Raw genomic sequence first — 226,970 nt, 5'->3', positions numbered from 1 at the left:
TTGAACAGGATGCCGCTGGGCTTGAGCACTTGAGTCAGGGCGGCGATCACGTCGTCCTTGTGGGCTTCCATGGTGGCCGAGGCGATCTGCACCACCAGGATGTCGCCGAAGCGGTCGACCACCAGGCCCGGCAGCAGGTCGGAGTCGCCGTAGACCAGGCGATAGAACGGCTTGTCGAACAGCCGCTCGCGCAGGGACAACGCCACGTTGAGGCGATGCACCAGCAGGGATTTGTCCAGCGGCAGCTTCACGTCACGGGACAGCAGCCGGGCGCAGATCAGGTTGTTGGGGCTCATCGCAACGATGCCCAACGGCTTGCCGCCGGCGGCTTCGAGGATGGCCTGGTCGCCGGCCTTGAAGCCATGCAGGGGCGTGGCGGCTACATCGATTTCGTTGCTGTAGACCCACAGGTGGCCGGCGCGCAGGCGACGGTCGGCGTTGGCTTTGAGGCGCAGGCTAGGCAGGGACATGACGTCGCTCCGGAAAAAAGAGCGGGAGTATACCGTGTTGCAACCTTGGCGGGGCTTGCGGTGGACATGTGGTGAGCAAGCACCCTCTCGCTTGGCCGTAGGAGCTGTGTAGGAGCTGTCGAGTGAAACGAGGCTGCGATCTTTCCCCAGACACTTGAGTCGCGAGCGAAAGATCAAAATCAAAAGATCGCAGGCTTCGCCAGCTCCTACAGAGCGAGAGCGCAGCAGGCTTCAAGCGAACAACGCGCTGAGCAACTCGCGGTTGAACGCCGGGATGTCATCAGGCTGGCGGCTGCTGATCAACGTGCCGTCCTTGACCACTTCCTGATCGACCCAGTTCGCCCCGGCGTTGACCAGGTCATCCTTGAGGGTCTTGTAGCTGGTCATGGTCTTGCCCTTGACCAGCCCGCTCGACGCCAGCAACCAGCCGCCATGGCAGATCACCGCGATGGGCTTGCCCGCCGCCTCGAAGCCCTTGACCAGTTTCTGGGCGTCGGGGTCGATGCGGATGGTATCGGAGTTCTGCACGCCACCGGGCAGCACCACGGCGTCGTACTGCTCGACATTGGCGGCCTTGAAGGTCAGGTCGATCGGGAAATCGTCGGCCGGCTGGTCATGGTTCCAGCCTTTGACCTGGCCTTCACGGGCCGAAACGATGTCCACCTTGACGCCGGCCTGTTCCAGCGCCTGTTGGGGGCCGGTCAGTTCGGCCTGTTCAAAACCGTCGGTCACCAGGATGGCGACACGTTTGTTGTTCAGGGAGCCAGTCATGAAAAAATCTCCTCAAGCTGAGTGGCTGGGTTGCCGACTAAAGCCTGTATGCAGGCTCGGCTGTCGGCCCTGTAAAGTCCGAAGCCGATGCCTGAAGGAAAGTTCCGCCGATCTTCCTTGCGGTGTATCGGATCCATCTTTAAGGGTTAGAATCCCCGCCTGACCCAGAGTGTGTACTCATGTCCAAAGAGCTTACTGCCGAACAGATCCAACAGTCCTTGCAAGGCATCAGCGTGCCGCCCCAGCCGCAGATCATGGTGGATCTGCAGATGGAGCAGTACATGCCCGACCCGGACCTGGAGACCATCGCCAAACTGATTTCCCAGGACCCGGGCCTTTCCGGGGCCTTGCTCAAGATCGTCAACTCGCCGTATTACGGCCTGCGCAACAAGATCACCTCGATCCAGCGCGCGGTGAACCTGCTGGGCAGCCGTTCGATCATCAACCTGATCAATGCGCAGTCGATCAAGGGCGAGCTGCACGATGATGCCATCGTCACCCTGAACCGCTTCTGGGATACGGCCCAGGACGTGGCGATGACCTGCCTGACCCTGGCCAAGCGCGTTGGCCTGGAAAACGGTGACGAGGCTTATGCCTTGGGGCTGTTCCACGATTGTGGCGTGCCGTTGATGCTCAAGCAGTTTCCCAACTACATGAGCGTGCTGGAAGAGGCCTACGCCAGTGCCAGCGCCGAGTGCCGGGTGGTGGACACCGAGAACCGCGTGTTCAACACCAACCATGCGGTGGTCGGTTACTACACGTCCAAATCCTGGCGCCTGCCGGATCACGTCAGCCAGGCCATTGCCAACCACCACAATGCCCTGGCGGTGTTCAGCGACGAGTCTTCACGCAACAACAGTCCGCTGAAAAACCTGCTGGCGATCCTGAAGATGTCCGAGAACATCTGTGCCTCCCACCGGGTACTCGGCAACCAGGCCGAAGACCACGAGTGGGAGAGCGTCGGGGGCCTGGTGCTCGACTACATCGGTTTGTCGGAATACGACTTCCAGACCCAGAAACAGGAAATTCGCGACCTCGCCTCTCGTTGAGCGCGCGGCGTCGCCTGATGCGAGAACACCATGCCAGAACTGCCGGAAGTCGAAACCACCCGCCGCGGCATCGCGCCCCATCTTGAAGGCCAGCGGGTCAGTCGCGTGGTGGTCCGTGACCGCCGCCTGCGCTGGCCGATCCCGGAAGATCTCGACGTGCGGCTCTCGGGCCAGCGCATCGTGCAGGTGGAGCGGCGGGCCAAGTACCTGTTGATCAACGCCGAGGTCGGCACGTTGATCAGCCACCTGGGCATGTCCGGCAACTTGCGCCTGGTGGAGGTCGGCATGCCCGCCCTCAAGCATGAGCACGTGGACATCGAGCTGGAGTCCGGCCTGGCCTTGCGCTACACCGACCCCCGGCGTTTTGGCGCGATGCTCTGGAGCCTCGACCCGCTCAATCACGAGCTGTTGATTCGCCTCGGTCCCGAGCCGTTGACCGACCTGTTCGATGGCGAGCGGTTGTTCCAGCTTTCGCGAGGGCGCTCCATGGCGGTCAAGCCGTTCATCATGGACAACGCGGTGGTGGTGGGCGTGGGCAATATCTACGCGACCGAGGCGCTGTTCGCCGCCGGAATCGACCCGCGCCGGGCCGCCGGAGGCATTTCCCGGGCGCGTTACCTGAAGCTGGCGATCGAGATCAAGCGCATCCTCGCCCATGCCATCGAGCGCGGCGGCACCACGTTGCGGGATTTCATCGGTGGGGACGGCCAGCCCGGCTATTTCCAGCAGGAACTGTTTGTCTATGGCCGGGGCGGGGAGCTGTGCAAGGTCTGCGGCACGGGGCTGCGGGAAATTCGCCTGGGCCAGCGCGCCAGCGTCTGGTGCCCTCGCTGCCAGAGCTGATCGGTCCTACGGTCTATAGTCAGTATTCATACTGTTTTAGCCGAAGGATCGACCATGAATCTGCTTCGACCTGTCGTTCTCGCGCTGCTGCTGAGTGTCGGTTTGCCTGCCCAGGCCAACAGCGGCAGCGGCGACCCGCGCTACACCATCCAGAATCCGCCGGCCTTCGCCATGATCGGCGACCTGCTGATCGCCCGCCCACTGCTGCTCGCCGCCACGGTGATCGGGGCGGGGGCGTTCGTGGTGTCGTTGCCCTTTACCGCGCTGGGCGGTGGGGTCGGCGATGCGGGGAAGGCGCTGGTGGTGGACCCGGCGAAAGCCACGTTTGTGCGATGCCTGGGGTGTGTGGGGGAGGGGTTTGAGCGGCAGGAGTAATTGTCAGCATCTGCATTTGTGGTGTGGCTGCTGGCCCTTTCGCGAGCAGGCTCGCTCCCACAGGGATCTATTGAGTTCACACAATCTGTGTCCTAAGCAAATCCCTTGTGGGAGCGAGCCTGCTCGCGAAGAGGCCGGCAAAGACGCCACAAAACCACCTGGCTCAAGCCTTGCCAGTGATCTTGCGATATTTCTCCATCAACTGCTCTTCCGTCTCCGGATGAGCCTCGTCCAGCGGGATGCAATCCACTGGGCAAACCTGCTGGCACTGGGGTTCGTCGTAATGGCCGACGCACTGGGTGCACAGGTTCGGGTCGATGACGTAGATTTCCTCGCCTTGGGAAATGGCGGCGTTCGGGCACTCGGGTTCGCAGACGTCGCAATTGATGCAGTCGTCGGTGATGATCAGGGACATGCAGGCTCCTGCCGGGGCGTTGGGCCCGGGCATCTGAAAACGTATGGGCGCAATTGTGCCGCATTGACGAGCGCAGTGCACGCGGGCGCGATGGACTGCGCTGTGCTGCGAGGCGGCTCGCAGCATCCGCCAGCTATTTCTTGAAGCGCAGGGTCAGTGCATCGGCCACGGCCGGGTGGACGAACTTGGTGATATCACCGCCCAACGCCGCAATTTCCCGTACCAGGGTCGAGGAAATGAACGAGTAGCGCTCCGACGGCGTCAGGAACAGGCTTTCGACGTCCGGTGCCAATTGGCGGTTCATGTTGGCCAATTGGAACTCGTACTCGAAGTCCGAGACCGCGCGCAGGCCGCGAAGGAACACGTTGGCGTCCTTTTCCTTGGCAAAGTGGGCCAGAAGCGTCGAGAAGCCGACCACTTCCACGTTGGGCAGGTGCTTGGTGACCTCGCGGGCCAGTTCCACACGTTGTTCCAGCGGGAACAGCGGGTTTTTCTTCGGGCTGGCAGCCACGGCAATGATCACATGGTCGAACAGGCGCGCGGCGCGTTCGACCAGATCGCCATGGCCCTTGGTAATAGGGTCGAAGGTACCTGGGTACAACACTCGGTTCATCGCGTCGTCCTGGCGGGAGTCCGTTGGGGAGTCGGATGGTATCGCAGCCTTCTCGGTCGGCCAAGTCGGCTGTTGCGTAAGAAAGCACTATAGACGCTGCGAATAACCCGGATATTCAGACGTTCGGTAACCCTGTGGCGAGGGAGCTTGCTCCCGCTGGGCTGCGCAGCAGACCCATTTTGTGAGCGCTTCGCGCTCAAGCGGGAGCAAGCTCCCTCGCCACGGTTTCAATACAGGGTTCATGGGTTTTCCAGGCGTTCGGCCAGGGCCGTCGCCAGTTGTGCGGTCAGCCCGTACACCGACAACTGCGGGTTGGCGCCGATGCTGGTGGGGAACAGCGAGCCGTCATGGATCGACAGGTTGCCCAGTTGGTGATGGCGGCCCAGGCTGTCGGCGACGGCGGTTTTCGGGTCTTCGCCCATGGCGCAGCCACCCATCACGTGGGCACTGCCCAGGCGCGTGCGATACAAGGCCAGGTCGAGCCCGTCGATCAACGCGCGGGCTTCGGCCAGGGTCTTCACGTAGTGGGCATCGCTATGGGCGGGCATGACCGCCTTGGCGCCGCCGGCGAATTGTATTTCGGCCATGCTGTGGAAAGCCCGGCGCAGGCCATCCCAGGTATATGGCGAAACGGGGTAGTCGAGCACGGGCGTGCCGTCGCTGCGCAACTCGACGCTGCCACCGGGACTGTCCGGGTGAAAACCGTCGCGCAACAGCGCCAGCATGGCGTGGGTATGGGGCAGTCGGGACATGTGCACGGCGTTCTCGGCGCCGAACCCGCCCAATAACGTGGTGGCGAGGGCCGGGTGCAGGGGCGGGACTTCGAGCTTGTAGGCCATCTTGCCGGTGGTCCCGTCCTGCCATTGGAAATGATCCGAATAAATCGATTGCGGCGCGCCGTAGAACGGATTGATGACCTCGTCGAATTGCCCGACGGACATGTTCACCAAGTGCAGGAAGGTACGCTTGCCCACGCGTTCGTGCGGGTCTGGCGCCTCGGAGCGCAGCAGCAGGCCCGGGCTGTTGATGCCACCACCCGCCAGCACGTAGTGCCGCGCCTTGACGGTGATGCGCCGCCCGGTCGGCGCCACGCAACGTTCGTCCATGGCTTGGCATTCGAGACCGACGACGGCGTCGTTCTTGATCGTCAGGCGCTCGGCCCGCGCCAGGTAAAGCAGCGCGCCGCCCTTGTCCAGCGTGGCCGGGATGGTGGTGACCAGCATCGACTGCTTGGCGTTGGTCGGGCAGCCCATGCCGCAATAACCCAGGTTCCAGCAACCGCGGACGTTGCGCGGGATGACGTGCCAGGCGTAGCCCAGTTGTTCACAGCCTTTGCGGATCACGTCGTTGTTGGCGTTGGGCGGAACGAGCCACGGCGCCACGCCCAGGCGTTGTTCCATCTGCGCAAACCAGGGTGCCATGTCAGCGCGGCCGTGGCCCTTGACGTTGTGCTCGGCGGCCCAATGGTCGAGGGTCTGGTCGGGCGTGCGGAAGCTGGAGGTCCAATTGATCAGCGTCGTGCCACCGACGGCCCGGCCCTGGAGAATGATAATGGCGCCGTCCTTGCTCATGCGCCCGAGGCCTTCCTGGTACAGGCTGCTGTAGGCCTGGTCTTCGAGCAGCTTGAAATCATGGCTGGTCTTGAGCGGCCCTTCCTCGATCAGCAACACACGGTAGCCGGCGGCACTGAGGATTTCCGCCGTGGTCCCGCCACCGGCACCGCTGCCGACGATGGCCACGTCCGCTTCCAGGGTCAGGTCTTCGGTCAGCTGCGCGCCGTTGTAGGTGGTCCAGCCACGGGCGAGGCCTTCGCGGAAGGGATCGGGTACGGGCATGTTCGGGGCTCTCTTATTGTTATGTGTCGACGATGAGGAACCCTGTGGGAGCGAGCTTGCTGGCGATTGCGGTGTGTCAGTCGACAACAATGCTGCTGATCCGACGCTATCGCGAGCAAGCTCGCTCCCACAGGGTGCAACTTGGTTTTTCAGACCGTTGGCGGTCCTGGGTACCCGCAACGCGCCCAGGACTCGGGGCGGCTGTACCAGGCCATCATCACCAGTTGCAGCAATGAACTGTGGCCTTGTCTCAGCAGGTCCAGTGAACTGTTTTCCCACCGGGCGAGGAACTGGCGGATGTCATCGGCGCTGGCGTTCTCCCATGAGCCCCAGACCCCAGTCAGTGGTCCACGGGTAATGCCCAGGGTGAGCACATCGAACAGCTGATGCGTGAGCTTGAGCATGGCGGGGGACAAGTGGGCCAGGCCGTTGTCCAGGCTTTTCAGGGTTTCGTCAGTGGCGGCAGGGACTTGTTCGACGGTCACTGCGCCCTCCAGCATCACGGGGATGACGCTGCGTAGAAATGGCAGGTCGCTGTCGCGCAGGGCGATCAAGCCCGCGGCCGGTTGGCTTGGCGAGCAACCGCTCAGGCTGATGCCGAGCCCGACGGTGGCCAGGAAGGCGCTGGCGCCGAGGCTGAATTTCAGCAGGCCGCGCCGTGACAGCGCGGGGGTATCGATGAGGCTTGGGTTCATTATTGTTATTACCCGGCAAGAGACGCGTCAGCGGACAAACAGCTTCTGGATCAGTTTCTGCAACGGCTTGCCATAGGGTGGATAAATCAGCTTCGCCGCGTTGAATCGCTGTTTGGTCAGCACGCCCTTGGCCTTGCTGAAGGTCAGGAAACCCTCATGCCCGTGGTAGTGCCCCATTCCCGAGGGCCCGATGCCGCCGAATGGCATGTCATCCTGGGCGACATGCAGCAACGTGTCGTTCAGGCAGACGCCGCCGGAATGGGTTTCGTGGAGCACGCGATGCTGTTCGGCCTTGTTGTAGCCGAAGTAGTAGAGCGCCAGCGGGCGGGGTCGCTGATTGATGTAGGCAAACGCCTGGTCCAGATTGTCATAGGGCACGATGGGCAGCAGCGGGCCGAAGATCTCGTCCTGCATGACGGTCATCTCATCGTTGACGTTGAGCAGCAGGCTGTGGGCCATGCGGCGACCCTGGCCTTGCTCGAACAGCTCGATCAGCAACGCGCCTTTGCTGGTGGCGTCGCCGATGTAGCCGTTGAGCCGCGCCAGTTGTCGTTCGTTGATGACGGCGGTGTAGTCCGGGTTGTCCGCCAGGGTCGGATAAAACCCGCGAACCGCCTCGCGATACGCCTCGACGAATTCGCCGACGCGGTTCTGCGGCACTAGCACATAGTCCGGGGCGACACAGGTTTGCCCGGCATTCAGGGTTTTGCCGAAGGCAATGCGTTCGGCGGCGTCCTTGATCGGCACATCGACCGACACGATGGCCGGCGATTTCCCACCCAGCTCAAGGGTGACCGGCGTCAGGTTTTCCGCCGCGGCGCGCATGACATGCTTGCCAATGCTGGTGGCGCCGGTGAACAACAGGTGATCGAAGGGCAACTTGGAAAACGCCATGCCCACCTCCGCCTCGCCCAGCACCACGCACACCAGGTCCTGGGGGAAGACCCGGGCCAGCAATTGCTTGAGCAGCAAACCGGTCGCCGGTGTCGATTCGCTGAGCTTGAGCATCACCCGGTTGCCCGCCGCCAATGCCCCTACCAGCGGCCCGATGGCGAGGAACAGTGGGTAATTCCACGGGACGATGACCCCGACCACGCCCAACGGCTGATAGATCACTTTGGCGGACGCCGGTTGAAAGGCCATACCCACTTTGCGCCGGGAGGGTTTCATCCAGCCCTGGAGATGACGGCTGGCGTAATGAATGCCATGCAGGCTCGGCATCAGCTCGGCCAACAGTGTTTCGTCGGCGCTGCGGTGGCTGAAATCCTGGCTGATGGCGTCGATCAAGGCTTGGCGTTCGTTGCTTAATACCTCCCGCAGTGCCTTGAGCCATTGGCGGCGCTGTACGGCCGGTGGCATCGGGTGGGCGGCGTAGGCCTGGCGCTGGGCATCGAAGCGCGACCGCAGCTCGTCCAGTTGTTGTTGAGACTCGTGCAGGTAGGCCACGTCGGCAGGCATCGTCAGGCACCAGATATTATTAGAGTGGATGTTTTTTAGAGCTTGTACTCTAGAAAGTCAATGGCATCCTTAGCGGCTTTGGGTTTTTCCTGTGGCGGATAGGTCGTAAGATGCGTTCAATGCCTTCGTCGAATTAAAGCCCAAACCATGGCCCCACGAATGAAAACCAGCGAGCGCATCGTGCAAAACAGCCTCGAGCTGTTCAACCAGCAAGGCGAGCGCAGCGTCAGCACCAACCACATCGCCGCCCATATGGACATGTCCCCGGGCAATCTCTATTACCACTTCCCCAACAAGCAGGCGATCATCGCCGTGCTGTTCAGTGAGTATGAGAACCTGGTGGACAGTTTCCTGCGACCGCCCCAGGGCCGGGCGGCCACAGTGGATGACAAACGCTTTTACCTGCAGGAACTGCTGGCGGCCATGTGGCGGTATCGCTTCCTGCACCGGGACCTGGAGCATCTGCTCGACAGCGATCCGGACCTGGCGGCCCGCTATCGTCGGTTTTCCCAGCGCTGCCTGATCCACGGCACCGCGATCTACGAGGGATTCGTTGCCGCCGGTATCCTGAAGATGGACCGGGTGCAGATCGAATCCCTGACCCTCAACGCCTGGATCATCCTCACGTCCTGGGTGCGGTTCTTGTGCACCACGCGGGAAAATTTCAGCCACCTGAGCGAGCAGGCCATCAAGCGCGGCGTCTATCAGGTGCTGGTGCTGGAGGCCGGTTTCGTGACCGACCAGGCCCGCGAGGAGGTGGATGCACTGTTCAAGGAATATTACGTCCCGCTGGCCCAGACCCTGGAGGAAGGGCAGTAGGAATCGATCCCCGATTCAGTCACAGGAGCTCACCATGCCCATCGCGCAACTCATCAGCCCCCAAGCCCTCGAACAGCGGCGATCCCAGCCCGGGCTGGTGATCCTCGATTGCCGTTTCGCCCTGGAAGACCCGGATTACGGTCAGCGCAGTTATGCCGAGGGCCACATTGCCGGGGCGTCGTTCGCAGACCTTGAGCGCGACTTGAGTGGAACGGTGACCAAGGGCGTGACCGGGCGTCATCCGTTGCCCGAGCCCGAGGCGTTGATCGAGCGTCTCAAGACTTGGGGGCTGGATAACGACAGCGAGGTCGTGCTGTACGACGACGGTCCCGGCGCCTATGCCGCGCGGGCCTGGTGGTTGCTGGCCTGGCTGGGCAAGCGCGACGGCGTGTACATCCTCGACGGTGGGCTCAAGGCCTGGCATGCCGCGGGCTTGCCCCTGAGTCTTGATCCGCCGCAGAACGGTCGTGGGACCTTCAGCGGTGCACTGGACGCGAGTTTGTTGATCGATGCGCAAGCCCTGCAACAACGCCTTGGCGAGCCGGCCATGACCTTGCTGGATGCCCGGGCATTGCCGCGCTTCAAGGGCGAAGTCGAGCCAATCGACCCGATAGCCGGGCATATCCCGGGCGCCCAGTGCGCAGCGTTCACCGACAACCTGGGCGCCGATGGCCGCTTCCTGCCGGCCGAACAGCTCAAGCAACGCTTCGCCGAAAAACTGGGCGAGCGTTCGCCCACCGAACTGGTGGCGTACTGCGGCTCCGGCGTGACGGCGTGTCATAACCTGTTTGCCTTGTGCCTGGCAGGCTATCCCTTGGGACGGCTGTACGCCGGCTCGTGGAGTGAATGGATCAATGATCCCCAGCGGGGCGTGGCGAAGGGCGAATAACAGACACCTGGAATCAATAGGGGTGAACCCCCCCAAAACTGTGGGAGCGAGCTTGCTCGCGATTGCGGTGTATCAGTCAACTTCAATGTCGCTGATCCACCGCTATCGCGAGCAAGCTCGCTCCCACAGGGGATTTGTGTGGGCTACAAACCTTGCCACGTTCAGCCGCGCTCCAGGCTGGCCAGCCAATGGGGAATCCGCCGCTCCAGGTAATACCCGGGGCGTCGCAAGGTTCCGTCGACAAACCCCACATGCCCACCCCGGGCATGCAATTCAATCCGGGTCGAGGCCGATAATTCGCCCGGTTCGGGCAGGCTGTGGGGGAATACAAAAGGATCGTCGGCGGCCTGGATGACCAGGGTCGGCGTGCTGATACCTGCCATGAAATAGCGGCTGGAGGCGCGGCGGTAGTAATCCGCTGCGTCGGAGAACCCATGCAGCGGCGCCGTTACCCGGCCGTCAAAGTCCCAGAAGGTGCGCATGTTCTCCAGCGGACCCAGCGCCGCCAGGGTCGCCAGGCCTTCGTGACGCCCGTCGTGCTGGAACTGGCGTTGCTTGTTGCGCACATAGGCCACCAGTTGCCGCATGAAATGGGCCTGGTAGAGCTTGGAAAAACCCTGGCCGATGCGATCGGCGCACTGGTCGAGGCGAAACGGTACCGAGACCGCCACCGCCCCTTGTAACTGGCTGTCGCCGGCGGTTTCTCCCAGGTGCTTGAGCAACACATTGCCGCCCAACGAATAGCCCACCGCAAACAGCGGCGCCAAGGGCCGTCGGGCGCGCAAGTGGGCGATGGCGGCGGCCAGGTCTTCACTGGCGCCCGAGTGATAGCTGCGGGGCAACAGGTTCGGCTCCCCCGAGCAGCCGCGCCAGTTCAACGCCGCACTGGCCCAGCCCTGGCGACCGAGCGCCTGCTGCAACCCGACCACGTAGGGCGAATTGGAAGAGCCGGTCAGCCCGTGCAGCACCAGCACCAAGGGGGCCTCGGCGCTGTGGGGGCCATGCCAGTCGAGGTCGAGGAAATCACCGTCTTCCAACCACAAGCGCTCGCGTTGGCGCGCGATGTGGGTGGTCGGGCGCCACAAGGGGCCCCACAAGGTTTGCAGGTGCGGATTGCCAAGGCCCGTAGCAGGGACGAAACGTTCAGGTGTGGCGGACATCATTATTATTCTCGATGTACGGGTCAGCCGTTCAGCCCATGTCCTTTGTCAAACGCTGCCACAACGCGTAATACACCCGTCCGGATTTCTGCTCGCGGTGCAAGCGCCAGTTGCCCGGCAAGCCCAGGGTGGACGGGGCGGTCTCGCTTTCAGTGTAGACCCAGGCATCCTCGGCCAGCCACTGGCGTTCTTCGAGCAAGGCGCAGACCGTCGGCAACAGGTTCTGGTTGAACGGCGGGTCGAGGAATACCAGGTCGAAAGGTGTTGCCGGTTGGCTGTCGAGGTAGCGCAGCGCATCGGCGGTTTGCACCTGGCCGACGGTGCAGCGCAGGGTGCCCAGGTGCTCCTTCAGGCTGGAGACCGCCAGATTGCTGGCGTCCAGGGCCTGGCCCATGGCGGCGCCGCGGGACAAGGCTTCGAGGAACAGCGCGCCGCTGCCGGCGAACGGGTCGAGCACCCGGGCACCCGCCACGTAGGGCGCGAGCCAGTTGAACAGGGTTTCCCGCACGCGGTCCGGGGTCGGGCGCAAGCCCGGGGCATCCGGAAAGCTCAGGCGCCGGCTGCGCCATTCGCCCCCGATGATGCGCAACTGGTTCACACCGTTGTGCACGGGTTTCTTGCTGGAATTGGATGGGCGGGCCATTAGTGCTCCGGAACCCCGAGCGGCTGCTCGGCAGGTTTGTCAGTGGGGGGCGGCAACGGCTTTTGCGGCACGCTCGGGCCGGCAGTGACGATAACCATCTTGTCGGTGCTCAGGTGTTTGTTCAGCGCGGCCTTGACCTGCTCGACGGTCAGTTCCTGGGACTGGCGCATGAAGTCCTCCAGGTAGCTCAGCGGCAAGTCGTAGAACCCCATGGCGCCGAGCTGGCCGACGATGTCGGCGTTGCTGGCGGTGGACAGCGGGAAGCTACCGGCCAGCTCGCGCTTGGCGTCATCGAGTTCTTTTTGGGTCGGACCGTTCTTGAGGTAGTCGGCGAACACGTCCTGCACCAGTTTCAAAGTGCCTTCGCTCATCTCTGCACGGGTTTGCAAATTGATCATGAACGGGCCGCGGGCCTGCATCGCCGTGAAACCGGAGTACACGCCGTAGGTCAGGCCGCGCTTTTCGCGAACTTCAGTCATCAACCGCGTGCCGAAGCCACCGCCGCCGAGGATCTGGTTGCCCAGGGACACGGCGGCATAGTCCGGATCGTCGCGGTCGATGCCCAGTTGCGCGAGCATCAGGTTGGTCTGCTTGGACGGAAACTCGATGTGACCGATGCTCGCCTTCGGCTCCACCGGTGGCGGGGTTTTCGCCAGGGCCGGGCCTTTGGGCAGCGCGGTGGAAACCTGGTTGGCAATCGCTTCTGCTTCGGCGCGGGACAAGTCCCCCACCAGTGCGATCACGGCGTTGCCGGCGGCATAGGCCTTGGCGTGGAACGCCCGGGCCTGGGCCAGGGTGATCGGTGGAATGCTCTCGGCGGTGCCGTCGCTGGAGTGGGCATAAGGATGCTCGCCGTACAGGCGTTTCATCAGTTCCAGGCCCGCCAGTTTGCCGGGGTTCTGCTTCTGGTACTCGAAGCCGGCCAGCATCTGATTCTTGATACGGGCAAAGGAGTCGGCGGGGAAGGTCGGTTTGCCGACGACTTCGGCGAACAGCTTCAAGGCAGGCTCACGTTTGTCGACCACGCTGAGGCTGCGCAGGGACGCCACGGCCATGTCCCGGTAGGCACCGTTGCCGAAGTCCGCGCCGAGGCTTTCGAAGCCTTGGGCGATGGCGCTGACATCCTTGCCGGCCACGCCTTCGTTGAGCATGGCGTTGGTCAGCAGGGCGAGGCCAGGGGCGTCGCCGTCCTGGCTGCTGCCGGCGGCGAAGGTCAGGCGCAGGTCGAACATCGGCAATTCCCGGGCTTCGACGAACAGCACCTTGGCGCCGTCGGCGGTTTGCCAGGTTTGCACGTCGAGCTGGCGCCGGCTGGGCGCCTTGTCGTTCAGTTCAGCCAAGGATTGCAGCTTGTTGCCGGACTTGGCCTTGTCCAAGGCCTGGCTGGCGTTGGAGTCGCTGGACGGCGTCAGGTAAAAGGCCAGGGCGCAGGCCAGGGCGATCGACACCAGGCCGATCGGCACCAGGCGCGATGATTTTCGCTCACTCATGAGCTTTCTCCTCGGGCAGGATGTGCGCAACGCTTAGACGCGAGCGGGTGAAATACAGCTGGGCTGCCTTCTGGATGTCCTGCGGGGTCACGCTTTGCAGTTCGGCGAGTTCGGTGTCCATCAGCTTCCAGGACAAACCGACGGTTTCCAGCTGGCCGATGGCGGTGGCCTGGCTGGTGATCGAATCGCGCTCATACACCAGGCCGGCGATGACCTGGGCGCGCACGCGTTCCAGTTCCTCGGCGGTCGGGGCGGTGGTTTTCAACTGTTCGAGCAAGCGCCACAGGCCGGCTTCGGCCTGGGCCAGGGTTTTGTTTTTCTGCGTGTTGGGCGTTGCCGACAAGGTGAACAGCGTGTCGCCACGGGTGAAGGCGTCGTAGCTTGACGAACCGCCGGACACCAATTCTTCGCCGCGCTCCAGCTGGGTCGGGATCCGACCGCTGTAGCCGCCGTCCAGCAAGGCCGAAATCAGCCGCAGGGCGTTGACCGACGCCTTGTCTGTCGCGGTGGCGATGCTGGGCACATTGAAAGCCAGCATCAAGCTGGGCAGTTGGGTCTGCACATGCAGGGTGATCTGGCGCTCGCCGGGTTCGGCCAGCTCCAGGGGGATTTTCGCGACCGGCACCGCGCGCCGGGCAATCGGGCCGAAATAACGCTGGGCCAGGGACTTGACCTCATCCGGCGTGACGTCGCCAACCACCACCAGGGTCGCGTTGTTCGGGGTGTACCAGGATTGGTACCAGTGACGCAGCTCTTCGACGGTCATCCGGTCCAGGTCGGCCATCCAGCCGATGGTCGGCGTGTGGTAGCCGCTGGCCGGGTAAGCCATGGCCTTGAAGCGCTCGTAGGCCTTGGACATGGGCTTGTCGTCGGTGCGCATGCGCCGCTCTTCCTTGATCACCTCGATCTCGCGGCTGAATTCCTCCGGCGGCAGGCGCAGGCTGGCCATGCGATCGGCTTCCAATTCGAAGGCCACGCCCAGGCGGTCACGGGCCAGCACCTGGTAGTAGGCGGTGAAGTCATCGCTGGTAAAGGCGTTCTCTTCGGCGCCCAGGTCGCGCAGGATCAGCGAGGCTTCGCCGGGGCCGACTTTTTCACTGCCCTTGAACATCATGTGTTCGAGGGCGTGGGACAAACCGGTCTGGCCTGGCGTTTCGTAGCTCGAGCCCACCTTGTACCAGACCTGGGACACCACCACCGGCGCGCGATGGTCTTCGCGCACGACGACCTTCAGGCCGTTGTCGAGGGTGAATTCATGGGTGGGTTGTGGGTCGGCAGCCAAGGCTGAAAAGGGCAGACAAACTGTGCTGAGCAGCAGGCCTGCGGCGCGGCGGGCAAGAGCATTCATTCGTGTTTAAACCTGTTGGGTTGCCCGCTAGGTCTTAGCGTCGGCGGGCGAGAGGGTGCTAGGATACTGATCCGTTTTACTGGCGGCCACGCCTATCGGGCCTTTTATCGGCCCGGGGTTGTCTGGGTTCTACGGAGAAACGCTGGGTTTGCTCGTTGATCCCGGCGTTTTCGCCGATGATGCCGTACCAGTCCTTCGAAAAAATCGACTTTGAGGCGTCCTGGGGACGCTTCGACAAAATGTTGCGCGTGAACAAGCTGGATGAAACGCAGTCTGTTCAGCATCGAATATTTATCACCGAGGCGCCCTCGTGGCGCGTCGCTACCGTGAGATAGCCGTCCTCCATGTTTGGTTCCAACGACGACAAGAAGACCCCAGCTGCGGCTGGCGAGAAAAAAAGCCTGTTCGGATGGCTGCGCAAGAAGCCGCAGGAAACCGTCGTCGAACAGCCAGAAGCGCTGCCTGAGCCCGCCGCCGAGACAGTGGCCGAAGAGGCCGCGCCCATCGTCCTGCCGATCGCCGAGCCGGTGCTGCAGCCGGTCGAGCCTGAGCCTGAAGCCGCGCCTGAGCCAGTGGCCGAACAGCCGCTGACCCCGCCGGCCGGGCAAACCCCTTGGCTGACCTTGCCGGTGGCGGAAGAACCGGTTGCGCTGGTCGAGGGCGAGGCTGCGCATACCCCGCCACCGATTCCGGCAACGATGCAACCTGTCGAGAAGCCGGTCGAGACGCCGGTTGCCGAAGCGCCAGTGTCCGTCATTACGCCCGCCGCGCCTCAACCCGTTCCTGAGCCAGAGCCTGCTCCGGCTGTGGTTCCGACTCCGGCCGAGCCGCCACGCACGGCCGAAGAAAACAAGGTCGGCTTCTTCGCCCGCCTCAAGCAGGGCCTGTCCAAGACCAGCGCCAGCATCGGCGAAGGCATGGCCAGCCTGTTCCTGGGCAAGAAAGTCATCGATGACGAATTGCTGGAAGACATCGAAACCCGCCTGCTGACCGCCGATGTCGGTGTCGAGGCCACGTCGGTGATCATCCAGAGCCTGACCCAGAAGGTCGCGCGCAAGCAGTTGACCGATGCCGATGCCCTGTACAAATCCCTGCAAGGCGAACTGACCAGCCTGCTCAAGCCGGTGGAAAAACCCCTGGTCGTTGCCTCGCAGAACAAGCCGTTCGTGATCCTGGTCGTTGGCGTCAACGGCGCCGGCAAGACCACCACCATCGGCAAGCTGGCCAAGAAGCTGCAGCTCGAAGGCAAGAAAGTCATGCTCGCCGCGGGCGACACCTTCCGCGCCGCCGCGGTCGAACAGCTGCAAGTGTGGGGCGAGCGCAACAAGATCCCGGTGATCGCCCAGCACACCGGTGCCGACTCCGCCTCGGTGATCTTTGACGCCGTACAAGCGGCCAAGGCCCGTGGCATCGATGTGCTGATCGCCGACACTGCCGGTCGCTTGCACACCAAAGACAACCTGATGGAAGAATTGAAAAAGGTGCGCCGGGTGATCGGCAAGCTCGACGCCGACGCGCCCCACGAAGTGCTGCTGGTGCTGGACGCCGGTACCGGCCAGAACGCCATCAACCAGGCCAAGCAATTCAACCAGACCGTCGAACTGACCGGGCTGGCCCTGACCAAGCTCGACGGCACGGCCAAGGGCGGGGTGATCTTCGCCCTGGCCAAGCAGTTCGGCCTGCCCATTCGCTACATCGGCGTGGGCGAAGGCATCGACGATTTGCGCACCTTTGAAGCCGAGCCCTTTGTCCAGGCACTGTTTGCCGAGCGGGAGCATTCATGATTCGTTTCGAACAGGTCGGTAAACGCTATCCGAACGGTCACGTCGGCTTGCATGAGCTGAGCTTTCGGGTCCGTCGGGGCGAGTTTCTGTTTGTCACCGGCCATTCCGGCGCCGGTAAAAGTACCCTGCTGCGCCTGTTGCTGGCGATGGAACGACCGTCCACTGGCAAACTGCTGCTGGCCGGCCAGGACCTGAGCACCATCAGCAATGCCCAGATCCCCTATCTGCGGCGGCAGATCGGCGTGGTGTTCCAGAATCACCAATTACTGTTCGACCGCACGGTGTTCAACAACGTGGCGTTGCCGTTGCAGATCCTCGGCTTGTCCAAGGCCGAGATCATCAAACGCGTGGATTCGGCCCTGGAGCGCGTGGCCCTGTCGGACAAGACCGACCTGTACCCAGGCGACCTGTCCACCGGCCAGCAACAGCGCGTCGGCATCGCCCGCGCCATCGTCCATCGCCCGGCCTTGCTGCTGGCGGACGAACCCACCGGTAACCTCGATCCGCGCCTGGCGGCGGAAATCATGGGTGTGTTCGAAGACATCAACCGCCTGGGCACCAGCGTGCTGATCGCCAGTCACGACCTGGCCCTGATCGCACGCATGCGTCACCGCATGCTCACCTTGCAACGCGGTCGACTGATCGGTGACGGGGAGGCCGGCGCATGAGTGCTACTCGCAGCCCGAAAGTGGCCGAACGCGTGGCCCCGAAGGCCTCCGATCCGCAGCCGCAAAAGAAAAAGCGCGACGATGACGACGGCCCGGACTTCGCCACGCTGCTGCGCGCCTGGATCGAAAGCCATCGCGCCAGTTTGCTGGACAGCCTGCGGCGCCTGGGCAAGCAGCCCATCGGCAGCTTCTTTACCTGCATGGTGATGGCGGTTGCCTTGAGCCTGCCCATGGGGCTGTCATTATTGCTAAATAATGTGGAGCGCCTCGGCGGTTCCTGGCAGCGCGCCGCTCAGGTTTCCCTGTACCTGCAGATGGACGCCAGCCCTGGTGAAGGCCAGGCGTTGCGTGAGCAAATCAAGGCCATGCCAGGCGTGTCCGATGCCGAATACATCGGGCGCGAGCAGGCGCTTGAAGAGTTCCAACAGCAGTCCGGCCTGGGCGATGCCCTCAAGGAATTGCCGGAGAATCCGCTGCCAGGCGTGGTGCTGGTGACGCCGAACGAGGTCGACAAGCCGGCCCTTGAAGCATTAAGACAAAGACTTTCCGAGTTGCCGAAGGTACAACAGGCGCAACTTGATCTAGTCTGGGTCGAGCGTCTGGCGGCGATCCTCAAGCTGGGCGACCGGTTTGTCTTCGGTCTGACAGTGCTGCTGGTTTCTGCATTACTTTTGGTGATAGGCAATACCATTCGTCTTCATATTGAAAACCGCCGCACCGAGATAGAAGTGATTAAACTCGTCGGCGGTACGGACAGTTATGTACGCAGGCCCTTCCTTTATATGGGGGCGCTGTATGGCTTCGGTGCCGGCATTCTGTCTTGGGGCGTATTGGCGTTTGGCCTGGACTGGCTGAACGATGCGGTAGTGGGGCTGGCCGGTTTGTACGGCAGTGATTTCTCGCTGGCCGGAGTGCCAGTCGCCGACGGTCTGTCGCTCTTGCTTGGCGCGGTGCTGTTGGGTTATATCGGTGCATGGATTGCGGTCGCACGCCACTTGCGTGAGCTTGCGCCAAAATAGTGTTTTTTGCGCGTATTGACCTTTCGGTTTTTGTGGGAACTTGTCCTACGGTTCCCGGTCAATTTTCGCAGTGCTGAACTGCACGAGTTATGTAAGTTGGAGGTTTTTTCGTATGACCACTTCTTTGCAACCTGCTTATGCTCTGGTCCCGGGTGCGAACCTGGAGGCCTATGTGCACACGGTCAACAGCATCCCGCTGCTGACCCCCGAGCAGGAGCGTGAACTGGCCGAGAGTCTCTACTATGAGCAGGATCTTGAGGCGGCTCGGCAGATGGTGCTCGCCCACCTGCGTTTTGTCGTACATATCGCCCGCAGCTATTCCGGCTACGGGCTGGCCCAGGCCGACCTGATCCAGGAAGGCAACGTTGGCCTGATGAAGGCGGTCAAGCGTTTCAACCCGGAAATGGGTGTACGCCTGGTGTCGTTTGCCGTGCACTGGATCAAGGCGGAAATCCACGAGTTCATCTTGCGTAACTGGCGCATCGTGAAAGTCGCGACCACCAAGGCCCAGCGCAAACTGTTCTTCAACCTGCGCAGCCAGAAGAAGCGTCTGGCCTGGCTGAACAACGAGGAAGTCCATCGCGTTGCCGAAAGCCTGGGCGTGGAGCCTCGGGAAGTGCGCGAGATGGAAAGCCGCCTGACCGGCCATGACATGGCCTTCGACCCGGCCGCTGAAGCGGACGACGACAGCGCTTTCCAATCGCCGGCCAACTACCTGGAAGACCACCGCTACGACCCGGCGCGTCAACTGGAAGACGCCGACTGGAGCGACAACTCCAACACCAACCTGCACGAAGCACTGGAAGTGCTGGACGAGCGCAGCCGCGACATCCTCTACCAGCGCTGGCTGGCCGAGGAAAAAGCCACGCTGCACGACCTGGCGCAGAAGTACAACGTGTCGGCCGAGCGGATTCGCCAGCTTGAGAAGAGCGCGATGAACAAGCTCAAGGTCTCGATCGCGGCTTGACCTGCGATAGCGACAATAAAAAACGCCCCGATCAGTGATGATCGGGGCGTTTTTGTTTGTGCGCGGTGTTGGATTCGACCCGGGTCCCTTGTGGGAGCGAGCTTGCTCGCGATGGCGGTGGGTCAGTCGACATCTCTGCTGAGTGCTCAATTGTCATCGCGAGCAAGCTCGCTGCCACAGGGGTATTCAGTGCTGCTACTGCGCCCAAGGCGCCCGCCGCGCCCGATCGAGCTCCAGCAAATAACCGGCGCCCCCCAACTGGCTCATCTGCTGGCGAATCCAACCCGCCCGCCGTAGCACGTAGGGGCTCGGCCGGCTTGCGCTCCATTTGCGCGGGTTGGGCAACACCGCCGCCAACAGGCTGGCCTGTTGCCGGGACAATGCCCCCGCGCCCACGCGAAAATGATGCCGCGCCGCCGCTTCCGCTCCAAACACGCCGTCGTCCCACTCCACGCTATTGAGGTACACCTCGAGGATCCGCTGCTTGGGCCAGAACACTTCGATCAGTGCGGTGAACCAGGCCTCCAGGCCTTTGCGCAGCCAGCTGCGGCCCGACCACAGGAACAGGTTTTTCGAGACTTGTTGGCTGAGGGTGCTGGCGCCGCGAATCGAACCGCCACGGCCATTGTGGGCGAAGGCGGCCTGGATCGCACCGATGTCGAAGCCCCAGTGTTCGGGGAATTTCTGGTCTTCGCCAGCAATTACCGCAACCTTGAGGCTGTCGGATATCTGCTCCCAAGGTTGCCAGTCGCGCTGCAGGTCGATCGGCTCGCCGTTGAACCAGGATTCAACCTTGCGCTCGATCATCAGCGCGGTGAACGGTGGCGGCACCACGCGAAACAGCAGCACAAGCACAACGCTGCCGACGGCGAACCAGAGCAGGGCTTTAAGGAATCGTCGAAACAATGTACGCAGCATAGAGATGGCTTGGCCGAACCCGTCGAGCGGGCCATTATACAGACCCTGCCCACCGAGTCTGACTGGAGTTCCCATGTTGCGTAGCTTTCTGATGCTGGCGGCTTTTTTCGGCTTCACCGGCGTCGCCTTGGGAGCATTTGCCGCCCATGGCCTGAAAAACCGCCTGAGCGCCGATTACCTGGCGATTTTCCACACCGGCGTCACCTACCAGTTGGTCCACACCCTGGCGTTGCTGGGCGTTGCGCTGCTGGCCACGCATATTCCCGGTCGCATCGTCACCTGGGCCGGGATTTCATTTGTGGTTGGCATCCTGTTGTTCTCCGGCAGCCTGTACCTGTTGACACTCACGGGTATCAGCAAGCTGGGCATTATCACCCCGTTCGGCGGCGTAGCGTTCCTGATCGGCTGGTTGTGCCTGGGCCTTGCCGCCTGGCGCCTGAATTGACGGTAGAGGTCAGCTGGCGTTCTTCCAGCCATTGAGCAACGTTTGTGTGAAGGACGGCGCAAGGACGCGGTTGCCGTGCCCGCTCAAGTGATCGGCATCGCGGAAGAGTGGTTTATCATCGTCGTAGGCAGAACAGGTTACGCCTGGGCACAACAGGGGGAGCGGGTCCCAGACAAGCAGCGTCGGATACTGGCCGGTCAAATGATCGAGCAGGGTCATTTGCGCCGTTCGCAGTTGCTCGATGTGTTGCCGCGCAATGGTGAATCCCGGGGTGCAGATGGGATTCATCCGGTTGAACCAGTCCGAACAGCGATAGGGCGGCGCCTTGAACAGAGGCATGGGCGCATTGATCAGTACCCGCACCTTGGCGGCCATCAAGCGTGTCAGCACCGCTTCGGCGGCAATCCGGGCGCCTTCAATCTGTTCGGACGTCAGCTCGGAAAGGGCTTCCCCCCATGCTTCCTCTTCGCTGCGAGCCCAGTCGCGCCCAGCCAGCTCCGGCATTCGCAGCGACGCCAGGAACACAATGTCACCGGGTCTTGCCCGTGCTTCGATGTCGCTCAGGGCCTTTTCCCGAGCTCGGGCGCAGGCACCTTGCGGGTCGGGCGCCATGAGGCTGACCACCGCGCAGCCGCCGCGTTCATATTCCCGAACCTTGAAGCCGAGTTGCCGTGATGCGAGGCTGAGCATGGTGCGATAGGCCGCCGCGTGAGAGTCGCCGATCACGAACAATTGGCGGCCCTGCAAGGGTGGGTTCTGGGCGGGTTCGTCGACGGAGCGTTGTGGCAGCCGCCTGGAGAACCAGGTGTAGGTATCCCGTGTCTGGCTGAGTGAAAGGGCCTGGGGGTTTTCGCTGACCCAGCGTGCGCCGGACCAGCCCAGGCCGATGGCTGCCAGGCAAGAGGCAATCGTGATCCAGGCGCGGCGTTGGAACAGCGAGTGGCCATTGCGCATGGGTGTCTCGACCCAGTGGTAGGACGCCGCGGCAAGCGCCATGACGATCAGCGGGTAGGCCAACTGTACCGCCAGTTGCTCCAGGCCCGTGGTCCAGCGCAGGAACACCAGCACCGGCCAGTGCCACAGGTACAACGAGTAGGACAGTTTGCCGACATAGACGACGGGCGCCGATTGCAGCAGGCGCAGGGGCAGGAAGTGATCGACGGTTTTCTGGGCCAGGGCGGTGAGGATCAGCACAGTGCCGCAAACCGTCAGCAGCGCCCAAGGGAAGGGAAACTGGTTTTTATCGGCGAGGAACAGTCCGCCAGTGACCAGCGCGAAGCCCGCGAGCAGCACGACCCGGTTTGCGGCCGCTGAATGCAGCGTGAAGCGCCCCGTTGCCATCAACTGGAAAAGCGTCGCGCCGGCGGCCAGTTCCCAGAATCGACTGGGCAACAGGTAGAACGCCTCGACCGGATTCCCCCGGGTCTGCAGGGCGCTGAACGCCAGCGATGCCAGTGCCAGCAGGGGCAGCAAGGCCCAGGCGAGCCGGCTGTATTGCCGGTAGCGCAACCAGATGAAATAGATCAATGGAAAGATCAGGTAGAACTGCTCTTCCACCGCCAAGGTCCAGGTATGGGTGTAGGGGTTGAGCAGGGTGGACGGGGCGAAGTAGGTGTCGGTGTTCCAGGCCAGCACAAAATTGCTCAGGCCGAAGAAGGCGGCCAGCCCGGTACGGTCATTCTGCTGGCTGAGCCAGGCTTGGGGCAGGAACATCGCCGAAAGCAGGCTACAAACCAGAAGAACCAAGAGCAGCGCGGGCACGATGCGCAGGAACCGGCGGCGATAAAAATCCATCAGGAAGGCGGGAAAGCTGCGGTGGGCATGAGCGGACAGCGACTGGCTGATCACGTAGCCGGAAATGACGAAAAAGATGTCGACGCCGGTAAATCCACCGGGCAGTACGTTCAGGAAGTCCGCGTGGAAAACGATCACGCTCAGGACCGCGACGGCGCGCAGGCCGTCGATGGCGGGGTTATTCGGCGTTGGATGGAGGTTGGACACAGGCTCCTCACACGCGTTATTCGATCAGGTCTAGCGCAAGGCAACGAATATAGGAGGCTTGGACGAGTGCTTGAACCCTGGAGTTGTTTCCGGATTGTTCCGGGCTTGCCGCCTGGCGGCTGGGCTGACCAGCAAGTCCATTTCATGACGAATGGCTTGGGTCGCCCAGACTGATCGGGCTAGAATGCCAGCCCCTAAAAATGATGGCGGCATCCGGCATGCGCATTCAGTTGAACGGCGACCCCCTTGAACTGCCCGACGGTGAAACCGTTGCGGCCCTGCTGACCCGTCTGGAACTCACCGGACGCCGCGTCGCGGTGGAACTCAATCTGGATATCGTCCCGCGCAGCCAGCATGCCGAAACCACGTTGAACGATGGCGACAGCGTCGAAGTGGTCCATGCCATCGGCGGCGGCTAGTCGCCTCGATTTCGCAGCCTTTCGCAAGAACCTCACCCCAACAGAGGATTTCCCATGAGCATCGTTCGTAGCGACAAGCCCTTCGTCCTGGCCGGTCGTACCTACCAGTCGCGCTTGCTGGTAGGCACCGGCAAATACCGCGACATGGAAGAAACCCGCCTGGCCATCGAGGCCTCGGGCGCCGAGATCGTGACCGTCGCCGTGCGCCGGACCAACATCGGCCAGAACCCGGGCGAACCGAACCTGCTGGATATCCTGCCGCCGGATCGCTACACCATCCTGCCGAACACCGCCGGCTGCTTCGACGCCATCGAGGCCGTGCGCACCTGCCGCCTGGCCCGTGAGCTGCTCGACGGCCACAACCTGGTGAAGCTGGAAGTGCTGGCGGACCAGAAGACCTTGTTCCCCAACGTGATCGAAACCCTCAAGGCCGCCGAGACCCTGGTCAAGGAAGGTTTCGACGTGATGGTCTACACCAGCGACGACCCGATCATCGCCCGTCAACTGGCGGAAATCGGCTGCATCGCGGTCATGCCACTGGCTGGCCTGATCGGCACTGGCCTGGGGATCTGCAACCCGTACAACCTGCAGATCATCCTGGAAGAAGCCAAGATCCCGGTGTTGGTGGATGCCGGTGTCGGTACCGCCTCCGACGCCACCATTGCCATGGAACTGGGTTGCGAAGCGGTGCTGATGAACTCGGCCATCGCCCACGCCCAGCAGCCGATCCTGATGGCCGAAGCCATGAAACACGCCATCGTCGCCGGTCGCCTGGCGTACCTGGCCGGGCGCATGCCGAAAAAACTTTACGCCAGCGCCTCCTCGCCGCTGGATGGTCTGATCAAGTAAGAGCCATTGATGACTGAATCGAACGACACGCCGGTCCTGCCGGAAGAAGGCGAAGAGCGCCAGCACCGCCGCATCAAGAGTTTCGTGATGCGCGCCGGGCGCATGACTGAAGGCCAGCAGCGTGGCCTGGAGCAAGGCGCGCCACTGTTTGTCCTGCCCCTGGCCGATGCGCCGGTGGATTTTGACCAGGTCTTCGGCCGCTCGGCCCCGCGCTCGCTGGAAATCGGCTTTGGCATGGGCCACTCGTTGTTGGAGATGGCCGCCGCTTCACCTGAGCAGGATTTCATTGGTGTGGAAGTCCACCGTCCAGGCGTCGGTGCGCTGCTCAATGGCGTGCTGACCCAAGGGTTGACCAACCTGCGGGTCTACGATTGCGACGCCATCGAAGTGCTCAACCGCTGCGTGGCCGATAACAGTCTCGATCGGCTGATGCTGTTCTTCCCGGATCCCTGGCACAAAAGCCGTCACCATAAGCGCCGGATCGTCCAGGCGTCGTTCGCTGAGCTGGTGCGTAGCAAGTTGAAGGTCGGCGGGGTGCTGCACATGGCCACCGACTGGGAGCCCTACGCCGAGTACATGCTGGAAGTGATGAACGTCGCCCCGGGTTATCGCAACCTGGCTGAAGACGGCAAGTGCGTGCCGCGTCCGGCCGAACGGCCGATCACCAAGTTCGAGCGCCGTGGCGAACGGCTTGGGCATGGGGTGTGGGATTTGAAGTTCGAGAAATTGGCGTAAACACCAAAAGACCCATGGTGAAATGGGATCCCCTGTGGGAGCGAGCTTGCTCGCGATGAGGGCATGACATTCAACATCAATGTTGACTGTTACACCGCTATCGCGAGCAAGCTCGCTCCCACAGTTGTTTTTGGTTGCGGCTGGATCAGCGGCGGTCAGCCACCACTCCGATCAACACCAGCACCACCAACAACACCGGCGCCAGGCTGTAGTTGTTGAACTGGCTCAAGCCCCTGACGATCCATGGTGTGGCATAGATCAGCGCCGCGCCGCTGCCGATCATGCACAGCAGGGCGATCAAGGGCACGCGCAAGGCGCCGGCGATGCTGCCCAGGCGCTGTTCGACCCAGCCCTTGATGTCGGCACCAAACAGCACCAGCAAACAGCCTACCAATGCCAGGGAGATTTCCGACAGGTTGCTGCGGCTCCAGCGGGACACGGTGGCCAGCAGGTCGAGTACCAGATCCATTCGATTTCCTTGTGTTGATCAGCTCAGAAATGTCTGCAGCAAGTCATTGAGAAACAGCTGTCCGCGCTCGGTGGCCGCCAGACGTGTCGGTTCGACCTGCAACAACCCGCTTTGTTCGGCCTCGCGCCGGCCTTCGGCCAGGCTTTCAAGTGGCAGCCCGGTGCGCTCCGGGTACAGCTGCGCTTCCACGCCTGCGGTCAGGCGCAGGGCGTTCATCAGGAACTCGAACGGCAGTTCTTCATTGGCCAAGGTTTTCTCGCCGGCCTGGAAGCTTTTGGCCGGGTTGAGGTAGTCCTTGGGCAGGCGGGTCTTCCAGGTGCGCACGATGCGCCCGTCCGGATGGCTGAGCTTGCCGTGGGCGCCGGCACCGATGCCGATGAAGTCGCCGAAACTCCAGTAATTGAGGTTATGCCGCGCCGCCCGACCGGGCTGGGCGTAGGCCGAGACTTCGTATTGGGCGTAGCCGTGTTCGGCCAGCAAGGCCTGCCCGGCTTCCTGGATGTCCCACAGCGTGTCGTCTTCGGGCAAGGTCGGCGGCTGGTTCCAGAACACTGTGTTCGGCTCCAGCGTCAATTGGTACCAGGACAGGTGGGTCGGCTTCAAGGCGATGGCCTGGCGCAGGTCGCTCAAGGCGTCGTCGAGGGACTGGTCGGGCAGCCCATGCATCAGGTCCAGGTTGAAATTGTCGAACCCGGCCTGGCGGGCCATGCCGGCGGCGCGCACCGCCTCGTCACCGTTATGGATCCGGCCCAGGGCCTCGAGCTTGGCCTGCTGGAAGCTCTGGATGCCAATGGAGAGACGATTGATGCCCAGCGCCCGGTAAGCGACGAACTTTTCCTGCTCGAACGTGCCGGGATTGGCTTCCAGGGTGATTTCAATGTCCTGGGCGAACGGTATCCGCGCCTCGACACCCTTGAGCAACCGGCCTAGGGCCTGGGCACTGAACAGGCTCGGGGTGCCGCCACCGAAAAAGATCGAGCTCAGCGGGCGACCGTAAACCGCGTGCAGGTCCTGGTCGAGGTCGGCCAGCAGGGCGTCGACATACTCTTCTTCCGGCAACTGCGGGCTGGCGGTGTGGGAGTTGAAGTCGCAATACGGGCATTTACGCACGCACCACGGGATGTGGACGTACAACGCCAGGGGCGGCAGCACCGGCAGCGGCGCCCGAGGCGTTTGGACACCGCCATGAATCAGCGGTGCGGGAGTGTCATCGATCATTGCAGGCCCAGGCGTTGACGCAGCAGGGCCATGGCGCGGGCGCGGTGGCTCAGTTGGTTTTTTTCCACCGGCCCCAGCTCGGCGCTGGAGCAATTGCGCTCCGGCACCCAGAACAACGGGTCGTAGCCAAAACCGTGCTCGCCGCTGGCCTCGGTGAGAATGCGCCCGTGCCACAGGCCCTCGCAGAGGATCGGCAACGGATCGTCGGCGTGGCGGACCAGGGCCAGCACACAGACGAACTGCGCGCCGCGCTCGGCTTCGGGCACGTCCTTGAGGGCGTCGAGCAGCTTGGCGTTGTTCGCCGCGTCACCTTTGCCGTCAGCGTAACGGGCCGAGTAAATGCCCGGCGCACCGCCGAGGAAATCCACGGCCAGCCCGGAATCGTCGGCCAGCGCCGGCAGACCGGAGATACGCGCGGCATTGCGGGCCTTGAGGATGGCGTTCTCGACGAACGACAGGCCAGTCTCCTCCGGTTCCACCTGGCTGAATTCGCCGATGGAGCGCAACTGCACCGACCCGCCGAGCATGGCCTGCAGTTCCTTGAGTTTGCCGGCGTTGTGGCTGGCCAGCACGAGTTGGGTAAGGTTGATCATTGGCCCGGGAACAGTTCCTGGTTGAAGTTGAGGGTGTTGATCTTGTCGCCGGTCTGCACCTTGATCTCGAAGATGCGGTTTTCCTGCTGGGGCACCGGATACTGGGCGATGTAGTAGATCGCGCCTTGCTCGATCACCTGCTTGAATTGCAGCTGGATGCTCTGGCTGGTGAGGTCTTTCACCGTGCCGCTGACTTGGGCCATCAAGGGCTTGCCATCCTTGATCACCGACACATTGATCACGCCCTGGTTCTTGCTGCGGATCAGCTCGGCGCCCTTGGCGATCTCGGGAGTCAAGAAGGTGGAGTTGAACGTGTTGTAGTGCACGGTGACGTCACCGAACACTTCCTTGCGCTCGGCCTTGATGGCGTCGGCGGCCATGGCGCCAACGCTCAGGCAAGCGGTGATCAAAAACAACGCTAGACGTTTCATGTCGTGCTCCTGGTGAGGCCGGGGCTCACACCGCGACCTGATGATCGGCCAGGCCTGGGCTGCTGACCCGATAGATGCCTATTTCCCCTAACAGATTAGGCCATAGCTTGCTGGCCCACCCGTGGCGGTGCTGCTGGTCCACGGCCAGGCGGTCGATGACCTTGGCTTCACGTTCGTGGCACAGCGCTTCGAAATCCTTGAAGGTGCAGAAGTGGATGTTCGGCGTGTTGTACCAGGTGTAGGGCAGGAAATCCGAGACCGGCATGCGGCCCTTGCTCGCCAGGTACCAGCGGCAGCGCCAGTGGCCGAAGTTGGGGAAGGTGATGATGCACTGGCGTCCGACCCGCAGCATTTCGTCGAGGATCTTGTCCGGGTAGTGCACCGCTTGCAGGGCCTGGGTCATGACCACGATGTCGAAGCTGTTGCTGGCGAAGTTGCCCAGGCCCTTGTCCAGGTCCTGCTCGATGACGTTGATGCCCTTGGCGACGCACTCGGCAATGTTGTCCGGGTCGTTTTCCAGGCCGTAGCCGGTGACTTGCTTGTTGTCCCGCAGCCAGGTCAGCAGTTCGCCATTGCCGCAGCCCAGGTCGAGCACGCGGCTGCCGGCGGGGATCCATTCCTGGATGATGTCCAGATCGGCTCTCATGGCGTCCTCACAGCGTTATACGGTTCATGTAGTTGCCGAACGCCTGCAGGTAGCGCGGGATCGGGATCAAAAAGGCGTCGTGGCCCTGGGGTGCGTCGATTTCCAGGTAGCAGACGTCCTTGCGCGCGGCCATCAGCGCATCCACCAGCTCCCGCGAGCGCGCCGGGGAGAAGCGCCAGTCGGTGGTGAACGACATCACACAGAACTTGGCGGTGGCATTGGCGAAGGTTTTCGCCAGGTTATCGTCGAAGTTGGCCGCCGGATCGAAGTAGTCCAGCGCCTTGGTCATCAACAGGTAGGTGTTGGCGTCGAAACGCCCGGAGAACTCTTCGCCCTGGTAGCGCAGGTAGCTCTCGACCTGGAACTCGACGCTGTGGAAGTCGTAGTTGAGCTTCTCGCTCTTGAGACCACGGCCGAATTTCTCGCCCATGGAGTCGTCGGACAGGTAGGTGATGTGCCCGACCATGCGCGCCAGCATCAGCCCGCGCTTGGGGATCACACCGTGTTCCTGGAACGAACCGCCGTGGAATTCCGGGTCGGTGAGGATCGCCTGGCGCGCCACTTCGTTGAAGGCGATGTTCTGCGCCGACAGCTTGGGCGCCGAGGCGATTGCCAGGCAGTGGCGCACGCGGTCCGGATAGGTGATGGTCCATTGCAGGGCCTGCATGCCGCCCAGGCTGCCGCCGATCACTGCCGCCCACTGGCCGATGCCGAGGCGGTCGGCCAGGCGCGCCTGGCTGTGGACCCAATCTTCCACGGTCAGCACCGGGAAATCGGCGCCGAAGGGCTTGCCGGTGTCCGGGTTGAGGCTGCTGGGGCCGGTGGAGCCGTTGCAGCCGCCGAGGTTGTTCAGGCTGACCACGAAGAACCTGCTGGTGTCGATGGGCTTGCCCGGGCCAATGCAACTGTCCCACCAGCCGGGCTTGCGGTCGTCGATGCTGTGGTAGCCGGCGGCATGGTGATGCCCCGACAAGGCGTGGCAAATCAACACGGCATTGCTCGCCGTGGCGTTGAGGGTGCCGTAGGTTTCGTAGATCAGGTCATAGGCTGGCAACGAACGGCCGCAGGCCAGGGCCAGGGGCTCGCTGAAATGCGCCGTTTGCGGCGTCACCAGACCAACGGAATCGGGGGGAAAGGCAGCTGGCATCGACCCTGCTCGCGTTGAAATGAGGCGTAAGTCTAAAGACCGCTGGGGTTAGCGGCAAGCAAACGGCGGCGCTGATTGTCCGCTGATGCAAACCCTGTGGTGACCGGATCAATCTGTGGCGAGGGAGCTTGCTCCCGCTGGGGCGGGCTGGCGCTCCAGCGCGAAGCGGCCCCGTAGGAGCTGTGTAGGAGCTGCCGAGTGCAACGAGGCTGCGATCTTTCCCCTGACAATTGAGTCGTGAGCGAAAGATCAAGATCAAGATCAAAAGATCGCAGGCTTCGCCAGCTCCTACAGAGCCCAGCGGGAGCAAGCTCCCTCGCCACAGGAAAAGCTGCAGCGTGCTTTAGATCAGCAACCGCAGGATCTCCGGCATCATGGTCATCGCCGCCAGGTTATTGATCACCAGCATGTCGATCAGCTTGAGTACCATGAACGCCAGGATCGGCGAGATGTCCAGGCCGCCGAGGTTCGGCACGATGCGGCGGAACGGTGCCAGGGCCGGCTCGCAGATCTGGTTCACCAGTTCGGCACCCGGGTTATGGCTGCCCGGCGCGACCCACGACAGGATCACGCTGATGATCATGGCGAAGAAGAAAATCTTCAGGAACAGCGCGGTCACGCCAATGATCGACCAGATCAGCAGTTGCAGCGGGTTGCCGGTGGTGCCGTAGGTCAGCAGCAAGGTCAGGGCCATCAGTGCCAATTGCACCAGGATCGCCAGGACCAGCGACGACATGTCCAGGCCGAACAGGCTCGGGATGATCCGGCGCAGCGGCTTGAGCAGCGGCTGGGTGGCCTTGACGATGAACTGGCACAGGGGGTTGTAGAAGTTGGCGCGCACCAGTTGCAGCACGAAGCGCAGCAGCACGATCAGCAGGTACAGGCTGCCGAGGGTTTGCAGCACGTAGACCGCTGCAGTGTTCAATCCAATCATGAATGGCTCCTTATTGGCCCAGTTGTTCGGCCATTTCGGCCGAGCGGTGCGCGGCGGCGCCGAGTGCTTTTTCCACCAGGGCTTCGAAGCCCCCGGCCTGGAACGATTTGATGGCCGCTTCGGTGGTGCCGGCCGGCGAAGTCACGCGGCGGCGCAGCTCGGCCGCATCGACGTCGCTGGAAACCGCCATGTGCGCGGCACCGAGGGCGGTCTGCAAGGTCAGCTGGGCGGCGGTTTCCCGGCTCAGGCCCAGCTTCTCGCCAGCGGCGGTCATGGCTTCGATCAGCAGGAAGAAGTACGCCGGGCCCGAGCCGGAGACGGCGGTGACGGCGTCCAATTGCTGTTCGGTGTCCAGCCACAGGGCCAGGCCCACCGCCGACAGCAGCGTTTCGGCCTGCTGGCGTTGCTCGGCGCTCACCTGTTCGGTGGCGAACAGGCCGCTGACACCCTGGCGCAGCAGCGCCGGGGTGTTGGGCATGCAACGTACGATCGGCTGCTCGCCGAGCCAGTTGTTCATGCTGGCGCAGGTGATACCCGCTGCAATCGACACCACCAGTTGATGGGGCTTGAGGCTTGTGCGCAGGGCTTCACAGACGGTTTTCATCGCTTGCGGCTTGACCGCCAGCACGATGACGTCCGCGCCGTCGATGGCCTGGGCGTTGTCGGCAAAGGTCTCGATGCCGTGCTCGGCGCTGACTCGGGTGCGGGTCTCTTCACCTGGATCGCTGGCGCGGATCAGAGAAGCGTCCAGACCCTTGGCCCGCAGGCCGCCGATCAGGCTGGCGGCCATGTTGCCGGCGCCGATGAAAGCAATACGCGTGTTGCTCATGACAGGTCCTTATAAAGAGATGAGTCGGCCATGGTTCAGGAGTGACCGTAGTCGCGGGCGCCAAACAGGGCAGTGCCGATGCGCACCCAGGTGGCGCCTTGGGCGATGGCCGACTCAAGGTCGTGGCTCATGCCCATGGAAAGTGTGTCCAGCGGCAGGGCCAGGCTGGCTTGCAGGCGTTGAACGGCTGCGAAGGCCGCATCCTGGGCGGTGCGGTCATCGGTGGGTTCGGGAATTGCCATCAGCCCACGCAGCTTCAGGCGCGGCAATGCGCTGATGGCACTCGCTAGGGCGGGCAGGTCCGCCGGGGTGCAGCCGGATTTGCTGGCTTCACCGCTGACATTGACCTGGATGCAGATGTTCAGCGGCGGCAATTCGGCCGGGCGCTGCTCGGACAGGCGCTGTGCAATTTTCAAGCGATCCACGGAATGCACCCAATCGAAGTGTTCGGCGATAGCACGCGTCTTGTTCGATTGAATGGGGCCGATGAAGTGCCAGATCAAGGGCAGGTCGATCAATTCGACCTGTTTGCCCAAGGCCTCTTGCAGGTAGTTTTCGCCGAAGTCCCGCAGGCCGGCGGCATAGGCTTCACGCAGGGCCTGGGCGGGCTTGGTCTTGCTCACGGCCAGCAGTTGGACGCTGCCTTCGGCACGTTGGGCGGTCTGCTCCGCAGTGCGGATACGCGAACTAACCTGAGCAATGTTGTCTGCTATCGTGGACATAAAGGAGCGCCAGCGGTGAGGTTCGCGGCATTCTACTGGAATTGAGGAGCGCTATGGATATCACTGAACTGCTGGCCTTCAGCGCCAAACAGGGGGCGTCGGACCTGCACCTGTCCGCCGGGCTGCCGCCGATGATCCGCGTGGATGGTGACGTACGGCGGATCAACCTGCCGGCGCTGGACCACAAGCAGGTCCATGAATTGATCTACGACATCATGAACGACCGGCAGCGGGTGGATTACGAAAAGTTTCTGGAAACCGACTTTTCCTTCGACGTGCCGGGCGTCGCGCGGTTTCGGGTCAACGCCTTCAACCAGAATCGCGGCGCGGGGGCGGTGTTCCGGACCATTCCATCGAAAGTCCTGACCATGGAAGACCTGGGGATGGGCGAAGTGTTTCGCAAAATCACCGAGGCGCCTCGCGGGCTGGTGCTGGTGACCGGGCCGACCGGCTCAGGCAAGTCCACTACCCTGGCGGCGATGATCGACCACCTCAACAGCCACAAGCACCATCACATCCTCACCATCGAAGACCCTATCGAATTCGTTCACGAACCGCGCAAATGCCTGATCAACCAGCGCGAGGTGCACCGCGACACCCAAGGCTTCTCCACGGCCCTGCGTTCAGCCTTGCGGGAGGACCCGGACGTGATCCTGGTGGGCGAGATGCGCGACCTGGAAACCATCCGCCTGGCGCTGACCGCCGCCGAAACCGGGCACCTGGTGTTCGGCACCCTGCACACCACGTCGGCGGCCAAGACCATCGACCGGGTGGTGGACGTGTTCCCCGGCGACGAGAAGTCCATGGTTCGCTCGATGTTGTCGGAGTCGTTGCAAGCGGTGATTTCCCAGACGCTGATCAAGAAGATCGGCGGCGGCCGGGTCGCGGCCCATGAAATCATGCTGGGGACCTCGGCCATTCGGAACCTGATCCGGGAAGACAAGGTGGCGCAGATGTACTCGTCCATCCAAACCGGCGGCTCGCTGGGGATGCAGACGCTGGACATGTGTTTGAAAGATTTGGTGAACAAGGGGCTGATCAGCCGCGAACATGCCCGGGAGCGGGCGCGTACGCCGGATAATTTCTAGGGTAGGAGGCAGTACCGCTTTTGTGGCGAGGGAGCTTGCTCCCGCTGGGTTGCGACCGTAGGAGCTATGTAGGAGCTGTCGAGTGAAACGAGGCTGCGATCTTTCCCCAGACACTTGAATCTCAAGCGAAAGATCAAAAGATCGCAGGCTTCGCCAGCTCCTACAGAGCCCAGCGGGAGCAAGCTCCCTCGCCACAGGGCCATGCGAGCTATTCGGATCAGCGCTGAACCACGCGCATCGCGCCCGGTTCTTTCGGCAGCACTCGCTTGGCGACCACGTAATGGGTGTTCCAGTACGGCTTGTTCAGCGTGTCGATGGTCACCGACTTGCCACGGCGCGGGGCGTGGATGAAACGGTCGTTGCCCAGGTAGATGGCCACGTGGTTGACGCGGCGGCTCTTGAGCTTGAAGAAAATCAGGTCGCCGGGCTTGAGGTCCTTGCGCTCGACTTTCTCGCCATGACCGGCAGCCATGGCGTTGGAGGTGCGCGGCAGGTCGAACGTGGCGTCGTTGAACGCGTATTTCACCAAGCCACTGCAATCGAAACCTTTACTTGGGCTGCTGCCGCCCCAACGATAAGGTGTGCCGAGGACATTCACGGCGCGGCTCAGCACGTTGCTGGTCGTCTTGGTCGCCATGGGTGGCACCAGGCGACCGTGAGCGGTGCTCACGCGCTGGACGCCCTGCTTGTTCTTGTTCGAAGGAGCAGAAACATGGGATTTCGGGGTGTAGCCGTTGACGTTGGGAAGACGTTGCTCACGATTGGTGGCGTGGGCGGCCAGTGGCAATAATAGGCAAATGGTTAGCCATGTCTTGAAAAATGGACGCATTAGGCAGGGCTCATAAAGGTTAGCGCGCAACTTTATAACAGCTTTTTTTGCCATTCCGAGGCCGTTTGTCGATCCGAAACCCAGCGTAAACCCTGCACCACTGCGGCAATTTGACTTGATTGTCCGACAGAAGCCCGGTACCACGGGCGTTTCCTCGGTCCGAGTCGTCCAGGACCGCTTGTCGGCGAGACACAAAAAAGTCACAAAAAGTCAGAACAAATTTTTCTATCGAGGCAAAAGAGGCATTCATGAACAGCTATCAGCAGGACGCAATCCGCGATACCCACAGCAAAGTCATCGGGTATCTGCTGTGGATTTTGGGTTTTACCGGCGCTCACCGTTTCTATTACGGCAAGCCGGTCACGGGCACGATCTGGTTTTTCACCTTCGGCCTGCTGGGCATCGGTTGGTTGATCGACCTGTTCCTGATCCCGGCCATGGACCGCGAAGCGGACCTGCGTTTCACCCCCGGGCCCATCGAGTACAGCGTGGCTTGGATTCTGCTGACGTTCCTAGGGGTGCTGGGCGTACACCGGATGTATCAGGGCAAGTGGCTCAGCGGGATCCTCTACCTGCTCACCGGTGGGGTGTTTTTCCTTGGGGTGCTGTATGACTTCTGGACGCTGAATGATCAGGTGTCGATTCGGAATGCGCAGAAGCGTGGGGCTTTTCACTAAGACCGAGTCGCCTGCATCGCGAGCAAGCTCGCTCCCACATTGAATCGGAGGTGTTCACATATCCTGTGTTCACCGAAGATCCCCTGTGGGAGCGAGCTTGCTCGCGATAGGAGCGGCGCGGTTTTTCAGGCCTGGTGGGTAATCCGCCCATCCATCAGCGTATAACGCACCACGCCCGGCAGGCTGTGGCCGAGGAACGGGCAATTGTCGCCCTTGGAACGCCAGGCTTCGCCGGCCACGGTGGAGGCGGCGGGGTCGAACAGCACCAGGTCCGCCGCGGCGCCCACCGCGAGTTTCCCCGCCGGCAGTTGCAGCGCCTGGGCCGGGCCGGCGCTCAGGCGCGCCAGCAAGGTCGGCAAATCCAGCAAACCGTCTTCCACCAGCGTCAGGGCCAGCGACAGCAGCAGTTCGACGCTGCTGATGCCTGGTTCGGTGGCGCCGAACGGAGCCAGCTTGGCATCGCGCTCGTGGGGTTGGTGATGGCTGGAGATGGCCGAGATCACCCCGGATTTCACCGCCTCGCGCAAGCCATCGCGGTCGGCGCGGGTGCGCAGCGGCGGCTGGACGTGGTAGACGCTGTTGAAATCGATCAGCGCTTCGTCGGTGAGAATCAACTGGTACAGCGCGACGTCGGCGGTCACCGGCAAGCCGCGGGCCTGGGCCTGGGCGATCAATGCGGCGCCGCGGGCACTGGTCAGTTGGCTGAAGTGAGCGCGCACGCCGCTTTGTTCCACCAACAGCAGGTCCCGAGCCAGGGCCACGGTCTCGGCGGTTTCCGGGATGCCCGGCAGGCCGAGGAAGCTGGCGGTCGGGCCTTCATGGGCGAGGCCACCTTCGGCCAGGTCGTGATCCTGGGAGTTGAAGATCACCGTCAGGCCGAAAGTCGCCGCGTATTCCAGGGCGCGGCACAGGGTACGGGTGTTGCGGAAACTGTTCAGGCCATTGCCGAACGCCACGCACCCGGCGTCACGCAGGGCGATGAGCTCGGCCAGTTGTTCGCCTTCCAGGCCTTTGCTCAGGGCCCCGATCGGGAAGACCTTGGTGTTGCCGGCCTCACGGGCGCGGTCGAGGATCAGTTCGGCCACGGCCGAGGTGTCCAGCACCGGTTTGGTCTGCGGCGGGCAGCACAGGCTGGTCACGCCACCGGCAGCGGCGGCGCGGGTTTCGCTGATGATGCTGCCTTTGCGGCTGTAGCCCGGTTCGCGCAGGGCAACGTTCAGATCCACCAGGCCGGGCGCGGCCACCAGGCCTTGGGCGTCGAGGATTTCGGCGGCGACGAAACCTGTCGGCGCCGTGCCAAGGGCGACGATCTTGCAGGCATCGATATGAATGTCAGTCACTTGATCCAGGCCGCTGGCTGGATCGATCACGCGTGCGCCGAGAATGCTGAGCTTCACTGGGCGTTCTCCTGGTCGAATTGGCGCTGGGCCGTTTGTCCGCTCATGGCCATGGACAGCACGGCCATGCGGATGGCGATGCCGTAGGTCACCTGGTTGAGAATCACCGAGTGCGGCCCGTCGGCCACCGCCGACTCGATCTCCACGCCGCGGTTGATCGGCCCCGGGTGCATGACGATGGCGTCCGGCTTGGCCCCGGCCAGGCGCGCCGTGGTCAGACCGAACAGGCGGTAGAACTCGCCTTCGCTGGGCAGCAGGCCGCCGGTCATGCGCTCGCGTTGCAGGCGCAGCATGATCACCACGTCCACATCCTTCAGGCCTTCGGTCATGTCGGTGTAGACCTTCACGCCGTATTGCTCGACGCCGATGGGCAGCAGGGTTTTCGGCGCGATCACGCGGATGTCCGGGCAACCGAGGGTCTTGAGGGCCAGCATGTTCGAGCGGGCCACCCGCGAGTGCAGGATGTCGCCGACGATCGCTACGGACAGGTTCTCGAAGCTGCCCTTGTGCCGACGGATGGTCAGCATGTCGAGCATGCCCTGGGTCGGGTGGGCGTGACGGCCGTCGCCGCCGTTGATGATCGCCACTTGCGGGCACACATGTTCGGCAATGAAGTGCGCCGCGCCGGAGTCGCCGTGGCGCACGACGAACATGTCGGCGGCCATGGCCTCGAGGTTGCGCAGGGTGTCGAGCAGGGTTTCGCCCTTGCTCGCCGAGGACGTGGACACGTTGAGGGTGATCACGTCCGCCGACAACCGCTGGGCCGCCAGTTCGAAGGTGGTGCGGGTGCGGGTGGAGTTTTCGAAGAACACGTTGCACACGGTCTTGCCGCGCAGCAACGGGACTTTTTTCACCGCCCGGGCGCCGACTTCGAGGAACGAGTCGGCGGTGTCGAGGATTTCCGTCAGCAGCTCGCGGCGCAGGCCGTCGAGGGACAGGAAGTGGCGCAGCTGGCCCTGATCGTTGAGCTGCAGCGGGCGCTTGGTTTCGAGAGGCGTCATCGCGATGGACTCTTACAAGGGCAGTTAAAGGGCAAGGTCTTGCAGTTCGAGTTGCAGCGGCGACGGCCCGGAGAGCTTGACCCGCTCGTGGGCGGCCAGCGTCAGCGTCGCGCCGACCACGTTCGGTCGGATCGGCAGCTCGGCGGCGTCCAGGTCCAGCAGGCACACCAACGTCACGCTGGCCGGGCGACCGTAGTCGAACAGTTCGTTCATGGCGGCGCGGATGGTCCGGCCGCTCATCAGCACGTCGTCGATCAGCACCAGGTGCTGGCCTTCGATCTCGAACGGCAGCGCCGAGGGGCGTACCTGCGGGTGCAGGCCGTTCTGGCTGAAGTCGTCACGGTAGAAGGACACATCGAGGGTGCCCAGCGGCGACTGGCTGCCCAGTGCTTGGAGCAAGGCCTGGGCGACCCAGACGCCACCGGTGCGAATGCCGATGTAGCGCGGTTCGCTGATGCCGCGTTGTTCCAGGTGTGCCGTGAGACGAATCGCCATCTGGCTGATCAGTTCGGCAGGATTGGGCAGGCTCATGCTGGCTCCTTCAGTTTCCGGGTCGGTGTTCGTGACTCGGTTTATCGCTAAAAGAAAGCGCCTTGGCGGCGCTTTCAAAAAATCAGGTTTCGAACAGGGCGGCGTTGGCGTCGAGCCAGCCTTGCAGCAGCAGGGCGGCGGCGATGGCGTCCACCGGGTTGTCGCGGTAACTGCCTTTCTGTCCGCCGCGCACCAGGCGCTCGCCCTTGGCCTCGAAGGTGGTCAGGCGCTCGTCATGGGTATAGAAGGGCAGGTTGTAGCGGCCGTTGAGCCGGCGGGCGAATTTTTCGGCCCGCAGGCACATGTCGCTGGGCGTGCCGTCCATGTTCAGGGGCAGGCCGACCACCACGGCATCGGGTTTCCACTCCTTGATCAGCGCTTCGACCTGGTTCCAGTCCGGCACGCCATTCTGCGCCTTCAAGGTGCACAACTCGCGGGCCTGGCCGGTAATGACCTGGCCGACCGCTACGCCGATCTGTTTGGTGCCGTAATCGAAGCCCAGCAGCAAGCGCAGGGCCATCAGGCGTGTCCTGCCTGGCTGGTGAGCAGGCTGAGGTTGACCCCCAACCGGCTGGCCGCCGCTTCCAGGCGCAGTTCGCTGCTGGTGTTGAACAGGATGTCGGCGTCGAACGGGCAGGTCAGCCAGGCGTTATCCGCCAGTTCGGCTTCCAGTTGCCCGGGTTCCCAGCCGGCATAGCCGAGGGCGATCAGGCTTTTCGCCGGGCCGACGCCATCGGCGATGGCGAACAGCACGTCCTGGGAGGTGGACAGCGATAAACCGTCCAGGTCCACCGTCGCCTGGAATTTGGGGCCCGACGGATGGAGCACGAAACCGCGATCGGTCTGCACCGGGCCGCCGATAAAAATCGGCACGTGCTGGCACAAGAGTGGCGGTTCCACCTCGGGCCGCAACTGCTCGAGAATGTCCGCCAGGTTCAGCTCCTGCGGCCGATTGACCACCAGCCCCATGGCCCCATTGGCCGTGTGCTCGACGATATAGGTCAAGGTGTGGGCAAAGTTCGGATCGGCCATGTGCGGCATGGCAATCAGGAAGTGATGCTTGAGGTAGGTGGGGCTGACGTTTTTCATAGGCGCTAGTGTGGCGGCGCAGGGGCGAACTGACAAGCTGGGGATGTGCAGGAAATGCCTGAGAATGACCCAGATCTCCCCTGTGGTAATGAGTACAAATGGCCCGTTCACCAACAAAACCCTGTGGGAGCGAGCTTGCTCGCGATGGCGGGCTGTCGGCCGACATCTATGTTGAATGATCCATGGCCATCGCGAGCAAGCTCGCTCCCACAAGGGATCTGCGGCGGGTTCAGGCATCGATCAGGCTCAGTTACTGGAAAGCCGATCACCCCGGGCGAACTTCCAGGTGCGGATGATTTCCAGCCGGTCGATGTCCGACAGGTCCCCGGTAAACGGTGCGAACGGTGCGGCCAGGCGCACGATCCGCTGGGCTGCCTGGTCCAGCAGCGGTTGGCCGGAGGATTCGAGCACCAGCACTTCATACAACGAGCCGTCGCGGTTGATCGAGACCATGAGCCGCAGGTTGCCGTAGATCTGTTTGCGCCGGGCCTCGTCGGGGTAGTTGAGGTTGCCGATGCGCTCGACCTTCTTGCGCCACTCGTCCTTGTACCAGGCACCCTTGTCGCGCATGGTCGAGGCGGCGCTCAGGCGGTGGATGCGCGGGCGCTTGGCGTAGAGCTGTTGCTCCTGGGCCAGTTCGGCTTCCAGGCTGGCGATATCGCTGGACAGCTGGGAGCTGTCGAAGGTGGGCACCGGGGCCTGGGGCTTGGGATCGGGCTTGACCTCTTCCTTGACCGGGGCTTTTTTCGGCTTCGGCGCCACGGTGGTCACGGCTGCCTTGGGCGCTGTTTCCCGTACTTCGGGCTTGGCCGCCGGCGGCGGGGTGACTTTCTGTACCGTGCTGTCCTGGAACGGCGCGATTTCGGTGGTCTTGGGGGTCGCCTTTTTTTCCAGGGTGCCGCTGCCTTGCTGGTTTTCCTGGGCAAGGAAATCGGCCTTCTCGGGCTTGGCCTCGCTCTTGAAGGTGGCCAGGGTAATTTCCAGGGTCTGGCTGATCTGCTTGGGCTCGACCGTGGCGAAACCGACGCCCAGCAGCAAGGCCAGATGGATCAATGCCGCCAGGAACAGGGTAAAACCGAGGCGATCAGCCGGGCGCACGCCACGATGGGCGAGCTCTTGGGGCAGATCGGACGGGAGTGTCATGACAAGGAAACCAACATCGCGTTTTTTTCAGGCCGGGCATGATAACGCAATGTGGGTTTCCTTCAGCAGATCTGGATCAACGAGCCTTGAGCTTCTGATCGATGGCATCCATCAACATGCCGCCGATGTCCGTGCCAAAGGCGTTGTCGATCTCGCGAATGCACGTCGGGCTGGTGACGTTGATTTCCGTCAGGTGCTCGCCGATCACGTCCAGGCCCACGAACAGCAGGCCTTTTTCACGCAGGGTCGGGCCGACCTGGGCGGCGATCCAGCGGTCCTTCTCGGTCAGCGGTCGCGCCTCGCCACGGCCACCGGCTGCCAGGTTGCCGCGGGTTTCGCCGGCTGCCGGAATGCGCGCCAGGCAATAGTCCACCGGTTCGCCGTCAATCATCAGGATGCGCTTGTCGCCATCGACGATGGCCGGCAGGTAGCCCTGGATCATGATCTGTTGCTGGCCGTGCAAAGTCAGGGTTTCCAGGATCACCGACAGGTTCGGGTGGCCGGCGGTGTGCCGGAAGATCGAGGAACCGCCCATGCCGTCCAGGGGCTTGAGGATCACGTCGCCGTGATGGTCGGCAAATGCGCGCAACACGTCCGGGCGACGGCTGACGATGGTCGGCGGCGTGCATTGCGGGAACAGCGTGGCGAACAGCTTTTCGTTGCAGTCGCGCAGGCTCTGGGGCTTGTTGACCACCAGCACGCCAGCGTTTTCAGCCTGTTCCAGCAGGTAGGTGGAGTACACGAACTCCATGTCGAACGGCGGATCCTTGCGCATCAGGATCACGTCCAGGTCGCTGAGCAGCGCGTCGCTCTCGGTGCCCAGCTCAAACCACTCCTCGGGGTTGGCGAAGACTTTCAGCGGTTTCATCCGCGCTCGCGCCTGGCCTTCGGCCTGGTAGAGGTCGCGCTGTTCCATGTAGAACAGTTCCCAGCCGCGCTTCTGAGCGGCCAGCAGCATGGCCAGCGAGCTATCCTTTTTATAGGAAATGCTGGCGATAGGGTCCATGACAATGCCGACGCGTACGCTCATGGCTTGGTTCCTCGAAATGTGATGGGCACATATTGGTGCGAAAAAGTGGCGTCAGAGTGGCGCCCGGAAGATTGGCGGTCAAGGAAAAACCACCGCGCCGAGCGGCCGATAGATCGGCGATGGAGACTGTGCTAAAAAGGCTGCCATGTGACGTGCGGGCCTTGAACATCAAGGGTTTGCGCTGTCGTTCACACTTACGCGTTAAAAATCGGTCCGCAGTGGCAATGGCAGAGCATCTCACGCAGCAGCAACCCAGCGCCTTGAAGGTCATGGTCATCGACGACTCGAAGACCATCCGCCGCACCGCCGAAACCTTGCTGCGCAACGTGGGCTGCGAGGTGATCACGGCCATCGACGGTTTCGATGCCCTGGCCAAGATCGCCGACCATCATCCGGGCATCATTTTTGTCGACATCATGATGCCGCGCCTCGATGGCTACCAGACCTGTGCCCTGATCAAGAACAACAGCGCGTTCAAGGCCACGCCGGTGATCATGCTGTCGTCCCGGGACGGGTTGTTCGACAAGGCCAAGGGGCGCATCGTCGGTTCCGATCAGTTTTTGACCAAGCCGTTCAGCAAGGAAGAACTGCTGGGGGCGATACAGGCCCATGTCCCGGGCTTTGCCGCTGTCCAGCCGCACCAGGCACATTAATGACACTCGGCCAACGGGCCCGGGGTCAACAAGAAAAATGGGGAACACCATGGCACGAGTTCTGATCGTCGATGATTCGCCGACTGAAATGTACAAACTGACCGGCATGCTGGAAAAGCACGGCCATGAGGTTCTGAAGGCCGAGAACGGCGCCGATGGCGTGGCCCTGGCCCGCCAGGAAAAACCCGATGCGGTGCTGATGGACATCGTCATGCCCGGCCTCAATGGTTTCCAGGCCACGCGCCAGTTGACCAAGGACCCGGACACCGGCCATATCCCCGTGATCATCATCACCACCAAGGATCAGGACACCGACAAGGTCTGGGGGACGCGCCAGGGCGCGAAGGACTACCTGACCAAGCCGGTGGACGAAGAAACCCTGATCGCGACCCTGAACAAAGTATTGGCGGGTTGACGGCGCGGCCATGAGCCAGTCCCTGACGGCCTTCGAACTGCTGCTGCAGATCGACCGGCGTTGCCGGCTGCTGGGGGCGGACCTGCCCTCCCAGCCGACCCACCGCGCCGGTTGGAGCGGCATCGGCTTTCGCCTGGGCGAGCACTGGTACGTGGCGCCGATGGGCGAAGTCAGCGAAGTGCTGCACGAGCCACGTCATACGCCTTTGCCCGGGGTCAAGCCGTGGGTGCGTGGCGTGGCCAACCTGCGTGGGCGCTTGTTGCCGTTGATGGACTTGTGCGGGTTTTTCGGCCACGAACTGTCCACCGTACGCAAGCAGCGGCGCGTGCTGGTGGTGGACCACGACGAGGTGTTCGCCGGGTTGCTGGTGGACGAAGTCCTGGGGCTGCAGCACTTTGCCCAGGACAGCCTGGAACCGACGCTGGTGGACGACCACGACGGCCCGGAAGCGGCCTTCGTCAAGGGCCGGTTCGGCGGCGAGCGAGAGTGGCAGGTGTTCAGCCCGTTTGCCCTGGCGCGGTCGCCGGGGTTCATGGATGTGGCGATTTGACAAGCCGTAGTGCGGCCCCTGTGGGAGCGAGCTTGCTCGCGATAGCAGCGGTACAGCTTGCATCAATGTTGATTGTGCTGGCGCCATCGCGAGCAAGCTCGCTCCCACATTGGGACGGCGGCGGGTTGGGGTCTTGGGCAGGCGAAAATCGATGATCAAAGCAAAAACAGGCAAGCCACTGGAAGCGTCGCGCAGTCGTTCGCAGATCATCGTGCTGTTCGTCGCGCTGATCGTCTTCATCATGCTGCTGTTCGCCAACTTCGCTTACCTCAACACTCAATCCACCTATGACAAACAGTACATCGGCCATGCCGGTGAGCTGCGGGTGCTGTCCCAGCGCATCGCCAAGAACGCCACCGAGGCGGCCGCCGGCAAGCCCGCGGCGTTCAAGCTGCTGAGCGATGCGCGCAATGATTTCGCCCAGCGCTGGGGCTACCTGAAGCAGGGCGATCCGGTGACCGGCCTGCCGCCTGCGCCCGCGACCCTGCGCCCGCAGATGCGCGCCGTGCAGTTGGATTGGGAACGCCTGCTCAAGAACACCGATGCCATCCTCTCCAGCGAGCAGACCGTGCTGTCGCTGCACCAGGTGGCGGCCACCCTGGCCGAAACCGTGCCGCAGTTGCAGGTCGAGTACGAAAAAGTCGTCGAGATCCTGCTGCAACGTGGCGCGCCGGCTGCCCAGGTGGCCATGGCCCAGCGCCAATCGCTGCTGGCCGAACGGATTCTCGGCGCGGTGAATACCGTGCTGGCGGGGGACGAAAATGCCAGCCAGGCGGCTGACACCTTTGGTCGCGACGCAGCGCGTTTTGGCCAGGTGCTCAATGGCATGTTGCAAGGTGATCCGGCCTTGAAGATCTCCCAGGTCCAGGACCGCGATGCCCGGGCACGCCTGAGTGAAATCAGCGAGCTGTTCGAGTTTGTCTCCGGCTCGGTGGATGAAATCCTCGAGACCTCGCCGGAGCTGTTCAAGGTCCGCGAGTCGGCCGGCAACATCTTCAACCTGTCGCAGACCCTGCTCGACGAGGCTTCGCACCTGGCCACGGCCTTCGAAAACCTGGCCGGCGGGCGCTCCGTCAACACCATTGGCGGTTATGTGCTGGGGCTGATGGCGCTGATGTCGATCATCCTGATCGGGCTGGTGATGGTCCGCGAGACCAACCGTCAGCTCCACGAAACCGCGGAAAAGAACGAGCGCAACCAGAACGCGATCATGCGGCTGCTGGATGAAATCGAAGACCTGGCCGACGGCGACCTGACCGTCACGGCCTCGGTCACCGAGGACTTCACCGGCACCATCGCCGACTCCATCAACTACTCGGTGGACCAACTGCGCGACCTGGTTGCGACCATCAACCTCACGGCCGGCCAGGTTGCCGCCGCCGTGCAGGAAACCCAGGCCACGGCGATGCACCTGGCCCAGGCTTCCGAACACCAGGCCCAGCAAATTTCCGAAGCTTCGACTTCAATTAATGAAATGGCCCAATCCATCGACCAAGTGTCAGCCAATGCCGCCGAATCGTCGGCGGTGGCCGAGCGCTCGGTGGAAATCGCCAACAAGGGCAACGAGGTGGTGCACAACACCATTCATGGCATGGACAACATTCGCGAACAGATCCAGGACACCGCCAAGCGCATCAAGCGCCTAGGGGAGTCGTCCCAGGAAATCGGCGACATTGTCAGCCTGATCGACGACATCGCCGACCAGACCAACATCCTCGCCCTCAACGCCGCCATCCAGGCGTCCATGGCCGGCGATGCCGGGCGCGGGTTCGCGGTGGTGGCCGATGAAGTGCAGCGCCTGGCCGAGCGTTCTTCGGCGGCGACCCGGCAAATCGAGACCCTGGTGCGAGCGATCCAGGCCGACACCAACGAAGCGGTGATTTCCATGGAGCAGACCACCACCGAAGTGGTGCGCGGCGCGCGACTGGCCCAGGATGCCGGCGTCGCCCTGGAAGAAATCGAAGGCGTGTCCAAGACCCTGGCGGCGCTGATCCAGAGCATCTCCAACGCGGCGCAGCAACAGACCACCTCGGCGGGGCAGATTTCCTTGACCATGAACGTGATCCAGCAGATCACCACGCAGACTTCGTCGGGCTCCACCGCCACTGCCGAAAGCATCGGCAACCTGGCGAAAATGGCCAGCCAACTGCGCCGTTCGGTGTCGGGGTTTACCTTGCCGGCGACGCCTGTGGCGGATGAGGACAAGGTGTGACTGGCCGGATCTGCATATTGAGAAGGGGCATGTGGCGAGGAAGCTTTTGTGGCGAGGGAGCTTGCTCCCGCTGGGGGCGCAGCCGCCCCAAAGATTTTGTGAGCGCTGCGCACTCAAGCGGGAGCAAGCTCCCTCGCCACAGGGTTTTATTTTTGCCCTCGGCATATGACTGTTGATTTGGAGTGGTTATGGGTGATCGGCACGACTACGTGGCCCTGGAATGGGTCAAGGGCGAGATTGCCGAAACGCTGAAGCAGGCTCATCTGGCCCTCAACCGCCTGGTGGACGATCCCCAGGCGGCGGATGCCCTCGGGCAGTGCCTGGCCTGCATTCACCAGGTCCACGGCGGCCTGCAGATGGTCGAGTTCTACGGCGCGGCGCTGCTGGCCGAGGAGATGGAGCAGCTGTGCGCCGCCCTCGAGGACAACCGCGTCACCCATCGCGACGAAGCCATCAGCCTGTTGAGCCAGGCCCTGGGGCAGTTGCCGATCTACCTTGAGCGCGTACAAGGTGCCCGCCGTGACCTGCCGTTGGTGGTACTGCCCTTGCTCAACGACCTGCGCAGTGCCCGGGGCGAGAGCCTGCTGTCGGAAACCAGCCTGTTCAGCCCTGAACTGCCCGATATTGCGCCGCTTGACGACGAGGCCTTGCAGCGCCTTGAGCCCGCCGACCTGCCAAACACCTTGCGCAAATGGCGCCAGACCCTGCAAATGGCCCTGGTGGGCCTGCTGCGCGAACAGGACGACGCGACCCACCTCGGTTACCTGGCCAAAGTCTTCCAGCGCCTGGAAACCTTGTGCGCCGGCGCGCCGCTCAATGCGTTATGGCAGGTGGCCTCGGCGCTGGTCGAAGGCATGCGTGACGGGCGCATCGCCAACAGCCCAGCGCTGCGCAGCCTGTTCAAGGAAGCCGACAAGGAACTCAAGCGCCTGCTGGACCAAGGCATGCCCGGCATCAATCAGCCGGCACCGCCGCACCTGCTCAAGAGCTTGTTGTTCTATATTGCCAAGGCCGAACATCCCAGCGGGCAGATGCAGATCATGAAAGAACGCTACTCACTGGACGACGCGCTGCCCGACAGCGCCATGGTCGACGAAGAACGCGCGCGCCTGGCCGGGCCCGACCGCGATGCCATGCGCTCGGTGCTCGCCGCGCTGTGCGAGGAGTTGGTGCGGGTCAAGGAGCGCCTGGACTTGTTCGTACGCAGCGACCGCCAGCACGCCTCGGAACTGGACAGCCTGCTGGCGCCGCTGCGGCAGATCGCCGACACCCTGGCGGTGCTGGGCTTCGGCCAGCCGCGCAAGGTCATCATCGATCAACTGGCGGTGGTCCTGAGCCTTGCCCAAGGCCAGCGCGCGCCGGATGACGCGACCCTCATGGACGTTGCCGGGGCCTTGCTCTACGTCGAGGCGACCCTGGCCGGCATGGTCGGCACCGTCGAGCCCGAGAGCCGCGAAGACACGCACCTGCCCACCACCGACCTGACCCAGATCCACCAGATCGTCATCAAGGAAGCCCACACCTGCCTGCAACAGGCCAAGGACATGATCGTCGACTACATCGACGCGGACTGGAACAGCGAGCAACTTCAGCCCTTGCCGGCACTGCTGACCCAGGTGCGCGGCGCGCTGGCGATGATCCCCCTGGGCCGCGCCGCCAGCCTGGTGGAGGCCTGCAACGCGTTCATCCGCGACCACCTGCTGCTGGAGCAGGCCCAGCCGGGGTGGGAAGAACTCGACCACCTGGCCGACGTGATCACCGGCCTGGAATACTACCTGGAGCGCTTGAGCGAAGACCCGGAAACCCCTGGCGAGCCGTTGCTCGATGGGGTCGAGCGGAGCCTGGCCGCGCTCGGCTATTACCCTGACGAAGCGCGGGTGCCGGTGCTCGATGATGTGTTGAGCCCCAACGAAGCCCAGGTCATGCAGGATTTGCAGGAGCTGGACGACCCGCAGACCGTGCAGTCCTTGGCCGAGGTGCTGGCCAGCCCGGTCTCGGCGGTCAATCCGCCGGCCCGGAGCACCCCGGGCAGCCTGTTGCCGCCACCACTGGACGAAAGCCCGGTGGACGACGAATTGCGCGAGGTCTTCCTCGAGGAAACCGCCGAGGTGCTCGACGTTCTGCGTGAGTACCTGCCGCGCTGGGACGCGCATCCCGACGATGCTGTTGCCCTGGGCGAACTGCGCCGGGCGTTCCATACCTTGAAAGGCAGCGGCCGGATGGTGCGGGCGCTGGTGCTGGGCGAGCTGGCCTGGGCCGTGGAAAACCTGCTCAACCGGGTGCTGGAGCGCAGCGTCGAGCCGGGGGCGTCGGTCCGTCAGCTGATCGAAGATACCGTGCAATTGTTGCCGGACCTGGTGGCCGAATTCGCCGCCAATCGCCAGCGCCAGCGTGACGACGTCGACCGCCTGGCCGCCCGCGCCCATGGCCTGGCCAAGGGCGGCGATGAAGACGATGACGACGAGCAGGATGTAGCCGCTCTCGATCCGCTGCTGTTGAAGATCTTCGACAACGAAGCCCAGGGCCACCTCGCCAGTCTCAATCGTTTTCTCGACCAGGCGGCCGACCACCTGCCGTTGCAGGCCAGCGATGAATTGCAGCGGGCCTTGCACACCCTCAAGGGCAGTGCGTCCATGGCCGGCGTGCTGCCCATCGCCGAGCTGGCCGGTGCGATGGATGAGCTGGCCCGGGAATACCGGGCGCACCTGATCGCCCTCGACCTGGATGAGGTGGAGTTGCTGCTGGAGGCAGAGGGACTGCTGCGCCTGGGCCTGCGCCGGTTGCACAGCGAACCGCTGACGCCGATCCCCGGCGCCGGGGACCTGATCCAGCGCGCCCAGGCGCTGCTGGCCGAGCGCCTGCACGCCGCCAACAGTGCGCCGGGCAAAGCCCTGAGGACCAAGCGCGACCCACAATTGATCAATAATTTCCTTGCCCAGGGCATGGACATCTTGCTGGACGCCGAGAGCCTCTTGCAGCGCTGGCAGCAGCACCCTGGCGAAGGCCAGGAATTGAGTGCGCTGCTGGATGAACTGACCACCCTCGGCGAAGGCGCGCACCTGGCCGACCTGCACCCGGTGGACGAACTCTGCGAAGCTCTGCTGGACCTCTACGGCGCGGTGGAAGAAAGCAGCCTGGCGGTCAGCGATGAATTTTTCCAGCAAGCGCAGCGCGCCCATGAAGCGCTGATCGACATGCTCGATGAGCTGGCGGCCGGGCAGCACGTGCGTCCGCAACCCGAGCGGGTGCAGGCCTTGCGTCGCTTGCTTCAGGAGAGCCTCGACCCTTCGGCTACCGGCCTGATCCGCAGCGACGGCAGCCGCACCTTGAGCATCCGCGAGCTGGGCCACGCGACGGCGGAAATGGAACGTGACGCGCCCGCCGAGACCTCGATGGAAGATGACCTTGCGTCGATTTTCCTCGAAGAAGCCCAGGACATTCTCGAAAGCGCCGCCCAGGCCTTGCAACGCTGGTTGGCCGATCCGGACAATGGCGCGCCGTTGTCCTCGCTGCAACGTGACTTGCACACACTCAAGGGTGGCGCGCGGATGGCCGACATCCGGCCGGTGAGCGACCTGGCCCAGGAGCTGGAAAGCCTTTACGAAGGGCTGGTGGACCGGCGCTACAGCTACAGCGAGGAACTGGCGCAGTTGCTCGATAACAGCCACGAACGCCTCGACCTGTTGCTTGGGCAGTTGCAACAGGGCCAGCCGTTGGGCGATCCCGTTGCGCTGATCGACGCCATCCGCAGGTTTCGCCAGGACAAGCCGAACGCCATCGAGACGAGCGCCGCGGCCCAGGCCGACGGCACCGGCCATGATCCCGAGTTGCTGGAAATCTTCCTTGAAGAAGGCTTCGACATCCTCGACAGCTCAGGCGCGGCGCTGCTGCGCTGGCAGGAAGAACCGTCGAACCGCCAGGCCGTGGAAACCCTGCTGCGGGATTTGCACACCCTCAAGGGCGGCGCGCGGATGGTGGAAATCGGCCCCATCGGCGACCTCGCCCACGAGCTGGAAAACCTCTACGAAGGCCTGTCGGCGGGCCTGCTCCAGCCGACCCCGGCGCTGTTTGCCTTGTTGCAAAGCAGCCATGACCGACTGGCGCAGATGCTCGATGCGGTGCGCGCCGGTCACCCGTGCCCACTGGCCGACCGGCTGATCGCGCAGATCCAGGCGGTGAATCATCCCCAGGAAAGCGCGGCGCCACAGGCTGTTTCGGCACCGGAGCCGGTCCCCACCGCTAGCGTAAGTCTTCCCACGGCGCCGGCAAGACCGGACCCTGGCGCAGCGGGCGACGGTGCGGACATGGTCAAGGTCTCTGCCGAACTGCTCGACGACCTGGTGAACCTGGCGGGCGAAACGTCGATTTTCCGTGGGCGCATCGAACAGCAAGTCAACGACGCGCGCGTGGCCCTGGGCGAAATGGAAACCACCATCGAGCGCATGCGCGACCAGTTGCGGCGCCTGGACACCGAGACCCAGGGGCGGATTCTCAGCCGCCAGCAGGTGGAGGCCGAGCGCCTGGGCTACGAAGAATTCGACCCGCTGGAAATGGACCGGCATTCCCAGTTGCAGCAACTGTCCCGGGCGCTGTTCGAGTCCGCGTCGGACTTGCTCGAACTCAAGGAAACCCTGGATCGCAGCAACCACGACGCCGAAGTCCTGCTGCAACAGCAGGGGCGGATCAACACCGAGCTCCAGGAAGGCCTGATGCGCACGCGCATGGTGCCGTTCGAGCGCATGTTGCCGCGGCTCAAGCGCATCGTCCGGCAAGTGGCGCAGGAATTGGGCAAGGACGTTGAATTCGTGGTCGGCAATGCCGACGGTGAGATGGACCGTAATGTCCTGGAACGTATGGCCGCGCCGCTGGAACACATGCTGCGCAACGCCGTCGACCACGGCCTGGAGTCGGCCGACGTGCGCATCGCCGCCGGCAAGCCCGCGCGGGGGCGCATCAGCCTCGACCTGTCCCGGGAAGGCGGCGACATCATTTTCGACATCCGCGACGACGGCGCCGGCGTGCCGCTGGAAGCGGTGCGGCGCAAGGCGATCAAGCGTGGCCTGCTGGCGCCGGACAGCGACATCAGTGACCGCGACGTGCTGCAGTTCATCCTGCAACCGGGATTTTCCACCGCGGAAAAAATCACCCAGATCTCCGGGCGTGGCGTGGGCATGGACGTGGTCCACGAAGAGGTGCGGCAACTGGGTGGCAGCATGACGATTGATTCCACGCCGGGGCAGGGCGTGCACTTCCGCATTCGCCTGCCGTTTACCGTGGCGGTGAACCGGGCGTTGATGGTGCATTGTCACGACGACCAGTACGCGATCCCACTGAACGCCATCGACAGCATGGTCCGGGTGTTGCCGGCCGAACTGGACGGCTATTACCAGCTCGATCCGCCGACCTACACCTACGCCGGGCAACGCTATGAGCTGTGCTATCTCGGCGAGTTGCTGAAAACCGGCGGTCGCCCGAAATTGCTGGGCCAGAGCCAACCCTTGCCGGTGCTGCTGGTGCAATGCAACGAGCGGCACGTCGCCGTGCAGGTGGACGCCATCGCCGGGACCCGGGAGATCGTGGTCAAGAGCCTGGGGCCGCAATTCGCGACGGTGCAGGGCTTGTCCGGGGCGACGATCCTGGGGGATGGCCGGGTGGTGTTGATCCTCGACCTGCTGGCGCCGATCCGCGCCTTGCCCCATCAGGTTCCACGCCGCCCGATGCCGGCCGACGGCGAGGGCGAGCCGCAACGGCCGTTGCTGGTGCTGGTGGTGGATGATTCGGTGACGGTGCGCAAGGTCACCAGCCGCCTGCTGGAACGCCACGGCATGCACGTCCTGACCGCCAAGGACGGCGTGGATGCCATGGCGTTGCTGGGCGAACACGCGCCGGACCTGATGCTGCTGGACATCGAAATGCCGCGCATGGACGGTTTCGAAGTGGCCACCCAAGTGCGCAACGACCCGCGCCTGGCGCACCTGCCGATCATCATGATCACCTCCCGTACCGGCCAGAAACACCGCGACCGCGCCATGGCCATTGGCGTCAACGACTACCTGGGCAAGCCGTACCAGGAGTCGGTGCTGCTCGACAGCATCGCCTACTGGAGCAAAACCCATGCATGAACATCGCACCAGCCACCTCACCGGGTTACTGCTGCCCTTGGCCGACCGACACCTGATCCTGCCCAACGTGGCGGTGGCCGAATTGATCGATTACCAAAGCAGCGCCTTCGATCTGGACACCCCGCCGTGGTTCCTGGGCTGGGTAAGCTGGCGCGAACGGCAAATCCCGCTGCTGAGCTTCGAGTCGGCCTGCGGCCAGAAAACCGTGATGGGCGAGCGTGTGCGCATCGTCGTGCTCAATGCCCTGGGCGGCCGGCCGGAGCTGCGCTTCATCGCGCTACTGGTGCAAGGCATCCCCCGCTCCTGCAAGCTCGACAGCCAGTTGAGCTACGTCGACGTGCCGCTGTGCGGGCTGGAACAGGCGGCGGTGCAAGTGGGGGAACATGTGGCGAAAGTGCCGGATCTGTTGGCGTTGGAAGAGTTGGTGGTTGCAGCGGGGCTGGTCAGCAACTGAACCCCTGTATAAACGCTTCAGGACTTGTAAAGTCCCAATAAGGGACCTATCGTTCCCTTTTTGGGACTACAGACTGCTTCCATGAATCATCTCTCTCTCGGCGATGCTTTGTTCACCGCCACCCAGCAGCGGATCTTGGGTTTGCTATTCGGTAAGCCAGATCAAAGTTTCTACACCAATGAAATTGCCCGCTGGGCTCAAATAGGCAAGGGCAGCCTCATGCGCGAGCTGGAGCGCCTGCAACGATCAGGCGTGCTCACCATGACTCGTCTGGGCAATCAAACCCATTATCAAGCCAACCCCCTCTGTCCGATTTACGCTGAACTGTTGGGTATCGTGCAGAAGACCATCGGCATCGCCGAACCGTTGCGCCAGGCATTGGCGCCGTTTTCAGAACGACTGCGCTGGGCGTTCGTCTATGGCTCCATCGCGAAAGGCCAAGCGAACACATCCAGTGACATAGACCTCATGCTGATCGGCGAAGGCCTGCACTACAGTGAAGTCATGGAGCAGCTCCTGCCTCTGGAAGAACAACTGGGCCGCCCGCTAAACCCAACGCTCTACACCCCCCAGGACTGGCTCGCGAAATTTGCCGCTGGCAACAGTTTCGTGGTGCGTGTAGCGCAACAGGACAAGATCAATTTGCTGGGTGAGAACCCTTTGGAAGCCAAGGATGGGCAAGCAAGAAAACCTGGAAAACCTGTTACGTAGCGGCGGCCTGAAAGCCGAACCACCGGATCGTCAGGAATGTGAGGGCCTGATGCGTTCGGCGACGGATCGCTTGAAGGATGCACAGACAACGTCCCTTTCTTTCGCCAGCCGGTTCGACCTGGCATACAACGCCGCCCATGCCTTGGCGCTCACGGCGCTACGCTTGAATGGTTACCGCTCGGACAAGCGCTATCTGGTCTTCCAATGCCTGACTCACACGGCGGACGTCAGCAAAGTACAGGTTCGGTTATTCGTGTTGTGCCATGAGCGGCGCAACCTTGCCGAGTACGAGGGGTATATGGATGAAGATGATGCGCTGCTTACTCAACTGATTGAGAGCGCTGCGGAACTGCTCAAACGGGTCCGGCAATTGATGGCCAAGACTTGATATCCGTGGCGAGGGAGCTTGCTCCCGCTGGGCCGCGAAGCGGCCCCAAAAGCGACGACTGCTGCGCAGCCGAGCGGGAGCAAGCTCCCTCGCCACAGAAGCTTTGTCCGCTGCGGCATTCAACCATTACTCCCACCGTAATGATCCGCCGCTGAGCTTGATTGATGCCCACGCCACAACACTTCTAAGGTGAGCTCCACGACAGCGAACCCGTGGAGTGGTCATGACAACAACAATATCCCCCGACTCGCGCTGGACGCGGCGGCGCAGCGAGAAGCAGCGGCGTCTCGGGCTGGTGAAGGGGCTTGCCGACGGTGTGGTGCTGCCCACCGACAAGATCGTCGCGGCGCTGGAGGCGTTGATCCTGCCCGGCGACCGTGTGGTGCTGGAAGGGAACAACCAGAAGCAGGCGGACTTCCTGTCCCGCTCCCTGGCGAAAGTCGACCCTTCGAAGCTGCATGACCTGCACATGATCATGCCCAGCGTCGGTCGTTCCGAGCACTTGGACCTGTTCGAACGCGGCATCGCCCGCAAGCTCGATTTTTCTTTCGCCGGTACCCAGAGCCTGCGCATCAGCCAGTTGCTGGAAGACGGCCTGCTGGAAATCGGCGCGATCCACACCTACATCGAGCTCTATGCCCGGCTGGTGGTGGACCTGATTCCCAATGTCGTGCTCTCGGCCGGTTTCATGGCCGACCGCGCCGGCAATATCTACACCGGCCCCAGCACCGAAGACACGCCGGCGCTGATCGAACCGGCGGCCTTCAGCGACGGCATCGTTATCGTCCAGGTCAATCAGTTGGTAGACGATGTCAGCGATTTGCCGCGAGTCGATATCCCGGCGTCCTGGGTGGATTTCGTGGTGGTGGCCGACAAACCGTTCTACATCGAACCGTTGTTCACTCGCGACCCTCGCCATATCAAGCCTGTGCATGTGCTGATGGCGATGATGGCGATCCGTGGGATCTACGAAAAACACAACGTCCAGTCCCTCAATCACGGCATTGGTTTCAACACCGCCGCCATCGAATTGATCTTGCCGACCTACGGCGAATCCCTTGGTTTGAAAGGCAAGATCTGCCGCAACTGGACCCTCAATCCGCACCCGACGCTGATCCCGGCCATCGAGAGCGGCTGGGTCGAAAGCGTGCATTGCTTCGGCACCGAGTTGGGCATGGAAAATTACATCGCCGCGCGCCCCGACGTGTTCTTCACCGGCCATGACGGTTCGCTGCGCTCCAACCGCATGGTCTGCCAACTGGCGGGGCAGTACGCGGTGGACCTGTTCATCGGCGCCACCCTGCAAGTGGACGGCGACGGCCACTCCTCCACGGTGACCCGCGGTCGACTGGCCGGCTTCGGCGGTGCGCCGAACATGGGCCATGACCCCCGCGGTCGCCGTCATGGCACGCCGGCCTGGCTCGACATGCGCCACAGCGATGGCGAGGCACCGTTGCTCGAACGCGGCAAGAAGCTGGTGGTGCAGATGGTCGAGACGTTCCAGGAGGGCGGCAAGCCCACCTTCGTCGACACCCTCGACGCGGTGGACGTGGCGAAGAAAGCCGGCATGCCCCTGGCGCCGATCATGATCTACGGCGATGACGTCACCCACCTGCTCACCGAAGAGGGCATCGCCTATCTGTATAAGGCCCGCTCCCTGGAAGAGCGCCAGGCGATGATCGCCGCCGTGGCCGGCGTCACTGCCATCGGCCTGCGCCATGACCCGAAAGACACCGCACGCATGCGCCGCGAAGGGCTGATCGCCTTGCCCGAAGACCTCGGCATCCGCCGCACCGACGCCACTCGCGAGCTGCTCGCGGCCAAGAGCGTGGCCGATCTGGTGGAATGGTCTGGTGGCCTCTACAACCCGCCCGCCAAGTTCAGGAGCTGGTAAATGCGCGCCCTTAATCTGCAACCCAAGACGTTATCCCTGGCTGAACGTTTGGCCGATCTGGCGGTGGACGCGCTGATCGACGAAGCCGACCTCTCACCCAAACCGGCCCTGGTGGACCGGCGCGGCAGCGGCGCCCACACCGACCTGCACCTGGGCCTGATGCACGCCTCGGCACTGTCGCTGTGGCCGGCCTTCAAGGAAATGGCCGAGGCCGCCCTCGACTGCGGCAAGATCGGTTTGCCATTGCGCGAGGCCCTCGGCCGGATCGGCCGAGAAGGTGAAGCCGCGATGCTTGTTACCACGGGCGGCGTCAATACGCATCGTGGTGCGATCTGGGCCTTGGGCTTGCTCGTCGCGGCGGCGGCGCTGGAGCCTGAATCCAACGTCGCGGGCGCCGTCACGCTACGTGCCGCCCGCCTGGCCTTGCTCACCGACCGTTATGCGCCCCAGCCCTTGAGCCACGGCGCCCAGGTCGCCCAGCGCTACGGCGTGCGCGGCGCCCGGGAAGAAGCGCAACTGGCGTTCCCGGCGGTGACGGGCCTGGGCTTGCCGCAACTCAAGCGCAGCCGCGCGGCGGGGGTGGGCGAGCAGAACGCTCGCCTGGATGCCTTGCTGGCGATCATGACAACACTGGCCGACACCTGCGTGCTTTACCGCGCCGGCGAAGCGGGTCTGCAAGCCATGCAGCAGGGTGCCAAAGCGGTGCTCGACGTCGGTGGCAGTGCGAGCCTGGGCGGCCGTCGCCAATTGCATGCGCTGGACCAACAACTGATTGCCTTGAACGCCTCGCCCGGCGGCGCTGCCGACCTGCTCGCCGCCTGCCTGTTCCTCGATCGCATCGAGCGCGGCGATGGCTTCTTCCCAGGAGTGTGCTGATGGAAACCTTATCCTTTGAATTCCCCGCCGGGCAGCCGCCACGGGGCCGGGCGCTGGTGGGCTGTGTCGGCTCGGGCGATCTGGAAGTGCTCATCGAGCCTGGCCTGGCGGGCAAGCTGACCATCCAGGTGCAGACCTCGGTCAATGGCAGCGAGCAGCGCTGGCGGCATCTGTTTGCCCGGATGTTCGACGGTCAGACACCGTCCGCGATGAGCATCGACATCCATGATTTCGGCGCCACCCCCGGCGTGGTGCGCCTGCGTCTGGAACAAGGCTTCGAGGAGATCGGCCATGACTGACAGCGCAGCGTTGCTCAACAAGCACAGCTTCGTCGAACTCGGCGCCCGGCAACGGGCCAAGGCCTTGCTCGATGCTGGTACGTTCCGCGAATTGCTCGACCCGTTCCAGCGGATCATGTCACCGTGGCTGTTGCGCCAAGGCGTGGTGCCGCAAAGCGACGACGGCGTAGTGATCGCCAAGGGCATGCTCGATGGCCTGCCCGTGGTGATCGCCGCTATCGAAGGGGCGTTCCAGGGGGGCAGCCTCGGCGAAGTCGGCGGGGCGAAAATTGCCGGTGCGTTGGAATTGGCGGCGCAGGACAACCGCAAAGGCATTCCGACCCGCGCCGTGTTGCTGCTGGAAACCGGCGGCGTGCGGTTGCAGGAAGCCAACCTCGGGCTTGCGGCGATTGCCGAGATTCACTCGGCGATAGTCGATCTGCGCCAGTACCAGCCAGTGGTGGGTGTGGTCGCCGGCAGCGTCGGTTGCTTTGGCGGCATGTCCATTGCCGCCGGGCTGTGCAGCTATCTGCTGGTGACCCGGGAAGCACGGCTGGGCCTGAACGGTCCGCAAGTGATCGAACAGGAAGCCGGCCTCGACGAATACGACTCCCGCGACCGGCCCTTCATCTGGAGCCTGACCGGCGGTGAGCAGCGTTTCGCCACCGGACTGGTGGACCGTTACGCGGCCGACGATGTAACGCAGATCCGCCAGCAGGTCAGCCAGTTGCTGCACCTGGGCGTGCCCGCGCAGCACCGCAGTGGCCAGGCCGAACTGTTCCTGCAACGCCTGGCCCGTTTGGACACCGACGTGCAAATCGAACCGGAAGCGGTTCGCCAGCTGTACCAGGGAGAACGCCCATGAGTGCTTATTCGTTGAGAGGCTTGCGCTGGTTCGAGGCCTTGAGTGGTGGTGCCAGGACGGTGCAAGGTTTACCCGCTTCGTTGAAAGTCGCCGATGTCAGCCTGGGCGAACAAACCGTGCGCCTGCTGGCGGTGGTGGCCGATCCCGATAACCGTTTTCCTCGGGCGCGCAATGGCGAAGTCGGCTTGCTGGAAGGGTGGGGCCTGGCCAAGGCGGTGGATGACGCCATCGACGCCGACCGCGATGCGGTCAACAAGCGTGCGCTGATCGCCATTGTCGACGTACCGAGCCAGGCCTATGGCCGGCGCGAAGAAGCGCTGGGCATTCACCAGGCCCTGGCCGGCGCCGCCGACAGTTACGCCCGCGCCCGGTTGGCCGGGCATCCGGTGATTGGCTTGCTGGTGGGCAAGGCGATGTCGGGGGCGTTCCTGGCCCACGGCTACCAGGCCAACCGGTTGATTGCCCTGCGCGACCCGGGCGTGATGGTCCACGCCATGGGCAAGGCTTCGGCGGCGCGGGTGACCTTGCGCAGTGTCGAGGAGCTTGAAGCGCTGGCTGCCAGCGTGCCGCCGATGGCCTATGACATCGACAGCTTTGCCAGCCTGGGATTGCTGTGGGAAACCTTGTCGGTGGAGCAGATCGAACAGCCCTCGGCGAGTGATCTGGCCCGAGTCACCGCTTGCCTGAAACATGCGATCAATGATGTCGCCGCGGCGCCCCGCGACTTGAGCAGCCGCCTCGGTGCGACCCATCGGGCGGCCTCCAGCACGGTTCGCCAATTGTTGAGCGCGCAGTGGTGAATACGTACATGGCCCATGACCTGCTCTGGGGGATGACCCCGGAGCAAGTGCCTGCGGATGCGCCGGCATGGGTGGTTGAATCGATGGCCGCCGGTCAACCGGTGGTGGTTCGGCGCTCGCTGACGGCACCGGATCGAATCGCGATCGGCGTGCGCGGGCGCTTGCGCGAGCAGCGTTATGCAACGTCGATGTCGGTCGCGGCGATTTCCCGTTGCGTCAGGCCGGAAGACCTCTGCCACGTCGAGTCGACTCGCGACCTGCCGGCCCTGCACACGCTGGCCCGCCTGCGCCCGCTGCTCGATGCCAGCGGCTGGGCCTGGGGTGTCAGCGGCAGCGCCGGGTTCGAACTCGCCACCGGCGTCGAGGCACTGCATGAACGCAGCGACCTGGATCTGATTCTGCGCACACCGCAGTTCCTGGATCGTCTCCAGGCCAAGGAGTTGCTGGCGCTACTGGATGCTTCGGTATGCGCCGTGGACATGCAGTTGCAAACCCCTTGCGGCGCCGTGGCCTTGCGCGAATGGGCGGGCTCGTCCCGTCGGGTCTTGCTCAAGGATGATGTTCAGGCCCGGCTGGTGAGCGATCCCTGGCAGCCTTCGTTGGAGCAGGTCGCGTGAGCAGCCTCTTCGTCTTTCCCGGCCAGGGTGCGCAGCGCGTGGGCATGCTCCATGGGGTGGCGCCGTGGATCTTGGACGAGGCAGGTGCTGTGCTCGGTGAAGACGTCTTGCGGCTGGACAGCGCTGAAGCCTTGCAATCGACCCGCGCCGTGCAGCTGTGCTTGCTGATCGCTGGCGTGGCGGCGGCCCGTCGCTTGCTGGAACAGGCACCTGCGCCGGACTACGTCGCGGGATTGTCCATCGGTGCGTATCCGGCGGCGGTCGTTGCCGGGGCGCTGGACTTCGAGGATGCGCTGCGGCTGGTCAGCCTGCGCGGCGAATTGATGCAACAGGCGTATCCCCAAGGCTACGGCATGACCGCGATCATCGGCCTGGATCTCGCGGCAGTGGAAGCCTTGCTGGCCCAGGTGCACAGTGAAACAACGCCGGTCTACCTGGCCAATATCAATGCCGATAACCAAGTGGTCATTGCCGGCAGCGATGAAGCCATGGACCTCGTCGCTGAGCAAGCCCGTCGCCAAGGTGCTGGCAAGGCCTGCCGGCTGGCGGTAAGCGTGCCGTCCCATTGCCCGTTGCTGGAGGCTCCGGCACGGACGTTGGCCGAGGCGTTTGCCGAGGTGCCGTTGAAAGCGCCTGTCCTGGGCTATCTCAGCGGCAGCCGCGCCCGGCCAGTGATCAAGGTCGAGGCCTTGCGCGACGACCTGGCCTTCAACATGTGCCGCGTCGTCGATTGGCGCGGCACGGTGCAAAGCGCCTACGAACGAGGCGTGCGGCTGCAGATCGAACTGCCGCCCGGTGCGGTGCTCACCGCCCTGGCGCGCCGGGTGTTCGACCAGGGCTCTGTCATGGCTTATGACGGTGCCCGGCTCGATACCTTGCAAGCGCTGTTGCGTGAGGAGGGAAACCGCCAACCCTAGACCACCGACTCAAGCTGGCGAAGCACAAAAACAACAACTTCGACGATGCATTTTGAGGACTACGACAATGATTATTTACGGTGTGGCGTTCCTGGCCTTTTGTACCCTGGCGGGTATTTTCATCGGTGAGCTGCTGGGCAAGCTGATTGGCGTGCCGGCCAACGTCGGCGGCGTCGGCATTGCGATGCTGCTGTTGATCGGCCTGGGCAGTTACCTGAACAAACGCGGCCTGTTCACGGGCAAATCCGAGGCCGGCGTGGAATTCTGGAGCGCGGTCTACATCCCCATCGTGGTCGCGATGGCGGCACAGCAAAACGTCTACGGTGCGCTCAAGGGCGGGCCGATGGCGATCCTGGCCGGGACCCTGGCGGTGGTGATTGCCTTTGCGTTGGTACCGGTGCTGGTGCGCATTGGCAACAAAGGGCCTCAGGCCGACATCTCCGTCAAGACGGTCGGGTGATTGCCATGTACGAATCCATGATGAAAGTCATCACCGGCTACGGCCTGATCAGCGGTTTTGCCATTGTCGGCATCACCATGTGGGTGTCCTACTGGATCAGCAATACCTTCACCAAGGGACGCCTGCATGGCTCGGCGATCGCTATCCTGCTGGGACTGGTGCTCTCCTACATCGGCGGGGCAATGACCGGTGGGCAGAAGGGCGTGGTGGACATTCCGCTGCTGTCCGGGATTGGCTTGCTGGGCGGCGCCATGCTGCGGGACTTCGCCATCGTCGCCACGGCATTCGGCGTGAGTGTCGAGGAACTCAAGCGCGCCGGTTTCGTTGGAGTGCTGGCCTTGTTCGTCGGGGTCGGTACGTCGTTCATTGCCGGGGTTGGCGTGGCGATGGCCTTTGGTTATACCGATTCGGTGAGCCTGACCACCATCGGTGCGGGAGCCGTGACCTACATCGTCGGGCCGGTGACCGGGGCGGCGATTGGGGCCACTTCCGAGGTGATGGCCCTGTCCATTGCCGCCGGGTTGATCAAGGCGATCCTGGTGATGGTGGCGACACCGTTCGTGGCGCCGTACATCGGCCTCAACAACCCGCGTAGCGCGGTGATCTTCGGCGGGCTCATGGGTACTTCCAGTGGCGTGGCCGGTGGCCTGGCGGCGACCGATCCGAAGCTGGTGCCGTATGGCTGTCTGACGGCGGCGTTCTATACCGCCCTTGGGTGCTTGCTCGGGCCTTCGCTGTTGTTCCTGATTATGCGGGGGTTGATGGGGTAGGGCTTGAATCCTTATTGAAAGGACTGTCGCCATCGCGAGCAAGCTCGCTCCCACAGTTGACCGCATGTCCCTGTGGGAGCGAGCTTGCTCGCGATTGGGGGCAACCGGGTTTCAAGCCTGACGATTGGCATACATCCGGCACTCCGCCAGCAACGCCAGCAGGTTCGGATCGCGCTCCTTGGCCTTGAGGAACACCACGCCAATGTGCTGCTGCAACCGGTACTTTTCCTGCAACGGGATCAGCTTCACCCGGTTTTCATACACCGCCGCAATCCGGCCTGGCAGCAAAGCGTAGCCCACCCCGGAACTGACCATGCTCAGCAGGGTGAAGATGTCGTTGACCTGCATCGCCACCTTCGGCTCGAAGCCCGCCTGCTTGAACACCCGTACACCGTCCTGATGCGTGGCGAAGCCCTGGGTCAGGGTGATGAACGTCTCGTCGCGGACCTCGGCCAAGTCGACTTCGCTGCGCTGGGCAAAGGGCGAGTCGGCCGGCGTGGCGAGGAAGATGTCATCGGAAAACAGCGCGATCTGCTCGCAATCCGGGTCGTTGACGCTGTCGTCCAGGGACACCAGGATCGCATCGACTTCCATGTTCTTGAGCTTGTACAGCAGGTCGATGTTGGAGCCCATGATCAGGTCGATATTGAGTTCGCTGCGGCGGATCTTCAGGCCCATGATCAACTGCGGCACGGTCTTGACCGTCAGCGAATACAGCGAGCCAAGCTTGAAGCGCTCGGCGGAGAAGCCGGCGGCCTCGCGGGTCAGGCGCACACTGTCGACCACGTCCTGGATCAGCTTCTGCGCCCGTTCCTCCAGCACATAGGCGCTTTCCAGCGGCGTGAGGTTGCGGCCTTCGTGCTTGAACAGCGGGCAGCGCAAGGCGCTTTCCAGCGAATGGATGGCCCGGTGCACGCTGACGTTGCTGGTCTGCAACTCGGCCGCCGCCCGCGCCAGGTTGCCGGTGCGCATGAAGGCCAGGAACACCTCGAGTTTCTTCAGGGTCAATTCTTCGTCGATCAGCATGGGGCGGACTCTTATTCGTATGGCCCGATTGTGCCCCAATCGACTTTTTTTGGAGGGTTAATCTGTGGCGAGGGGATTTATCCCCGCTGGGCTGCGCAGCAGCCCCAAATCCTGTCACCTCGGGGTGTCAGGCTGATCGCATTCAGGTGTATTGGGGCCGCTTCGCAGCCCAGCGGGGATAAATCCCCTCGCCACAAGGTATGTCTCCAGGTTTAAAAAGCAAACCATTGCACTTTCACGCGCCAGGCCTGAGCCTGGCCCCCTGTTTCTAAATGTGAGGTGGTAGTGGATGTATCACGGGGAACGACTCAACGCCTGGACGCACCTGGTGGGGGCGGTCGCGGCGTTTATCGGCGCGGTGTGGTTGCTGGTGATCGCCGGGATGGCGGGCGATCCCTGGAAGATCGTCAGCGTGGCGATCTACGGGTTCACCTTGCTGGTGCTGTACAGCGCTTCGACGGTCTACCACAGCGTGCGCGGGCGCAAAAAAGAAATCATGCAGAAGGTCGATCACTTTTCGATCTACCTGTTGATTGCCGGCAGCTACACCCCGTTCTGCCTGGTGACCCTGCGCGGGCCGTGGGGCTGGACGTTGTTCGGGATCGTCTGGGGGCTGGCCGTGATTGGGATCCTGCAGGAAATCAAGCCGCGTTCCGAAGCGCGGATCCTGTCGATCGTGATCTACGCCGTGATGGGCTGGATCGTGCTGGTGGCGGTCAAACCCCTGCTGGCGGCCCTGGGCGGCAGCGGGTTCGCCTGGTTGGCCTCGGGCGGCGTGCTGTACACCGTTGGCATCATCTTTTTCGCCCTCGACCACCGGCTGCGCCACGCCCATGGCATCTGGCACTTGTTTGTCATGGCCGGCAGTCTGCTGCACTTCGTGGCGATTCTGTTCTACGTGCTCTGAGCGGCGGCGAACAGGCGATCCAGTTGCGCCTGGGCCTGGCTGGCAACAATCTCCAGCAACGCGCCGAGGGTATGCACCGGGGCCTCGTCGGCTCGGGTCACGGCGTACAGCGAAATGGGCAGCGGTGGCGACAATGGCCGGATGGCCGTGCGGGTGCTCGAAGCGCCGAGCGCCGTGAACGGATCGATCACCGCCAGCCCGGCGCCGGACTCGACCATGGCCCGGGCCAGTGAATAGGTCTGTACGGCGATGCTGATGCGCGGCGGCGGTTCAACGGCCTTGAGATAACCGTCCAGCTTGGCCGAAAGCGGGTCGGCGCTGGACAGGCCGATCAACGGTGCACCGGCCAGCGCTTGCAACGGCATCGGCTGGCCCACCTGCGCTTCGGGCCAATGCCCGCTCGGCGCCAGGGCCACCAACACGCCGCTGGCCAGGGTCTGGGCCTTGAGTCCTGGATGATCGGGCGGTTGCAGGGTCAGGGCCACATCGATTTCGCGCATCAGCAGGTTTTGCGTCAGTTCGCGGCTGTGGGCGCTGGACAATTCGCAGACGATGTCCGGGTAGCGTCGGGTCCATTGATGGATCGCCGCCGGCAATAGCGACAAGGCCAGGGCCGGTGTCGCGCCGATCCGCAGGCTGTGGCCCGGCTCGCGGCGCAGGCTCTGGGCGAGACGCCGGACACCTTGCAGGCTCTCGCTGACCTTGTCGACTTCGCGCTCCAGCTCCAACGCTTCGGGGGTGGCCTGCAACTTGCCGCGCACCCGCAGGAATAACGCAAACCCCAATTGCTGCTCGGCATGCTGCAGTACTTTGGTCACCGCCGGTTGCGAAACGTGCAGCAGTTGGGCCGCACCACTGATGGAGCCGGTCTGGCGGATGGCCTGGAAAATCTCGATATGACGAAGGCGCATGGCAAGCCCATAACCTTTGTTTATAGGGGCCCCATCTTTATTCATTGTTCGCGGCCTGTCACCTGGCCCTAACCTGAAGCCATTCAAAACAGATGTGAGACGGACATGGCTCAGCGGGTTTGCATCATCGGCGGTGGCGTGGTGGGGCTGGCGACGGCTTATGCGCTGGTGCGCGACGGCATCGACGTGACGGTGGTGGAGGCCCGGGAGACCTTGGGCAGCGAAACCAGTTTCGCCAACGGTGGCCAGCTGTCCTATCGCTATGTCGCTCCGCTGGCGGATGCCGGCGTGCCCTGGCAGGCCTTGGGCTGGATGCTGCGCGGTGACTCGCCGCTCAAGCTGCGGCCACGCCTGGACCCGGCGCAGTGGCGCTGGATGGCTGCGTTCATTGGCGCGTGCCGGACTTCGGTCAATCGGCGCAACGGCGCCCACCTGCTGCGCCTGGCGCTGTTGAGCCAGGCGACCTTGCAGGGCTGGCGCGAGCAGGACCACCTCGACGGCTTCGAGTGGCGGCGCAACGGCAAGCTGGTGACGTTTCGCGACGCCGGGCATTTCCGGCGCGCGCGGCAGGGGTTGGCGGACAGTGCCTCTCAGCAGATGCTTGGCCCCGCCGAGTGCGCGATCCTGGAACCGGCCCTGGCCGGCGTGCCGTATGTAGGCGGGATCTACACACCGGATGAGGAGGTCGCCGATTGCCATGGGTTCTGCCAGCAATTGGCGGCACGTTTGCGCGCTTCGGGGCGCTGCGAGTTCGTGTTGGGGCAGCCGGTCAGCGCCATCGAACACGCCAATGGCGCGGTGCAGGCCATCGTGCTGGACGGGCAGCGGCTGCCGGTGGAGCACCTGGTGATCGCTGCCGGCCACCGCAGCGCCGCGCTCGCCTTGCCCGGCGTGCGGATGCCGCTGTATCCGCTCAAGGGCTACAGCTTGACCGTGCCCATTGGTCCCGAGCATCAGGCGCCGGAGTTGAGCATCACCGACTACGACCGCAAGGTTGTCTATGCGCGGATCGGCGAACAATTGCGAATCGCGGCGATGGTCGACATCGTCGGCTTCGACCCGACACCGGACCCCAAGCGCCTGGCCTTGATCAAGCGCCAGGCCCTGGAAACTTTTCCCCAGGCTGGGGATTATTCCCGTGCCATCGAATGGGCCGGCATGCGCCCGGCCACCCCCAGCGGCGTGCCGCTGATCGGCGCCACCGGCTACCGTAACCTGTGGCTCAACCTGGGCCATGGGGCCCTGGGTTTTACCCTGGCGTGTGGCAGCGCTCGCGTGCTCAGCGAGCTGATCCGCCAGCACACACCTTCCATCGACTTGCAGGGCCTGACGCCCCGCGCCGCCTGACTTACCCAACGGAGAATAACAATGCAAAAAATCACGTTGATCGGCTGCACTCTGAGCCTGCTATTGAGCGCCCCGGCTTTTGCCAATGAGGCGCCAGCGGCGGGCACGCTGGGCAAGATCGCTAGCAGCGAGACCATCACCCTGGGCTATCGCGACGCCTCGGTGCCGTTTTCCTATGTCGCGGATAACAGCGGCAAACCGATGGGTTATTCGGTGGAACTGGCGGGCAAGATCGTCGAGCGCATCAAGCAGCAACTGGCATTGCCGCAACTGAACGTGAAGTACAACCTGGTCACCTCCCAGACCCGCATTCCACTGGTGCAGAACGGCACCGTGGACCTGGAGTGCGGCTCCACCGGGGTGACAGCCGAGCGGCAGAAGCAAGTGGCGTTTTCCTATGGTTTTATCTACGTGAAGGGCCAGTTGCTGACGGCCAGGGACAGCGGCATTCGCAGTTTCGCCGACCTGCGTGGCAAGAACGTGGTGACCACCGCCGGCACCACCAATGAACGCTTCCTGAAAAGCTACAACCAGGACAACAAGGCCGACATGTTCATCATCAGCGCCAAGGACCACGGCGAGTCCTTCCAGATGCTCGAGACCGGCCGGGCGGCGGCGTTCTACATGGACGATGCGCTGCTCTACGGCGAACGGGCCAAGGCCCGCGACCCGCACAAGTGGGTGGTGGTGGGGCAGGAGCAATCGCGGGAGATCTACAGCTGCATGGTGCGCAAGGACGATCCGCAATTCCTGGCGCTGGTCAACGCGACCCTGGCCGATTTGTACAAGTCGGGGGAGATCAACGAGATCTACGATCGCTGGTTCCAGAAACCGATTCCACCCAAGGGCCTGAACCTGGAATTTCCGATGACCAGCGAGTTGAAGGCGATCATTGCCAAGCCGACCAGCGAGCCGGTGCAGTAGCCTGTGGAAGATCTGTGGGAGCGAGCCTGCTCGCGAATGCGGTGGATCAGCTTGCATCGAAGCTGAATGTTGAATCGCCTTCGCGAGCAGGCTCGCTCCCACAGTGGATCTTCAGTGGCCGCCGAGCCTTAGAAATCCCCCCACAACTGCTGCGCCACCGCCAACGCCACTACCGGCGCGGTTTCGGTGCGCAGCACGCGGGGGCCGAGGCGGGCGGCGTGGTAGCCGGCGGCTTTGGCCTGCTCGACCTCGGCATCCGACAAGCCGCCCTCGGGGCCGATCAGGAAGGCCAGTGTGGACGGTTTGTCATGGCCGACCAGCGGCTCGGCCACCGGGTGCAGTACCAGTTTCAGTTCGGCCTCGGCCTGCTTCAACCAGTCCGCCAGCAACAGCGGCGGGTGGATCACCGGCACGGTCGAGCGCCCGCACTGTTCGCAGGCGCTGATCGCCACCTGGCGCCAGTGCAGCAAGCGCTTGTCGGCGCGCTCGTCCTTGAGGCGCACTTCGCAGCGCTCGCTGAAAATCGGCGTGATCTCGCTGACCCCCAGCTCCGTGGCCTTCTGGATCGCCCAGTCCATGCGCTCGCCCCGGGACAGGCCCTGGCCGAGGTGAATACGCAGCGGCGATTCAGACTGTCCGGCGAACTGCTCGTCCAGTTGCACCCGCACGCGTTTCTTGCCGACTTCGGCCAGGGTGCCGCGAAACTCCTGGCCGGAGCCGTCGAACACCTGCACCGCATCGCCCTCGGCCATGCGCAGCACCCGGCCTATGTAGTGGGCCTGGGCCTCAGGCAACTCGTGATCGCCGAGGCTCAGGGGGGCATCGATGAAGAAGCGGGACAGTCTCATGTTTTGTTCTCTATTGAATCTGAATTCGCCATTGCTGCGAGGGAGCTTTTGTGGCGAGGGAGCTTGCTCCCGCTCGATTGCGCAGCAATCGCCAGGAGGGGCCGCTTCGCAGCCAGCGGGAGCAAGCTCCCTCGCCACAGAGAAATTTGTCGTCAGCCCGGATCGCGATAACCCGGGTGAAAGTCCTTCGGCACCGCCACGCTGACCTTGTCCCGGGTGGCGATGTCGATGCCTTCGCTGGCCACTTCGGCGAGGAAGTCGATCTGCTCCGGGGTGATGACATACGGCGGCAGGAAATACACCACGCTGCCCAGCGGTCGCAACAATGCACCGCGCTCCAGGGCATGCTGGAACACGGCCAGGCCGCGGCGTTCCTGCCATGGATAAGCGGTCTTGCTGGCCTTGTCCTTGACCATCTCGATGGCCAGCACCATGCCGGTCTGGCGAACCTCGGCGACGTTCGGATGGTCGGCCAGGTGGGCGGTCGCGCTGGCCATGCGTTGGGCCAGGGCTCGGTTGTTTTCGATGACGTTGTCTTCTTCGAAGATATCCAGCGTCGCCAGGGCTGCCGCGCAGGCCAGCGGGTTGCCCGTGTAGCTGTGGGAGTGCAGGAAGGCGCGCAAGGTCGGGTAGTCGTCGTAGAACGCGCTGTAGACCTCGTCGGTGGTCACGCACGCCGCCAGCGGCAGGTAACCGCCGGTCAGGGCCTTGGACAGGCAGAGGAAATCCGGGGTGATGCCGGCCTGTTCACAGGCAAACATCGTCCCGGTGCGGCCAAAGCCGACGGCGATTTCGTCGTGGATCAGGTGCACCCCATAGCGGTCGCAGGCCTCGCGCAGCAGTTTCAGGTACACCGGGTGGTACATGCGCATGCCGCCAGCGCCCTGGATCAGCGGCTCGACGATCACCGCCGCCACCGTGTCGTGGTGCTCGGCCAGGGTCTGCTCCATGGCGGCGAACATATTCCGCGAATGCTCCTCCCAACCCATGCCTTCGGGGCGGTGGTAGCAGTCGGGGCTCGGCACCTTGATCGTGTCCAGCAGCAACGCCTTGTAGGTTTCCGTGAACAACGGCACATCGCCCACCGACATCGCCGCGATGGTTTCGCCGTGGTAACTGTTGCTCAGGGTGACGAAGCGCTTCTTGTCCGGCTGGCCGCGATTGATCCAGTAGTGGAAGCTCATCTTCATCGCCACTTCGATGCAGGACGAACCGTTATCGGCGTAGAAGCACCGGGTCAGGCCCTCGGGCGTCATCTTCACCAGGCGTTCGGACAGCTCGATCACCGGCTGGTGGCTGAAGCCGGCAAGGATCACATGCTCCAGTTGATCGACCTGGTCCTTGATGCGCTGGTTGATGCGCGGGTTGGCGTGGCCGAACACGTTGACCCACCAGGAACTGACGGCATCGAGGTAGCGCTTGCCTTCGAAATCTTCCAGCCACACGCCTTCACCGCGCTTGATGGGGATCAGGGGCAGCTGTTCGTGGTCTTTCATCTGGGTGCAGGGATGCCACAGCACCGCGAGGTCGCGTTGCATCCACTGGTTATTCAGGCCCATGTACAGTCTCCTCGAGGCGGCTCGCGGCGGGCGCGGGCAAAACAATCGCGCAAGCCTATGCAATGGCGGCCGTGGGGACAACCCATTGTGTCATTCGCGCTACTTTGAGCCAGGCGATAGACGTCGCTGGCGGCGTTTTGATGGCTGACGTATTCTTCGCCGTTCCCTGGGCCGACTGGCTCGAAAAATCGCGAGCCGCCTGGCTCGAAGCTGAAATTTCCTAGGTTTTAATCCGGAGTTCGTTGAATGTCTGCTGGTTGGCTGCGCGCCTGTGCGCTGGTGATGATAGGGCTGTTCAGCGTTTCGGCGCTGGCCAAGGACAAGCAACCGACGGCCATCGTCATCGGCGGCGGTTTGGCCGGACTGACGGCGGCCTACGAGCTGCAAAACAAGGGCTGGGCCGTGACCCTGCTGGAAGCCAAGCCGAGCCTAGGTGGCCGCTCGGGCATGGCCACCAGCGAGTGGATCGGCAACGAAAAGACCCAGCCGGTGCTGAACAAGTACGTCTCCACCTTCAAGCTGAGCACCACGCCGGCCCCGGAATTCGTGCGGACCCCCAGCTACCTGATCGACGGTACGTATTTCACCGCCGCGGACCTGGCGACCAAGCAGCCGGCCACCGCCGAAGCCCTCAAGCGCTACGAAACCACCCTGGACGACTTGGCGCGCTCCATCGATGACCCGCAGAACCCAGCGGCCACCAACACCTTGCATGCGCTGGACCAGATCACTGTGTCCAACTGGCTCGACCGTCTGCAACTGCCGGCCACGGCGCGGCAGTTGGTGAACCAGGAAATCCGCACCCGTTATGACGAGCCATCGCGCCTGTCGCTGCTGTACTTCGCCCAGCAGAACCGCGTCTATCGCGGCGTGTCCGACCGCGACCTGCGGGCCTCGCGCTTGCTCGGTGGCAGTCCGGTCCTGGCCCAGGCGTTCGTCAAGCAACTGAAAACCATCAAGACCAACTCGCCCGTGTCGGCCATCTCCCAGGACAAGGACGGCGTGACCGTCAAGGTCGGCAGCGTCGGCTACCAGGCTGACTACGTGGTGCTGGCGGTGCCATTGCGGGCCCTGAACAAGATCCAGCTGACCCCGGCCCTGGATGCCCAGCATCAAGGCGCGATCAAAGGCACCAACTACGGCTGGCGCGACCAGATCATGCTCAAGTTCAAGACCCCGGTCTGGGACAGCAAGGCGCGCATGTCGGGTGAGATCTACAGCAACACCGGCCTGGGCATGATGTGGATCGAGCCGGCCATGAAGGGCGGCGCCAACGTGGTCATCAACCTGTCCGGCGACAACGCCCGGGTGATGCAGGCCTTCGGCGACAAGCAGATGGTCGACCAGGTGCTGATCCGCCTGCACGCATTTTATCCACAGGCCCGTGGCGCGTTCACCGGCTATGAGATCCGCCGCTACAGCACCGACCCGTCCATGGGCGGCGCCTACCTGGCCTTTGGCCCCGGTCAGATCAGCAAGTACTGGCGCCTGTGGGAAAAACCGTTGCAGCGCGTAGCCTTTGCCGGTGAACACACCGACACCTTGTACCCAGGCACCCTGGAAGGCGCGTTGCGCAGCGGCGAGCGGGCAGCCAGCCAGGTCCAAGATCTGGCGGCCGGCAAGTCGTTCGAACCGGCCAAGGTAGCACCAGTTGCCGCAGCGGCGGCCGGTGCGGTGGCGGCGAAGAAGGGCAACTTCTTCAGCAACCTGTTTGGCGGTTCGGATGACGACAAGAAACCCGAGCCGGTGAAGGCGCCAGAGCCGGTAGCACCGCCGCCAGCTCCAACGCCTGCCCCAGCACCGGCCCCGGTGGAACCTCCCGCGCCGGCCCCGGCGAAGGTTGAGCCCGCCAAGAAAGCAGCGGCCAAACCTGCGGCGAAAAAACCAGCCGCCAAGGCCCCGGCTAAAAAAGCCCCGGCCAAGGCTCCGGTGAAAAAGGCCGAGCCGGTGAAGAAGCCAGCCGTCAAACCGGCGACGGCTACTGAGACCAAGGCTCAGTAACGGTCAGGTGGAAAGAGCGCGGCACAAAGGCCGAATGCTGTTCACTTAAGGCAGTCGACAAACCTGTGGCGAGGGAGCTTGCTCCCGCTGGGTCGCGAAGCGTCCCTGTTTTGGGGCTGCTGCGCAGCCCAGCGGGAGCAAGCTCTCTCGCCACGGCTTGCTGACGTCCTACACGCCTCGGTGATATATCGGAAACTTCCCACCCTTTAACCGGAAGCAGGCGATAGAGCGCGGCAAGCCGGGAATCTAGGCTCTTCTGAACACAGGAGCGCGCGTATGAAAATACTCATGGCATGGTCGTATTGGTTTCGATGTATGGGTGTGTGTATGGAGAATACCGGGATCCTCTGATGACTCCGATGATTCCAAAACGAGACCCTCAGTTGGCGTACAGGTGCACGTTTGACCCCTACAAGCCTGAATGCTCGGTGAACTGATAATTCAAAGCTTTAAGCTCATAAAAGCTGGAGCGAACATGAAATTGATAACGGCTTTAATTTTATTGGCAGTGTTTGGTGTCGTTGGCTGCACTAACGGCCGTATGGTGCTGAAAAAGCACGACCCTCAATTAACTTATAGATGTGACATGGATCCTTACAGGCCTGAGTGCGTCAATAAGTAAGCAAACTCGCTACCAAACGATTGCAAGGTGTCAGATGCTGCCCCACGCTGGCTCGCAAGCCCGCTCGCGATGACGGCTTCCAGCCGAGCTGATCTCCTGGTTCCCCCTCGCCATTACGCAGCGCATTCGCTTTAATCTTTCCTTAACCCACCGCCTCCAGACTGATGATCGTATTTCTCGATATTTCAAAGCGAAATTTTCCGCTTTAAATCGATAGATAAGTCGCTAGTCTTGAGCGCAGTTTTTACAGGATATGAGCAATGCAGCTTCGCAACTCTTCTTCTCGTTATGGCTGGGTCAGCATCGTTTCCCACTGGGCCGTTGCCCTGGCGGTGTACGGGTTGTTCGCCCTGGGCCTGTGGATGGTTGGCCTGGATTACTACAGCACCTGGCGCAAAGACGCGCCGGACCTGCACAAGAGCATCGGCCTGGTGCTGCTGGCGGTCATGCTGCTGCGAGTGATCTGGCGTTTTGTCAGCCCGCCGCCACCGACCCTGGAAACCTACGGACGCCTGACTCGCGTCAGTGCCAAGCTTGGCCATGGCGCACTGTATCTCGGGCTGTTCGCCGTGATGATTGCCGGTTACCTGATTTCCACCGCAGACGGTGTCGGGATTCCGGTGTTTGGCCTGTTTGAAGTACCCGCGCTGGTGTCCGGACTGCCCGATCAGGCAGACGTCGCCGGCCAGATCCATTTTTACCTGGCATGGGCGTTGGTAATTTTTTCCGGCCTTCATGCGTTGGCAGCATTGAAACACCACTTTATCGACCGTGACGCGACCCTCAAGCGAATGCTGGGGCGCGAAGCCTGATGTTCAACCTTGACTCCAAAGGAATAGAAAGCATGTTGAAAAAGACGCTCGCCGCCCTGGCAATCGGTTCTGCCCTGCTGTCCGCCGGCCAGGCCATGGCTGCCGACTACGTGGTCGACAAGGAAGGCCAGCACGCCTTCGTCGACTTCAAGATCAGCCACCTGGGCTATAGCTACATCACGGGTACCTTCAAGGACATCGACGGCAAGTTCAGTTTCGATGCCGCCAAGCCTGAAGCCAGCAAGATCGAGTTCAACGTCAACACCGCCAGCGTGTTCACCAATCACGCCGAGCGTGACAAGCACATCGCCAGCGCTGACTTCTTGAATGCCAGCAAATTCGGCAAGGCCACGTTCGTGTCCACCAGCGTCAAGTCCACCGGCGAAAACACGGCCGATGTGACCGGTGACCTGACCCTGCTGGGCGTGACCAAGCCGGTTGTGGTCAAGGCGACTTTCCTGGGTGAAGGCAAGGATCCATGGGGCGGCTACCGTGCCGGCTTCGAAGGCACCACTACCATCAAGCGTTCCGACTTCGGCAAGCAGAAAGACCTGGGGCCAAAATCCGACGCGGTCGAACTGTACGTCTCGTTCGAAGGTGTCAAAGCGAAGTAACTTTCGCGCCTGACAAAAAAACGCCCCTGGTCTTGCGATCAGGGGCGTTTTTTATTGCGCGGATTCCGGTGTCACAGAAGACCCTGTGGGAGCGAGCTTGCTCGCGATGGCGCCCTGCCTGTCAATTTCGATGTTGACTGATACACCGCTATCGCGAGCAAGCTCGCTCCCACATTTGGAATTGTGTTGGGCCAAAAAAATGCCCCGGGTCGCAAGGCCCGGGGCATTTCTCAAGGCTTGGAAAAACTCAACGATTGCGTGTCAGCAAGGCCGGTTTTTCACCCCGTGGGCGGCTTGGCAGTTGATCCAGCTGTTCAGGCGTCGGGAAACGATCGGCTTTCGATTCCTTGTGCATGATCTTCGGCTGGTTGCTGCGCGGGTTCTGCACGGCGGGTTCCTGGCGAGGCTGGTCGTCACGGGCCGGGCGGCGCGGGCGGGTGTCGTCGCGGCGGGCTTGACCGTCACGGGGGGCACCGTTGCGTGGACCGTTGCGCTTGGCCGGTGGCGTGCCGGTGGAAGAGCCGTTGCTGTTGCGCGGACCGTTCTGGCGACCTTGTGGCTGGCCGGTGCGCGGAGCGCCTGCACCGGTGCCCTGTGCCGGGGCACCTGGGCGGCGACCGCGGCCTTGGGCCGGTTTCTGCTGAGGCACGTAGTCGACGCGGTTACCGAAGTTATCCACATCGTCATCCAGGAACTCGTCCGGAGCACGATCGGCTGCGGCGCGCGGTGCTGGGCGCTGCTGTTCACGGGCCGGAGTGCCTTCGCGAGGCTTTTGCTCGCGGGCAGGGCGTTCGCCGCGGCCATTGCTGTTGCTGGCCGATTTTTCCTTGCCCTTGTCCTTGCCTTTGTCTTTGCGACCGCCGCCACCGCCGCCGCCATTCGGGCCGTCGCCGCGTGGGCCGCGGGCGTTGCGTGGATTGCGCACGTCCGGACGTTCGCGCACTTCAGGCTTCTCGGCCTCGATGGTGCTGGCGTCGAAGCCCATCAGGTCGCCGTCGGCGATTTTCTGCTTGGTCATGCGCTCGATGCTTTTGAGCAGTTTTTCTTCGTCCGGCGCGACCAGGGAAATCGCCTCGCCCGAACGACCGGCCCGGCCGGTACGGCCGATACGGTGCACGTAATCTTCATCGACGTTCGGCAGCTCGAAGTTGACCACGTGGGGCAACTGGTCGATGTCCAGGCCACGGGCCGCGATGTCGGTGGCCACGAGGATGCGCACTTCGCCGGCCTTGAAATCGGCCAGGGCCTTGGTGCGAGCGTTCTGGCTCTTGTTGCCATGGATCGCCACGGCCGGCAGGCCATGTTTGTCCAGGTACTCGGCCAGGCGGTTGGCGCCGTGCTTGGTGCGGGTGAAGACCAAGACCTGTTCCCAGGCGCCGGCGGTAATCAGGTGCGCCAGCAGGGCACGCTTGTGGCTGGCCGCCAGGCGGAACACGCGCTGCTCGATCCGCTCGACCGTGGTGTTCGGCGGCGTGACTTCGATGCGCTCCGGGTTGTGCAGCAGCTTGCCGGCCAGGTCGGTGATGTCCTTGGAGAACGTCGCTGAAAACAGCAGGTTCTGGCGCTTGGCAGGCAGGCGGGCGAGGACTTTCTTCACGTCATGGACAAAGCCCATGTCGAGCATGCGGTCGGCTTCGTCCAGCACGAGGATTTCGACGTGGGACAAATCGACGCTGCCCTGGCCGGCCAGGTCCAGCAGGCGACCGGGGCAGGCCACCAGTACATCGACGCCACGGGACATGGCCTGGACCTGGGGGTTCATGCCAACGCCGCCAAAAATGCAGGCGCTGACGAACTTCAGGTCGCGAGCGTAGATCTTGAAGCTCTCGTGTACCTGGGCCGCCAGTTCGCGGGTGGGGGTCAGGACCAGTACGCGCGGTTGGCGCGGGCCATGACGCTGGGATTTGTCTGGGTGACCGTTGGGAAACAACCGCTCCAGGATCGGAAGGGCGAAACCGCCGGTTTTGCCAGTACCTGTCTGCGCCGCGACCATCAAGTCGCGACCTTGCAACACGGCGGGAATGGCCCGCTGTTGCACCGGGGTAGGCTGGGTATAGCCGGCGGCTTCGATGGCGCCGACTAAAGCCTCGGAGAGACCGAGGGAAGCAAAGGACATGAGTAATCCTGTTTTAGTGAGGGCCTGGCCCAATGGGATAGTCTTGCCGGGCGCGAATGACGTTCAACAAAAAGACGTCATCCCGTCCGGTCCTGCCGGGCCTCGAAGGCGGGTCCGGACAAGGCTCGCGCGGGCTGTAGGCTGCGCTGTAGCGGTGTCGGGATGCCTTTTGCAAGACCGGGCGTCCGGGCGTGAGCCTGGCGGGAAGGCCGGAGTATAACAGAGCAAACGCCGCGCGCCGCTTTCCTGCTGCTCAACGGTTTATTTCAGCACTGGACTGGCTGGGTGAGTGGTGTTCGCCAGGGGGCCGGCGCCATAGCGGGCGCTCAGTTCGGCATAGGCCGGTTCGCGCTTGAAACGCTTGAGTTCGGCACCGAAGCGTTGCACCAGCAAATCCATGCCGGCGTTGCGCCGCACCGCCAAGTATTGGCTTTGACGGCTCACTACCATAGGGTTTTCGGTGATCTGGTCGCCCAGTTGCATTTGTTCGAGCACATGGCGGCCGACCCTGCGGTCGGTGATAAGCAGGTCGATCCGGCCCAGTTGCAACTTGCCGAAGTTGGCTTCGTGGGTGGGCGCCGCTTCACGTCTGAACCGGGGCGACTCACTGAAGGCCTGGCTGTACAGGTAGCCGGGCGAGGTACCAACCGTCAGGCCAGCCAGGTCATCGAGCGTGCGAAATGGGTGGGGCCGGGCGTTGGCGTAGAACATCACGAATTCCACGTCCGACAGCGGTTCGCTGGGATAAAGCAGCGTCGCATCGCGCTCATTGCTGTGGAAAATGTCCAGCGCGCCGTCCGCCAACCCCTGTTCGAGCATCGCCAGGCAACGCTTCCAAGGCAGGAACTGCCATTCCACGTCGATGCCCAGGCGCTTGAACACAATGGCCGTGGTTTCGTAGTCCAGGCCGAGCATCTTGCCGTTCTCTTCGTAGACATACGGAGCCCAGGGCTCGGTGACAATGCGCAACTTCTCGGCCTGAGCGGTCATGCTCAGGCACAAGAGGAAAAAGGAGGTCAGCAGCTGGACAATGACGGGCATGGCCTGAGGTTACGACGAGAACTCATCAAATAGCTAGAGCGCTCTGGCCTGCGCCTTGATTGCCTTTTGCTTGCCTTTGGTGCTCATTGAGGCCTCGTGGCATTCATCCGATGCGAACGCATTTGCTTGAGGCTGAGGAGCGCTGAATGGAAAAGGCCTTGGTTTTTGCCAAGGCCTCTTTGTACAACCGCATCAAGTCATTCAACGCGGCAGCTTGAGGTTGTTCCATACCGCGAGGCTGGGCTCGGCCTGGTTAAGGGTATAGAAATGCAGCCCCGGTGCGCCGCCTTGCAACAAACGTTCGCACATTTGCGTGATGACGTCCTCGCCGAAGCGTTGGATGCTCGAGGAATCGTCGCCATAGGCTTCCAGCTGCTTGCGGATCCAGCGTGGGATTTCCGCACCGCATGCGTCGGAGAAACGCGCCAGCTTGCTGTAGTTGGTGATCGGCATGATGCCCGGCACGACCGGAATATCGACGCCCAGCTTGCGGATGCGTTCGACAAAGTAGAAGTAACTGTCGGCGTTAAAGAAGTATTGGGTAATCGCGCTGTTGGCGCCGGCATTGGCCTTGCGGACGAAATTGTTGAGATCGTCTTCAAAGTTACGCGCTTGCGGGTGCATCTCCGGGTACGCAGCCACTTCAATGTGGAAGTGATCGCCGGTTTCTTCGCGGATGAAGTTCACCAATTCGTTGGCGTGGCGCAGCTCGCCGCTGGCCATGCCCATGCCCGACGGCAGGTCGCCACGCAGGGCAACGATGCGCTTGATGCCAGCGGCCTTGTACTGGGTCAACAGGCTGCGCAGGTCGTCCTTGCTGTCGCCGACGCAGGACAGGTGCGGAGCGGCCGGGACTTTGACTTCACTTTCGAGCTGCAACACGGTGTTCAGGGTGCGGTCACGGGTCGAGCCGCCGGCGCCATAGGTGCAGGAGAAGAAGTCGGGGTTGTAGCGGGCCAACTGACGGGCAGTGGCGATCAGTTTTTCATGCCCAGCATCGGTCTTCGTCGGGAAGAACTCGAAGCTGTAGCGACGGTCTTGGGACATGGTCATATCCTTGGAAACTCGTAAGCCGGAGAGGCCTGCACAAGCCTTGAGAGGCGGGCTTGTGTGGGAGCGAGCTTGCTCGCGATCAGTCTCACCTCGGTCTGGCAGCCAGATCGAGGTGCCTGCATCGCGAACAAGCTCGCTCCCACAAAAAGCCTGCTCCCACAGGGAGCAGTGCCGATCAGTAGCGGTAAGCGTGCGGCTTGAACGGGCCTTCGACGGTGACGCCGATGTAGTCAGCCTGTTGCTTGGTCAGCTTGGTGACCACGCCGCCGAAGCCGCGGACCATTTCCAGGGCCACTTCTTCGTCGAGTTTCTTCGGCAACACTTCCACGGTCAGGCGCTCGGCTTTCTGGGCCGGCGACAGGTCGGCGTATTTCTGGCCGAACAGGAAGATCTGGGCCAGGACCTGGTTGGCGAACGAGCCGTCCATGATGCGGCTTGGGTGACCGGTGGCATTGCCCAGGTTCACCAGGCGGCCTTCGGCCAGCAGGATCAGGTAGTCATCGTTCTGTGGGTCGAAGCTGCCAGTGCCGGTGCGGTGCACCTTGTGGACCTGCGGCTTGACTTCTTCCCATGCCCAGTTCTTGCGCATGAAGGCGGTGTCGATTTCATTGTCGAAGTGGCCGATGTTGCAGACCACGGCGCGCTTCTTCAGGGCCTTGAGCATGTTGGCGTCGCAGACGTTGACGTTACCGGTGGTGGTCACGATCAGGTCGATCTTGCCCAGCAGCGCCTTGTCGATGCTGCCCTCGGTGCCGTCGTTGATCCCGTCGATGAACGGCGAAACCAGCTCGAAGCCGTCCATACAGGCCTGCATGGCGCAGATCGGGTCGACTTCGGACACCTTGACGATCATGCCTTCCTGGCGCAGGGACTGGGACGAACCCTTGCCCACGTCACCGTAGCCGATCACCAGGGCCTGCTTGCCCGACAACAGATGGTCGGTGCCGCGCTTGATGGCGTCGTTGAGGCTGTGACGGCAGCCGTACTTGTTGTCGTTCTTGCTCTTGGTCACCGAGTCGTTGACGTTGATGGCCGGGATCTTCAGCTCGCCCTTGGCCAGCATGTCCAGCAGGCGGTGCACGCCGGTGGTGGTTTCTTCGGTCACGCCGTGGACTTTATCCAGCACGGCTGGGTATTTCTTGTGCAGCAGCTCGGTCAGGTCGCCGCCGTCGTCGAGGATCATGTTGGTGTCCCACGGCTGGCCATCCTTGAGGATGGTCTGCTCCAGGCACCACTCGTACTCTTGCTCGGTCTCGCCTTTCCAGGCGAATACCGGGATGCCGGCGGCGGCGATGGCGGCAGCGGCCTGGTCCTGGGTCGAGAAGATGTTGCAGGACGACCAGCGCACTTCGGCACCCAGGGCAACCAGGGTTTCGATCAGCACGGCGGTCTGGATGGTCATGTGGATGCAGCCGAGGATTTTTGCGCCCTTCAATGGCTGTTCGCCAGAGTACTTGCGGCGCAGACCCATCAGGGCTGGCATTTCGGATTCGGCGATGATGATTTCGCGACGGCCCCAGGCAGCCAGGGACATGTCGGCGACTTTGTAGTCGGTAAAAGCAGCAGGCGTGATGACAGCGCTCATGAAGAGCCTCCATTCGTAATGTATGCGAATGGGCGCCGTTGTGCGTTTAGTGTTCGTGCGGGTAGCCCCGTACAAACAACGCCCCATCCGAGCCTGACAGGTCGAGCCTGCTGCAGCGCCCCTCGGACAGGTGGCGGGAACGGTCCAAAGGGTGGACCGGTAAAGCGGTGGCGATTATAACGGGCTAATCGGATCTTCCAAAAGGGTTTCTGTCGGCAAATCGAAAATGCCGATGACCGTCATAGGGCCCGCGACATAGAGCTCGGCCGTGGGGTCTGCCATGATGCGTCAATCCATCGGCCAGACGCTCAGGAGTGATCATGAATTTCCACACCCGCAAATGGGTCAAGCCCGAAGACCTCAACCCCAACGGCACGCTGTTCGGCGGCAGCCTGTTGCGCTGGATCGACGAGGAGGCGGCGATCTATGCCATCGTCCAGCTCGGCAACCAGCGCGTGGTTACCAAGTACATCTCGGAAATCAATTTCGTCAGCGCTTCGCGCCAGGGCGACATCATCGAGCTGGGCATCACCGCCACTGAGTTTGGTCGCACGTCCATCACCCTGACCTGCGAGGTGCGCAACAAAATCACCCGCAAGAGCATCCTGACCGTGGAGAAAATGGTCTTCGTCAACCTCGGCGAAGACGGCCTGCCCGCACCTCATGGCCGGACCGAGATCAAGTACGTCAAGGATCAGTTCAAGGATGATGTGGTGGAGTGAGGTCGGCGGCGCTGCTATCGCGAGCAAGCTCGCTCCCACATGTCATGTATGGGTTGTCACTGAACAGCGCTGGACGCCGCGTGTCGTAGGTACATCACGCCACGGCTTCAGGAGCTGTATGGACACCCACAAAGAAGGCAAGACCCCGGACCTTTCGGCTCAGGAACAGCACGAAGTCGACCGTAACCAGCCGCCGCGGGCGGCCGTGCTGCATGAAATCATCCGCACCCAAGGCAATCTGGAGCTGGAGCGCAGCGTTGCCGCGCTGTGGTGGTCGGCGCTGGCGGCCGGGCTGACCATGGGCCTGTCCCTGATGGCGATGGGCTTGCTCAATTCTCGATTACCGGATCACGAAGGTTTCAAAGTGATCGCCAGTTTCGGTTACTGCGCAGGCTTTCTAGCGGTGATTCTCGCGCGCCAGCAATTGTTCACCGAAAACACCCTGACCGCCGTGCTACCGATCATGAGCAAGCCGACTTTGGGCAATTTCGGCCGATTGTTCCGGTTATGGGGCGTGGTGCTGGTGGGCAACCTGTGCGGCACCTTGTTGGTGGCCTATGTGATGCTGCACCTGCCGATTTTTGACCGGCGCACCGATCTGGCCTTCCTGGAGATCGGCCGCAAGGTCATGGAGAACGACACTGGCCAGATGTTCGCCAAGGGCATCATTTCCGGTTGGATGATCGCCACCATGGTGTGGATGATTCCTTCCATGGAGAGCGCCAAGATGTGGATCATCATCCTGATCACCTACCTCATGGCGCTCGGTGACTTCACCCACATCGTCGTCGGCTCGGCCGAAGTGTCCTACCTGGTCTTTGCCGGGCAATTGTCCTGGGAAGACTTCTGGATGGTGTTCGCCGCGCCGACCCTGGCGGGGAACATCATCGGTGGCAGTTTTATTTTCGCCCTGATCAGTCATGCACAGGTGCGCAGCGAGACCAATACACCCCTCAGTCGGCAAGGCCTGCCGCCACGCCGCGATGACGACGCTGACGGTAAATAAAATACAACGCGGTCAGTACCGTCAGGCCGCCGACAGCGGCCCCGGCCCATGGTAGATCCGCCAGGTCGGCACCGCTGGCCACCACCAACCCACCCATCCAGGCCCCGGCCGCGTTGCCGAGATTGAACGCACTCTGATTCAACGTAGAGCCGAGGTTCGGTGCTTCGTGGGCCTGGTCGATGATCAGCAATTGCAGGATCGGGCACAGGGCGAAGGCGAAGACGCCCCACAGCACCAGCGTGATCGCCGCCGGGATCACCGACCGGCTGGTCTGGCTGAACGCGGCCAGCACCAGCACCACGGCCAGGGCCATGCCCACCAGCGCAGGCAGCAGGCGCCGGTCCGCCAGGCGCCCACCGAGGAAACTGCCGGCCGTGAGGCCGACGCCGAACAACAGCAGCATGACGGTGATGCCATGGGGGCTGACACCGGTGATGTCCTGCAGGATCGGCGCGATGTAGGTGAACACGCTGAATAAACTGGTGGAGGCCAGCACGCTCATGCCCAGGGCGAGCAACACGTTGACCTTGCCCAGGACCTTGAATTCGCTGGCCAGGTTGGCTTTGTCCATGGCGATTTCCTTGGGCAGCCAGACCCATTGGGCGATGGCGGCGATCACGCCGATGATCGAGACCGCCCAGAAGGTCGAGCGCCAGCCGGCATATTGGCCCAGGGCCGTGCCCAACGGGACGCCCAGCACGTTGGCCAGGGTCAGGCCGGTGAACATCATGGCAATCGCCTGGGCCCGTTTGTTCGGCGCCACCAGCCCGGCCGCCACCACCGAACCAATGCCAAAGAACGCTCCGTGACACAGCGCAGTAATGACCCGTGCGGCCATCAGCGTGGTGTAGTTCGGCGCCAGGGCACAGAGCACGTTGCCAAGGATAAACATCAGGGTCATGCCCAGTAGCGTGGCCTTGCGCGGCATGTTGGCGGTGCCAATCGCCAGGATCGGCGCGCCGAACACCACGCCCAGGGCGTAGCCGGTGATCAGCAGCCCGGCCTGGGGAATGCTCACGGCCAGGTCCCGGGCGACATCGGGCAACAGGCCCATGATGACGAATTCAGTCGTGCCGATGCCAAAAGCGGCAACGGCCAAAGCAAGCAAGGCGAGTGGCATGCGCAAGGTCTCTGTCTGTAGTCTTGACGCCCGGATCAGGCATACGCATGCCGGCGCCCCGGTTCGAGTGAACGGGACAACAGCAAAATTATTGGTATTGGTGTATGCGCAACTGAGTGCGGCGTGATCGGTTTGCAGTATAAACGATAGCGAATCAATTCATGAGCCTTACTGGCGTAGGAGCTGACGAGTGCAACGAGGCTGCGATCTTTGCGCCGACAATTGAGTCTGAAGCGAAAGATCAAAAGATCGCAGCCTTCGGCAGCTCCTACGGGGGCGGTGGGACAAGACAAGGAGCGTGCCGTGCTTGCGACGGCCTTGGTGTTGGTAGCGGCGCTGTTGCATGCGGCATGGAATACGCTGATCAAGTTCAGTGGCGAGCGTTTGCTGGTGGTGGCGTGCATGGACAGCGTTGCGCTGCTGTTCGTCGCATTGGCGCTGGGTTTCGTGGCATGGCCGCCATTGGAAATCTGGCCGTGGATCGTGGCGTCGGCGGCGTTCGAGCTGTTGTACCGTTATTTGCTGATCCAGGCTTATCGGGTCGGTGATCTGGGGTTGGTCTATCCCCTGATGCGCGGCCTGTCGCCGCTGGTGGTGCTGGCCCTGACGTTTATTTTCGCCGGTGAAGCCCTGACGACCCAGCAGGTCATCGGTATCTTGCTGATCCCGTTCGGCATGCTTTGCCTGTTGTGGCAGGGCGGTGGCGGCGACCGGCTGCCTTGGTCGATGCTGCCGGTGGTGGCGCTGATCGGCCTGTGCATCGGTTGCTACACCTTTATCGACGGACATGCTTTGCGGCGTTGGTCCCATCCGCTGGATTACCTGGTCTGGGTCACGCTGCTCAGCGCCTGGCCTTTCCCGTTACTGGCGCTGGTGAGCAAACGGCCGGCGTTCATGCGGTTCTGGCGCGAACAATGGCGGCTGGGGTTGGCGGTCGGATTCTGCGTATTGTTCAGCTACGCTCTGGTGCTGTGGGCCATGCAACTGGGCTCGATCGCCGAAGCGGCGGCGCTGCGGGAGATCAGCGTGATCCTGGTTGTGCTCTTTGGCATGCGCTACCTTAAAGAACCTTTTGGCCGGCCACGGCTCTTAGCCTGCGGGCTGGTGCTGATTGGCATGCTGGTGATGAAGTTCTGACCGGTGCCTGACGCTCGATTCTCTATAAAACTCAAAAAGGAAGTGCGGTATGACGGTTGCCCTGTGGTGTGTGCTGATTGCTTTTCTCCTGCCTTACCTGTGTGTCGGGGTCGCCAAGGCCGGTGGCAGATACCGGTTGCGGGATAACCACGATCCCCGGGATTTCCTGGATTCACTCGAAGGCGCGCCCCGGCGTGCCTTCGCAGCGCAACTGAACAGCTTTGAAATCAGCCCGTTTTTCGCCGCCGCCGTGATCGTCGCGCACCTGGCCGGCAATGCTGAACTGGTCACCCTCAATGTGCTGGCGGTGCTGTTTATCACCAGCCGCCTGCTCTACATCATTTGCTATCTGGCAGATTGGGCGATCCTGCGTTCGCTGGTGTGGTTCGTGGGGGTGGGCTTGGTCCTGAGTTTCTTCTTTGTTTCGGTCTGAGCCTGGCTTCGGATTTTCGGTGTTTTTGCTGGCCTCATCGCGAGCAAGCTCGCTCCCACATTGGGTCGGGTGTGTACACAAGATATGTGTTCACTGAGATCAACTGTGGGAGCGAGCTTGCTCGCGATGGGGCCGGGACGATCAACACATCCCTTCAGGGATTGGCGGTCACCGCATTCGCCACCTGCGGCACGGACGGCAACGCCATGCCCTTGGGCCAGAGCATCCAGATCTGGCCCTGTTGCTTCATGTCCCCGGCCAACTGTCCGGCCGCCTCGCCCGTGCCCCAGAACAGGTCCGCCCGCACTTCGCCGGTGATTGCACCGCCGGTGTCCTGGGCGGCGACGGGCCGGTTCAGGACGCTGCCGTCGGGGCGCGTGGTGGATAGCCATAACAGGCTGCCCAGTGGAATCACCTTGCGATCCACCGCCACGCTGTAGCCGGCGGTCAGCGGCACATTCAGCGAACCTCGCGGGCCTTCATTGCTGTCGGGGTTGCGGTTGAAGAACACGTAGCTGGGGTTGCTGCCGAGCAACTCGGGAATGCGGTTCGGGTTGGCCTTGGCCCAGGCACTGATAGTGCCCATGGTCACGTCTTCCTTCTTCAGCTCACCCTGTTCGACCAGCCAGCGGCCGATGGGGCGGTAAGGGTGGCCGTTCTGGTCGGCATAACCGATGCGCAGTTGGCGGCCATTAGCGAGCTGAATGCGCCCTGAACCCTGGATTTGCAGGAACTGCAGGTTCATGGGGTCGGTCAGCCAGGCAATGACCGGCGCCTTCACCCCGTTGGTTTCGATGGTGGCTGCATCGTCGTACGGCTTGAGCACCCGGCCTTCGAGGCGGCCGCGCAGGCGTTTGCCCTTGAGCTCAGGGTAGATGCTGTCCAGCGACACAATGATCATGTCTTCCGGCACGCCGTAAACCGGGATATTCGCCGTGGCGGTCTGGGTGAGGCTGCCGGGGTAGACCGGTTCGTAATAGCCGGTAATCAGGCCGTTGGGGCTGTTGTCCCCCGAGCGCAGGCCATAGACGTCCAGGTTTTGTTTCAGGAAACTGCGTACCGCCACAGCCGTCTGCGGCACGTTGGCCGCCGCCGCGCAGGTCGCGCCCCACACCGCGTCGGCCTTGAGCCGGGTGCATGCGCTACGCCAGGAACCGAAACCGGCCAGCAGGTCTGCATCGGACACCGTTGGCAACGCCTCCCAGGGGGCGCTGACGTAGGTGGCGAGGGCGTGGGTCTGCGGTTCCTCGACCTTTTCACCGCGATTGCAACCGGCCAACAGGGCGATCAGCGGTAGGGTCAATGCCAGGCCTTTGTGCCAGGGCTTGATGCGGCTGTTCATGAAGATTTCCTTTGCAGCCATTCGAACACTGTCAGGTGCTCGAACAACCCGTATTGTTGATAGGGGCATTGGTCTTTACCGGTGATCCGAGGATACTAATCGCCGTTTCCTGCCCCGAGGCCAAGATGTTTGTAAAACGATTTTCCATGGCCATGCTGGCCTGTCTGATGTTGTCCGCCTGTGGCGGCGTCGATCCCAATTCTCCCCTGGGCCAGCGCAAGACGATCTTCAAGCAGATGCTCAAGACCAACGAAGAACTGGGCGGTATGTTGCGTGGCCGAGTACCGTTTGATGGCGCACGTTTCGCCGAGGGTGCGGCACAACTGGATCAATTGTCCCATGAGCCGTGGAAACATTTCCCGCAAGTACGCGAGCAAGACCACACCAGCGCCCGGGATGAAGTCTGGCAAAAACAGGCGCGCTTCCAGGAACTGGCCCGCAACCTTGAAGCAGTCACCGGTGAGTTGGTGGTCGTCAGCAAGGTCCAGCCCTACCGGGCCAGCAACCTGGGGCCGGCGGTGCAGAAGGTCGAGGATGCGTGCAGTGCCTGTCATAAAGAGTTTCGGGATTATTGACATGTCTTGAAAGATCGCAGGCTTCGCCAGCTCCTACAGGTTGAATGCGATTCCCTGTAGGAGCTGGCGAAGCCTGCGATCTTTGTTCACTTATCCAACTCGTCCACCGCTTCCTGCAACTCCTTGCGGGAAGCAGCCAGCTTGTCCTTGCGCTTGTTGATCCGCTCGGCATCGCCTTTCTTCATGGCTTTTTCCAGGTCGGCCTGGCGCCGGCTGACCTCGTGCTTGGCATCGAGCACCTTGTTTTCCCGCTCCTTGCGCAAGGAAGCATCGGTGCAATGGGTGGTGACTTCGTTCAACGCGGTTTCCAGACCCGCCTGCTGATCCTGGTTGCCGCGGGACTTGGCCAGTTCGATCTGGTTGATGATGCCCTGGCGCTTGGCCGCGCAACCGGTGAGTTCCGGGGTTTGCTCGTCCGCCATCAAAGGGGCGGCCATGGCGCTGCACAAGAGCAGCAGGGCAGCAGGGGACAGGAAATTCATAGCAACTCCGTAAAAAATCGCGAGCGGTCGGTGCAGATGCGCTGTTGGAACGCATGCTTGCCCCTTGGGTTCAACCGCACGGGGGCCGGATTAAAAACCGTCGATCCCGGCGGTGCGTAATTCGTCACTCAAGGCCAGTACCTGTGGGTCGCGAAAAAAGGCGCTCAATTGCGCGGCGCGTCCCGGTCCGATGCCGGCTTCGGCTTGCCATTGTTCGGTACTGCGTTCGGCCAGCTTCTGCCACGGCCCTTCCAGTCGTGCCTGACCGCTGGGCGGCAGGCCCAAGGCCTTGAGCCAGTGTCCGAAAGGGCGTTGTCGGGCGCTGTCCAGGCTGGCGAGCAGGCGGGCGCTACTGCGCTCGCCGAAGCCGCCAATGTTAGCAAGCTCGGCGGCATCGAGGGTCAACCAATCCAGTAATCCGTTGAGTCGACCGGCAGCCAGGAGTTTTTCCCAGGTGCCGGGGCCGACATGGGGCAGGGCAAGGCCGTGCTTGCCGCTGAGCCAGTTCAGGCGTGCGAGGAATTGGCTTTCACAACCGGGCGTCGCTTGCCAGCAACTCAGGAAGTGATGATCGCTCGCCGTGGGGGCATTGACGTCCTGGCGTTCGAGGCTGCGCAGTACCACCTCGTCGAGGCGTGGGATGGTCAGCCCGGCCAGGCTGATGGCGACCCGGTCGCCGGGGCGGATGTCCATCTCCTCCCAGCGCTTGAGAGAACTGACGCTCACCCGGCGAATCCACCGGTCGTCGAGCCGGATGCGTTCAAGCTCCAGTACGGGGGTGATACGCCCGGTACGACCGACCTTGAAGTGCACCTTGCGCACTTCGGCCAAAGCCTGGGCATACGGATATTTCCAGGCCACGCTCCAGAACGGCGCCCTGGCCTGCCAGCGGTCGGCAGGTGGGCGGCGGCTCTGGCGCAGAACGATGCCGTCGCTGGCGAAGGGCAACGGTGTGCGATACCAGTGGTCGCGCCACTGCTGGGCATCGGCCAATGCCCGGACGGGCTGGTGGTAGTCGCGGGTGTCGGCGAAACCCAGTGCGTTCAGCCCAGTCATCCGTTCGGGCAGGGTGTCGGGCCCTTCAGGCCAGTCCCAGACAAACAGCCCGATGGAGGATGCCTCCTGCGTCGTCAAACTGCTGCGCGCCATCAAGCCCGCCACGGTTGCACGGGCGTTCAGGCTGCCGCTGCGGGCTTGGACATGCGCCTCCAGGCGCCAGTACAACTCACCTTGGACGACCTGGTCCACGGGCTGGCTCAGTTGTTGCGGGATGGCGCCGATCTTGCGCGCATTTGGGGTCCAGTCATGCCCCTGGACGCCATCGCCGCGGCTGATCGCCTGGTGCAGGCGGCCCTTGCGGTAAACCAGGGAGACCGCCACGCCATCGATCTTCGGCTGCGCCCAGACATCCTCCCGACCCTGCAGCCAAGCCTCCACGGCGTCGGCATCCTTGAGTTTTTCCAGGCCGGTATGGACGATGGGGTGTGGCACCTTTCCGCCCGCCGAGCGCAGGGGATCATCGGGCGCCGCGAGATGGAAGCAGCCGCGCCATTGGCCCAACTGGTTGCGGGACTGGTCATAAAGCTCATCGGCCACCAGCGTCTGGCCGAGGCGATGGTAACTGTCGTCCCAGGTGTCGATCTGCTGTTGCAGTGCGGCGATCTCGGCCTGGGCGCGTTCAACAGGCCAGTCGGGACAGGGCGCAGCAACCGCGGGAATAGCGATGAAGACGAGACAGGCGAGGGCATGCAGGTACGGTGGCATCGAAGCATCCTTGCTTGGTTGAGTACCTCAAGGCTAGTCAGTGTCTTGATCGTTGCGAGGCCCGGAGCGTTACCGGATTTTGCGGCGACTGATGGCTAAATCGCGGCGGTACAGTCCGACGCGATTTAGCCGCGCAACTGTCCCTTGAACCCCTCGATGACCGGTGCAGAATGAACCTTCGATCCGCCTCCGCCTGGAACGCTCGAATGGACCTGTCGACCCTCGCTGTTTTCATTCCGGCCTGCTTTGCGCTGAACATGGCGCCAGGGCCGAACAACCTGCTCTCCATCAGTAACGCCTCGCGTTATGGCTTCGTCCGGGCGTGCGGCGGCGGTGTCGGTCGATTGCTGGCGTTTGCAATCATGATCGCCCTGGCGGCGGTGGGGCTCACCGCTGTGCTGCACACCTCGGAGTTGCTGTTCCTGGGGATCAAGCTCGTCGGTGCCGGTTACCTGTTCTACCTGGCCGTGCAGTTGTGGCGGGCCCAGCCTGAGGCCGACAACGAAGTCGGGCTCGCCTCAATGAGCCGAGCCGGCCTGGCACGCCAGGAGTTCCTGGTGGCGATCGGGAATCCGAAGGCGATCCTGTTGTTTACTGCGTTCCTGCCGCAATTCGTCGACCGTACCGGCACCGTTACCCAACAATTCGCCGTGCTGGGTGGCTTGTTCCTGGTGCTGGAGTGCATCGCCATCGGGCTGTATTGCTACATGGGCATTTACGCACGGCGGCTGTTTGCCCGGCCCAGCGGTAAGCGCCTGTTCAATCGGATGTGTGCAGGACTGCTCGCCAGCGCGGCTTCGTTTTTGCTGGTGGCACGGCGATCGTGAACATTGCGCTAAGCCTTTGTGGCGAGGGAGCTTGCTCCCGCTGGGGTGCGAAGCGCCCCCTCTAACCATCAGGCGCACTGGTTTCCCCGGAGGACTGATTGGGGCTGCTGCGCAGCCCAGCGGGAGCAAGCTCCCTCGCCACAAAAGCATGAAAACCCCAAGGCATGAAAAAGCCCCTGGCGACCGAGTCGCCAGGGGCTTTTTTACAGGCGGGTATTACAGGCCGGCAGCGGCGCGCAGGGCGTCGGCGCGGTCGGTTTTTTCCCAGGTGAACGTGGTGAAGGTGTCGTCACCCACGGTCTTGGTCTGTGGCGTGCGACCGAAGTGGCCGTAGGCAGCAGTGTCCTGGTACATCGGGTGCAGCAGGTCGAGCATCTTGGTGATGGCGTACGGACGCAGGTCGAACACTTCACGGACCAGGTTGATGATCTTGTCATCGCCGATCTTGCCGGTGCCGAAGGTGTTCAGCGAAATCGACGTAGGCTGGGCCACGCCAATGGCGTAGGACACCTGGATCTCGCAACGCTCGGCCAGGCCGGCGGCTACGATGTTCTTGGCGACATAACGACCGGCGTAGGCGGCCGAACGGTCAACCTTGGAAGGGTCCTTGCCGGAGAACGCGCCGCCGCCGTGACGGGCCATGCCGCCGTAGCTGTCGACGATGATCTTGCGACCGGTCAGGCCGCAGTCGCCCACCGGGCCGCCGATGATGAACTGGCCGGTCGGGTTGATGTGGAACTGGGTGTCCTTGGACAGCAACTCGGCAGGCAGCACGTGCTTGACGATCAGTTCCATCACGCCTTCGCGCAGGTCTTTGTAGGACACATCAGGGTTGTGCTGGGTCGACAGAACGACAGCGTCGATGCCGACCACCTTGCCGCCTTCGTAGCGGCAGGTCACCTGGGACTTGGCGTCCGGGCGCAACCACGGCAGCAGGCCGGATTTACGAGCCTCGGCCTGGCGCTGGACCAGCTGGTGCGAGAAGGTGATCGGGGCCGGCATCAGCACGTCGGTCTCGTTGCTGGCGTAGCCGAACATCAGGCCCTGGTCGCCGGCGCCCTGGTCTTCTGGCTTGGCCCGATCAACGCCCTGGTTGATGTCGGGGGACTGCTTGCCGATGATGTTCATCACGCCGCAGGTCGCGCCGTCGAAGCCAACGTCGGAGCTGTTGTAGCCAATGCCCAGGATGACGTCGCGGACGATCTGTTCCAGGTCGACCCAGGCCGAGGTGGTGACTTCGCCGGCGATGATCGCCACGCCCGTTTTCACCAGAGTCTCGCACGCCACGCGGGCGAACTTGTCTTCAGCAATGATGGCGTCCAGCACCGCATCAGAAATCTGGTCGGCGATTTTGTCCGGATGCCCTTCAGACACGGACTCGGAGGTGAAAAGGGAGTATTCGCTCATCTCGATGTTTTCCTACAAGTTACCGTTGGTGAGTGTCGCCAGTGGCCGCTGAAAGTGGCGAACCTGGATCTGGAAACCATTACGTAAGCCTATATAGAGGCTTTCCCCGGGCACGAGGCCCGCTGTGGTGGCCCAGCGGGCCAGGTCGTCTTGTTCAAAGCCGAGCCAGAGATCGCCGCAGGCTTCCCTGGCCCAACTCTGGTTGTGGCTGCATAACTCGGTCACCAGCAGGCTGCCGCCCGGTTGCAGCAGGCCGGCCATGTGCTTGAGTGCCTCGGCCGGCGCGGCGAAATGATGCAGCACCATATTCAATACAACGCAGTCAGCCTGCAGGTTCATGCCATCCAGTGCATCGGCCAGTTGCAGGCGGACGTTAGCCAGGGCCTCGCGCTCACAAACCTGGCGCGCCAGTTCGAGCATGGCCGGGCTGTTGTCCAGCGCCGTCACTTGGCTGAAGCGTCGCGCCAGCTCCGGCAGGAACGCACCGTCGCCGGGGCCGACTTCGATCGCCGTGGCCGTGGGCTCGAAACTCAATTTATCGAGCAGTGCCACGACGCTTTCGCGGTATTGCGGCAGTCCGGCGATCAGGTCTTGCTGGGCGCGAAACTTCTCGGCGACCCGTGCGAAGAAGTCCTGGCTGGCAGCGGCCCGTTGGCCGTGGACCTGGGCGATGCGAGCCTGCACGTCGCTCGGCAGGGCCAGCGCGTCCACTTCGTCCAGCAGCGCCGCGTGCAGCTTGCCGCCCAACAGGTCGGTGTGGGGCAGGGCGCGGCGATAGAAGATGGCGTTGCCTTCCCGGCGGGTCGCCACCAGCTCGGCCTGGGCCAGGACCTTGAGGTGGTGGCTCATGCCGGACTGACCGATGCCGAAGATCTGCGCCAGTTCCAGCACGCCGAACGAATCGTTGGCCAGGGCGCGCAAAACATTGAGCCGCAACGGATCGCCGCCGGCCTTGCAAAGGGCCGCCAGCTCATCGCAGTCGTCATGGCGAATGGTGGGCGCGGGTAAGTTCATGAGCGGCAGTCTAGTGAGGGGTTTGGATCGCCGCAAGGTCAATATCAAAAAGTTTTGATATTGGTGGATAAATGGCACTTCCCAACCCGTGCTTGACTCTACAACCCATCAGCGGAAAGGTTTCACCTGGCGAATGCGACTTTATCCACCGGAAAAACGCTCATGGATGACTATCTGTCATTGCCCCGGGGCGGGTGGGTGAGGGAAAATGCTCGCCTTTTTCAGTTTCGTTTTATTCATTCTCGATTCAATACCCGCAGGAGAACAGCGATGCCCAGCCGTCGTGAGCGTGCCAATGCCATTCGTGCCCTCAGCATGGATGCCGTGCAGAAAGCCAACAGCGGCCATCCCGGTGCCCCCATGGGTATGGCGGATATCGCCGAGGTGCTTTGGCGCGACTACCTCAAGCACAGCCCGAGCAACCCGGCCTTCGCCGACCGTGACCGTTTCGTACTGTCCAACGGTCACGGCTCGATGTTGATCTACTCGCTGCTGCACCTGACCGGCTATGACCTGTCGATCGATGACCTGAAGAACTTCCGCCAACTGCACAGCCGCACCCCGGGCCACCCGGAATACGGCTACACCCCGGGCGTGGAAACCACCACCGGTCCATTGGGCCAGGGCCTGGCCAACGCCGTGGGTTTTGCCCTGGCGGAAAAAGTCCTGGCCGCGCAGTTCAACCGCCCGGGTCATAACGTCGTCGATCACCACACCTACGTGTTCCTGGGTGATGGCTGCATGATGGAAGGCATTTCCCATGAAGTCGCCTCCTTGGCCGGCACCCTGGGCCTGGACAAGCTGATCGCGTTCTACGACGACAACGGCATCTCCATCGACGGCGAAGTCGAAGGCTGGTTCACCGACGACACCCCCAAGCGCTTCGAAGCCTACAACTGGCTAGTGATCCGCAACGTCGACGGTCACGATCCGGAAGAGATCAAGATTGCCATCGAGACGGCGCGCAAGAGCACCCAGCCGACCCTGATCTGCTGCAAGACCACCATCGGTTTCGGCTCGCCGAACAAGCAGGGCAAGGAAGACTGCCACGGCGCGCCACTGGGCGCCGAGGAAATCGCCCTGACCCGCGCTGCGCTGAAGTGGAACCATGGCCCGTTCGAAATCCCGGCCGACATCTATGCCGAATGGGATGCCAAGGAAAAAGGCCGCGCCCTCGAAGCCGAGTGGGACCAGCGTTTCGCTGCCTATTCCGCCGAATTCCCTGAGCTGGCCAACGAACTGGTGCGTCGCCTCAGCGGCGAGTTGCCGGCCGATTTCGCCGAAAAAGCCTCGGCATATATCGCTGAAGTCGCCGCCAAGGGCGAAACCATCGCCAGCCGCAAGGCCAGCCAGAACACCCTGAACGCCTTCGGCCCATTGCTGCCGGAACTGCTGGGCGGTTCGGCCGACCTGGCCGGTTCCAACCTGACCCTGTGGAAAGGCTGCAAAGGTGTCAGCGCCGAAGACGCCAGCGGCAACTACATGTACTACGGCGTTCGTGAGTTCGGCATGAGCGCGATCATGAACGGCGTTGCGCTGCACGGCGGCCTGGTGCCTTACGGCGCGACCTTCCTGATGTTCATGGAGTACGCCCGCAACGCCGTGCGCATGTCGGCGTTGATGAAAAAACGCATCCTGTATGTGTTCACCCATGACTCCATCGGCTTGGGCGAAGACGGCCCGACGCACCAGCCGATCGAGCAACTGGCGAGCCTGCGTTGCACGCCGAACCTGGATACCTGGCGTCCCTGCGATGCCGTGGAATCGGCGGTGGCCTGGAAATACGCCCTCGAGCGTAACGACGGCCCGTCGGCACTGATCTTTTCGCGCCAGAACCTGCAGCACCAGAACCGCGGTGCCGACCAGATCGGCGACATCGCGCGCGGCGGCTACGTGCTCAAGGATTGCATTGGCGAGCCTGAGCTGATCCTGATTGCTACCGGTTCCGAAGTCGGCCTGGCCGTCCAGGCCTATGACAAGCTGACCGAGCAGGGCCGCAACGTACGCGTGGTGTCCATGCCGTGCACCAGCGTGTTCGACGCCCAGGATGCCGGTTACAAGCAAGCGGTGTTGCCGCTGCAGGTCAGTGCGCGGATCGCCATCGAAGCTGCCCATGCCGATTACTGGTACAAGTACGTGGGCCTGGAAGGCCGCGTGATCGGCATGACCACCTACGGCGAATCGGCACCTGCGCCGGCGCTGTTCGAGGAGTTTGGCTTCACCCTGGAAAACATCCTGGGTCAGGCGGAAGAGCTGCTGGAAGACTGATCTGTAAAAGGTTGTCTGTGCTGACGCCATCGCGAGCGAGCTCGCTCCCACAAGGATCTCCACTGACCCTGTGGGAGCGAGCTTGCTCGCGATAGCGGTGGTGCAGGCAATGCTGGTCTTAACGGATTCACCCGATCAGAGAACCCCCATGCCCCAACCGCGTCCCTACAAAGTTGCACTCAACGGCTACGGCCGGATTGGTCGTTGCGTCTTGCGTGCGTTGTTCGAGCGAGGGGCCAAGGCCGGTTTCGAAATCGTGGCGATCAACGACCTGGCCGACATGGCCAGCATCGAATACCTGACACGCTTTGACTCCACCCACGGCCGGTTCCCCGGTGAAGTGCGGGTCGAGGGCGATTGTCTGCATATCAATGGTGATTGCGTGAAGGTCCTGCGCAGCGCCACCCCCGAAGGCATCGATTGGGCGTCCCTGGGCGTCGATCTGGTGCTTGAATGTTCCGGCGCCTATAACACTCGCGACGATGGCCTGCGCTTCATCGCCGCCGGCGCGCCACGGGTATTGTTCTCACAGCCGATGGCCAGCGAAGCGGACGTCGACGCCACCATCGTCTATGGCGTGAACCAGGATTGCCTGAGCGGCGAAGAGCTGCTGGTGTCCAACGCGTCCTGCACGACCAACTGCGGCGTGCCGCTGTTGCGCCTGCTGGACCAGGCCATCGGCCTGGAATATGTATCGATCACCACCATCCACTCGGCGATGAACGACCAGCCGGTGATCGATGCCTATCACCACGAGGACTTGCGCCGCACCCGTTCGGCGTTCCAGTCGGTGATTCCGGTGTCCACTGGTCTGGCGCGCGGCATCGAACGGCTGCTGCCGGAACTTGCCGGGCGAATTCAGGCCAAAGCCGTGCGGGTGCCGACGGTCAACGTGTCCTGCCTCGACATTACGATGCAGACCGTGAGCGATACCGACGCCACCGAGGTCAACCGAATCCTGCGCGAAGCCGCCACCAGCGGCCCGCTCAAAGGCCTCCTGGCCTATACCGAGTTGCCTCACGCCAGCTGTGATTTTAATCATGACCCCCATTCGGCCATTGTCGATGCCAGCCAGACCCGTGTATCCGGGCCGCGGCTTGTGAACATCCTGGCCTGGTTCGACAACGAATGGGGGTTCGCCAACCGAATGCTGGACGTTGCCGAGCATTACCTGCAAACCGCTTCGAAAAAACCTGCTCTCTAAACAGTTACCCAGGAATTGCGACCCATGACCGTGTTGAAGATGTCCGACCTCGATCTGCAAGGTAAGCGCGTACTGATCCGCGAAGACCTCAACGTCCCCGTCAAGGACGGTGTTGTCACCAGCGACGCGCGTATCCTGGCTTCGCTGCCGACCATCAAGCTGGCCTTGGAAAAAGGCGCGGCCGTGATGGTTTGCTCCCACCTGGGCCGTCCGACCGAAGGCGAGTTCTCGGCGGAAAACAGCCTCAAGCCTGTGGCCGACTACCTGAGCAAGGCCTTGGGCCGCGAAGTGCCGCTAGTGGCCGATTACCTGGGCGGCGTCGACGTCAAGGCCGGCGACGTGGTGCTGTTCGAAAACGTGCGCTTCAACAAGGGCGAGAAAAAGAACGCCGACGAACTGGCCCAGCAATACGCCGCCCTGTGCGACGTGTTCGTCATGGACGCTTTCGGCACCGCTCACCGCGCCGAAGGCTCGACCCATGGCGTGGCGAAGTTCGCCAAAGTCGCCGCCGCAGGTCCCCTGCTGGCCGCCGAACTGGACGCATTGGGCAAGGCCCTGGGTTCGCCGGCCCAGCCAATGGCTGCCATTGTGGCCGGCTCCAAGGTTTCCACCAAACTGGACGTGCTCAATAGCCTGAGCCAAGTCTGCAACCAGTTGATCGTGGGTGGCGGCATCGCCAACACCTTCCTGGCTGCTGCCGGTCACCCGGTTGGCAAATCCCTGTACGAGCCAGACCTGCTGGACACTGCCCGGGAAATCGCCGCCAAGGTCAGCGTACCGTTGCCGGTGGACGTGGTCGTGGCCAAGGAATTCGCTGAAAGCGCCACCGCTACCGTCAAGCTGATCGCCGATGTGGCCGACGATGACATGATCCTCGACATCGGTCCGCAAACCGCAGCCAACTTCGCCGAACTGCTGAAATCCTCCCAGACGATCCTGTGGAACGGTCCGGTTGGCGTGTTCGAGTTCGACCAGTTCGGCAACGGCACCAAGGTGCTGGCCCAAGCCATCGCTGAAAGCGCGGCGTTCTCCATCGCCGGTGGCGGCGACACCCTGGCGGCCATCGATAAATATGGCGTGGCCGCACAGATCTCCTACATTTCTACCGGTGGCGGCGCATTCCTCGAATTCGTCGAAGGCAAAGTGCTGCCTGCCGTGGAAGTCCTGGAAAGCCGGGCCAAGGCCTGACGCTGCGTTGACCAGGCAAAGGAGTGTTCTGATGGTCAAGACGTTCACGTTGCTGCTGGCGGCGACGATGCTGGTGGCTTGCTCAAGCAGCCCGGAGGCCCCGGCCCCGCAAACCGGCACGCCGACGCCCGAAGAAGGCTGTTACCAGGCCGACTGGCAAGCCGAGACCAATCCGGTGCTGAACAAGCGTTCCGGACCGGACGGCCTGGACAAATACGAGACGCAAACCCCGGCCAAGGAACATGGTTGTCCTTGACGGGTCTGACACTTAACTCATGGCGGGCGGCAGGTGCCGTCCGTCGAGGAACACGGATGAAAGGCTTGATCGCCGTCGTGGCGTTGGCATTGCTGGCCGGTTGTTCGCAACTGGGTTTTTTGCAGTCGTCCGAACCTGTTTCAGAGGGCTGGACAAGCTGGACCTGTGACAGCGAGGCCAAAGTGCTGTGGCGCTACACCGATGCCGCACGCAAGGAAGTCGATGTACGCCTGGGCGGCGCCGATAAGGTGTATCGCCTCACGCTGGAGCCGGGCGCCGAAGGTTCGCTGTACAGCGACGACATGCTGGCGTTTCACGTCAAGGGTGAGGAAGGCCTGGTGTACTGGGTCGCCACCAATGACTTGATTGGGCGTGGCTGCAAGGCGCAGTGACAGGATTGATCTGATTCACCGAGATCTGAACGTGGACGCAGATCCATTGTGGGAGCGAGCTTGCTCGCGATAGCGGTCTATCAGGCAACAGTCATGTTGGATGTGCCGCCCTTATCGCGAGCAAGCTCGCTCCCACAGGGACCGCGTCAATATTTGGATTTAGCGATACCGAACACGCAGCTCGGGCCAACCCCCGATCCGCAATGACTTGAATAGCCGCCGCCGCTCCGGCAGGCTGGCACGATTAACGACCCTCGACCGGGAGAGAGACACAATGGCACTTATCAGCATGCGTCAGATGCTGGACCACGCAGCCGAGTTCGGCTACGGCGTTCCAGCCTTTAACGTCAACAACCTTGAGCAGATGCGCGCCATCATGGAAGCCGCTGACAAGACTGACTCTCCGGTGATCGTCCAGGCTTCGGCCGGCGCCCGCAAATACGCCGGCGCGCCATTCCTGCGTCACCTGATCCTGGCGGCGATCGAAGAATTCCCGCACATCCCGGTGTGCATGCACCAGGACCACGGCACCAGCCCGGACGTCTGCCAGCGCTCTATCCAACTGGGCTTCAGCTCGGTGATGATGGACGGTTCCCTTGGCGAAGACGGCAAGACCCCGACCGACTACGAATACAACGTACGCGTCACCCAGCAAACCGTCGCCATGGCCCATGCCTGTGGCGTCTCGGTGGAAGGTGAACTGGGTTGCCTGGGTTCACTGGAAACCGGCATGGCCGGTGAAGAAGACGGTATCGGCGCCGAAGGCGTGCTCGACCACAGCCAAATGCTGACCGACCCGGAAGAAGCCGCGGATTTCGTCAAGAAAACCCAGGTCGACGCCCTGGCCATTGCCATCGGCACCAGCCACGGCGCCTACAAGTTCACCAAGCCACCTACCGGCGACGTGCTGGCCATCGACCGCATCAAGGAAATCCACAAGCGCATTCCCAACACTCACTTGGTGATGCACGGTTCTTCTTCGGTGCCGCAAGAATGGCTGGCGATCATCAACCAGTACGGTGGCGACATCAAGGAAACCTACGGCGTGCCAGTTGAGGAGATCGTCGAAGGTATCAAGTACGGCGTGCGCAAGGTCAACATCGATACCGATCTGCGCCTGGCTTCCACCGGTGCGATGCGTCGGTTGATGGCGACCAACCCGAGCGAGTTTGATCCGCGTAAGTTCTTTGGTGCGACTGTGACGGCGATGCGGGATGTTTGTATTGCGCGTTATGAGGCGTTTGGTACGGCGGGTAATGCTTCGAAGATCAAGCCGATCTCTCTGGAGGCTATGTATCAGCGGTATTTGAAGGGTGAGTTGAACGCTAAGGTTAATTGATGTTTTAGCGTTGTTAGAAAGCCCGCAGTGATGCGGGTTTTTTTATGGGTGGGATTTGGGTGTATATCCGTTTTTTGGGTTACGGCTGCTTAGGGTTCCGCCCTGACGGCGGGTCACTTTTGAAGAGCGCAAAAGTAACCAAAACGCTTCTGCCCCACCACTCGGTGCCTCGCTAGGGCTCGGCATACCCTCACTCCGGCATTGCTCCGTGGGCCGCCGCGAAGGGCCATCCATGGCCCAGCGCGGCTATCCCGGCATCCATGCCGGGATGCCCACTCCACAATGCCTACGTTCGGCCATCGTGGTTAACGGGGCGCCCGGATCAACGTCCATCGCGAGGCGGCCTAGTAGCCGACCTGGCTCTTGGTGGGACCGCGTTTCTCCTGTGGGAGCGAGCTTGCTCGCGACGGCGGTATCACAGTCGATGAAGCTGTTGAATGTGCCGGCCTCTTCGCGGGCGGGCTTGCGTCAATCGTCCAGTTCGCTCTGCAACGCACCCTCAAAATCCTGTCCACCGTAAAAAATGCCCAAAATGAAAACCTGTTCGGCCTCAACGGCAAAGGCAATCACTGTCCGCTTACGGTAGTTTGTGATGCGCAAACCCAGCCGTATATCGTCTCTCGGGTTTCCTCGGTGCGGGAACGTCTGTAGTTCTTCACAATAGGTCACGATGGCGTCGGTATACCGATGGGCAATTTCTGGCGAAGCCTCTGTGCCAATGTAGCGATAGAGCGCAGCTAACTGCTCAAGGGCTTGCGGTGCAAACTCGACGGTATAGGTCATTACGATTTTACAGTGGCGTTCTGGTGCTCAGCAGCCAATCGGGAGCGCACCTCATCAACGCTTAGCGCACACGAGGGATCAGCTTTCAAGGCATCGTAAGCTGGGGTTACTTGGCCTACGAGCCAGTTTTCCAAAGCCCGATCACGAGCCAGCAGCGCCCTGAGGCCATCACGAATGACTTCACTTTCAGTGGCGTACTCGCCGGCAGCCACCTTGGCTTTCACTACGTCGGCCATCTGGTTAGGCAGCGTGATGCTGAACTGTTGAGTGCTACGCATGATGAGCCTCCGGGGTAAGATAGGATTTAATCCTACTCTGCCCAAAAGATTATGCACATGACCTCCTGTCATTCTCGACTTTGCTGGTGGATTTAGAGGTGAGCTTGCTCGCGCTGTGTCAGTGGACATCCATGCAGATGATCCACCGCATCGCGAGCAGGCTCGCTCCCACAGGGGATCGTCTCCCGCCAGGAGGGCTTTATTGGTCTTCGAGGCCGCGTTGTTCGATGACGCCGAACACGTCGGTGACATCCTGGACCAGGATCCGGGCGACGTTGGTGAGGGTATTGAGGTCGCTGGCGGCCGAATCGCGCAAGGTGGCGCAGGCCATGAGAGTCAGGTAGTCGAGAGTAGCGTGCAGACGTTCGCTGGCGCAGGCGTGGAGCTCGGTCAATGGGACCGTTTTATCGATGAATAGGACGGGTTGGGTGCTGGCGATCGGGGTCAAGGGCGTGAAGCGGCTAGTCGATTGATGCATGGTCATAGATGAAATTCCCTATAGAAAAAGAATTGCCACCTTTTTGCTGCGAAACAAAGTGGGTGGCAGCTACGCGCGGGTTCGCAGACCGAGAATGACCAAACCCGGCAGACCCAGAGGTCTCCCACGCGCAACCGCCATAAATGAACGCTGGCAATTTTGCCTGAGTTTTCATTTCGCGGTGCAAAGTCATTGTTCTCTGTCGGGCTGCGAAACCCTTGCCCACTGACCAAAGCCAGCAGACCCACCGAACTATAGAGCAGATTCCCAAGGCCAAAATCGGCCCTGTAGGACGCACCGGCCCCCTGTGGCGAGGGAGCTTGCTCCCGCTCGGGGGCGCAGCCGCCGCAAAACCGGTGCATGCGTTGGGTCTGGCGGAAAGAGGGGCCGCTTCGCAGCCCAGCGGGAGCAAGCTCCCTCGCCACAGGGTGTAAATTCCTACGAGATTTTAGGACGTAAAAGTTCAGGTGTTGTGATCGATATCCAGCACGCTGAACGTCACCTTCCCACCTTCACTGGTATAGCCCGTGTTGTCCTGCACATACACCCCAGCCTTGAAATACAACGGTTTGTCGCGCCACGCCGCGCCGACGGTGGTGTACCAGCTATTACCCGCAGCGGTAATGCCCAGGTCGCCGGTACGATCCAGATGAATCCGGTAAGAGAAGGACCGATTGAGCTTCACCCCAGTGGCCACGGTAATCACCCTGCCTTCGCTGTCATCGGGCCGCATGCGGACCTTGGCGACGATGTTCCCGGTGGCGCTGTCTTCCTTGTATTGGTATTCCAGCTTGACCATGGGCTTGCTGCTGTCCTTGGCATGGATCTGGCCGATCACGATCTTGCCGCTGCTGGGCACCTGATTGACCACCAAATTTGCCCGCAGCTGGTTGTCGGCGTCGGGATAAACCCAGTTGCGCAAGGTGCCGTCCCGGTAGGTCTCGCGTAATTCGCTGCGGGGGTAGATGGCGTTTTCAGTCTTGGTGCCGGTGACCGGAGACCAGAAATACACCGTGCTGCCTTCGGAGTTGAAATATTTGTCCTGGAACCCATCCACCAGTCGAGGGGTTTCGATGGTTTTCGGCGGGCTGCCTTCAGGGATGCTCAGGTTCCAGGTTGCAAGGTCGACCATGTTCGGATCCTTTCCACTGTAAAAGAAATGATTCACGCCATCGCCGGAGGCTCTAGGACGCACTTTTGCTGAGGCCAAGAATGGGCGCGGACGGGAATTTGGCGCATTCGTCCGGCGGAGGGTTGGCGTCAGCAGACCGTCAGAGTGGCGTTTTCCGGATTTGTGCCCGAGATAATCGACCGTTGGTCGGCTGCCGGGCTTTTCCTTGGAACCATTAGGCGATGGCTATTTGGCAGCTGCTTAGGACAGGGCAAAAAAAAAGCACCCAAGCCGGATGCCTTTTAAGGAGGGGCGCCGATAGCAGCGTTCCGTGCCGCTATTACGACGCAGCAGGCTGCAATCAAAGCGTGGTGTGTTTGATTTCCAGCAGGCTGAACGTCACTTTCCCACCTTCGGTGACGTAGCCGGTATTGTCCTGCACATACACACCCGCCTTGAAATAGAGCGGTTTGACTTTCCAGCTCGGATCAACGGTGGTTCGCCAGTTGTAGCCCGCCGCCGTGATGCCGAGTGCGCCCTTCGGGCTCAGGTGGATCATGTAGGAAAAACTACGGTTGAGGGTCACGCCCGTGGCGATGGTAATGACCTGGCCGGTCGCGTCGTCCGGACGAAGACGCACCTTGGCGACGATATTTCCGGTGGAGCTGTAGGTTTTGTATTGGTATTCCAGTTTCACCATCGGACTGGTGCTGTCCTTGGTGTGAATCTGGCCGATCACGATCTTGCCGGTGCTGGGCACTTGGTTGACGGTGACGGTCGCGCGCAAGGTGTTGTCCGCCGACGGGTAAAGCCAATTGCGCAAGGTGCCGTCGCTATTGGTTTCGCGCAGTTCGCTGCGTGGGTAAATAGCATTGGCCGTCGTGGCGCCTGTCACGGGAGCCCAGAAAAACACCGTGCCGGTTTCAGAGTTGAAGTACTGGTTCTTGAAGCCCTGAACCAATTGTGAGGTTTCAATGGTGGCCGGTGGGGCGCCCTCGGGGATGCTCAAATTCCAGGTTGCGAGATCGATCATGTCCAGGTCCTGCGTATCAAAGGTGTAAAGGTGAATGCCGTAGCGGGAGGCTTTAAACCGCCCTTTTGAAGCGTTTCGGAACGCTGGACTTGGGCTTTTCTTGTAGACCGTTCGGCGGATGTTTGACGTCAATTGTTCGTCGATGAGGTCTTTGCAGTTTCTGTGCCTGGGTAGGGTGACCGTTAGTCGGCTATTTCGGGCTTTGTCTGGATGATGGCGCGTTGACACCTACTGCTTTTCAAAATCCCGGTCTAGAGTGAGGGGACAGTATTTGTCCGCTTTGCTACGTAAAAACGGACGTGGCGCCCGATAAGAGAAGCAGCATGGAATGCGCGCAACCAACGCCCGGCGAAGACAGCTCTGTCCTTTTGATTGTTGATGATTACCCTGAAAACCTGCTCAGCATGCGGGCCTTGTTGCAGCGTCAGGATTGGCGGGTGATGACCGCGTCCTCGGGGGTCGAGGCGCTTAACCTGCTGCTCGAGCACGACATCGATCTGGTGCTGCTGGATGTGCAGATGCCCGACATGGACGGGTTCGAAGTGGCGCGCCTGATGCGCGGTAGCCAGCGCACGCGGCTCACGCCGATCATTTTCCTGACCGCCAACGAGCAGTCCCAGGACGCGGTCATCAAGGGCTACGCCAGTGGCGCGGTGGACTACCTGTTCAAGCCCTTCGATCCGCAAATCCTCAAGCCCAAGGTCCAGGCGTTGCTCGAGCACCAGCGCAATCGCCGGGCCTTACAGCGCCTGAGCCAGGATCTCGAAGCGGCCAGGGCCTTCAATGCCTCGGTGCTGGACAACGCCGCCGAAGGCATCCTGGTGGTGGATGAGAACGGTTGCATCCGCTTCGCCAATCCGTCGACCTGCCGCTTGCTCAATGCCACCGCCGAACAGTTGCAGGACATGCCATTCCTGGATTTCCTGCAGAAACCGCACATTCCCGAGTGGACCGGTTCCGATATCCACAACGCCTATCAGCGTGGTGAAACCTGGCGATTGCATGACGCAGTGCTGCGCACGGCACCCGGCCAGCAGGTGTCGGTGGCCTTGTCCTGCGCCCCATTGCCTTCGGAGCAGAAAGCAATGGTGGTAACGCTCCAGGACATGTCCGTTGTGCGCCACCTGCACCAGCAACTCGAATACCAGGCCGTCACGGACCCGCTGACCGGCTTGCTCAACCGCCGGGGTTTCTACCAGACCGCGGAAAACCTGTTGATGCGCAGCGAGCGCCTGGAAAGCAACTGGGTGTTGCTGTACCTGGACCTCGATGGTTTCAAGCGAGTCAACGACTCACTGGGGCACGACGCCGGGGACCGGGTCTTGCGCTGGGTGTCGGAGCAATTAAAGGCCTGCCTGCGGCCCTTCGATATCCTGGCACGGCTGGGTGGGGACGAGTTCACGGCGCTGCTGGACTTGGAGTTTCCCGAGCAGGCGGCGAAGATCGCGGAAAAACTCATTGAACGCGTCGCGATCTGCCAGCAGATCGAAGGCATGGACGTGGCGCTCGGCGCCAGTATCGGCATTGCGACCTACCCCGACTGTGGCGCCAACCTCGATGGGCTGCTGCGGGCGTCCGATATCGCCATGTACGAAGCCAAGCGTGCCGGCCGCCAGCAATACCGTTTCTACGATCACGAAATGAACGGTCGGGCCCGTTCACGGCTGATGCTGGAAGAGAGCGTGCGCTCGGCTATCGAGAACCGTGATTTCAATATGGTCTACCAGCCGCAGGTGAGCATCGTCGACGGGCGGATCCGCGGGTTCGAGGCGCTGTTGCGCTGGCAGCACCCGAGCGTCGGCGATGTGCCGCCGGGGCTGTTCCTGCCGTTGCTGGAAGAGGCGCGGTTGATCAGTCGGCTGGGCAGTTGGATCTATCATCGCAGCGCGGCCCAGCGCAAAGTCTGGGAGCGCTTGTTCGCTGACGACCTGGTGTTGGGCGTGAGCCTGAGCAGCACTCAATTCGGCATGCCGAACCTGGTGACCGAGTTGCGCCAGGTTCTGGAGCGCCATGCCTTGAAGCCTCGGCAGCTGGAGGTCGAGGTGACCGAGGATGCGCTGATGCGCAACCCCGATGAAACCCAAAAGCAATTGCGTCTGCTGCGCCAACTGGGGGTGCGGGTGGCGTTGGATGACTTTGGTTCGGGGCCTTGTTCGCTGACGCATCTGCGCGACCTTGAACTCGATACCCTCAAGCTCGATCGGCACCTGATCGCCCGTTTGCCAGGGTCGCCCCGGGATGCGGCGTTGGCGGCCTCGGTGATCGACCTGTGTACGCAGTTGGGCTTGCGGGTGATCGCCGAAGGGGTGGAAACCCGCGAGCAGTATCAGTGGCTGCAGGCCCATGGCTGCGAGTACGTGCAAGGGTTCCTCGTGGCGCGACCGTTGATGGCCGAAGACACCAATGCCTTCGCCACGCCCTTCGACTGGAGCGCGGTGCAGGCCTGAATTCGCTACACTGGCGGTCTCTTGTGACTGTGTTGCCCTCTTGATGACCGCGCTCAAATACCTCCAGGCCTACCCCGCCGCCCTGCAAGCCCAAGTGCAGCAATTGATCGCCCAGGACCGCCTGGGCGAATACCTGCAGCAGCGCTACCCGGGTCGCCATCCGATCCAGAGCGACAAGGCCCTGTATGGATATGCGCTGGACCTCAAGCAGCAATACCTGCGTAACGCACCGGCCATCGACAAGGTGTTGTTCGACAGTCGCCTGGACCTGACCCACCGTGCCCTCGGCCTGCACACTGCGGTGTCGCGGGTGCAGGGCGGCAAGCTCAAGGCCAAGAAGGAAATCCGCATCGCGGCGCTGTTCAAGGACGCAGCGCCCGAGTTCCTGAAGATGATCGTTGTGCACGAACTGGCGCACTTCAAGGAGTCGGACCACAACAAGGCCTTCTACCAACTCTGCGAACACATGCTGCCGGGCTATCACCAGTTGGAATTCGACCTGCGGGTGTACCTGACCTGGCGGGACCTGCAACCTCACAAGGAATGACCGGATGGACGTGAGCAAGACCAAGACCAGTTTCTACCGTCGCCTGTACGTGGCTTACCTGATCGACAGCGGCCTGGCCAGCAACGTCCCGGCCCTTACCGACGCCACCGGCATGCCCCGGCGTACGGCCCAGGACACCATCGCCGCGCTGGCGGACCTGGATATCGTGTGTGAGTTCGAGCAAGAGGATGGCGCGCGCAACCATGCCGGGCGGTATCGGATTCGCGATTGGGGGGCGATCGATCGAGGGTGGATCGAGGGGAATTTGCCGCGGATCAAGGCGGTGCTTGAGTATCCCTGAATACTGGTTGTGTCTGGGCTGACGCCTTCGCGAGCAAGCCCGCTCCCACAGTGAGGTCTTCTGTGGGCACAAAATCTGTGTCCACCTCGGAACCCTTGTGGGAGCGGGCTTGCTCGCGAAGGGGATCTTAAGGACGATGCATACCAATGTGTGGAATCCCATCCTCCATATACTCCACCCCCACCACTTCAAACCCATACCGCCCGTAATACCCCTGCAAATGCGCCTGGGCCGACAACGAGATCGATACGCCGGGCCAATGCTTCTCGGCCTGCTTGAGGGCCTTTTCCATCAGCGTATGACCCAGCCCCTGGCCGCGTGCCGGTGGCGCGATGATCACGCGCCCGATCACCACGTCGCTGTTTTGCGAGTGCGGGTCGAGCAGGCGCAGGTAAGCCACCAAGTGGTTGTCGTGCCAGGCCATCAGATGGCAGGTGTCGCCCTCCAGGTCCAGGCCGTCAACGTCCGGGTAGGCGCAGTTCTGCTCGACGACGAACACCTCGGCGCGCAGCTTGAGGATGGCATATAGCTGCTCCTTGCTCAGGTCAGTGTGATGTTTGCAGACCCATTCGATATCCATTTTTTGAATTTCCTGAAGAACCTGATGCCGATAGTAAGCGTGCTTGGCTCGGAAGTCTCTCGCTTGCACGACCTGAAAATCTGTGACAAAGACCAAAATGCCATCATTCCTTTGTCGCGGGACTGTCGTCTTTGTGTAATCTTCGTGACAGCGCTGCGCAGCGGTTCCAATGAGCTAATGTTAGGACCGGGTGTCTAGGGATGCCCGTTGGGTTTGGGCTAAAAACAAACCGGGCTTTGAACCCGTCAAGGATGTTTGGCATGCCGCGATTGCATCGAGCTCTTGCATTGATCGGGTTGCTGTTGCTGAGCTACGAGGCCTGTGCGCAGAAGTTGCGCCTGGTCGCCGATGCCTGGCCGCCCTTTACCGATTCCACCTTGATCAATGGCGGCCTGGCGACCGACATCGTCAGCACGGCCCTGGCGCGGGCCGGTTATGCCACGGACTTCGAACAAGTGCCCTGGGCCCGGGCGATGCTGGGTATCGGCGAGGGCCGCTATGATGTGCTGATCAATGCCTGGTACAGCGAGGAGCGCACGCACATAGGCCGGTTCTCGGCCGAATACCTGCTCAACCGCGTGCGCTTCATCAAGCGCAAGGACGAAGCGATCCAGTTTGACAGCCTGCCACAGCTGCGTGCGTATCCCATCGCCGTGGTACGCGGTTACGCCTATTCCAAGGATTTCGATGAAGACCCGAAAATGCAGAAAGTGCCGGTGCACAATTTCGCCATGGCGGTGCGCATGCTGGCGGCCGACCGGGTGAAGTTGACCCTGGAAGACGAGTACGTCGCCCGCTACTACCTGGCCCGCGAATCGCCCACGGTGCGCAGCGCCGTGGAGTTCCTGCCCAAGCCCTTGAGCGAAAACAGCCTGCACATCCTGGTCAGCCTGAAGAACCCGGAGCATGAGCAGATCGTGGCCGGGTTCGATCGGGCGATCGCGGCGATGAAGGCGGATGGGAGTTATGACCGGTTATTGAAGGCTCATGGGATGTGAGGTGTCTGGACTGGCCCCATCGCGAGCAAGCTCGCTCCCACAATGGGCCTGCGGTGATGCCAAGTTTGTGTGCACAGCAAATCCACTGTGGGAGCGAGCTTGCTCGCGATGAGGCCCTCCTGGATCCCACAACCCTCAAGCCTCGCTGGTATCCTTGATCAGGTGCGCCGCCAACGTGCGCAACGGCCCCAGCTGCCGACAGATCAACCCCAATTGCGTCTGCACCAACCGCTGTCCTTCGTCGATCTCATCAGGCATCTGCTCCAACTCACTGGCCAGGGCTTCCTCCTCATCGCTCTGGATCGCGATCGGCTGCTTGCTTGCCAGGCCCTGTGCGATTTCGTCGATGCTCGCCGCCAGTTTCACCCCGGCACCGTCGATCAATTGTTCGCGTACTTGCGTCGGCAACTCGGTGCCGCGGTGGGCGCCCAGGCCTGACAGGTAGCTGAGCAGGGTGTGGGACAGCACCAGGAAGCGGAAGCCCACGTCGGCTTCCTTGCGGAAGTGTCCCGGCTCCATCAGCATGTTGGCCAGCGTGGTGGACAGCGCGGCATCGGCGTTGTGGGCGTTGCGTCGGGCCAGGCGATAAGCCAGGTCGTCGCTTTTGCCGGCGGCGTATTGCTGCATGATCTGGCGCAGGTAAATGCTGTTGCAGGTCAGCGTGTTGGCCAGCACCTTGTTCAGCCGCCGACCTTGCCAGTCGGGCAGGAACAGGAACACCGCCAGCCCGGCGATCAGGCTGCCCAGCAAGGTATCGAACAACCGTGGCAGCAGCAGCCCGTAGCCGTCGCCCACCTGGTTGAAGCAGAACAGCACCATGACGGTGATCGCCGCCGTCGCCAGGGTGTAGCGGGTGGTGCGGTTGGTAAAGAACACCACCCCGGCGGCAATGGCGAAGCACGATTGCACCAGCGGATTGGGAAACAGGTCGAACAGCGCCCAGGCCACTGTCAGGCCGATGGCGGTGCCGATGATCCGCTGGCCGAGCTTGCGCCGGGTGGCGCCATAGTTGGGTTGGCAGACGAACAGCGTGGTGAGGATGATCCAATAGCCCTGGGACGGGTGGATCAGGTGCACCATGGCGTAGCCCACGCTCAGGGCCAGGGGCAGGCGCAGGGCATGGCGGAACAGCAGCGAGGTGGGCGTGAGCTGGGTGCGCAAGCGCAGCCAGACATCCTGGAGGTTGCGCGGCGAGCGGTCCAGCAGGCTGCTGTCGGTGGCGTCGGCCAGGGCGTCGGGGTTGCTCGCGTCGCTGAGCAGGCGGTCCATGGTGCCGAGGTTGACCGACAGGGCTCGCAACGACCGCAGCAAGCCGCGCCAGGCCGGGTTGCTCTGGATGCGCAGGTGTTCGAGGGACGCGTGCAGGTCGTTGAGGGCTTCGGCAAAAGTATCGTCGTAGATGAATGGCTGGCGCAGTTGGATCGATTCGGCCAGCGCCTGGCAGGCCTTGCCTTGCTGGCGCAGCAGGCGTTGGCAGCGGAACAGCACGTCGCTGTGGAAGAAAGCCTCGGCCAGGGCGTTGTAGGGATAGTGGGACGAGCTGGCGCGTTCGTGGATGTCCTGGGCCAGGAAATACAGCTTCAGGTAGCGACTGACCTTCGAGCCGGGCCGGCCATTGCCGACGCGGTGCAGGATGATTTCCTTCGCGCTGTTGAGCGCAGCGACCACCCGACCGTTTTGCTGGGCCAGTTCCAGGCGACGGGCTTCGATGTCCAGTTGGCGGATCGGCTCCAGGAGCGATGATTTGAGCTTGAGGTAGCGTCCCAGTTCGCGAAACAGCCGCGCCAGGCTTTGCTGCACCGGCTGGTTGGAAAACAATGCCTGCCACACGACCGACAGCACGCCGTACCACGCGGCACCGGCGACCAATAGCAGGGGTTCGTGCCAGAAATCGTTGACGGCGACGCCGCGCTGGTCCACGCCGATCATGGTGTAGACCGAAAGAATCAGGGTGGCCGAGGCAATTGCGCCATAACGTTCGCCCAAGGCGCCAAGCATGGTCAGGCCGAATGCCGCCAGGGCCAGGGCGACGATGAACAGGATGGGGTAGGGAAACAGCAACTCCACCGACAGCGCTGCGGTGCTGAAACACAGCAGCGTGACTGCCAGCGCATTGAGGCGGCCCTGCCAACTGTCGTCGGTCTCGGCCAGGGCGCTGGCGATAATGCCCAGGAACAAGGGAATCAGCAGCGCCATCTCGTCCAGGTACCAACACAACCCCATGCTGCCGGTCAGGGCGATGAAGACCCGCACGCTATAACTGAACTTATCCAACGCCCAAAGGCGACGCAAAGATTGGCTAAACGAGTTCGCTGACATGAAGTACACGGGCCTGACGGGCAATGACGCTAAATTGAGGCAGTAATGACGCCGACGCAATGGCGGCGATCACATCCGGCAGCAAAAAGTGTTCCGGCATGTACCGTCGAACCCCTGTGGGAGCGAGCTTGCTCGCGATGGCGTCAGGTCCGTCACATTGGTGGTGACTGAGCCACCGCTATCGCGAGCAAGCTCGCTCCCACAGGTTATTGTCCACATTCGAGTCGTGGCGGATCAGACGTACTGCGCCGCCGCATACCCGGAAGCCCAGGCCCACTGGAAGTTGAACCCGCCCAGGTGCCCGGTGACGTCCAGCACTTCGCCTATGAAATACAGGCCCGGGCTTTTCAGCGACTCCATGGTCTTGGACGAGACTTCCCGGGTGTCGACGCCGCCAAGGGTGACCTCGGCGGTGCGGTAGCCTTCGGTGCCGGCGGGGACGACATTCCAGCTCGCCAGTTTCTCGGCGATGTCCGCCAGCTCTGCGTGGGTGTATTGCTTCATGGGTTTGGACACAAACCAAGTGTCGGCCAGCAGGTTGGCCATTTTTTTGGTGAACAACTCGCCCAGCAGGGTCTTGAGTTCGCTGTTGGGGCGTTCGGCCTGTTGCTGTTGCAGCCATTGCGGCACATCGTGGTCGGGCAGCAGGTTGATCTGCACCGTGTCCCCCGGTTCCCAGAATGAGGAAATCTGCAGGATCGCCGGGCCGCTCAGGCCGCGATGGGTGAACAGGATGTTCTCGCGAAAACTCTGGTCGTTGCAGCTCACCAGGCAATCCACCGAGGTGCCCGAGAGTTCAGTGCACAGGGCCTTGAGCTGATCGGTGATGGTGAACGGCACCAGGCCGGCGCGGGTCGGCAGCAGTTCGTGGCCAAACTGTTTTGCCACCTGGTAACCGAAGCCGGTCGCCCCGAGCGTGGGAATCGACAGCCCGCCCGTGGCGATCACCAGGGATTGGCAGGCGAGGGCGCCGAGGGTGGTTTGCAGCCGGTAGCCGCCGTCGGTTTTTTCGATCTGCGTGATGGAGGTGTCCAGGTGCAGGCTGACGCCGGCCTGGTCGCATTCATCCAACAGCAGGCCGAGGATGTCGCTGGACTTGTTATCGCAGAACAACTGGCCGAGCTTTTTTTCGTGATAGGGCACGCCGTGCTTGGCCACCAGCGCGATGAAATCCCACTGGGTGTAGCGGGCCAGGGCCGACTTGCAGAAGTGCGGGTTCTGCGACAGGAAATTGCCCGGCTCGGTGTACATGTTGGTGAAATTGCAGCGCCCGCCGCCCGACATGAGGATTTTCTTGCCGGCCTTGTTGGCATGGTCCAGCAACATCACCTGCCGCCCGCGCGCGGCCGCGGTCAGCGCGCACATCAACCCTGCGGCGCCAGCGCCAATGATCACGACTTCGGTAGAGCGCAAAACGGTGTCCTCTCGGCTTTCCCACATAACTGAATGTGGGAGCGAGCTTGCTCGCGATGGTGGCGTGTCAGGCAGCATTAATGCCGCTGATCCACCGCCATCGCGAGCAAGCTCGCTCCCACAGTTTGATCTCTGTTCGTCAGGCGATCGGTTACAGGATCCGCACCCGCAACGAGCGGCCCTTGATCTTGCCGTCGTTCAAGCGCTGCAAGGCCTGTTTGGCGATGCCGCGTTCCACGGCCACGTAGGCCTGGAAATCGAAGATCGCGATCTTGCCGACCTGGGCGCCAGGGATGCCGGCGTCGCCGGTCAGGGCACCGAGGATATCGCCGGGGCGGACTTTGTCCTTGCGCCCGGCGCCGATGCACAGGGTGCTCATGGCCGGTAGCAGCGGGCCGCCACCCTGGGGCTTGAGGTTGTCCAATTGATCCCAGCTCAGCGGCGACTTCTGCAGTTGCTCGATGGCCTGGGCGCGGTGGGCTTCGGACGGCGCCACCAGGCTGATGGCGATGCCTTTCTCACCGGCGCGACCGGTGCGGCCGACACGGTGGATGTGGATTTCCGAATCCCGGGCCAGCTCGACGTTGATCACCATGTCCAGGGCGTCGATGTCGAGGCCGCGGGCCGCTACGTCGGTGGCCACCAGCACCGAGGTGCTGCGGTTGGCGAACATCGCCAGCACCTGGTCGCGGTCGCGCTGTTCCAGGTCGCCGTGCAGGCCCACGGCCGAGATGCCCTTGGCCGTCAGGTGGTCGACGGTTTCCTGGACCTGCTGCTTGGTGAAGCAGAACGCCACGCAGGAGGCCGGTCGGAAATGCGCCAGGACCTTGACCACCGCATCCATGCGCTCCTCGGGGGAGATCTCGTAGAAGCGCTGCTCGATCTGCGCATCGGAGTGGAACGCCTCGGCTTTCACTTGCTGCGGGTTGCGCATGAACTTGGACGACAGTTGCTTGATGCCCACCGGGTAGGTGGCGGAGAACAGCAGCGTCTGACGGCGTTCCGGGGTCTGCTGGATGATGTCTTCGATGGCGTCGTAGAAGCCCATGTCGAGCATGCGGTCGGCTTCGTCGAGGATCAGCGTGTTGAGGCCGTCGAGCACCAGCGAACCCTTGCGCAGGTGCTGCTGGATGCGCCCCGGCGTGCCGACGATGATGTGGGCGCCGTGTTCGAGGGAGGCGATCTGCGGGCCGAAGGACACGCCGCCGCACAGGGTCAGGACCTTGATGTTGTCTTCGGCGCGGGCCAGGCGGCGAATTTCCTTGGCGACCTGGTCGGCCAGCTCGCGGGTCGGGCACATCACCAAAGCCTGGCAGCCGAAGAAGCGCGGGTTGATCGGGTTCAGCAGGCCGATGCCGAAGGCGGCGGTCTTGCCGCTGCCGGTCTTGGCCTGGGCGATCAGGTCCATGCCCTTGAGGATCACCGGCAAGCTTTGCGCCTGGATCGGCGTCATCTGGGCATAACCGAGTGATTCGAGGTTAGCCAGCATGGCGGCGGACAGCGGCAAAGTATTAAAAGCGGTGGCAATGGTGGTCACGGGACTGGCCTGCAAAACAAAATGTCGCGCAGTGTAGCAGCCTCGTGCCACTTTCTTCGAACGTTCTGGACGAGCTGTGGCGCAGTTCTGAAGTGGGCGAATTCCCTGTGGCGAGGGGGAGCTTGCTCCCGCTGGGGCGCGAAGCGGCCCCAAACCGGCCAACACGGTGCCCCTGGAAGTTCGCGTCGCCTGGATTGCGTCTGCTGCGCAGCCGAGCGGGAGCAAGCTCCCTCGCCACAAAGCCCTGAAGCCTTAAAACCGTCCGAGTCCTACCTAGTGCTCGATATGCTCATCCGGCCGCTTGTCCCGCCGCCCATCCTGCTTCGACAACTGGGAAAAGATCGTCGCCGCCAGCATCGCCATGATCCCCACCGTCACGAACGTCAGCTGGAACGCCCCCAGCACCGTCTCCACCCCATCGTTGCCCACCTGGGCGGTAAAGCCGCCCAGCAGTGCGCCGGCGCAGGCCACGCCGAGGCTCAGGGACAGTTGCGCCACCACCGACAACAGGCTGTTGCCGCTGCTGGCACTGGCGTCGTCCAGGTCGATCAGGGTCACGGTGTTCATCGCGGTGAATTGCAGCGAGTTGATCGCCCCCAGCACCGCCAGTTGCGCCAGCAGCAGCCAGTACGGCGTCTGTTCGCTGACCAGGCCCATGCTCGCCAGCATCAGGCCCAGGGCCAGGGTGTTGCTGGTCAACACGGCGCGGTAGCCAAAGCGTTCGATCAGCGGTCGGGCCACGGATTTGGCGACCATGGCCGCCGCCGCCAGGGGCAGCATGCTCATGCCGGCCTGGGACGGTGAATAACCCAGGGCGACTTGCAGCAGCAACGGCACCAGGAACGGCAAGGCACCGCTGCCCAGGCGCGCGAACAGGTTGCCGAGAATACCGACGGCGAAGGTCCGGGTCTTGAACAGGGACGGTGGAAACAGCGCATTTTCAACGTGCCCGGCCCGCAGCCAATAGGCCGCCAGGCAGGCCATGCCGCCGAACAGCAGCAACATCACCCGCAGGTGCGGCAAGTGCAGTTCACCCAGGCCTTCCATGGCGATGGTAATCAGCACCATCGCCGCGCCGAACAGCAGGAACCCCAGCCCATCGAACCGCGTGCGCTCGCTGCCACGCAGGTCGGGGATGAATTTCCACACGGCGTAACAGCCGATCACGCCCACCGGCAGGTTGATGATGAAGATCCAGTGCCAGGTCAGGTATTCCACCATCCAGCCGCCCATGGTCGGGCCGATCAGTGGGCCGAGCAGGCCAGGGATCGTGATGAAGCCCATGATCCGCACCAGTTCCGAGCGCGGATACGCCCGCAGCACCACCAGCCTGCCCACCGGCAGCATCAGCGCACCGCCCAGGCCTTGGACGACCCGGGCGCCGATCAGCATGCTCAACGAATTGGACAAGGCGCACAGCAGCGAGCCGAAGCTGAACAGCAGGATCGCCCCGAAGAAAATCTTCTTGGTGCCGAAGCGGTCGGCGATCCAGCCCGACGCCGGGATCAGCAACGCCACGGTGAGCATGTAGGCAATGATCACGCCTTGCATGCGCAGCGGGTTTTCCGCCAGGTCGCTGGCCATGGCGGGCAGGGCGGTGTTGAGGATGGTCCCGTCCAGGGACTGCATGAAGAAGGCAATCGCCACGACCCACGGGAGCCAGCGGGCGGTGACGGCGTCGAGCGGGGCGCGGTTGGGCATGGGACCTCTTGTATGAAAAGTGAACAATTACCTAGGGCGAGGGGATCTTTAAAAAAATGAACAGTTACCTGTGGCAAGGAAGCTCTTGTGGCGAGGGAGCTTGCTCCCGCTGGGGGCGAAGCCCCCCAAACCGGCCAACACGGTGTGCCCGAAAGATCGCGTCGCCTGGGTTACGACTGCTTCGCAGCCGAGCGGGAGCAAGCTCCCTCGCCACGGGGAATTGCGTGTTATAGCGTCAGCGTGAGCCTCTTCACCAACGCCCCCGGCAACAACATCGAGGCCGTGGCCCGCTGGCTGTAGGTGCTGGCCGAGAGCAGAAGTTCCCGCTCCCGGGTCAGCGCTTCGAGTTGCGAGCCGAGCAGGCTGTAGACGCTGTCGTCGAAACGCATCGTGCTGACCGGTGCCTGGATCTGGCCATTCTCGACCCAGAACGTGGCGAAACGGGTCATGCCGGTCAGGCGTGCCGCCGGTTGGTCCGAGTAGTTCAGGTACCAGAGGTTGCTGATGTACAACCCTGTGCCAAGTGCTTCAAGGATGTGCTTCTGCTCCAGTTGCCCGCCCTGCATGTCCAGCGCCGTGGGGTATTCGTAGCGGCTGGCGCCGTTGGCCGCGAGGCCGTATTCGGCGGCGCTGCGGGAGTTGACCAATTGTGCGTTGGCCATGCCCTTGGCGATCAGCCCCAGGTCCTCGCGGGGATAACCTTCGTCGGAAAACGCCGGGCTCAGGGAGCCGCTGACCTGCTCCGTGAGCCATACGTTGGGACTGAAGTGGGCTTCGCCAGCATAGAACTTCTGCAACGGGCTCTGCTTGCTGGCAATGGCCTGGGCCGAGAACCCGCCCCAACTGAGCATGCCCATGATCTCTTCCAGGGCGGCCGGCGCCAGATAGGCGCGGTATTCGCCGGGCGGCAACGTGCGCAGCGGGTGGCCGAGAAACGCCAGTTGTTCGCGGGCCTGTTCGAAACGTTGGGCAAATCCTTCGCTGCTCCACACATGCCCGGCGTAGCTGGCTTTCACCGCTTGGCCGTTTTCATGGAACAAGCTGAAATCGAAGTTGAAGCTGTTGGCCTGATGCCAGCCGAACGCGCCCGAAGAACTGGCGAAACCTCGGCTGATGGGGCCGGCGGCGTAGAAGCCCACCAGGTCCAGGCCTTCGGCGGCGCGGGTGATTTCGGCAACGGCCTGCTCCGTCTCGGGCAGCGGATGGTCCTGCACATTGTTGCTCTGCCAGTGATGATGGTTGAGCAGCAGGTACGGATCGCGGGGCAGCAGCGGCAAGGTTTCGCGCAGTTGCTGCAAGCCTTCGGACAGGCGTTGCACATCGGCCTCGGGGTCGCCAGACAGAGTAATCTGCAAGTCGGCGTGGCGACCGTCGTCGATCAATTTGAAGCTGACATTTGCCTGCTGCACCTGCCCGGCCTGGCGGACCTTGCCGTGGTTGAAACGCACGAAGGCCGAGGATTCGGCGGCGTAGCCGAGGGTGAACTGTTCAGGCGTACGCAGGGCGCCGCGCAGCCAGTCGACCAGAACCTTGAATGCCTCGGCCTGATTATTGGTGGTGCTCATCAGGCATCTCCCCCAAACACATCAACATTGCTGAACACACAGGCTGGCGACGCATGGCCGACGCGGATGACCTGGTTCGGTTCGCCCTTGCCGCAGTTCGGCGTGCCAAGGACTTGCGAGGTGCTGGCGTCGCCCACGGCGCGCAGGCTTTTCCAGAATTGCGCGGAGATGCCTCGGTAGTTGGGGTTCTTCACCACGCCCTTGAGCTCGCCGTTCTCGATCAACTGGCCCCATTCGCAGCCGAACTGGAATTTGTTGCGGGCATCATCGATGGACCAGGAGCGGTTGGTGCGCATCAGCACGCCGTGCTCGATGCCCTGGATCAATTGTTCCAGGGATTGGTCGCCGGGCTCGATGTTCAGGTTTGCCATGCGGTCGATGGGCGGCCGATTCCAGCCGCAGGCGCGGCTGTTGGCGACACCGTCCAGGCCGGCACGGAATTGCGACAGTGCCCCACCCAATGGACGCAGCAGCAGGCCTTCGCGAATCAGGAACTGCTTGCTGGCGGCGCTGCCGTCGTCGTCATGGCTGTAGCTTGCCAGTTCTTCGGGAATGTCCGGGTCGAAGGTTACGTTTAGCAGGTCGGAGCCGTATTGCAGGTGGCCGAAATCGCCGGCCTTGACGAAGCTGGTACCGGCGTAATTGCGCTCATCCCCGAGGATGCGGTCCAGTTCCAGCGGATGGCCGATGGACTCGTGGATTTGCAGCATCATCTGGTCGGGCATCAACAGCAGGTCGCGGGGACCTTGCGGGGTGTTCGGCGCCATCAGCAATTGCAAGGCCTGGTCGGCGATTTTCGGCCCGGCGCCGATCAGTCCGCAGCGGCTGATCACGTCGAAGCCGCCTTGCTGGCCGAAATTCTCCCGACCCAGGGTGCGGGTCTGGCTGTCGTGACCGTCGAAGGCGGTGACGTCCAGGGCCGGGTAGATGAAGCGTTGGGCCTGGCGCAGTTCAGCGCCGGCACTGTTGAGGTAGATCTGCTCGACCTGGGTCAGGCCGATGCTGGCTTGCCAGTTCACCAGGCGTTCGTCCCGGGGCACTGCGGCCGATTCGTCGCCAAGCAGTTGGTAGCAGTCGCTCAACGGCGGGAAGGCCTGGTCGAAATGCGGCGAGAAGTAATCGGCGCGGTCGCTGGACACCGCTTGCTCGCGCAGGTCGAGCAGGGCATGGGGCTTGAGCTGGCGCGCGTGGTGCTCGGCGCGTTGCAGCGCTGCTTGCAGGCCGGCCTGGGACAGGTCGTTGGTGGCGGCATAGGCTTCGACCCCGTTGACCCGCACGGTGAGCATCGCACCTTCATCACGGTTCAGGCTGGGCGGTTCGGCGACGTTCTTGCGCACCGACAAATGCTGGCCGGATTCGCGCACATAACGCAGGGAAAAGAATTCAGCGCCCGTGCGCAAGGCAGCGAACCGCTGCTTGAGCCGGGGGTGGAAGTCGAACATGAAACCTCCTTGTCTGGAGTGGCGATGCAGCGAGGTGCGGCGCAGTGACGCGGTGGCTCTAGAGTAGGCCTGGGGTGGGGGAGGGATCAAGGCAGATGGGAGTTTTGCGGTGTGGCAGTCAGAGAAATAGGCTGAATGGGCTGGCCCCTTCGCGAGCAGGCTCGCTCCCACAGTGGGTTTTCAGTGGTCACAAAATCTGTGTTCGCCTCAGAACCCCTGTGGGAGCGGGCTAGCTCGCGAAGACGGCGGTACATTTAACATTGATGCAAGCTGACCCACCGCTTTCGCGAGCAAGCCCGCTCCCACAATTGGGATTTTCAGTGGTCACAAAATCTGTGTTCGTCTCAGAACCCCTGTGGGAGCGGGCTTGCTCGCGAAGACGGCGGTACATTCAACATTGATGCAAGCTGACCCACCGCTTTCGCGAGCAAGCTCGCTCCCACAGTGGGGTTTTCAGTGGTCACAAAGTCTGTGTCCACCACCAAACCCTTGTGGGGGCGAGTCTGCTCGCGAAGGCCGCGCCGCGGTCTTGAGCCTTACTGTGCAGCCGTCGCCATTTCACGCAACGGCTTGCCGCGCACCGGCGCATCACCGGCCACGTAGTACGGTGCGGTGCTGCGCGGCAGGGGCTTGCGGCCGCGGATCTTGTCGGCGATTTTCTCGGCCATCATGATCGTCGGTGCGTTGAGGTTGCCGGTGGTGATGATCGGCATGATCGAGGCGTCGACCACGCGCAACCCTTCCATGCCGTGTACGCGGCCTTCGCTGTCCACCACGGCCATGTCGTCGGTGCCCATCTTGCACGAGCAGGACGGGTGGAACGCGGTTTCGGCGTGCTCGCGAATGAACTGGTCCAGTTGTTCGTCCGTCTGCACCTCAATACCCGGGCTGATCTCGCGACCACGGAACGGATCGAGCGCCGGTTGCTGCATGATCTCGCGGGTCAGGCGGATGCCATCGCGAAATTCCTGCCAGTCCTGCTCGGTCGCCATGTAGTTGAACAGGATGCTCGGGTGCTGGCGCGGGTCCTTGGACTTGGCCTGGATCCGACCACGGCTGGGCGAACGCATGGAACCCATGTGTGCCTGGAAACCATGCTCCTTCACGCCATTGCTGCCGTTGTAATTAATCGCCACCGGCAGGAAGTGGTACTGGATGTTCGGCCATTCGAAGTCCGGGCGCGTGCGGATGAAACCGCCGGCCTCGAACTGGTTGCTGGCGCCGATGCCGGTGCCGTTGAACAGCCATTCGGCACCGATGGCTGGCTGGTTGTACCAGAGCAGCGACGGGTACAGCGAGACCGGTTGGGTGCAAGCGTATTGCAGGTACAGCTCCAGGTGATCCTGGAGGTTTTCACCGACGCCCGGCAGATCGTGGACCACCGGGATGTCGAGGTTTTCCAGCAGCTTGGCCGGGCCGACGCCAGAGCGTTGCAGGATCTGCGGCGAGGCGATGGCGCCGGAGCACAGCAGCACTTCCTTGCGCGCCCGGGCTTCGACGCGCTCTTCGGCGGCGCCCACCAAGTAACGCACGCCGACCGCGCGCTTGCCTTCGAACAGGATCTTGTCGGTCAAGGCATGGGTGACGATGGTCAGTGTCGAGCGTTTCTTGGCGACGTCCAGGTAACCGCGGGCGGTGCTGGCGCGACGGCCGTTGGGCGTGACGGTACGGTCCATCGGGCCGAAACCTTCCTGCTGGTAGCCGTTGAGGTCGTCGGTACGGGGGTAACCGGCCTGCACGCCGGCTTCGACCATGGCGTGGAACAACGGGTTGTTGCCAGCCTTGGGCGTGGTCACGCTGACCGGGCCGTCGCCACCGTGGTAGTCGTTCGGGCCGATGTCGCGGGTTTCGGCCTTGCGGAAATACGGCAGGCAATCGAGGTAGGTCCAGTCTTCCAGGCCCGGCAGCTTGGCCCAGTTGTCATAGTCCAGGGCGTTGCCGCGGATGTAGCACATGCCGTTGATCAGCGAAGAACCGCCCAGGCCCTTGCCGCGACCGCATTCCATGCGGCGGCCGTTCATGTGCGGCTCCGGATCGGTCTCGTAGGCCCAGTTGTAGCGACGGCCCTGCAGGGGGAACGCCAGGGCAGCGGGCATTTGCGTGCGGAAGTCCAGGCGATAGTCCGGGCCGCCGGCTTCGAGCAGCAGGACGGTGACGCCTTCGTCTTCGGTCAGGCGGGTGGCCAGGGTATTACCGGCCGAGCCGGCACCGATGATGATGTAATCGAATTCTTGGGACATGAAATGCACCCTCTTTTTGAATTGGGTTCAGGTCGCGGTCATCGAGTGCCACATTCTCTGTGGCGAGGGAGCTTGCTCCCGCTCGGCTGCGCAGCAGTCGCAAACAGGGCGACCGTGTTCTGTCTGGAAAACTCAGGGGCCTGAAGTGGGGCCGCTTCGCGGCCCAGCGGGAGCAAGCTCCCTCGCCACAAGGGCCCTCGCCTCAGGTCCGGTGTCAGATCAGAACACCGACGTGTAGTCGCCCAACTCGACCTGTACCGACTTGATGCGGGTGAAGTTGTTCAGCGAGCTGATGCCGTTCTCCCGGCCAACGCCCGATTGCTTGTAGCCACCGACCGGCATTTCCGCTGCCGACTCGCCCCAGGCGTTGATCCAGCAGATGCCGGCTTCGAGCTGGTGGATCACGCGGTGGGCGCGGTTGAGGTCGCGGGTCACGACGCCAGCAGCCAGGCCGAAGTCGGTGTCGTTGGCGCGGCGGATCACTTCTTCTTCGGTATCAAAGGTGAGGATGCTCATCACCGGGCCGAAGATTTCTTCACGCACGATGGTCATGTCATCGGTGCAATCGGTGAACACCGTCGGCGCAACGAACGCGCCCTTGGCGAGTTCGCCGTCGGTCAGGCGACCGCCGCCGCACAGCAGGCGCGCGCCTTCGGCTTTGCCTTTCTCGATGTAGCCCAGCACGCTTTCCATGTGGGCGAAGCTCACCAGCGGGCCGAAATTGGTGTTTTCGTCTTCTGGGTTGCCGACGCGGATGCGCGCCACGCGCTCGGCGATCTTGGCTTCGAAGGCGGCCTTGAGGTGGCTCGGCACGAACACTCGGGTGCCGTTGGTGCAGACCTGGCCGGAGCTGTAGAAGTTGGCCATCATCGCGGTGTCGGCGGCGCGATCCAGGTCGGCGTCGTCGAAGATGATCAGCGGCGACTTGCCGCCCAGCTCCATGGTCACGTCCTTGAGCGACGAGCTCGAGGCGCTGGCCATGACTTTCTTGCCGGTGTCGGTGCCGCCGGTGAAGGAAATTTTCTCGATGCGCGGATGCTCGGTCAGCCAGGTGCCGACTTCACGGCCGCTGCCGGTCAGGACGTTGAACACGCCCGCTGGAACGCCGGCCTCGGTGTAGATCTCGGCCAGTTTCAGCGTGGTCAGCGAGGTGACTTCGCTCGGTTTGAAGATCATCGCGTTGCCGGCGGCCAGGGCCGGTGCGGATTTCCATAGGGCGATCTGGATCGGGTAGTTCCACGCGCCGATACCGGCCACCACGCCCAGGGGCTCGCGGCGGGTATAGACGAAGGATGTGGTGCGCAGCGGCACCTGCTCGCCTTCGATGGCAGGGACCAGGCCGGCGTAGTATTCCAGCACGTCGGCACCGGTGACGATATCGACGTATTTGGTTTCGGAGAAGGATTTGCCGGTGTCCAGGGTTTCCAGGGCGGCCAGTTCATCGTTGCGCTCGCGCAGGATGTCCACGGCGCGACGCAGGATGCGCGAACGCTGCATGGCGGTCATGGCGGCCCAGACTTTCTGGCCCTTTTCGGCGCTGACCACGGCGCGCTCGACGTCCTCGAACGTTGCGCGCTGCACCAGGGCGAGTACTTCACCGTTGGCCGGGTTGATGGCTTCGAAAGTGGCGTCGCCGCTGGCATCGCTGTACGCGCCATCGATGTAGAGTTTTTGCAGTTCGAAACGGGCCATAAAGTCCTCGCAAGTGCATGAGTGGTTGGCTGGCCACCGAGCGTGTCGTTTATAGCTGACTACGCGCTGCGGTGACGGTTCAGGAGTCGAGCGGTTCTGTGTGCTCTGGCGCTCCTGTTTTGGCCAGTTGGAAATCCATGTATTCGTAAGCGATCTGGTGCGCCTGGGCGGTATCGAACGCGTCTCCCGACAGCGCGCCGCGCAGCCACAAACCGTCAATCAGCGCGGCCAGGCCCCGTGCCGCGCTGCGTGCCTGGTCAACGGGCAACACGCGGCGGAACTGGCAACACAGGTTGGAATACAGACGGTGATCGTTGATCCGCTGCAACCTGTGCAAAGACGGGTGATGCATGCTGGTGGCCCAGAAGGCCAGCCAGGTTTTCATTGCCGGGCCGTTGACCTGGCTGGCGTCGAAGTTGCCTTCGATGATCACCTTGAGGTGAGCCCGCGGGCTCGAGTCCGTCAGCGCTTGACGCCGCGCGGTGACGTTCTCGCTCAAGACAGTCATCAAGTACTGGGCCGTCGCCGCGATCAGGCCGTTCTTGTCCTGAAAGTAGTGACTGATGATGCCGTTGGAAACACCGGCCAAACGAGCGATCAGCGCAATGCTGGCGTCCCCCATGCCGACCTGATCGACCGCTTGCAACGTAGCTTCGATCAATTGTTGGCGGCGGATGGGTTGCATACCGACCTTGGGCATCTAGCACATCTCCTTAGGCCCGCAGGCGGACGAGTGCAGTCCGTCATGGCGAGGGCCAGTCTATTTTGTTTTGATTGAACGTTCAATCAACAAAGAATAAGCTCTGCGACAATTCGTCGCGATTTGCCGAAATTTCCTACGCGTAAATGGCGCAGAAGCGAGACATCAAGGACCCAAGACCCACGCAATGACGGGGGCAAGGGCTTTAAGGGTGTCTTTATAACACCCGTCGGTCGGCTGCCCACTCACCGATTGGTCGGGTACCGCGTTGCCTTGTCCTTCTCCCGCACTGCCTGGAGCATCCGTGCAATGAGTTCTGCCTTTCTAATAAAGACCCCACCGCAGAAGGTGACGGTCAACGGTTGGGTGTTCTACACCTCCACCGCGCTGATTCTGTTGCTGACCGCCATTCTGATTATCGCCCCGCAGGAGGCCGGTCGTTTGCTCGGCATCGCCCAGGCGTGGTTGTCCCGCAGCTTTGGTTGGTACTACATGGTGGTCATCGCCGCTTACCTGGTGTTCGTGGTTGGCCTGGCGTTTTCCTCCTACGGCAAGCTCAAGCTGGGCAGCAAGGACGACACGCCGGATTTCAGCTACGGCGCCTGGGCCGGGATGCTGTTTTCGTCGGGTATCGGCATCTCCTTGCTGTACTTTGGCGCCTCCGAGCCGCTGGACCATTTCTTCAACCCGCCCGAAGGCGTGGCCGGCAGTCAACAGGCGGCGCGGCAGGCGGTGCAGTTGACGTTCTTGCACTGGGGCCTGCACGGCTGGGCGATCTACGCCTTGGTGGGCTTGGCCGTGGCGTATTTCGCCTACCGGCACAATCAGCCGCTGGCCCTGCGTTCGGCGTTGTATCCGCTGGTGGGAGAGCGCTGGGTCAAGGGTGCGGCCGGTCACGCGGTGGACGGTTTCGGCATGTTCGTGACCCTGCTGGGGCTGGTGACCAACCTGGGGATCGGCTCGTTGCAGGTGGCGTCCGGGCTGGAAAACCTGTTCGGCATGGAACACAGCAACACCAATCTGCTGATCGTGATCATCGTGATGAGCACGGTGGCGACCATCGCGGCGGTGTCCGGTGTGGAGAACGGTATCCGTCGGCTGTCGAACCTGAACATCGTGCTGTTCAGTGGCCTGCTGATCTTTGTGCTGCTGTTCGGTCCGACCCTGCACCTGCTCAACGGTTTCGTTCAGAACATTGGCGACTACCTCAACGGTGTGGTGCTCAAGACCTTCGATCTGTACGTCTACGCGGACGACAGCGCCAAGTCTGGCCGCTGGATGGGCCTATGGACGCTGTTCTATTGGGCCTGGTGGATTTCCTGGGCGCCTTTTGTCGGCATGTTCATCGCGCGCATTTCTCGTGGGCGTTCCGTGCGCGAGCTGGTGGCGGGCGTATTGTTGATTCCCCTGGGCTTCACCCTGGCCTGGCTGTCGATCTTCGGTAACTCGGCCCTGGACCTGGTGATGAACCACGGCGCGGTCGAGTTGGGCAAGACGGCGCTGACGCAGCCGTCGATGTCGATCTACCAGCTGCTTGAATTCTATCCGGCATCGAAGATTGTCATCGGTGTGTCGATCTTTGTCGGTTTCGTCCTGTTCCTGACCCCGGCCGACTCCGGCGCGGTGATGATGGCGAACCTTTCGTGCCAGGGCGGCACCGTTGACGAAGACGCGCCCCATTGGCTGCGGATCTTCTGGTCGGTGGTGATTACGCTGGTGACGATCGGCCTGTTGTTTGCCGGCAACTTCGAAGCGATGCAGACCATGGTGGTGCTGGCCGGATTGCCGTTCTCGGTGGTGTTGGTGTGCTTCATGTTCGGTTTGCACAAGGCCATGCGCCAGGATGTGCAGGCGGAGCAGGAGCGGGCGGAGTTGGCGGTGCTGCGGGCCTATAGCTGACCTTCTGCCTGGCCCTGCTCTTGTGGCAGAGGGGCTTTTGTGGCGAGGGAGCTTGCTCCCGCTGGGTTGCGGAGCGACCCCAAACCGGCCAAGCACGGTGTACCTGAAGGTTCGTGTCGCCTGGATTGCGACTGCTGCGCAGCCGAGCGGGAGCAAGCTCCCTCGCCACAGTTATCAGCATTCCAAGCTCAATATCAGCATTCCAAGCTCAGTATCGGCGTTCCAAGCCAGTACCAGCATTTCAAACCCTGGTATGAGCATCAGCCTTGGAAGGCGCAAACAAAAACGCCGCGATCATCTCGCGGCGTTTTTGTGTGCGTGGGGTTAGCCCAGGTTCTTGCCGAGCAGTGCGTGGTACAGCTCGCTGTCGCCCAGGATCCCGACGACTTTCTGATTGTCGTGGAGCACCAGTTTGTTGCCGGTCTGGTAGCGGATCTGCAACGCATCGCGCATGCCGATGTTGGAGTCCACCAGGGTCGGACGTCGGCCCAGGCCTTCGACCGCTTGGCCTGGAGCCCAGTTTTGCAGGTCCAGGGCCGCGCCGTTCTGCCGGGCGCCCTTGATGGTGTTGCCGTCGGCCAGGTCGAGCCAGGAGTCGCCACCCGGGTCCAGGCAGACCGAACCGTTGATGCGCTTGCAGTTGTCCAGGGTGCGCATCAGGCTGCGGCCGCAGAGGACGTTGAGCGGGTTGGTGTGGGCGACGAAGGTGCGCACATAGTCGTCGGCCGGGTTCAGCACGATTTGTTCCGGCTTGCTGTACTGGATGATCCGGCCGTCTTTCATGATCGCGATACGGCTGCCCAGCTTCAGGGCTTCGTCGAGGTCGTGGCTGACGAACACAATGGTCTTGCTCAGCTTGCGTTGCAGCTCCAGAAGTTCGTCCTGCAGGCCTTGGCGGATCAATGGGTCGAGGGCCGAGAACGGTTCGTCCATCAGCAGGATGTCGGCGTCCATCGCCAGGGCGCGGGCCAGGCCGACCCGTTGCTGCATGCCGCCGGACAATTCGTCGGGCTTCTTGTTGCGCCACTGGGTCAGGCCCACCAGCTCAAGCTTCTCATCCACCAGCTTCTTGCGTTCCTTCTCCGGTCGGCCCTGCATTTCCAGGCCGAAGCTGATGTTCTCGCGCACCGTCAGCCAAGGCATCAGGGCGAACTTCTGGAACACCATGGCGATGCGCTTGGTGCGCATCATCTTCAGCTCGGCGGGGGTGCAGGATGCAATGTCGATCTGCCGGTTTTCGTGCTCGACGAACAGCTTGCCGCGGCTGACGGTGTTCAAGCCGTTGATGCAGCGCAGCAGACTGGATTTGCCGGAGCCGGACAGGCCCATCAAGACACAGATTTCGCCTTTCTCGATGTCCAGGCTGGCTTTTTCCACGCCGACGATTTGCCCGGTTTTCTTCAGGATTTCGTTGCGGGTCATGCCCTGGTCGAGCAGCTTGAGGGCCTCGCGAGGGTCCCTGGCGAAGATCACGTCAACGTCTTCAAAGCGAATTATGCTCATGCGTCACCCCCTACTTTGGCGTCGGGTTGTTTGCAGATTCGGTCGAGCATGATCGCCAGCAGGACGATCGCCAGGCCGGCTTCGAAGCCCAGGGCGATATCGGCGGTGTTCAATGCGTTGACCACGGGTTTGCCCAGGCCATCGGCGCCCACCAGCGCGGCGATCACCACCATCGACAACGACAGCATGATGCACTGGGTGATACCGGCGGCGATGCTTGGCATGGCGTGGGGCAGTTCGATGCGCGACAGGAGCTGGCGACGGGAGCAGCCGAAGGCTTTGCCGGCGTCCATCAGTTCGTCCGGGACGTCGCGGATGCCCAGGTAGGTCAGGCGGATGGGCGCGGCAATCGCGAACACCACCGTGGAGATCAGGCCCGGGACCACACCCAGACCGAACAGGGTCAGGGTAGGAATGAGGTAGACGAAGGTCGGTACGGTCTGCATCAGATCGAGCACCGGACGCATCATCGTGTAGAACATCGGCTTGTGCGCGGCAACGATGCCCAGCGGCACGCCGATCAGTACGCAAACCAGGGTCGCGAACAGCACCTGGGCGAGGGTTTCCATGGTCTCTTGCCAGTAACCCAGGTTGAGAATCAGTAGAAAGGACGCGATGACAAATACAGTCAGGCCCCATTTGCGCTGGATGAAGTGCGCCAATAGCGCAATGAGGCCGATCAGGGCCAGGGGGTTGAACCAGGTCAGCGCAAACGTCACGCCGTGAATCATCGTTTCCAGGAACAGCGCGATTGCGTCGAAGGTGTTGGCGCCGTTTTGCGTCAACCATTCGACAAAGCCCGCGATGTACTGGCCCAAGGGTATTTTCTGATCAATAAGCATGGTAGTGAACGTCCGCATGCAAGGGAATAAACAGCCCGGGCGAGCAAACTCGCCCGGCATAACATAAGCAGTTATTGCGCAAGCTTGGCTTTCACGGCCTCCAGGCCAGGTTTACCGTCAATGGTGGTCACGCCAGCGAGCCAGGTATCGAGTACCTGTGGGTTTTTCTTCAGCCAGGCCTTGGCGGCGGCCTCAGGTTTCATCTTGTCGTCGAGCACGTTGCCCATCAGCGTGCTTTCCATGTCGACGGTGAACTCCAGGTTTTTCAACAGCTGGCCGACGTTGCTGCATTCCTGGCTGTAGCCCTTGCGGGTATTGGTCGCCACGGTCGCGGCACCGAAGTCGGGGCCGAAGAAATCGTCGCCGCCGGTCAGGTACTGGATTTTGAAACGGGTATTCATCGGGTGTGGGGCCCAGCCGAGGAACACCACGTCGGTGCCACGCTTGGCGGCGCGATCGACCTGCGAGAGCATGCCCGCTTCACTCGACTCGACGACTTTGAAGCCGGCGTCCTTCAGGCCGAAGGCGTTCTTTTCGATCATGCTCTGGATCAGGCGGTTGCCGTCGTTGCCCGGCTCGATGCCGTAGATCTTGCCGTCGAGTTCTTTCTTGAATTTGGGGATGTCGGCGAAGTCTTTCAGTCCCTTCTCATACAGGCCCTGGGGCACGGCGAGGGTGTACTTGGCGCCCTTGAGGTTGGTGCGCACGGTTTCCACGGTGCCGGCTTCGCGGTAGGCCTTGATGTCGTTTTCCATGGTCGGCATCCAGTTGCCGAGGAACACATCCATGTTCTTGCCATCGGCCAGGGACTTGTAGGTCACCGGCACGGAAATCATGGTGGTCTTGGTCTTGTAGCCCAGCGCATCCAGCACCACGCTGGTGGTCGCCGTGGTCACGGTAATGTCGGTCCAGCCGACATCGGAGAAGTTGACGGTGCTGCACTTTTCGGGTTCTGCGGCGTTGGCCAGCATCGGAAGACTCAGCATGGCGGCCAACAACAACGGCTTGGAACCTTTCATGGGTGGACTCCTGGTGTTTTATCGGCGGTGTCCGGTCAGGACAACCGCGCTTATGGATGTTGCGGTTGGTGGCGCGTGGGCACTCTTCTGACACGCGGCCTTGCAAACGAGCCGTAACCGATCATGTACCAGCGCAAATCTGACGCCTACAGGGTGGGTCGTATCCAGTACAGGGATGGTCGCATCCAGTGTCGGTGACGTCGTTTACAGATTTTTTCCGCCCCCGATGGACCTCTGACACGCAGAAAAACGCCGCAAAACCGGGCGCAGGGAGGGGCGGCGTTGCTGGGCATGATTGCGTCGGTGTCAGACGTCGGGCACCCAGGCAAAAACCGGATGATGCGGCCATCCCGGCGTTGAGCGTAGCAGCTCCGTCACCGGACGCTCCTGCGCCCGGATGTGCCTGTTCTGGAGGTTATCGGCAATGGCAATCAGCGTTTTCGACTTGTTCAAAATCGGTATCGGCCCGTCCAGTTCCCACACCGTGGGCCCCATGCGTGCCGCGGCGCTGTTCGTTGAAGCGCTGAAGGCCAAGGCCCTGCTCAATGATGTGCGCCGGGTCGAAGTGCAATTGTTCGGTTCGCTGTCGGCCACCGGTATCGGCCACGGCAGCGACAACGCCGTGATCATGGGCCTGATGGGAGAGTGGCCGGACGCAATCGACCCGTCGCAGATCGGCCCGCGCATCGAGTTGCTGCGTGAAACCCAGACCCTGCTGCTCGACGGTCGCCTGCCGGTACCGTTCGTATGGTCCCGGGACATGCGCCTGATCGACGAGAACCTGCCGTTCCACCCTAATGCGATGACCCTGGTGGCCGAGGGCGCCGACGGCGAGCTGCACCGTGACACGTATTACTCGGTCGGCGGCGGCTTTGTCGTCGATCAGGCCCAGGCCACCAGCGGCGTGGTGGACTTGGATCGCACTGAGCTGCCGTACGATTTTTCCAGCGCCGAAGAATTGCTCCAGTTATGCCGCACCCACGACCTGCGGGTGGCCGAGTTGATGCTGGCCAACGAAAAGGTCTGGCGTTCCGAAGAAGAGATTCGCAGTGGCCTGATGAAACTGTGGCGGGCCATGCAGGACTGCGTCGAGCAGGGCCTCAAGCACGAGGGCATCCTGCCGGGCGGCTTGAATGTGCGTCGGCGCGCGGCCAAGTTGCACCGCAGCCTGCAAGAGCTGAACAAGCCCAATGTCATCGGCTCGACCCTGAGCGCCATGGAGTGGGTCAACCTGTTCGCCCTGGCGGTCAACGAAGAGAACGCCGCCGGCGGGCGCATGGTCACCGCGCCGACCAACGGTGCGGCGGGGATCATCCCGGCGGTACTGCATTACTTCATGAAGTTCAGCGAAGCGGTCACCGACGCCAACGTCGTGGATTATTTCCTCGGTGCGGCGGCCGTCGGGATCCTGTGCAAGAAGAACGCCTCGATCTCCGGCGCCGAAGTCGGCTGCCAGGGCGAGGTGGGATCGGCTTGCGCCATGGCGGCGGCGGGCTTGGCGGAGATCCTCGGGGCCACGCCGGAGCAATTGTGCAACGCCGCGGAAATCGGCCTGGAGCACAACCTCGGCCTGACCTGCGACCCAGTCGGCGGCCTGGTGCAGGTGCCGTGCATTGAGCGTAACGCGATCGCCGCGGTCAAGGCCATCAACGCCGCCCAAATGGCCTTGCGCGGTGACGGCCAGCATTTCATCTCCCTGGACCGGGTGATCCGCACCATGCGCGATACCGGTGCCGACATGCATGACAAATATAAAGAGACTTCGCGCGGTGGCTTGGCGGTCAGTGCGGTGGAGTGCTGAGCCAAAGTTTCCAAGCCCCTGTGGCGAGGGGGCTTGCTCCCACTGGGTTGTAGACGCTGTGTAGGAGCTGTCGAGTGCAACGAGGCTGCGATCTTTCCCCAGGCACTTGAGTCCCAAGCGAAAGATCAAAAGATCGCAGGCTTCGCCAGCTCCTACAGAGTCGAGCGGGAGCAAGCTCCCTCGCCACAGATGAATGTAAAAACCGCTCGTAAAATGAACACCCATCCCCAAACGCGCCACCTTTTAGCGCGTCGCAAACAGATAAGGCGTGACTTATTGGTCACGCCTTTGTACGCCGCCCCACCGTCCGTCCCCGCGCTTGCGGTGACAACCCTCGCGCAAACGGCGCAGCCCAGTTCCCACAAGTGCTACCGAACTGCTCACGGCCCTTTGTGACCGGTGCCTGCCGCCATGGATGGCAGCTAAAACCTGGACGCGATCCACCCCTTATATAGACAGGCCGCCATGTCGTTTTCAGGATTTATTGAACACACATTCAATTTTAGGCATGGCAATTGCTCTATCCCGATAAAGCCCCGTCTCACGCAAGAGAATGATGGGCAATAACAAGAGCCTCCGCCTGAGGCCATCACCCGCTTTGTGTGAGGAGATACCGCGATGACGACGTCCAACTCCGGGGCCCAACCCCAGAACCGTGCGCCTCAATCCATCGGCTTTTTGCTGCTGGACAATTTCACGCTGATTTCCCTGGCGTCCGCGGTGGAACCGCTACGCATGGCCAACCAACTGTCCGGTCGCGAGCTGTATCGCTGGACCACCCTGACCGTCGACGGCGGCCAGGTATGGGCCAGTGATGGCTTGCAGATCACCCCCGACGCCTCCATGCACAAGGCACCGCCCTTGGACACGGTCATCGTCTGTGGCGGTATCGGCATCCAGCGCACCGTAACCCGTGAACACGTGTCATGGCTGCAAGGCCAGGCCCGCCAGTCTCGTCGCCTCGGTGCGGTCTGCACCGGCAGCTGGGCCCTGGCCTGCGCCGGCCTGCTGGACGGTTTCGATTGCAGTGTGCACTGGGAATGCCTGGCGGCGATGCAGGAAGCTTTCCCGCGGGTATCGATGAGTACCCGCCTGTTCACCCTCGACCGCAACCGCTTCACCAGCTCCGGCGGCACCGCGCCGCTGGACATGATGCTGCATCTGATCAGCCGCGATCACGGTCGTGAGTTGTCGGCGGCGATCTCGGAAATGTTTGTCTACGAGCGTATCCGCAACGAGCAGGATCACCAGCGTGTGCCGCTCAAGCACATGCTTGGCACCAACCAGCCGAAGTTGCAGGAAATCGTCGCGTTGATGGAGGCCAACCTCGAAGAGCCGATCGACCTGGACGAATTGGCGGTGTACGTCGCCGTGTCCCGGCGTCAGCTGGAGCGGTTGTTCCAGAAATACCTGCACTGCTCGCCGTCGCGCTATTACCTCAAGCTGCGGCTGATCCGTGCGCGGCAACTGCTCAAGCAGACGCCGATGTCGATCATCGAAGTGGCCTCGGTGTGCGGCTTCGTCTCCACCCCGCACTTCTCCAAATGCTACCGCGAATACTTCGGCATTCCACCGCGCGACGAGCGCGTCGGTTCCAACACCACGCAACAGGTGGCGATGATGCCACTGCCGCAAGCGCTGGTGCTGTCGCCATTGTCCGGGCCGCTGTCGGCGCTGAGCCAGGCGCGTAATGAGTCGACGTTTGCCAGTGTGAGGCTCTAGACCGAGGCGCCTTTGTGGCGAGGGAGCTTGCTCCCGCTGGAGCGCGCAGCGGTCCCAAGCTTTTTGGGGCTGCTACGCAGCCCAGCGGGAGCAAGCTCCCTCGCCACAAGGTCAGGCGCTATGGTTCTGCTGGTATTGCGTCAATGCCGGCAACAGCTGCTTATCGATCGCCTGGCGCACGGCCGGCAGGATGGTGGCGCTGCTGGTGTACATGTCCTTGACCATCCGCCGCAATTCATTGGCGCGGGCCCTGTCCAGCCCGCGCACGGCGCATTCGCATGCCTGCTCGGCGGTGGAGCCGCTGGGTATTTGCAGTCCCAGGGCCTTGAGGTGGCCCAGCAGGTCTTCCTGGTCGATCAAATCGGCGTGCATCATGACGCTTTTCCTTGTTCAGGGATTGGGGTCGTGTCTCGATTCTGGTAGCCACCCGAAGCGGCGGCAAGGGTAAATGGTCGCAATGTCATGAATGACTATGGAGGCGTCGTTTTCGGCTAACTTGCCCAGGCCTGGACTGGGCACACTGGCCCCAAGCTGAATCACGATGGTTTGGTCACCCTCGCGCGACGGCTCCTCCAGTAACGCTCCTGCCCCGATCCTGTCACGGCTTGATCGGGGATTTTTTTGCCTGTGTGAATCTGGGGAAAGTGCGTTGTTTGATCGGGCGCTATCGCGAGCAAGCTCGCTCCCACAGGGGAATGCGGCCGCCTGTGGGAGCGAGCTTGCTCGCGATGAACGATGACGCGGTCTAGCGTTGCAACACCAGAATCCGCGACAACAACTCATCCCGATCCACATAACACCCCTGGAAATGCCGGGCCCCGGTGGCCGGGTCGAAGGCGTTGCGGGCGTGGAGGGTGCGGCGGTTGTCGAAGCACCAGAACTGGCCGGGTTCGAGGCGCTGTACCAGGCGAAATTGCGGCTCGCGGGTCAGGGCGATGAAGCGGCGGTAGGCGCGGTAAAGCCTGGGCATCTGCTCGACCGAGGTGTCGAACGGCCCACGCAGGAAGTTCGCCATGCGGATTTCCGCGACCTGCCCCAGCGCATCCAGCGCGATGATGGGCGCCAGGCAGCGGTAGTCGCTGTGGCGGTCCTTGTTGCGAAACTCCACCGGGATCTGGCACAGCGCGTCGAAGGCCTCGGGGTCTTCCTGGCGCAGCGTCTCGGCAATGGCAAAGCCGTCGACAAAAATGCTCTCGCCGCCGTCGGCGTCGTTCACCAGGCAATGCAAGAACTGCAGCCCCGGCTGCAGCTCACGGGTCGGCAGGTCGCTGTGCAGCGGCAGGTTGAAAGCGGTGTAGGCGTTGCTGTCGGCATCGGCCTTGGACTGCACGTTGAACAGCACGCCGAAGTTGCTCTCGCGGATAAAGGAAATGCGTTGGGCGATCTGTTTCAGCGAGCCGGGCTCGGTGGGCACGCCGCGTACTTGGGTCAGGCCGATGTCGCGCACCGCCAAAAGCCATTGCAGCAGCGCGTCGGCATCCGTCATCAGTGGCTGGTATTCGAACACCGGCAGTTTCAGGTCATGCCGCCACAGCTGGCGATGCGGCTTGCTCGCCAGGCGTTCGGCCCTGGATTGATCGTCATACGCATGGGCGCGCAACCAGCCCGGATCGAATAGGCTTCGGTGGCCATCCTGCCAAACCACACACAGATGGCCCGCGTCGTCGATGTTGATGTGGCGGGGCGTCACGTCTTCCGGGACATCGACAATCTCCAGGACCTGCTCGCGGGTAACGCTGTAGACGCATTGCGGGCACGGGCAGTTGTCCCTTAGCCACTGATGATGGAACGGGCTGACCCGGCCGTCGGCCCACGTCACTTGCACCCGGTCGGTCAAGGGGGTCGCAGCGGTCAATGCCTGGACAAGCGGATAGCGTCGGAAGTCGGCAACAGCGGCAGCGGTGTTCATGGCGATCTCCTGGTCGAGGCTTATCGGGCGGGTGGCAGGGCGATGACCCGACCGATGCAGGTCGGTGTCGGCAGGTCGGCTTGGCTGTCCAACAGGGCTTTGAGTCGGCCCAGGGTCTGTTCGGTGAATGGCGCTGAGCGCGGGCCGGCCAGGTCGACATGCAGCAACATCTGTTCATTGCCGGCCAGCTCTTTATCACCGCCGACCAGGTGCAGGCTGTGGTAGAGGTGCAAGCGTTTGGTGTCATGGCCGATGAGCTGCGTGTGCACCTCGACATCTGCGCCGAGCTTCACTTCGTGCAAGTAGTTGAGGTGCAGTTCGAGGGTGAACAAGGAGTGGCCGCTGGCTTCGCGGTTCTGGCTGTCCAGGCCGAGCCGGTCCATCAGCGCGTCGGTGGCGTAGCTGAAGATCAGCAAGTAGAAGGCATCGCGCAGATGGCCGTTGTAATCGACCCATTCGGGGAGGATGCGGGTTTGGTAGGGGGTGAGGGTGGGCATGACGTTGGTTCCGACAGTTGTGGTGACTGGGAGGCCGCTATCGCGAGCAAGCTCGCTCCCACAGGTTTTGTGAGCGACACAGAACCAATGTGGGAGCGAGCTTGCTCGCGATGGGCCAGCCTTGCTGGCCCAAAAAACCAAGGTTTACTCAGCGAAGGTCATTCCATGCTTTTCTTTAGTGGCTTTCACTGCCTCCAGCACCGCCAGCAGGCAATCATCACGATAGCGCTCCAGGGCCGAGATGCTGTGGCTGCCCAATTGCTCGCTCGTGCCGTTCACCACATCATCGATCAATTTCTCGGTCAGCTCCGGCGCCGGCAGGTAGGTCCAGGGCAGTTGCAACGCCGGGCCGAATTGGGCCATGAAATGCCGCATGCCGGCATCGCCGCCGGCCAGGGTGTAGGTCAGGAACGTGCCCATGAATGACCAGCGCAGGCCGGCGCCAAAACGGATCGCATCGTCGATTTCCCCGGTGGTGGCGACACCGTCGTTGACCAGGTGCAGGGCTTCGCGCCACAGCGCTTCGAGCAGGCGGTCGGCGATGAAGCCGGGGACTTCCTTGCGTACGTGCAATGGCCGCATGCCGAGGGATTCGTAGACTTCCATCGCTGCTTGCACCGCTTTGGGGGCGGTGTTCTTGCCGCCGACCACCTCCACCAGTGGCAACAAGTAGACCGGGTTGAACGGGTGCCCGACCACACAGCGTTCCGGGTGGGTGGCGTTCTCATAGAACTCGCTTGGCAGCAGGCCCGAGGTACTGGAGCCGATCAACGCGTTTGGCTTGGCGGCGGCGCTGATCTGGGCGTGCAGTTCGAGCTTGAGTTCCAGTCGCTCGGGAGCGCTTTCCTGGATGAAATCAGCGTCGCGCACGCATTCTTCGATGGTGGCGACAAAGCGCAGCCGATCCTGCGAAGCGCCGGGGGCCAAGCCCTGTTTCTCCAGGGCGCCCCAGGCATTGGCGACGCGTTTGCGCAGTGCCGCCTCGGCACCCGGCGCCGGGTCCCAGGCGACAACGTCGAGGCCATGGGCCAGGGCCCGGCTGACCCAGCCGCTGCCGATCACACCGCTGCCCAGGGCGGCGAAGGTCTTGATGTCGGTGATAAAGCTCATGGTGGTTTCCTGAAAAGAGTGAAAATCACCTGTGGGAGCGAGCTTGCTCGCGATGGCGGCGGTACTTCCGACGCATCGTCGAAGGCTGGAATATCGCTATCGCGAGCGAGCTCGCTCCCACAGGGTTATGCGTCGATTCGGTTTAGCCGCGCTGCACCAGGCCCATTTTCTTGCGACCTTCCGCCGGCGTGAGCACGCGAGCCCCAAGGCGGCTGAGGATTTCTCCGGCGCGCTCCACCAGTTGGCCGTTGGTGGCGAGCACGCCTTTGTCCAGCCAAAGGTTGTCTTCCAGCCCGACCCGCACGTTGCCCCCCAGCAGTACCGCCTGGGCGGCCATCGGCATTTGCATGCGACCGATGCCGAAGCCGGCCCACACCGCGTCGGCCGGCAGGTTGTCGACCATGGCTTTCATGGTGGTGGTGTCGGCCGGAGCCCCCCACGGGATGCCCAGGCAGAGCTGGAACAGCGGGTTGTCCAGCAGGCCTTCCTTGATCAGTTGCTTGGCGAACCACAGGTGACCGGTGTCGAAGATCTCCAGCTCGGCCTTGACCCCCAGCTCAGTGATGCGCTTGGCGCCGGCCCGCAGTTGTGCCGGGGTGGAAACGTAAATGGTGTCGCCGTCGCCGAAGTTCAGGGTGCCGCAATCCAATGTGCAGATTTCCGGCAGCAGCTCCTCGACGTGAGCCAGGCGGGTCAGCGGGCCTACCAGGTCGGTGTTGGGGCCGAACTCCATCGGTCGTTCGCCGCCGCCGATCTCCAGGTCGCCGCCCATGCCGGCGGTGAGGTTGACGATGATGTCCACGTCCGCCTCACGGATGCGCTCCATCACTTCGCGGTACAACGCCACGTCGCGGCTGAACTTGCCGGTCTGCGGGTCGCGGACGTGGCAATGGACCACCGTGGCCCCGGCTTTCGCCGCCTCGACGGCAGCGGCAGCGATCTGTTTTGGAGTGACCGGTACGTGGGGGCTCTTGGCGGTCGTGTCGCCAGCACCGGTGAGTGCGCAGGTGATGATGACGTCGTGGTTCATGGTGCGGGTTCCTTCAGGCGTGGTGAGTCACTGCGCAGCCCCTTGTACTGCTGCGCAGATGGCGATCGGTTGATCAGTCGCTGGTGAGTTTCAGGTTGTCGGCGGCCGGCTTGCCGTCGAAGGTGGTCACGCCTTCGAGCCAACGTTGTTTGTCTTGCGGATGATCCTTGAGCCATTGCCGGGCCGATTCGAGCGGGTCCTTGTGATCGAGCAACGGTTGCATCATCCGGCTCTCGTCTTCGGCGGTGAAGGTCAGGTTGCTCAGCAAGCGACCGACGTTCGGGCATTGCTCGGCGTAGTTCGGCGCGGTGACGGTCCAGACGGTGGCCATGCCTTCGTTCGGGCCGAGGGCGTCTTCGCTGCCGGTGAGGTAGGTCATTTGCACGTTGACGTTCATCGGGTGCGGGGCCCAGCCGAAGAACACCACGGCTTCCTTGCGCCGCACGGCACGGTCCACGGCGGCGAGCATGCCGGCTTCGCTGGACTCCACCAGTTGGAATTTGCCCAGGCCGAACTGGTTCTTGGCAATCATCGCCTTGATCTGGGTATTGGCGCCGGAGCCGGGTTCGATGCCGTAGATCTTGCCGCCCAACTCTTTTTCGAATTTGGCGATGTCGGCAAAGGTCTTCAGGCCCTTGTCGGCCAGGTAGGTCGGCACGGCCAGGGTGGCGCGGGCGTCCTTGAGGCTGGGCTGCTCCAGCACCTTGACCTGCTTGGCCTCGACGAACGGGGTGATGGTCTGGGTCATCAACGGGTTCCAATAGCCCAGGAACAGGTCCAGGCGCTGGTCGCGGATGCCGGCGAAGATGATTTGCTGGGAGGCGCTGGTCTGCTTGGTCTTGTAGCCGAGGCCGTCGAGCATCACTTGGGTCAGGGCGCTGGTGGCGATGACGTCGGTCCAGTTGACCACGCCCAGGCGTACGTTCTGGCAGGCTGCGGGCTCGGCGGCCATGGCGGCCGGGCTCAAAAGCTCGGTGGCGCTGAGTGCAAGAACGCAGTAGCTGATCAGTCGTTTCATTGTCAGGTTCCTCGGCAGCTTATTGTTATGGGGCCCGGTGTCTGTGCGCCGGTGATGCCACGTTACGCAGCCCCGGGCAGGGCAAAACGCACAGCGGCGACGTGCTCTTGCACAGCAGCGACTCTTGAACGGTTGTTGCAACTGGCGTATCAAGGTCCGCACGCTGCCCGTCAACCGAGTGCGCTCCATGTCCCAGGATTTCTACTTCTTGTTGATGCCGGGTTTCTCGGCCATCGGTTTCATCTCGGCCATCGAGCCGTTGCGGGTCGCCAATCGCTTTCGCGGCGAGCTGTACCGCTGGCATGTATTGAGCATCGACGGCGGGGCGGTGCTGGCGAGCAATGGCATGTCGGTCAACGCCGATGCCGCGCTGGAGCCCTTGAAGAAAGGCGCGACCCTCTGGGTGGTGGCGGGGTTCGAGCCGCTGAAGTTCGCCACCCCGGCACTGGAACGCTGGCTGCATCGGCTGGACAACGAAGGCGTGATCCTGGGCGGCATCGACACCGGCAGCGTGGTCCTGGCCGAGGCGGGGCTGCTGGAAGGGCACCGGGTGACGTTGCACTGGGAAGCCATCGAGGCATTCAAGGAGTCTTATCCACAGCTTGGCGTGACCCAGGAGCTGTTCGAAATCGACCGTCGCCGTATCACCTGTGCGGGCGGCACCGCGTCCATCGACCTGATGCTGGACCTGATCGGCCAAGCCCACGGTTCGGAACTGGCGATCCAGGTCAGCGAGCAATTCGTGCTCGGCCGCATCCGTCCGCGCAAAGATCACCAGCGCATGGAAATCGCCAACCGCTACGGCATTCGCAACAAGAAGCTGGCGCACGTCATTGGCGAGATGGAAACCCACAGTGAACCACCACTGAGTACTTTGGCCCTGGCCGAGTCGATCAACGTCACTCGTCGCCAGCTCGAAAGGCTGTTCCGCCTGCACCTGAACGACACGCCGAGCAACTTCTACCTACGCCTGCGCCTGGAAAAGGCCCGGCAGTTGCTGCGCCAGACCGACATGAGCGTGCTGGAAGTGAGCATCGCCTGCGGGTTTGAGTCGCCGTCGTATTTCACCCGCAGCTATCGGACCCGGTTCGCGCGGTGTCCGCGGGAGGATCGGCGGCGGCAGGGGGACGGTCGGGAGCTGGTTTGACAGGCTTTTATACTCAATTATACTCGCGACTATAAATTATACCTGTCGCAATAATTGAGTATAAAACCATGTCCAAGCACCCCGGTTTTGTTTTCCGGCGTCCCGATCTGGCCCGCAATATTGTCGATGGGCTGGTCGGCGCGGGGATCCAGGATTACACCTCAGGCCTGTTCCTGGCCGCGCCAAGGCGTACCGGAAAAAGTACGTTCCTGCGCGAGGACTTGATTCCCGAATGCGAGATGCGAGGTTGGCTCGCGGTCTACGTCGACCTTTGGGCCAACAAGGAGAAGGATCCTGCCGACTTGATCGCTTCGGCCATCGCCGGGGCGCTGGTGCCTTATGAGAAGGGCATCCGCAAGCTCGCCAAATCCATGGGCATCGACAAACTCAGCTTCTTGCGCACGTTGTCCTGGGATTTCAGCCAGCCGCAACTGCCAGAAGGGGCGACGCTGACCCAGGCACTGGAGCTGTTGCACCGTGCCGCGGATAAAACCGTGGTGTTGGTAATCGATGAAGCCCAGCATGCCTTGACCACCGAGGCCGGGGTCAACGCGATGTTCGGCCTCAAGGCGGCCCGTGACCAGCTCAACCAGGGGCGCGTGGGCGATACCAGTGGTCTGCGGCTGGTGTTCACCGGTTCCAATCGCGACAAGCTCGCCCACTTGGTGCTGAGTCGCAACCAACCGTTCTACGGGTCCAGCATCACGCCGTTCCCTTTGCTGGGCAAAGCCTTCACCCAGGCCTACACCGCCCATTTGAACGCACACTTGGCCCAGACCAATCAGTTCAACGCCGATGACCTGGACCAGGCGTTTGAGTTGGTAGGGCGCCGTCCGGAGATGTTGCGCAGCGTCATCGGCGAAATTGCCCTGGAGCTGGGTGAGGCGAGCCATTTGGGTGAGTTGCTGCGCAACAGCGCCGAAATGCTGCGCGCCGGCGTCTGGACCGAATTCGAGAGCGCCTGGAACGCCCTGACGGTGCCGCAACGCGCCGTGTTGCAGGTCATGGCCGAGCGCTCGCAGAACAACGAGCCCTTCGCGCCCTTCACCGATTCAACATTGGCGGCGGTGAGCAAGGCATTGAAGAGCATGGGAAGCGAAGTCGTGCCCGGTACCCAAACCATCCAATCGTGTATCGATGCGTTGCGTGAAAAGGAATTGGTGTGGAAATCCAACCGCGGTGGTTATGCGTTGGAGGACAAGGCGTTTGCGGAGTGGTTGAAGGGGTATCGCCAGCAGCGTTGAAACTTGGACAATTTCCCGTGGCGAGGGAGCTTGCTCCCGCTGGGTCGGTCCGACGCTTCGGGCGCAGCCGCCCCAGAACCAGACACCGCGGTGCAACAGGTGAACCCTGCAAACCGGTTTACGACTGCTGCGCAGCCGAGCGGGAGCAAGCTCCCTCGCCACAGGGCGGTGTCAGCAGGTCTATTTCTTCATCAGCGCCGAACACGCCGCCTTGTATGCCTCATGCTGATACTTGTTCAGCGTCGCCGGCAGGGCGACGTCATGTTTTTTGCTCTGCGCATTGATGGTCTGCGGCGACAGCAGCGTCACCTCACAACCGTCCAGCAACTGGAAAACCCCTTCGATCTTGAACGTGGTCGGGCCACCGGCGAACTCGCCCTTCTTGCTGCGCTTCTTGATGGCGATGCGTTCGATGCCGTTGTCCGTCACGAACGTCCGCACCTGGATGGCGAATGCCTTGACGTTGGCGGCGTCGTCATCGTCGTCCAGGGCGATTTTCTTGGTGCTCAGCGCAACGTGGCTCAACGCTTGCTGGTCCAGCGAGGCAACGGCGATGATCGCTTCGCTGCCTTTGATTTCGATGCCGCACGTTTTCATGTGAATCCCTTTACCAATGATGCAAGCAGCTTACCGTGCTAAACGGCTCCTGAAACATCACTCCTGCCCAATCGACTCCAAAAACTCCGACCGATCGTCGCTCACCTGGGCCATGCAGTCGTTTTCGGCGATTTTGTAGGCGTCGCTGCCGGGTTTGGCCGGGAAGGCGGCGATGGCGCAGTCGGCGTCGCGCTGTTTTTGCCACAGTTGCTGGGCGGCCTTGACCTTGGCGGTGATGTCGTTGAGCTGGGCCTTGTCGCTGGCGTAGCGGGTTTGCAGGCGCTCGTTGAGGCTCTGCAGGTTTTCGCCCAGCAATTGTTCTGCGGCGATTTTGCCATAGGCCGAGCAAGCCAGGGTCTGGACGTCGTTTTCAACTTCGTCGCAGGGGTTGGGCTCGGTGTCTTCGGTTGCGTGTGCCAGGGTGCTGATCAGTGCCAATGCCAGGAAAAGTGATTTCATCGCGTTGCCGCTCAAGTCCAGTGAAAACCAGTGATGCGGCGGATTCTGGCGCAAGCGTCGGGTAAAGAACAGACGGGCAGGGTGGGCCCGTTGTAGCCCATTGTCGTGGATTGACGCTTTCGGCAATTCCCCTGTCGTTTTTGCACCGGGTCGCGACGGCCCTCAGGCATATGCTGGCCCCAAAGCGCCGGCACACGATTCGGCGCATGAATCGCTAACAAGGGGACTGCCTGATGAGCCCAGCCGAATTGCACGCCGACAGCATCGTTATCGACGGGCTGATCATTGCCAAGTGGAACCGCGACCTGTTCGAAGACATGCGCAAGGGCGGCCTGACCGCAGCCAACTGCACCGTGTCGGTGTGGGAGGGTTTCCAGGCCACTATCAACAACATCGTCGCCAGCCAGAAACTGATCCGCGAGAACAGCGACCTGGTGATCCCGGTGAAAACCACCGCCGACATCCGTCGCGCCAAGGAACAGGGCAAGACCGGCATCATCTTCGGCTTCCAGAACGCCCATGCGTTCGAAGACCAGCTCGGCTACGTCGAGATCTTCAAGCAGCTCGGCGTCGGTGTGGTGCAGATGTGCTACAACACCCAGAACCTGGTGGGCACCGGCTGCTACGAGCGCGACGGCGGCCTGTCGGGCTTCGGTCGCGAGATCGTCGCCGAGATGAACCGCGTCGGCATCATGTGCGACCTGTCCCACGTCGGTTCCAAGACTTCCGAAGAAGTCATCCTCGAGTCGAAGAAGCCGGTCTGCTATTCCCACTGCCTGCCGTCCGGCCTCAAAGAACACCCGCGCAACAAGTCCGATGAAGAGCTGAAGTTCATTGCCGACCACGGTGGTTTCGTCGGCGTGACCATGTTCGCGCCGTTCCTGGCCAAGGGCATCGATTCGACCATCGACGACTACGCCGAAGCCATCGAATACACCATGAACATCGTCGGTGAGGACGCCATCGGCATCGGCACCGACTTCACCCAGGGCCATGGCCAGGATTTCTTCGAAATGCTGACCCACGACAAAGGCTATGCCCGTCGTCTGACCAGCTTCGGCAAGATCATCAACCCCCTGGGCATCCGCACCGTGGGCGAGTTCCCGAACCTCACCGAGACGCTGCTCAAGCGCGGTCACCCGGAGCGGGTGGTGCGCAAGATCATGGGGGAAAACTGGGTCAACGTCTTGAAAGACGTCTGGGGCGAATAACCTCCACCGCACCGCTAATCCTCTACCTGCGGCCCTCTGCGCCGCAGGCAATACCACGAATTTCCGGAGTCAAGTTTTCATGGCCAAGATCGCCCCGCAACTGCCTATCGAAGTCGACAGCGAAACCGGTGTCTGGACGTCCGACGCCCTGCCGATGCTGTACGTACCGCGTCACTTCTTCGTCAACAACCACATGGGCATCGAGGAAGTGCTGGGCGCCGACGCCTACGCCGAGATTCTCTACAAGGCCGGCTACAAATCCGCCTGGCACTGGTGTGAAAAAGAAGCCGAGTGCCACGGCCTGGAAGGCGTCGCGGTGTTCGAGCACTACATGAAGCGCCTGTCCCAGCGTGGCTGGGGCCTGTTCAAGATCCAGGACATCGACCTGGACAAAGGCACCGCCAGCGTGAAGCTTGAGCACTCGGCGTTCGTCTATGTGTACGGCAAGGTCGGGCGCAAGGTCGACTACATGTTCACCGGCTGGTTCGCCGGCGCCATGGACCAGATCCTCGCCGCGCGCGGCAGCCAGATCCGCACCGTGGCCGAGCAGGTCTACGGCGGTTCCGAAGAAGGCCACGACGACGGCCTGTTCATCGTCAAGCCGTTGTAAGTCGAGGATCGCGCCATGGCTTTTGAAGCAATGTTCCAGCCGATCCAGATCGGCAAGCTGACCATCCGCAACCGCGTGCTCAGCACCGCGCACGCCGAGGTCTACGCCACCGACGGCGGCATGACCACCGACCGGTACGTGAAGTATTACGAAGAGAAGGCCAAGGGCGGCATCGGCCTGGCGATCTGTGGTGGCTCGTCCGTGGTTGCCATCGACAGCCCCCAGGAATGGTGGAGCTCGGTGAACCTGTCCACCGACCGCATCATCCCGCATTTCCAGAACCTGGCCGACGCCATGCACAAGCATGGCGCCAAGATCATGATCCAGATTACCCACATGGGCCGTCGCTCGCGCTGGGACGGCTTCAACTGGCCGACCCTGATGTCGCCGTCCGGCGTGCGCGAGCCGGTGCACCGTGCTACCTGCAAGACCATCGAGCCGGAAGAAATCTGGCGGGTGATCGGCAACTACGCCCAGGCCGCGCGCCGGGCCAAGGCCGGTGGCCTGGACGGCGTCGAGTTGTCGGCGGTGCACCAACACATGATCGACCAGTTCTGGAGCCCGCGGGTCAACAAGCGTACCGACGAATGGGGCGGCAGCTTTGAAGGCCGCATGAAGTTCGGCCTGGAAGTGTTGAAGGCCGTGCGTGCCGAAGTGGGCGACGATTTCTGCGTGGGCATGCGCCTGTGCGGTGACGAGTTCCACCCGGACGGCTTGTCCCACGAGGACATGAAGCAGATCGCCAAGTACTACGACGACACCGGCATGCTGGATTTCATCGGCGTGGTGGGCTCGGGTTGCGACACTCACAACACCCTGGCCAACGTCATCCCGAACATGAGTTATCCACCGGAGCCGTTCCTGCACTTGGCCGCCGGTATCAAGGAAGTGGTCAAGGTCCCGGTGCTGCACGCGCAGAACATCAAGGACCCGAACCAGGCCACGCGGATCCTGGAGGGCGGTTACGTCGACATGGTCGGCATGACCCGTGCCCACATCGCCGACCCGCACCTGATCGCCAAGATCAAGATGGGCCAGATCGACCAGATCAAGCAGTGCGTCGGCGCCAACTACTGCATCGACCGCCAGTACCAAGGCCTGGACGTGCTGTGCATCCAGAACGCCGCGACGTCCCGTGAATACATGGGCGTGCCGCACATCATCGAGAAGTCCACCGGGCCCAAGCGCAAAGTCGTGGTGGTCGGTGCCGGCCCGGCCGGGATGGAAGCCGCGCGCGTGGCCGCTGAACGTGGGCACGATGTGACCCTGTTCGAGAAGAAGGAATTCATCGGCGGGCAGATCACCACCGCCTCGAAGGCCCCGCAACGGGACCAGATCGCCGGTATCACCCGTTGGTTCCAGCTGGAACTGGCGCGGTTGAAGGTCGACCTGCGCCTGGGCGTGGCGGCTGATGCGGCGACCATCATGGACCTGCGTCCGGATGTGGTGGTGCTCGCCGTCGGCGGCCATCCGTTCCTGGAGCAGAACGAACACTGGGGCGCCGCCGAAGGGCTGGTGGTCAGCAGTTGGGACGTACTCGACGGCAAGGTCGCGCCGGGCAAGAACGTGCTGGTCTACGACACCATCTGCGAGTTCACCGGGATGTCGGTGGCCGACTTCCTCGCCGACAAGGGCAGCCAGGTCGAGATCGTCACCGACGACATCAAGCCGGGCGTGGCCATTGGCGGGACGTCGTTCCCCACCTACTACCGCAGCATGTACCCCAAGGAAGTGATCATGACCGGGGACATGATGCTGGAGAAGGTCTACCGCGAAGGCGACAAGCTGGTGGCGGTGCTGGAGAACGAATACACCGGCGCCAAGGAAGAACGCGTGGTGGACCAGGTGGTGGTGGAGAACGGCGTGCGGCCGGACGAAGAAATCTACTACGCGCTCAAGGAGGGTTCGCGCAACAAGGGCCAGATCGACGTCGAAGCCCTGTTCGCGATCAAGCCCCAGCCGTGCCTGGAACAGAGCGGCGATGGCTACCTGCTGTTCCGCATCGGCGACTGCGTGGCCCAGCGTAATACCCACGCGGCCATCTATGACGCCCTGCGGTTGTGCAAGGATTTCTAACGGCTTGCACATGATCCTGTGGGAGCGAGCTTGCTCGCGAAAGCGGTGGGTCAGTCAATGCAAATGTGACTGACAGAATGCAATCGCGAGCAAGCTCGCTCCCACAGGCACCGAGTAAGGCATCTCGACCTGCAAGACCCTGAGGTCTTTGGGAGCAACACCTATGTTGAACACCCTTCTTCCAATCCTGCTGTTCGCAGCCATCGGCCTCGCGGTCCTTGGCGCCTTGCGGCGGGTAAACATGTGGCGCCGGGGACGACCGGCCAAGGTCGACCTGATCGGTGGCCTCTTTGCCATGCCCAAGCGCTACATGGTGGATTTGCACCATGTGGTGGCGCGGGACAAATACATTGCCAACACCCACGTTGCCACGGCCGGTGGTGCGGTGGCGTCGATTGTGTTGGCGATCCTGGTCCACGGGTTTGGCCTGCATAACCGCTTCCTCGGCTATGCGTTGCTGCTGATGTCGGCGGTGATGTTCGTTGGCGCGATCTTCATGTACCTGCGTCGGCGCAACCCGCCAGCGCGTTTGTCGAAAGGCCCGTGGATGCGCCTGCCGAAAAGCCTGCTGGCCTTCTCGGCGTCGTTCTTCCTGGTGACCTTGCCGGTGGCGGGCATCCTGCCGGAAAACTTCGGTGGTTGGCTGGTGGCGGCGATCCTGGGCGTCGGCGTGTTGTGGGGCGTGTCGGAATTGTTCTTCGGCATGACCTGGGGCGGGCCGATGAAGCACGCCTTCGCCGGTGCCCTGCACCTGGCCTGGCACCGCCGCGCCGAGCGCTTTGGTGGTGGCCGTTCCACTGGCTTGAAGCCGCTGGACCTAACCGACCCCGCCGCACCGCTGGGCGTGGAAAAACCCAAGGATTTCACCTGGAACCAACTGCTCGGCTTTGACGCTTGCGTGCAGTGCGGCAAGTGCGAAGCGGCCTGCCCGGCGTTCGCCGCCGGCCAGCCGTTGAACCCGAAAAAACTCATCCAGGACATGGTCGTCGGCCTGGCCGGCGGCACCGATGCGAAATTCGCCGGTAGCCCTTACCCGGGCAAACCCGTGGGCGAGCACAGTGGCAACCCGCACCAGCCCATCGTCAACGGCCTGGTGGATGCCGAGACCCTTTGGTCCTGCACCACCTGCCGAGCCTGCGTCGAGGAATGTCCGATGATGATCGAGCACGTCGATGCCATCGTCGACATGCGCCGCCACCTGACCCTGGAAAAAGGCGCCACGCCGAACAAGGGCGCCGAGGTGTTGGAAAACCTCATCGCCACCGACAACCCTGGCGGCTTCGCCCCGGGTGGGCGGATGAACTGGGCGGCGGACCTGAACCTGAACCTGCTCAGCGAGAAGAAATCCACCGACGTGCTGTTCTGGGTCGGCGACGGTGCCTTCGACATGCGCAACCAGCGGACCCTGCGCGCCTTCGTCAAGGTGCTCAAGGCGGCGAAGATCGACTTCGCCGTGCTCGGCCTCGAAGAACGCGACAGCGGCGACGTGGCCCGGCGCCTGGGTGACGAAGCGACGTTCCAGCTGTTGGCCAAGCGCAACATCCAGACCCTGGCCAAATACAGCTTCAACCGCATCGTCACCTGCGACCCCCACAGCTTCCACGTGCTGAAAAACGAATACGGCGCCTTCGATGGCAACTACCTGGTGCAACACCACAGCACCTATATGGCGGAAATCATCGACGCCGGGGCGCTGAATCTTGGCCAGCACAAGGGCGACAGCGTGACTTATCACGACCCGTGCTACCTGGGTCGCTACAACGGCGAATACGAGGCGCCGCGCCAAGTGCTGCGGGCGCTGGGCATCGAGGTCAAGGAGATGCAGCGTTCCGGTTTCCGTTCCCGTTGCTGCGGCGGTGGCGGTGGCGCGCCGATCACCGACATCCCGGGCAAGCAGCGCATCCCGGACATGCGCATGGACGACATCCGCGAAACCGGTGCCGAGCTGGTGGCCGTGGGTTGTCCACAGTGCACCGCGATGCTCGAAGGCGTGGTCGAACCACGGCCGATGATCAAGGACATTGCCGAACTGGTGGCCGATGCGCTGCTGGAAGACGCGGCCCCGAGCAAGCCCGTGGCCCCGGCCAAACGTGAACCCGCGGAGGTGCATTAATGAGCGACATCATCCGCCGCGACCCTCGCGCCGAGTGGATCGCCCGCAACCGCCTGCACCCACTGCACGCGGCCATGCAACCGGTGCAGCACAGCTGGATGGGCCCCAACGGCGTCATTCGCAAGAACGTCCATGGCATCGGTTTCATCGGCCCCAATGGGATCAAACGGATCGATCGCAGCGGTGCCCAGCAAGGTGGGGCGAGCAAACGCACCGCCGCCGTTGAAGTGCAATTGCCGCTGCATCAGGTGCCGCAACCGGCGTTCCACATCTGCGTCGTCCCGGACATGGTCGGCGGCCGCCTCAGCAGTCACGACCGCGATCTGCTGGGCCTGGCCCATCAGTTGGCCGGCAGCGACGGTGCGGTGATGGCGGTGGTCTTCGGCGAGCACAAGGAAAGCGCCTTCGCCACCGCAGGCGTGGACCGCTTGCTGGTGCTCGATGGCGAAGAGTTCAGCGGTTATGCACCGGAGCAACGCGTTCAGGGCCTGCGGGCTGTGGATAACCAGTTCAACCCACGCCATTGGCTGCTGCCTGACAGTCGCAGCGGCGGTGGTGAATTGGGCCGGCGCTTTGCCGCAGCCCTGGGCGAGCGTCCGGCCACGCGGGTGTGGCAGGTCAAGGGCGAGGACTGCATCGGCCGCGCCGGCGCGGGTCTGCAAGACTTGGCCCGGCCGTTGGCGCGCTTGATCCTGGCGGAGGCCGAATGCGCCGAGCCGGTCAGCGAAACCCGTCACGAAGCCTTGCCGGTGGAGTTATCCACAAGCGTGGCCCGCAGCTTGTCGCGGATCGAAGACCTCGGTGCGGTGGCGGTGGACCCGGGTGCGATCCCGATGGCCGAGGCCGAATTCATTTTCTCCGGCGGCAACGGGGTCAAGGACTGGGCACTGTTCCACCAGGCCGCCGCCGCCCTGGGCGCCACCGAAGGCGCTTCGCGGGTGGCGGTGGACGATGGCTTCATGGCCCGGGATCGCCAGGTCGGTGCGTCCGGCACTTGGGTCACGGCGCGGGTCTATGTGGCCGTGGGGATCTCCGGGGCGATCCAACACCTGCAAGGCATTGGCGCCTGCGACAAGGTGGTGGCGATCAACCTCGATCCGGGCTGCGACATGATCAAACGGGCAGACCTGTCGGTGATTGGTGACAGCGCGGCGATTCTCCAGGCCTTGATCGCGGCGGTAGAGGCTTACCGCAACGAAGCCAAGCGCGATGCGGCTTAAGCTAAGGAAACGTTCATGAGTACCCAAGTGATCAGCCTCGTCTCCATTGGCGCCCACCCGACCTCTGGTCGACCTCGACGGGCCGAACAGGACGCCCGGGCCGTGGAGCTGGGCCTGCAACTGGCCGGCAACGACTTGCAAGTGCTGCACGCCGGCGACGTGGCCGAGCCGGCCCTGCGCGCCTACCTGGGCATGGGCCTGGATGAACTCCACGTCCTGGAAAATCCCGACGGGGCCGACGCCCTGCCGGCCTTGACCGACTACCTACGTGACGCTGGCGCCCAAGTGGTGCTCACCGGCAGCCAGGCGGAAACCGGCGAGGGCTCGGGCATGTTGCCGTTTTTGTTGGCGGAAAACCTCGGCTGGCCTCTGGTGGTGGGGCTGGCCCAGGTCGAGTCCATCGAAAACGGCGCGGCCCTGGTGCTGCAAGCCTTGCCTCGCGGCCAACGGCGACGTCTCAAAGTGCGCCTGCCGTTCCTGGCCACTGTGGATAACGCTGCGCCAAAACCTCGGCAAAGCGCCTACGGCCCGGCCCGGCGTGGAGCGTTGCATGCCGAGGAGGTCGAAGTGATCGACGACACCCTGCTGGCGGTAGCCACCCTGCAACCGGCCAAACCACGGCCCAAGCGCTTGAAAGTGATCAAGGCCAAGAGCGGCGCCGACCGCATGAAAGCCGCCACGGCCAAGGCCAGCGGCGGAGGCGGACAAGTGCTCAAGGGCGTGAGCCCGGAGGCGGGGGCCGAGGCGATTCTCAAGTTGCTGGTGGAGGAAGGGTTGGTTCGCTGAGCCCGGACTTGCCTTGAATCCCTGTGGGAGCGAGCTTGCTCGCGATAGCCATCCATCAGTCACTACAGGGTTGACTGTGCTGACGCCATCGCGAGCAAGCTCGCTCCCACAGGGAATTGGTGGAGCAACTGAGGCTCGTATCAAGCCCAAGCATTGGAGCCCAGCAATGGAAGTTGAATTTCGTCCGGCCTTGCCCACGGATGCACGGGCGATCGCCCGTCTGTTCCGGATTTCTTCGGAGGGTGCGTCGGATTACATCTGGAGCCAATTGGCGGAGCCAGGGCAGGACCTCTTGGAAGTAGGGGCCGCTCGTTATGCCCGAGAGAATGTCGATTTTTCCTACCAGAACTGTTTGGTCGCCCAGGCGGATGGCCGGGTCATCGGCATGATGCACTGTTATGTCACGCGCGAGGATCCGCTGGCGGCGCCGGTGACGGATCCGGTCCTGGCGCCCTACGCCTACATGGAAGTGCCCGACACCCTCTATATTTCAAGCCTGGCCCTGCATGAAGGCTGGCGTAACAAGGGGCTCGGCGTGCGCTTTCTCGAGTTGGCGCAACAGCGTGCCGACCAACTGGCGCTCAAGGGCTTGAGCCTGATCGACTATGCCGCGAATACCGGCGCCCGGCGCTTTTATGAGCGCCATGGCTTTTGCATCGTTAAAACCTGCCAGGTATTCCCGCACCCGCTGATTCGGGTGACGGGGGAGGCTTATTTGATGCATCGGCCTTGATCGTCATTACCGCCTCACCAGAAACCCTTGTGGGAGCGAGCTTGCTCGCGATAGCAGTCTGTCAGTTAACGATGAAGGTGACTTCAGTCCCTCATCGCGAGCAAGCTCGCTCCCACAGGATTTAACGGGTTTACCCACAATCCCTGTGCGCGCCTCTGTGGATAACCTGTTCGCCCCTCGCTGCACCCCATGCAAACCAGGCGCTCCAGGCCTGCGATCAAAAAACAGCCAACCTAACCCACGGTTTTTATTGGCTTTTGTTTGTGAATAACGATCCCTTCCGGCCGAAACTTGCCCCCAATCTCTGTTGGCGCTTCTGTGGATAAGATGTTCGCTCTACGCTACAAGCCAGACGGGCCGGGCCGCTCATGGAATTGATCATAAAGTGATCAAACGATCTTTTTTATCAGGAAAACCACGGAAAAACCTTGATTTACATGCCGTCCAAAGGGTTTTCCACAGAATCGTCAAATTTACCCCCAAACACTGTTGGCGCTTCTGTGGATAAGGTGTTCGCTCCCCTCTACAGCCCAGGTATTACAGGGCTTACAGAGTATTGGTCAAAAAACAACCGATAGTGTCGGCAAACCGTCGTTTTCCATAAGTCACGGTTTTTATTCACTTTGCTGCTGAAAAAATGCCCGACCTATCCCACTTGTCCCCATTTGCTGTGGGTGGCCATGTGGATAACTTGTTCGCCAAACGCTGTAAGCCACGGCTGGCGTAGCGCAATTCGCTATAGGTCAAATTTCATACAGTTCTAAGGAGCGTCTTGAAGGCAGGCCTGTCGCCTGTCTTGGGGAGGATGGGTCGGTGCGGTGGTCTTCAAAGTAATCAGGTGAATGTTGAGCCGCCTTCGCGAGCAGGCTCGCTCCCACAAGGGATCTTGGGCGCACCGAAGATCAAATGTGGGAGCGAGCCTGCTCGCGAAGCTTTTGATGTCAGCCCTGGACTGGAACGCCCTTGAGGTACGGCGCCGGTTCAGCCCCCAGGTTGTTGAGCATGCGCTCGCTGTACCAGTCCACGAAGTTCACCACGCCAAACTCATAGGTCTTGGAGTAGGGGCCTGGCTGGTAGGCGGTGGAGTTGATGCCGCGCTGGTTTTCCTCGGCCAGGCGACGGTCCTGGTCGTTGGTGGCGTCCCAGACTTCGCGCATGCGCGCCACGTCGTAGTCCACGCCTTCGACTGCATCCTTGTGCACCAGCCACTTGGTGGTGACCATGGTTTCCTGGGCGCTGATCGGCCACACGGTGAACACGATGATGTGGTCGCCCATGCAGTGGTTCCACGAATGCGGCAGGTGCAGGATGCGCATCGAGCCCAGGTCCGGGTTCTTGATGCGGCCCATCAGCTTGGCGCAGCCTTGCTTGCCGTCCATGGTCATCGACACGGTGCCCTTGAGCAGTGGCATGCGCACGATGCGGTTGCGCAGGCCGAAGCTGGCGTGGGCGTAAGGAATCTTCTCGGCGTCCCAGGCGGCGGCGGAAGCGGCCACGTGGTCCTTGAAGGCCTGGTCGGCCCGTGGGTCGGTGACGTCGTCCCATTCCAGCAGGGTCTTGAGCAGTTCAGGGTGCGAGGCGTTGCAGTGGTAGCACTCGCGGTTGTTCTCCAGCACCAGTTTCCAGTTGGCTTTTTCCATCAAGGTGGTTTGCACAGCCACCTTGGTGTTCTCCATGTCGTAGGGTTCCATGTAATGGTTCAGCGTCGACAGGAAGTCATCGATGGCTGGCGGGTTCTCGGCCAGGCTGATGAAGATGTAGCCGCCAGCGGTCTTCACGTTTACCGGTTTGAGGCCGTACTGCTTCATATCGAAGTCGGCGCCCATCTCGGTGCCGGCGAACAGCAGGCGACCGTCCAGCTCGTAGGTCCACTGGTGGTAGTGGCAGACCAGTTTGGCGACTTTGCCTTTTTCGCTGGTGCACAGCCGCGAACCGCGGTGGCGGCAGACGTTATGGAAGGCGTGCACCACACCGTCGGCGCCGCGAATCACGATGATCGGGTTCTTGCCGACTTGCAGGGTCAGGTAGTTGCCCTTGGCCGGGATCTCGCAAGTCATGCCGGCGATCAACCATTCTTTCTGGAAGATTTCCTGCATGTCGATATCAAACAGGCGCTCATCGCTGTAGAACGGTTGCGGCAGCGAAAAGGTACGCTCGCGCTCCTGCAGCATTTGCGCGGTGGCCTTGCGTGCGGGTTCCAGCGGATCGCCCAGGCTCAGGGTAGTGGTGACGTCCATCGTTTTATCCTCATGGCCATCTTTGTGGCCGGCGAAAAATGACTAATCGGTTGTGCTACGCAAGGCAGAAAACTTTGTTTATCTGTTGGGGCGAGTGTGGGGCCGCGCAGGGGCGCAACCTTATCCATGGGCGACATGGCCCAATCTGTTCCCGACGCGCTAGCCCCGGTCGTTGGGGGCTGGTCGCGATAAGTATGTGAATGTCGCAGATAGGTAAATGGTCACCCAGGCGCCTGCGCACAATCGCCCTCATGAAGGCCGACAGTCGGCCGTGGAGATCAGCATGTCCAATAACTTCCTGAACCCGGTCACTACCCAGACCTGGGCCAATGGCCGACATATCGTACGTTGCGTCAAAGTCATCCAGGAAACCTGGGATGTGCGCACCTTCTGCTTCATGGCCGACCAGCCGATCATGTTCTTTTTCAAGCCCGGGCAGTTCGTCACCCTGGAGCTGGAAATCGAAGGCCAGCCGATCATGCGCTCCTACACCATCTCCAGCTCGCCGTCGGTCCCCTACAGTTTCTCGGTGACCATCAAGCGCGTGCCGGGGGGCAAGGTCTCCAACTGGTTGCACGACACCCTGCACGAAGGCCAGGAGCTGGCGGTGCACGGGCCGGTGGGGTTGTTCAACGCCATCGATTTCCCGAGCCCCAAGGTCCTTTACCTGAGCGGTGGCGTGGGAATCACGCCGTGCATGTCCATGGCCCGTTGGTTTTACGACACCAACGCCAATGTCGACATGACCTTTATCCACAGCGCCCGCTCGCCAAAGGACATCATCTACCACCGCGAGCTGGAACACATGGCGTCGCGGATCGACAACTTCAGCTTGCACCTGATCTGCGAAAAGCATGGCCTGGGCGAGCCGTGGGCCGGGTATCGCGGTTACCTGAACCACAAGATGCTGGAATTGATGGTGCCCGACTTCCTTGAGCGCGAGGTGTTCTGTTGCGGGCCGACCCCGTACATGACCGCGGTCAAGCGCTTGTTGGAAGCGGCCGGCTACGACATGAAGCGTTACCACGAGGAGTCCTTCGGCGCCACGCCACCGGAAGCCCGCGCCGATGCGGTGGAACAGGCCGAACAGGCGGCAGATGCGCCAGAGGTCGATGCGGCGGACCTGCACCTGGTGGAGTTCACCTCTTCTGGCAAGAGCATTCGCGTGGGGCCGGGAGAAACCGTCCACGCCGCCGCCGCCAAGCTCGGCATGATGATCCCCAAGGCCTGCGGCATGGGCATCTGCGGCACCTGCAAGGTGCTTAAGCTGGGCGGGGAAGTGGAGATGGAGCACAACGGCGGGATCACCGAGGACGACGAGGCCGAGGGTTATATCCTGTCGTGCTGCAGCGTGCCGAAGGGGGATGTGCGGATCGAGTTTTGATTTGCTCGCTCGGGTAGATGTAAATCCCTCTGTGCCTGGAGGGATTTACTTGTACTTGGAGGGATTTATCTGTGGCGAGGGAGCAAGCTCCCTCGCCACAAAAGCTAAAAAGCCCCCAGCGCCCAAAAAACCGAAGATATCGGTCGTTGCTTCAGGCGCTCATCACTTCCCGAATATCAGCCGCCAGTTCCCGCACCCGCGCTTCCTCGGTATCCCACGAGCACATGAAGCGTGCGCCGCCCTTGCCGATGAAGGTGTAGAAGCGCCAGCCCTTGGCCGTCAGTGCGGCGATGGCCGGTTCCGAGAGTTGCAGAAACACGCCGTTGGCCTGGACCGGGAACATCAGATCCACGCCGGGAATGTCGCTGACCAGTTCTGCCAGTAGTTGTGCGCAGCGGTTGGCGTGGCGGGCGTGCTTGAGCCAGGCGTCGTTTTGCAGCAGGCCGACCCAAGGCGCGGAGAGGAAGCGCATTTTCGAAGCCAACTGCCCGGCCTGTTTGCAGCGGTAGTCGAAGTCTTCGGCCAGGTCGTGGTTGAAGAACAGGATCGCTTCACCAACCGCCATGCCGTTTTTCGTGCCGCCGAAGCACAGCACGTCCACGCCGGCTTTCCAGGTCAGGTCGGCCGGGGTGCAGTCGAGGAAAGCGCAAGCGTTGGAAAACCGTGCGCCGTCCATGTGCAGGTTCAGCCCCAGTTCCTTGCAGGTGATGCTGATGGCGCGTATTTCATCCGGCGTGTAGACACTGCCGACTTCCGTGGCTTGGGTCAGGGTCACGACGCGTGGCTTGGGATAGTGAATGTCCTGGCGCTTGAGCGCGATCTCGCGGATCGACTCGGGGGTCAGCTTGCCGTTTTCGGTGCGAGCTACCAGCAGCTTTGAGCCGTTGGAGAAGAACTCCGGGGCGCCACATTCATCGGTTTCGACGTGGGCGGTTTCCGAGCAGATCACGCTGTGGTAACTCTGGCACAGTGACGACAGCGCCAAGGAGTTGGCCGCGGTGCCGTTGAACGCAAAAAATACTTCGCAGTCGGTTTCGAACAAGGCCCGGAAATCATCCGCCGCGCGGTGGGTCCATTCGTCGTCGCCATAGGCGCGCTGGTGGCCCTGGTTGGCTTTTTCCATGAACGCCCAGGCTTCGGGGCAAATGCCGGAATAGTTGTCGCTGGCGAATTGTTGGCTCTTGTCGGTCATGGCCGTGCTCCTTGAATAGAGAGTCCTGGGTAAGAGATCCCTGGCGGAATTCCCGGGTGGGGGTTCCTTGGTTCGACGTGCTTGAGTCCGCAACGTCGTGGTCTATGTTGGTGCGCACTTTACCCAAGATTAGCGAGGGAACATAAGTGATGTTTCTGTCAGAAAATCACAACGTCCCAGGGCCGACGCACACATGAATCGGCGTGACGGTGCCTTGGACCTGCTCAAATGGCTGGCATTGTTGTCGATGGTGCTCGATCACCTGCGATATGTCGGTTTTTCCGCCGATTGGCTGTACGTGCCGGGACGCCTGGCGTTCCCGTGGTTCTGCCTGGCGATGGCGGCGAACCTGGCGCGCAGCGGCGCCGATAATGCGCGATGGCGTTACCTGGGTTGGCTGTTGCTGTTCAGTGCCGTCAGCGAAATTCCTTATCGCTTGTTCATTCCCGACCCCGCCACCTTGAATGTCATGCCTACGTTGGTGCTTGGGTTATGGGTGGCACGCTGTTGGCAGACGCCCACCTTGGAAGCGCGCTGCCTGGCCGCGGCGGCATTGCTGCTGGCGGTGCTGTTCTCGTCGCGGCTGATGTTCGGTTTCTTTGGTGTATTGCTGCCGCTGGTGATGTTGCTGCTATTCAAGCGTTCCTTGTATCTGGCCTTGTTGCCGGGATTGGTCTGTGTCGCGGCCAACCAATGGCGGGTGTTGTATGGCGCGGCGTGGCTGGGGGATGGGGTGGCGTTGTGGGGGCTGGTGGCTTGCCTGATCGCGCCATGGCTGGGGCTGGTGCTTTTGCGACAGGCGGGTCGTTTTCATCCACTGCCAATGCGGCGTTGGGCGTATGCATTGTATCCCGCGCATTTTCTAGTGCTGCTCGCGGTTCGCCAGATCGTCCCATAGCCGTTGTGGCGAGGGAGCTTGCTCCCGCTGGGCTACGAAGTAGCCCCAAGACCAAACACCTGGGTTTATCAGGTAGATCTGCGTGGGCCTTTCTGGGAGGGCTTCGCCCTCCAGCGGGAGCAAGCTCCCTCGCCACAGGGGGAGTGTTCCATTCCATTTGAGCACATGTCGTAAACGCACCTTTGCGTGGCGTCCATAGGCATTTGACATGCCTGCGCCAGCCATACCATCGCATCCAAAGGGCACGACCGAAACGGTCCGTGCCTCACCGAGACGAAAGGCGCACCGCCGCCGCTGGGAGAGACGCGATGTTCAGCAAGCAAGACCAAATCCAAGGCTACGATGATGCACTGCTGGCGGCGATGAACGCCGAAGAGCAACGCCAGGAAGATCACATCGAACTGATCGCGTCAGAGAACTACACCAGCAAGCGCGTGATGGAGGCCCAGGGCAGCGGCCTGACCAACAAGTACGCCGAAGGCTATCCGGGCAAGCGCTACTACGGTGGTTGCGAACACGTCGACAAAGTCGAAGCCCTGGCCATCGAGCGCGCCAAGCAGCTGTTTGGCGCTGATTACGCCAACGTCCAGCCGCACTCCGGTTCGTCGGCCAACAGCGCCGTGTACCTGGCCCTGCTGCAAGCCGGCGACACCATCCTGGGCATGAGCCTGGCCCACGGCGGTCACTTGACCCATGGCGCCAAGGTGTCGTCCTCGGGCAAGCTTTATAACGCGGTGCAATACGGCATCGACACCACCACGGGCCTGATCGACTACGACGAAGTCGAGCGCCTGGCGGTCGAGTGCAAGCCGAAGATGATCGTCGCCGGTTTCTCCGCTTACTCCAAGACCCTGGATTTCCCACGTTTCCGCCAGATCGCCGACAAGGTCGGTGCCCTGTTGTTCGTCGACATGGCCCACGTCGCTGGCCTGGTTGCCGCTGGCCTGTACCCGAATCCACTGCCATACGCCGACGTGGTCACCACCACCACCCACAAGACCCTGCGCGGTCCACGTGGCGGCCTGATCCTGGCCAAGGCCAACGAAGAAATCGAGAAAAAGCTCAACGCCGCGGTATTCCCCGGCGCCCAGGGCGGCCCGCTGATGCACGTGATCGCCGGCAAGGCGGTGTGCTTCAAGGAAGCGGCGGAGCCTGGCTTCAAGGCTTACCAGCAGCAAGTGATCGATAACGCCCAGGCCATGGCTGGCGTGTTCATCAAGCGCGGCTACGATGTAGTGTCCGGTGGTACCGATAACCACCTGTTCCTGGTCAGCCTGATCCGTCAGGGCCTGACCGGCAAGGACGCCGATGCTGCACTGGGCCGCGCCCACATCACCGTCAACAAGAACGCCGTGCCGAACGACCCGCAATCGCCGTTCGTGACCTCTGGCCTGCGCATCGGCACCCCGGCGGTGACCACCCGTGGCTTCAAGGTTACCCAGTGCGTCACGCTGGCCGGCTGGATCTGCGACATCCTCGACAACCTCGGCGATGCCGATGTCGAGGCCAATGTCGCGCAGCAAGTGGCGGCCCTGTGCGCGGACTTCCCGGTTTATCGCTGAGTCGGTTTTGGAGTAAATGACTATGCAACGCTATTCGGGCTTCGGCCTCTTCAAACACTCACTCAGCCATCATGAAAACTGGCAGCGGATGTGGCGCACGCCGACCCCGAAAAAGGTCTACGACGTGGTCATCGTCGGCGGTGGCGGGCATGGCCTGGCGACTGCCTACTACCTGGCCAAGGAACACGGCATCACCAACGTGGCCGTGGTCGAGAAGGGCTGGTTGGGCGGCGGTAACACGGCGCGCAACACCACCATCGTGCGCTCCAACTACCTGTGGGACGAATCGGCCCACCTGTACGAACACGCGATGAAACTCTGGGAAGGCCTGTCCCAGGACCTGAACTACAACGTGATGTTCTCCCAGCGTGGCGTCTACAACCTGTGCCACACCCTGCAGGACATCCGTGATTCCGAGCGTCGCGTCAGTGCCAACCGCCTCAACGGCGTGGACGGCGAGCTGCTCAACGCCAAGCAAGTGGCCGACGAGATCCCGTACCTGGATTGCTCGAAGAACACCCGCTACCCGGTGATGGGCGCCACCGTACAGCGTCGCGGCGGCGTGGCCCGTCACGATGCCGTGGCCTGGGGCTTTGCCCGGGCGGCGGACGCGTTGGGCGTGGACCTGATCCAGCAGACCGAAGTGATCGGTTTCCGCAAGGAAAACGGCGTGTGCATCGGCGTGGAAACCAACAAGGGCTTCATTGGCGCCAAGCGCGTCGGCGTGGTCACTGCCGGTAACTCCGGGCACATGGCCAAGCTCGCCGGCTTCCGTCTGCCGATCGAATCCCACCCGCTGCAAGCGCTGGTGTCGGAGCCGATCAAGCCCATCATCGACAGCGTGATCATGTCCAACGCCGTGCACGGCTACATCAGCCAGTCCGACAAGGGCGACCTGGTGATCGGCGCCGGTATCGACGGCTACAACGGCTACGGCCAGCGTGGCTCGTACCCGGTGATCGAACACACGGTCCAGGCCATCGTCGAGATGTTCCCGGTGTTGTCCCGCGTGCGCATGAACCGTCAGTGGGGCGGCATCGTCGACACCACCCCGGACGCCTGCCCGATCATCTCCAAGACCCCGGTGCCGAACATGTTCTTCAACTGCGGTTGGGGCACCGGCGGCTTCAAGGCAACACCTGGCTCGGGCAACGTGTTTGCCGCGAGTCTGGCCAAGGGCGAAATGCACCCATTGGCCGCCCCTTTCTCCATCGACCGTTTCCACAACGGTGCGTTGATCGATGAACACGGCGCTGCTGCGGTTGCCCACTAACAGGAGAAATCCCCATGTTGCATATCTTCTGTCCTCACTGCGGCGAACTGCGCTCCGAAGAGGAATTCCATGCATCCGGCCAGGCGCATATCCCGCGTCCACTGGATCCGAACGCCTGCACCGACGAGGAGTGGGGCGACTACATGTTCTTCCGTGACAACCCACGCGGGTTGCACCATGAACTGTGGGACCACGTCGCCGGTTGCCGTCAGTACTTCAACGCGACCCGTGACACCGTGACCTACGAGATTCTCGAAACCTACAAGATCGGCCAAAAGCCGCAGTTCACCGACAAGGCTGACAGTCCGAAAGCGGCTGCACAGGCTCTGGGAGAGAAGGTATGAGCCAGATCAATCGCCTGTCCAACGGCGGACGGATCGACCGCAACAAAGTGCTGAGCTTCACCTTCAACGGCCAGACCTACAAAGGCTTCGAGGGCGACTCCCTGGCCGCTGCGCTGCTGGCCAACGGTGTCGACATCATCGGCCGCAGCTTCAAGTATTCCCGGCCGCGCGGCATTTACGCCGCCGGTGCCGAAGAGCCGAACGCGGTGCTGCAGATCGGTGCCACCGAAGCCACGCAAATCCCGAACGTGCGCGCCACGCAACAGGCGCTGTACCAGGGCCTGGTCGCCACCAGCACCAACGGCTGGCCGAACGTGAACAACGACATGATGGGGATTCTCGGCAAGGTCGGCGGCAAGCTGATGCCGCCGGGCTTCTACTACAAAACCTTCATGTACCCGCAATCGTTCTGGATGACTTACGAGAAGTACATCCGCAAGGCCGCGGGCCTGGGTCGCTCGCCGACCGAGAACGATCCGGACACCTACGACTACATGAACCGTCACTGCGACGTGCTGATCGTGGGCGCTGGCCCGTCTGGCCTGGCTGCCGCGTTGGCGGCTGGCCGCAGCGGTGCCCGCGTGATCCTGGCCGATGAGCAGGAAGAGTTCGGCGGCAGCCTGCTCGACTCCCGCGAGAGCCTGGACGGCAAGCCGGCGACCGAGTGGGTCGCGGCTGCGGTGGCTGAACTGCGCTCGATGCCCGAAGTGGTGTTGCTGCCTCGCGCCACCGTGAATGGCTACCACGACCATAACTTCCTGACCATCCACGAGCGCCTCACCGACCACCTCGGCGACCGCGCACCGATCGGCCAGGTTCGCCAGCGCATCAACCGCGTTCGTGCCAAGCGCGTGGTGTTGGCGACCGGCGCCTGCGAGCGGCCGCTGGTCTACGGCAACAACGACGTGCCGGGCAACATGCTGGCTGGCGCGGTTTCTACTTACATCCGCCGCTACGGCGTGGCGCCGGGCAAGAAACTGGTGCTGAGCACCAACAACGACCACGCCTATCGCGTGGCCCTGGACTGGTTCGACGCCGGCCTGCAAGTGATCGCCGTGGCCGATGCCCGCAGCAACCCACGGGGTGCGCTGGTGGAAGAAGCCCGCGCCAAGGGCATCCGTATCCTCACCGGCAGCGCCGTGATCGAGGCCCGTGGCAGCAAGCGCGTCACCGGGGCCCGTGTGGCCGCGATCGACGTCCGCGCCCACAAAGTCACCAGCCCTGGCGAATGGCTGGACTGCGACCTGGTGGCCAGCTCCGGCGGCTACAGCCCGGTGGTCCACCTGGCGTCGCACCTGGGCGGCAAGCCGATCTGGCGCGAAGACATCCTCGGTTTCGTACCGGGCGAAGCGCCGCAAAAGCGTGTCTGCGTCGGCGGTGTGAACGGCGTCTACAGCCTCGGCGATAGCTTGGCCGACGGTTTTGAAGGCGGCGTGCGCGCGGCCAGCGAAGCCGGCTTCAAGGCGGTGGAGGGCGTGCTGCCCAAAGCCCTGAGTCGTCATGAAGAACCGACCCTGGCGCTGTTCCAGGTGCCTCACGAAAAATCCACTGCCCGGGCGCCGAAGCAATTCGTCGACCTGCAGAACGACGTCACGGCCGCCGCCATCGAACTCGCCACCCGCGAAGGCTTCGAGTCGGTGGAACACGTCAAGCGCTACACCGCACTGGGCTTCGGCACCGACCAGGGCAAACTGGGCAACGTCAACGGCCTGGCCATCGCGGCCCGTTCGCTGAACGTGAGCATCCCGCAGATGGGCACCACCATGTTCCGTCCGAACTACACGCCGGTGACCTTCGGCGCGGTGGCGGGCCGGCACTGTGGGCACATCTTCGAGCCGGTGCGTTTCACCGCGCTGCATGCCTGGCATGTAAAAAACGGTGCCGAGTTCGAAGACGTCGGCCAGTGGAAGCGCCCTTGGTACTTCCCGAAGAATGGCGAAGACATGCATGCCGCGGTCAAGCGCGAATGCAAGGCCGTGCGTGACAGCGTCGGCCTGCTCGACGCCTCGACGCTGGGCAAGATCGACATCCAGGGCCCGGACGCCCGCGAGTTCCTCAACCGCGTCTACACCAACGCCTGGACCAAGCTCGACGTGGGCAAGGCCCGCTACGGCCTGATGTGCAAGGAAGACGGCATGGTCTTCGACGACGGCGTGACGGCCTGTCTGGCGGACAACCATTTCCTGATGACCACCACCACCGGCGGCGCCGCGCGCGTACTGCAATGGCTGGAGATCTATCACCAGACCGAATGGCCGGACCTGAAGGTGTACTTCACCTCGGTCACCGACCACTGGGCGACCATGACCCTGTCGGGCCCCAACAGCCGCAAGCTGCTGAACCACGTCACCGACATCGACCTGGACAAGGACGCCTTCCCGTTCATGACCTGGAAAGAAGGCCTGGTGGGCGGCGTGCCGGCCCGGGTGTTCCGGATCTCGTTCACCGGTGAACTGTCGTACGAAATCAACGTGCAGGCCGACTACGCCATGGGCGTGCTCGAACAAATCGTCGAGGCCGGGAAGCAGTACAACCTGACCCCGTATGGCACCGAGACCATGCACGTACTGCGGGCCGAGAAGGGCTTCATCATCGTCGGCCAGGACACGGACAGCTCGATGACCCCGGACGACCTGAACATGGGCTGGTGCGTCGGCCGGACCAAACCGTTCTCGTGGATCGGCTGGCGCGGCATGAATCGCGAAGATTGCGTGCGTGAAGACCGCAAGCAACTGGTGGGCCTCAAGCCGATCGATCCGAATGTCTGGCTGCCGGAAGGCGCGCAACTGGTGTTCAACACCAAGCAGGCGATCCCGATGACCATGGTTGGCCACGTGACCTCCAGCTATGCCCACAACTCCCTGGGTTATTCGTTTGCCATGGGCGTGGTCAAGGGCGGCCTCAAGCGGATGGGCGAGCGCGTGTTCGCGCCATTGGCCGACGGCAGTGTGATCGAGGCAGAGATCGTTTCTTCGGTGTTCTTCGATCCGAAGGGGGATCGGCAGAATATCTAGTGGGCTTGAGGTCCTGTGGGAGACCGGCGATACCGCGCCGGCTTCATCGCGAGCAAGCTCGCTCCCACAGTTGATCGTGTAACCCTTGTGGGAGCGAGCTTGCTCGCGATGACGGCCTGACGGCCACCGCAAGGGTTTGACTCAACAGCATTCAGACAGGTGCTCCATATGACCGCAGTCAACGTGTACCAACAACGCCCAACCACCGGGGCCAAGGCCGAGTCGTCGCTGCACCATGCCGACCTCGCCAGCCTGGTGGGCAAGGGTCGCAAGAACGCCGGCGTGACCGTGCGCGAGAAAAAACTCCTGGGCCATTTGACCATTCGTGGCGACGGCCACGACCCGGCGTTCGCCGCCGGTGTCCACAAGGCCCTGGGCCTGGAATTGCCAGGTGCCCTGGCCGTCGTCATCAAGGGCGAGACCAGCCTGCAATGGCTCGGCCCGGATGAATGGCTGCTGGTGGTGCCCACCGGCGAAGAATTCGCCGCCGAGCAGAAACTGCGTGAAGCCCTGGGCGACTTGCACATCCAGATCGTCAATGTCAGCGGCGGCCAGCAGATCCTCGAACTGTCCGGCCCGAACGTGCGCGACGTGCTGATGAAATCCACCAGCTACGATGTTCATCCCAGCAACTTTCCGGTGGGCAAGGCCGTGGGCACGGTGTTCGCCAAGTCGCAACTGGTGATCCGCCACACCGCTGAAGACACCTGGGAACTGGTGATCCGCCGCAGCTTCTCCGATTACTGGTGGCTGTGGTTGCAGGATGCCGCGGCGGAGTATGGGTTGAGCGTGCAGGCATAAGGACTAAAGCCGACCACGGCTTTTGTGGCGAGGGAGCTTGCTCCCGCTGGGCTGCGCAGCGGCCCTCGCTTTTGGCGGTTGCTGCGCAACCGAGCGGGAGCAAGCTCCCTCGCCACGGGGTTCTGCGTCGCTTCGTTAATTTTGAACAGGAGTCACCGCAATGAGCCGCGCCCCAGACACATGGATCTTGACTGCCGACTGCCCCAGCGTGCTCGGCACGGTGGATGCGGTGACCCGCTTTCTGTTCGAGCAGGGCTGCTACGTCACCGAGCACCACTCCTTCGACGACCGGCTCTCGGCGCGTTTCTTCATTCGTGTGGAGTTCCGCCAGCCCGACGGTTTTGACGAGCAGAACTTCCGTGCCGGCCTGGCCGAGCGCGCGCAAGCCTTCGGCATGGTCTTCGAACTGACGCCGCCCAACTACCGGCCCAAAGTGGTGATCATGGTCTCCAAGGCCGATCACTGCCTCAACGACTTGCTCTACCGCCAACGCATCGGCCAATTGTCCATGGACGTGGTGGCCGTGGTTTCGAACCACCCGGACCTCAAGCCCCTGGCCGACTGGCACCAGATCCCCTACTACCATTTCCCCCTGGACCCGAACGACAAACCGGCCCAGGAGCGGCAGGTGTGGCAGGTGATCGAAGACACCGGCGCCGAACTGGTGATCCTTGCCCGCTACATGCAAGTGCTGTCGCCGGAACTGTGCCGCAAGCTCGACGGCAAGGCGATCAATATCCATCACTCGTTGCTGCCGGGTTTCAAGGGCGCCAAGCCGTATCACCAGGCCTACAACAAAGGCGTGAAGCTGGTGGGCGCCACGGCGCACTACATCAACAACGACCTGGACGAAGGCCCGATCATCGCCCAGGGCGTGGAAGTGGTGGACCACAGCCACTATCCCGAAGACCTGATCGCCAAGGGCCGGGACATCGAAGGGCTCACGTTGGCCCGGGCGGTGGGGTATCACATTGAGCGAAGGGTGTTCTTGAACGCCAATCGTACTGTGGTTCTTTAGATTTTTGGGGCCGCTTCGCAGCCCATTCGCGAGCAGGCTCGCTCCCACAGGATCTGTGTCGGTCAGCAGATCTTGAACACACCGACGATCCACTGTGGGAGCGAGCCTGCTCGCGATGAGGCCCTTACAGACAACAAAGAAACAAAGCCACAAGCACTAACCCGAGCAATCAACGCGCTGCCTGCCTGGGCAACGCAGTTCCACAAAAACAACAGCGAGGTGAAAGCATGTCTGGTAATCGTGGTGTCGTGTATCTCGGCAACGGCAAGGTCGAAGTACAGAAAATCGACTATCCAAAAATGCAGGACCCGCGCGGCAGGAAGATTGAGCACGGTGTCATCCTGCGCGTGGTCTCCACCAACATCTGCGGCTCCGACCAGCACATGGTCCGCGGCCGTACCACTGCCCAGACCGGCCTGGTCCTGGGTCACGAAATCACCGGTGAAGTGATCGAGAAGGGCAGCGACGTCGAGAACCTGAAAATCGGTGACCTGGTGTCGGTGCCGTTCAACGTGGCTTGCGGGCGCTGCCGTTCCTGCAAGGAGCAACACACCGGTGTGTGCCTGACCGTCAACCCGGCCCGTGCCGGCGGTGCCTACGGTTACGTGGACATGGGCGACTGGACCGGCGGCCAGGCCGAATACGTGCTGGTGCCGTACGCTGACTTCAACCTGCTGAAACTGCCGGACCGGGACAAGGCCATGGAGAAAATCCGCGACCTGACCTGCTTGTCCGACATCCTGCCCACTGGCTACCACGGCGCCGTCACCGCCGGCGTTGGTCCTGGCAGCACCGTCTACATCGCCGGTGCCGGCCCGGTTGGCCTGGCCGCCGCCGCTTCCGCTCGCCTGCTGGGCGCGGCCGTGGTCATAATCGGCGACGTCAACCCGGTTCGCCTGGCCCACGCCAAGGCCCAGGGTTTCGAAATTGCCGACCTGTCCACCGATACACCGCTGCACGAGCAGATCGCCGCACTGCTGGGCGAGCCTGAAGTCGACTGCGCCGTCGATGCGGTAGGCTTCGAAGCCCGCGGCCACGGCCATGACGGCGTCAAGCACGAAGCCCCGGCCACCGTGCTCAACTCGTTGATGGGCGTGGTCCGCGTCGCCGGCAAAATCGGCATCCCCGGCCTCTACGTCACCGAAGACCCGGGCGCCGTCGATGCCGCCGCAAAAATGGGCAGCCTGAGCATCCGCTTCGGCCTGGGCTGGGCCAAATCCCACAGCTTCCACACCGGCCAGACCCCGGTAATGAAATACAACCGCCAGCTGATGCAGGCGATCATGTGGGACCGTATCAATATTGCTGAAATCGTTGGCGTACAGGTGATCAGCCTGGATGATGCGCCGAAGGGGTACGGCGAGTTTGATGCGGGTGTGCCGAAGAAGTTTGTGATTGATCCGCACAAGTTGTTTAGTGCGGCGTAAGGTTGTAGGCAAGACGGAGAAAGGGCGACAGTGATGTCGCCCTTTTTATTGATATATAACTGGCCCTCAAGGTTGTTTATAGAGTTTCAGCTCTGCATTCCTCCAGGCCGGCTGAGGCGGGTAGCTATCGTCATCTTGATATGTCTCCCGATAACTATATATGCAGGTATTTGCTATAGGGCTGGACGTTTTTAACGTCATTTGGTAATCAGGTTCTAAAAAATTAGGGCCTACGGCTTCACCCCGCCAGATAATTTTTCCAGAGGTGTCCTTCACACTGTATTCGTCGTAGATCGTTCGGCCAGGAATGGGCTCCGGCCCCAAACGAAACACTATTTCTCCTACAGCGGGACAGTTTGCTGCGTTCGCAGCATGGGTGACGCCCAAGAGGCCAGCGACGCAAAGCAAGCCAATTATTAAACTGCGCATTTCATGTACTCCCTTGTGGATCGGAGTAACGATGATTGCTGAGCGTCGTGCTTGAGCCTACTGTCAGAAATAACAGTAGGGTAGACCAAACGAAAATAGCCGGCTGGCTGCTTCAGTCCAACGGGAGCAAGCTCCCTCGCCACGGTTACTGTTGGGCCGTTGCGGCCCCCGAAATCGTCGGTGTGCAGGTGATCAGCCTGGATGATGCGCCGAAGGGTCATGGCGAGTTTGATGCGGGTGTGTCGAAGAAGTTTGTGATTGACCGCATAAGTTGTTTAGTGCGGCGTAAGGCTGGAAGCTAGACGGGAGAAGGGCGACAGTGATGTCGCCCTTTTTATTTATCAGGCGCAAATCTCAATTATAAGTTCTGATCGGCTGTCGTCTGGCGGATTCTTTTGATTTGGGGGTGTTGGTGGATTACTGTTGAAGGGCGCTTTAGAGCGTGTCTAGACTCTAATAGCTTTGCTTTAGTGTGAGCGCTGAGAGTCATCTTCTTGGCGAGTTCGGCCATAGGGTTGGTGCTGCGTTGGGAACGTTTGGCAAAAGAAAGCAACGTCTCATTTTCTAAAACTTGCGACGGCAGATGGCCCTTCGACTTGCCCTTGCCAATGGATAGTAGCTCGGGATGCAGAAACAATGGAACCTCTTTCGCAGCCCCATTAAAGACTGGGCGTAAGTGGGATTTTACTAAGCCGTACATACCTTTGGATGTCAGTGATAGTTCCAGTAAATATTTGGATTCTATATTGCTCACGATGTTATCGAGAATGTGGGGTGCGCCTAAGAGTTTGTCAAATGGGCCTATGTTTTTGATTGGTTCCGATGTGACGGTTACTTTTTTTATCGCTGTCATGGCTTTAGGGAAGGGATATGACATCTGCCCCGGCCATCTGATATGTCCTGTCGGGTCCTGGTGATTCACTGGATCTCCAGCGCAATACGTATACGCATTCAACCCACCCTCCCCAAACGGACTCAAACTGTCCGGGCTGTTAAACCGCATCAACACCGGATTGAACGCCCGATACCCGTTGCCCAACAAATAATGCCCGGTCACCGGGTCCGGCCGTTCGCCGTTGAAGCCGAGCAGGCTGAGTAAACCGTTCTCCGCAGGGCGATGGCCGTAGGGTGTGTAGGCGAGGGGATGAGGCAGCGTGGTTTCGAGCGCGTACAGCACCGAGCGTTGCTGATCGGTGGCGAGCAAAGTGGTTTCGATGTCGTCATCCTGGCGCTGTTGTTGCGTCAGGAGTTGGTCGTCCTGCTGGAAAATCGAGCGTTTTACCGAGCCCTGGATTTCACTGGTCAGGCGCTCTTTCAGGTAGAAGCGCTGGGTGTGGGCTTGGGTGGCCGGCAGGAAACCGGCCAGGCGATCGAGAGGGTCATAGTGGTAGCGGCAAAGTAGCGTTTCGTCTGTAGCAGGCATGGGTTTGGCTCTGAATAAAAACTCCGACGGAGGTAGTAGGCTCAGGCAGATGCACAGGGTTTGTCCAGCTAGATCAAGTGTGTCCCCCAACCTGAAGGATTCTGACTATTCGAGCTTTTTCTTGAATCTCGAAAGTTACTCGCTCTCCTTTGCTAAGACGTATTTGATATTGCTGGCCAGTTAGTTTTTTAAGTTGTGTTTGGCCTGCCAGTCGGGAAGCTTCGGCTGCTGAGATGCCGTTATGATGAATTAAGTTTTGGAATATATCGAAACGTTCCTGTGCGGCCTTGGTTAAACCGCTTCGCGCGAACCTCGCGCCTTCTTTTGAGTAGATCCAACGGCGCTGTTCGGTGCCAATGAGGGGCTTTTTAACGGTTGCTTTGCTTGGTGTGTTGACTGTATTAGCTCCTTTCCCGCCAAGCGTGATCGACCGTGGTTCCGCAAATGCAGCGTTGGTTGCTGGGGATTGATGTATAGGCTTTACGCTATTGGCACGGCGAGCTAGAGAAAAGTGGGAGGGCGGAGGAAGATAAGCATTGGGAATAATCACTACCGAATTGTTGGTTCCGACTGCAGACACTGATGGTGGAGAAAGCGCTGCTGCTGGTAAGCTCAGGCGTCGCAATGACAAGGTTGCTAGGCTCTTGACCCCAGAGGGGCTCAGAAAACTCGCCGCTACCCACCAAGTGTGTCCTGTTGGATCATTCCAATTAACCGGATCTCCCACGCAATAGGCGTAAGTATTCAACCCACCTTCCCCAAACGGACTCAAACTGTCCGGGCTGTTAAACCGCATCAACACTGGATTGAACGCCCGATACCCATTACCCAACAAATAATGCCCCGTCACCGGATCCGGCCGTTCGCCGTTGAAGCCGAGCAGGCTAAGTAAGCCGTTTTCCGCAGGGCGATGACCGTAGGGTGTGTAGGCGAGGGGACGGGGCAGTGTGGCATCGAGCGCGTGCAGCACCGAACGTTGCTGATCGGCGGCGAGTAACGTGGTTTCGACGGCGCTCTCCTGGCGCTGTTGTTGCGCCAGGAGTTGGTCGGCCTGCTGGAAAATCGAGTGTTGTACCGAGCCTTGGATTTCGCTGGTCAGGCGTTCTTTCAGGTAGAAGCGCTGGGTGCGGGCCTGGGTCGAGGGTGTGCAGTTGACCAAGCGATCCAGTGGGTCGTAATGGTAACGGCAGAGCAAGGTTTTATCTGTGGAGGACATGGGGCTTTGCTCTGTGGGAAATACAGATAGCATCATCATGTTCAGGGAGAAGGGCGGTTGTCTAGCTAGCAGAAGTGTTAGGTTTGGTTGTCGGGTCTACTTAAATCAAACAAAATGATAACTAGGGGCCCTTATATAATTGGAGTGCGGTGTAAGTCCATAAGGTAAAGATTGGGGGATGGTGACGGATACAGAAGATAGCGTAAATATTTCCTTCGGTAGTTGGATTGTAACTCGCTTCGGGAGTCCAAGAATATTTCTAACGTTATCTTTTATCATCTGCCCCAGCGAGCCAGCTTTGTACGCGTTGAGCACGGCGATGGCGCCGCGAGTCAAGGCTCCTCCCACTAACGCTGCCGTGCCCGCGGCCGAGACCAAGGGGCCATACGTGTTGCCTGCAAGTTGCATGACTGCCCCCACAGCACTCATTGCGGAACCTGACAGACTGGCACGGGTGGCCCACAGCGCCGGACCATTAGCTTTAGGTCCTAAAATCATGCTCACTGGAACTATGCTGTGCAGCGCAATGGTTAAACCGCGTTGTATCGTCGGCAATATCCATTGGGCAAACTCGCCTGTTGGGTCCGTGTAATTAACAGGATCTCCCAAGGCATAGGCGTAAGCGTTTATTCCACCTTTATCGAAGGGGCTGCGCCTGTCCGGGCTGTTAAACCGCATCAACACCGGATTGAACGCCCGATAGCCATTACCCAACAAATAATGTCCCGTCAGCGGGTCCGGCCGTTCGCCGTTGAAGCCGAGCAGGCTGAGTAAACCGTTTTCCGCGGGGCGATGGCCGTAGGGTGTGTAGGCGAGGGCGCGGGGCTGTGTGGCATCGAGCGCATGCAGCACCGAGCGTTGCTGATCGGTGGCGAGCAAGGTGGTTTCGACGCCGCCGTCCTGGCGCTGTTGTTGCGCCAGGAGTCGGTCGTCCTGCTGGAAAATCGAGCGCTGTACCAAGCCCTGGATTTCGCTGGTCAGGCGTTCTTTCAGGTAGAAGCGCTGGGTGCGGGCCTGGGCTGATGGTGTGCAATCGGTCAGGCGATCCAGTGGGTCGTAGTGGTAACGGCAGAGCACGGTTTTATCTGTGGAGGACATGGGCTTTGCTCTGTGGGAAATACAGATAGCACTATCATGTTCAGGGAGAAAGGCGGTTGTCTAGCTAGCACAAGTGTTAGGTTGTTTGCCAAGGCCAGCAACTCGTCGGTGATGATAGTCGGAGCGCTAGGGAAGATGTCCTACTCATTGTAACGAGAAATCGTTATTGTTGTTACCTAATTGGTCAGTGTTTTCGGCTAAGTTTGGTTTGGCGATTATAACAAGTTGCTTTATATGCGTGGAGGTCAAGATTTCGGTTTGGGGCTATAAGTGCTTGTAAACTGCTGGAAAAAAACAGCTTAGGGGCTTCTGATTGATCCTGTTGGACTAAATTTTTTGGTGTTATAGGGCGGTACAGTTATGTTTCCAATTTCTGTTTCGTTCGGGGATTTTAAAATGCGCACTGCTTTGGCTTTTTTTGTTTCTGTGGTACCGAGTTTTAGTAGTTTTCGTGAGTTGGAGTAAAGTCCAAATGCAATTGGTCCTGAAAATGCTTTCACGTCTTGGTTTGTTAATTGGGCAAAATGTTTGGCAAAAGAGGCGTCGGCTGAATGGCAGAAGATTAGTCTCGTGATTTTATATTCGTGTAGATTTACATGCTGGGTGATGTAGTCCCTGAACTCCACCGGTGTGAGGAGTTTTTCGTCTACAAGCACCTTGCCTGGTCGGCCATGGGCGACTATATTGAAGCGCGTGCCATTTTTGTAACTGTCCACAAAGGTAGTTACGTTACTTGCGATATTTTTAACCTGCTTGATCGGTTTTAAATCTAGATTTGAGGGAGCTACCGGGCTCGGTCTTCTAATTTTCAAGAAACTCTGGATGCCTTTCCATAAATTACCAACGTGTCCGGTAGGGTCATTCATATTTACTGGATCCCCTAGGCAATAGACATACGCGTTCATTCCCCCTTCACCGAACGGACTCCAGCTATCTGGACTGTTAAACCGCATCAACACCGGATTGAACGCCCGATAGCCATTACCCAACAAATAATGTCCCGTCACCGGATCAGGCCGTTCGCCGTTGAAGCCGAGCAGGCTGAGTAAGCCGTTTTCCTCAGAGCGATGGCCGTAAGGTGTGTAGGCGAGGGGATGAGGCTGTGTGGCATCGAGCGCGTGCAGCACCGAACGTTGCTGATCGGTGGCGAGTAACGTGGTTTCGACGGTGCCATCCTGGCGCTGTTGTTGCGCCAGGAGTCGGTCGTCCTGCTGGAAAATCGAGCGCTGTACCAAGCCCTGGATTTCGCTGGTCAGGCGTTCTTTCAGGTAGAAGCGCTGGGTGCGGGCCTGGGCCGATGGTGTGCAATCGACCAGGCGATCCAGTGGGTCGTAGTGGTAACGGCAGAGCAGCGTTTTGCGGTTCGCCGACATGGGGTCGTTCCCTGGAATGGAAGGCGTTTTATTCCGGCGTCACTCTCGTGGCCTGCATGCCTTTGTCGCCCTTCTCGATCTCAAAAAAAACCGTCTGCTTCTGTTTCAATGTTTTATAACCCTTGCCGGCGATGGCCGAGAAATGAACGAACAAGTCCTCGCCTCCATTGCCGCAGGTAATGAAGCCATAACCCTTTGCATCGTTAAACCACTTCACGGTTCCTTTGATTTGGTCGCTCATTTTTATTCTTCCTGCTTGCCGAATGAAGAAAGGCACAGGGACGGTGGGTTGCCCAGAGCCTTTATCGTTGTCACGATTGAGCTTAGAGCCCGTATAAATGGCTGCCTACTGTCAACATTGACAGTAGGCAATACCGAGAGGAAATAACGGCTTGCGCATTGATAGTCGAATAACTGCCGCAGCGGTCAGGCCATGGCTTGTGCCTGCAAGCGGCGGCCAATCACGTCCAGCACGTCGCAGCCATCGCGCAACGGAATCGCCAGGAGCAGGGCGAAGTCGTGGAGGACGACGGCGTCGGAGCTGAGTTCTTCGCGAAAGGCGATGTTTTCCAACAGTTGGGTGACGGCGCGGATGCGGTAGGCGGCGGTTTCGTGGAGGACGTCGAGGGGGGCTTGGGTGTCGATGAGCAGGGCGGCGGGGGAGCAGTCGACGCCGGTGAGGGGCATGTATCGGTTCATTGGGCAAGATCTCAGCAGTTTAGTGGGAGCCGCCACTCACTCGTCGCCAAACGAATGGGTGGCAGTTGTACGCGGGTTGGCGAACCGAAAACTGCAAATCGGCAGACCCGAGAGTCTCCCGCGCACAACTGCCATAAGCAGTTTTGCGAGTGCAAAAGCCCGTGCCAAAAAGCAGGGCTTCTGACTGCAGTTTATCGAGTCGCCAAACCCGAGTCGCCATGTGGACGACGGGACAACTATAGGCATCGCGGATTGGCTTGGGCAAGGCTCGCTGTTGCGGGTGATTTCCCAAGTAGTTGTAAGATTTTTAGTCGACGGCGTTCGAGCGCTGTTGTGGCGAGGGAGCTTGCTCCCGCTGGGCTGCGAAGCGGCCCCAAAGCCAGTCACCGGGGTGTATCGGAAAGATGCCATCCGCTTCATTGGGGGTGCTGCGCACCCCAGCGGGAGCAAGCTCCCTCGCCACGGTTACTCTTGGGCAGTAGCGGTCTCGACCCGTTCGCAGAATTCAGGGTAGAACCCTTTGGCGCTGGGGCCTCGGCAATAGGCTTGCGCCTGGGCCAGGGCGTCGCCGCTGAATGTCAGGCTGCGGGGCATGCCGGCAAAGGTTTCGTAGCCGCCTTGTTGGGTCTTGATGGCGTCGAACCCCGGCATGTCGTAGACCAGTTCCAGGTCATCCTCTGCAAGGATCCCCGCCTTGACCGTCACTTGCGTGTACTGCTTGCCCCCCGGCGCGCCATTGAGCGCCGCCAAGCCGTGGCCGACGACCCGTAGCATATGCGGAACCCAAGGCTCGCAGTCATCCGCGCAAGTGCCAGGACGGTAGCGCACGGTCAGCGTTTGTTGGTCGCGGGTCACGTCGGTCAAAGTCGGGTCGGAGCGCTTGATGCGGTGTTCGATGGTCAGCCAGGTTTTTTGTTCGTCGCTGGTGCCCTCGGCAACGACCGGATTCAGCGGACCGCGTTGGCATTCGTTGACGCCCAGGACGATGAGCATGCCGGTCAGGATGACCGCGAGGGTGGCGCCGCCGATTTGTACGTTCATGGACACACTCTGCTGGAGGAAGTCGCACTGTACGGTAAAGGGGGCAGGCGGTGGCAGAGCGCTTAGAGGGGGCGTGCTGGAACAGTGACGCGGTTGCCATTATCGATCAATAAATCAAGTTGAAGTAGTCGCCGTCCATCAACCTGCACAGTCGTGTATCCGCGCTTTCGCAGCGATTGCTTACCCACTTTGAAAAGGCCGGTTCCTGGATCTGTTGATAGTCCAGCTTCAGGTTGATCGCCCCGTACCTGCATGTGATGGTCGCACGGGAGGGTGTCTGCTCGCCTCCATCGTCCTTATGGATAACGTACTCGGCCCCTTCGAATTGCAACGATGCCGGGTTGACCACGTCCACCAGGCTTTCGCTCGCCCATTCGTGGTCGTCCTGTACATCGACGAAAAACACGTCTTCAACCGATTCGATGTTTCTGCGGATGTCAGTGACGGCGGGACAGGTTATTTCACCGGCCTGGACGTGGCCAATGATCAGCAAAAGCAGCACCGCGCCTCCAGCCAGTATTTTTTTCATGTGCCAGGCTCCAGGGCTCAGTTCAACGATTCACGGCTTTGGTCGGGCGGGTTACTGTCGAGGCTGACAGTTATTTATGTCAATTTTGAACTGTATATGGATGTTTGGTAACTTTTGGCTATATAAAAAAGCGCGGTTTTCGTTAAATCAGACAGTTCTTACGACCTCGGAAGAATTTTCTGTGGTGGCTATCGGCTATTAGCCTAATACCTTTAGGAACAATCTCCGCCCGCGCCAGTCCAAAGCACGCTTTACGCCGCTCATCATGGGCGGCTTTTTCGTGTTCAAGAGGATGTCCGGGATGAAGGTTTCACGCGGTTTTGCACTGTCTTGGCTGTTGATACTCGCCGCCAGCCCGGCCTTCGCGCAGTTCAGCCTTAGCGATGCCGCCAATGTGGTGTCGGCCATGCAGGGCAGCTCAGGCGAGGAAGAGGGCATGGTGGCCGCTGCACCGAAAGCGGCCGGGTTGCTCAACACCCTTGGATCGGAACTGAAAATCACGCCGGAACAGGCCATCGGCGGTGCCGGTGCGATGCTGGGGCTGGCGAAGAATCGGCTTAGCGAGCCGCAATTTTCCGAACTGAGCAAAAGTGTGCCGGGCCTGGATCAGATCGCCGGAAACAGCGCCATCGGCGGGCTCAATGGCTTGGGTGGTTTGCTCGGTGGCGGGTCGGATAACAATGCCTTGCTCGACGGCCTGCTGGGTAACGTCAAGGATACCGGCGACCTGAACAATGCCTTCAGCGCGCTGGGCATGGACAGCGGCATGATCGGCCAGTTTGCCCCGATCATTCTGCAGTACCTCGGCCAACAGGGCGTTGCCGGTTCGCTGCTGCAGAACCTGGGGGGGATTTGGGGGAATGGTGCGGGCGTTTGATGAGCGTGGCGACATCGAACATCCGCCACAGGGGTCTCAGAATCTCAAGCTGAGGTAGTCGGCGTTTTCCCGCCTGCACGTGTGAGGGAGCTGGCTGGCGCAACGCGTGTCCAGCCCCGGCATCAAGGTCGGTTCTTGGGCCGTGGGGTAATCCATCAGAACTGTTAGGTTCCCATCCCCTCGTTGCGCAATTGGGCGATGCGCCGGTCCTTTTCAGTCCAGAGCCGATTAACCCAGTCCTGCACCTGCTGGCGAAACACCGGGTCATTTTCGTAATCGCCCTGCCAGAGTGCCGGGTCCAGTTCGCGGGTCTGGATGTCGATGATGACCCGGGGCACTGCGCCGCTGATCAGGTCCCAGAACCCGGGAATGCGGTCTTGCGGATAGACCACGGTCACGTCCAGCACCGCGTCCAGTTGTTCGCCCATGGCCGCCAGCACGAACGCCACGCCGCCGGCCTTGGGCTTGAGCAGGTGGGTGAAGGGCGATTGCTGTTGTTGGCTTTTGGCGGCGGTGAAGCGGGTGCCTTCGAGGTAGTTGACCACGGTGACCGGTTGGCGCTTGAACAGCTCGCAGGCGGCCTTGGTGATTTCCAGGTCCTTGCCGGCCAGCTCCGGATTCTTTGCCAGGAACGCCTTGGTGTAGCGTTTCATGAACGGGTAATCCAAGGCCCACCAGGCCAGCCCCAGGAACGGCACCCAGATGAGTTCTTTCTTGAGGAAGAACTTGAAGAACGGCGTGCGCCGGTTGAGGGCCTGGACGAGGGCAGGGATGTCCACCCAGGATTGGTGATTGCTGATCACCAGGTAAGACGTATCGCCGCGCAGGTCCGCGCCGCCGCGGATGTCCCAGCGGGTGGGGATGCACAGGGCAAAGATCTGCTTGTCGATCTCGGCCCAGGTCTCGGCGATCCACATCACTGCCCACGAGGCATAGTCGCGAAAGCGCCCGGGCAGGACCAGTTTGAGCAGTGCGAACACCATCAGCGGCCCGAACAGCACCAGGGTGTTGAGCAACAGCAACAGGGTGACGAAACAGCCGGTGAGCAGGCGGCGCATAGATGACTCTTGCAAACGGGTAGGCGGGTCATGATAAGCAAGCTTCGGGTGGTAGGCCAAATCGGCTTGGACGAAAGTTTCACTTGGACTTGGCTAGACTGGGCTGGCTTTTGTGGCCAGAGATTGCTCCCGCTGGGCCCTGTAGGAGCTGCCGAAGGCTGCGATCTTTTTGGACTCAAGTGTCTTTGGAAAGATCGCAGCCTCGTTTCACTCGACAGCTCCTACAGGGCCCAGCGGGAGCAATCTCTGGCCGCTGTGCGATCAACCGAACGAATTCATCAGCCACGGTCTAAAAAACCACGCCCACAATGGAAGCCCTTACTACATGAAATCAGTTCTCGCCCTGCTTTCCCTGATGGCCCTTCCGGTGCTGGCCGCCGAGCCGACCCTGTACGGGCGCTACGAATACATCGCGCTGCCGGAAATCGGCGGTGAGGTGCTCAAGGCCAAGATGGACACCGGCGCCCTGACCGCCTCGCTGTCGGCCAAGGACATCGAGACCTTCACCCGTGACGGCGACGATTGGGTGCGCTTCCGCCTGGCGACCAAGGACGCGGACAACAAGGTCTACGAACACAAGATCGCCCGCATCAGCAAGATCAAGACCCGTTCCGAAGAGGATGAGGACGACGACGAAAAGATCGCCCCCACCAAGCGCCCGGTGGTCGATCTGGAGTTGTGCCTGGGCAACGTCAAGCGCACGGTCGAGGTCAACCTGACCGACCGCAGCAGTTTCAATTATCCGCTGTTGATTGGGGCCAAGGCGTTGCGTGAGTTCGGGGCGGCGGTGAACCCGGCGCGGCGGTTTACGGCGGATAAGCCGGACTGCTGATTTCCCTGATTGACTCACCCCAAGCCTTGCGGCACCGTTCCGGCAACTTTACTGCCGGGCCCGCAAGCCATGCCTCATATTCTGATTGTCGAAGACGAAGCCGCCATCGCCGATACGCTGGTGTTTGCCCTGCAAGGGGAGGGGTTTGATACCACTTGGTTGAGCCTTGGCGCAGCCGCTCTTGAACACCAGAAAAACACCCCGGCGGACCTGATCATTCTCGATGTGGGCCTGCCGGATATCAGCGGATTCGAGACTTGTAAAAAAATCAGACGTTTCAGCGACGTTCCGGTCATCTTTCTGACAGCCCGGGATGGCGAGATCGACCGGATCGTGGGCTTGGAAATCGGTGCCGACGATTATGTAGTCAAACCCTTCAGCCCCCGCGAAGTGGCGGCCAGGGTCCGGGCGATCCTCAAGCGCGTGGCGCCGCGGCCGGTGGCGGAGGTGGGCACGGCGTTGTTTCAGGTCGATGCCGACCGCGTGCAAATCAACTATCGCGGCACCCCGCTGAACCTCACCCGCCACGAATTTCGCCTGCTCAATTGCCTGCTGGAGCAGCCCGAGCGGGTTTTCAGCCGCGAACAATTGCTCGATGCTCTGGGCGTTGCCAGCGATGCCGGCTACGAGCGCACCATCGACAGCCACATCAAGAGCGTGCGCGCCAAATTGCGCCTGGTCCGCGCCGAGGCCGAGCCGATCCAGACCCATCGAGGCCTGGGCTACAGCTACAGCCCGGGGCACAGCTGATGTCGCTGGGGATCCGGATTTTCCTGGTGTATGTGCTGTTTATCGCCCTGACCGGTTATTTCGTGCTCAACACGGTCATGGAGGAAATCCGCCCCGGCGTGCGCCAGTCCACCGAGGAAACCCTGGTGGACACTGCCAACCTGATGGCCGAGATCCTGCGGGACGATTTCAAGGCCGGCACCCTCAACCAGAATCGTTGGCCACAATTGCTCAGGGCTTATGGCGAGCGCCAGCCGGCGGCGACGATCTGGGGCTTGCCGAAAAACCAGGTCAGCCATCGCATCTATGTCACCGATGCCAAGGGTATCGTGGTGCTCGATTCCAGTGGCGTGGCGGTGGGACAGGATTATTCACGTTGGAACGACGTCTACCTGACCCTGCGCGGCCACTACGGCGCCCGTTCGAGTCGCAGCGATCCGGACGATCCGGCGTCTTCGGTGATGCACGTCGGTGCGCCGATTCGCGACAACGGCCGGATCATTGGCGTTGTCACCGTCGCCAAGCCCAACAGTTCCTTGCAGCCTTATGTCGATCGCACCGAGCGGCGGCTGTTGATCTATGGTGCCGGGCTGGTCGCCCTGGGCTTGTTGCTGGGCGGCTTGTTGTCCTGGTGGCTCAGCGCGGCACTGCGGCGTTTGACGATCTACGCCCAGGCGGTCAGCCAGGGGCGTCGGGTGGAAGTGCCGCATTATCGTGGCGGTGAATTCGAGCAACTGGCCGGTGCGGTGGAGCACATGCGCACCCAACTCGAAGGCAAGGCCTACGTCGAGCGTTACGTGCACACGCTCACTCACGAACTCAAGAGCCCGCTGGCGGCGATTCGTGGCGCTGCCGAGCTGCTGCAAAGCGACATGCCCGCTGCCCAGCACCAGCGCTTTGTCAGCAACATCGACAATGAAAGCGTGCGCATGCAGCAGTTGATCGAGCGCTTGCTCAACCTGGCCCAGATCGAGCAGCGCCAAGGGCTGGAGGAAGAAGTCGCAGTGCCGCTGGCGGCGCTGATGGCTGAGTTGCTGGAAGCGCGCGGCGGTTGGATTGAAAGTCGCCAGTTGACGGTTGAACAGCAGATCGCTGGCGACCTGGCACTGACGGGAGAGCCGTTCCTGTTGCGCCAGGCCTTGGGCAATCTGCTGGAAAACGCCTTGGACTTCACCCCCATCAACGGCCTGCTGCGAGTGAGCGCCGAGCGCCGTGGGAATCGTGTCGAGATCCGCCTGTTCAATCAGGCCGCGCCGATCCCCGACTACGCACTGCCGCGCTTGAGCGAGCGCTTCTATTCCCTGCCGCGCCCGGACAGCGGCCGCAAGAGCACCGGCCTGGGGCTCAACTTTGTCGAAGAAGTGGTGCAGTTGCATGGGGGGCAATTCAGTATTGGCAATGTCGAGGGTGGGGTGGAGGTGGTGCTGAGGTTGCCCTGAACACCCAGTTACTCAGTTTGGAACACTCTTGTGGCGAGGGAGCTTGCTCCCGCTGGGCTGCGAAGCGGCCCCTTTTGCGACTGCTTCGCAGCCGAGCGGGAGCAAGCTCCCTCGCCACAGGTTTCATGGGGCAGGTGGATTTCAGTCTCCACACAATCTCCACATTTCCCCCATAAACCCCTCACACAGCCACCCCAGACTCTCCCTCATTCGAACAGGGAGAGCCCCACATGAACCGCAGCCTCGCCATTAAACTGGGCATGATCGCCCTCTTGATCCTCTTGCTGATGATCCCGCTGTTGATGATCAATGGCCTCATCGACGAGCGCCAGGAGTTGCGCGACGGTGTGCTGCAGGACATCGCCCGCAGCTCCAGCTACAACCAGCAACTGATCGGGCCGATGATCGTGGTGCCGTTTCGCAAGAGCGTGAAGGTCTGGAACACCAACGAGAAGACCGGTGTGCGTTTCCTGGAAACCGTCGAACGAACAGGCGAGTTATATTTTTTGCCTGAGCAATTCGAGCTCGACGGCCAGATCCGCACTGAAACCCGTGCCCGGGGCATCTACGAAGCGCGGATGTTCCACGCCGACAACCGTATCGATGGCCGCTTCAAGGTGCCTGAGCGCTACGGTGTCGCTGCCAAGGACTTTGCCGATTACCGTTTTGACGAGCCGTACCTGAGCGTCGGCATCAGCGATATTCGTGGCATCGAGAATGCGTTGACCTTGACGCTGAACCAGCAGACCGTTGATTTCCTGCCCGGCTCGCGACTCGGCTGGCTGGGGCAGGGCGTGCATGTGCCGCTGCCGATGATCACCGCCCAGGGCGGCCCCGAGCTGACCTTCGGTTTTGACCTGCGCCTGCAAGGCACGGGCGACTTCCAGATTCTGCCGGTGGGCAAATCCACCAAGGTGCACCTGTCGGCCGACTGGCCACACCCCAGCTTCATCGGCAACTACCTGCCCACCAACCGCGAGATCAATGAGCAGGGTTTCAGCGCTGACTGGCAAACGTCGTTTTTCTCCACCAACCTGTTGGAAACGCTGCAAGCCTGCGAGCCTAGCGATAGCTGTGAAGCGTTCCGCAGCCGTGCCTTCGGGGTGAGCTTCATCGATCCGGTGGACCAATACCTCAAGAGCGACCGGGCGATTAAATATGCGTTGCTGTTCGTCGCGCTGACCTTCGCCGGCTTCTTCCTTTTCGAAGTGCTCAAGAGCCTGGCGGTGCACCCGGTCCAGTACGCCTTGGTGGGCGTGGCGCTGGCATTCTTCTACCTGCTGCTGTTGTCGTTGTCGGAGCACATCGGCTTCACCCTGGCGTACCTGGTGTCGGCCAGTGCCTGTGTCGTATTGATCGGGTTTTATGTCTGCCATGTGCTGCGCAGCGTGAGCCACGGCCTCGGGTTTTCGGCGGGGCTGGCGGGCTTGTACGGCTTGCTCTACGGCCTGTTGAGCGCTGAGGACTACGCACTGTTGATGGGGTCGCTATTGTTGTTCAGCCTGTTGGGCGTGTTCATGGTGTTGACCCGCAAGCTGGACTGGTATGGGGTCGGGTCGAAGCCGGCCGCGGCGATGAGTTTCGATCTGGGAGAGGTGAAATGAGCCGGTCGTTGGGCTTGCGGGACGATCAGCGGGTGCGGGAGGTGTTGGTGATGCGCATTGCTGGGTTGTTTCCGCTGGATCCGTGCGCTGCCATCGCGAGCAAGCTCGTTCCCACAAAGAACACCACAGTCCCCTGTGGGAGCGAGCTTGCTCCGGGCGGCGTTCCGACGATGAGGCCGGCACGGTTAACGCAAGGCTAAACCCTGGGCACCGTCTCGATCATCGAGGGCCGCACGCTCACCTCGGCAAACCACTGCGCCAATTGCGGATTGGCCTTGCGCCACTCCAGGTCGGGATGGCGCAGGTCCAGGTAGCCCAGGGCGCAGGCCACGCTGATGGAGGCCACGTCGAAATGGCTGGCCAATTCGGCAATCGCCTCGGCTTCGAGCAGGCCCAGGGCACGGCGAATCTTGTCCCGTTGCGCATCGAGCCATTCGTCCCAGTGTTTTTCCACGGGGCGTAGCGCGGTTTCGTAGCGGATCATCACCGCCGCATCCATGATCCCGTCGGCCAGGGAGGCGAGGGTCAGGCGCCGCCAGCGCGCCGCGCCGTCCCGGGGGATCAACGGGTTGCCAACGTGCTGGTGGTCGAGGTAATCGAGGATCACGCGACTGTCATGGATCACTGTTCCGTTGGCCAGGCGCAGGGCCGGGATCTTGCTCAACGGGTTGTCATCGATGAGCGCCCGGTCCGGCTTGACCGGCGTGAGCTGGCTAAGCTGCAACGCCACGCGGTCTTGCTGGCCGGTTTCGTGCAGCAGCACCAGGACCTTGCGCACGAAGGGCGAAGCGGGATTGTGGAACAGCGTCATGCTGGGGGTGGACATGCGGGTATCCTCGATTGGGCGGCAGGGGCTTAGCCTAGACAGTTGAAGGGCGGCTGGCGAGCGGCGGATTGACCGATATCTCCACTGTGGGAGCGAGCTTGCTCGCGATGGCGGCGTGTCAGTCGACATCAATGCAACTGGCCTTCCGCTATCGCGAGCAAGCTCGCTCTCACATTGGCTCTGTGTTTGGCTGGCGTTATCCGCGTTTGATCAAGCCCCAAGTCCCCAGCACCGTGGGTATGCCCAGCCCAACCCAGCTCACCGCATCCCAGCCTCCGTCACCGAGCAATGCACTGAACAATCCCGCAGCGCTTAGCGCACCAATCATCACGGGAATACCAAACACCTTCCAGAAATTCGACTGCCGAGGCCTCACGAAGCAACCTCCGCACCGACGGTTGCGCGTTTGGCGGCCTTGCGCCGAACTACCCACAGATACACGCCGCTGCCCAGGACGATGATGGTCAGGACATCGAGGGTCGCCCAGAAAATCTGCATCGGCCGGCCACCGTAGTCGCCGAAGTGCAGGGGCAGGGACAGGCTCATCATGTCCATGTACCACGGTCGTTCGGCGACGGCGGTGACGTCCAGGGTGGTGGCATCGATCAGCACGGGCGTGAGCAGGTGCGAGGTCAGGTGGGTGTCACCTTTCATGAACACGCTGTAGTGGTGCTCACTGGAGAACAGCGTACCGGGGAAGGCGATGAAGCTGGGCTCCATGCCCGGCGCGACGTCCTTGGCGATGTCCAACAAGCGCGTGGCCGGAGCCAGTTGGGTCAGCGGCGGGGCGTTGCGGTAGGGTTCGACCATGGCACTGAGGCTGTCGTTGCGCCACGCCGCGATGAGCAGGTCGGCGCACGCGGCGATGACGCCGGTCACGCCCACGGTCAGTGCCCAGACCAGCGTGACCACGCCGATCAGGTTGTGCAGGTCGAGCCAGCGCAGGCGCGTGGATTTGTCCTGGCGCACCGTGGCGAACTTCAAGCGGCGCATGAACGGTAAATACAGCACCACCCCGGAGACGATGGCAATCACGAACAACAGCCCCATGAAGGCCAGCAGCAGCTTGCCCGGCAAGCCGGCGAACATGTCCACGTGCAGGCGCAACATGACCATCATGAAACCGCCATTGGCCGAGGGCATTTCCAAGGCTTCGCCGGTGCGCCCGTCGAGCATGAAGGTGTGGGAGGAATTGGGTTCGGTGCCCGGCGTCGGCGCCATGATGGTGATGACGCCGTTGGGCTCGTCCTCGTCCCAGCCAAAATACTGGACCACTTCACCTGGGCGATGGGCCTTGGCTTTTTCCACCAGTTGCTGCAAGTCCAGCGGCGGCGTGCTGGCCGGCATCTCCCGAAGCTCGGGGGCGTCGCCCAGCAGGTGTTCGATTTCATGGTGGAAGATCAGCGGCAGCCCGGTGATCGCCAGCATCAGCAGGAAGACCGTGCAGATCAGGCTGGTCCAGGTGTGGATGAAGGACCAGCGGCGAATGGTTTTGCTTTTCATGAGCGATCCGAATGCAAGAGGGCACCTGGGGATAACACTGTTCACCTGGAGGACAGCCATTGTGGCGAGGGAGCTTGCTCCCGCTGGATTGCGCAGCGATCCCAAGCTTTTGGGGCTGCTGCGCAGCCCAGCGGGAGCAAGCTCCCTCGCCACGGTTTTCCTTACATGAACAGCTTCGCCAATTGAGCACCCTCAAAAGGTTTTGCAAATGCTAACCGTTTACCATTTGTAATTCACGCTGGCGACGACATTACGTTGGTCACCGTAGTAGCAGTAGAAGCCGTCGCAAGTGGACAGGTAGTCCTTGTTGAAGATGTTTTTGGCATCCACCGCCACCGTGACGCCCTTGAGGGTCTTGTTCAAACGACCCAGGTCGTAATGGGCCGAGGCGTCGTACACGGTGTAGGACCCGACATGGCCCCAGTCGGTGTTGGTGGTGTTGCCGTAGGTGTCGCCGACATAACGCACACCGGCGCCGACACCGAAGCCATCCAGCGGGCCGTTGTGCCAGGTGTAGTCCGCCCAGGCAGTGGCCTGGTTACGCGGCACCTGGGCCATGCGCTTGCCTTCTTCAGCCGCGGTGCCCTTGGTGATTTCGCTGTCGTTGTAGGTGTAGGAACCGACCAGTTTCAGATTGTCGGTCACGTTGCCCGAGGCTTCCAGTTCCACGCCCCGTACTTGGACTTCACCCACTTGGCGGGTGACATTGTTTTCGGTCACGGAGTTGTTTTTCTGGGTCAGGTCGAACACCGCGGCGGTCAGCAAGGTCTTGGTGCCGGGCGGTTGGTACTTGATACCGGCCTCGTACTGTTCGCCTTCGGTCGGCTTGAACGCTTCGGTGCTGTTGACGATTGAACCTGCCGCCGCCTGGAACGACTGGGCGAAGGAAAGGTACGGCGTCACACCGTTATCGAAGACGTAGCTCAATGCCGCGTTGCCGCTGAATTTCTTGTCGCGCTGGGTGTTGGTGACGTTGTTCAGGTTGTGGAACACGGTGCCGGTGTGAATCCAGTCTTCACGACCACCGAGGGTCAGGCGCCAGTTGTCCAGGGCAATCTGGTCCTGGACGTACAGGCCGGTCTGGTGGGTCTTCTGGTTGTAGTCATACATGGTGAAGTACTGGACGTTGGAGAAATCCTGTCCATAGGTAGGGTTGTGGATGTTGCTGGTCGGCACGCCAGTCGAACCCCAATCCCAGCGCGAATTGCTGTTGGAGCGCTGGTGATCCAGGCCCAGCAGCAGGGTGTGGCTGAGGGCGCCGGTCTGGAAGTCGGCCTGGAAGTTGTTGTCCACGGCGAACTGGCTGATGTCTTCATTGATGACGCTGGCGCTGCGCTTGACGTTGCCGTCGGCGTCCACCGATTGGTCGGGGCCGTCTGGCCAGAATTGGCCGCCAGCCGAGATACCTTGGGTTTCCAAATCGCTCTTGGTATAGCGCAGGTTCTGGCGGAACTGCCAGGTATCGTTCAAGCGATGTTCAAACGCATAACCGAGCGCGTAGTAGGTGCGGTCGTAGAATTCCCAGTCCGGATCGCCCAGGTTCTTGTGGTGGGAAATCTTGCCCGCCGGCGAGGACAGCTTGGTGCCTTGCAGTGGCAGGAATTGCCCGGTGATGCCGGTGTCGTCGCGGGTGTATTGCGACAGGAAGGTCAGGCGCGTGTCGTCGTTGATGTTCCAGGTCAGGCTCGGCGCGAGGTTGTAGCGCTTGTCCGGGATGTGATCGACCTGGGCGTTGCTGTCGCGCACGGTGCCGCTGACCCGATAGAGGAACTGGCCTTCGTCATCGACCTTGCCGGTGCTGTCGAAGTTGATCTGCTTGTGTTCGTAGCTGCCGGCCTGCAGCTCGACTTCATTGCTGCTTTCGGCTTGTGGGCGGCGGCTGACCATGTCCAGCATGCCGCCGGGTGGCGTCTGGCCGTAGACCGACGAGGCCGGGCCACGCAGCACGGCGATGCGCTCAAGGTTCCAAGGCTCGATTTTCGGCGTGATGTAGTTGCCCCTGGGCAGCGGCAGGCCATCGAGGAACTGGGTCGGCACGAAGCCGCGCACCAGCAGCCAATCGTTACGCGAGTCCGAGCCGTAGCCGCTGCTCTGCACACCGGCGGTGTAGCGCAGCGCGTCGTTGAGGTTGAGCACGGAGCGGTCTTCCATCTGCTGGCGGGTGACCACGGAGACGGAGCGCGGCAGTTCGACGACCGGCGTATCGGTCTTGGTCCCGGCGGCGGTGCGGGTGGCGGCGTAACCCTCGGTCGGGCCCCACGCGGTTTCACTGAGACCGGCGCCGATCACGCTGGTTTCCGGCAGGGCCATGACCCCTTCAGGCATGGCCACCAGGCTGTAGGTGCCGGCGCTGCTTTGTTCCAGTTGCAGGCCGGTGCCGCGCAAGGCCTCGCGCAAGGCGCCGGTGGCGTCGAACTGGCCTTGGACCGGGGCCGAGGTCTTGCCCGAGGCCAGGGACGGATTCAGGCTCAGCGCAAGGCCGGCCTGGCTGGCAATCTGGTTCAGGGTGCTGGCCAGGGGCGCGGCGGGCAGATTGTAGGCGCGCACGCTGGTGGCCTGTTCGGCGGCCAGCAGGGGGGCGCTGGTCAACGGGGCGGCAAAGGCAATGGCAACGGCCAACAGGCTGGGGCGCAACAGGGTGTCTAGCGGGCGGGACATACGGCGGCTCCTGAATGGAAATATTTCTCAATTGCCTGAGTGCCGGATGAAAATCGAAAAGTGATAGGGCTGGATGAAAATAATTTAGATTCTGTTTGCGGACGGTGTTTTTTTGGTGGGACGAATGGCCTCATCGCGAGCAAGCTCGCTCCCACATTGGAATACGAAGCCCTGTGGGAGCGAGCTTGCTCGCGATGAGGCCATCACTGACAACAATGTGCTTCAGGGCTTGGTTTCAGCCCGCGGCCCCACCACCACCCACCACCGCGTGTGATGCTCGACCTGCACCGGCAAGGTCGGCAGCAAGGCGGTCAGGGCCAGGTCGGTGTCGTGCAGCGGGAAACTGCCGGTGATGCGCAGGTCGGCCACTTGTGGTTCCACGCCCAGGTAGCCGCGCCGGTAACGGCCCAACTCATGGACCAGATCTTCGAGGCGGGCGTTGTCCACCACCAGCATGCCGCGGGTCCAGGCGTCGGCGCCGGGGTTCAGGGCGATGGTAGGGCCGAGACCGTCGTGGCGCATCAGCACTTGTTGGCCTTCGCGCAGGATCTGTTCGACGTCCGTGGCCTGGGGATGCGCCGCCACGGCGGATTTCAACACGCTCAGGCGCGTGCCTTCGTCTTCACGCTTGACCAGGAATCGTGTGCCCAAGGCACGCAGGCTGCCTTCGCGGGTCTCGACGATGAACGGACGCGGGTCGTCGTGGCCGGTCTCCACCAGGATCTCGCCTTCCTGCAGGATGATGCGGCGCTGTTTGTCATCGAAACGCACGTCCAGCGCGCTGTGGGTGTTGAGGTTGATCAGCGTGCCGTCGGCCAGGCGCAGGGTGCGTTGCTCGCCCGTCGCGGTGCGCTGGTCGGCCAGCCAATAGTCCAACGGCAGGTAACGCTCCCCGGCAAACAACGCCAGGCCGATGGCCGCGACAACGCTGGCAAGGCCGCTGCCCACCTTGCGTATCCGCCGGCGAATGCTCACCCGCGATTGCAGCAACGCCGCCCGCGCCGGCCCGTTGGCCAAGCTGAAGCGCTGGTCGAGCATGCCTAGCTGTCGCCAGGCCCGGGCGTGTTCTTCATCGGCGGCATGCCAGCGGGCGAACGCTTCCCGCTCCTGGGCGCTGCTCGAGTCCAGGGACAACTGCCAGGCGATGGCGGCGTCCAGCACGCTGGCCGAGACCGGTTTGGCATGGACCTGGCTCACGTCGGTTCTCCATACAGGGCGATGTAGCACTGGCGGATGCCCTGCGCCAGATACTGCCGTACCCGCGGCACCGAAACCCCCAGGCGCTCGGCAATTTCGGCGTGGCCGAGGCCGTCGAGGCGGTTATAGAGGAAGGCTGCGCGGGCCTTGCTCGACAGTTTGCCGAGCAGGCGGTCGATGGCCTTGAGGTCTTCCAGGATGATTTGCTGTTCTTCCACCGAGGGCTGCTCGGCCTCGGGGATCAGCATCAGTTCGGTGAGGTAAGCCTGCTCCAAGGCTGCGCGCCGGAAATAATCGAACAGCAGGCCCTTGGCGATGGCCACCAGAAACGCCCGGGGCTCGCGGGGTGCTTTCAGTTCCTCGCGACCCAGCAAGCGCACGAAAGTGTCCTGGCTCAGGTCCTCGGCCCGGTGCGCACAGGCCACGTTGCGTCGCAGCCATGCCAATAGCCAAGCGCGATGGTCACGGTACAACGCACCAACCAAATCACTATGGGGAGTGGGGACTGACGACACGGATCATCACCGATGTTTTAAGTAACGAGAATTGTTCGCGATTGTGGCAGAGGGTGGGGAGGGAAAGCAATTGGCGCTGGTCGGGACGAACGACTCAACACCCCTGTGGGAGCGAGCTTGCTCGCGATTGCGGTGAATCAGCTGCGTTGACATCGACCGACACTGCGCTATCGCGAGCAAGCTCGCTCCCACAGGGAGGCTTTATGTGCCCAAGGCTTCTAAAGCGAAGGCGCCTGCTGCCGCCGTTTCCACTGGCCCAGGCGCTGTTGCAGCTCAAGCGCACTGTGGATCTGTTGCTGACGGGCGCGGCTGAACAGGATCAGCGCCAGTTCCGCCGTGGCCAGGGCGTCGGCGCTGGCGTTGTGGCGGTCGAAGACTTGCAGCTTGAACCAGTCGATCCACTCGTCCAGGCCGGACCTGCGCAGATGGGCCTGGGGGCAAAGCATCGGGGCCAGGTCCGCCACGTCGAGAAACGGATGCTGCAGGCGATAGCCCAGGTAGTCTTTCAAGGCGCGCCCGAGCATGTGGGAATCGAACGGCGCGTGAAAGGCCAACAGCGGACTGTCGCCGACGAATTCCATGAACGCCAGCAGCGCCTCTGCCGGGGCGCTGCCAGCGGCAATGGTGCTGGGGGCCAGGCCATGGATCAACACGCTTGGCCCGAGTTTCTGCTTATCGCATTGCAAGGTCCGTTCGAACTGTTGGCTGAAGTCGATGGCGCCGTCTTCAATGACCACCGCGCCGATGGACAGCACTTGGTCCTTGTTCAGGTTCAACCCGGTGGTTTCCAGATCCACCACGACCCAGCGTTGCTCCCGCAGGTTGCTTTCCCTCAGTGGCGAAGGCGCGGGGAGGCGTTCCAGGCGCTGTTGCAGCGCATCGGGTACCGTCGGTTGGGCCGGGCGCAGCCAGGAAAAAATACTCACAACTGGTACCTCAGCGTCAGGCTGCTTTGCAGGCGCTGGGCTTGGCGCAAGGATTCACGCAGGATGCGTCGATCCAGATGGTTGAGGCTGTCGGGGTCGACGCGGTTGGAATAAGGCAGGTTCTCGCGGGTTTGCAGTTGATGTTGCTGCATGCGGGTCTGCTGGATGAAGTGATAGGCCTCTTCATAGGCCGCGCCATCGAGCGGTTCGATCACCTCCTTGACGACCAATTGCCGCAAGCGCTCCAAGGTGTTGTTGGCTTCGATGCCGTTGGCCAGTGCCAGCAGGCGGGCGCCATCGACGAAGGGTGTCAGGCCCTGAACTTTCAAGTCCAGGGTCGCCTTTTCGCCATTCTTGCGGCTCAGCACGAAATCCCTGAAGCGTCCCACGGGTGGGCGATGGCGCAGCGCATTCTCGGCCATCATGCGCTGGAACAAGCGATTGTCGGCCACCTGGCCGAGGATCTGCTGGCGCAACTGCTCGCAGCCTTGCTCTTCGCCCCAGACCACCCGCAGGTCGAAATAGATGCTCGAGCCCAGCAGGTTTTCCGGCGTCGCTTCACGAATGAATGCCGAGAAGCGCCGGGCCCATTCGGCGCGGGACAGGCACAGCTCGGGGTTGCCGGCCATGATGTTGCCCTTGCACAAGGTGAAGCCGCACAGGGCCAGGCTCTGGTTGATCTGTTGGGCGATGGGCAGCAGCAAGCCACGAATTTGCGCGGCATGGGCGGCGTCCCGGGCTTCGAACAACATGCCGTTGTCCTGGTCGGTGTGCAGGGTTTGCTCGCGCCGGCCTTCACTGCCGAAACACAGCCAACTGAACGGCACGCCCGGGTCGCCCTTGTCGGCCAGGGTCAGTTCGATGACGCGGCAGACGGTGTGATCGTTGAGCAGGGTGATGATGTGGGTGATCTGGGTCGACGACGCACCATGGGCCAGCATGCGTTCCACCAGTTGTCCGATCTCACCGCGCAGGGCCACGAGGTTTTCCACCCTGGGGGCGTTGCGGATGGTCCGGGCCAGGTGCACCAGGTCGACGCGCTGCAAGGAAAACAGATCGCGCTCCGACACCACGCCACACAGGCGCTGGTCCTTGACCAGGCAGACGTGGGCGATGTGGCGCTCGGTCATGGCGATGGCCGCGTCGAAGGCGCTGTGGTCCGGCGAAAGGAAGAAGGGTGCTTGGGTCATATGTCCTACGATGGCCTGGGAAAAGTCCCCGGAACCATCGGCCACAACCTGTCGGAGGTCGCGTAGGGTGAAAATCCCCACCGGCGCTTTTTGCTCATTCACCACCACGATGCTGCCGACCTGCTGCTCATGCATCAGCTTCACGGCTTCGCGCAGCGGTGTGTCCGGGCTGCAACTGACCGGGTGGCGCATCGCCAATTCGCCCAGTCGGGTATTGAGGGAGTATTGGGTGCCCAGGTTCTGCGCCGATTTTTGCTGGACCTGTTGGTTGACCTGGTCGAGCAAGCTGCTGACCCCGCGCAGGGCGAAGTCGCGAAACGGGCCGGACAAGGCGAACAGCTTGATGAAGGCGAGTTTGTTCAGTTGCAGGCAGAACGTGTCTTCGCCGGCCCGGTGCTCGGTGCGCGTGGCTCGCTCGCCCAGCAGCGCGGCGAGGGGGAAACATTCGCCGGTAGTGATCTCGAAGGTGGTCTCGGTGCCACCCTTGGCCGAATGCGGACGTTCGCCCACCACCCGGCCCTGCTTGACGATGTAGAAGTGTTCCACCGGGCCGTCGGCTGGTTTGATGATGGTGTCACCCGGTGCGTAGAAACGCAGCAGGCATTGCTCCACCAGATAGGCCAAGTGGGCGTTTTCCATTTGGTTGAACGGGGGAAAGCGCTGGAGAAACTGCAGCGTCCCCTGGATGTTTTGCAACACCGCGGTTTTCCCTGCCTGGATGAAGGCGTCCGCTTTTTTCATAACCATTACGCAGTCTTATTCGAATTGTTGTGGTCGGATCTGTTCCCCATGGTCGGCCCCTCAGCGCAGGGTGCCCATTGGACGTAAGTCTAGGTCGGTACCTAAGGCTGGCTTACGGAAAAGTCCTACGCTAGACGTCAGAAAAAACTTCGTTGAATGTTCTTGGAAAAAAATCCGACGAAGTGCACATTGAAGCGCCTCGGAACGATGTCTGACCACTGTGCCAGGGGATCGATTTATAGAACGTAGAGAGCACCATGTCCGACCACGATATTTTGAGTGATGCCGAGCGCGAGGCGCTGAGTGCCGTCATGCTGGAACCTGACCTGCCGCCGCAGCGCGTCTTGATCGTTGATGACGACAAGGACGCACGGGAGCTGTTGTCGGAGATCCTGGCCTTGGACGGGATTCACTGCATGACCGCCGCCAGTGGCGAAACGGCACTCAAGATGCTGGAAACCAAGCCGTCGATCGGCCTGCTGATTACCGACCTGCGCATGGGCAACGTCGATGGCCTGGAGTTGGTGCGCCTGGTGCGCGAGTCCGAGCGGGCGGCGTTGCCGATCATCATCGTCTCGGGCGATGCCGACGTGAAGGACGCCATCGAAGCCATGCACCTGAGCGTGGTGGATTTTCTGCTCAAGCCGATCGATACCGAAAAGCTGTTGGGGTTGGTCAAGCATGAGTTGGGGATGGATCTCTAGGATCGTCTGCCAAGAACCGGTGCCATTCAAATGTGGGAGCGAGCTTGCTCGCGATGGCGGCCTGACATTCAACATCTCCATTGGCTGCTACACCGCTATCGCGAGCAAGCTCGCTCCCACAGGGGCATAAAAAAGCCCTGATCTTTTGATCAGGGCTTTTTCTGTGCCGCGTGGCTACTGCTCAATCACAACCCATTGGCTGCCTTGAACTCACGACGACGGCGGTGCAGCACCGGCTCGGTGTAGCCATTCGGCTGTTTGGTGCCTTCGATCACCAGCTCGACCGCCGCCTGGAAGGCGATGTTGCTGTCGAAGTCTGGTGCCAGCGGGCGGTACAGCGGATCGCTGGCGTTCTGGCGGTCGACCACCGGCGCCATGCGCTTGAGGCTTTCCATCACTTGCTCTTGAGTGACGATGCCATGGCGCAGCCAGTTGGCGATGTGCTGGCTGGAAATACGCAGCGTCGCACGATCTTCCATCAGGCCGATGTCATTGATGTCCGGAACCTTGGAGCAACCGACGCCCTGGTCGATCCAGCGCACCACGTAGCCAAGGATGCCCTGGGCGTTGTTGTCCAGTTCGTTCTTGATCTGCTCCGGCGTCCAGTTCGGGTTGACGGCCAGCGGGATGGTCAGGATGTCATCCACCGACGCGCGGGCGCGCTTGGCCAGTTCGGCCTGGCGGGCGAACACGTCGACCTTGTGGTAATGCAGCGCGTGCAGGGCGGCGGCGGTCGGCGAGGGAACCCACGCGGTGTTGGCGCCGGCCAGCGGGTGAGCGATTTTCTGTTCGAGCATCGCCGCCATCAGGTCCGGCATCGCCCACATGCCCTTGCCGATTTGCGCGCGGCCTTGCAGGCCGGTGCTCAAACCGATGTCGACGTTCCAGTTTTCATAGGCGCCGATCCACTTCTCGGCTTTCATGTCGGCCTTGCGCACCATCGGGCCGGCTTCCATGGAGGTGTGGATTTCATCGCCGGTACGGTCGAGGAAGCCGGTGTTGATGAACACCACGCGCTCGCTGGCGGCCTTGATGCAGGCCTTGAGGTTGACCGTGGTACGGCGCTCCTCGTCCATGATCCCGACCTTGAGGGTGTTGCGCGGCAGGTTCAGTACGTCTTCGACGCGACCGAACAGCTCGTTGGTGAACGCGGCTTCTTCAGGGCCGTGCATCTTCGGCTTGACGATGTACACCGAGCCCGTGCGGCTGTTGCGGCGCGAGGTGTTGCCGTTGAGGCTGTGGATCGCCGCCAGGCTGGTGACCAGGCCGTCGAGGATGCCTTCCGGCACTTCGTTGCCATCCTTGTCCAGGATCGCGTCGATGGTCATCAGGTGGCCGACGTTGCGTACGAACAGCAGCGAGCGGCCGTGCAACGTGACGCTCGAACCGTCGACGGCGGTGTAGACACGGTCAGGGTTCATGGTCCGGATAAACGTCTGGCCGCCCTTGGCGACTTCTTCCGACAGATCACCCTTCATCAGGCCGAGCCAGTTGCGGTAGATCACCACTTTGTCATCGGCATCGACGGCGGCGACCGAGTCTTCGCAGTCCATGATGGTGGTCAGTGCGGCTTCCATCAGGATGTCTTTGACACCCGCGGCGTCGGTCTGGCCGACCGGGGTGCTGGCATCGATCTGGATTTCGAAGTGCAGGCCGTTGTGTTTCAGCAGCACGGCGGTCGGTGCCGAAGCATCGCCCTGGAAACCGATCAACTGGGCATCGTCACGCAGGCCGCTGTTGCTGCCGCCCTTGAGGGTGACCACCAGTTTGCCGTCGATGATTTTGTACGCGGTGGAATCGACATGGGAGCCGGCCGCCAGGGGCGCCGATTCGTCGAGGAAAGCACGGGCGAAGGCGATGACCTTGTCGCCGCGGACCTTGTTGTAGCCTTTGCCTTTTTCCGCACCATCGGCTTCGCTGATGGCATCGGTGCCGTACAGCGCGTCATACAACGACCCCCAGCGGGCGTTCGAGGCGTTGAGGGCGAAGCGGGCGTTCATCACCGGCACCACCAGTTGCGGGCCGGCCATGCGGGCAATTTCGTCATCGACGTTTTGGGTCGTGGCCTGGAAATCCGCCGCTTCTGGCAGCAGGTATCCAATGTCTTGCAGGAAGGCTTTGTAAGCCACGGCGTCGTGAGCCTGGCCGGCACGGGCCTGGTGCCAGGCATCGATCCGCGCCTGGAAATCATCGCGTTTGGCGAGTAGGGCTTTGTTCTTCGGGGCCAGGTCGTGGATGACCTTGTCGGCACCGGCCCAGAACGCGTCGGCGGTGAGGCCGGTTCCGGGAATGGCTTCGTTATTCACGAAGTCGAACAGGACTTTGGCGACCTGCAGGCCACCGACTTGAACGTGTTCAGTCATTGCTTGCCTCACTCTGCTCAGCTATTTCGCTTTTCAGCTCTTCGATTTTGACAATGAAGCCTCGGGACATTTAAACCACAAACCCCGGAACCAGTACATGCCATCGCTGGCGGCTGGGTATTCAAGCCTTGCTGACGGGGCTTTTCAGGGATGCGACTGGCCTTAAGCAGACATCGGTAAAACAGGGTTTCGCGATTATGTAGTGCGCGCTGCGGAATACTACATGATCAATTGCGGTTGTGAAAATTAGACTAATTGCGTCGTTCCGCGACCGACTAAAGTGTTACGGTCACGTCGGGACACGGGATGTTCTCAAAAAACAGAGTGATTGTTCCAGATAATTTTAGGTTTCGTGCACAAAACCCCGTGGCGAGGGAGCTTGCTCCCGCTTCAGTGCGCAGCACTGATCCAACCCTTCTGGGCCCGCTACGCGGTCCAGCGGGAGCAAGCTCCCTCGCCACGAAAGCGCGACCGTGTTGATCTTCTGCCTTGCCTATACTGTCCCTTCCATCAACAAGAGGACTGCGCCCATGGACCACCTCGTCATCACTGTTTTCGCCCCGGACAAGCCCGGGCAGGTCGAGCGCATCGCCGATTGCATCGCCGCCCATGGCGGTAACTGGCTGGAGAGCCGCATGTCGCACTTGGCCGGGCAGTTTGCCGGGATCCTGCGAATCAGCGCCCCGGCCGAGGCCCATGAAGAGTTGATCGAAGCGTTGCAAGGGTTATCGGCCCACAGCATTCGTGTGTTGATTGCGGAAAGCGCCGTTGAAGAGTCCTGCTCCTGGAAACCCATCACCATGGAATTGGTGGGCAACGATCGTCCCGGTATCGTGCGGGACATCACCCGGTTATTGAGCGAGCAGGGCGTCAATGTCGAACGCTTGGTGACCCATGTCCGGCCGGCACCGATGAGCAGCGAGTTGCTGTTTCATGCCGAGGCGCTCCTGGGCGTGCCCTTGACCCTTTCGCTGGAGGCGTTGCAAGAACGCCTTGAAACCTTGGCCGATGAGTTGATGGTAGAACTCAAGTTCAGCGACGAAGCGTGACGAGGGTTATCCAAGGAAAAACTGCGCCTGCCTGTGGATAACCTGTAGAGACCTGGCCCCAGCCCAGGCCTGCCGGGGCTCAGCGGCAGATGATCAAAAAATCACCAGTTTTCAAGGGCTTGTGCACAAACGGCGGGGATCACGCTGTGGATAACCTTGGGAAGGATAAGCGCAGGCCACGCCAGGCGTGGCCTGTAGAGATTTGTATGTTTTTTGATCAGTTGCGTCGGCGCATGCTGATCACGGCATCGATGCTGTACACCGCCAGCCCGGCCCAGATAAACAGGAACGCTACCAGCGTGCTGGACGACAGATGCTCACCGAACAGCAGCACGGCGAGCAATAGCACCAGCGTCGGCGCGATGTACTGGAGAAAACCGATGGTCGTGTAGGGTAAATGCCGGGTTGCGGCGTTGAAACACACCAACGGCACCAGCGTCACGGGGCCGGCCGCTACCAGCCACCAGGCTTCGGAGGTGGTCCAGAATGCCGCCTGGGCACTGGTGGCCGTGGGGTTGAACAGCAACCAGGCGATGGCGATTGGCACCAGCATCCAGGTTTCCACCACCAGTCCCGGCAAGGCCTTGACCGGCGCCTGCTTGCGGATTAGCCCATAGAAACCGAAGGTCAGCGCCAGCACCAGCGACACCCACGGCAGGCTGCCCACTTGCCAGACCTGCTGCGCCACGCCGACTGCCGCCAATCCCACCGCCAGCCATTGCATGCGGCGCAGGCGCTCACCGAGGATCAACATGCCCAGCAACACGTTGACCAGCGGGTTGATGTAATAACCCAGGCTGGCTTCGAGCATGCGCTCGTTATTCACCGCCCAGACGTAGGTCAGCCAGTTGGCGGCGATCAGCGTCCCGCTCAGGGCGAGGATCGCCAGGCGTTGTGGATTGTCCCGCAGCTCGCGCCACCAGCCCGGGTGTTTCCACACCAGCAGCAACGCCGCGCCGAACAGGGCCGACCACAGCACCCGGTGGATGATGATTTCCACCGACGGCACGCTGGCGATGGCCTTGAAGTAGATCGGGAACAGACCCCAGATGATGTAGGCACTCAGGCCCAGGATGTACCCGCGACGCGGGTTGGCGGCTTGCATGCAGAATCCTTGCTTAGGCAGCTAACAAAGGGGTGATTGTAAGGAGATTTGTCTGGTTGTGCTGTGAACCTTGTTAGGAAGTGGTTCCACCGCAGGCCCCCTGTGGGAGCGAGCTTGCTCGCGATGGCGGTGGAACAGCCGCCATTTATATTGGCTGACGCATCGCTATCGCGAGCAAGCTCGCTCCCACAGGGGATTTCAGTGGCTGTTGGGACCAAGGCGAGTCAGAACAGCTTCAACGGCTCTTCATTGAGCGCCGCCAGTTGCTCGCGCAACGCCAGCACCTGGTCGCCCCAGTAGCGTTCGCTGCCGAACCACGGGAAGCTGCGGGGGAAGGCCGGGTCGTCCCAGCGCCGCGCCAGCCAGGCGCTGTAGTGCATCAGGCGCAGGGCCCGCAGCGGCTCGATCAGCGCCAGTTCACGGGGATCGAAATCATGGAACTCCTGGTACCCGTCCATCAATTCCGACAACTGTCCCAGGCATTCCTGGCGATCGCCGGCGAGCATCATCCACAAATCCTGCACCGCCGGGCCCATGCGGCAATCGTCGAGGTCGACGATGTGGAACACCTCATCGCGGCACATCATGTTGCCGGGATGGCAATCGCCGTGCATGCGGATGTTCTGGTGGGGTGTGGCGGCGTAGACCTCTTCGACGCGCTTGAGCAGGTCCCGGGCGACCGACTCGTAGGCCGGCAGCAGGCCGCGGGGGACGAAGCCGCTTTGCAGCACTGTCTCCAACGAGTCGTGGCCGAAATTCTTCACGCCCAAGGCTTCGCGATGCTCGAACGGCCGGGTCGCCCCGAGCGCGTGCAGGCGCCCAAGCAGTTGTCCCAGGCGATAGAGTTGGTCGAGATTGCCCGGCTCCGGCGCTCGGCCGCCGCGACGGGGAAACAGGGTGAAACGGAACCCGGCGTGCTCGTGCAGGCTGGCGCCGTTGTGGATCAGCGGCGCCACCACGGGCACTTCGTAGTCTGCAAGTTCGAAGGTAAAGCTGTGCTCTTCCAGGATCGCTTCGTTGGTCCAGCGCTGGGGGCGATAGAACTTGGCGATCAGCGGCTCGGAATCTTCGATGCCGACTTGATAGACGCGGTTCTCGTAGCTGTTGAGGGCCAACACGCGGGCGTCGCTGAGAAAGCCGATGCTTTCAACGGCATCGAGCACCAGGTCGGGCGTGAGGGTTTCGAACGGATGGGACATGCTGACTCCTGCGCAGCGGCAGGGCTGCCGCGTCCGGCCCAGCATGGTAGCGCAGACAGAGGCAGATAGGTGGTGGCTGTGGTGGCTGTACTGAAGCTATCGCGAGCAAGCTCGCTCCCACAGGGATAGACGGTACGCCGAAGATCCATTGTGGGAGCGAGCTTGCTCGCGATGAGGCCCAATCAGGCGCCGATGACTCCGCCATCCTCCCGGGTGATCACCATCACCGACGAGCGCGGCTTGCCGTTGGGCAGGTGCTCAGGGAAAGTGGAGCCGCCGCTGGGATGCTGGATCCCGACGAACAGCGTCTTGTAGTCCGGCGCGAAACTGATCCCGGTCACTTCGCAGCCTACCGGCCCGACCATGAAGCGGCGGATCTCACCGCTGTTGGGGTCGGCGCACAGCATCTGGTTGTTGCCCATGCCCGCGAAGTCGCCTGCGTTGCTCGAGTCACCGTCGGTCTGGATCCACAGCCGCCCGGCCTTGTCGAAGCCCAGGCCATCGGGGCTGTTGAACATGTTCTGCGGGTTGATATTGGACGACCCGGCCTTCGGCGTACCCGCGTGTACCGTTGGGTTGCCGGCGACCACGAACAGGTCCCAGTCGAAGGTCTTGGAGGCGTGGTCGTCACGGTCGGTGCGCCAGCGCAGGATCTGCCCATAGACGTTCTTGGCCCGCGGGTTCGGCCCGTCCACTGGCTGGCCGGCATCGCCACGCTTGGAGTTGTTGGTCAGGGTGCAATAGACCTGGCCGTCCTTGGGGCTGACCACGATCCACTCCGGGCGGTCCATGCGCGTGGCGCCAACGGCAGTGGCGGCCAGGCGCGCATGGATCAACACCTCGGCCTGATCAGCGAAACCGCTGCTGGCGTCGATGCCGTTCTTGCCATGGGTCAATTCGATCCATTGGCCTTTGCCCTTGGGATGGTCCGGGTTGCCGTCGCCGGCATCGAAGCGCGCCACGTACAAGGTGCCATGGTCCAGCAGGTTGCGGTTGGCCTTGGCATTGCGATGGTTGATGCGCTCGCGGCTGACGAACTTGTAGATGAACTCGCCACGTTCGTCATCGCCCATGTACACCACGGCGCGACCGTCATTGGTCTGCGCAAGGGCCGCGTTTTCATGCTTGAAGCGGCCCAGGGCGGTGCGCTTCACCGGGGTGGACTCTGGATCGAACGGATCGATTTCCACTACCCAGCCGTGGCGATTGAGTTCGTTGGGGTTCTTCGCCAGATCGAAACGCGGGTCGTGCAAGTGCCAATTGATTTCGCTGCTGGTGACGGTGGCGCCATAGCGTTTTTGTGCCGCGTCGAATTGCAGGTCCGACTTGCTGCTGCCGAAGCAGTCAGTGAAGTTCTCTTCGCAGGTCAGGTAGGTGCCCCACGGGGTCATGCCGTTGGCACAGTTCTGGAACGTGCCGAGCACTTTCTTGCCACTCTTGTCGGCGCTGGTCTTCAGCAGATCGTGGCCAGCGGCCGGGCCGCGCAGGCGGATTGGCGTGTTGCCGTGGATCCGGCGGTTGTAGCGCGAGTCCTGGACGAATTGCCATTGGCCGCGACGGCGCTGGATTTCGATCACCGACACGCCTTCGCTGGCCTGGGCCTTGCGCACGTCTTCGGCCGACTGCGGTTGGCCGCCGTGAGGGAACAGGTATTGGTAGTTGGTGTACTCGTTGTTGATCGCCAACAGCGCCCGGTTCTTGTCGCCGGGGAATTCGAACAGGCTCATGCCGTCGTTGTTGTCGCCAAACTGCACTTCCTGTGCACGGGCGGTGCCATTGCCGCTGGGGTCGAACGCCGGTGCATTTTTCTTCAGCGGCTGGCCCCAACTGATCAGCACCGAGGCCTTGTAGCCTGGCGGCAAGGTAATGGTGTCGGCGGTGGAGGCGGCAATGCTGTTGAAGCCCAGCATGCTTTTATTGCCTTCGCTCACGGCGGCCGCCATGACGCTGCGGCTCAGCAGGTTGCCGCCCAGGAACATCGCCGCGCCGCACAGGGCGCCAGCGCCGATGAAACGGCGACGGCTCAGGCCGACGATCTTTTCCAGGTCGGTGGATTGGTTTTCTTCTAATAGGCTCATCATCAGGCTCCCTGCTGGTTTTGGCAGTCACCTTAAAGCGGGTCGATGAAACTATTGTTGCAACGCGCTACAGCGGTGTGCCGAGCAGCACATTTGTCGCTGAAAACGTCACTTGCACAGGCGAGCCGGTTGCCAGGTCCTGCGCTTGCAACTGTAGCGGATCGGCCAGGGCGCACAGCGTCTGGCCGTTGGGCAGGCCGATGCGCACTTCGCTGGGACCGTTTTCGGCGGCGTCGACCTGCTCGATCACGCCGCGCAAAATATTGATCCCCGGTTTTTCCCCTTGCTCGACAGGATGCAATTGCAGCCAGCCGGCCTTGATCAACGCCACCACGTCGGTGCCGACTCCCAACTCCAGGCGCAATGTGCTGTCGTGGGTGATCTGCGCTTCGATGACCAGGCCCCGGGCCAGCTCCAGGCGTACCCGGTCGTTATGTCCCTGGGCCTCGATGCCCAGGACTTTGCCGTGCAATTGATTGCGGGCGCTGGTGCGCAGCATCAGGCGGCTGAGCAGGCCCAGGTCGCCAGCGTCTTCGCTGGCTTCGAGCAGTTGCACCTGCAGTGCTTGCAGGCGCAGATACAGGCGCAGCACCCGTTGGCCTTCCTCCGACAGCTTGGCGCCGCCACCGCCCTTGCCGCCGACGCTGCGCTCCACCAGCGGTTGATCCGCGAGGTTGTTCAACTCATCGATGGCGTCCCACGCCGCCTTATAGCTCAGGCCCGCGCTCTTGGCGGCGCGGGTGATCGAACCTTGTTCGGCGATGTGCTGCAGCAGGGCGATGCGTTGAGGTCGCCGGACGATGTGCTGGGTCAGGAGCGTGGGCAATGACATGACAGAAAACTGCGTGCGAAGGTCGATGGGCGGACGTTGGCGCCTTGGGCGCGGCACGTCAAGCCGGCTCACCGGGTTTCGGCGTGCGGGCCAGGCAGTACACATCGACCCGCGCGGCGCCGGCATCGAGCAATAGAGCCGCCAGCGCCTGGGCGGTGGCGCCGGTGGTGAGCACATCGTCGACCAATGCCAGGTGACGGTCACGCAACGTTGCCTGGGGCACCAGGGCAAAGGCCTGGCGCAGGTTATGTCGTCGGGCCTTGGCATCGAGGGCCTGTTGGGCGGGGGTATCCTGGGTGCGGCGCAGCAGGTTTTCTTCGCAAGGGATGGCCAACGATCCACTGAGCCAGCGGGCCAGCAGCGCCGCTTGGTTGAAACCCCGCTGGCGCAGGCGTCGCGTCGCCAGTGGCACCGGTACCAAGGCGTCGGGCCGTTCCAGCCCTTCGTCGAAATGATGTTGCAGCGATTGCGCCAGCAGTTCGCCCAGCAGCCGGCCGAGAGGCCATTTCGCCTGATGCTTGAAACGGGTGATCAGGCTGTCCACCGGGAAGTCATAGGTCCAGGGCGCCAGGACCCGTTCGAAGGCCGGCGGTCGCGAGGTACATTGGCCGCAACGCAACCCGGCCATGGGCAGCGGCAGGGCGCAGACGCTGCATTGATCGCCGAGCCAGGGCAGCTCGCTTTCGCAGGGGGTGCAGATAGGCTGCGGCGTATCGGTGCTTTCGCCACACAGCAGACAGAATTGTTTGTTTTTTAACCAGATGTAAACCGGTCCTTTGTATCGTGGTTGACAGCGCATGACTCTTCCTTAAATATGCCGAACATCCGTGTCGCGCCTGTGGGTATTCCATGCCCCAGGCGCCAGCCAAGCATAATCAAGGAAATGCCCATGAGCGCCAGCACCACTGCCAACCTGCGTCATGACTGGTCTTTGGCCGAAGTCAAAGCACTCTTTGTCCAGCCATTCAATGACCTGTTGTTCCAGGCGCAGACCGTGCACCGCGCGCACTTCGACGCCAATCGCGTCCAGGTTTCCACGCTGCTGTCGATCAAGACCGGCGCTTGCCCGGAAGATTGCAAATATTGTCCGCAGTCCGGTCACTACAACACCGGGCTGGATAAAGAGAAATTGCTCGAAGTGCAGAAGGTCCTCGAAGAGGCTGCACGGGCCAAGGCCATCGGTTCGACCCGTTTCTGCATGGGCGCGGCGTGGAAGCACCCGTCGGCCAAGGACATGCCGTATGTGTTGGAAATGGTCAAGGGCGTGAAGGCCATGGGCCTGGAAACCTGCATGACCCTGGGCCGCCTCGACCAGGAGCAGACCGAAGCACTGGCCCAGGCTGGCCTGGACTACTACAACCATAACCTCGACACCTCGCCGGAGTTCTACGGCAGCATCATCACCACCCGCACCTACAGTGAGCGCCTGCAAACCCTGGCCTACGTGCGTGATTCGGGAATGAAGATCTGCTCCGGCGGGATCCTGGGCATGGGCGAGTCCCTGGATGACCGCGCCAATCTGCTGATCCAACTGGCGAACCTGCCGGAGCACCCGGAATCGGTGCCGATCAACATGCTGGTCAAGGTCGCCGGCACGCCGCTGGAGAATGCCGAAGACATCGATCCGTTCGATTTCATCCGCATGCTCGCCGTGGCGCGGATCATGATGCCCCAGTCCCACGTACGTCTTTCCGCCGGTCGCGAAGCGATGAACGAGCAAATGCAGGCCCTGGCATTTTTTGCCGGCGCCAACTCGATTTTCTACGGCGACAAGCTATTGACCACCGCCAACCCGCAGGCCGACAAGGACATGCAGTTGTTCGCACGCCTGGGCATCCAACCCGAAGCCCGCGAAGAACATGCTGACGAAGTGCACCAGGCGGCCATTGAACAGGCGTTGGTGGAGCAGAAGAGCAGCGAGCAGTTCTACAACGCCGCTGTTTGATCACGCACCGATTCCCGGATTGGCATGCAAGGCCCTGTGGGAGCGAGCTTGCTCGCGATGGCGATGGAACATTCAACATTTATGTCGACTGGCTCACCGCTATCGCGAGCAAGCTCGCTCCCACAAGGGGCTTTGGCCAATCCTTAAACAGTTGAGGCCTGCATGCCCTTCGATCTCGCCGCACGCCTGGCTGCCCGTCGTGCCGACAATCTCTATCGCCAGCGCCCGCTGCTCGAAAGCCCCCAGGGCCCGGAAGTGGTGGTGGACGGCCAGCCCCTGCTGGCGTTCTGCAACAACGATTACCTGGGCCTGGCCAACCATCCGCAAGTGATCGAGGCCTGGCGCGCGGGGGCGGCCCGTTGGGGCGTCGGCGGTGGCGCTTCCCATCTGGTGATCGGCCACAGCGGTCCGCATCACGCCCTGGAAGAAGCCTTGGCCGACCTGACGGGGCGTCCGCGAGCGTTGCTGTTCACTACCGGTTACATGGCTAACCTCGGCGCGGTCACCGCGCTGGTGGGGCAGGGCGACACGGTGCTGGAAGACCGTCTCAACCACGCCTCGTTGCTCGACGCCGGGCTGCTGTCCGGTGCGCGCTTCAACCGATACCTGCACAACGATGCCCGGAGCCTGGCCCAACGCTTGGAAAAAGCAGTGGGCAACACCCTGGTGGTCACCGACGGTGTTTTCAGCATGGATGGCGATGTGGCCGATTTGCCGGCGCTCGCCCGTGAAGCCAAGGCCAAGGGCGCCTGGCTGATGGTCGACGATGCCCACGGTTTCGGTACGTTGGGCGTTGCCGGCGGCGGTGTCGTCGAACATTTCGGCATGAGCCGGGAGGACGTGCCGGTGCTGGTCGGCACGTTGGGCAAGGCGTTTGGCACGGCCGGTGCCTTTGTGGCGGGCAGTGAAGAACTGATCGAAAGCCTGATCCAGTTCGCGCGCCCCTACATCTACACCACCAGCCAGCCGCCGGCCCTGGCCTGCGCCACCCTCAAGAGCCTCGAACTGCTGCGCAGCGAACATTGGCGGCGCGAACACTTGCAGGTGCTGGTCCGCCAGTTCCGCCAGGGCGCCGAGCAGATCGGCCTGCAACTGATGGACAGCTTCACGCCGATCCAACCGATCCTGATTGGCGATGCGGGGCGGGCCATGCGCATGTCGCAGATGCTGCGTGAGCGCGGGCTGATGGTGACGGCGATCCGTCCACCCACCGTGCCGGCCGGCAGCGCTCGCTTGCGTGTGACCCTGACCGCCGCCCACAGCGAGGCCCAGGTGCAGCTATTGTTGAATGCACTGGCCGAGTGTTTTGCCCTGTTGGGGCCGGAGCCAAGCCATGCGTGATCGACTGATTCTAATACCCGGTTGGGGCTTGGGCGTTTCACCGCTGGAACCGCTGGCGGCGGCCCTGCAAGGACTCGATGAACACCTGCGGGTGGAAATCGAACCGTTGCCGGCATTGCTGTCGAGCGATCCCGATGAATGGCTCGAAGAGTTGGACGCCACCGTGCCCCAGGACGCCTGGCTCGGCGGCTGGTCCTTGGGCGGCATGCTGGCCTCGGCGCTGGCGGCGCGTCGGGGTGAGCGCTGCTGCGGCTTGTTGACCTTGGCCAGCAATCCGTCCTTTGTCGCCCATGAACAATGGCCGAGCGCGATGGACGGCCAGACCTTCGATGGCTTTCTCGCCGGCTGTGCGGCCGACCCACGCCAGACTCTCAAGCGTTTCAGCTTGCTGTGTGCCCAGGGCTGCGCCGATCCGCGCGGCTTGTCGCGGTTGCTGTTGGCCGGGGCGCCGAACACTTCGCCCGAAGTGCTGATGGCCGGGCTCGAGCTGCTGGCGCAATTGGACATTCGCGCTGCATTGCAGAGCTTTCGCGGCCCGCAATTGCATCTGTTTGCCGGGCTCGACGCCTTGGTGGCGGCTGAGGCTGCGGGTGATTTGCTGGCCTTGTTGCCGGATGTCGAAATCGGCCTGATCGAACAGGCCGGCCACGGATTTCTTCTGGAAGACCCCCATGGTGTAGCGGGGGCGATCCAGGCTTTTTTGCATGAGTCCGGTGATGACTGATTTGTCTCTTCCCCCTTTGCCTGGTGCCTTGCCTGACAAACGCCAGGTGGCGGCTTCGTTTTCCCGGGCGGCGAGCAGCTATGACAGCGTGGCCGAGCTACAGCGCGACGTCGGCCAGCAATTGCTCGACCGCTTGCCGCCTTCGTTCATGCCGCAACGTTGGTTGGACCTGGGTTGTGGCACCGGCTATTTCACCCGCGCCCTGGGCGCGCGTTTCGGCGCGAGCAGAGGCCTGGCGCTGGATATCGCCGAAGGCATGCTCAACCATGCTCGACCCCAAGGTGGCGCCGCGCATTTTATCGCTGGTGACGCCGAGCGGCTGCCTTTGCAGGCGGCGAGCTGCGACCTGGTGTTCTCCAGCCTGGCGGTGCAATGGTGCGAGGATTTTGCCGCGGTGCTGAGAGAGGCGTATCGGGTATTGAAACCGGGCGGAGTGTTGGCCTTTACCAGCCTCTGCGTAGGTACGTTGTACGAATTGCGCGACAGTTGGCGTCAGGTGGATGGCTTGGTGCACGTCAACCGTTTCCGTGGATTCGAGACGTATCAACAGCTTTGCGCGGCCAGCGGGTTGAACGTTGTCAGTCTTGAAAACCGTCCCCATGTGTTGCATTACCCCGACGTGCGCAGCCTGACCCACGAATTGAAAGCACTGGGCGCCCATAATCTGAACCCTGGTCGGCCTGGCGGCTTGACGGGCAGGGCGCGGATCCTCGCGCTGGTTGAAGCTTATGAGCAGTTTCGTCAGGCACAGGGGCTGCCCGCGACTTACCAAGTGGTCTACGCCGTTTTGGAGAAACCGCTATGAGCCAGGCTTATTTCATTACCGGCACCGACACTGATGTCGGCAAGACCACCGTCGCGGCGGGCCTGCTACACGCGGCGCGGCAGGCCGGCATGAGCACGGCTGCCGGAAAACCCGTGGCCTCCGGCTGCGCCGTGACGCCCAAGGGCCTGCGCAACGCCGATGCCTTGGCCTTGCTGGCGGAATGCTCGATACCGTTGACTTATGCACAGGTCAATCCGGTGGCGTTCGAGCCGGCAATCGCGCCGCACTTGGCCGCCCGGGAGGCCGGTGTTGCGTTGACGGTGCAGTCGCTGTTGGGGCCGATGCGCGAAGTGCTGGCGCTGGACGCCGACTTCACGTTGATCGAAGGCGCGGGCGGTTGGCGCGTGCCGCTGGTCGGCCAGGATAACCTGTCCGACCTGGCGATAGCGCTGGGCTTGCCGGTGATCCTGGTGGTGGGTGTGCGCCTGGGTTGTATCAGCCACGCCTTGTTGACCGCCGAGGCGATCGCCCGTGATGGCTTGCCGCTTGCCGGTTGGGTCGCGAACATCATCGACCCGGCCACCTCGCGCCTGGAGGAAAACCTGGCAACCTTGGCCGAGCGACTTCCGGCGCCTTGCCTGGGCAGGGTGGCGCGGATCCAGAGCGTGACGGCTGAAGCCGTGGCCGAACACTTGCAATTGGATCTGCTGGACTGACACCCCCCAGCAAGGTTTTGCCTATGGCAAGGCACTGTGCCATTAGTGTTTTTGTCGGGCCTTTTCCCTGGCCTTCTGATTCAATGGCCACTGTCGACCCTTCAAGAAGACGAACTCTGCCATGGAAATCTCAGGAAGCACCGCGTTCTACGCCGGTCTGAGCACGATTCAGACAGGGCAGAACCGCGTCGATCAGGCCTCTAGCCAGATCGCCAACAATACGATCGAGCGTTCGGTCACCAGCCAGTCGTCCGAAGTCCAGGTGGATCGCTTGCGGTCAGTGGATCGCAGCCAGCAGTCGGACCTGGCCAGCAACGTGGTCGAAATGGCCCAGGGCAAGTCCCAGGTGGAATTGGGTGTGAGCGTAGCCAAGGCATCCGACGAAATGCTCGGTACGTTGATCGATACCTTTGCCTGATCCCGTTCTTCCAGGATTACGAAAACGCCGCGATTATTCGCGGCGTTCTTGTCTCTAACGTCTTATTGCTCAACTAATCTTTTCCTACGCGCATCGCGGATTCTTCATTGCGATGGATTTCCCGTGTCCGACATTTTCTTCGGCTGATGACGAACGGCAAAAGATCGGCGCTTGACAAGATTTAGGCGTAAACGTATGTTTCAAACAACTGTTTGACCGCTACAACAAATCCACGCGGTCGTTCATTCCCGGTTACATCAGCAGAGGTTTATCGCTATGCCTGACTACAAGGCCCCCTTGCGTGATATTCGCTTCGTTCGTGACGAACTGCTTGGCTACGAAGCGCATTATCAGAGCCTTCCGGCTTGCCAGGACGCAACTCCGGACATGGTTGATGCCATTCTCGAAGAAGGCGCCAAGTTTTGTGAGCAGGTGCTGGCTCCGCTGAACCGCGTGGGTGACATCGAAGGTTGCACCTGGAGCGAGTCCGGCGTGAAAACCCCGACCGGTTTCAAGGAAGCCTACAAGCAATTCGTCGAAGGCGGCTGGCCAAGCCTGGCCCATGACGTCGAGCATGGTGGTCAAGGCCTGCCGGAATCCCTGGGCCTGGCGGTCAGCGAGATGGTCGGTGAAGCCAACTGGTCGTGGGGCATGTACCCGGGCCTGTCCCATGGCGCGATGAACACGATTTCCGAACACGGTACGCCTGAACAGCAAGAGGCCTACCTGACCAAACTCGTTTCCGGCGAATGGACCGGCACCATGTGCCTGACCGAACCGCACTGCGGCACCGACCTGGGCATGTTGCGCACCAAGGCCGAGCCTCAGGCCGATGGTTCCTACAAGGTTTCCGGTACGAAGATTTTCATCTCGGCCGGCGAACACGACATGGCCGACAACATCGTCCACATCGTGCTGGCACGCCTGCCCGACGCACCGGCCGGCACCAAGGGCATTTCCCTGTTCATCGTTCCCAAGTTCCTGCCTAACGCCGATGGCACCATTGGCCAGCGCAACGCGGTGAGCTGTGGTTCCCTGGAACACAAGATGGGCATCCACGGCAACGCCACCTGCGTGATGAACTTCGACGCGGCCACCGGTTTCCTGATCGGCCCGGCGAACAAAGGCCTGAACTGCATGTTCACCTTCATGAACACCGCGCGTCTGGGCACTGCGCTGCAAGGCCTGGCCCACGCCGAGATCGGCTTCCAGGGCGGCCTGAAATATGCCCGTGACCGCCTGCAAATGCGCTCCCTGACCGGCCCGAAAGCGCCCGACAAGGCCGCCGACCCGATCATCGTCCACCCCGACGTGCGTCGCATGCTGCTGACCATGAAAGCCTTCGCCGAAGGTAACCGGGCGATGGTCTACTTCACCGCCAAGCAGGTCGACATCGTCAAATACGGCGTGGATGAAGAAGAGAAGAAAAAAGCCGATGCGTTGCTGGCGTTCATGACCCCGATCGCCAAGGCCTTCATGACCGAAGTCGGCTTCGAATCGGCCAACCACGGGGTGCAGATCTATGGCGGCCACGGTTTCATCGCCGAGTGGGGCATGGAGCAGAACGTTCGCGACAGCCGCATCTCGATGCTGTACGAAGGCACCACCGGCATCCAGGCCTTGGACCTGCTGGGTCGTAAAGTGCTGATGACCCAGGGCGAGGCACTCAAGGGCTTCACCAAGATCGTCCACAAGTTCTGCCAGGGCAACGAAGGCAACGAAGCGGTCAAGGAGTTCGTAGAACCCCTGGCTGCGCTGAACAAGGAATGGGGCGAACTGACCATGAAGGTCGGCATGGCGGCCATGAAGGATCGCGAAGAAGTCGGTGCGGCCTCGGTGGACTACCTGATGTACTCCGGTTACGCCTGCCTGGCTTATTTCTGGGCCGACATGGCGCGCCTAGCGGCGGAAAAACTCGCCGCCGGCACCACCGAAGAAGCCTTCTACACCGCCAAGCTGCAGACCGCGCGCTTCTACTTCCAGCGCATCCTGCCGCGTACCCGTACCCATGTGGCAACCATGCTGTCGGGCGCCAACAACCTGATGGACATGAAAGAAGAAGACTTCGCGCTGGGCTACTAAGCCTAAGCGGTTCTTCACACAGCCGCTGCTTCTTCGGGAGCAGCGGCTTTTTTGTGGCCGCTGTAAATCCCATAGCCACCGCAGGCGCTTGTGGGAGCGAGCTTGCTCGCGATAGCGGTGGATCAGCCATGCAAGTTTTGATTGGACCAATGTCATCGCGAGCAAGCTCGCTCCCACAGTGGGTCAACTGTGATCCTGAAACAATATTCATCCAACCCAACCCTAAGAAAACGTCCCGCCCTGCCGTTACAGCGATGGCAGTGTGACATCGGTCACACGGCGCAGGCACAATGCCATCCTTGATCAGCCGGGTCGGAGCTTTACCCTTGCCGCGTTCTTCCGCTGTACGCCTGAGCCATTTCCTACCGTCGTTGCTGTTGTTGGTGGCGGGGCTTGCGGCTGCCTACGTCAAGGATCTCAACGTTTTCTTCACCTCGTTGTTCAACGTTCTGCCGACGCTGGTGTTGTTGCTGGGCGGGGCGTATTGCTCCGTCTACCGACGTCAACGTGAATTGTTTCTGATGGTCACGGTGTACATCGCCTACTTCCTGCTGGATACCCAGACCGATTTCTACCGCGACAACGGCAAGGTGCGTGAAGACGCGGCGGTGGTGTTCCATCTCGTCTGCCTGTTGCTGCCGCTGTTGTTCGGGCTGTTCGCGGCGTGGCAGGAGCGCACCCATTTGTTCCAGGACATGGTGGCGCGGTTTGCGGTTTTGCTGGTTTTCGGCAGCGTGGCGCTGGCGTTGGAGCAGAGCTTCCCACAGGCGTTGTTGTTGTGGCTGTCGGAGATCCGCTGGCCCGCGTTGCACGGCGCCTGGATGAGCCTGATCCAATTGTCCTACCCGATGTTCGCCGCCGCGTTCCTGCTGCTGGCCTGGCAATACTGGCGTAACCCCCGGCCGTTGCACGCGGCGCAATTGGTGGGACTGCTCGGGTTGTTCTGGATGCTGCCGAAAACCTTCATCCTGCCATTCACCCTGAACATCATGTGCAGCCAGGTGATGTTGATGATCGCCGCGGCGGTCGCCCACGAGGCGTATCAAATGGCCTTCCGTGACGAGCTCACCGGCCTGCCGGGGCGTCGTGCATTGAATGAACGCATGCAGCGCCTGGGGCGTAACTATGTGTTGGCAATGAGCGACGTGGACCATTTCAAGAAATTCAACGACACCCACGGCCACGACGTGGGCGACCAAGTGCTACGCCTGGTCGCCAGCAAACTGTCGAAAATCGGCGGTGGCGGTAGGGCGTATCGCTACGGCGGCGAGGAATTCGCCCTGGTGTTCGCGGGCAAGACCATCGACGAATGCATGCCCCATCTGGAAGTTATTCGCCAGTCCATCGAGACGTACGCTATCCAACTGCGTAATCCCGACAGCCGTCCCCAGGATGATCAGCAAGGCCGTCAGCGGCGCTCCGGCACTGGCGCCTCCAGCGTATCGGTGACCGTCAGCATCGGCGTGGCCGAGCGCATCGAGCAGCGTACGCCCGAAGAGGTACTCAAATCGGCGGACCAGGCGCTCTATAACGCCAAGGGCGCGGGGCGAAACTGCGTGATCGCCTATGGACAGAATCGCCGCGGCGCAGTGCGCATGGAAGCCGCCGCGGGTTGAGTGATGATGGCGCATTCAGCGTCTGGACTGTGATTGTGGGCCTGGGTGGCCGGCAGTAGGTTGGAACGATCTGCTACCGGAGAAAACCACCATGCCCGAGTACAAAGCTCCCCTGCGCGACATGCGCTTCTTGATCGACCATGTCTTCGATTTTCATGGCCGTTATGCCGAACTGGGTGCCAGCGATGCCAGTCCGGACATGGTCAGCGCCATTCTCGAGGAGGGCGCTCGGTTCTGTGAGAACGTGCTGGCGCCCCTCAATCGCTCGGGTGACGAAGAGGGCTGCCATTTCGACAATGGCGTGGTGACTACGCCTACAGGCTTCAGGCAAGCCTTCGCACAGTACGTGGAAGGCGGCTGGCATGGCCTGGCGGCGGACCCAGCTTACGGTGGCCAGGGCTTGCCCAGTTCCCTGGGGTTGGTCATCAGCGAAATGATCGGATCGAGCAACACCTCTTGGGGCATGTATCCCGGCCTGACCCACGGCGCCATGTCGGCCATCCACGCCCACGGCACCGAGGAACAGAAGCAGACCTATCTCAGTAAACTCACCGCCGGCCAGTGGACCGGCACCATGTGCCTGACTGAAGCCCACTGTGGCACCGACCTCGGCATCATCAAGACCCGCGCGGTGCCCCAGGCGGACGGCAGCTACGCGGTGACCGGCGGCAAGATCTTCATCAGCGCCGGCGAGCACGACATGAGCGACAACATCATTCATCTGGTGCTCGCCAAGCTGCCCGATGCTCCGGCCGGGACCAAGGGCATCTCGCTGTTTATCGTGCCAAAGTTCCTGCCGGACGCCGCGGGTGAGGCCGGGAAGCGCAACGGCGTTTCCTGCGGATCGATCGAGCACAAAATGGGCATCAAGGCATCGGCTACCTGCGTGCTGAATTTCGACGGGGCCAAGGGTTTCCTGATCGGCGAGGCGAACAAAGGCCTTAATTGCATGTTTACCATGATGAACCATGCCCGCCTCGGCACCGGCATGCAGGGCCTTTGCCTGGGGGAGGCGAGCTTCCAGGGTGCGATCAAATACGCCAACGACCGTTTGCAAATGCGCGCGCTGACCGGCCCCCAGGCGCCGGAAAAAGTCGCCGACCCGATCATCGTCCATCCCGATGTGCGCAGGATGTTGCTCACCATGAAGGCCTTCAACGAAGGCAACCGGGCGCTGACCTATTTCACTGCGCAACTGCTCGACACCGCGCACTTGAGCCAGGACGAAACCGCTCGCCAGGAGGCCGAGGACCTGCTGGCGTTCCTCACCCCGATCTGCAAGGCCTTCATGACCGACACCGGGCTGGAGGTGACCAACCACGGCATGCAGGTTTTTGGCGGACACGGTTTTATCCGCGAGTGGGGCATGGAGCAGCTTGTGCGCGATTGTCGGATCGCGCCGATCTACGAAGGCACCAATGGCATCCAGGCCTTGGACCTGCTGGGGCGCAAGGTATTGGGCAGCCAGGGCAAGTTACTGCGTGGTTTCACTAAAATTGTCCATAAATTCTGCACCGCCAACGCCGGGCATCCGCAGCTCAACGCCTATATTGCGCAATTGGACGGGCTCAACCGGGAATGGGGCGAACTGACCACCCAGGTTGGCATGGCTGCCATGAAGAACCCGGACGAAGTGGGCGCCGCCTCAGTGGACTACCTGATGTACAGCGGCTACATCATCCTGGCCTACCTGTGGTTGCGCATGGCCTTGGTGGCCCAGGCGCAACTCGACGGTGGCACTGGAGACAGCGATTTTTGCCAGGGCAAACTGGCGACGTGCGAGTTTTACTTCAAGCGCCTGTTGCCGCGCACGACCGCTCATCGGGCCGCCATCGAGGCGGGGAGCGAATGCCTGATGAAGCTGCCGGCGGAGTTGTTTGCGCTCTGATGAGGGGAATGCCAAAGATCGCAGGCTTCGCCAACTCCTACATGGAAATGCGTATTCCCTGTAGGAGCTGGCGAAGCCTGCGATCTTTTCTAGTGACTAAAAATAACAAAACAGTCATTGGTTGACCCTATGTGTCGCAAAAGTTGTTGAGGTACACTCGGGTCACTGCGAAAACCGTCTTTTACGAACAATTGTTTAGATCCTGCGAGGTTTGCCATGGCTGACTACAAAGCGCCCCTGCGCGATATGCGCTTCGTCCTCAATGAAGTGTTCGAGGTCGCGAAACTCTGGGCCCAATTGCCGGTGCTGGCCGACACCGTGGACGCTGAAACGGTCGAAGCGATCCTGGAAGAAGCCGGTAAAGTCACCAGCAAAAGCATCGCGCCTCTCAGTCGTTCCGCTGACGAAGAAGGTTGCCACTGGGCGGACGGTGCCGTCACCACGCCGGCAGGTTTCCCACAGGCCTACAAGACTTATGCTGAAGGCGGTTGGGTCGGTGTCGGCGGCGATCCGGTGTATGGCGGCATGGGCATGCCCAAGGCCGTTTCGGCCCAGGTCGAGGAAATGGTCAACTCCGCGAGCCTGTCCTTCGGCCTGTACCCGATGCTGACCGCCGGCGCTTGCCTGTCGATCAATGCCCATGCCAGCGAAGAGCTGAAGGCGACGTACCTGCCGAACATGTACGCCGGCGTCTGGGCCGGTTCCATGTGCCTGACCGAGCCCCATGCAGGCACGGACCTGGGGATCATCCGCACCAAGGCCGAGCCCCAGGCGGACGGTTCCTACAAGGTCAGTGGCACGAAGATTTTCATCACCGGTGGCGAGCACGACCTCACCGAGAACATCATTCACTTGGTACTGGCGAAACTCCCGGACGCGCCGGCAGGCCCCAAGGGCATTTCGCTGTTCCTGGTGCCCAAGTTCATGGTCAATGCCGACGGCAGCCTGGGCGCGCGCAACGCGGCCAACTGCGGCTCGATCGAACACAAGATGGGCATCCAGGCGTCCGCCACCTGCGTGATGAACTTCGATGAAGCCGTGGGCTATCTGGTGGGCGAGCCGAACAAAGGCCTGGCGGCGATGTTCACCATGATGAACTACGAGCGCCTCGGGGTTGGCATCCAGGGCTTGGCCACCGGTGAGCGTTCCTACCAGAACGCCGTCGAATACGCCCGCGACCGCCTGCAAAGCCGCTCGCCCACCGGTGCGCAGAACAAGGACAAGGTCGCTGATCCGATCATCGTCCACCCCGACGTGCGCCGGATGCTCTTGACCATGAAAGCCTCGAACGAGGGTGGCCGGGCGTTTTCCACCTACGTGGCGATGCAACTGGACACCGCCAAGTTCAGCGAAGACCCGGTCACCCGCAAGCGCGCCGAAGACTTGGTGGCGTTGCTGACGCCGGTGGCCAAGGCGTTCCTGACCGACCTGGGCCTGGAAACCACCGTCCATGGTCAACAAGTATTCGGCGGCCATGGCTACATCCGCGAATGGGGCCAGGAACAACTGGTGCGTGACGTGCGCATCACCCAGATCTACGAAGGCACCAACGGTATCCAGGCGCTGGACCTGGTGGGACGCAAGATCGTCGGCAGCGGCGGTGCGTTCTACCGCTTGTTCGCCGATGAGATTCGCCATTTCACCGCCACTGCGAACGGCGACTTGGAAGAGTTCATCAAACCGTTGAACAGCGCGGTCGACACGCTGGATGAGTTGACCGACTGGCTGCTGGACCGGGCGAAGAGCAACCCGAACGAAATTGGCGCAGCGTCGGTGGAATATCTCCAGGCGTTCGGCTACACCGCGTATGCCTACATGTGGGCGCTGATGGCCCGGGCTGCCTTGGGCAAGGAAAACCAGGATGATTTCTACGCCAGCAAACTCGGGACGGCGCGGTTCTATTTCGCCCGCCTGCTGCCGCGTATCCACTCCTTGAGCGCTTCGGTAAAGGCGGGCAGCGAGTCGCTGTTCCTGCTCGAAGCCGGCCAGTTCTGAAACGATGACGTTGTGTAAGCATTTGCTTACACAACGTGCCGGTGTTTTCCCTCTATCGGCGAATTGGATCCAGGACTAACCTAGCTTCCATGGACGTAGCGCAGGACGCGCAAAGTAACAACACGGACACGTAGGATTCTGCCAGGACGGCGGAGTGAAATGGATGTCAGGGAAACAGTCTGCAAAGCCCCGCTTCGGCGGGGTTTTCTTTTGCCTGCGTTTTTTATTCTTGCAGGCGCCTAACCCTTGGGGCTGCTTCAGCATGGGTCCCACTGAACCCTGACGAGCGGTCTGGGGTCAATGAGCTATATGGCAATTTGGCCATCGTCGATCAGGGAGTCATCCATGGATTTCATTCGCATTATTATCGCCATCCTGCTGCCGCCACTGGGAGTGTTCCTGCAAGTCGGTTTTGGCGGGGCGTTCTGGTTGAATATCCTGCTGACGCTGTTGGGTTACATCCCAGGCATCGTGCACGCGGTGTACATCATCGCCAAGCGCTGAAGTTTCTGTTGTTAGATCTGTGGCGAGGGAGCTTGCTCCCGCTGGGTCGCGCAGCGGCCCCAAGCTTTTGCGATTGCTGCGCAATCGAGCGGGAGCAAGCTCCCTCGCCACAGGTGGTGTTCCCACTGCCTACAGATCGCTATCCATCACCTTGCGATAGAACAACCACTCATGCTCCAGCGCATGGGCCTGGTTCGCCGCCTTGCGAAAACCGTGGCGCTCATCCGGGTAGTAGTGGGCCTCGACCGCCACGCCGTTGGCCTGTAAAGCGCTGACCATGTCGCGGGTTTGCTGCGGTACCACCACGGCGTCCAACTCACCCTGGAAAAAGATCACCGGCACGCGGATGTTCCCGGCGTGCAACAGCGGAGTGCGGGCGCGATAGCGTTCGGCGTCCTGTTGCGGGTCGCCGATCAGCCAGTCCAGGTAATCACCTTCGAACTTGTGCGTGGCCCGGCCGAGGGCGACAGGATCGCTCACGCCATAGAGGCTGGCGCCGGCACGGAATACATCCTGGAACGCCAAGGCGCAGAGGGTCGTGTAGCCACCGGCACTGCCACCTCGAATGAACGCGTAACGGCTGTCAATCAGGCCTTGTTCATCCAGATAGGCGACCACCGCGCAGGCGTCCTCGACATCCACCACGCCCCAATTCAAATGCAGCGCCTGCCGATACGCCCGGCCATAACCGCTGCTGCCGCGGTAATTGAGATCGGCAACGGCAAAGCCGCGCTGGGTCCAATACTGGATACGCGGATCGAACAGGGGATAACAGGCCGAGGTAGGGCCGCCGTGAATGAACACCACCAAGGGCGGCTTCGCTTGTGCATTCATGGCCGGGTAAAAGAACCCGTGGGCTTCACCTGACCCGGATGGATAGCGCAGGGTTCGCGGACGACTGATCTGTTCGATGGGTAATGGCGTGACGCCGCCGGCCAGCACCACTACTTCATGATGTTGTCGCTCGATGGCAATGACTGCCGATGGATGAGTCGGCGAGGCGGCAATGGCGTAGATGAACCGCTCATCCAGCGCCAGGCTGCGAAAGCGGCTGTAGGTGCCGGTGAAATCGTCGCTGGCATTGTCACGGCGGCACAAGCCCAGGCGTCCGAAACCTGCTTCGGTCCAACTCGCCAGGTAGGTGTGTTCGTCCAGCGGCAGCCAGGTACAGCCACCCAGTTGCCACGGCGCTGGGGCATGATCGGCTGCGGCGGCGGGCAGGGGTTCTAAACCCTGGGCCGATTCCATCCAGGGCTGCCAGTAGCCGCCGCGATCAGTCAGGCAATAAAGGCGACTGGCCGCGTCGAAGCGCGGTTGCTGGATGGATTCTTCCTGACCGTTGCCGGCCACACAGCGCGGTTCACTCCAGCCCGAAGCGTTGCGCTCGGCCAGCATCAACCGCGTCGCTGTCCAGGGTTGGTGCGGACGGCTCCACTCAATCCAGGCGAGCCGCTGGCCGTCCGGGCTCAGGGTTGGCGAAGCGTAGAAATCGGCGCCTTCGGCCAACAGATGCCGTTGATGATCCGCCAATCCGATCGACACCAGGCGATGCTGGTTGGCCTGTTCTTCCACCGCCAACACCTGGCCGTCGGCAAAGCCAAGGTCCCCATAGCGGCACTCACCGAAGGTCAGCGCCACGGGCTGTTCGCCACTCAGCGATTGATGGTACAGCTGTTGGTCGGCCTCGTTGACGAACAGCACGCCATCATGGCTCAGGCAGAACGATCCGCCGCCGTATTCATAGACCCGACTTCGGGCGCTGAAGCCATCTGGCGTCAGGCAGCGGGCCTTGGCGTCTTGCCAATGCCAGATCCGGCAGGCGCCGTCCGCGGGGCGGTATTCATTCCAGAACAAGCCCAAGGGCCCGACTTGCAGTTCGGCGAAGTCGGTGCCGGCGGCTACGGCCTGGGTGGCGCTGAAAGGCTCAGCTTTTAGCGATGAGGCGCGAGTTTCGTTCATTGCGAAAGGCCAGTTGTTCAATGGTTTGTGTGGCGTGCTCGGCGTCTTCACGCGCCTTGAGGATCACCCCGTGATGTTCGGACTTGCTGCACACCGGGTCGGCGTTGCTGGCATCGCCCGTGAGCATGAACGCCTGGCAGCGACAGCCGCCGAAGTCCTTTTCCTTTTCATCACAGGAGCGGCACGGTTCGGGCATCCAGTCGTAACCGCGAAAGCGGTTGAAGCCGAACGAGTCGTACCAGATGTGCTGCATGCTGTGGTCGCGCACATTGGGAAATTGCACCGGTAGCTGTCGGGCGCCGTGACAGGGCAATGCCGTGCCGTCCGGCGTGACGGTGAGGAAAATGCTGCCCCAGCCGTTCATGCAGCCCTTGGGGCGTTCTTCATAGTAGTCCGGTGTGACAAAGATCAGTTTGCACGGGTTGCCTTCGCCTTCCAGCTTGGCCCGGTACTCATTGGTGATGCGCTCGGCGCGCACCAGTTGCTCCCGGGTGGGTAGCAGGCCGACGCGGTTGAGCTGCGCCCAGCCATAGAACTGGCAAGTGGCGAGCTCGACGAAGTCGGCTTCCAGGGCGATGCACAGCTCGATGATGCGGTCGATCTTGTCGATGTTGTGCCGATGGGTCACGAAGTTCAGCACCATCGGATAGCCGTGGGCTTTCACCGCCCGGGCCATTTCCAGTTTTTGCGCGAAGGCTTTCTTCGAGCCGGCCAGGAGGTTGTTCACCTGTTCGTCGCTGGCTTGGAAACTGATCTGGATATGGTCCAGGCCGGCCTTTTTGAAGTCGCTGATTTTCTGTTCGGTCAAACCGATGCCAGAGGTGATCAGATTGGTATAGAAGCCCAGCCTGCGCGCTTCACCGATCAATTCGGCCAGGTCCTGGCGCACCAACGGCTCGCCACCGGAAAAACCCAACTGCGCGGCGCCCATCTCCCGGGCTTCGCGAAACACCTTGAACCACTGCTCGGTACTCAGTTCCTTGCCTTGCTCGGCGAAGTCCAGCGGGTTGGAGCAGTATGGGCATTGCAGCGGGCAGCGATAGGTCAGCTCGGCCAGCAGCCACAGCGGCAGGCCGACGGCGGGCTTCTCAGGCAAGGGTGATCCAGTGCTGTGCACGGGCGACCTCCATGAATTGCTCGATGTCGTCACCGAGTTCCGGCACGTCGGCAAACTGCTTCGCCAACTCGTCGATGATCGCCGCGACATCCCGTTCACCATCGATCAGGCCTCCGATCAGCGCAGCGCTGTCGTTCAGCTTGATCATGCCTTCAGGATAGAGCAGCACGTGGCCTTTCTGGGCCGGTTCGTACTGGAAGCGATAGCCGGGGCGCCAGCGCGGGGTTTGGCGGCGGTCGAAGCTCATAGGGTAATTCCTTTGTGCCAGACCCGTTGGTCGGTCACGGTGTGATAGGGCGGGCGGTTCAGTTCGTAGGCCATGGTCATGGCGTCGAGCATGCTCCAGAGGATGTCCAGTTTGAACTGGAGAATCTCCAGCATGCGTTCTTGCCCTGCGCGGGTGGTGTAGTGCTGCAAGGTGATCGCCAGGCCATGCTCCACATCACGCCGGGCCTGGCCCAGGCGGGTGCGGAAGTATTCATAGCCGGTCGGGTCGATCCACGGGTAGTGCTGCGGCCAGCTGTCCAGGCGCGACTGGTGGATCTGCGGGGCGAACAGTTCGGTCAACGAGCTGCTGGCGGCTTCCTGCCAACTGGCCCGGCGGGCGAAGTTGACGTAGGCGTCCACCGCGAAGCGCACGCCCGGCAGCACCAATTCCTGGGAGCGCAGTTGATCGGGGTCCAGGCCCACCGCCTGGCCCAGCCGCAGCCAGGCTTCGATGCCGCCGTCTTCGCCGGGCGCGCCGTCATGGTCGAGCAGGCGCTGGATCCACTCGCGGCGGATTTCCCGGTCCGGGCAGTTGGCCAGGATCGCGGCGTCCTTGAGCGGGATATTCACTTGGTAGTAGAAGCGGTTCGCGACCCAGCCCTGGATCTGCTCGCGAGTGGCACGGCCTTCATACATCGCCACGTGATAGGGGTGATGGATGTGGTAATACGCGCCTTTGGCACGCAGGGCGGCTTCGAACTCGGTGGGGGACAGGGGGGTGTCAGTCATTTCGGTCTCCGGGAATAACCGTTGGCGGCGGTGGTGCCTGGTCTAGCCTCTTCGCGAGCAGGCTCGCTCCCACATTGGGTTTTTATGCGCAGCAAATATCAGGTACGACCGGGATCCCTGTGGGAGCGAGCCTGCTCGCGAAGGCGGTCTATCATCCGGCACAAACATTGTGCGCACTTCCACAACCTACAACTCAATACTCATTCCGTCGTAAGCCACTTCAATCTTTCGACGTACAAGCTCAGCCCGCTCGGGCGAGTCTTCGTCCAGGATCGGGTTGGTGTTGTTGATATGGATAAGGACCTTGCGCTGCTCGGGCAGTTGCTCCAGCACTTCCAGCATGCCGCCGGGGCCGTTTTGAGCCAGGTGGCCCATTTCCCGACCGGTGCGGGTGCCGACGCCACGGCGCTGCATTTCATCGTCGTCCCACATCGTGCCGTCCACCAGCAGGCAATCGCTGCCGGCCATGATCGACAGCAACGACTCGTCGACCTTGCCCAGGCCCGGGGCATAGAACAGTTTGCCGCCTGTGCGCAGGTCTTCGACGATCAGCCCGATGTTGTCGCCCGGGTGCGGGTCGAAGCGGTGCGGGGAATAAGGTGGGGCGGCGCTGCGCAGGGGCAGTGGGGTGAAGCGCAGGTTCGGGCAGGCGGCGATGGTGAAACTCTGGTCGAGTTCAATGCGATTCCAACTCAACCCGCCGTTCCAGTGGGTCAGCATGTTGAACAGCGGAAAGCCGGTGCTCAGGTCTTCATGGACCATGTCGGTGCACCAGACTTGGTGCGGGCAACCTTCACGCAGGCTGAGCAGACCGGTGGTGTGGTCGATCTGGCTGTCCATCAGGATGATCGCGCCAATGCCGGTGTCGCGCAGGGCCCGGCCCGGCTGCATGGGGGCAAAGCCCTGGAGCTGGGCGCGAATGTCCGGAGAGGCGTTGCACAGCACCCAGTTCACCCCGTCATCGGACAGGGCGATGGACGACTGGGTACGCGCCTGGGCCCGCAGGCTGCCGTTGCGAAAACCTGCGCAATTGGCGCAGTTGCAGTTCCACTGGGGGAAACCGCCACCGGCGGCGGAACCTAGAATCTGGACGAACATGGCTGCTCCATCTGCAAACCGAAATAAAAACGCCTCGGCTGGCCGAGGCGTAGTGCTGCGTGCTTGAGCGCCTGCAGCAATCAGCGGCTGGCGAAGTACATGGTGACTTCGAAACCGATACGCAGGTCGATATATGCGGGTTTGGACCAAGACATGGGAATACTCCTTTGGTTGGGGGAATCAGGTTCGATGGAACGATGGAAACCTATACATATAGTCCACCTCCGTTCGGAGATGTTCAGATGCTTAGGCGGCTATGTTACTAAATCTGACAAATTCGTTCGCCGCGATTCTCGAAGAAAGCTCATTACAGCGGCTGCAATGATCATTGCGCCCCTTGCCAACGCTCTGTCGGGCAGGCGCCATTGCTCAGGCAATACCATCCCCCGGCAGCGTCGATCAAACCCTGGGCGGCGGCTCGTAGTTGTGGGCGATCCAGTTGCAGGATGGCATCGGCCAGTCGCTCAAGATAATCCGACGGGCGGCCAGCCAACTTGCCCTGCCAGAGCAGTTCGGCGGCCTGGGCGCGGGGCAGGGCATCAGTTTGGAGTTGAGCGGCGAGCGCCTGTTGCTGGTCGGTCAGGGACGCATCATCGAGCTGCTGGATCAACGCCGGTAACCCGGCCAGGAATGTCTCGATGTGGGCGATCAGTTGCGCCGCCGAGACGCTGGGCGACTGGACGCCGAACAGCAACCCGGTTAGCCCATCGACCTGCTTCAAGCCGCTGAACACGGCATAACCCAACTGCAGCTCCACCCGCAGGCGCTGATAGAACGGCGTCTGGCACAACTGTGCCAGCAACCGCCAGGCGGCTTCGTCAGCCAGCGCCAGGGTGGTGGTCGGGCAAAACAGCAACACGGCCGCTTCTTCACCGTGGGTCTGGAGCCTGTGCCAAATTCGTTGCCCGCGCGACGCCATCGCCAAGCTGATGTCCTCGCTGGCGATGCCTGGCACACGGGCCAACGCCGGGCCCAGTGCCCCTTGAGTGGCGGCCGACAGACCGATGGACAGTCCATCCCAGCGGGCCGTTGTCCACACGCTTTGGTCGCTGTCGGGCATTGGCAACGCTGGCGATTGCCGGCAATGATTCGGCAGCGCTTTGAGCAGGTGTCGAATGGGTATCGGTGTGGGTTCGTGGGCGGCCTGAGCCATGGGCAGCGGCTGTGAAAGCTTCGCCAGGACGTGTTCGAGCACCCGCGGCATCGGGGCCTGCAAGCCGACCAGTTTCAGCAGCCATTGGTGAGCGGACGGTTCGAAACTGATGTCCACGCCGGCCTGGCGCGCATCCTCACGCACCTCCTCCAGATGCCGGTCGAGCCGGGATTGAAGATCCAGCGGTGCCTGAGTCGTCAGTTGCCAGCGCAGGTACACCGCGCCTTCACGACCGTTGTCGGGCAGCGCCTGGCTGAACTGCATGGGCGAGCGTTCCCGCCGGCCTCGGGAGCGGTCCTGGGCGAAGGTGCGCAAGCCACGGTGGGCGCTGGTCTGTCCGCGTATCAACCCGGCGCGAGGCGCTTCGCTTGGCGTTTGCAGGAACGGGTTGGACGCGGGTAGTTGCCATTGTCCCGTGACGTTGTCGACAGGGTGCAGTTGCTTGAGGATTTCCCTGAGCTTCAGGAGGTCATTTGCCAACAGCGGCCCGTCACGTCCTTCACAATCCCAGCGGGCCAACTGCAAGGCTGACCCTGTTTCCTGCCGGCGCTGCAGCAGTGCGGTGAACTCCTGGCGCAACGGCGCCCAGTCGTCCTGGGCGGCAAAGAAGCCCAACCAGTCGTGCAGCAACGGCTGGATCTGCGCCGCTGTCTGGGCGTTGGCGTGCGTGAATTTGATGTGCAGCAGCGCCTGTCCGGCAAACTCATACAGCGCGGTGGCCTTGAGGCTGTCAGCCAAGTGGAGTTGACGCAACAGGGCGAGCAGGCCGCCCGGTTTGCTGGAGTTCAGCCACGTACACAGAAAGTCCAAGGCTTGGGGCGAGGCGCTGGGCAAATCTTCAAAGGCGAACAGCAGATCAAGGCAACCCTCGCGGGCCTGTTGATAACTCGTCTGGGGTGATGCCATCAACTTTGGCGGTGCCAACCTGGCAAGCGCTTCGCCGGCAGGTATGTGGCTGTCGAACTGTTCAGCCAGCGCTTTCAAGGCGTCGATGCTTTGCGGGCCGGCCAGGCTCAGGCTCATCTGGCCGCTCTGGTAGAAGCTGCGGTAGAAGTCATGCAACGCGCTTTGGAATTCGGCGTGCTCCACCGCGAGGCTGTCGCGATTACCCGCATGAAAACCCCGCAGCGGATGGGTCGCCGACAGGCCGTCATGCAAGGCAAGCTGTCGCTGGGCTGCAGCATCCCGGGACCAGGCGATGAACTCGGCGTGTAGCACTTCCCGTTCACGCAACTGATCGGCCTCATCCAGGCGTGGGTGAGCGAGCATGTCCCCCAGCCGTTCCAGTCCGTCGGCGAAGGTGGCGGGTGGCAATTCGAAGAAAAAATCCGTGGTGCGTTCGCTGGTGCGCGCATTGACTTGGCCACCATGGCGCTGCACGTAGGCCATCAGGTTCTCCCCAGCGGGAAAACGCTCGGTGCCGAGGAAGAACAGATGCTCGAGCAAGTGCGCCAATCCCGGCCAGGCCAGGGGCGCGTCATGGCTACCAGCCGCGACTCGCAATACTGCAGCGCCGCGCTTGAGGCCTGGGACGTGACGCAATGTCACCCGCAAGCCGTTGGCCAGGGTTTCAGTGTGGGGGCGGAGGGAGTCGGGGGCCGGCATGAGCGCTTCCAGAACAAAGATGCGCTCATGCTAGCGGATTAGGCCGCGTTCTCAATCCTCAATCAGTGTTTGTGCAGGTCGTCGTAAAGCTCGGGGCGGCGATCATGCAGGTAGTTGTAGGCCGCTCGGGAATCGTCCATCAGTTGTCGATCCAGTTCTGCGACGATCAAGGCCTCGTCCAACCCCGCAAGCGCCGGTCGGCTGCCATTCGGTGCGGCGATGCTGCTTTGGCCGCAATACAGCAGTTCACCTTCGTGGCCGCAGTAGTTGGCGTAGGCCACGAAGCACTGGTTCTCGATGGCGCGGGCACGGACGGTGATGTCGGCGATGAACTCGTAGGGTTGCATATTGGCGGTCGGCACCAGGATCAGCTCGGCGCCGGCCAGGGCCAGGCGGCGGGCGTTCTCCGGGAACTCCAGGTCGTAGCAGATCAGCAGGCCGAGCTTCCAGCCGTTGAGCTCGACGATAGGCAGCGCTGAGTCGCCAGCGCTGAACATGGCGTGATCGAGATCACCGAACAAGTGGCTCTTGCGGTAGTTGGCCAGGCGCTCGCCCTGGGCGTCGATCAACTGCACGGCGTTGTAGATCTGCCCGTCTTCGCTGCGTTCGGGGTAGCCATAGACAATCGCCAGGCCGGCCGCCTTGGCAATGCGGCCGATCTGTTGCGCCCACTCGCCGTTGTAGACCTCGGCCAATACATTCACCGCGTCGACGCCGATGTTGTAGCCAGTCATGAACATCTCCGGCAGTACCAGCACGTCGGCGCCCCTGGCCTCCAACGCTACCTGGTGCAGGCGTTGCAGGTTGCCGGCTGGATCCAGTGGCAGCGGTGGGCATTGGTAGAGGGCTACACGCATCAAAAACTCCTTTTATTCAGGTAGGGCGATCGGACCGATCTCATGGAACACATCACCTGGACCCGGGTTCTCGGCGTGGGTTTCTCCGCCGAAGTGCTTCATGATTCCCCACACGGCATTGAGTGAGGTCTGTACTGCGCCTTCGACCCAGGCAGGTGTCCATGAGACGTCATCGCCGGCGATAAAGATCCCGCGTTGTTCGGCCGGCATGTCGTCCTGCATGAAATGCGCGTACATGCGCTGGTTGTAGCGATAGTGGCCGGGCAGGGCGCCCTTGAAAGCGCCGAGGAAATGCGGATCCGCTTCCCAGGACACGGTGATCGGGTCGCCAATGATGCGTGCGGCGATGTCCACCTTGGGGTAGATCTTCTTCAGGGCATCGAGGGCCAGCTTCACGCGTTTTTCCACCGGATGCGGGAGCATTTTCAGCGCGTCGCTCATCCAGGAGTACGACAGGCAAATCACGCCGGGCTTGTCGTCGCCGTTGTCGAACAGATAGGTGCCACGGGTCAGGCGGTCGGTCAGGGTCATGCTCATCAGGTCGCGGCCGGTTTCCGGGTCCTTGTCCTTCCAGAACGGCCGGTCGACCATCACGAATGTCTTGGACGATTGCATGTAGCGGGTGCGGTCCAGGGCCATCCACATCTTTTGCGAGAACAGCGCTTCTTCACATTCGATCTGGGTGGTCAGCAGCCAGCTCTGGCAGGTGACCAGCACGGCGGCGTACTCGCGGGTATTTTCCCAGACGTCCGTCACGCTGAACCGGCCATCGGCCGCACGGGCAATGCGCTTCACGCCGCTGCGGGGGGCGCCCAGGTGCAGCGAATTCAGGCTGGTTCCTTCGGGCCAGTGCGCACAGCGTTCCGGCACGTGGTTCCAGATGCCGTGGGGCACCTGTTCGACGCCGCCGACCACCAGATGCTGGTGGTCGTCGCAGTTGGTCATTACGACGCGGAAGATTTCCAGCATCGAATTGGGGAAATCCGAATCCCAACCGCCCGTGCCGAAACCGACCTGGCCGAACACTTCGCGGTGCTGGAACGAGAGCTTGGCGAACGCCTTGGAGGTGGCGACGAAGTCGTAGAAGGTGCGGTCGTCCCAGAGAGGCACCAAGGTGTTCCACAACGCCTTGAGACGGGGCACGTCGCGGTCGCGGATCGCTTGCTGGATCTCGCTGAAGCGTGAGCCGTCTTCCAGCGCATCGGCCCAGGCGTCGGCGACTTCCTGGAACAGGGCAGGAAGGTCCGCCAGTTTCTGGGCGTAATAGGTCTGGCCTTCCAGGTCGATAACCGTGCTGCCGGACGCCGGGGTCAGCGGGTTGGGAAACGGTTTGGTCTCCAGCCCCAGTTTGTCGACGTAGTGGTAGAACGCGGTGGACGACACCGGAAAACGCATGCCGCCCAGCTCGGCGATCACCCCTTCAGCGCCGTTGAACGCCTGTGAACGCAGGCGCCCACCCATCTTCGACGCCTCGTAGACCACGGGCTTGAGTCCCAGCTTCATCAGCTCGTACGCCGCCACCAGACCGGCGATCCCTGCACCGACAATCGCCACTTCCGTACCCTGGTTGTGCGCGGGAATACTGCCCAGGCCGGCCGGATGTTCAATCCAGTCGTCAAAGGCGAAAGGAAAGTCCGGCCCGAAAATGGTGATGGGCTTCTTACCGTCTGCTGGGTGGCGATTGTTCTTGTTCATGGCTGACCTTGATGGGCGACTCGACGCGGCTTCGCGTCTGAGTATAGGAAAGATGCCAGCCATTCTAGGGAGGGTGGAACACGTTAATAAGACACAATATGTCGTCGTTTTGAATATCTTCCAGTCATTTCGACCAGTTATTCCATCGTAATGACGAAACCAGTCCGCTGTGGGAGCGAGCTTGCTCGCGATGACGTCAGTTCAGTAACGCTTGCATGGACTGACAGACCGCTATCGCGAGCAAGCTCGCTCCCACAGGTTAAGTGGCGCAGGGCTAGACGGGCTGGCCCCGGTCGATCTTGCTGCTGAGGATGATCGAGGTGGTGGTTTTCTCGACACCGTCCACGCTGCCAATCTGGTCCAGCAGTTGATCCAGCTGTTCTGGAGAGTCGGTGCGCAGCCAGGCGACGTAGTCGAACTCGCCACTGACCGCACACAACTGTTGGACCTGGGCCATGGCGCTCAAACGTCGCAGCACGTCCTTGCCGGAGCGCGGTTGGACCTTGATGCCGACGTAAGCCTGCAGGCCGCCGTCAATCACCCGTTGGCCCAGGCGCACGCCATAGCCGGTAATCACCTTGGTCTTTTCCAGGCGCGCCAGCCGCGACGTCACGGTCGTGCGGGCGATGCCCAGTTGCCGAGCCAGCATCGCGACGCTTTCCCGGGCGTTGATTTGTAGCGCCGCGATCAGTTGCCGGTCGATTTCGTCGAGGACGGGGGGGCGGGTGTCAGTCAAGGTGGGCTCCGGCGCAGGCATCGATGGCGGCATGTTACAGGCTCTCATGGGCGAAGTAGCCAACGGCAGGCAAAGCCAGTGCGCGCCAGGCGCAGGCCAGGTGCGTCTGTGACGTCCTGAGCCAGAAACCGTCCTGGCAAACCAACTGTTCAGCGGGCAACTGCAACAGAGCATCCAGGGAGAACGCCTGCACTGAACCAGGGTCGTCATCGTCTTCGGCTGCCCAATCGCGCTCAAAGCAACGTACATGCAGTTGCTCGTCGAAGCGTTCAAACAGCGGCCGGTTGCCCAGCCATTGTGGGTGCACCCGCAACGTGTGCTGCTGGACGTCCAGAAGCAATAATTGCCAGCCCCGGTAGCTGCCACACAGTTCTGCCGCATCGGTCGCCATGCAAGTCAGGGCGAGATAACGGGCATCCGTCGACCAGATCATCGAGGGCGCCAAGTCGACCAACGCGCAGCCTGAGACTGTCAGCAGATGGCCTCCGAGCCGGGGCGTCTGGGCACGCACCCAACTGTCGGCATATTCCGTTTCGCTGCCAAACAACCAGGCGGCATCCCGGTGGTCAGGCGCGGGCAGGATGAAGTCGCCGTCGGCGTTGGCCACTTGCGGGCAATCCACCAGGCGCCAGGGGGCGATGCTGTGCAATTGTGGACCCGTCACCTGCAGCTCCACGGTGTTGTAGAACAGCCGGGAACGTTCGTCGGGATGAAAGAATGCAGGATCACCGCCAATCGGCGGCGCAGGAATGTTGAAGCGTTGCAGTGCGCTGCTGTCCAGATCCTGGTCAAGACGACCGGCTACCACCGCCAGGCTCAGCCGGCCATCACGAAAATCGAGGATGCGCTGCACCCACATCGGCGGCCCTACCAGCAGGCGTCGATCCTTCACGTCGGCAACCACCCCATGGGTGGTTACGGTCGTTGACTGTTCGAAGGGCAGCAGTGCCAGGTAACGTCCGCAGTCAGAGACGCGGTGATCCAGCAGCCAACTTCCCGGCAAGTGCCAGTCACCGATCTGGCAACGATAGCTTCCCAGCCCGTCGGAATTATCGACAAGCCAGGTCAGCCGCGCGCGTACTCCGTCCTGCATCGGTTGCGTTTCAATGAATGAATCGCCGCGCTGGCCTTGGCTGTCCAACGGCATCGCGATGGTCATGCGGGTCAGCGTAAATTCGCCAACCTGCACGCGACCTTGGGCGTCGTGACCGGCCTGGGTCTCGGTATCGCCGTGGATGCTGTCCAGGCGATAGCCATACCGGCCGGAGCCCGGTCGCGCATAGTCGAGGTACGAGCCGATAAATACGTGATGGGTGTCGAGGCCCAGCAATTCATGCCAGTAGAAGGATGGTTCCGCTTCCCGCCTCACCCAGGGCGACGGCAAGGCCCGCCAGCTGTTGTCGAGCTGCCACAACCAATACTGGTCGCCATCTGCTTGGGCATCCTGCGCCTGAGCCAGGCACACCAGGGCGCGATGATCGCTGCTCCAGATCAACGGCGCATCGGCCGCCATCTGCAGGCCGGACGGTTGCTCGTTGATGCTGATGGTATAGCGCGGGGAAACCAGCGGTTCCAGCGGTTGGGCCAGGTTGCGAAAGGTCGCGGGCAAGGCGATGTCGCCCCGCAGGCAATGCTGACCATCAGGGGAGCGCCGTTCAAAGGTCTGTTGAACCTGTTCGGGATGCCAATCGGATTCCAGCCACAGGTCAGCGAAGGGTAGCAGGTGCGTAACACTGGCCGTCTGGAATAGCTCAGGCAACCGAACTTCGCGAACGCTGTCGTTCACCAGTGGGCTATGACGCCCGCTCAAAACGCCGAGGTCAAAAGCGTCCAGCTCCCAGAGTTCGCTGTCGGCGCAGCGATACACCTGACGCTGCTGGCGGTCGAGAATCAGCAGGCCCCAGTCCTGCCGGGACGGTATTGTCGCGGCGAAGTAGCGCCCGTCGCGGGAGAACAGGGCCGAGGAACCCAAACCGAGAAGGAGGGCGCCATCAGGGAACAGATAGTCGCAATAGGTCGGGCCGCCCATGGCGATTTCGCCGTGGTTGAAGACCCGGATCGGCTCGCCTTCAGGGGTCAGCAATGGCTCATTTCCACCCCAGGCACTCGGCCCTTTGCTGGAAACGGGCGCCAACCCAAGGCGCCGCTCCCAGCGACTGACGCAGGCGAGCCCGACGATGATGCCGACAATCGCCACCAAAATGCCCCACCACTCAGGTAACGCCCGACCCAGGCTGAAACCCAGGCCAAACACCGCGCCAACCGTTAACCGGGCAATGCCCCGGCCCATCGCCAAAAAGCCCAGGCAAGCGGCAAGGCCCATCAGCAATCCGAGGCAGACTACCGCCAGCAAGGCCAATGGGGGCGGCAGTATTGTGACGAAAAAGGCTGGTACCAACAGGATGCCGAGTTGCCAGAACAGTTCAAGAAACAGGCGGGGGAGGCTGGGGCTGGCGATGATGGGCGTCTCGGTGAGGGGGGAGGGGATTTTTATTGTAATGGAGCGAAAGAGGCTAACGGGGGAGAACTGCTTCCCCTGTGGGACACAGCGGTTTTGATTTTTTTACAAGTTAGGTATACGTTACATCTGAATTAGATTGTTGCGTATACAGAACATGGACTATGCCCTTATCACAACACGTCTTGGCCAGCAGGTCCGGCAGCGCCGCCTGAATCGCGGTCTGACCCAAGCCGATCTCGCTACTTTGGCGGGTATCACCCGGCAGAAGGTCATCGCCATTGAAAAGGGTGACCTGTCGGTGGGCATGCTCGCCTACGCGCGAATTCTGGGAGCTCTGGATTGTGAGTTCGCCGTGGTGCCAGCTGCAATGACCACGCTTGACGAAATCCAGGGAGTGTTCGACTGATGACGACCTTACTACAGGTTGCGGTGCCTGAAGGCGACAGTGGGAAAATGTTTCAGGGCAGTGGTGGAGACTACCTGTTTCGTTATCACGAAGAAGCTAATGCGCAGGCTGCGATCAGTTTATTGATGCCTGTGCGCCTGGATGAATATCGTCATCGAGAACTGCACCCGATCTTCCAGATGAATCTGCCGGAAGGTTACGTCTTGGAGCAGCTACGTAACCGCTTGGCCAAAGTGGCGAACGTCAACTGAGCTGTGTGAGCGGGCACCGAATATGGTTGCGGCAATCAGGCAATGTGCTGAGCCGTTTATGAAAACCTTCGGATAGGGCGTAATCCCTTTCTGAAAACTCAAAAGCCGCGCAATGCGCGGCTTTCAATTTGGTGGGCCCACACGGACTCGAACCGTGGACCAAAGGATTATGAGTCCTCTGCTCTAACCAACTGAGCTATAGGCCCTCAGTAGGCCGCGGATTATAGCGACGGTTTCTCGGCTGTGCTATCCGAAAAATCCGATACGGCCACACGTAGAAACGTTGCGGCGAACTCCTCGGCGCACAGGGGCAGGCTGACGATGTAGCCCTGGATCTGTTCGCAACCCTCTTCGGTCAGGAATTGCTGCTGGGCCAGGGTTTCGACACCTTCGGCGATGATGGTGAACTGCATGCTGCGGCCCAAGGCGATGATTGCCCGCACGATGGCCGCATCGTGGGGGTCATCGGGCAGGCCGCGGACGAAGGACTGGTCGATCTTGAGGATGTCCAGCGGCAGGCGCTTGAGATAACTCAGGGAGGAATAGCCCGTGCCGAAGTCGTCGATGGCCAGTTGCACGCCGAGCTTTTTTAGCTGGTGCAGCACCGTCAGGGCCTCTTCGGCCTGGCTCATGATGAAGTTTTCGGTAATTTCCAGTTGCAATAAGTCGGGCTTGAGTTGGTGTTCGCGCAGCAGTTGTTCGATACGCCCCAGCAAGTTGGGTTGACGCAGTTGGGCGCCGGCCAGGTTGACTGACAGTGGGCCGAGGCTTTCGTAGGTGCTGTTCCATTCGCACAGTTGCCGACAGGCACGTTCCAGAACCCAATCGCCAATTTGCAGGATCATGCCGTTTTCTTCCGCCAGCGGGATGAAGTGTTCGGGCGGGACGTCGCCAAATGTCGGGTGATACCAGCGAATCAGTGCCTCGGCGCCTACCAATCGATTGTCGACGAGGCTGATTTTCGGTTGGAAGGACAGTGACAGCTCGTTGCGTTCAATCGCCCGGCGCAGTTCGTGTTCCAAGGCCACGCGCTCGCTGGCCTGGGCGGTGAGGTCGCGGGTGTATTTCTCCACCCGGTTGCGCCCCTTGGCCTTGGAGCGGTACATCGCCGCGTCGGCATTCTTGACCAGCGTGGCGACGTCGCAGCCATCCTGCGGGTAGAGGCTGGTGCCGATGCTGGCGCTGATGAAGAACTCGTGTTCGCCGGCCTGGAACGGTGCGGTAAAGCAGTTCAACAGTTTCTGGGCGATGTGCTCGGCATCGCTGGGCTGTTGCAGGCCCGGCAGCAGGATAATGAACTCGTCGCCGCCCAGACGCGCCACGGTGTCGATGTCACGCAACTGCTCGCGCAAGCGCACGGCGATGCCCTTGAGCAGCAAGTCGCCGACCGGGTGTCCGAGGCTGTCGTTGATGTGCTTGAAGCGGTCCAGGTCCAGGAACAGCACGGCACCCTGGCCGCCGTTTTCCTGCTGGCTGTTAAGGGCCGCCAACAAGCGGCTTTCGAACAGCGTGCGATTGGGCAGGCCCGTCAGCGGGTCGTGGTGAGCCTGGTAATCGAGCCGGGCCTGGGCGTGTTTGAGGCTGGAGATATCGGCGAAGACGGCGACGAAATGGGTGATCTGTCGGTCCCGATTGCGCACCGCGCTGATGGTCAGCCAACTGGGGTACAGCTCGCCGTTCTTGCGCCGGTTGGAGATCTCTCCCTGCCAGTGTCCCTCCGCTGTCAACTGGTGCCACATCGCCGCATAAAACGCGCTGTCATGCAGGCCGGAAGCCAACAGCCGGGGGGTGTGGCCCAAGGCTTCGGTTTCGCTATAGCCGGTGATTTCAGTGAAGGCCCGGTTCACGGCGCTGATGTGTTGTTGGGTATCGGTGATCAGCACGCCTTCGGCAGTGCTTTCGAACACGGTGGCGGCCTGTTGCAGTTTTTCCTGCATCAGGTGGCGTTCGGTAATGTCCCGGGCGATGGTCAGCATGCAATCTTCGTTGCCGATGGGCAGCGGGCGGCTGGACACTTCGCAGAGCCGTATCTGCCCGTCGTTGCGACGGATATGGCAGCTGAAATCCCTGACGAAGCCGTCCCGTTTCAGCAGGTCGAGCATCTGTTTGCGCTCGTTGAGATTGACCCAGATGCCCAGGTCCAGGGTAGAGCGGTCCACCGACAGGGCGCTGTTGAAGCCGGTAATGCGGCTGAATCCTTCGTTGACTTCAATCAGCAAGCCATCGCTTTGTCGGGACAGCAGCAATCCATCGGGCGAGGCGTGGAATGCCTTGGCGAACTTCTCTTCGGATGTCTGCAGTTGTTGCTGGGTTTCCTTGAGCTGGCTGATGTCCCGCACCACCACGACCAGGGCGGGTGTCGTGTCGAGGTCGAAGGGCTCGGCGGAGATCAGCCCGGTGAACACCTGGCCATTGCTGCGGCGAAAGGGCATTTCCAGGTTGCGAATGCTGCCGGCCTGCAAGCGCTGCAACAGGCCCGGCCCCACACCCTGGATGCCCCAGATATCCAGTGCGGTTGCGCTACGCCCTATCACGTCTGCGGCACTCAAGCCGATCTGCTCTTCGAAGGCCTTGTTGACCTCCAGCAGGCAACCGTCAAACAGCCGCGCAATCACCAGGATATCCGGGCACTGGCGGAACACCGAGGCAAATTTCTGCTCCGAAAGACGCAGGGCTTCCTCGGTACGCTTGGCTTCACTGATATCGATCATCAGCCCGCGCATCAGCGGTTCGTGCCCGTGTTCGATCAGGCTGACAATATCGCGTACCCACAGACAGCGGCCATCGGCGGTGATCACCCGGTAATCGATGCAGTGGTCGCGTCCGGCCAACACTTCATGATCACAGTAGCTCTGGGCACGGATCAGGTCGGCGGGATGAATGATGTTGCGCCAGAAACCTGGGACCAGCCAATGGGAGAGGGGATAGCCCAACAGGTCTTCGGCGTGGGGCGACACGTAGCTGTAGGTGAAATCGCTGACCCTTGCCTCCCAGGCAATGGCCGACAGGCTCTCCACCAGCCCACGGTAATGGTATTCGCTGCTGCGCAGCTCCTGCTCAAGCTCGACCCGTCGGGCGATCTCCGAACTGAGCCGGCGGTTGATGCGAATCACCACCGCCAATATGCCGACCAGGAGCAGCAGCGCCGGCAGGCCGTACAGCAGCAAGTCCGACCAGAGCTGGCGGTAGTCATGCACATTGCCGACCCATTTCTGCTGGATCTCGGCGACCTCGGCCGGGCTCATGTCCGCGATGACCTTATCCAGGATACTGACCAATATCTTGTTGTCTTGAGGGACGGCCATTGCTAGCTGGTAGCGATAGGGCGTTTCCCCGCTGACATAAAGGCCTTCGAGCTTGAGTTGGCGCAGGCTCCAGACACTGGAAGCCAGATCGCCCACTACCGCATCCACTTCGTCGGTCGCCAGTGCTTGCAGGGCTGAGCTGACGTTGGGCAGTGCCACCAGGTTCAGGTCGGGATGATGGTTGCGTAGCAATTCATGGGGGGCATAGTTCTCCACCACGGCGATCTTCAGCCCGTACAGTTCCTTGAGGTTGTGAGGCCGGGCGCCACCGTGATGAGCCAGGATGACAATGGGGAAGTCCAGGTAGGGGCGGGTAAATGCCAGGTAATTCTGGCGCTCCGGGGTGGACATGATGCCTGGCAAAAGATCGATCTTGCCTTGTGCGACCTGCTCCAGCACGGCCGTCCAACTGACCGGCTCGATGGGGGTGACCTTGACGGCCAATCGTTCACGGATGATCTCGATGTAATCGGCGGCCAGGCCCTGATAACGGCCTTGATCGTCGCGGAACTCAAACGGCGGCCAGGAGGCGTCGACACCCAGGCGCAGGTCGGGGTGGTCCTTGAGCCAGCGGAGCTCCTCGTCGGTGAGCGTCAACGCGCCAGCTGTTGCGGTCCAGGTCATCAATGACAGCAAAAGCGCGGCCGTCAGTCTGGGCATCACTGTCTCGTCATGGCTTGGTGAGGATGAGTCGAGTGTAGACGGGCAACAGGGTGGTGAGGAGCGTAACGAAGGGGATTTTATCTGTGCATGACAAAACCCCCGGCAGGGCCGGGGGTTTTGAAGGTCACTCGTCGAGGAAGGAGCGCAGATGCTCGCTTCGCGTCGGGTGGCGCAGTTTGCGCAACGCCTTGGCTTCGATCTGGCGAATCCGCTCACGGGTCACATCGAACTGCTTACCGACTTCCTCAAGGGTGTGGTCGGTATTCATGTCGATGCCGAAGCGCATGCGCAGTACCTTGGCTTCACGGGCAGTGAGGCCGGAGAGCACTTCGCGAGTCGCTTCCTTGAGACTCTCGACCGTGGCGACATCAATCGGAGACTGCATGGTGGAGTCTTCGATGAAGTCACCCAGATGGGAGTCTTCGTCATCGCCGATCGGAGTTTCCATGGAGATCGGCTCTTTGGCGATCTTCAATACCTTGCGGATCTTGTCCTCAGGCATTTCCATGCGTTCGCCCAGCTCTTCCGGCGTCGGTTCGCGACCCATTTCCTGCAACATCTGCCGGGAAATGCGGTTGAGCTTGTTGATCGTCTCGATCATGTGCACCGGGATACGGATGGTGCGGGCCTGGTCGGCGATCGAGCGAGTGATCGCCTGACGGATCCACCAGGTGGCATAAGTCGAGAACTTGTAGCCGCGACGGTATTCGAACTTGTCCACCGCCTTCATCAGGCCGATGTTGCCTTCCTGGATCAGGTCGAGGAATTGCAGGCCGCGGTTGGTGTACTTCTTGGCGATGGAGATCACCAGGCGCAAGTTCGCTTCGACCATCTCTTTCTTCGCGCGACGGGCCTTGGCCTCGCCGATCGACATGCGACGGTTGATGTCCTTGATCTCGGCGATGCTCAGGCCGGTCTCGGCCTCCAGCGCACTCAGCTTCTGCTGGCAACGAACGATGTCCGGCTGCAGGCGGGCAATGGCTTCAGCGTATTTGCTCTTGCCCTTGGCCAATGCATCGGTCCAGCTTTCGTCGACTTCGTGGCCAGGGAACTGGCGCAGGAAATCGGCACGTGGCATGCGGGCGTCACGCACGCAGAGCTGCATGATCGCGCGCTCTTGCTGACGCAAGCGATCCAGGGCACTGCGAACACGCTCGACCAGGCCTTCGAATTGCTTCGGTACCAGCTTGATCGGCATGAACAGCTCGGCCAGTGCCAACAGCTCGGCGATCGCCTGCTTGTTGTTGCGGCCATGCTTCTTCAGCGCCTTGCGGGTGATTTCCATCTGGTCGGCCACGGCGCC

The 226,970-nt window shown here is 62.0% G+C and carries 201 protein-coding genes, 1 tRNA gene, 3 pseudogenes and 1 riboswitch (2 of these 206 only partly in view); of the genes and pseudogenes, 96 read left to right on the top strand and 109 right to left on the bottom strand.

The window, feature by feature from the left end:
* Positions 1-470, bottom strand: partial view of a class I SAM-dependent rRNA methyltransferase gene (locus tag ACLH0I_RS27905; RefSeq protein WP_003206543.1) — the 5' portion only. Its footprint begins 727 nt before the window's first position; 470 of the gene's 1,197 nt are visible here — the first part of the coding sequence; it begins with the start codon at positions 468-470; its stop codon lies beyond the left edge, outside the window.
* A gap of 231 nt (positions 471-701) precedes the next feature.
* Positions 702-1,241, bottom strand: a complete 540-nt coding sequence (locus ACLH0I_RS27900; protein WP_411385889.1) for a type 1 glutamine amidotransferase domain-containing protein — start codon at positions 1,239-1,241, stop codon at positions 702-704.
* 233 nt (positions 1,242-1,474) lie between these two features.
* Between ACLH0I_RS27900 and ACLH0I_RS27895 the strand changes: the two genes are divergently transcribed.
* The 3 genes from ACLH0I_RS27895 to ACLH0I_RS27885 are packed head-to-tail and all read left to right on the top strand — an operon-like array spanning position 1,475 to position 3,508.
* A complete protein-coding gene (locus tag ACLH0I_RS27895) occupies positions 1,475-2,290 on the top strand; it encodes an HDOD domain-containing protein (RefSeq protein WP_186730240.1) in 816 nt (271 codons plus the stop codon).
* A 30-nt stretch (positions 2,291-2,320) separates the two neighbouring features.
* Positions 2,321-3,133 (top strand): bifunctional DNA-formamidopyrimidine glycosylase/DNA-(apurinic or apyrimidinic site) lyase, encoded by an 813-nt coding sequence (mutM, locus tag ACLH0I_RS27890; protein ID WP_053188961.1) that lies wholly within the window; start codon positions 2,321-2,323, stop codon positions 3,131-3,133.
* A 54-nt stretch (positions 3,134-3,187) separates the two neighbouring features.
* Positions 3,188-3,508, top strand: a complete 321-nt coding sequence (locus ACLH0I_RS27885) for a multidrug transporter (protein WP_250964335.1) — start codon at positions 3,188-3,190, stop codon at positions 3,506-3,508.
* Between the two features lie 163 nt (positions 3,509-3,671).
* Here ACLH0I_RS27885 and ACLH0I_RS27880 read toward each other — a convergent pair whose 3' ends face one another.
* The 5 genes from ACLH0I_RS27880 to ACLH0I_RS27860 form a co-directional block, all read right to left on the bottom strand.
* A complete protein-coding gene (locus ACLH0I_RS27880) occupies positions 3,672-3,923 on the bottom strand; it encodes a YfhL family 4Fe-4S dicluster ferredoxin (RefSeq protein WP_003195146.1) in 252 nt (83 codons plus the stop codon).
* A gap of 133 nt (positions 3,924-4,056) precedes the next feature.
* A complete protein-coding gene (gene coaD / locus ACLH0I_RS27875; protein ID WP_250964334.1) occupies positions 4,057-4,536 on the bottom strand; it encodes a pantetheine-phosphate adenylyltransferase in 480 nt (159 codons plus the stop codon).
* A 239-nt stretch (positions 4,537-4,775) separates the two neighbouring features.
* On the bottom strand, positions 4,776-6,371 hold the full coding sequence (locus ACLH0I_RS27870) for a GMC family oxidoreductase N-terminal domain-containing protein (RefSeq protein WP_411385888.1): 1,596 nt from the start codon (positions 6,369-6,371) through the stop codon (positions 4,776-4,778).
* A 149-nt stretch (positions 6,372-6,520) separates the two neighbouring features.
* Complete coding sequence (locus ACLH0I_RS27865) at positions 6,521-7,066, bottom strand: twin-arginine translocation pathway signal protein (protein WP_250964332.1); 546 nt, start codon at positions 7,064-7,066, stop codon at positions 6,521-6,523.
* Between the two features lie 27 nt (positions 7,067-7,093).
* The gene (locus ACLH0I_RS27860; RefSeq protein ID WP_250964331.1) at positions 7,094-8,524 is read right to left on the bottom strand and encodes a coniferyl aldehyde dehydrogenase; all 1,431 of its coding nucleotides are present in this window, start codon (positions 8,522-8,524) and stop codon (positions 7,094-7,096) included.
* A 147-nt stretch (positions 8,525-8,671) separates the two neighbouring features.
* Between ACLH0I_RS27860 and ACLH0I_RS27855 the strand changes: the two genes are divergently transcribed.
* Positions 8,672-9,343: a TetR/AcrR family transcriptional regulator gene (locus ACLH0I_RS27855; RefSeq protein WP_046063227.1), complete on the top strand. Its 672-nt coding sequence runs from the start codon at positions 8,672-8,674 to the stop codon at positions 9,341-9,343.
* A gap of 34 nt (positions 9,344-9,377) precedes the next feature.
* A complete protein-coding gene (locus ACLH0I_RS27850) occupies positions 9,378-10,232 on the top strand; it encodes a sulfurtransferase (protein ID WP_250964329.1) in 855 nt (284 codons plus the stop codon).
* Positions 10,233-10,393: 161 nt separating this feature from the next.
* Here ACLH0I_RS27850 and ACLH0I_RS27845 read toward each other — a convergent pair whose 3' ends face one another.
* Genes ACLH0I_RS27845 through ACLH0I_RS27830 form a run of 4 tightly spaced genes read right to left on the bottom strand, consistent with a single transcriptional unit; the run spans position 10,394 to position 14,873 of the window.
* Entirely contained in the window at positions 10,394-11,392 is a 999-nt protein-coding gene (locus ACLH0I_RS27845) for a hydrolase (RefSeq protein ID WP_411385887.1), read from the bottom strand.
* 31 nt (positions 11,393-11,423) lie between these two features.
* The gene (gene rsmD, locus ACLH0I_RS27840) at positions 11,424-12,035 is read right to left on the bottom strand and encodes a 16S rRNA (guanine(966)-N(2))-methyltransferase RsmD (protein WP_122567412.1); all 612 of its coding nucleotides are present in this window, start codon (positions 12,033-12,035) and stop codon (positions 11,424-11,426) included.
* Entirely contained in the window at positions 12,035-13,525 is a 1,491-nt protein-coding gene (locus tag ACLH0I_RS27835; RefSeq protein WP_250964327.1) for a M16 family metallopeptidase, read from the bottom strand. The genes rsmD and ACLH0I_RS27835 overlap by 1 nt, the downstream gene beginning before the upstream one ends.
* Positions 13,518-14,873 carry a M16 family metallopeptidase gene (locus ACLH0I_RS27830; RefSeq protein ID WP_411385886.1) on the bottom strand — a complete coding sequence of 452 codons (1,356 nt, stop codon included), beginning with the start codon at positions 14,871-14,873 and terminating at the stop codon, positions 13,518-13,520. Before ACLH0I_RS27830 ends, ACLH0I_RS27835 begins: the two co-directional genes overlap by 8 nt.
* A 344-nt stretch (positions 14,874-15,217) precedes the next feature.
* On the opposite strand from ACLH0I_RS27830, the gene ftsY reads away from it, so the two are divergent.
* The 4 genes from ftsY (at position 15,218) to rpoH (ending at position 19,311) form a co-directional block, all read left to right on the top strand.
* Positions 15,218-16,657: a signal recognition particle-docking protein FtsY gene (ftsY, locus tag ACLH0I_RS27825; protein WP_411385885.1), complete on the top strand. Its 1,440-nt coding sequence runs from the start codon at positions 15,218-15,220 to the stop codon at positions 16,655-16,657.
* Entirely contained in the window at positions 16,654-17,325 is a 672-nt protein-coding gene (ftsE, locus tag ACLH0I_RS27820; protein ID WP_060740190.1) for a cell division ATP-binding protein FtsE, read from the top strand. Before ftsY ends, ftsE begins: the two co-directional genes overlap by 4 nt.
* Positions 17,322-18,344, top strand: a complete 1,023-nt coding sequence (ftsX, locus tag ACLH0I_RS27815; RefSeq protein ID WP_250964324.1) for a permease-like cell division protein FtsX — start codon at positions 17,322-17,324, stop codon at positions 18,342-18,344. Before ftsE ends, ftsX begins: the two co-directional genes overlap by 4 nt.
* Positions 18,345-18,456: 112 nt before the next feature.
* On the top strand, positions 18,457-19,311 hold the full coding sequence (rpoH, locus tag ACLH0I_RS27810; RefSeq protein ID WP_003177476.1) for an RNA polymerase sigma factor RpoH: 855 nt from the start codon (positions 18,457-18,459) through the stop codon (positions 19,309-19,311).
* 195 nt (positions 19,312-19,506) lie between these two features.
* Here rpoH and mtgA read toward each other — a convergent pair whose 3' ends face one another.
* On the bottom strand, positions 19,507-20,229 hold the full coding sequence (mtgA, locus tag ACLH0I_RS27805) for a monofunctional biosynthetic peptidoglycan transglycosylase (RefSeq protein WP_411385884.1): 723 nt from the start codon (positions 20,227-20,229) through the stop codon (positions 19,507-19,509).
* Between the two features lie 73 nt (positions 20,230-20,302).
* Between mtgA and ACLH0I_RS27800 the strand changes: the two genes are divergently transcribed.
* Positions 20,303-20,674 (top strand): DUF423 domain-containing protein, encoded by a 372-nt coding sequence (locus ACLH0I_RS27800; protein ID WP_250964322.1) that lies wholly within the window; start codon positions 20,303-20,305, stop codon positions 20,672-20,674.
* Between the two features lie 9 nt (positions 20,675-20,683).
* Here ACLH0I_RS27800 and ACLH0I_RS27795 read toward each other — a convergent pair whose 3' ends face one another.
* Positions 20,684-22,675: an acyltransferase family protein gene (locus tag ACLH0I_RS27795; RefSeq protein WP_411385883.1), complete on the bottom strand. Its 1,992-nt coding sequence runs from the start codon at positions 22,673-22,675 to the stop codon at positions 20,684-20,686.
* Positions 22,676-22,893: 218 nt separating this feature from the next.
* Between ACLH0I_RS27795 and thiS the strand changes: the two genes are divergently transcribed.
* Genes thiS through trmB form a run of 3 tightly spaced genes read left to right on the top strand, consistent with a single transcriptional unit; the run spans position 22,894 to position 24,678 of the window.
* On the top strand, positions 22,894-23,094 hold the full coding sequence (gene thiS / locus ACLH0I_RS27790; protein WP_250963756.1) for a sulfur carrier protein ThiS: 201 nt from the start codon (positions 22,894-22,896) through the stop codon (positions 23,092-23,094).
* Positions 23,095-23,148: 54 nt separating this feature from the next.
* Positions 23,149-23,943 (top strand): thiazole synthase, encoded by a 795-nt coding sequence (locus tag ACLH0I_RS27785; RefSeq protein ID WP_003177480.1) that lies wholly within the window; start codon positions 23,149-23,151, stop codon positions 23,941-23,943.
* Positions 23,944-23,952: 9 nt separating this feature from the next.
* Positions 23,953-24,678: a tRNA (guanosine(46)-N7)-methyltransferase TrmB gene (trmB, locus tag ACLH0I_RS27780; protein WP_018609495.1), complete on the top strand. Its 726-nt coding sequence runs from the start codon at positions 23,953-23,955 to the stop codon at positions 24,676-24,678.
* A gap of 145 nt (positions 24,679-24,823) precedes the next feature.
* On the opposite strand, the gene ACLH0I_RS27775 is transcribed toward trmB, so the two are convergent.
* The 9 genes from ACLH0I_RS27775 to ACLH0I_RS27735 form a co-directional block, all read right to left on the bottom strand.
* The gene (locus ACLH0I_RS27775) at positions 24,824-25,147 is read right to left on the bottom strand and encodes a DUF3392 domain-containing protein (RefSeq protein ID WP_014340681.1); all 324 of its coding nucleotides are present in this window, start codon (positions 25,145-25,147) and stop codon (positions 24,824-24,826) included.
* 18 nt (positions 25,148-25,165) lie between these two features.
* A complete protein-coding gene (hemW, locus tag ACLH0I_RS27770; RefSeq protein WP_411385882.1) occupies positions 25,166-26,365 on the bottom strand; it encodes a radical SAM family heme chaperone HemW in 1,200 nt (399 codons plus the stop codon).
* A complete protein-coding gene (rdgB, locus tag ACLH0I_RS27765) occupies positions 26,362-26,958 on the bottom strand; it encodes an RdgB/HAM1 family non-canonical purine NTP pyrophosphatase (RefSeq protein ID WP_250963760.1) in 597 nt (198 codons plus the stop codon). The genes hemW and rdgB overlap by 4 nt, the downstream gene beginning before the upstream one ends.
* Positions 26,955-27,389 (bottom strand): DUF4426 domain-containing protein, encoded by a 435-nt coding sequence (locus ACLH0I_RS27760; protein ID WP_250963761.1) that lies wholly within the window; start codon positions 27,387-27,389, stop codon positions 26,955-26,957. Before ACLH0I_RS27760 ends, rdgB begins: the two co-directional genes overlap by 4 nt.
* A gap of 25 nt (positions 27,390-27,414) precedes the next feature.
* Positions 27,415-28,035, bottom strand: a complete 621-nt coding sequence (gene metW, locus ACLH0I_RS27755; RefSeq protein ID WP_053126236.1) for a methionine biosynthesis protein MetW — start codon at positions 28,033-28,035, stop codon at positions 27,415-27,417.
* A 7-nt stretch (positions 28,036-28,042) separates the two neighbouring features.
* Positions 28,043-29,182 carry a homoserine O-succinyltransferase MetX gene (metX, locus tag ACLH0I_RS27750; protein ID WP_411385881.1) on the bottom strand — a complete coding sequence of 380 codons (1,140 nt, stop codon included), beginning with the start codon at positions 29,180-29,182 and terminating at the stop codon, positions 28,043-28,045.
* A gap of 343 nt (positions 29,183-29,525) precedes the next feature.
* Entirely contained in the window at positions 29,526-30,116 is a 591-nt protein-coding gene (locus ACLH0I_RS27745; RefSeq protein ID WP_072405911.1) for a YggT family protein, read from the bottom strand.
* Between the two features lie 10 nt (positions 30,117-30,126).
* The gene (gene proC / locus ACLH0I_RS27740) at positions 30,127-30,945 is read right to left on the bottom strand and encodes a pyrroline-5-carboxylate reductase (protein ID WP_411385880.1); all 819 of its coding nucleotides are present in this window, start codon (positions 30,943-30,945) and stop codon (positions 30,127-30,129) included.
* A 35-nt stretch (positions 30,946-30,980) separates the two neighbouring features.
* Positions 30,981-31,667: a YggS family pyridoxal phosphate-dependent enzyme gene (locus tag ACLH0I_RS27735; protein ID WP_250963764.1), complete on the bottom strand. Its 687-nt coding sequence runs from the start codon at positions 31,665-31,667 to the stop codon at positions 30,981-30,983.
* A gap of 53 nt (positions 31,668-31,720) precedes the next feature.
* Here ACLH0I_RS27735 and ACLH0I_RS27730 point away from each other — a divergent pair, with 53 nt between their 5' ends.
* Complete coding sequence (locus ACLH0I_RS27730; RefSeq protein WP_053126225.1) at positions 31,721-32,755, top strand: type IV pilus twitching motility protein PilT; 1,035 nt, start codon at positions 31,721-31,723, stop codon at positions 32,753-32,755.
* 217 nt (positions 32,756-32,972) lie between these two features.
* Here ACLH0I_RS27730 and ACLH0I_RS27725 read toward each other — a convergent pair whose 3' ends face one another.
* Entirely contained in the window at positions 32,973-33,584 is a 612-nt protein-coding gene (locus ACLH0I_RS27725; protein ID WP_411385879.1) for a C40 family peptidase, read from the bottom strand.
* Between the two features lie 248 nt (positions 33,585-33,832).
* Between ACLH0I_RS27725 and ACLH0I_RS27720 the strand changes: the two genes are divergently transcribed.
* A complete protein-coding gene (locus tag ACLH0I_RS27720) occupies positions 33,833-34,261 on the top strand; it encodes a TM2 domain-containing protein (RefSeq protein ID WP_186710353.1) in 429 nt (142 codons plus the stop codon).
* A gap of 125 nt (positions 34,262-34,386) precedes the next feature.
* On the opposite strand, the gene ACLH0I_RS27715 is transcribed toward ACLH0I_RS27720, so the two are convergent.
* The 7 genes from ACLH0I_RS27715 to gshB form a co-directional block, all read right to left on the bottom strand.
* Positions 34,387-35,658 (bottom strand): dihydroorotase, encoded by a 1,272-nt coding sequence (locus tag ACLH0I_RS27715; RefSeq protein ID WP_411385878.1) that lies wholly within the window; start codon positions 35,656-35,658, stop codon positions 34,387-34,389.
* The gene (locus ACLH0I_RS27710) at positions 35,655-36,659 is read right to left on the bottom strand and encodes an aspartate carbamoyltransferase catalytic subunit (protein WP_003177495.1); all 1,005 of its coding nucleotides are present in this window, start codon (positions 36,657-36,659) and stop codon (positions 35,655-35,657) included. Before ACLH0I_RS27710 ends, ACLH0I_RS27715 begins: the two co-directional genes overlap by 4 nt.
* Before the next feature lie 24 nt (positions 36,660-36,683).
* Entirely contained in the window at positions 36,684-37,190 is a 507-nt protein-coding gene (gene pyrR, locus ACLH0I_RS27705; RefSeq protein WP_250963768.1) for a bifunctional pyr operon transcriptional regulator/uracil phosphoribosyltransferase PyrR, read from the bottom strand.
* An 82-nt stretch (positions 37,191-37,272) separates the two neighbouring features.
* Positions 37,273-37,710, bottom strand: coding sequence for a Holliday junction resolvase RuvX (gene ruvX, locus ACLH0I_RS27700; RefSeq protein ID WP_003177497.1), 438 nt, complete (start codon positions 37,708-37,710; stop codon positions 37,273-37,275).
* Entirely contained in the window at positions 37,710-38,279 is a 570-nt protein-coding gene (locus tag ACLH0I_RS27695) for a YqgE/AlgH family protein (protein WP_186710357.1), read from the bottom strand. The genes ruvX and ACLH0I_RS27695 overlap by 1 nt, the downstream gene beginning before the upstream one ends.
* A gap of 246 nt (positions 38,280-38,525) precedes the next feature.
* Positions 38,526-39,422 (bottom strand): energy transducer TonB, encoded by an 897-nt coding sequence (locus tag ACLH0I_RS27690; protein ID WP_186710359.1) that lies wholly within the window; start codon positions 39,420-39,422, stop codon positions 38,526-38,528.
* A 76-nt stretch (positions 39,423-39,498) separates the two neighbouring features.
* Positions 39,499-40,452, bottom strand: coding sequence for a glutathione synthase (gene gshB, locus ACLH0I_RS27685; RefSeq protein WP_411385877.1), 954 nt, complete (start codon positions 40,450-40,452; stop codon positions 39,499-39,501).
* 224 nt (positions 40,453-40,676) lie between these two features.
* Between gshB and ACLH0I_RS27680 the strand changes: the two genes are divergently transcribed.
* From ACLH0I_RS27680 to madM, 17 genes are all read left to right on the top strand, one after another.
* Positions 40,677-41,105 carry a PleD family two-component system response regulator gene (locus ACLH0I_RS27680; RefSeq protein WP_092170757.1) on the top strand — a complete coding sequence of 143 codons (429 nt, stop codon included), beginning with the start codon at positions 40,677-40,679 and terminating at the stop codon, positions 41,103-41,105.
* A gap of 49 nt (positions 41,106-41,154) precedes the next feature.
* Positions 41,155-41,520, top strand: a complete 366-nt coding sequence (pilH, locus tag ACLH0I_RS27675) for a twitching motility response regulator PilH (RefSeq protein ID WP_018609535.1) — start codon at positions 41,155-41,157, stop codon at positions 41,518-41,520.
* Between the two features lie 10 nt (positions 41,521-41,530).
* Complete coding sequence (locus ACLH0I_RS27670; protein WP_411385876.1) at positions 41,531-42,070, top strand: chemotaxis protein CheW; 540 nt, start codon at positions 41,531-41,533, stop codon at positions 42,068-42,070.
* 151 nt (positions 42,071-42,221) lie between these two features.
* Complete coding sequence (locus ACLH0I_RS27665; protein ID WP_411385875.1) at positions 42,222-44,282, top strand: methyl-accepting chemotaxis protein; 2,061 nt, start codon at positions 42,222-42,224, stop codon at positions 44,280-44,282.
* Positions 44,283-44,470: 188 nt separating this feature from the next.
* On the top strand, positions 44,471-50,404 hold the full coding sequence (locus tag ACLH0I_RS27660) for an Hpt domain-containing protein (protein WP_411385874.1): 5,934 nt from the start codon (positions 44,471-44,473) through the stop codon (positions 50,402-50,404).
* The gene (locus ACLH0I_RS27655) at positions 50,397-50,858 is read left to right on the top strand and encodes a chemotaxis protein CheW (RefSeq protein WP_411385873.1); all 462 of its coding nucleotides are present in this window, start codon (positions 50,397-50,399) and stop codon (positions 50,856-50,858) included. Before ACLH0I_RS27660 ends, ACLH0I_RS27655 begins: the two co-directional genes overlap by 8 nt.
* Positions 50,859-50,939: 81 nt before the next feature.
* Positions 50,940-51,569, top strand: coding sequence for a nucleotidyltransferase domain-containing protein (locus ACLH0I_RS27650; RefSeq protein WP_053188905.1), 630 nt, complete (start codon positions 50,940-50,942; stop codon positions 51,567-51,569).
* On the top strand, positions 51,532-51,957 hold the full coding sequence (locus tag ACLH0I_RS27645) for a hypothetical protein (RefSeq protein WP_053188902.1): 426 nt from the start codon (positions 51,532-51,534) through the stop codon (positions 51,955-51,957). The genes ACLH0I_RS27650 and ACLH0I_RS27645 overlap by 38 nt, the downstream gene beginning before the upstream one ends.
* A gap of 223 nt (positions 51,958-52,180) precedes the next feature.
* Positions 52,181-53,851 (top strand): malonate decarboxylase subunit alpha, encoded by a 1,671-nt coding sequence (gene mdcA / locus ACLH0I_RS27640; RefSeq protein ID WP_411385872.1) that lies wholly within the window; start codon positions 52,181-52,183, stop codon positions 53,849-53,851.
* Complete coding sequence (locus ACLH0I_RS27635; protein ID WP_411385871.1) at positions 53,852-54,727, top strand: triphosphoribosyl-dephospho-CoA synthase; 876 nt, start codon at positions 53,852-53,854, stop codon at positions 54,725-54,727.
* On the top strand, positions 54,727-55,026 hold the full coding sequence (locus ACLH0I_RS27630; protein WP_411385870.1) for a malonate decarboxylase subunit delta: 300 nt from the start codon (positions 54,727-54,729) through the stop codon (positions 55,024-55,026). The genes ACLH0I_RS27635 and ACLH0I_RS27630 overlap by 1 nt, the downstream gene beginning before the upstream one ends.
* Positions 55,019-55,870, top strand: coding sequence for a biotin-independent malonate decarboxylase subunit beta (locus ACLH0I_RS27625; RefSeq protein WP_411385869.1), 852 nt, complete (start codon positions 55,019-55,021; stop codon positions 55,868-55,870). The genes ACLH0I_RS27630 and ACLH0I_RS27625 overlap by 8 nt, the downstream gene beginning before the upstream one ends.
* A complete protein-coding gene (gene mdcE, locus ACLH0I_RS27620; RefSeq protein WP_250963779.1) occupies positions 55,867-56,670 on the top strand; it encodes a biotin-independent malonate decarboxylase subunit gamma in 804 nt (267 codons plus the stop codon). Before ACLH0I_RS27625 ends, mdcE begins: the two co-directional genes overlap by 4 nt.
* Positions 56,667-57,287, top strand: coding sequence for a malonate decarboxylase holo-ACP synthase (locus ACLH0I_RS27615; RefSeq protein WP_250963780.1), 621 nt, complete (start codon positions 56,667-56,669; stop codon positions 57,285-57,287). Before mdcE ends, ACLH0I_RS27615 begins: the two co-directional genes overlap by 4 nt.
* Positions 57,284-58,204 carry a malonate decarboxylase subunit epsilon gene (gene mdcH, locus ACLH0I_RS27610; RefSeq protein ID WP_411385868.1) on the top strand — a complete coding sequence of 307 codons (921 nt, stop codon included), beginning with the start codon at positions 57,284-57,286 and terminating at the stop codon, positions 58,202-58,204. Before ACLH0I_RS27615 ends, mdcH begins: the two co-directional genes overlap by 4 nt.
* A gap of 67 nt (positions 58,205-58,271) precedes the next feature.
* On the top strand, positions 58,272-58,664 hold the full coding sequence (gene madL / locus ACLH0I_RS27605; RefSeq protein WP_250963782.1) for a malonate transporter subunit MadL: 393 nt from the start codon (positions 58,272-58,274) through the stop codon (positions 58,662-58,664).
* Positions 58,665-58,669: 5 nt separating this feature from the next.
* Positions 58,670-59,434: a malonate transporter subunit MadM gene (madM, locus tag ACLH0I_RS27600; RefSeq protein ID WP_186729218.1), complete on the top strand. Its 765-nt coding sequence runs from the start codon at positions 58,670-58,672 to the stop codon at positions 59,432-59,434.
* A 111-nt stretch (positions 59,435-59,545) separates the two neighbouring features.
* Here the strand turns inward: madM and ACLH0I_RS27595 are convergent, their stop codons facing one another.
* Entirely contained in the window at positions 59,546-60,460 is a 915-nt protein-coding gene (locus ACLH0I_RS27595; RefSeq protein WP_186707073.1) for a LysR substrate-binding domain-containing protein, read from the bottom strand.
* Between the two features lie 289 nt (positions 60,461-60,749).
* Between ACLH0I_RS27595 and trhA the strand changes: the two genes are divergently transcribed.
* Positions 60,750-61,367 (top strand): PAQR family membrane homeostasis protein TrhA, encoded by a 618-nt coding sequence (gene trhA / locus ACLH0I_RS27590; protein WP_250963784.1) that lies wholly within the window; start codon positions 60,750-60,752, stop codon positions 61,365-61,367.
* Here trhA and ACLH0I_RS27585 read toward each other — a convergent pair.
* Positions 61,355-62,278 (bottom strand): LysR family transcriptional regulator, encoded by a 924-nt coding sequence (locus ACLH0I_RS27585; RefSeq protein ID WP_053126180.1) that lies wholly within the window; start codon positions 62,276-62,278, stop codon positions 61,355-61,357. The genes trhA and ACLH0I_RS27585 overlap by 13 nt on opposite strands.
* A 105-nt stretch (positions 62,279-62,383) precedes the next feature.
* Here ACLH0I_RS27585 and ACLH0I_RS27580 point away from each other — a divergent pair, with 105 nt between their 5' ends.
* Both ACLH0I_RS27580 and ACLH0I_RS27575 read left to right on the top strand, forming a co-directional pair.
* Positions 62,384-63,625 (top strand): D-amino acid dehydrogenase, encoded by a 1,242-nt coding sequence (locus ACLH0I_RS27580; protein ID WP_411385867.1) that lies wholly within the window; start codon positions 62,384-62,386, stop codon positions 63,623-63,625.
* 21 nt (positions 63,626-63,646) lie between these two features.
* Positions 63,647-64,549: a transporter substrate-binding domain-containing protein gene (locus ACLH0I_RS27575; RefSeq protein WP_411385866.1), complete on the top strand. Its 903-nt coding sequence runs from the start codon at positions 63,647-63,649 to the stop codon at positions 64,547-64,549.
* A gap of 128 nt (positions 64,550-64,677) precedes the next feature.
* Here ACLH0I_RS27575 and ACLH0I_RS27570 read toward each other — a convergent pair whose 3' ends face one another.
* Positions 64,678-65,397 carry a 16S rRNA (uracil(1498)-N(3))-methyltransferase gene (locus ACLH0I_RS27570; RefSeq protein WP_411385865.1) on the bottom strand — a complete coding sequence of 240 codons (720 nt, stop codon included), beginning with the start codon at positions 65,395-65,397 and terminating at the stop codon, positions 64,678-64,680.
* Between the two features lie 152 nt (positions 65,398-65,549).
* Complete coding sequence (locus tag ACLH0I_RS27565) at positions 65,550-66,956, bottom strand: adenosylmethionine--8-amino-7-oxononanoate transaminase (protein ID WP_207966844.1); 1,407 nt, start codon at positions 66,954-66,956, stop codon at positions 65,550-65,552.
* Between the two features lie 246 nt (positions 66,957-67,202).
* Here ACLH0I_RS27565 and ACLH0I_RS27560 point away from each other — a divergent pair, with 246 nt between their 5' ends.
* The 3 genes from ACLH0I_RS27560 (at position 67,203) to ACLH0I_RS27550 (ending at position 71,005) form a co-directional block, all read left to right on the top strand.
* On the top strand, positions 67,203-68,957 hold the full coding sequence (locus ACLH0I_RS27560; protein WP_411385864.1) for a flavin monoamine oxidase family protein: 1,755 nt from the start codon (positions 67,203-67,205) through the stop codon (positions 68,955-68,957).
* An 882-nt stretch (positions 68,958-69,839) separates the two neighbouring features.
* Complete coding sequence (locus tag ACLH0I_RS27555) at positions 69,840-70,391, top strand: cytochrome b (protein WP_411385863.1); 552 nt, start codon at positions 69,840-69,842, stop codon at positions 70,389-70,391.
* 32 nt (positions 70,392-70,423) lie between these two features.
* Positions 70,424-71,005, top strand: a complete 582-nt coding sequence (locus ACLH0I_RS27550; RefSeq protein WP_207966847.1) for a YceI family protein — start codon at positions 70,424-70,426, stop codon at positions 71,003-71,005.
* 247 nt (positions 71,006-71,252) lie between these two features.
* On the opposite strand, the gene ACLH0I_RS27545 is transcribed toward ACLH0I_RS27550, so the two are convergent.
* The 4 genes from ACLH0I_RS27545 to ahcY all read right to left on the bottom strand — a co-directional run bounded on the left by ACLH0I_RS27545 (position 71,253) and on the right by ahcY (position 76,800).
* Positions 71,253-73,121, bottom strand: a complete 1,869-nt coding sequence (locus tag ACLH0I_RS27545) for a DEAD/DEAH box helicase (RefSeq protein ID WP_411385862.1) — start codon at positions 73,119-73,121, stop codon at positions 71,253-71,255.
* Positions 73,122-73,382: 261 nt separating this feature from the next.
* Positions 73,383-74,162, bottom strand: coding sequence for a substrate-binding periplasmic protein (locus ACLH0I_RS27540; RefSeq protein ID WP_250963794.1), 780 nt, complete (start codon positions 74,160-74,162; stop codon positions 73,383-73,385).
* Between the two features lie 201 nt (positions 74,163-74,363).
* Positions 74,364-75,209, bottom strand: coding sequence for a methylenetetrahydrofolate reductase [NAD(P)H] (gene metF, locus ACLH0I_RS27535; RefSeq protein ID WP_411385861.1), 846 nt, complete (start codon positions 75,207-75,209; stop codon positions 74,364-74,366).
* A 181-nt stretch (positions 75,210-75,390) separates the two neighbouring features.
* On the bottom strand, positions 75,391-76,800 hold the full coding sequence (ahcY, locus tag ACLH0I_RS27530) for an adenosylhomocysteinase (protein WP_411385860.1): 1,410 nt from the start codon (positions 76,798-76,800) through the stop codon (positions 75,391-75,393).
* A 23-nt stretch (positions 76,801-76,823) separates the two neighbouring features.
* A riboswitch (S-adenosyl-L-homocysteine riboswitch) is annotated at positions 76,824-76,930 on the bottom strand.
* A gap of 190 nt (positions 76,931-77,120) precedes the next feature.
* Between ahcY and ACLH0I_RS27525 the strand changes: the two genes are divergently transcribed.
* Both ACLH0I_RS27525 and ACLH0I_RS27520 read left to right on the top strand, forming a co-directional pair.
* On the top strand, positions 77,121-77,522 hold the full coding sequence (locus ACLH0I_RS27525) for an acyl-CoA thioesterase (RefSeq protein WP_072346269.1): 402 nt from the start codon (positions 77,121-77,123) through the stop codon (positions 77,520-77,522).
* A 118-nt stretch (positions 77,523-77,640) separates the two neighbouring features.
* Positions 77,641-78,528: a formate/nitrite transporter family protein gene (locus tag ACLH0I_RS27520; RefSeq protein ID WP_411385859.1), complete on the top strand. Its 888-nt coding sequence runs from the start codon at positions 77,641-77,643 to the stop codon at positions 78,526-78,528.
* Here the strand turns inward: ACLH0I_RS27520 and ACLH0I_RS27515 are convergent.
* A complete protein-coding gene (locus tag ACLH0I_RS27515) occupies positions 78,476-79,648 on the bottom strand; it encodes an MFS transporter (protein WP_411385858.1) in 1,173 nt (390 codons plus the stop codon). The genes ACLH0I_RS27520 and ACLH0I_RS27515 overlap by 53 nt on opposite strands.
* Before the next feature lie 303 nt (positions 79,649-79,951).
* Here ACLH0I_RS27515 and ACLH0I_RS27510 point away from each other — a divergent pair, with 303 nt between their 5' ends.
* Together ACLH0I_RS27510 and ACLH0I_RS27505 are read left to right on the top strand one after the other, a co-directional pair.
* Positions 79,952-80,785 carry an EamA family transporter gene (locus ACLH0I_RS27510; RefSeq protein ID WP_411385857.1) on the top strand — a complete coding sequence of 278 codons (834 nt, stop codon included), beginning with the start codon at positions 79,952-79,954 and terminating at the stop codon, positions 80,783-80,785.
* Between the two features lie 49 nt (positions 80,786-80,834).
* A complete protein-coding gene (locus ACLH0I_RS27505; RefSeq protein WP_411385856.1) occupies positions 80,835-81,218 on the top strand; it encodes an MAPEG family protein in 384 nt (127 codons plus the stop codon).
* 154 nt (positions 81,219-81,372) lie between these two features.
* Here ACLH0I_RS27505 and ACLH0I_RS27500 read toward each other — a convergent pair whose 3' ends face one another.
* Complete coding sequence (locus ACLH0I_RS27500) at positions 81,373-82,560, bottom strand: murein transglycosylase A (protein WP_411385855.1); 1,188 nt, start codon at positions 82,558-82,560, stop codon at positions 81,373-81,375.
* Positions 82,561-82,685: 125 nt separating this feature from the next.
* On the opposite strand from ACLH0I_RS27500, the gene ACLH0I_RS27495 reads away from it, so the two are divergent.
* Positions 82,686-83,135: a c-type cytochrome gene (locus tag ACLH0I_RS27495; RefSeq protein WP_411385854.1), complete on the top strand. Its 450-nt coding sequence runs from the start codon at positions 82,686-82,688 to the stop codon at positions 83,133-83,135.
* 86 nt (positions 83,136-83,221) lie between these two features.
* Here ACLH0I_RS27495 and ACLH0I_RS27490 read toward each other — a convergent pair whose 3' ends face one another.
* Together ACLH0I_RS27490 and ligB are read right to left on the bottom strand one after the other, a co-directional pair.
* Positions 83,222-83,617: a DUF1090 domain-containing protein gene (locus tag ACLH0I_RS27490; RefSeq protein ID WP_186707092.1), complete on the bottom strand. Its 396-nt coding sequence runs from the start codon at positions 83,615-83,617 to the stop codon at positions 83,222-83,224.
* 90 nt (positions 83,618-83,707) lie between these two features.
* Complete coding sequence (ligB, locus tag ACLH0I_RS27485) at positions 83,708-85,381, bottom strand: NAD-dependent DNA ligase LigB (protein WP_411385853.1); 1,674 nt, start codon at positions 85,379-85,381, stop codon at positions 83,708-83,710.
* Between the two features lie 206 nt (positions 85,382-85,587).
* On the opposite strand from ligB, the gene ACLH0I_RS27480 reads away from it, so the two are divergent.
* Positions 85,588-86,208: a LysE family translocator gene (locus ACLH0I_RS27480; protein WP_411385852.1), complete on the top strand. Its 621-nt coding sequence runs from the start codon at positions 85,588-85,590 to the stop codon at positions 86,206-86,208.
* 216 nt (positions 86,209-86,424) lie between these two features.
* Here ACLH0I_RS27480 and metK read toward each other — a convergent pair whose 3' ends face one another.
* Positions 86,425-87,615 (bottom strand): methionine adenosyltransferase, encoded by a 1,191-nt coding sequence (gene metK, locus ACLH0I_RS27475; RefSeq protein ID WP_250965089.1) that lies wholly within the window; start codon positions 87,613-87,615, stop codon positions 86,425-86,427.
* A gap of 19 nt (positions 87,616-87,634) precedes the next feature.
* Positions 87,635-88,629: pseudogene (locus ACLH0I_RS27470) on the bottom strand (ArsR/SmtB family transcription factor).
* Positions 88,630-88,899: 270 nt separating this feature from the next.
* Here ACLH0I_RS27470 and tkt point away from each other — a divergent pair.
* The 6 genes from tkt to fba all read left to right on the top strand — a co-directional run bounded on the left by tkt (position 88,900) and on the right by fba (position 95,276).
* A complete protein-coding gene (gene tkt, locus ACLH0I_RS27465; RefSeq protein ID WP_411385851.1) occupies positions 88,900-90,897 on the top strand; it encodes a transketolase in 1,998 nt (665 codons plus the stop codon).
* Between the two features lie 148 nt (positions 90,898-91,045).
* Positions 91,046-92,101 (top strand): erythrose-4-phosphate dehydrogenase, encoded by a 1,056-nt coding sequence (gene epd / locus ACLH0I_RS27460; protein WP_250965091.1) that lies wholly within the window; start codon positions 91,046-91,048, stop codon positions 92,099-92,101.
* Positions 92,102-92,125: 24 nt separating this feature from the next.
* Entirely contained in the window at positions 92,126-93,289 is a 1,164-nt protein-coding gene (locus ACLH0I_RS27455) for a phosphoglycerate kinase (RefSeq protein WP_186729190.1), read from the top strand.
* 31 nt (positions 93,290-93,320) lie between these two features.
* A complete protein-coding gene (locus ACLH0I_RS27450) occupies positions 93,321-93,545 on the top strand; it encodes a hypothetical protein (protein ID WP_122566574.1) in 225 nt (74 codons plus the stop codon).
* Positions 93,546-93,601: 56 nt separating this feature from the next.
* The gene (locus tag ACLH0I_RS27445) at positions 93,602-93,937 is read left to right on the top strand and encodes an MliC family protein (RefSeq protein WP_411385850.1); all 336 of its coding nucleotides are present in this window, start codon (positions 93,602-93,604) and stop codon (positions 93,935-93,937) included.
* 274 nt (positions 93,938-94,211) lie between these two features.
* The gene (gene fba / locus ACLH0I_RS27440; RefSeq protein WP_003177554.1) at positions 94,212-95,276 is read left to right on the top strand and encodes a class II fructose-bisphosphate aldolase; all 1,065 of its coding nucleotides are present in this window, start codon (positions 94,212-94,214) and stop codon (positions 95,274-95,276) included.
* A 468-nt stretch (positions 95,277-95,744) separates the two neighbouring features.
* Here fba and ACLH0I_RS27435 read toward each other — a convergent pair whose 3' ends face one another.
* From ACLH0I_RS27435 to ACLH0I_RS27415, 5 genes are all read right to left on the bottom strand, one after another.
* Positions 95,745-96,059 carry a type II toxin-antitoxin system RelE/ParE family toxin gene (locus ACLH0I_RS27435; RefSeq protein ID WP_411385849.1) on the bottom strand — a complete coding sequence of 105 codons (315 nt, stop codon included), beginning with the start codon at positions 96,057-96,059 and terminating at the stop codon, positions 95,745-95,747.
* Entirely contained in the window at positions 96,059-96,337 is a 279-nt protein-coding gene (locus ACLH0I_RS27430) for a type II toxin-antitoxin system ParD family antitoxin (protein WP_186707102.1), read from the bottom strand. The genes ACLH0I_RS27435 and ACLH0I_RS27430 overlap by 1 nt, the downstream gene beginning before the upstream one ends.
* Positions 96,338-96,536: 199 nt before the next feature.
* Positions 96,537-96,821: a fructose-bisphosphate aldolase gene (locus tag ACLH0I_RS27425; RefSeq protein WP_250965095.1), complete on the bottom strand. Its 285-nt coding sequence runs from the start codon at positions 96,819-96,821 to the stop codon at positions 96,537-96,539.
* A gap of 457 nt (positions 96,822-97,278) precedes the next feature.
* Positions 97,279-97,947 carry a polysaccharide lyase family 7 protein gene (locus ACLH0I_RS27420; protein ID WP_250965096.1) on the bottom strand — a complete coding sequence of 223 codons (669 nt, stop codon included), beginning with the start codon at positions 97,945-97,947 and terminating at the stop codon, positions 97,279-97,281.
* A gap of 340 nt (positions 97,948-98,287) precedes the next feature.
* Positions 98,288-98,959 (bottom strand): polysaccharide lyase family 7 protein, encoded by a 672-nt coding sequence (locus ACLH0I_RS27415; RefSeq protein WP_186707106.1) that lies wholly within the window; start codon positions 98,957-98,959, stop codon positions 98,288-98,290.
* A gap of 323 nt (positions 98,960-99,282) precedes the next feature.
* Here ACLH0I_RS27415 and ACLH0I_RS27410 point away from each other — a divergent pair, with 323 nt between their 5' ends.
* Genes ACLH0I_RS27410 through ACLH0I_RS27400 form a run of 3 tightly spaced genes read left to right on the top strand, consistent with a single transcriptional unit; the run spans position 99,283 to position 102,254 of the window.
* Complete coding sequence (locus ACLH0I_RS27410) at positions 99,283-101,406, top strand: putative bifunctional diguanylate cyclase/phosphodiesterase (protein WP_411385848.1); 2,124 nt, start codon at positions 99,283-99,285, stop codon at positions 101,404-101,406.
* Positions 101,407-101,449: 43 nt separating this feature from the next.
* Positions 101,450-101,953, top strand: coding sequence for a M48 family metallopeptidase (locus ACLH0I_RS27405; protein ID WP_186707108.1), 504 nt, complete (start codon positions 101,450-101,452; stop codon positions 101,951-101,953).
* A 4-nt stretch (positions 101,954-101,957) separates the two neighbouring features.
* Positions 101,958-102,254, top strand: coding sequence for a winged helix-turn-helix domain-containing protein (locus tag ACLH0I_RS27400; protein WP_411385847.1), 297 nt, complete (start codon positions 101,958-101,960; stop codon positions 102,252-102,254).
* A 127-nt stretch (positions 102,255-102,381) separates the two neighbouring features.
* Here ACLH0I_RS27400 and ACLH0I_RS27395 read toward each other — a convergent pair whose 3' ends face one another.
* Positions 102,382-102,834, bottom strand: a complete 453-nt coding sequence (locus tag ACLH0I_RS27395; protein ID WP_411385846.1) for a GNAT family N-acetyltransferase — start codon at positions 102,832-102,834, stop codon at positions 102,382-102,384.
* Positions 102,835-103,094: 260 nt separating this feature from the next.
* Here ACLH0I_RS27395 and ACLH0I_RS27390 point away from each other — a divergent pair, with 260 nt between their 5' ends.
* Positions 103,095-103,832 carry a substrate-binding periplasmic protein gene (locus tag ACLH0I_RS27390; protein ID WP_250965102.1) on the top strand — a complete coding sequence of 246 codons (738 nt, stop codon included), beginning with the start codon at positions 103,095-103,097 and terminating at the stop codon, positions 103,830-103,832.
* Positions 103,833-103,967: 135 nt separating this feature from the next.
* Here ACLH0I_RS27390 and yccS read toward each other — a convergent pair whose 3' ends face one another.
* From yccS to betI, 9 genes are all read right to left on the bottom strand, one after another.
* Positions 103,968-106,151, bottom strand: a complete 2,184-nt coding sequence (yccS, locus tag ACLH0I_RS27385; RefSeq protein ID WP_250965103.1) for a YccS family putative transporter — start codon at positions 106,149-106,151, stop codon at positions 103,968-103,970.
* A 234-nt stretch (positions 106,152-106,385) separates the two neighbouring features.
* Complete coding sequence (locus ACLH0I_RS27380) at positions 106,386-107,564, bottom strand: NAD(P)/FAD-dependent oxidoreductase (protein ID WP_411385845.1); 1,179 nt, start codon at positions 107,562-107,564, stop codon at positions 106,386-106,388.
* Positions 107,565-107,715: 151 nt separating this feature from the next.
* Entirely contained in the window at positions 107,716-109,053 is a 1,338-nt protein-coding gene (gene dbpA, locus ACLH0I_RS27375) for an ATP-dependent RNA helicase DbpA (protein WP_411387564.1), read from the bottom strand.
* Positions 109,054-109,374: 321 nt separating this feature from the next.
* Entirely contained in the window at positions 109,375-110,802 is a 1,428-nt protein-coding gene (mdtD, locus tag ACLH0I_RS27370; RefSeq protein WP_186707115.1) for a multidrug transporter subunit MdtD, read from the bottom strand.
* Between the two features lie 227 nt (positions 110,803-111,029).
* Positions 111,030-112,367: a TldD/PmbA family protein gene (locus ACLH0I_RS27365; protein WP_411385844.1), complete on the bottom strand. Its 1,338-nt coding sequence runs from the start codon at positions 112,365-112,367 to the stop codon at positions 111,030-111,032.
* Positions 112,367-113,809, bottom strand: a complete 1,443-nt coding sequence (locus tag ACLH0I_RS27360; RefSeq protein ID WP_411385843.1) for a TldD/PmbA family protein — start codon at positions 113,807-113,809, stop codon at positions 112,367-112,369. The genes ACLH0I_RS27365 and ACLH0I_RS27360 overlap by 1 nt, the downstream gene beginning before the upstream one ends.
* Before the next feature lie 536 nt (positions 113,810-114,345).
* Positions 114,346-116,049, bottom strand: coding sequence for a choline dehydrogenase (gene betA, locus ACLH0I_RS27355; RefSeq protein ID WP_411385842.1), 1,704 nt, complete (start codon positions 116,047-116,049; stop codon positions 114,346-114,348).
* 219 nt (positions 116,050-116,268) lie between these two features.
* Positions 116,269-117,741: a betaine-aldehyde dehydrogenase gene (betB, locus tag ACLH0I_RS27350; RefSeq protein ID WP_411385841.1), complete on the bottom strand. Its 1,473-nt coding sequence runs from the start codon at positions 117,739-117,741 to the stop codon at positions 116,269-116,271.
* Positions 117,742-117,820: 79 nt separating this feature from the next.
* A complete protein-coding gene (betI, locus tag ACLH0I_RS27345; RefSeq protein WP_250966026.1) occupies positions 117,821-118,441 on the bottom strand; it encodes a transcriptional regulator BetI in 621 nt (206 codons plus the stop codon).
* 366 nt (positions 118,442-118,807) lie between these two features.
* Between betI and ACLH0I_RS27340 the strand changes: the two genes are divergently transcribed.
* Positions 118,808-120,340 carry a BCCT family transporter gene (locus ACLH0I_RS27340; RefSeq protein WP_411387563.1) on the top strand — a complete coding sequence of 511 codons (1,533 nt, stop codon included), beginning with the start codon at positions 118,808-118,810 and terminating at the stop codon, positions 120,338-120,340.
* Between the two features lie 324 nt (positions 120,341-120,664).
* On the opposite strand, the gene choV is transcribed toward ACLH0I_RS27340, so the two are convergent.
* The 3 genes from choV to ACLH0I_RS27325 all read right to left on the bottom strand — a co-directional run bounded on the left by choV (position 120,665) and on the right by ACLH0I_RS27325 (position 123,704).
* A complete protein-coding gene (gene choV, locus ACLH0I_RS27335) occupies positions 120,665-121,843 on the bottom strand; it encodes a choline ABC transporter ATP-binding protein (RefSeq protein ID WP_411385840.1) in 1,179 nt (392 codons plus the stop codon).
* A complete protein-coding gene (choW, locus tag ACLH0I_RS27330; RefSeq protein ID WP_014340605.1) occupies positions 121,840-122,685 on the bottom strand; it encodes a choline ABC transporter permease subunit in 846 nt (281 codons plus the stop codon). The genes choV and choW overlap by 4 nt, the downstream gene beginning before the upstream one ends.
* A 71-nt stretch (positions 122,686-122,756) precedes the next feature.
* Positions 122,757-123,704 (bottom strand): choline ABC transporter substrate-binding protein, encoded by a 948-nt coding sequence (locus tag ACLH0I_RS27325; protein WP_186707122.1) that lies wholly within the window; start codon positions 123,702-123,704, stop codon positions 122,757-122,759.
* 424 nt (positions 123,705-124,128) lie between these two features.
* Here ACLH0I_RS27325 and ACLH0I_RS27320 point away from each other — a divergent pair, with 424 nt between their 5' ends.
* A complete protein-coding gene (locus tag ACLH0I_RS27320; RefSeq protein ID WP_186707123.1) occupies positions 124,129-125,505 on the top strand; it encodes an L-serine ammonia-lyase in 1,377 nt (458 codons plus the stop codon).
* Positions 125,506-126,123: 618 nt separating this feature from the next.
* Positions 126,124-127,227: a GlxA family transcriptional regulator gene (locus tag ACLH0I_RS27315; protein ID WP_042731607.1), complete on the top strand. Its 1,104-nt coding sequence runs from the start codon at positions 126,124-126,126 to the stop codon at positions 127,225-127,227.
* A 111-nt stretch (positions 127,228-127,338) separates the two neighbouring features.
* Here the strand turns inward: ACLH0I_RS27315 and ACLH0I_RS27310 are convergent, their stop codons facing one another.
* The 6 genes from ACLH0I_RS27310 to choX form a co-directional block, all read right to left on the bottom strand.
* A complete protein-coding gene (locus ACLH0I_RS27310; RefSeq protein ID WP_186707124.1) occupies positions 127,339-127,602 on the bottom strand; it encodes a hypothetical protein in 264 nt (87 codons plus the stop codon).
* A gap of 370 nt (positions 127,603-127,972) precedes the next feature.
* Complete coding sequence (locus ACLH0I_RS27305) at positions 127,973-129,136, bottom strand: gamma-butyrobetaine dioxygenase (RefSeq protein WP_411385839.1); 1,164 nt, start codon at positions 129,134-129,136, stop codon at positions 127,973-127,975.
* Between the two features lie 20 nt (positions 129,137-129,156).
* A complete protein-coding gene (locus tag ACLH0I_RS27300; RefSeq protein WP_250962177.1) occupies positions 129,157-129,633 on the bottom strand; it encodes a thioesterase family protein in 477 nt (158 codons plus the stop codon).
* A gap of 144 nt (positions 129,634-129,777) precedes the next feature.
* A complete protein-coding gene (locus tag ACLH0I_RS27295) occupies positions 129,778-130,743 on the bottom strand; it encodes an L-carnitine dehydrogenase (RefSeq protein ID WP_411385838.1) in 966 nt (321 codons plus the stop codon).
* A 142-nt stretch (positions 130,744-130,885) separates the two neighbouring features.
* Positions 130,886-131,773, bottom strand: coding sequence for a 3-keto-5-aminohexanoate cleavage protein (locus tag ACLH0I_RS27290; protein ID WP_186707128.1), 888 nt, complete (start codon positions 131,771-131,773; stop codon positions 130,886-130,888).
* Positions 131,774-131,846: 73 nt separating this feature from the next.
* Positions 131,847-132,791: a choline ABC transporter substrate-binding protein gene (choX, locus tag ACLH0I_RS27285; protein WP_411385837.1), complete on the bottom strand. Its 945-nt coding sequence runs from the start codon at positions 132,789-132,791 to the stop codon at positions 131,847-131,849.
* Between the two features lie 187 nt (positions 132,792-132,978).
* Here choX and ACLH0I_RS27280 point away from each other — a divergent pair, with 187 nt between their 5' ends.
* Both ACLH0I_RS27280 and ACLH0I_RS27275 read left to right on the top strand, forming a co-directional pair.
* A complete protein-coding gene (locus ACLH0I_RS27280; RefSeq protein ID WP_411385836.1) occupies positions 132,979-133,938 on the top strand; it encodes a GlxA family transcriptional regulator in 960 nt (319 codons plus the stop codon).
* 68 nt (positions 133,939-134,006) lie between these two features.
* Positions 134,007-135,182, top strand: coding sequence for a hypothetical protein (locus tag ACLH0I_RS27275; protein WP_411385835.1), 1,176 nt, complete (start codon positions 134,007-134,009; stop codon positions 135,180-135,182).
* 180 nt (positions 135,183-135,362) lie between these two features.
* Here the strand turns inward: ACLH0I_RS27275 and ACLH0I_RS27270 are convergent, their stop codons facing one another.
* Together ACLH0I_RS27270 and ACLH0I_RS27265 are read right to left on the bottom strand one after the other, a co-directional pair.
* The gene (locus tag ACLH0I_RS27270; protein WP_411385834.1) at positions 135,363-135,779 is read right to left on the bottom strand and encodes a DUF3010 family protein; all 417 of its coding nucleotides are present in this window, start codon (positions 135,777-135,779) and stop codon (positions 135,363-135,365) included.
* Positions 135,780-135,836: 57 nt separating this feature from the next.
* Positions 135,837-136,238 (bottom strand): lysozyme inhibitor LprI family protein, encoded by a 402-nt coding sequence (locus ACLH0I_RS27265; RefSeq protein ID WP_411387562.1) that lies wholly within the window; start codon positions 136,236-136,238, stop codon positions 135,837-135,839.
* A 233-nt stretch (positions 136,239-136,471) separates the two neighbouring features.
* Between ACLH0I_RS27265 and ACLH0I_RS27260 the strand changes: the two genes are divergently transcribed.
* The 7 genes from ACLH0I_RS27260 (at position 136,472) to ACLH0I_RS27230 (ending at position 144,987) form a co-directional block, all read left to right on the top strand.
* Positions 136,472-137,449 (top strand): dipeptidase, encoded by a 978-nt coding sequence (locus ACLH0I_RS27260; protein ID WP_030139307.1) that lies wholly within the window; start codon positions 136,472-136,474, stop codon positions 137,447-137,449.
* Positions 137,450-137,528: 79 nt separating this feature from the next.
* The gene (locus ACLH0I_RS27255; RefSeq protein ID WP_018612374.1) at positions 137,529-138,059 is read left to right on the top strand and encodes a DUF5943 domain-containing protein; all 531 of its coding nucleotides are present in this window, start codon (positions 137,529-137,531) and stop codon (positions 138,057-138,059) included.
* 15 nt (positions 138,060-138,074) lie between these two features.
* A complete protein-coding gene (gene dgcA, locus ACLH0I_RS27250; RefSeq protein WP_060740286.1) occupies positions 138,075-140,135 on the top strand; it encodes a dimethylglycine demethylation protein DgcA in 2,061 nt (686 codons plus the stop codon).
* A gap of 163 nt (positions 140,136-140,298) precedes the next feature.
* Complete coding sequence (gene dgcB / locus ACLH0I_RS27245) at positions 140,299-142,248, top strand: dimethylglycine demethylation protein DgcB (RefSeq protein WP_411385833.1); 1,950 nt, start codon at positions 140,299-140,301, stop codon at positions 142,246-142,248.
* Positions 142,248-143,468, top strand: coding sequence for an electron transfer flavoprotein subunit alpha/FixB family protein (locus tag ACLH0I_RS27240; protein ID WP_411385832.1), 1,221 nt, complete (start codon positions 142,248-142,250; stop codon positions 143,466-143,468). The genes dgcB and ACLH0I_RS27240 overlap by 1 nt, the downstream gene beginning before the upstream one ends.
* A gap of 15 nt (positions 143,469-143,483) precedes the next feature.
* Positions 143,484-144,254, top strand: a complete 771-nt coding sequence (locus ACLH0I_RS27235; protein ID WP_411385831.1) for an electron transfer flavoprotein subunit beta — start codon at positions 143,484-143,486, stop codon at positions 144,252-144,254.
* 166 nt (positions 144,255-144,420) lie between these two features.
* A complete protein-coding gene (locus tag ACLH0I_RS27230) occupies positions 144,421-144,987 on the top strand; it encodes an N-acetyltransferase family protein (protein ID WP_411385830.1) in 567 nt (188 codons plus the stop codon).
* Between the two features lie 941 nt (positions 144,988-145,928).
* On the opposite strand, the gene gbcA is transcribed toward ACLH0I_RS27230, so the two are convergent.
* Positions 145,929-147,224 carry a glycine-betaine demethylase subunit GbcA gene (gbcA, locus tag ACLH0I_RS27225; RefSeq protein ID WP_186729152.1) on the bottom strand — a complete coding sequence of 432 codons (1,296 nt, stop codon included), beginning with the start codon at positions 147,222-147,224 and terminating at the stop codon, positions 145,929-145,931.
* A 283-nt stretch (positions 147,225-147,507) separates the two neighbouring features.
* Here gbcA and gbcB point away from each other — a divergent pair, with 283 nt between their 5' ends.
* Positions 147,508-148,608, top strand: coding sequence for a glycine-betaine demethylase subunit GbcB (gene gbcB / locus ACLH0I_RS27220; protein ID WP_249877141.1), 1,101 nt, complete (start codon positions 147,508-147,510; stop codon positions 148,606-148,608).
* A 151-nt stretch (positions 148,609-148,759) separates the two neighbouring features.
* Here gbcB and ACLH0I_RS27215 read toward each other — a convergent pair whose 3' ends face one another.
* On the bottom strand, positions 148,760-149,800 hold the full coding sequence (locus tag ACLH0I_RS27215; RefSeq protein ID WP_411385829.1) for a low specificity L-threonine aldolase: 1,041 nt from the start codon (positions 149,798-149,800) through the stop codon (positions 148,760-148,762).
* Positions 149,801-149,993: 193 nt separating this feature from the next.
* Between ACLH0I_RS27215 and ACLH0I_RS27210 the strand changes: the two genes are divergently transcribed.
* The 9 genes and pseudogenes from ACLH0I_RS27210 to ACLH0I_RS27170 all read left to right on the top strand — a co-directional run.
* Positions 149,994-150,698, top strand: coding sequence for a TraX family protein (locus ACLH0I_RS27210; RefSeq protein WP_411385828.1), 705 nt, complete (start codon positions 149,994-149,996; stop codon positions 150,696-150,698).
* Between the two features lie 308 nt (positions 150,699-151,006).
* Positions 151,007-152,260 (top strand): serine hydroxymethyltransferase, encoded by a 1,254-nt coding sequence (gene glyA / locus ACLH0I_RS27205; protein ID WP_207967332.1) that lies wholly within the window; start codon positions 151,007-151,009, stop codon positions 152,258-152,260.
* A 22-nt stretch (positions 152,261-152,282) separates the two neighbouring features.
* Positions 152,283-153,533, top strand: coding sequence for a sarcosine oxidase subunit beta (locus ACLH0I_RS27200; protein ID WP_003177603.1), 1,251 nt, complete (start codon positions 152,283-152,285; stop codon positions 153,531-153,533).
* Between the two features lie 14 nt (positions 153,534-153,547).
* Positions 153,548-153,877 carry a sarcosine oxidase subunit delta gene (locus ACLH0I_RS27195; protein ID WP_186707145.1) on the top strand — a complete coding sequence of 110 codons (330 nt, stop codon included), beginning with the start codon at positions 153,548-153,550 and terminating at the stop codon, positions 153,875-153,877.
* Positions 153,874-156,891, top strand: a complete 3,018-nt coding sequence (locus ACLH0I_RS27190) for a sarcosine oxidase subunit alpha (RefSeq protein ID WP_411385827.1) — start codon at positions 153,874-153,876, stop codon at positions 156,889-156,891. The genes ACLH0I_RS27195 and ACLH0I_RS27190 overlap by 4 nt, the downstream gene beginning before the upstream one ends.
* Positions 156,892-157,059: 168 nt before the next feature.
* Positions 157,060-157,692, top strand: a complete 633-nt coding sequence (locus tag ACLH0I_RS27185; protein WP_250965666.1) for a sarcosine oxidase subunit gamma — start codon at positions 157,060-157,062, stop codon at positions 157,690-157,692.
* Between the two features lie 160 nt (positions 157,693-157,852).
* The gene (gene purU / locus ACLH0I_RS27180; RefSeq protein WP_039590651.1) at positions 157,853-158,710 is read left to right on the top strand and encodes a formyltetrahydrofolate deformylase; all 858 of its coding nucleotides are present in this window, start codon (positions 157,853-157,855) and stop codon (positions 158,708-158,710) included.
* A gap of 227 nt (positions 158,711-158,937) precedes the next feature.
* Positions 158,938-160,137: a formaldehyde dehydrogenase, glutathione-independent gene (fdhA, locus tag ACLH0I_RS27175; RefSeq protein WP_122566627.1), complete on the top strand. Its 1,200-nt coding sequence runs from the start codon at positions 158,938-158,940 to the stop codon at positions 160,135-160,137.
* A gap of 599 nt (positions 160,138-160,736) precedes the next feature.
* Positions 160,737-160,855: pseudogene (locus tag ACLH0I_RS27170) on the top strand (hypothetical protein); the annotation flags it as partial.
* Positions 160,856-160,924: 69 nt separating this feature from the next.
* Here ACLH0I_RS27170 and ACLH0I_RS27165 read toward each other — a convergent pair.
* The 8 genes from ACLH0I_RS27165 to ACLH0I_RS27130 form a co-directional block, all read right to left on the bottom strand.
* On the bottom strand, positions 160,925-161,989 hold the full coding sequence (locus tag ACLH0I_RS27165; protein ID WP_411385826.1) for an RHS repeat-associated core domain-containing protein: 1,065 nt from the start codon (positions 161,987-161,989) through the stop codon (positions 160,925-160,927).
* 73 nt (positions 161,990-162,062) lie between these two features.
* A complete protein-coding gene (locus ACLH0I_RS27160) occupies positions 162,063-163,205 on the bottom strand; it encodes an RHS repeat-associated core domain-containing protein (protein WP_411385825.1) in 1,143 nt (380 codons plus the stop codon).
* A 105-nt stretch (positions 163,206-163,310) separates the two neighbouring features.
* Complete coding sequence (locus ACLH0I_RS27155) at positions 163,311-164,303, bottom strand: RHS repeat-associated core domain-containing protein (protein ID WP_411385824.1); 993 nt, start codon at positions 164,301-164,303, stop codon at positions 163,311-163,313.
* Between the two features lie 299 nt (positions 164,304-164,602).
* Positions 164,603-165,676 carry an RHS repeat-associated core domain-containing protein gene (locus ACLH0I_RS27150; RefSeq protein ID WP_411385823.1) on the bottom strand — a complete coding sequence of 358 codons (1,074 nt, stop codon included), beginning with the start codon at positions 165,674-165,676 and terminating at the stop codon, positions 164,603-164,605.
* Between the two features lie 28 nt (positions 165,677-165,704).
* On the bottom strand, positions 165,705-165,917 hold the full coding sequence (locus ACLH0I_RS27145; RefSeq protein WP_411385822.1) for a cold-shock protein: 213 nt from the start codon (positions 165,915-165,917) through the stop codon (positions 165,705-165,707).
* 185 nt (positions 165,918-166,102) lie between these two features.
* The gene (locus ACLH0I_RS27140; RefSeq protein ID WP_018603560.1) at positions 166,103-166,375 is read right to left on the bottom strand and encodes a hypothetical protein; all 273 of its coding nucleotides are present in this window, start codon (positions 166,373-166,375) and stop codon (positions 166,103-166,105) included.
* A gap of 465 nt (positions 166,376-166,840) precedes the next feature.
* Entirely contained in the window at positions 166,841-167,416 is a 576-nt protein-coding gene (locus tag ACLH0I_RS27135; RefSeq protein WP_411385821.1) for a hypothetical protein, read from the bottom strand.
* Between the two features lie 106 nt (positions 167,417-167,522).
* The gene (locus ACLH0I_RS27130; RefSeq protein WP_411385820.1) at positions 167,523-167,945 is read right to left on the bottom strand and encodes a DUF3757 domain-containing protein; all 423 of its coding nucleotides are present in this window, start codon (positions 167,943-167,945) and stop codon (positions 167,523-167,525) included.
* 301 nt (positions 167,946-168,246) lie between these two features.
* Between ACLH0I_RS27130 and ACLH0I_RS27125 the strand changes: the two genes are divergently transcribed.
* The gene (locus ACLH0I_RS27125; RefSeq protein WP_250962094.1) at positions 168,247-168,822 is read left to right on the top strand and encodes a DUF2780 domain-containing protein; all 576 of its coding nucleotides are present in this window, start codon (positions 168,247-168,249) and stop codon (positions 168,820-168,822) included.
* Positions 168,823-168,986: 164 nt separating this feature from the next.
* On the opposite strand, the gene ACLH0I_RS27120 is transcribed toward ACLH0I_RS27125, so the two are convergent.
* The gene (locus tag ACLH0I_RS27120) at positions 168,987-169,880 is read right to left on the bottom strand and encodes an acyltransferase (RefSeq protein ID WP_411385819.1); all 894 of its coding nucleotides are present in this window, start codon (positions 169,878-169,880) and stop codon (positions 168,987-168,989) included.
* Positions 169,881-170,205: 325 nt separating this feature from the next.
* Here ACLH0I_RS27120 and ACLH0I_RS27115 point away from each other — a divergent pair, with 325 nt between their 5' ends.
* From ACLH0I_RS27115 to creD, 4 genes are all read left to right on the top strand, one after another.
* On the top strand, positions 170,206-170,712 hold the full coding sequence (locus ACLH0I_RS27115) for an ATP-dependent zinc protease (RefSeq protein WP_411385818.1): 507 nt from the start codon (positions 170,206-170,208) through the stop codon (positions 170,710-170,712).
* 69 nt (positions 170,713-170,781) lie between these two features.
* Complete coding sequence (gene creB / locus ACLH0I_RS27110; protein ID WP_186706919.1) at positions 170,782-171,462, top strand: two-component system response regulator CreB; 681 nt, start codon at positions 170,782-170,784, stop codon at positions 171,460-171,462.
* Positions 171,462-172,880 (top strand): two-component system sensor histidine kinase CreC, encoded by a 1,419-nt coding sequence (gene creC, locus ACLH0I_RS27105; protein ID WP_411385817.1) that lies wholly within the window; start codon positions 171,462-171,464, stop codon positions 172,878-172,880. Before creB ends, creC begins: the two co-directional genes overlap by 1 nt.
* A 230-nt stretch (positions 172,881-173,110) precedes the next feature.
* A complete protein-coding gene (creD, locus tag ACLH0I_RS27100; RefSeq protein WP_411385816.1) occupies positions 173,111-174,484 on the top strand; it encodes a cell envelope integrity protein CreD in 1,374 nt (457 codons plus the stop codon).
* A 196-nt stretch (positions 174,485-174,680) separates the two neighbouring features.
* Here the strand turns inward: creD and ACLH0I_RS27095 are convergent, their stop codons facing one another.
* From ACLH0I_RS27095 to ACLH0I_RS27060, 8 genes are all read right to left on the bottom strand, one after another.
* A complete protein-coding gene (locus tag ACLH0I_RS27095) occupies positions 174,681-175,310 on the bottom strand; it encodes a glutathione S-transferase (RefSeq protein ID WP_411385815.1) in 630 nt (209 codons plus the stop codon).
* 196 nt (positions 175,311-175,506) lie between these two features.
* On the bottom strand, positions 175,507-175,686 hold the full coding sequence (locus ACLH0I_RS27090; protein WP_411385814.1) for a hypothetical protein: 180 nt from the start codon (positions 175,684-175,686) through the stop codon (positions 175,507-175,509).
* Positions 175,683-176,813, bottom strand: a complete 1,131-nt coding sequence (locus ACLH0I_RS27085; RefSeq protein ID WP_411385813.1) for a PepSY-associated TM helix domain-containing protein — start codon at positions 176,811-176,813, stop codon at positions 175,683-175,685. Before ACLH0I_RS27085 ends, ACLH0I_RS27090 begins: the two co-directional genes overlap by 4 nt.
* A gap of 219 nt (positions 176,814-177,032) precedes the next feature.
* Entirely contained in the window at positions 177,033-179,471 is a 2,439-nt protein-coding gene (locus tag ACLH0I_RS27080) for a TonB-dependent siderophore receptor (protein ID WP_411385812.1), read from the bottom strand.
* A gap of 222 nt (positions 179,472-179,693) precedes the next feature.
* The gene (locus tag ACLH0I_RS27075; protein ID WP_411385811.1) at positions 179,694-180,668 is read right to left on the bottom strand and encodes a FecR domain-containing protein; all 975 of its coding nucleotides are present in this window, start codon (positions 180,666-180,668) and stop codon (positions 179,694-179,696) included.
* Positions 180,665-181,183 (bottom strand): RNA polymerase sigma factor, encoded by a 519-nt coding sequence (locus ACLH0I_RS27070; protein WP_018607416.1) that lies wholly within the window; start codon positions 181,181-181,183, stop codon positions 180,665-180,667. The genes ACLH0I_RS27075 and ACLH0I_RS27070 overlap by 4 nt, the downstream gene beginning before the upstream one ends.
* A 218-nt stretch (positions 181,184-181,401) precedes the next feature.
* Positions 181,402-182,109, bottom strand: a complete 708-nt coding sequence (locus ACLH0I_RS27065) for a PolC-type DNA polymerase III (RefSeq protein WP_411385810.1) — start codon at positions 182,107-182,109, stop codon at positions 181,402-181,404.
* Entirely contained in the window at positions 182,106-184,040 is a 1,935-nt protein-coding gene (locus ACLH0I_RS27060) for a putative nucleotidyltransferase substrate binding domain-containing protein (RefSeq protein ID WP_411387561.1), read from the bottom strand. The genes ACLH0I_RS27065 and ACLH0I_RS27060 overlap by 4 nt, the downstream gene beginning before the upstream one ends.
* A gap of 257 nt (positions 184,041-184,297) precedes the next feature.
* Between ACLH0I_RS27060 and ACLH0I_RS27055 the strand changes: the two genes are divergently transcribed.
* Positions 184,298-184,744, top strand: coding sequence for a response regulator (locus ACLH0I_RS27055; RefSeq protein WP_053126003.1), 447 nt, complete (start codon positions 184,298-184,300; stop codon positions 184,742-184,744).
* Between the two features lie 185 nt (positions 184,745-184,929).
* On the opposite strand, the gene ACLH0I_RS27050 is transcribed toward ACLH0I_RS27055, so the two are convergent.
* On the bottom strand, positions 184,930-187,107 hold the full coding sequence (locus ACLH0I_RS27050; RefSeq protein WP_411385809.1) for a malate synthase G: 2,178 nt from the start codon (positions 187,105-187,107) through the stop codon (positions 184,930-184,932).
* A 530-nt stretch (positions 187,108-187,637) separates the two neighbouring features.
* Here ACLH0I_RS27050 and ACLH0I_RS27045 point away from each other — a divergent pair.
* Entirely contained in the window at positions 187,638-188,156 is a 519-nt protein-coding gene (locus ACLH0I_RS27045; protein WP_186706929.1) for a glycine cleavage system protein R, read from the top strand.
* Positions 188,157-188,373: 217 nt separating this feature from the next.
* Here the strand turns inward: ACLH0I_RS27045 and rarD are convergent, their stop codons facing one another.
* The 5 genes from rarD to ACLH0I_RS27020 form a co-directional block, all read right to left on the bottom strand.
* Positions 188,374-189,261, bottom strand: coding sequence for an EamA family transporter RarD (gene rarD, locus ACLH0I_RS27040; RefSeq protein WP_411385808.1), 888 nt, complete (start codon positions 189,259-189,261; stop codon positions 188,374-188,376).
* Between the two features lie 224 nt (positions 189,262-189,485).
* The gene (locus ACLH0I_RS27035; RefSeq protein ID WP_186729618.1) at positions 189,486-190,460 is read right to left on the bottom strand and encodes a serine/threonine protein kinase; all 975 of its coding nucleotides are present in this window, start codon (positions 190,458-190,460) and stop codon (positions 189,486-189,488) included.
* Between the two features lie 182 nt (positions 190,461-190,642).
* On the bottom strand, positions 190,643-192,538 hold the full coding sequence (locus tag ACLH0I_RS27030; protein ID WP_411385807.1) for a PhoX family protein: 1,896 nt from the start codon (positions 192,536-192,538) through the stop codon (positions 190,643-190,645).
* 67 nt (positions 192,539-192,605) lie between these two features.
* On the bottom strand, positions 192,606-193,370 hold the full coding sequence (locus ACLH0I_RS27025) for a TOBE domain-containing protein (protein ID WP_250962111.1): 765 nt from the start codon (positions 193,368-193,370) through the stop codon (positions 192,606-192,608).
* Between the two features lie 58 nt (positions 193,371-193,428).
* Complete coding sequence (locus tag ACLH0I_RS27020; protein ID WP_411385806.1) at positions 193,429-194,169, bottom strand: double zinc ribbon domain-containing protein; 741 nt, start codon at positions 194,167-194,169, stop codon at positions 193,429-193,431.
* 90 nt (positions 194,170-194,259) lie between these two features.
* On the opposite strand from ACLH0I_RS27020, the gene bioB reads away from it, so the two are divergent.
* The 11 genes from bioB to ACLH0I_RS26965 all read left to right on the top strand — a co-directional run bounded on the left by bioB (position 194,260) and on the right by ACLH0I_RS26965 (position 207,365).
* On the top strand, positions 194,260-195,315 hold the full coding sequence (gene bioB, locus ACLH0I_RS27015) for a biotin synthase BioB (RefSeq protein WP_014340550.1): 1,056 nt from the start codon (positions 194,260-194,262) through the stop codon (positions 195,313-195,315).
* 162 nt (positions 195,316-195,477) lie between these two features.
* A complete protein-coding gene (bioF, locus tag ACLH0I_RS27010) occupies positions 195,478-196,656 on the top strand; it encodes an 8-amino-7-oxononanoate synthase (protein ID WP_411385805.1) in 1,179 nt (392 codons plus the stop codon).
* Positions 196,649-197,380: an alpha/beta fold hydrolase gene (locus ACLH0I_RS27005; protein ID WP_411385804.1), complete on the top strand. Its 732-nt coding sequence runs from the start codon at positions 196,649-196,651 to the stop codon at positions 197,378-197,380. The genes bioF and ACLH0I_RS27005 overlap by 8 nt, the downstream gene beginning before the upstream one ends.
* Positions 197,373-198,185, top strand: a complete 813-nt coding sequence (gene bioC / locus ACLH0I_RS27000) for a malonyl-ACP O-methyltransferase BioC (RefSeq protein WP_411385803.1) — start codon at positions 197,373-197,375, stop codon at positions 198,183-198,185. The genes ACLH0I_RS27005 and bioC overlap by 8 nt, the downstream gene beginning before the upstream one ends.
* Positions 198,182-198,862 carry a dethiobiotin synthase gene (gene bioD / locus ACLH0I_RS26995; protein ID WP_250962116.1) on the top strand — a complete coding sequence of 227 codons (681 nt, stop codon included), beginning with the start codon at positions 198,182-198,184 and terminating at the stop codon, positions 198,860-198,862. Before bioC ends, bioD begins: the two co-directional genes overlap by 4 nt.
* Positions 198,863-198,983: 121 nt before the next feature.
* Positions 198,984-199,280, top strand: a complete 297-nt coding sequence (locus tag ACLH0I_RS26990; protein ID WP_411385802.1) for a pyrroloquinoline quinone biosynthesis protein PqqE — start codon at positions 198,984-198,986, stop codon at positions 199,278-199,280.
* Between the two features lie 276 nt (positions 199,281-199,556).
* A complete protein-coding gene (locus tag ACLH0I_RS26985) occupies positions 199,557-201,362 on the top strand; it encodes a phenylacyl-CoA dehydrogenase (RefSeq protein WP_053125979.1) in 1,806 nt (601 codons plus the stop codon).
* A 326-nt stretch (positions 201,363-201,688) separates the two neighbouring features.
* Entirely contained in the window at positions 201,689-202,978 is a 1,290-nt protein-coding gene (locus ACLH0I_RS26980) for a GGDEF domain-containing protein (RefSeq protein WP_186706942.1), read from the top strand.
* Between the two features lie 91 nt (positions 202,979-203,069).
* Positions 203,070-204,866, top strand: coding sequence for an acyl-CoA dehydrogenase C-terminal domain-containing protein (locus ACLH0I_RS26975; protein WP_411385801.1), 1,797 nt, complete (start codon positions 203,070-203,072; stop codon positions 204,864-204,866).
* A 216-nt stretch (positions 204,867-205,082) separates the two neighbouring features.
* On the top strand, positions 205,083-206,861 hold the full coding sequence (locus tag ACLH0I_RS26970; RefSeq protein WP_411385800.1) for an acyl-CoA dehydrogenase C-terminal domain-containing protein: 1,779 nt from the start codon (positions 205,083-205,085) through the stop codon (positions 206,859-206,861).
* A gap of 345 nt (positions 206,862-207,206) precedes the next feature.
* On the top strand, positions 207,207-207,365 hold the full coding sequence (locus tag ACLH0I_RS26965; RefSeq protein ID WP_003177654.1) for a YqaE/Pmp3 family membrane protein: 159 nt from the start codon (positions 207,207-207,209) through the stop codon (positions 207,363-207,365).
* Positions 207,366-207,494: 129 nt separating this feature from the next.
* Here the strand turns inward: ACLH0I_RS26965 and ACLH0I_RS26960 are convergent, their stop codons facing one another.
* The 11 genes from ACLH0I_RS26960 to ACLH0I_RS26910 form a co-directional block, all read right to left on the bottom strand.
* Positions 207,495-209,324 (bottom strand): S9 family peptidase, encoded by a 1,830-nt coding sequence (locus ACLH0I_RS26960; protein ID WP_411385799.1) that lies wholly within the window; start codon positions 209,322-209,324, stop codon positions 207,495-207,497.
* Positions 209,290-210,441: a pyrroloquinoline quinone biosynthesis protein PqqE gene (pqqE, locus tag ACLH0I_RS26955; RefSeq protein ID WP_411385798.1), complete on the bottom strand. Its 1,152-nt coding sequence runs from the start codon at positions 210,439-210,441 to the stop codon at positions 209,290-209,292. Before pqqE ends, ACLH0I_RS26960 begins: the two co-directional genes overlap by 35 nt.
* Positions 210,413-210,688: a pyrroloquinoline quinone biosynthesis peptide chaperone PqqD gene (gene pqqD, locus ACLH0I_RS26950; RefSeq protein ID WP_250962122.1), complete on the bottom strand. Its 276-nt coding sequence runs from the start codon at positions 210,686-210,688 to the stop codon at positions 210,413-210,415. The genes pqqE and pqqD overlap by 29 nt, the downstream gene beginning before the upstream one ends.
* The gene (gene pqqC, locus ACLH0I_RS26945) at positions 210,685-211,437 is read right to left on the bottom strand and encodes a pyrroloquinoline-quinone synthase PqqC (RefSeq protein WP_250962123.1); all 753 of its coding nucleotides are present in this window, start codon (positions 211,435-211,437) and stop codon (positions 210,685-210,687) included. The genes pqqD and pqqC overlap by 4 nt, the downstream gene beginning before the upstream one ends.
* A 186-nt stretch (positions 211,438-211,623) precedes the next feature.
* The gene (pqqB, locus tag ACLH0I_RS26940; RefSeq protein ID WP_411385797.1) at positions 211,624-212,535 is read right to left on the bottom strand and encodes a pyrroloquinoline quinone biosynthesis protein PqqB; all 912 of its coding nucleotides are present in this window, start codon (positions 212,533-212,535) and stop codon (positions 211,624-211,626) included.
* Between the two features lie 80 nt (positions 212,536-212,615).
* Complete coding sequence (gene pqqA, locus ACLH0I_RS26935; protein ID WP_003177660.1) at positions 212,616-212,690, bottom strand: pyrroloquinoline quinone precursor peptide PqqA; 75 nt, start codon at positions 212,688-212,690, stop codon at positions 212,616-212,618.
* A 170-nt stretch (positions 212,691-212,860) separates the two neighbouring features.
* On the bottom strand, positions 212,861-215,293 hold the full coding sequence (pqqF, locus tag ACLH0I_RS26930) for a pyrroloquinoline quinone biosynthesis protein PqqF (RefSeq protein WP_411385796.1): 2,433 nt from the start codon (positions 215,291-215,293) through the stop codon (positions 212,861-212,863).
* A 62-nt stretch (positions 215,294-215,355) separates the two neighbouring features.
* Positions 215,356-216,150 (bottom strand): carbon-nitrogen hydrolase family protein, encoded by a 795-nt coding sequence (locus ACLH0I_RS26925; protein ID WP_411385795.1) that lies wholly within the window; start codon positions 216,148-216,150, stop codon positions 215,356-215,358.
* A 12-nt stretch (positions 216,151-216,162) separates the two neighbouring features.
* Positions 216,163-217,845 carry a flavin monoamine oxidase family protein gene (locus tag ACLH0I_RS26920; protein ID WP_411385794.1) on the bottom strand — a complete coding sequence of 561 codons (1,683 nt, stop codon included), beginning with the start codon at positions 217,843-217,845 and terminating at the stop codon, positions 216,163-216,165.
* A gap of 274 nt (positions 217,846-218,119) precedes the next feature.
* Positions 218,120-218,581: an Lrp/AsnC family transcriptional regulator gene (locus tag ACLH0I_RS26915; protein ID WP_018607342.1), complete on the bottom strand. Its 462-nt coding sequence runs from the start codon at positions 218,579-218,581 to the stop codon at positions 218,120-218,122.
* Between the two features lie 34 nt (positions 218,582-218,615).
* Positions 218,616-220,904, bottom strand: coding sequence for a hypothetical protein (locus tag ACLH0I_RS26910; RefSeq protein WP_411385793.1), 2,289 nt, complete (start codon positions 220,902-220,904; stop codon positions 218,616-218,618).
* A gap of 292 nt (positions 220,905-221,196) precedes the next feature.
* Between ACLH0I_RS26910 and ACLH0I_RS26905 the strand changes: the two genes are divergently transcribed.
* Together ACLH0I_RS26905 and ACLH0I_RS26900 are read left to right on the top strand one after the other, a co-directional pair.
* Entirely contained in the window at positions 221,197-221,448 is a 252-nt protein-coding gene (locus tag ACLH0I_RS26905) for a helix-turn-helix transcriptional regulator (RefSeq protein WP_250962128.1), read from the top strand.
* A pseudogene (locus ACLH0I_RS26900) lies at positions 221,448-221,696 on the top strand (HipA N-terminal domain-containing protein); the annotation flags it as partial. The gene ACLH0I_RS26905 and the pseudogene ACLH0I_RS26900, both read left to right, overlap by 1 nt.
* 132 nt (positions 221,697-221,828) lie before the next feature.
* Here ACLH0I_RS26900 and ACLH0I_RS26895 read toward each other — a convergent pair.
* The 3 genes from ACLH0I_RS26895 to rpoD all read right to left on the bottom strand — a co-directional run.
* Positions 221,829-221,905: transfer RNA gene (locus ACLH0I_RS26895), tRNA-Ile, on the bottom strand.
* A 15-nt stretch (positions 221,906-221,920) separates the two neighbouring features.
* Positions 221,921-225,664 carry a bifunctional diguanylate cyclase/phosphodiesterase gene (locus ACLH0I_RS26890; protein WP_411385792.1) on the bottom strand — a complete coding sequence of 1,248 codons (3,744 nt, stop codon included), beginning with the start codon at positions 225,662-225,664 and terminating at the stop codon, positions 221,921-221,923.
* 127 nt (positions 225,665-225,791) lie between these two features.
* A protein-coding gene (gene rpoD, locus ACLH0I_RS26885; protein WP_250962129.1) for an RNA polymerase sigma factor RpoD crosses the window boundary here: on the bottom strand, positions 225,792-226,970 show its 3' portion. It continues 669 nt past the right edge of the window; 1,179 of the gene's 1,848 nt are visible here — the last part of the coding sequence; its start codon lies off the right edge, out of view; it ends in the stop codon at positions 225,792-225,794.

This window comes from Pseudomonas sp. MPB03 (assembly GCF_046605385.1).
GTDB lineage: Bacteria > Pseudomonadota > Gammaproteobacteria > Pseudomonadales > Pseudomonadaceae > Aquipseudomonas > Aquipseudomonas zanjanensis.
The sequence above is the reverse complement of the archived record's forward strand: the minus strand, read 5'-3'. Positions and strand labels throughout refer to the sequence as shown.

What these genes read in the sequence shown, in the direction of transcription:
- coaD (WP_250964334.1), bottom strand. Translation starts at nt 4,536, where the DNA reads ATGAACCGAGTGTTGTACCCAGGTACCTTCGACCCTATTACCAAGGGC.
- ACLH0I_RS27400 (WP_411385847.1), top strand. Translation starts at nt 101,958, where the DNA reads ATGGACGTGAGCAAGACCAAGACCAGTTTCTACCGTCGCCTGTACGTG.
- creC (WP_411385817.1), top strand. Translation starts at nt 171,462, where the DNA reads ATGTCGCTGGGGATCCGGATTTTCCTGGTGTATGTGCTGTTTATCGCC.
- ACLH0I_RS27310 (WP_186707124.1), bottom strand. Translation starts at nt 127,602, where the DNA reads ATGATGCACGCCGATTTGATCGACCAGGAAGACCTGCTGGGCCACCTC.
- ACLH0I_RS27005 (WP_411385804.1), top strand. Translation starts at nt 196,649, where the DNA reads ATGCGTGATCGACTGATTCTAATACCCGGTTGGGGCTTGGGCGTTTCA.
- creD (WP_411385816.1), top strand. Translation starts at nt 173,111, where the DNA reads ATGAACCGCAGCCTCGCCATTAAACTGGGCATGATCGCCCTCTTGATC.
- ACLH0I_RS27020 (WP_411385806.1), bottom strand. Translation starts at nt 194,169, where the DNA reads ATGCGCTGTCAACCACGATACAAAGGACCGGTTTACATCTGGTTAAAA.
- ACLH0I_RS27565 (WP_207966844.1), bottom strand. Translation starts at nt 66,956, where the DNA reads ATGGGCCTGAATAACCAGTGGATGCAACGCGACCTCGCGGTGCTGTGG.
- fba (WP_003177554.1), top strand. Translation starts at nt 94,212, where the DNA reads ATGGCACTTATCAGCATGCGTCAGATGCTGGACCACGCAGCCGAGTTC.
- ACLH0I_RS27410 (WP_411385848.1), top strand. Translation starts at nt 99,283, where the DNA reads ATGGAATGCGCGCAACCAACGCCCGGCGAAGACAGCTCTGTCCTTTTG.
- ACLH0I_RS27295 (WP_411385838.1), bottom strand. Translation starts at nt 130,743, where the DNA reads ATGAGCTTTATCACCGACATCAAGACCTTCGCCGCCCTGGGCAGCGGT.
- ahcY (WP_411385860.1), bottom strand. Translation starts at nt 76,800, where the DNA reads ATGAGCGCTGTCATCACGCCTGCTGCTTTTACCGACTACAAAGTCGCC.
- pqqB (WP_411385797.1), bottom strand. Translation starts at nt 212,535, where the DNA reads ATGTTCGTCCAGATTCTAGGTTCCGCCGCCGGTGGCGGTTTCCCCCAG.
- mtgA (WP_411385884.1), bottom strand. Translation starts at nt 20,229, where the DNA reads ATGCTGCGTACATTGTTTCGACGATTCCTTAAAGCCCTGCTCTGGTTC.
- ftsX (WP_250964324.1), top strand. Translation starts at nt 17,322, where the DNA reads ATGAGTGCTACTCGCAGCCCGAAAGTGGCCGAACGCGTGGCCCCGAAG.
- ACLH0I_RS27080 (WP_411385812.1), bottom strand. Translation starts at nt 179,471, where the DNA reads ATGTCCCGCCCGCTAGACACCCTGTTGCGCCCCAGCCTGTTGGCCGTT.
- ACLH0I_RS27290 (WP_186707128.1), bottom strand. Translation starts at nt 131,773, where the DNA reads ATGAACCACGACGTCATCATCACCTGCGCACTCACCGGTGCTGGCGAC.
- ACLH0I_RS27270 (WP_411385834.1), bottom strand. Translation starts at nt 135,779, where the DNA reads ATGAAAACGTGCGGCATCGAAATCAAAGGCAGCGAAGCGATCATCGCC.
- choV (WP_411385840.1), bottom strand. Translation starts at nt 121,843, where the DNA reads ATGAGCATAATTCGCTTTGAAGACGTTGACGTGATCTTCGCCAGGGAC.
- ACLH0I_RS27855 (WP_046063227.1), top strand. Translation starts at nt 8,672, where the DNA reads ATGGCCCCACGAATGAAAACCAGCGAGCGCATCGTGCAAAACAGCCTC.
- ACLH0I_RS27865 (WP_250964332.1), bottom strand. Translation starts at nt 7,066, where the DNA reads ATGAACCCAAGCCTCATCGATACCCCCGCGCTGTCACGGCGCGGCCTG.
- ACLH0I_RS27835 (WP_250964327.1), bottom strand. Translation starts at nt 13,525, where the DNA reads ATGAGTGAGCGAAAATCATCGCGCCTGGTGCCGATCGGCCTGGTGTCG.
- ACLH0I_RS27085 (WP_411385813.1), bottom strand. Translation starts at nt 176,813, where the DNA reads ATGAAAAGCAAAACCATTCGCCGCTGGTCCTTCATCCACACCTGGACC.
- metF (WP_411385861.1), bottom strand. Translation starts at nt 75,209, where the DNA reads ATGTCCCAAGACCGTCGCTACAGCTTCGAGTTCTTCCCGACGAAGACC.
- ACLH0I_RS27725 (WP_411385879.1), bottom strand. Translation starts at nt 33,584, where the DNA reads ATGCGTCCATTTTTCAAGACATGGCTAACCATTTGCCTATTATTGCCA.
- metX (WP_411385881.1), bottom strand. Translation starts at nt 29,182, where the DNA reads ATGCCAGCTGCCTTTCCCCCCGATTCCGTTGGTCTGGTGACGCCGCAA.
- ACLH0I_RS27845 (WP_411385887.1), bottom strand. Translation starts at nt 11,392, where the DNA reads ATGTCCGCCACACCTGAACGTTTCGTCCCTGCTACGGGCCTTGGCAAT.
- mdcA (WP_411385872.1), top strand. Translation starts at nt 52,181, where the DNA reads ATGACAACAACAATATCCCCCGACTCGCGCTGGACGCGGCGGCGCAGC.
- ACLH0I_RS27450 (WP_122566574.1), top strand. Translation starts at nt 93,321, where the DNA reads ATGGTCAAGACGTTCACGTTGCTGCTGGCGGCGACGATGCTGGTGGCT.
- ACLH0I_RS27860 (WP_250964331.1), bottom strand. Translation starts at nt 8,524, where the DNA reads ATGCCTGCCGACGTGGCCTACCTGCACGAGTCTCAACAACAACTGGAC.
- ACLH0I_RS26985 (WP_053125979.1), top strand. Translation starts at nt 199,557, where the DNA reads ATGCCTGACTACAAGGCCCCCTTGCGTGATATTCGCTTCGTTCGTGAC.
- ACLH0I_RS27880 (WP_003195146.1), bottom strand. Translation starts at nt 3,923, where the DNA reads ATGTCCCTGATCATCACCGACGACTGCATCAATTGCGACGTCTGCGAA.
- ACLH0I_RS27260 (WP_030139307.1), top strand. Translation starts at nt 136,472, where the DNA reads ATGAGCCCAGCCGAATTGCACGCCGACAGCATCGTTATCGACGGGCTG.
- ACLH0I_RS27585 (WP_053126180.1), bottom strand. Translation starts at nt 62,278, where the DNA reads ATGCGCCTTCGTCATATCGAGATTTTCCAGGCCATCCGCCAGACCGGC.
- pqqC (WP_250962123.1), bottom strand. Translation starts at nt 211,437, where the DNA reads ATGACTGACACCCCCCTGTCCCCCACCGAGTTCGAAGCCGCCCTGCGT.
- ACLH0I_RS27155 (WP_411385824.1), bottom strand. Translation starts at nt 164,303, where the DNA reads ATGTCCTCCACAGATAAAACCGTGCTCTGCCGTTACCACTACGACCCA.
- madL (WP_250963782.1), top strand. Translation starts at nt 58,272, where the DNA reads ATGATTATTTACGGTGTGGCGTTCCTGGCCTTTTGTACCCTGGCGGGT.
- ACLH0I_RS27570 (WP_411385865.1), bottom strand. Translation starts at nt 65,397, where the DNA reads ATGAGACTGTCCCGCTTCTTCATCGATGCCCCCCTGAGCCTCGGCGAT.
- ligB (WP_411385853.1), bottom strand. Translation starts at nt 85,381, where the DNA reads ATGCCACCGTACCTGCATGCCCTCGCCTGTCTCGTCTTCATCGCTATT.
- ACLH0I_RS27635 (WP_411385871.1), top strand. Translation starts at nt 53,852, where the DNA reads ATGCGCGCCCTTAATCTGCAACCCAAGACGTTATCCCTGGCTGAACGT.
- glyA (WP_207967332.1), top strand. Translation starts at nt 151,007, where the DNA reads ATGTTCAGCAAGCAAGACCAAATCCAAGGCTACGATGATGCACTGCTG.
- ACLH0I_RS26990 (WP_411385802.1), top strand. Translation starts at nt 198,984, where the DNA reads ATGGAAATCTCAGGAAGCACCGCGTTCTACGCCGGTCTGAGCACGATT.
- rsmD (WP_122567412.1), bottom strand. Translation starts at nt 12,035, where the DNA reads ATGGCCCGCCCATCCAATTCCAGCAAGAAACCCGTGCACAACGGTGTG.
- ACLH0I_RS27360 (WP_411385843.1), bottom strand. Translation starts at nt 113,809, where the DNA reads ATGTTCGACTTCCACCCCCGGCTCAAGCAGCGGTTCGCTGCCTTGCGC.
- ACLH0I_RS27405 (WP_186707108.1), top strand. Translation starts at nt 101,450, where the DNA reads ATGACCGCGCTCAAATACCTCCAGGCCTACCCCGCCGCCCTGCAAGCC.
- trhA (WP_250963784.1), top strand. Translation starts at nt 60,750, where the DNA reads ATGTATCACGGGGAACGACTCAACGCCTGGACGCACCTGGTGGGGGCG.
- ftsE (WP_060740190.1), top strand. Translation starts at nt 16,654, where the DNA reads ATGATTCGTTTCGAACAGGTCGGTAAACGCTATCCGAACGGTCACGTC.
- ACLH0I_RS27540 (WP_250963794.1), bottom strand. Translation starts at nt 74,162, where the DNA reads ATGCCCGTCATTGTCCAGCTGCTGACCTCCTTTTTCCTCTTGTGCCTG.
- ACLH0I_RS27670 (WP_411385876.1), top strand. Translation starts at nt 41,531, where the DNA reads ATGAGCCAGTCCCTGACGGCCTTCGAACTGCTGCTGCAGATCGACCGG.
- ACLH0I_RS27505 (WP_411385856.1), top strand. Translation starts at nt 80,835, where the DNA reads ATGACGGTTGCCCTGTGGTGTGTGCTGATTGCTTTTCTCCTGCCTTAC.
- ACLH0I_RS27190 (WP_411385827.1), top strand. Translation starts at nt 153,874, where the DNA reads ATGAGCCAGATCAATCGCCTGTCCAACGGCGGACGGATCGACCGCAAC.
- ACLH0I_RS27735 (WP_250963764.1), bottom strand. Translation starts at nt 31,667, where the DNA reads ATGTCCACGATAGCAGACAACATTGCTCAGGTTAGTTCGCGTATCCGC.
- rdgB (WP_250963760.1), bottom strand. Translation starts at nt 26,958, where the DNA reads ATGATCAACCTTACCCAACTCGTGCTGGCCAGCCACAACGCCGGCAAA.
- dgcA (WP_060740286.1), top strand. Translation starts at nt 138,075, where the DNA reads ATGGCTTTTGAAGCAATGTTCCAGCCGATCCAGATCGGCAAGCTGACC.
- ACLH0I_RS27575 (WP_411385866.1), top strand. Translation starts at nt 63,647, where the DNA reads ATGCAAAAAATCACGTTGATCGGCTGCACTCTGAGCCTGCTATTGAGC.
- ACLH0I_RS27265 (WP_411387562.1), bottom strand. Translation starts at nt 136,238, where the DNA reads ATGAAATCACTTTTCCTGGCATTGGCACTGATCAGCACCCTGGCACAC.
- ACLH0I_RS27545 (WP_411385862.1), bottom strand. Translation starts at nt 73,121, where the DNA reads ATGTCCTTTGCTTCCCTCGGTCTCTCCGAGGCTTTAGTCGGCGCCATC.
- ACLH0I_RS27235 (WP_411385831.1), top strand. Translation starts at nt 143,484, where the DNA reads ATGAGTACCCAAGTGATCAGCCTCGTCTCCATTGGCGCCCACCCGACC.
- bioB (WP_014340550.1), top strand. Translation starts at nt 194,260, where the DNA reads ATGAGCGCCAGCACCACTGCCAACCTGCGTCATGACTGGTCTTTGGCC.
- ACLH0I_RS27305 (WP_411385839.1), bottom strand. Translation starts at nt 129,136, where the DNA reads ATGAACACCGCTGCCGCTGTTGCCGACTTCCGACGCTATCCGCTTGTC.
- ACLH0I_RS27625 (WP_411385869.1), top strand. Translation starts at nt 55,019, where the DNA reads ATGACTGACAGCGCAGCGTTGCTCAACAAGCACAGCTTCGTCGAACTC.
- ACLH0I_RS27200 (WP_003177603.1), top strand. Translation starts at nt 152,283, where the DNA reads ATGCAACGCTATTCGGGCTTCGGCCTCTTCAAACACTCACTCAGCCAT.
- ACLH0I_RS27560 (WP_411385864.1), top strand. Translation starts at nt 67,203, where the DNA reads ATGTCTGCTGGTTGGCTGCGCGCCTGTGCGCTGGTGATGATAGGGCTG.
- ACLH0I_RS27160 (WP_411385825.1), bottom strand. Translation starts at nt 163,205, where the DNA reads ATGTCCTCCACAGATAAAACCTTGCTCTGCCGTTACCATTACGACCCA.
- ACLH0I_RS27195 (WP_186707145.1), top strand. Translation starts at nt 153,548, where the DNA reads ATGTTGCATATCTTCTGTCCTCACTGCGGCGAACTGCGCTCCGAAGAG.
- ACLH0I_RS27710 (WP_003177495.1), bottom strand. Translation starts at nt 36,659, where the DNA reads ATGACGCCTCTCGAAACCAAGCGCCCGCTGCAGCTCAACGATCAGGGC.
- ACLH0I_RS27125 (WP_250962094.1), top strand. Translation starts at nt 168,247, where the DNA reads ATGAAGGTTTCACGCGGTTTTGCACTGTCTTGGCTGTTGATACTCGCC.
- ACLH0I_RS27325 (WP_186707122.1), bottom strand. Translation starts at nt 123,704, where the DNA reads ATGAAAGGTTCCAAGCCGTTGTTGTTGGCCGCCATGCTGAGTCTTCCG.
- ACLH0I_RS27760 (WP_250963761.1), bottom strand. Translation starts at nt 27,389, where the DNA reads ATGAAACGTCTAGCGTTGTTTTTGATCACCGCTTGCCTGAGCGTTGGC.
- ACLH0I_RS27680 (WP_092170757.1), top strand. Translation starts at nt 40,677, where the DNA reads ATGGCAGAGCATCTCACGCAGCAGCAACCCAGCGCCTTGAAGGTCATG.
- ACLH0I_RS27430 (WP_186707102.1), bottom strand. Translation starts at nt 96,337, where the DNA reads ATGCGTAGCACTCAACAGTTCAGCATCACGCTGCCTAACCAGATGGCC.
- ACLH0I_RS27445 (WP_411385850.1), top strand. Translation starts at nt 93,602, where the DNA reads ATGAAAGGCTTGATCGCCGTCGTGGCGTTGGCATTGCTGGCCGGTTGT.
- ACLH0I_RS27800 (WP_250964322.1), top strand. Translation starts at nt 20,303, where the DNA reads ATGTTGCGTAGCTTTCTGATGCTGGCGGCTTTTTTCGGCTTCACCGGC.
- ACLH0I_RS27730 (WP_053126225.1), top strand. Translation starts at nt 31,721, where the DNA reads ATGGATATCACTGAACTGCTGGCCTTCAGCGCCAAACAGGGGGCGTCG.
- pqqD (WP_250962122.1), bottom strand. Translation starts at nt 210,688, where the DNA reads ATGAGCTTCGACCGCCGCCAAACCCCGCGCTGGCGCCCCGGCTATCGC.
- mdcE (WP_250963779.1), top strand. Translation starts at nt 55,867, where the DNA reads ATGAGTGCTTATTCGTTGAGAGGCTTGCGCTGGTTCGAGGCCTTGAGT.
- dgcB (WP_411385833.1), top strand. Translation starts at nt 140,299, where the DNA reads ATGTTGAACACCCTTCTTCCAATCCTGCTGTTCGCAGCCATCGGCCTC.
- ACLH0I_RS27045 (WP_186706929.1), top strand. Translation starts at nt 187,638, where the DNA reads ATGGACCACCTCGTCATCACTGTTTTCGCCCCGGACAAGCCCGGGCAG.
- ACLH0I_RS27140 (WP_018603560.1), bottom strand. Translation starts at nt 166,375, where the DNA reads ATGAACCGATACATGCCCCTCACCGGCGTCGACTGCTCCCCCGCCGCC.
- ACLH0I_RS27365 (WP_411385844.1), bottom strand. Translation starts at nt 112,367, where the DNA reads ATGAGCACCACCAATAATCAGGCCGAGGCATTCAAGGTTCTGGTCGAC.
- choX (WP_411385837.1), bottom strand. Translation starts at nt 132,791, where the DNA reads ATGAAACGACTGATCAGCTACTGCGTTCTTGCACTCAGCGCCACCGAG.
- ACLH0I_RS27745 (WP_072405911.1), bottom strand. Translation starts at nt 30,116, where the DNA reads ATGATTGGATTGAACACTGCAGCGGTCTACGTGCTGCAAACCCTCGGC.
- mutM (WP_053188961.1), top strand. Translation starts at nt 2,321, where the DNA reads ATGCCAGAACTGCCGGAAGTCGAAACCACCCGCCGCGGCATCGCGCCC.
- ACLH0I_RS27210 (WP_411385828.1), top strand. Translation starts at nt 149,994, where the DNA reads ATGAATCGGCGTGACGGTGCCTTGGACCTGCTCAAATGGCTGGCATTG.
- ACLH0I_RS27425 (WP_250965095.1), bottom strand. Translation starts at nt 96,821, where the DNA reads ATGACCATGCATCAATCGACTAGCCGCTTCACGCCCTTGACCCCGATC.
- ACLH0I_RS27055 (WP_053126003.1), top strand. Translation starts at nt 184,298, where the DNA reads ATGTCCGACCACGATATTTTGAGTGATGCCGAGCGCGAGGCGCTGAGT.
- ACLH0I_RS27850 (WP_250964329.1), top strand. Translation starts at nt 9,378, where the DNA reads ATGCCCATCGCGCAACTCATCAGCCCCCAAGCCCTCGAACAGCGGCGA.
- trmB (WP_018609495.1), top strand. Translation starts at nt 23,953, where the DNA reads ATGACTGAATCGAACGACACGCCGGTCCTGCCGGAAGAAGGCGAAGAG.
- betA (WP_411385842.1), bottom strand. Translation starts at nt 116,049, where the DNA reads ATGTCCCAAGAATTCGATTACATCATCATCGGTGCCGGCTCGGCCGGT.
- yccS (WP_250965103.1), bottom strand. Translation starts at nt 106,151, where the DNA reads ATGTCAGCGAACTCGTTTAGCCAATCTTTGCGTCGCCTTTGGGCGTTG.
- ACLH0I_RS27280 (WP_411385836.1), top strand. Translation starts at nt 132,979, where the DNA reads ATGTCCCAGGATTTCTACTTCTTGTTGATGCCGGGTTTCTCGGCCATC.
- ACLH0I_RS27120 (WP_411385819.1), bottom strand. Translation starts at nt 169,880, where the DNA reads ATGCGCCGCCTGCTCACCGGCTGTTTCGTCACCCTGTTGCTGTTGCTC.
- ACLH0I_RS27830 (WP_411385886.1), bottom strand. Translation starts at nt 14,873, where the DNA reads ATGAATGCTCTTGCCCGCCGCGCCGCAGGCCTGCTGCTCAGCACAGTT.
- ACLH0I_RS27595 (WP_186707073.1), bottom strand. Translation starts at nt 60,460, where the DNA reads ATGCTGATCGACGAAGAATTGACCCTGAAGAAACTCGAGGTGTTCCTG.
- tkt (WP_411385851.1), top strand. Translation starts at nt 88,900, where the DNA reads ATGCCCAGCCGTCGTGAGCGTGCCAATGCCATTCGTGCCCTCAGCATG.
- ACLH0I_RS27580 (WP_411385867.1), top strand. Translation starts at nt 62,384, where the DNA reads ATGGCTCAGCGGGTTTGCATCATCGGCGGTGGCGTGGTGGGGCTGGCG.
- ACLH0I_RS27420 (WP_250965096.1), bottom strand. Translation starts at nt 97,947, where the DNA reads ATGGTCGACCTTGCAACCTGGAACCTGAGCATCCCTGAAGGCAGCCCG.
- ACLH0I_RS27900 (WP_411385889.1), bottom strand. Translation starts at nt 1,241, where the DNA reads ATGACTGGCTCCCTGAACAACAAACGTGTCGCCATCCTGGTGACCGAC.
- ACLH0I_RS27240 (WP_411385832.1), top strand. Translation starts at nt 142,248, where the DNA reads ATGAGCGACATCATCCGCCGCGACCCTCGCGCCGAGTGGATCGCCCGC.
- ACLH0I_RS27490 (WP_186707092.1), bottom strand. Translation starts at nt 83,617, where the DNA reads ATGAATTTCCTGTCCCCTGCTGCCCTGCTGCTCTTGTGCAGCGCCATG.
- ACLH0I_RS27035 (WP_186729618.1), bottom strand. Translation starts at nt 190,460, where the DNA reads ATGTCCCATCCGTTCGAAACCCTCACGCCCGACCTGGTGCTCGATGCC.
- ACLH0I_RS27660 (WP_411385874.1), top strand. Translation starts at nt 44,471, where the DNA reads ATGGGTGATCGGCACGACTACGTGGCCCTGGAATGGGTCAAGGGCGAG.
- ACLH0I_RS27390 (WP_250965102.1), top strand. Translation starts at nt 103,095, where the DNA reads ATGCCGCGATTGCATCGAGCTCTTGCATTGATCGGGTTGCTGTTGCTG.
- ACLH0I_RS27095 (WP_411385815.1), bottom strand. Translation starts at nt 175,310, where the DNA reads ATGTCCACCCCCAGCATGACGCTGTTCCACAATCCCGCTTCGCCCTTC.
- ACLH0I_RS27135 (WP_411385821.1), bottom strand. Translation starts at nt 167,416, where the DNA reads ATGAACGTACAAATCGGCGGCGCCACCCTCGCGGTCATCCTGACCGGC.
- ACLH0I_RS27435 (WP_411385849.1), bottom strand. Translation starts at nt 96,059, where the DNA reads ATGACCTATACCGTCGAGTTTGCACCGCAAGCCCTTGAGCAGTTAGCT.
- ACLH0I_RS27495 (WP_411385854.1), top strand. Translation starts at nt 82,686, where the DNA reads ATGTTTGTAAAACGATTTTCCATGGCCATGCTGGCCTGTCTGATGTTG.
- ACLH0I_RS27690 (WP_186710359.1), bottom strand. Translation starts at nt 39,422, where the DNA reads ATGACACTCCCGTCCGATCTGCCCCAAGAGCTCGCCCATCGTGGCGTG.
- ACLH0I_RS27275 (WP_411385835.1), top strand. Translation starts at nt 134,007, where the DNA reads ATGTCCAAGCACCCCGGTTTTGTTTTCCGGCGTCCCGATCTGGCCCGC.
- ACLH0I_RS27320 (WP_186707123.1), top strand. Translation starts at nt 124,129, where the DNA reads ATGGCAATCAGCGTTTTCGACTTGTTCAAAATCGGTATCGGCCCGTCC.
- ACLH0I_RS26905 (WP_250962128.1), top strand. Translation starts at nt 221,197, where the DNA reads ATGGACTATGCCCTTATCACAACACGTCTTGGCCAGCAGGTCCGGCAG.
- pqqF (WP_411385796.1), bottom strand. Translation starts at nt 215,293, where the DNA reads ATGCCGGCCCCCGACTCCCTCCGCCCCCACACTGAAACCCTGGCCAAC.
- ACLH0I_RS27230 (WP_411385830.1), top strand. Translation starts at nt 144,421, where the DNA reads ATGGAAGTTGAATTTCGTCCGGCCTTGCCCACGGATGCACGGGCGATC.
- ACLH0I_RS26890 (WP_411385792.1), bottom strand. Translation starts at nt 225,664, where the DNA reads ATGCCCAGACTGACGGCCGCGCTTTTGCTGTCATTGATGACCTGGACC.
- ACLH0I_RS27215 (WP_411385829.1), bottom strand. Translation starts at nt 149,800, where the DNA reads ATGACCGACAAGAGCCAACAATTCGCCAGCGACAACTATTCCGGCATT.
- ACLH0I_RS27185 (WP_250965666.1), top strand. Translation starts at nt 157,060, where the DNA reads ATGACCGCAGTCAACGTGTACCAACAACGCCCAACCACCGGGGCCAAG.
- ACLH0I_RS27555 (WP_411385863.1), top strand. Translation starts at nt 69,840, where the DNA reads ATGCAGCTTCGCAACTCTTCTTCTCGTTATGGCTGGGTCAGCATCGTT.
- ACLH0I_RS27785 (WP_003177480.1), top strand. Translation starts at nt 23,149, where the DNA reads ATGAGCATCGTTCGTAGCGACAAGCCCTTCGTCCTGGCCGGTCGTACC.
- purU (WP_039590651.1), top strand. Translation starts at nt 157,853, where the DNA reads ATGAGCCGCGCCCCAGACACATGGATCTTGACTGCCGACTGCCCCAGC.
- ACLH0I_RS27030 (WP_411385807.1), bottom strand. Translation starts at nt 192,538, where the DNA reads ATGAGCCTATTAGAAGAAAACCAATCCACCGACCTGGAAAAGATCGTC.
- ACLH0I_RS26920 (WP_411385794.1), bottom strand. Translation starts at nt 217,845, where the DNA reads ATGAACAAGAACAATCGCCACCCAGCAGACGGTAAGAAGCCCATCACC.
- ACLH0I_RS27520 (WP_411385859.1), top strand. Translation starts at nt 77,641, where the DNA reads ATGGACACCCACAAAGAAGGCAAGACCCCGGACCTTTCGGCTCAGGAA.
- ACLH0I_RS27885 (WP_250964335.1), top strand. Translation starts at nt 3,188, where the DNA reads ATGAATCTGCTTCGACCTGTCGTTCTCGCGCTGCTGCTGAGTGTCGGT.
- ACLH0I_RS27395 (WP_411385846.1), bottom strand. Translation starts at nt 102,834, where the DNA reads ATGGATATCGAATGGGTCTGCAAACATCACACTGACCTGAGCAAGGAG.
- ACLH0I_RS27655 (WP_411385873.1), top strand. Translation starts at nt 50,397, where the DNA reads ATGCATGAACATCGCACCAGCCACCTCACCGGGTTACTGCTGCCCTTG.
- ACLH0I_RS27500 (WP_411385855.1), bottom strand. Translation starts at nt 82,560, where the DNA reads ATGAACAGCCGCATCAAGCCCTGGCACAAAGGCCTGGCATTGACCCTA.
- ACLH0I_RS27775 (WP_014340681.1), bottom strand. Translation starts at nt 25,147, where the DNA reads ATGGATCTGGTACTCGACCTGCTGGCCACCGTGTCCCGCTGGAGCCGC.
- ACLH0I_RS27060 (WP_411387561.1), bottom strand. Translation starts at nt 184,040, where the DNA reads ATGAAAAAAGCGGACGCCTTCATCCAGGCAGGGAAAACCGCGGTGTTG.
- ACLH0I_RS27665 (WP_411385875.1), top strand. Translation starts at nt 42,222, where the DNA reads ATGATCAAAGCAAAAACAGGCAAGCCACTGGAAGCGTCGCGCAGTCGT.
- ACLH0I_RS27695 (WP_186710357.1), bottom strand. Translation starts at nt 38,279, where the DNA reads ATGAAAAACGTCAGCCCCACCTACCTCAAGCATCACTTCCTGATTGCC.
- ACLH0I_RS27550 (WP_207966847.1), top strand. Translation starts at nt 70,424, where the DNA reads ATGTTGAAAAAGACGCTCGCCGCCCTGGCAATCGGTTCTGCCCTGCTG.
- bioC (WP_411385803.1), top strand. Translation starts at nt 197,373, where the DNA reads ATGACTGATTTGTCTCTTCCCCCTTTGCCTGGTGCCTTGCCTGACAAA.
- ACLH0I_RS27480 (WP_411385852.1), top strand. Translation starts at nt 85,588, where the DNA reads ATGGACCTGTCGACCCTCGCTGTTTTCATTCCGGCCTGCTTTGCGCTG.
- ACLH0I_RS27525 (WP_072346269.1), top strand. Translation starts at nt 77,121, where the DNA reads ATGAATTTCCACACCCGCAAATGGGTCAAGCCCGAAGACCTCAACCCC.
- ACLH0I_RS26925 (WP_411385795.1), bottom strand. Translation starts at nt 216,150, where the DNA reads ATGCGTGTAGCCCTCTACCAATGCCCACCGCTGCCACTGGATCCAGCC.
- mdtD (WP_186707115.1), bottom strand. Translation starts at nt 110,802, where the DNA reads ATGCCCAACCGCGCCCCGCTCGACGCCGTCACCGCCCGCTGGCTCCCG.
- ftsY (WP_411385885.1), top strand. Translation starts at nt 15,218, where the DNA reads ATGTTTGGTTCCAACGACGACAAGAAGACCCCAGCTGCGGCTGGCGAG.
- ACLH0I_RS27145 (WP_411385822.1), bottom strand. Translation starts at nt 165,917, where the DNA reads ATGAGCGACCAAATCAAAGGAACCGTGAAGTGGTTTAACGATGCAAAG.
- fdhA (WP_122566627.1), top strand. Translation starts at nt 158,938, where the DNA reads ATGTCTGGTAATCGTGGTGTCGTGTATCTCGGCAACGGCAAGGTCGAA.
- ACLH0I_RS27870 (WP_411385888.1), bottom strand. Translation starts at nt 6,371, where the DNA reads ATGCCCGTACCCGATCCCTTCCGCGAAGGCCTCGCCCGTGGCTGGACC.
- ruvX (WP_003177497.1), bottom strand. Translation starts at nt 37,710, where the DNA reads ATGGCCCTGCGCTTGCTGCTGGGCTTCGATTACGGCACCAAACAGATC.
- ACLH0I_RS27130 (WP_411385820.1), bottom strand. Translation starts at nt 167,945, where the DNA reads ATGAAAAAAATACTGGCTGGAGGCGCGGTGCTGCTTTTGCTGATCATT.
- ACLH0I_RS26960 (WP_411385799.1), bottom strand. Translation starts at nt 209,324, where the DNA reads ATGAACGAAACTCGCGCCTCATCGCTAAAAGCTGAGCCTTTCAGCGCC.
- epd (WP_250965091.1), top strand. Translation starts at nt 91,046, where the DNA reads ATGCCCCAACCGCGTCCCTACAAAGTTGCACTCAACGGCTACGGCCGG.
- gbcA (WP_186729152.1), bottom strand. Translation starts at nt 147,224, where the DNA reads ATGGACGTCACCACTACCCTGAGCCTGGGCGATCCGCTGGAACCCGCA.
- ACLH0I_RS27650 (WP_053188905.1), top strand. Translation starts at nt 50,940, where the DNA reads ATGAATCATCTCTCTCTCGGCGATGCTTTGTTCACCGCCACCCAGCAG.
- bioD (WP_250962116.1), top strand. Translation starts at nt 198,182, where the DNA reads ATGAGCCAGGCTTATTTCATTACCGGCACCGACACTGATGTCGGCAAG.
- ACLH0I_RS26910 (WP_411385793.1), bottom strand. Translation starts at nt 220,904, where the DNA reads ATGGGCCTTGCCGCTTGCCTGGGCTTTTTGGCGATGGGCCGGGGCATT.
- ACLH0I_RS27115 (WP_411385818.1), top strand. Translation starts at nt 170,206, where the DNA reads ATGAAATCAGTTCTCGCCCTGCTTTCCCTGATGGCCCTTCCGGTGCTG.
- ACLH0I_RS27255 (WP_018612374.1), top strand. Translation starts at nt 137,529, where the DNA reads ATGGCCAAGATCGCCCCGCAACTGCCTATCGAAGTCGACAGCGAAACC.
- proC (WP_411385880.1), bottom strand. Translation starts at nt 30,945, where the DNA reads ATGAGCAACACGCGTATTGCTTTCATCGGCGCCGGCAACATGGCCGCC.
- ACLH0I_RS26975 (WP_411385801.1), top strand. Translation starts at nt 203,070, where the DNA reads ATGCCCGAGTACAAAGCTCCCCTGCGCGACATGCGCTTCTTGATCGAC.
- hemW (WP_411385882.1), bottom strand. Translation starts at nt 26,365, where the DNA reads ATGATCGATGACACTCCCGCACCGCTGATTCATGGCGGTGTCCAAACG.
- dbpA (WP_411387564.1), bottom strand. Translation starts at nt 109,053, where the DNA reads ATGCTGGCTAACCTCGAATCACTCGGTTATGCCCAGATGACGCCGATC.
- ACLH0I_RS26970 (WP_411385800.1), top strand. Translation starts at nt 205,083, where the DNA reads ATGGCTGACTACAAAGCGCCCCTGCGCGATATGCGCTTCGTCCTCAAT.
- ACLH0I_RS27150 (WP_411385823.1), bottom strand. Translation starts at nt 165,676, where the DNA reads ATGTCGGCGAACCGCAAAACGCTGCTCTGCCGTTACCACTACGACCCA.
- ACLH0I_RS27515 (WP_411385858.1), bottom strand. Translation starts at nt 79,648, where the DNA reads ATGCCACTCGCCTTGCTTGCTTTGGCCGTTGCCGCTTTTGGCATCGGC.
- betI (WP_250966026.1), bottom strand. Translation starts at nt 118,441, where the DNA reads ATGCCCAAGGTCGGTATGCAACCCATCCGCCGCCAACAATTGATCGAA.
- ACLH0I_RS27300 (WP_250962177.1), bottom strand. Translation starts at nt 129,633, where the DNA reads ATGCCCACCCTCACCCCCTACCAAACCCGCATCCTCCCCGAATGGGTC.
- rpoH (WP_003177476.1), top strand. Translation starts at nt 18,457, where the DNA reads ATGACCACTTCTTTGCAACCTGCTTATGCTCTGGTCCCGGGTGCGAAC.
- betB (WP_411385841.1), bottom strand. Translation starts at nt 117,741, where the DNA reads ATGGCCCGTTTCGAACTGCAAAAACTCTACATCGATGGCGCGTACAGC.
- gbcB (WP_249877141.1), top strand. Translation starts at nt 147,508, where the DNA reads ATGTCCAATAACTTCCTGAACCCGGTCACTACCCAGACCTGGGCCAAT.
- ACLH0I_RS27415 (WP_186707106.1), bottom strand. Translation starts at nt 98,959, where the DNA reads ATGATCGATCTCGCAACCTGGAATTTGAGCATCCCCGAGGGCGCCCCA.
- pilH (WP_018609535.1), top strand. Translation starts at nt 41,155, where the DNA reads ATGGCACGAGTTCTGATCGTCGATGATTCGCCGACTGAAATGTACAAA.
- ACLH0I_RS27720 (WP_186710353.1), top strand. Translation starts at nt 33,833, where the DNA reads ATGAACAGCTATCAGCAGGACGCAATCCGCGATACCCACAGCAAAGTC.
- metK (WP_250965089.1), bottom strand. Translation starts at nt 87,615, where the DNA reads ATGAGCGAATACTCCCTTTTCACCTCCGAGTCCGTGTCTGAAGGGCAT.
- creB (WP_186706919.1), top strand. Translation starts at nt 170,782, where the DNA reads ATGCCTCATATTCTGATTGTCGAAGACGAAGCCGCCATCGCCGATACG.
- ACLH0I_RS27315 (WP_042731607.1), top strand. Translation starts at nt 126,124, where the DNA reads ATGACGACGTCCAACTCCGGGGCCCAACCCCAGAACCGTGCGCCTCAA.
- pyrR (WP_250963768.1), bottom strand. Translation starts at nt 37,190, where the DNA reads ATGAGCCTGCCCAATCCTGCCGAACTGATCAGCCAGATGGCGATTCGT.
- bioF (WP_411385805.1), top strand. Translation starts at nt 195,478, where the DNA reads ATGCCCTTCGATCTCGCCGCACGCCTGGCTGCCCGTCGTGCCGACAAT.
- rarD (WP_411385808.1), bottom strand. Translation starts at nt 189,261, where the DNA reads ATGCAAGCCGCCAACCCGCGTCGCGGGTACATCCTGGGCCTGAGTGCC.
- gshB (WP_411385877.1), bottom strand. Translation starts at nt 40,452, where the DNA reads ATGAGCGTACGCGTCGGCATTGTCATGGACCCTATCGCCAGCATTTCC.
- ACLH0I_RS27455 (WP_186729190.1), top strand. Translation starts at nt 92,126, where the DNA reads ATGACCGTGTTGAAGATGTCCGACCTCGATCTGCAAGGTAAGCGCGTA.
- ACLH0I_RS27165 (WP_411385826.1), bottom strand. Translation starts at nt 161,989, where the DNA reads ATGCCTGCTACAGACGAAACGCTACTTTGCCGCTACCACTATGACCCT.
- ACLH0I_RS27630 (WP_411385870.1), top strand. Translation starts at nt 54,727, where the DNA reads ATGGAAACCTTATCCTTTGAATTCCCCGCCGGGCAGCCGCCACGGGGC.
- thiS (WP_250963756.1), top strand. Translation starts at nt 22,894, where the DNA reads ATGCGCATTCAGTTGAACGGCGACCCCCTTGAACTGCCCGACGGTGAA.
- ACLH0I_RS26965 (WP_003177654.1), top strand. Translation starts at nt 207,207, where the DNA reads ATGGATTTCATTCGCATTATTATCGCCATCCTGCTGCCGCCACTGGGA.
- madM (WP_186729218.1), top strand. Translation starts at nt 58,670, where the DNA reads ATGTACGAATCCATGATGAAAGTCATCACCGGCTACGGCCTGATCAGC.
- ACLH0I_RS27645 (WP_053188902.1), top strand. Translation starts at nt 51,532, where the DNA reads ATGGGCAAGCAAGAAAACCTGGAAAACCTGTTACGTAGCGGCGGCCTG.
- metW (WP_053126236.1), bottom strand. Translation starts at nt 28,035, where the DNA reads ATGAGAGCCGATCTGGACATCATCCAGGAATGGATCCCCGCCGGCAGC.
- ACLH0I_RS27050 (WP_411385809.1), bottom strand. Translation starts at nt 187,107, where the DNA reads ATGACTGAACACGTTCAAGTCGGTGGCCTGCAGGTCGCCAAAGTCCTG.
- ACLH0I_RS27025 (WP_250962111.1), bottom strand. Translation starts at nt 193,370, where the DNA reads ATGTCATTGCCCACGCTCCTGACCCAGCACATCGTCCGGCGACCTCAA.
- choW (WP_014340605.1), bottom strand. Translation starts at nt 122,685, where the DNA reads ATGCTTATTGATCAGAAAATACCCTTGGGCCAGTACATCGCGGGCTTT.